211 protein-coding genes, 1 pseudogene, 1 riboswitch and 1 other annotated feature (1 of these 214 running past the window's edge) are annotated in these 230,686 nt (G+C 48.7%); of the genes and pseudogenes, 70 read left to right on the forward strand and 142 right to left on the reverse strand.

The features are described 5' to 3' along the window. The first annotated feature begins 159 nt into the window (after positions 1 to 159). Complete coding sequence (locus KNO87_RS00945) at positions 160 to 4,323, forward strand: S8 family serine peptidase (protein ID WP_251126719.1); 4,164 nt, start codon at positions 160 to 162, stop codon at positions 4,321 to 4,323. Positions 4,324 to 4,375: 52 nt separating this feature from the next. Here the strand turns inward: KNO87_RS00945 and KNO87_RS00950 are convergent, their stop codons facing one another. Next, positions 4,376 to 7,060 (reverse strand): HD domain-containing phosphohydrolase, encoded by a 2,685-nt coding sequence (locus KNO87_RS00950; RefSeq protein WP_353047448.1) that lies wholly within the window; start codon positions 7,058 to 7,060, stop codon positions 4,376 to 4,378. A gap of 200 nt (positions 7,061 to 7,260) precedes the next feature. Here KNO87_RS00950 and KNO87_RS00955 point away from each other — a divergent pair, with 200 nt between their 5' ends. The 3 genes from KNO87_RS00955 to KNO87_RS00965 all read left to right on the forward strand — a co-directional run bounded on the left by KNO87_RS00955 (position 7,261) and on the right by KNO87_RS00965 (position 10,734). Further along, positions 7,261 to 7,569 (forward strand): PadR family transcriptional regulator, encoded by a 309-nt coding sequence (locus KNO87_RS00955; RefSeq protein WP_074036378.1) that lies wholly within the window; start codon positions 7,261 to 7,263, stop codon positions 7,567 to 7,569. Positions 7,570 to 7,573: 4 nt separating this feature from the next. Then, entirely contained in the window at positions 7,574 to 8,758 is a 1,185-nt protein-coding gene (gene chrA / locus KNO87_RS00960; protein WP_214793522.1) for a chromate efflux transporter, read from the forward strand. Between the two features lie 155 nt (positions 8,759 to 8,913). Then, positions 8,914 to 10,734, forward strand: a complete 1,821-nt coding sequence (locus tag KNO87_RS00965; RefSeq protein WP_214793519.1) for an acyltransferase family protein — start codon at positions 8,914 to 8,916, stop codon at positions 10,732 to 10,734. Between the two features lie 20 nt (positions 10,735 to 10,754). Here KNO87_RS00965 and KNO87_RS00970 read toward each other — a convergent pair whose 3' ends face one another. Continuing rightward, on the reverse strand, positions 10,755 to 11,255 hold the full coding sequence (locus KNO87_RS00970; RefSeq protein WP_214793516.1) for a YdcF family protein: 501 nt from the start codon (positions 11,253 to 11,255) through the stop codon (positions 10,755 to 10,757). A 184-nt stretch (positions 11,256 to 11,439) separates the two neighbouring features. Here KNO87_RS00970 and KNO87_RS00975 point away from each other — a divergent pair, with 184 nt between their 5' ends. Beyond that, positions 11,440 to 11,733, forward strand: a complete 294-nt coding sequence (locus KNO87_RS00975) for a hypothetical protein (protein ID WP_214793513.1) — start codon at positions 11,440 to 11,442, stop codon at positions 11,731 to 11,733. A gap of 134 nt (positions 11,734 to 11,867) precedes the next feature. After that, positions 11,868 to 13,139 (forward strand): alginate O-acetyltransferase AlgX-related protein, encoded by a 1,272-nt coding sequence (locus KNO87_RS00980; RefSeq protein ID WP_214793510.1) that lies wholly within the window; start codon positions 11,868 to 11,870, stop codon positions 13,137 to 13,139. A gap of 34 nt (positions 13,140 to 13,173) precedes the next feature. Here KNO87_RS00980 and KNO87_RS00985 read toward each other — a convergent pair whose 3' ends face one another. The 17 genes from KNO87_RS00985 to KNO87_RS01065 all read right to left on the reverse strand — a co-directional run bounded on the left by KNO87_RS00985 (position 13,174) and on the right by KNO87_RS01065 (position 43,414). After that, positions 13,174 to 14,604, reverse strand: a complete 1,431-nt coding sequence (locus tag KNO87_RS00985; RefSeq protein ID WP_214693925.1) for an MBOAT family O-acyltransferase — start codon at positions 14,602 to 14,604, stop codon at positions 13,174 to 13,176. Between the two features lie 57 nt (positions 14,605 to 14,661). Beyond that, positions 14,662 to 15,771, reverse strand: a complete 1,110-nt coding sequence (wecB, locus tag KNO87_RS00990) for a non-hydrolyzing UDP-N-acetylglucosamine 2-epimerase (RefSeq protein WP_214793506.1) — start codon at positions 15,769 to 15,771, stop codon at positions 14,662 to 14,664. Next, a complete protein-coding gene (gene tagH, locus KNO87_RS00995; protein ID WP_214793503.1) occupies positions 15,768 to 16,625 on the reverse strand; it encodes a teichoic acids export ABC transporter ATP-binding subunit TagH in 858 nt (285 codons plus the stop codon). The genes wecB (KNO87_RS00990) and tagH overlap by 4 nt, the downstream gene beginning before the upstream one ends. Positions 16,626 to 16,638: 13 nt before the next feature. Then, a complete protein-coding gene (locus KNO87_RS01000) occupies positions 16,639 to 17,436 on the reverse strand; it encodes an ABC transporter permease (protein ID WP_214793500.1) in 798 nt (265 codons plus the stop codon). A 17-nt stretch (positions 17,437 to 17,453) separates the two neighbouring features. After that, on the reverse strand, positions 17,454 to 18,743 hold the full coding sequence (locus KNO87_RS01005) for a nucleotide sugar dehydrogenase (RefSeq protein WP_214784195.1): 1,290 nt from the start codon (positions 18,741 to 18,743) through the stop codon (positions 17,454 to 17,456). Between the two features lie 145 nt (positions 18,744 to 18,888). After that, positions 18,889 to 20,184 carry a glycosyltransferase gene (locus KNO87_RS01010; RefSeq protein WP_214793497.1) on the reverse strand — a complete coding sequence of 432 codons (1,296 nt, stop codon included), beginning with the start codon at positions 20,182 to 20,184 and terminating at the stop codon, positions 18,889 to 18,891. Further along, positions 20,181 to 20,576, reverse strand: a complete 396-nt coding sequence (locus KNO87_RS01015; RefSeq protein WP_214793495.1) for a hypothetical protein — start codon at positions 20,574 to 20,576, stop codon at positions 20,181 to 20,183. The genes KNO87_RS01010 and KNO87_RS01015 overlap by 4 nt, the downstream gene beginning before the upstream one ends. An 11-nt stretch (positions 20,577 to 20,587) precedes the next feature. Then, positions 20,588 to 22,549: a hypothetical protein gene (locus KNO87_RS01020; protein ID WP_214793492.1), complete on the reverse strand. Its 1,962-nt coding sequence runs from the start codon at positions 22,547 to 22,549 to the stop codon at positions 20,588 to 20,590. Positions 22,550 to 22,609: 60 nt separating this feature from the next. Continuing rightward, positions 22,610 to 24,775 carry a glycosyltransferase gene (locus tag KNO87_RS01025; RefSeq protein ID WP_214793489.1) on the reverse strand — a complete coding sequence of 722 codons (2,166 nt, stop codon included), beginning with the start codon at positions 24,773 to 24,775 and terminating at the stop codon, positions 22,610 to 22,612. After that, positions 24,772 to 26,736, reverse strand: a complete 1,965-nt coding sequence (locus KNO87_RS15600; protein WP_483299277.1) for a CgeB family protein — start codon at positions 26,734 to 26,736, stop codon at positions 24,772 to 24,774. The genes KNO87_RS01025 and KNO87_RS15600 overlap by 4 nt, the downstream gene beginning before the upstream one ends. Before the next feature lie 1,339 nt (positions 26,737 to 28,075). Next, complete coding sequence (locus KNO87_RS01035) at positions 28,076 to 30,142, reverse strand: bifunctional metallophosphatase/5'-nucleotidase (protein WP_214793483.1); 2,067 nt, start codon at positions 30,140 to 30,142, stop codon at positions 28,076 to 28,078. A gap of 240 nt (positions 30,143 to 30,382) precedes the next feature. Further along, on the reverse strand, positions 30,383 to 32,494 hold the full coding sequence (locus KNO87_RS01040) for a heparinase II/III family protein (RefSeq protein WP_214793480.1): 2,112 nt from the start codon (positions 32,492 to 32,494) through the stop codon (positions 30,383 to 30,385). 164 nt (positions 32,495 to 32,658) lie between these two features. After that, positions 32,659 to 35,223 carry a hypothetical protein gene (locus tag KNO87_RS01045; RefSeq protein WP_214793477.1) on the reverse strand — a complete coding sequence of 855 codons (2,565 nt, stop codon included), beginning with the start codon at positions 35,221 to 35,223 and terminating at the stop codon, positions 32,659 to 32,661. A gap of 193 nt (positions 35,224 to 35,416) precedes the next feature. Further along, positions 35,417 to 37,990, reverse strand: coding sequence for an Ig-like domain-containing domain (locus KNO87_RS01050; protein WP_214793474.1), 2,574 nt, complete (start codon positions 37,988 to 37,990; stop codon positions 35,417 to 35,419). A 631-nt stretch (positions 37,991 to 38,621) separates the two neighbouring features. After that, positions 38,622 to 39,938, reverse strand: a complete 1,317-nt coding sequence (locus tag KNO87_RS01055; protein ID WP_214793471.1) for an Ig-like domain-containing protein — start codon at positions 39,936 to 39,938, stop codon at positions 38,622 to 38,624. 215 nt (positions 39,939 to 40,153) lie between these two features. Next, positions 40,154 to 42,883, reverse strand: a complete 2,730-nt coding sequence (locus KNO87_RS01060) for a S8 family peptidase (protein WP_214793467.1) — start codon at positions 42,881 to 42,883, stop codon at positions 40,154 to 40,156. 159 nt (positions 42,884 to 43,042) lie between these two features. Beyond that, complete coding sequence (locus KNO87_RS01065; RefSeq protein ID WP_251126720.1) at positions 43,043 to 43,414, reverse strand: nuclear transport factor 2 family protein; 372 nt, start codon at positions 43,412 to 43,414, stop codon at positions 43,043 to 43,045. 118 nt (positions 43,415 to 43,532) lie between these two features. Next, positions 43,533 to 43,764: a binding site (T-box leader), on the forward strand. A 54-nt stretch (positions 43,765 to 43,818) separates the two neighbouring features. Here KNO87_RS01065 and trpE point away from each other — a divergent pair. Together trpE and KNO87_RS01075 are read left to right on the forward strand one after the other, a co-directional pair. Further along, on the forward strand, positions 43,819 to 45,150 hold the full coding sequence (gene trpE, locus KNO87_RS01070; protein ID WP_214793464.1) for an anthranilate synthase component I: 1,332 nt from the start codon (positions 43,819 to 43,821) through the stop codon (positions 45,148 to 45,150). Beyond that, a complete protein-coding gene (locus KNO87_RS01075) occupies positions 45,147 to 45,722 on the forward strand; it encodes an anthranilate synthase component II (RefSeq protein ID WP_214793462.1) in 576 nt (191 codons plus the stop codon). Before trpE ends, KNO87_RS01075 begins: the two co-directional genes overlap by 4 nt. A 3-nt stretch (positions 45,723 to 45,725) precedes the next feature. Here the strand turns inward: KNO87_RS01075 and KNO87_RS01080 are convergent, their stop codons facing one another. The 7 genes from KNO87_RS01080 to KNO87_RS01110 all read right to left on the reverse strand — a co-directional run bounded on the left by KNO87_RS01080 (position 45,726) and on the right by KNO87_RS01110 (position 51,575). After that, positions 45,726 to 46,421: a ferredoxin--NADP reductase gene (locus tag KNO87_RS01080; protein ID WP_214793459.1), complete on the reverse strand. Its 696-nt coding sequence runs from the start codon at positions 46,419 to 46,421 to the stop codon at positions 45,726 to 45,728. Between the two features lie 17 nt (positions 46,422 to 46,438). Beyond that, positions 46,439 to 47,191: an iron ABC transporter ATP-binding protein gene (locus KNO87_RS01085; RefSeq protein ID WP_012727166.1), complete on the reverse strand. Its 753-nt coding sequence runs from the start codon at positions 47,189 to 47,191 to the stop codon at positions 46,439 to 46,441. Further along, the gene (locus KNO87_RS01090) at positions 47,188 to 48,246 is read right to left on the reverse strand and encodes an iron chelate uptake ABC transporter family permease subunit (RefSeq protein ID WP_214793456.1); all 1,059 of its coding nucleotides are present in this window, start codon (positions 48,244 to 48,246) and stop codon (positions 47,188 to 47,190) included. The genes KNO87_RS01085 and KNO87_RS01090 overlap by 4 nt, the downstream gene beginning before the upstream one ends. Then, positions 48,243 to 49,247, reverse strand: a complete 1,005-nt coding sequence (locus tag KNO87_RS01095) for an ABC transporter permease (protein WP_214793453.1) — start codon at positions 49,245 to 49,247, stop codon at positions 48,243 to 48,245. The genes KNO87_RS01090 and KNO87_RS01095 overlap by 4 nt, the downstream gene beginning before the upstream one ends. A 9-nt stretch (positions 49,248 to 49,256) precedes the next feature. Further along, positions 49,257 to 50,267 carry a siderophore ABC transporter substrate-binding protein gene (locus KNO87_RS01100; protein WP_214793450.1) on the reverse strand — a complete coding sequence of 337 codons (1,011 nt, stop codon included), beginning with the start codon at positions 50,265 to 50,267 and terminating at the stop codon, positions 49,257 to 49,259. 457 nt (positions 50,268 to 50,724) lie between these two features. Then, entirely contained in the window at positions 50,725 to 51,012 is a 288-nt protein-coding gene (locus KNO87_RS01105) for a hypothetical protein (protein ID WP_214793447.1), read from the reverse strand. A 71-nt stretch (positions 51,013 to 51,083) separates the two neighbouring features. After that, on the reverse strand, positions 51,084 to 51,575 hold the full coding sequence (locus tag KNO87_RS01110) for a zinc dependent phospholipase C family protein (RefSeq protein ID WP_214793444.1): 492 nt from the start codon (positions 51,573 to 51,575) through the stop codon (positions 51,084 to 51,086). A gap of 116 nt (positions 51,576 to 51,691) precedes the next feature. Here KNO87_RS01110 and KNO87_RS01115 point away from each other — a divergent pair, with 116 nt between their 5' ends. The 6 genes from KNO87_RS01115 to KNO87_RS01140 all read left to right on the forward strand — a co-directional run bounded on the left by KNO87_RS01115 (position 51,692) and on the right by KNO87_RS01140 (position 54,330). Next, positions 51,692 to 52,219 carry a TetR/AcrR family transcriptional regulator gene (locus KNO87_RS01115; RefSeq protein WP_214786618.1) on the forward strand — a complete coding sequence of 176 codons (528 nt, stop codon included), beginning with the start codon at positions 51,692 to 51,694 and terminating at the stop codon, positions 52,217 to 52,219. 1 nt (position 52,220) lies between these two features. Then, on the forward strand, positions 52,221 to 52,529 hold the full coding sequence (locus KNO87_RS01120; protein ID WP_074036309.1) for a DMT family transporter: 309 nt from the start codon (positions 52,221 to 52,223) through the stop codon (positions 52,527 to 52,529). Positions 52,530 to 52,540: 11 nt separating this feature from the next. Beyond that, positions 52,541 to 52,873 carry a DMT family transporter gene (locus tag KNO87_RS01125; RefSeq protein WP_214782007.1) on the forward strand — a complete coding sequence of 111 codons (333 nt, stop codon included), beginning with the start codon at positions 52,541 to 52,543 and terminating at the stop codon, positions 52,871 to 52,873. Beyond that, a complete protein-coding gene (locus KNO87_RS01130; protein ID WP_214793442.1) occupies positions 52,870 to 53,229 on the forward strand; it encodes a nuclear transport factor 2 family protein in 360 nt (119 codons plus the stop codon). Before KNO87_RS01125 ends, KNO87_RS01130 begins: the two co-directional genes overlap by 4 nt. A gap of 68 nt (positions 53,230 to 53,297) precedes the next feature. Beyond that, entirely contained in the window at positions 53,298 to 53,897 is a 600-nt protein-coding gene (locus KNO87_RS01135) for a short chain dehydrogenase (protein ID WP_214786614.1), read from the forward strand. Between the two features lie 118 nt (positions 53,898 to 54,015). Beyond that, positions 54,016 to 54,330 (forward strand): hypothetical protein, encoded by a 315-nt coding sequence (locus KNO87_RS01140; protein WP_214793439.1) that lies wholly within the window; start codon positions 54,016 to 54,018, stop codon positions 54,328 to 54,330. 200 nt (positions 54,331 to 54,530) lie between these two features. On the opposite strand, the gene KNO87_RS01145 is transcribed toward KNO87_RS01140, so the two are convergent. The 6 genes from KNO87_RS01145 to KNO87_RS01170 form a co-directional block, all read right to left on the reverse strand. Then, positions 54,531 to 54,893 (reverse strand): VOC family protein, encoded by a 363-nt coding sequence (locus KNO87_RS01145; protein ID WP_214793436.1) that lies wholly within the window; start codon positions 54,891 to 54,893, stop codon positions 54,531 to 54,533. A gap of 3 nt (positions 54,894 to 54,896) precedes the next feature. After that, positions 54,897 to 55,664 (reverse strand): ABC transporter permease, encoded by a 768-nt coding sequence (locus tag KNO87_RS01150; RefSeq protein ID WP_074035973.1) that lies wholly within the window; start codon positions 55,662 to 55,664, stop codon positions 54,897 to 54,899. Then, a complete protein-coding gene (locus KNO87_RS01155; protein WP_214793433.1) occupies positions 55,664 to 56,365 on the reverse strand; it encodes an ABC transporter ATP-binding protein in 702 nt (233 codons plus the stop codon). The genes KNO87_RS01150 and KNO87_RS01155 overlap by 1 nt, the downstream gene beginning before the upstream one ends. A gap of 124 nt (positions 56,366 to 56,489) precedes the next feature. Next, entirely contained in the window at positions 56,490 to 56,900 is a 411-nt protein-coding gene (locus KNO87_RS01160) for a hypothetical protein (RefSeq protein ID WP_214793430.1), read from the reverse strand. Positions 56,901 to 56,932: 32 nt separating this feature from the next. Beyond that, on the reverse strand, positions 56,933 to 57,337 hold the full coding sequence (locus tag KNO87_RS01165; RefSeq protein ID WP_214793396.1) for a hypothetical protein: 405 nt from the start codon (positions 57,335 to 57,337) through the stop codon (positions 56,933 to 56,935). Positions 57,338 to 57,706: 369 nt separating this feature from the next. Then, a complete protein-coding gene (locus KNO87_RS01170) occupies positions 57,707 to 58,423 on the reverse strand; it encodes a GntR family transcriptional regulator (protein WP_214793393.1) in 717 nt (238 codons plus the stop codon). 174 nt (positions 58,424 to 58,597) lie between these two features. On the opposite strand from KNO87_RS01170, the gene KNO87_RS01175 reads away from it, so the two are divergent. Genes KNO87_RS01175 through KNO87_RS01195 form a run of 5 tightly spaced genes read left to right on the forward strand, consistent with a single transcriptional unit; the run spans position 58,598 to position 62,540 of the window. Beyond that, on the forward strand, positions 58,598 to 59,917 hold the full coding sequence (locus KNO87_RS01175; protein ID WP_214786601.1) for a 6-phospho-beta-glucosidase: 1,320 nt from the start codon (positions 58,598 to 58,600) through the stop codon (positions 59,915 to 59,917). Next, positions 59,914 to 61,233, forward strand: coding sequence for a PTS sugar transporter subunit IIC (locus KNO87_RS01180; RefSeq protein WP_214793390.1), 1,320 nt, complete (start codon positions 59,914 to 59,916; stop codon positions 61,231 to 61,233). Before KNO87_RS01175 ends, KNO87_RS01180 begins: the two co-directional genes overlap by 4 nt. A 29-nt stretch (positions 61,234 to 61,262) precedes the next feature. Further along, on the forward strand, positions 61,263 to 61,562 hold the full coding sequence (locus KNO87_RS01185) for a PTS sugar transporter subunit IIA (protein ID WP_214793820.1): 300 nt from the start codon (positions 61,263 to 61,265) through the stop codon (positions 61,560 to 61,562). Beyond that, positions 61,559 to 61,852 carry a PTS sugar transporter subunit IIB gene (locus KNO87_RS01190; protein ID WP_214786597.1) on the forward strand — a complete coding sequence of 98 codons (294 nt, stop codon included), beginning with the start codon at positions 61,559 to 61,561 and terminating at the stop codon, positions 61,850 to 61,852. The genes KNO87_RS01185 and KNO87_RS01190 overlap by 4 nt, the downstream gene beginning before the upstream one ends. Then, entirely contained in the window at positions 61,845 to 62,540 is a 696-nt protein-coding gene (locus KNO87_RS01195) for a carbohydrate deacetylase (RefSeq protein ID WP_214793387.1), read from the forward strand. Before KNO87_RS01190 ends, KNO87_RS01195 begins: the two co-directional genes overlap by 8 nt. 35 nt (positions 62,541 to 62,575) lie before the next feature. On the opposite strand, the gene KNO87_RS01200 is transcribed toward KNO87_RS01195, so the two are convergent. Next, entirely contained in the window at positions 62,576 to 63,136 is a 561-nt protein-coding gene (locus KNO87_RS01200; protein WP_214793385.1) for an AAA family ATPase, read from the reverse strand. A gap of 133 nt (positions 63,137 to 63,269) precedes the next feature. Between KNO87_RS01200 and KNO87_RS01205 the strand changes: the two genes are divergently transcribed. Then, entirely contained in the window at positions 63,270 to 64,460 is a 1,191-nt protein-coding gene (locus KNO87_RS01205) for a S1 family serine peptidase (RefSeq protein WP_214793382.1), read from the forward strand. A gap of 11 nt (positions 64,461 to 64,471) precedes the next feature. Here the strand turns inward: KNO87_RS01205 and KNO87_RS01210 are convergent, their stop codons facing one another. Together KNO87_RS01210 and KNO87_RS01215 are read right to left on the reverse strand one after the other, a co-directional pair. Beyond that, positions 64,472 to 64,636, reverse strand: a complete 165-nt coding sequence (locus KNO87_RS01210) for a hypothetical protein (protein WP_214694121.1) — start codon at positions 64,634 to 64,636, stop codon at positions 64,472 to 64,474. Positions 64,637 to 64,655: 19 nt separating this feature from the next. Continuing rightward, positions 64,656 to 64,880 carry a YobA family protein gene (locus KNO87_RS01215; protein WP_214786589.1) on the reverse strand — a complete coding sequence of 75 codons (225 nt, stop codon included), beginning with the start codon at positions 64,878 to 64,880 and terminating at the stop codon, positions 64,656 to 64,658. A 118-nt stretch (positions 64,881 to 64,998) separates the two neighbouring features. Here KNO87_RS01215 and KNO87_RS01220 point away from each other — a divergent pair, with 118 nt between their 5' ends. Next, positions 64,999 to 65,874, forward strand: a complete 876-nt coding sequence (locus KNO87_RS01220; protein WP_214793379.1) for a tetratricopeptide repeat protein — start codon at positions 64,999 to 65,001, stop codon at positions 65,872 to 65,874. Between the two features lie 36 nt (positions 65,875 to 65,910). Here KNO87_RS01220 and KNO87_RS01225 read toward each other — a convergent pair whose 3' ends face one another. The 8 genes from KNO87_RS01225 to KNO87_RS01260 all read right to left on the reverse strand — a co-directional run bounded on the left by KNO87_RS01225 (position 65,911) and on the right by KNO87_RS01260 (position 73,431). Further along, positions 65,911 to 66,660, reverse strand: coding sequence for an SDR family NAD(P)-dependent oxidoreductase (locus tag KNO87_RS01225; RefSeq protein WP_214793376.1), 750 nt, complete (start codon positions 66,658 to 66,660; stop codon positions 65,911 to 65,913). A gap of 116 nt (positions 66,661 to 66,776) precedes the next feature. Beyond that, entirely contained in the window at positions 66,777 to 68,486 is a 1,710-nt protein-coding gene (locus KNO87_RS01230) for a methyl-accepting chemotaxis protein (protein WP_251126721.1), read from the reverse strand. Between the two features lie 181 nt (positions 68,487 to 68,667). Continuing rightward, a complete protein-coding gene (locus KNO87_RS01235; protein ID WP_353048757.1) occupies positions 68,668 to 70,374 on the reverse strand; it encodes a methyl-accepting chemotaxis protein in 1,707 nt (568 codons plus the stop codon). Between the two features lie 189 nt (positions 70,375 to 70,563). After that, positions 70,564 to 72,408: a methyl-accepting chemotaxis protein gene (locus tag KNO87_RS01240; RefSeq protein ID WP_214793374.1), complete on the reverse strand. Its 1,845-nt coding sequence runs from the start codon at positions 72,406 to 72,408 to the stop codon at positions 70,564 to 70,566. A gap of 125 nt (positions 72,409 to 72,533) precedes the next feature. After that, positions 72,534 to 72,746: a DUF2922 family protein gene (locus tag KNO87_RS01245; protein WP_214786581.1), complete on the reverse strand. Its 213-nt coding sequence runs from the start codon at positions 72,744 to 72,746 to the stop codon at positions 72,534 to 72,536. Between the two features lie 26 nt (positions 72,747 to 72,772). Continuing rightward, positions 72,773 to 72,985, reverse strand: coding sequence for a hypothetical protein (locus tag KNO87_RS01250; protein ID WP_214793371.1), 213 nt, complete (start codon positions 72,983 to 72,985; stop codon positions 72,773 to 72,775). 27 nt (positions 72,986 to 73,012) lie between these two features. Then, positions 73,013 to 73,153 carry a YvrJ family protein gene (locus tag KNO87_RS01255; RefSeq protein ID WP_214694127.1) on the reverse strand — a complete coding sequence of 47 codons (141 nt, stop codon included), beginning with the start codon at positions 73,151 to 73,153 and terminating at the stop codon, positions 73,013 to 73,015. 68 nt (positions 73,154 to 73,221) lie between these two features. Beyond that, the gene (locus KNO87_RS01260) at positions 73,222 to 73,431 is read right to left on the reverse strand and encodes a hypothetical protein (protein ID WP_214793368.1); all 210 of its coding nucleotides are present in this window, start codon (positions 73,429 to 73,431) and stop codon (positions 73,222 to 73,224) included. A gap of 318 nt (positions 73,432 to 73,749) precedes the next feature. Here KNO87_RS01260 and KNO87_RS01265 point away from each other — a divergent pair, with 318 nt between their 5' ends. Further along, positions 73,750 to 74,193, forward strand: coding sequence for a MerR family transcriptional regulator (locus KNO87_RS01265; RefSeq protein WP_214793365.1), 444 nt, complete (start codon positions 73,750 to 73,752; stop codon positions 74,191 to 74,193). Positions 74,194 to 74,244: 51 nt separating this feature from the next. On the opposite strand, the gene KNO87_RS01270 is transcribed toward KNO87_RS01265, so the two are convergent. From KNO87_RS01270 to KNO87_RS01280, 3 genes are read right to left on the reverse strand one after another with little or no spacing between them, the layout of a single operon-like run. After that, positions 74,245 to 74,586, reverse strand: a complete 342-nt coding sequence (locus KNO87_RS01270) for a YxeA family protein (protein ID WP_214793362.1) — start codon at positions 74,584 to 74,586, stop codon at positions 74,245 to 74,247. A gap of 13 nt (positions 74,587 to 74,599) precedes the next feature. After that, positions 74,600 to 76,432, reverse strand: a complete 1,833-nt coding sequence (locus tag KNO87_RS01275; RefSeq protein WP_214793359.1) for an ABC transporter permease — start codon at positions 76,430 to 76,432, stop codon at positions 74,600 to 74,602. After that, a complete protein-coding gene (locus KNO87_RS01280; RefSeq protein WP_214793356.1) occupies positions 76,419 to 77,180 on the reverse strand; it encodes an ABC transporter ATP-binding protein in 762 nt (253 codons plus the stop codon). The genes KNO87_RS01275 and KNO87_RS01280 overlap by 14 nt, the downstream gene beginning before the upstream one ends. A 107-nt stretch (positions 77,181 to 77,287) precedes the next feature. Between KNO87_RS01280 and KNO87_RS01285 the strand changes: the two genes are divergently transcribed. After that, a complete protein-coding gene (locus KNO87_RS01285) occupies positions 77,288 to 77,977 on the forward strand; it encodes a response regulator transcription factor (protein WP_214793353.1) in 690 nt (229 codons plus the stop codon). A 12-nt stretch (positions 77,978 to 77,989) separates the two neighbouring features. Beyond that, a complete protein-coding gene (locus KNO87_RS01290) occupies positions 77,990 to 79,363 on the forward strand; it encodes a sensor histidine kinase (protein ID WP_353047447.1) in 1,374 nt (457 codons plus the stop codon). Between the two features lie 15 nt (positions 79,364 to 79,378). On the opposite strand, the gene KNO87_RS01295 is transcribed toward KNO87_RS01290, so the two are convergent. Then, positions 79,379 to 81,226 carry a sensor domain-containing phosphodiesterase gene (locus tag KNO87_RS01295; RefSeq protein WP_214793349.1) on the reverse strand — a complete coding sequence of 616 codons (1,848 nt, stop codon included), beginning with the start codon at positions 81,224 to 81,226 and terminating at the stop codon, positions 79,379 to 79,381. A gap of 279 nt (positions 81,227 to 81,505) precedes the next feature. On the opposite strand from KNO87_RS01295, the gene KNO87_RS01300 reads away from it, so the two are divergent. Both KNO87_RS01300 and KNO87_RS01305 read left to right on the forward strand, forming a co-directional pair. Next, the gene (locus KNO87_RS01300; protein ID WP_214793347.1) at positions 81,506 to 83,317 is read left to right on the forward strand and encodes a C40 family peptidase; all 1,812 of its coding nucleotides are present in this window, start codon (positions 81,506 to 81,508) and stop codon (positions 83,315 to 83,317) included. A gap of 112 nt (positions 83,318 to 83,429) precedes the next feature. Continuing rightward, positions 83,430 to 86,126, forward strand: coding sequence for an EAL domain-containing protein (locus KNO87_RS01305; protein WP_214793345.1), 2,697 nt, complete (start codon positions 83,430 to 83,432; stop codon positions 86,124 to 86,126). A 12-nt stretch (positions 86,127 to 86,138) separates the two neighbouring features. On the opposite strand, the gene KNO87_RS01310 is transcribed toward KNO87_RS01305, so the two are convergent. Continuing rightward, on the reverse strand, positions 86,139 to 86,867 hold the full coding sequence (locus KNO87_RS01310; protein ID WP_214793343.1) for a DUF3784 domain-containing protein: 729 nt from the start codon (positions 86,865 to 86,867) through the stop codon (positions 86,139 to 86,141). A gap of 97 nt (positions 86,868 to 86,964) precedes the next feature. After that, a complete protein-coding gene (locus tag KNO87_RS01315; RefSeq protein ID WP_214793341.1) occupies positions 86,965 to 88,206 on the reverse strand; it encodes a UDP-glucose dehydrogenase family protein in 1,242 nt (413 codons plus the stop codon). 104 nt (positions 88,207 to 88,310) lie between these two features. Between KNO87_RS01315 and KNO87_RS01320 the strand changes: the two genes are divergently transcribed. After that, complete coding sequence (locus tag KNO87_RS01320; protein WP_214793340.1) at positions 88,311 to 88,571, forward strand: hypothetical protein; 261 nt, start codon at positions 88,311 to 88,313, stop codon at positions 88,569 to 88,571. A 240-nt stretch (positions 88,572 to 88,811) separates the two neighbouring features. Here the strand turns inward: KNO87_RS01320 and KNO87_RS01325 are convergent, their stop codons facing one another. The 19 genes from KNO87_RS01325 to KNO87_RS01415 all read right to left on the reverse strand — a co-directional run bounded on the left by KNO87_RS01325 (position 88,812) and on the right by KNO87_RS01415 (position 108,384). After that, positions 88,812 to 89,450, reverse strand: coding sequence for a sugar transferase (locus tag KNO87_RS01325; protein ID WP_483298047.1), 639 nt, complete (start codon positions 89,448 to 89,450; stop codon positions 88,812 to 88,814). After that, positions 89,447 to 90,502, reverse strand: a complete 1,056-nt coding sequence (rfbB, locus tag KNO87_RS01330) for a dTDP-glucose 4,6-dehydratase (RefSeq protein ID WP_214793336.1) — start codon at positions 90,500 to 90,502, stop codon at positions 89,447 to 89,449. Before rfbB ends, KNO87_RS01325 begins: the two co-directional genes overlap by 4 nt. Beyond that, positions 90,408 to 91,379, reverse strand: coding sequence for a glucose-1-phosphate thymidylyltransferase RfbA (gene rfbA, locus KNO87_RS01335; protein WP_214793334.1), 972 nt, complete (start codon positions 91,377 to 91,379; stop codon positions 90,408 to 90,410). The genes rfbB and rfbA overlap by 95 nt, the downstream gene beginning before the upstream one ends. Then, positions 91,376 to 92,533, reverse strand: coding sequence for a DegT/DnrJ/EryC1/StrS family aminotransferase (locus KNO87_RS01340; RefSeq protein WP_214793332.1), 1,158 nt, complete (start codon positions 92,531 to 92,533; stop codon positions 91,376 to 91,378). Before KNO87_RS01340 ends, rfbA begins: the two co-directional genes overlap by 4 nt. A 10-nt stretch (positions 92,534 to 92,543) precedes the next feature. Further along, positions 92,544 to 93,260 (reverse strand): WbqC family protein, encoded by a 717-nt coding sequence (locus KNO87_RS01345; RefSeq protein WP_214793331.1) that lies wholly within the window; start codon positions 93,258 to 93,260, stop codon positions 92,544 to 92,546. 12 nt (positions 93,261 to 93,272) lie between these two features. Further along, the gene (locus KNO87_RS01350; protein WP_214793330.1) at positions 93,273 to 94,403 is read right to left on the reverse strand and encodes a glycosyltransferase family 4 protein; all 1,131 of its coding nucleotides are present in this window, start codon (positions 94,401 to 94,403) and stop codon (positions 93,273 to 93,275) included. Between the two features lie 3 nt (positions 94,404 to 94,406). Then, a complete protein-coding gene (gene wecB / locus KNO87_RS01355) occupies positions 94,407 to 95,558 on the reverse strand; it encodes a non-hydrolyzing UDP-N-acetylglucosamine 2-epimerase (protein WP_214793329.1) in 1,152 nt (383 codons plus the stop codon). After that, on the reverse strand, positions 95,485 to 96,657 hold the full coding sequence (locus KNO87_RS01360; protein ID WP_214793328.1) for a polysaccharide biosynthesis C-terminal domain-containing protein: 1,173 nt from the start codon (positions 96,655 to 96,657) through the stop codon (positions 95,485 to 95,487). Before KNO87_RS01360 ends, wecB (KNO87_RS01355) begins: the two co-directional genes overlap by 74 nt. Further along, positions 96,654 to 97,679, reverse strand: coding sequence for a polysaccharide biosynthesis protein (locus tag KNO87_RS01365; RefSeq protein WP_214786527.1), 1,026 nt, complete (start codon positions 97,677 to 97,679; stop codon positions 96,654 to 96,656). Before KNO87_RS01365 ends, KNO87_RS01360 begins: the two co-directional genes overlap by 4 nt. Positions 97,680 to 97,862: 183 nt before the next feature. Next, positions 97,863 to 99,395, reverse strand: a complete 1,533-nt coding sequence (locus KNO87_RS01370) for an oligosaccharide flippase family protein (RefSeq protein ID WP_214793327.1) — start codon at positions 99,393 to 99,395, stop codon at positions 97,863 to 97,865. Positions 99,396 to 99,410: 15 nt separating this feature from the next. Continuing rightward, a complete protein-coding gene (locus tag KNO87_RS01375; RefSeq protein WP_214786523.1) occupies positions 99,411 to 100,475 on the reverse strand; it encodes an EpsG family protein in 1,065 nt (354 codons plus the stop codon). Positions 100,476 to 100,492: 17 nt separating this feature from the next. Further along, positions 100,493 to 101,410, reverse strand: coding sequence for a glycosyltransferase family 2 protein (locus KNO87_RS01380; RefSeq protein ID WP_214793326.1), 918 nt, complete (start codon positions 101,408 to 101,410; stop codon positions 100,493 to 100,495). Further along, positions 101,353 to 102,624 (reverse strand): glycosyltransferase, encoded by a 1,272-nt coding sequence (locus tag KNO87_RS01385; protein ID WP_214793325.1) that lies wholly within the window; start codon positions 102,622 to 102,624, stop codon positions 101,353 to 101,355. The genes KNO87_RS01380 and KNO87_RS01385 overlap by 58 nt, the downstream gene beginning before the upstream one ends. A gap of 23 nt (positions 102,625 to 102,647) precedes the next feature. After that, positions 102,648 to 103,349, reverse strand: coding sequence for a CpsD/CapB family tyrosine-protein kinase (locus KNO87_RS01390; protein WP_214784392.1), 702 nt, complete (start codon positions 103,347 to 103,349; stop codon positions 102,648 to 102,650). After that, complete coding sequence (locus KNO87_RS01395) at positions 103,312 to 104,094, reverse strand: YveK family protein (protein WP_214786517.1); 783 nt, start codon at positions 104,092 to 104,094, stop codon at positions 103,312 to 103,314. Before KNO87_RS01395 ends, KNO87_RS01390 begins: the two co-directional genes overlap by 38 nt. Before the next feature lie 122 nt (positions 104,095 to 104,216). Further along, positions 104,217 to 105,374, reverse strand: a complete 1,158-nt coding sequence (locus tag KNO87_RS01400; protein WP_214793323.1) for a glycosyltransferase family 4 protein — start codon at positions 105,372 to 105,374, stop codon at positions 104,217 to 104,219. Between the two features lie 12 nt (positions 105,375 to 105,386). After that, on the reverse strand, positions 105,387 to 106,439 hold the full coding sequence (locus KNO87_RS01405) for a glycosyltransferase family 2 protein (protein WP_214793320.1): 1,053 nt from the start codon (positions 106,437 to 106,439) through the stop codon (positions 105,387 to 105,389). Positions 106,440 to 106,630: 191 nt separating this feature from the next. Beyond that, a complete protein-coding gene (locus KNO87_RS01410) occupies positions 106,631 to 107,542 on the reverse strand; it encodes an NAD(P)-dependent oxidoreductase (protein WP_214793317.1) in 912 nt (303 codons plus the stop codon). Next, positions 107,539 to 108,384, reverse strand: a complete 846-nt coding sequence (locus KNO87_RS01415; RefSeq protein WP_214793314.1) for an aldolase/citrate lyase family protein — start codon at positions 108,382 to 108,384, stop codon at positions 107,539 to 107,541. The genes KNO87_RS01410 and KNO87_RS01415 overlap by 4 nt, the downstream gene beginning before the upstream one ends. Before the next feature lie 231 nt (positions 108,385 to 108,615). Here KNO87_RS01415 and KNO87_RS01420 point away from each other — a divergent pair, with 231 nt between their 5' ends. From KNO87_RS01420 to KNO87_RS01460, 9 genes are all read left to right on the forward strand, one after another. Continuing rightward, positions 108,616 to 109,263 carry an acetyltransferase gene (locus KNO87_RS01420; protein WP_214793311.1) on the forward strand — a complete coding sequence of 216 codons (648 nt, stop codon included), beginning with the start codon at positions 108,616 to 108,618 and terminating at the stop codon, positions 109,261 to 109,263. A gap of 227 nt (positions 109,264 to 109,490) precedes the next feature. Beyond that, the gene (locus KNO87_RS01425; RefSeq protein ID WP_214793310.1) at positions 109,491 to 111,608 is read left to right on the forward strand and encodes an NAD-dependent epimerase/dehydratase family protein; all 2,118 of its coding nucleotides are present in this window, start codon (positions 109,491 to 109,493) and stop codon (positions 111,606 to 111,608) included. After that, positions 111,598 to 112,467: a bacterial transcriptional activator domain-containing protein gene (locus KNO87_RS01430; RefSeq protein ID WP_214793307.1), complete on the forward strand. Its 870-nt coding sequence runs from the start codon at positions 111,598 to 111,600 to the stop codon at positions 112,465 to 112,467. The genes KNO87_RS01425 and KNO87_RS01430 overlap by 11 nt, the downstream gene beginning before the upstream one ends. Before the next feature lie 9 nt (positions 112,468 to 112,476). Then, positions 112,477 to 114,111, forward strand: a complete 1,635-nt coding sequence (locus KNO87_RS01435) for a DUF2194 domain-containing protein (RefSeq protein WP_214793304.1) — start codon at positions 112,477 to 112,479, stop codon at positions 114,109 to 114,111. Beyond that, entirely contained in the window at positions 114,111 to 115,550 is a 1,440-nt protein-coding gene (pelF, locus tag KNO87_RS01440; protein ID WP_214793301.1) for a GT4 family glycosyltransferase PelF, read from the forward strand. Before KNO87_RS01435 ends, pelF (KNO87_RS01440) begins: the two co-directional genes overlap by 1 nt. Continuing rightward, the gene (gene pelG, locus KNO87_RS01445; protein WP_214793298.1) at positions 115,513 to 116,949 is read left to right on the forward strand and encodes an exopolysaccharide Pel transporter PelG; all 1,437 of its coding nucleotides are present in this window, start codon (positions 115,513 to 115,515) and stop codon (positions 116,947 to 116,949) included. Before pelF (KNO87_RS01440) ends, pelG (KNO87_RS01445) begins: the two co-directional genes overlap by 38 nt. A 15-nt stretch (positions 116,950 to 116,964) precedes the next feature. Then, positions 116,965 to 118,689: a CotH kinase family protein gene (locus KNO87_RS01450; protein ID WP_214793295.1), complete on the forward strand. Its 1,725-nt coding sequence runs from the start codon at positions 116,965 to 116,967 to the stop codon at positions 118,687 to 118,689. Then, on the forward strand, positions 118,686 to 119,384 hold the full coding sequence (locus KNO87_RS01455) for a polyphosphate polymerase domain-containing protein (RefSeq protein WP_214793292.1): 699 nt from the start codon (positions 118,686 to 118,688) through the stop codon (positions 119,382 to 119,384). The genes KNO87_RS01450 and KNO87_RS01455 overlap by 4 nt, the downstream gene beginning before the upstream one ends. Before the next feature lie 13 nt (positions 119,385 to 119,397). After that, positions 119,398 to 120,078, forward strand: coding sequence for a DUF4956 domain-containing protein (locus KNO87_RS01460; protein ID WP_214793289.1), 681 nt, complete (start codon positions 119,398 to 119,400; stop codon positions 120,076 to 120,078). A 70-nt stretch (positions 120,079 to 120,148) separates the two neighbouring features. On the opposite strand, the gene KNO87_RS01465 is transcribed toward KNO87_RS01460, so the two are convergent. Next, positions 120,149 to 121,333 carry a transglutaminase domain-containing protein gene (locus KNO87_RS01465; RefSeq protein ID WP_214793286.1) on the reverse strand — a complete coding sequence of 395 codons (1,185 nt, stop codon included), beginning with the start codon at positions 121,331 to 121,333 and terminating at the stop codon, positions 120,149 to 120,151. 356 nt (positions 121,334 to 121,689) lie between these two features. Here KNO87_RS01465 and KNO87_RS01470 point away from each other — a divergent pair, with 356 nt between their 5' ends. After that, on the forward strand, positions 121,690 to 123,591 hold the full coding sequence (locus KNO87_RS01470; protein WP_214793283.1) for a beta-glucoside-specific PTS transporter subunit IIABC: 1,902 nt from the start codon (positions 121,690 to 121,692) through the stop codon (positions 123,589 to 123,591). A gap of 42 nt (positions 123,592 to 123,633) precedes the next feature. Continuing rightward, positions 123,634 to 125,085 carry a 6-phospho-beta-glucosidase gene (locus KNO87_RS01475; protein ID WP_214793280.1) on the forward strand — a complete coding sequence of 484 codons (1,452 nt, stop codon included), beginning with the start codon at positions 123,634 to 123,636 and terminating at the stop codon, positions 125,083 to 125,085. A 150-nt stretch (positions 125,086 to 125,235) separates the two neighbouring features. Here KNO87_RS01475 and KNO87_RS01480 read toward each other — a convergent pair whose 3' ends face one another. From KNO87_RS01480 to KNO87_RS01530, 11 genes are all read right to left on the reverse strand, one after another. Further along, complete coding sequence (locus KNO87_RS01480; protein WP_214793276.1) at positions 125,236 to 126,198, reverse strand: aldose epimerase family protein; 963 nt, start codon at positions 126,196 to 126,198, stop codon at positions 125,236 to 125,238. A 14-nt stretch (positions 126,199 to 126,212) separates the two neighbouring features. Further along, on the reverse strand, positions 126,213 to 127,742 hold the full coding sequence (locus tag KNO87_RS01485) for a UDP-glucose--hexose-1-phosphate uridylyltransferase (protein WP_214793273.1): 1,530 nt from the start codon (positions 127,740 to 127,742) through the stop codon (positions 126,213 to 126,215). Further along, positions 127,739 to 128,743 (reverse strand): UDP-glucose 4-epimerase GalE, encoded by a 1,005-nt coding sequence (gene galE, locus KNO87_RS01490; protein ID WP_214793270.1) that lies wholly within the window; start codon positions 128,741 to 128,743, stop codon positions 127,739 to 127,741. Before galE (KNO87_RS01490) ends, KNO87_RS01485 begins: the two co-directional genes overlap by 4 nt. Then, a complete protein-coding gene (locus tag KNO87_RS01495) occupies positions 128,740 to 129,924 on the reverse strand; it encodes a galactokinase (protein ID WP_214793266.1) in 1,185 nt (394 codons plus the stop codon). Before KNO87_RS01495 ends, galE (KNO87_RS01490) begins: the two co-directional genes overlap by 4 nt. 22 nt (positions 129,925 to 129,946) lie before the next feature. After that, positions 129,947 to 132,013, reverse strand: a complete 2,067-nt coding sequence (locus KNO87_RS01500; protein ID WP_214793263.1) for an alpha-galactosidase — start codon at positions 132,011 to 132,013, stop codon at positions 129,947 to 129,949. Continuing rightward, positions 132,010 to 133,998, reverse strand: coding sequence for a beta-galactosidase (locus tag KNO87_RS01505; protein WP_214793260.1), 1,989 nt, complete (start codon positions 133,996 to 133,998; stop codon positions 132,010 to 132,012). The genes KNO87_RS01500 and KNO87_RS01505 overlap by 4 nt, the downstream gene beginning before the upstream one ends. An 18-nt stretch (positions 133,999 to 134,016) precedes the next feature. Then, positions 134,017 to 134,802, reverse strand: coding sequence for a carbohydrate ABC transporter permease (locus KNO87_RS01510; protein ID WP_214786480.1), 786 nt, complete (start codon positions 134,800 to 134,802; stop codon positions 134,017 to 134,019). 12 nt (positions 134,803 to 134,814) lie between these two features. After that, positions 134,815 to 135,768 carry a carbohydrate ABC transporter permease gene (locus tag KNO87_RS01515; RefSeq protein WP_214786479.1) on the reverse strand — a complete coding sequence of 318 codons (954 nt, stop codon included), beginning with the start codon at positions 135,766 to 135,768 and terminating at the stop codon, positions 134,815 to 134,817. A 67-nt stretch (positions 135,769 to 135,835) separates the two neighbouring features. After that, the gene (locus KNO87_RS01520; RefSeq protein WP_251126547.1) at positions 135,836 to 137,137 is read right to left on the reverse strand and encodes an ABC transporter substrate-binding protein; all 1,302 of its coding nucleotides are present in this window, start codon (positions 137,135 to 137,137) and stop codon (positions 135,836 to 135,838) included. Positions 137,138 to 137,162: 25 nt separating this feature from the next. Beyond that, the gene (locus KNO87_RS01525; RefSeq protein ID WP_214793257.1) at positions 137,163 to 137,609 is read right to left on the reverse strand and encodes a hypothetical protein; all 447 of its coding nucleotides are present in this window, start codon (positions 137,607 to 137,609) and stop codon (positions 137,163 to 137,165) included. A 166-nt stretch (positions 137,610 to 137,775) separates the two neighbouring features. Further along, positions 137,776 to 138,927, reverse strand: coding sequence for an ROK family transcriptional regulator (locus KNO87_RS01530; RefSeq protein ID WP_214793254.1), 1,152 nt, complete (start codon positions 138,925 to 138,927; stop codon positions 137,776 to 137,778). A gap of 358 nt (positions 138,928 to 139,285) precedes the next feature. Between KNO87_RS01530 and KNO87_RS01535 the strand changes: the two genes are divergently transcribed. Next, positions 139,286 to 139,738, forward strand: coding sequence for a sigma factor (locus KNO87_RS01535; RefSeq protein WP_214793251.1), 453 nt, complete (start codon positions 139,286 to 139,288; stop codon positions 139,736 to 139,738). 6 nt (positions 139,739 to 139,744) lie between these two features. Beyond that, positions 139,745 to 140,668 carry a tyrosine-type recombinase/integrase gene (locus tag KNO87_RS01540; RefSeq protein ID WP_214793248.1) on the forward strand — a complete coding sequence of 308 codons (924 nt, stop codon included), beginning with the start codon at positions 139,745 to 139,747 and terminating at the stop codon, positions 140,666 to 140,668. A gap of 63 nt (positions 140,669 to 140,731) precedes the next feature. Here the strand turns inward: KNO87_RS01540 and KNO87_RS15545 are convergent, their stop codons facing one another. The 7 genes from KNO87_RS15545 to KNO87_RS01575 all read right to left on the reverse strand — a co-directional run bounded on the left by KNO87_RS15545 (position 140,732) and on the right by KNO87_RS01575 (position 147,170). After that, complete coding sequence (locus KNO87_RS15545) at positions 140,732 to 141,145, reverse strand: lasso peptide biosynthesis B2 protein (RefSeq protein ID WP_214793244.1); 414 nt, start codon at positions 141,143 to 141,145, stop codon at positions 140,732 to 140,734. After that, the gene (locus KNO87_RS01550; protein ID WP_214793241.1) at positions 141,142 to 141,423 is read right to left on the reverse strand and encodes a lasso peptide biosynthesis PqqD family chaperone; all 282 of its coding nucleotides are present in this window, start codon (positions 141,421 to 141,423) and stop codon (positions 141,142 to 141,144) included. The genes KNO87_RS15545 and KNO87_RS01550 overlap by 4 nt, the downstream gene beginning before the upstream one ends. 5 nt (positions 141,424 to 141,428) lie before the next feature. Then, the gene (locus tag KNO87_RS01555) at positions 141,429 to 142,325 is read right to left on the reverse strand and encodes a hypothetical protein (protein ID WP_214793238.1); all 897 of its coding nucleotides are present in this window, start codon (positions 142,323 to 142,325) and stop codon (positions 141,429 to 141,431) included. Beyond that, positions 142,312 to 144,036: an ABC transporter ATP-binding protein gene (locus KNO87_RS01560; protein WP_214793235.1), complete on the reverse strand. Its 1,725-nt coding sequence runs from the start codon at positions 144,034 to 144,036 to the stop codon at positions 142,312 to 142,314. Before KNO87_RS01560 ends, KNO87_RS01555 begins: the two co-directional genes overlap by 14 nt. Before the next feature lie 64 nt (positions 144,037 to 144,100). Further along, complete coding sequence (locus KNO87_RS01565) at positions 144,101 to 144,205, reverse strand: paeninodin family lasso peptide (RefSeq protein ID WP_214793232.1); 105 nt, start codon at positions 144,203 to 144,205, stop codon at positions 144,101 to 144,103. Then, positions 144,202 to 146,049, reverse strand: a complete 1,848-nt coding sequence (locus tag KNO87_RS01570) for an asparagine synthetase B family protein (protein WP_214793229.1) — start codon at positions 146,047 to 146,049, stop codon at positions 144,202 to 144,204. The genes KNO87_RS01565 and KNO87_RS01570 overlap by 4 nt, the downstream gene beginning before the upstream one ends. Continuing rightward, positions 146,046 to 147,170, reverse strand: coding sequence for a nucleotidyltransferase domain-containing protein (locus KNO87_RS01575; protein WP_214793227.1), 1,125 nt, complete (start codon positions 147,168 to 147,170; stop codon positions 146,046 to 146,048). The genes KNO87_RS01570 and KNO87_RS01575 overlap by 4 nt, the downstream gene beginning before the upstream one ends. A 237-nt stretch (positions 147,171 to 147,407) precedes the next feature. Here KNO87_RS01575 and KNO87_RS01580 point away from each other — a divergent pair, with 237 nt between their 5' ends. Both KNO87_RS01580 and istB read left to right on the forward strand, forming a co-directional pair. Then, entirely contained in the window at positions 147,408 to 147,551 is a 144-nt protein-coding gene (locus KNO87_RS01580) for a hypothetical protein (protein ID WP_214793224.1), read from the forward strand. Positions 147,552 to 147,579: 28 nt separating this feature from the next. Further along, a pseudogene (gene istB, locus KNO87_RS15605) lies at positions 147,580 to 148,286 on the forward strand (IS21-like element helper ATPase IstB); the annotation flags it as partial. Positions 148,287 to 149,274: 988 nt separating this feature from the next. Here the strand turns inward: istB and KNO87_RS01590 are convergent. The 14 genes from KNO87_RS01590 to KNO87_RS01655 all read right to left on the reverse strand — a co-directional run bounded on the left by KNO87_RS01590 (position 149,275) and on the right by KNO87_RS01655 (position 164,728). After that, positions 149,275 to 150,723: a lipopolysaccharide biosynthesis protein gene (locus KNO87_RS01590; protein ID WP_214793221.1), complete on the reverse strand. Its 1,449-nt coding sequence runs from the start codon at positions 150,721 to 150,723 to the stop codon at positions 149,275 to 149,277. Positions 150,724 to 150,810: 87 nt separating this feature from the next. After that, positions 150,811 to 151,950: a glycosyltransferase family protein gene (locus tag KNO87_RS01595; RefSeq protein WP_214793218.1), complete on the reverse strand. Its 1,140-nt coding sequence runs from the start codon at positions 151,948 to 151,950 to the stop codon at positions 150,811 to 150,813. A gap of 17 nt (positions 151,951 to 151,967) precedes the next feature. Next, positions 151,968 to 153,206 (reverse strand): glycosyltransferase family 4 protein, encoded by a 1,239-nt coding sequence (locus KNO87_RS01600; RefSeq protein WP_214793214.1) that lies wholly within the window; start codon positions 153,204 to 153,206, stop codon positions 151,968 to 151,970. Positions 153,207 to 153,240: 34 nt separating this feature from the next. Then, positions 153,241 to 154,521 carry a hypothetical protein gene (locus tag KNO87_RS01605; RefSeq protein WP_214793211.1) on the reverse strand — a complete coding sequence of 427 codons (1,281 nt, stop codon included), beginning with the start codon at positions 154,519 to 154,521 and terminating at the stop codon, positions 153,241 to 153,243. Continuing rightward, positions 154,521 to 155,552, reverse strand: a complete 1,032-nt coding sequence (locus tag KNO87_RS01610) for a glycosyltransferase family 2 protein (RefSeq protein WP_214793208.1) — start codon at positions 155,550 to 155,552, stop codon at positions 154,521 to 154,523. Before KNO87_RS01610 ends, KNO87_RS01605 begins: the two co-directional genes overlap by 1 nt. Further along, a complete protein-coding gene (locus KNO87_RS01615) occupies positions 155,549 to 156,595 on the reverse strand; it encodes a glycosyltransferase (RefSeq protein WP_214793205.1) in 1,047 nt (348 codons plus the stop codon). The genes KNO87_RS01610 and KNO87_RS01615 overlap by 4 nt, the downstream gene beginning before the upstream one ends. A gap of 12 nt (positions 156,596 to 156,607) precedes the next feature. Then, complete coding sequence (locus KNO87_RS01620; protein WP_214793203.1) at positions 156,608 to 157,714, reverse strand: glycosyltransferase family 4 protein; 1,107 nt, start codon at positions 157,712 to 157,714, stop codon at positions 156,608 to 156,610. A 38-nt stretch (positions 157,715 to 157,752) separates the two neighbouring features. Further along, positions 157,753 to 158,472, reverse strand: coding sequence for a GNAT family N-acetyltransferase (locus KNO87_RS01625; protein WP_214793200.1), 720 nt, complete (start codon positions 158,470 to 158,472; stop codon positions 157,753 to 157,755). A 33-nt stretch (positions 158,473 to 158,505) separates the two neighbouring features. Continuing rightward, positions 158,506 to 159,117, reverse strand: a complete 612-nt coding sequence (locus KNO87_RS01630; protein WP_214793197.1) for a sugar transferase — start codon at positions 159,115 to 159,117, stop codon at positions 158,506 to 158,508. Next, a complete protein-coding gene (locus tag KNO87_RS01635; protein ID WP_214793194.1) occupies positions 159,117 to 160,355 on the reverse strand; it encodes a DegT/DnrJ/EryC1/StrS family aminotransferase in 1,239 nt (412 codons plus the stop codon). Before KNO87_RS01635 ends, KNO87_RS01630 begins: the two co-directional genes overlap by 1 nt. Before the next feature lie 46 nt (positions 160,356 to 160,401). Further along, positions 160,402 to 162,294, reverse strand: coding sequence for a polysaccharide biosynthesis protein (locus KNO87_RS01640; RefSeq protein ID WP_285800631.1), 1,893 nt, complete (start codon positions 162,292 to 162,294; stop codon positions 160,402 to 160,404). 219 nt (positions 162,295 to 162,513) lie between these two features. Further along, on the reverse strand, positions 162,514 to 163,281 hold the full coding sequence (locus KNO87_RS01645; protein ID WP_214793188.1) for a tyrosine-protein phosphatase: 768 nt from the start codon (positions 163,279 to 163,281) through the stop codon (positions 162,514 to 162,516). Between the two features lie 15 nt (positions 163,282 to 163,296). Continuing rightward, positions 163,297 to 164,013, reverse strand: coding sequence for a CpsD/CapB family tyrosine-protein kinase (locus KNO87_RS01650; protein ID WP_214793185.1), 717 nt, complete (start codon positions 164,011 to 164,013; stop codon positions 163,297 to 163,299). Then, positions 164,006 to 164,728, reverse strand: coding sequence for a YveK family protein (locus tag KNO87_RS01655; protein ID WP_214793182.1), 723 nt, complete (start codon positions 164,726 to 164,728; stop codon positions 164,006 to 164,008). Before KNO87_RS01655 ends, KNO87_RS01650 begins: the two co-directional genes overlap by 8 nt. A gap of 195 nt (positions 164,729 to 164,923) precedes the next feature. Between KNO87_RS01655 and KNO87_RS01660 the strand changes: the two genes are divergently transcribed. Next, complete coding sequence (locus KNO87_RS01660) at positions 164,924 to 166,159, forward strand: hypothetical protein (RefSeq protein ID WP_214793180.1); 1,236 nt, start codon at positions 164,924 to 164,926, stop codon at positions 166,157 to 166,159. Between the two features lie 14 nt (positions 166,160 to 166,173). Beyond that, positions 166,174 to 167,190 (forward strand): UDP-glucose 4-epimerase GalE, encoded by a 1,017-nt coding sequence (gene galE / locus KNO87_RS01665; protein WP_214793177.1) that lies wholly within the window; start codon positions 166,174 to 166,176, stop codon positions 167,188 to 167,190. Positions 167,191 to 167,205: 15 nt separating this feature from the next. Here the strand turns inward: galE (KNO87_RS01665) and KNO87_RS01670 are convergent, their stop codons facing one another. The 5 genes from KNO87_RS01670 to KNO87_RS01690 all read right to left on the reverse strand — a co-directional run bounded on the left by KNO87_RS01670 (position 167,206) and on the right by KNO87_RS01690 (position 171,847). Continuing rightward, complete coding sequence (locus KNO87_RS01670; protein ID WP_214793174.1) at positions 167,206 to 167,544, reverse strand: hypothetical protein; 339 nt, start codon at positions 167,542 to 167,544, stop codon at positions 167,206 to 167,208. 128 nt (positions 167,545 to 167,672) lie between these two features. Then, positions 167,673 to 168,860: an alpha-amylase family glycosyl hydrolase gene (locus KNO87_RS01675; protein ID WP_214793171.1), complete on the reverse strand. Its 1,188-nt coding sequence runs from the start codon at positions 168,858 to 168,860 to the stop codon at positions 167,673 to 167,675. A gap of 84 nt (positions 168,861 to 168,944) precedes the next feature. Further along, positions 168,945 to 169,868, reverse strand: coding sequence for an LCP family glycopolymer transferase (locus tag KNO87_RS01680; RefSeq protein WP_214793168.1), 924 nt, complete (start codon positions 169,866 to 169,868; stop codon positions 168,945 to 168,947). A 104-nt stretch (positions 169,869 to 169,972) separates the two neighbouring features. Continuing rightward, positions 169,973 to 170,818 carry a YihY/virulence factor BrkB family protein gene (locus KNO87_RS01685; RefSeq protein WP_214793165.1) on the reverse strand — a complete coding sequence of 282 codons (846 nt, stop codon included), beginning with the start codon at positions 170,816 to 170,818 and terminating at the stop codon, positions 169,973 to 169,975. Positions 170,819 to 170,890: 72 nt separating this feature from the next. After that, the gene (locus tag KNO87_RS01690) at positions 170,891 to 171,847 is read right to left on the reverse strand and encodes an LCP family glycopolymer transferase (protein WP_214793162.1); all 957 of its coding nucleotides are present in this window, start codon (positions 171,845 to 171,847) and stop codon (positions 170,891 to 170,893) included. A gap of 432 nt (positions 171,848 to 172,279) precedes the next feature. On the opposite strand from KNO87_RS01690, the gene KNO87_RS01695 reads away from it, so the two are divergent. Both KNO87_RS01695 and gnd (KNO87_RS01700) read left to right on the forward strand, forming a co-directional pair. Further along, complete coding sequence (locus KNO87_RS01695; RefSeq protein WP_214793159.1) at positions 172,280 to 172,492, forward strand: hypothetical protein; 213 nt, start codon at positions 172,280 to 172,282, stop codon at positions 172,490 to 172,492. A 39-nt stretch (positions 172,493 to 172,531) separates the two neighbouring features. Further along, a complete protein-coding gene (gnd, locus tag KNO87_RS01700; RefSeq protein ID WP_285800636.1) occupies positions 172,532 to 173,437 on the forward strand; it encodes a phosphogluconate dehydrogenase (NAD(+)-dependent, decarboxylating) in 906 nt (301 codons plus the stop codon). Positions 173,438 to 173,471: 34 nt separating this feature from the next. On the opposite strand, the gene KNO87_RS01705 is transcribed toward gnd (KNO87_RS01700), so the two are convergent. The 6 genes from KNO87_RS01705 to KNO87_RS01730 all read right to left on the reverse strand — a co-directional run bounded on the left by KNO87_RS01705 (position 173,472) and on the right by KNO87_RS01730 (position 181,033). Then, the gene (locus tag KNO87_RS01705) at positions 173,472 to 174,086 is read right to left on the reverse strand and encodes a flavodoxin family protein (protein WP_214793152.1); all 615 of its coding nucleotides are present in this window, start codon (positions 174,084 to 174,086) and stop codon (positions 173,472 to 173,474) included. A gap of 109 nt (positions 174,087 to 174,195) precedes the next feature. Beyond that, positions 174,196 to 175,659, reverse strand: coding sequence for an exopolysaccharide Pel transporter PelG (pelG, locus tag KNO87_RS01710; RefSeq protein ID WP_214793149.1), 1,464 nt, complete (start codon positions 175,657 to 175,659; stop codon positions 174,196 to 174,198). Continuing rightward, positions 175,640 to 177,058, reverse strand: coding sequence for a GT4 family glycosyltransferase PelF (pelF, locus tag KNO87_RS01715; RefSeq protein ID WP_214793146.1), 1,419 nt, complete (start codon positions 177,056 to 177,058; stop codon positions 175,640 to 175,642). Before pelF (KNO87_RS01715) ends, pelG (KNO87_RS01710) begins: the two co-directional genes overlap by 20 nt. After that, the gene (locus KNO87_RS01720) at positions 177,055 to 178,899 is read right to left on the reverse strand and encodes a DUF2194 domain-containing protein (RefSeq protein ID WP_214793143.1); all 1,845 of its coding nucleotides are present in this window, start codon (positions 178,897 to 178,899) and stop codon (positions 177,055 to 177,057) included. The genes pelF (KNO87_RS01715) and KNO87_RS01720 overlap by 4 nt, the downstream gene beginning before the upstream one ends. Next, positions 178,896 to 179,810: a hypothetical protein gene (locus tag KNO87_RS01725; RefSeq protein WP_214793140.1), complete on the reverse strand. Its 915-nt coding sequence runs from the start codon at positions 179,808 to 179,810 to the stop codon at positions 178,896 to 178,898. Before KNO87_RS01725 ends, KNO87_RS01720 begins: the two co-directional genes overlap by 4 nt. Further along, a complete protein-coding gene (locus KNO87_RS01730) occupies positions 179,807 to 181,033 on the reverse strand; it encodes a hypothetical protein (protein WP_214793137.1) in 1,227 nt (408 codons plus the stop codon). The genes KNO87_RS01725 and KNO87_RS01730 overlap by 4 nt, the downstream gene beginning before the upstream one ends. A gap of 68 nt (positions 181,034 to 181,101) precedes the next feature. Then, positions 181,102 to 181,188: riboswitch (cyclic di-GMP riboswitch) on the forward strand. A gap of 40 nt (positions 181,189 to 181,228) precedes the next feature. Between KNO87_RS01730 and KNO87_RS01735 the strand changes: the two genes are divergently transcribed. Beyond that, positions 181,229 to 182,086 carry a glycoside hydrolase family 191 protein gene (locus KNO87_RS01735; protein ID WP_214793134.1) on the forward strand — a complete coding sequence of 286 codons (858 nt, stop codon included), beginning with the start codon at positions 181,229 to 181,231 and terminating at the stop codon, positions 182,084 to 182,086. A 133-nt stretch (positions 182,087 to 182,219) separates the two neighbouring features. On the opposite strand, the gene KNO87_RS01740 is transcribed toward KNO87_RS01735, so the two are convergent. From KNO87_RS01740 to KNO87_RS01750, 3 genes are all read right to left on the reverse strand, one after another. Next, positions 182,220 to 183,767: an FMN-binding glutamate synthase family protein gene (locus tag KNO87_RS01740; protein ID WP_214793808.1), complete on the reverse strand. Its 1,548-nt coding sequence runs from the start codon at positions 183,765 to 183,767 to the stop codon at positions 182,220 to 182,222. A gap of 78 nt (positions 183,768 to 183,845) precedes the next feature. Further along, positions 183,846 to 184,232: a hypothetical protein gene (locus KNO87_RS01745; RefSeq protein ID WP_214793131.1), complete on the reverse strand. Its 387-nt coding sequence runs from the start codon at positions 184,230 to 184,232 to the stop codon at positions 183,846 to 183,848. Between the two features lie 83 nt (positions 184,233 to 184,315). After that, entirely contained in the window at positions 184,316 to 185,164 is an 849-nt protein-coding gene (locus KNO87_RS01750; RefSeq protein ID WP_214793128.1) for a MurR/RpiR family transcriptional regulator, read from the reverse strand. 161 nt (positions 185,165 to 185,325) lie between these two features. Between KNO87_RS01750 and KNO87_RS01755 the strand changes: the two genes are divergently transcribed. The 6 genes from KNO87_RS01755 to KNO87_RS01780 all read left to right on the forward strand — a co-directional run bounded on the left by KNO87_RS01755 (position 185,326) and on the right by KNO87_RS01780 (position 193,618). Continuing rightward, on the forward strand, positions 185,326 to 187,785 hold the full coding sequence (locus tag KNO87_RS01755) for a bifunctional diguanylate cyclase/phosphodiesterase (protein ID WP_214793125.1): 2,460 nt from the start codon (positions 185,326 to 185,328) through the stop codon (positions 187,783 to 187,785). A gap of 138 nt (positions 187,786 to 187,923) precedes the next feature. Then, positions 187,924 to 188,805, forward strand: a complete 882-nt coding sequence (gene gnd, locus KNO87_RS01760) for a phosphogluconate dehydrogenase (NAD(+)-dependent, decarboxylating) (RefSeq protein ID WP_214793122.1) — start codon at positions 187,924 to 187,926, stop codon at positions 188,803 to 188,805. Between the two features lie 89 nt (positions 188,806 to 188,894). After that, a complete protein-coding gene (locus tag KNO87_RS01765) occupies positions 188,895 to 190,238 on the forward strand; it encodes a GntT/GntP/DsdX family permease (RefSeq protein ID WP_214786398.1) in 1,344 nt (447 codons plus the stop codon). 16 nt (positions 190,239 to 190,254) lie between these two features. Next, positions 190,255 to 191,754, forward strand: a complete 1,500-nt coding sequence (gntK, locus tag KNO87_RS01770; RefSeq protein ID WP_214793119.1) for a gluconokinase — start codon at positions 190,255 to 190,257, stop codon at positions 191,752 to 191,754. Between the two features lie 601 nt (positions 191,755 to 192,355). Further along, on the forward strand, positions 192,356 to 192,829 hold the full coding sequence (locus tag KNO87_RS01775; RefSeq protein WP_214793116.1) for a GNAT family N-acetyltransferase: 474 nt from the start codon (positions 192,356 to 192,358) through the stop codon (positions 192,827 to 192,829). A gap of 54 nt (positions 192,830 to 192,883) precedes the next feature. Continuing rightward, on the forward strand, positions 192,884 to 193,618 hold the full coding sequence (locus tag KNO87_RS01780; RefSeq protein WP_214793113.1) for a polysaccharide deacetylase family protein: 735 nt from the start codon (positions 192,884 to 192,886) through the stop codon (positions 193,616 to 193,618). A 69-nt stretch (positions 193,619 to 193,687) separates the two neighbouring features. Here the strand turns inward: KNO87_RS01780 and KNO87_RS01785 are convergent, their stop codons facing one another. Then, a complete protein-coding gene (locus KNO87_RS01785; protein WP_214793110.1) occupies positions 193,688 to 194,764 on the reverse strand; it encodes a GGDEF domain-containing protein in 1,077 nt (358 codons plus the stop codon). Between the two features lie 188 nt (positions 194,765 to 194,952). Further along, entirely contained in the window at positions 194,953 to 195,468 is a 516-nt protein-coding gene (locus KNO87_RS01790) for a dihydrofolate reductase family protein (protein WP_214793107.1), read from the reverse strand. Positions 195,469 to 195,543: 75 nt separating this feature from the next. Between KNO87_RS01790 and KNO87_RS01795 the strand changes: the two genes are divergently transcribed. Beyond that, positions 195,544 to 196,434 (forward strand): helix-turn-helix transcriptional regulator, encoded by an 891-nt coding sequence (locus KNO87_RS01795; RefSeq protein ID WP_214793104.1) that lies wholly within the window; start codon positions 195,544 to 195,546, stop codon positions 196,432 to 196,434. Positions 196,435 to 196,507: 73 nt separating this feature from the next. Here KNO87_RS01795 and KNO87_RS01800 read toward each other — a convergent pair whose 3' ends face one another. The 11 genes from KNO87_RS01800 to KNO87_RS01850 form a co-directional block, all read right to left on the reverse strand. After that, complete coding sequence (locus tag KNO87_RS01800) at positions 196,508 to 196,990, reverse strand: DMT family transporter (protein WP_214793101.1); 483 nt, start codon at positions 196,988 to 196,990, stop codon at positions 196,508 to 196,510. Positions 196,991 to 197,006: 16 nt separating this feature from the next. Next, the gene (locus KNO87_RS01805) at positions 197,007 to 197,435 is read right to left on the reverse strand and encodes a DMT family transporter (protein ID WP_214786382.1); all 429 of its coding nucleotides are present in this window, start codon (positions 197,433 to 197,435) and stop codon (positions 197,007 to 197,009) included. A 76-nt stretch (positions 197,436 to 197,511) separates the two neighbouring features. Further along, positions 197,512 to 197,829 carry an ArsR/SmtB family transcription factor gene (locus KNO87_RS01810; RefSeq protein ID WP_214793098.1) on the reverse strand — a complete coding sequence of 106 codons (318 nt, stop codon included), beginning with the start codon at positions 197,827 to 197,829 and terminating at the stop codon, positions 197,512 to 197,514. Positions 197,830 to 197,901: 72 nt separating this feature from the next. Then, a complete protein-coding gene (locus tag KNO87_RS01815) occupies positions 197,902 to 198,168 on the reverse strand; it encodes a Txe/YoeB family addiction module toxin (RefSeq protein ID WP_214793095.1) in 267 nt (88 codons plus the stop codon). Beyond that, complete coding sequence (locus KNO87_RS01820) at positions 198,161 to 198,415, reverse strand: type II toxin-antitoxin system Phd/YefM family antitoxin (protein WP_214793092.1); 255 nt, start codon at positions 198,413 to 198,415, stop codon at positions 198,161 to 198,163. The genes KNO87_RS01815 and KNO87_RS01820 overlap by 8 nt, the downstream gene beginning before the upstream one ends. 95 nt (positions 198,416 to 198,510) lie before the next feature. After that, entirely contained in the window at positions 198,511 to 198,909 is a 399-nt protein-coding gene (locus KNO87_RS01825; protein WP_074035820.1) for a cytidine deaminase, read from the reverse strand. Between the two features lie 169 nt (positions 198,910 to 199,078). Beyond that, on the reverse strand, positions 199,079 to 199,915 hold the full coding sequence (locus KNO87_RS01830; RefSeq protein WP_214793089.1) for an ABC transporter ATP-binding protein: 837 nt from the start codon (positions 199,913 to 199,915) through the stop codon (positions 199,079 to 199,081). Beyond that, complete coding sequence (locus tag KNO87_RS01835) at positions 199,916 to 200,947, reverse strand: FecCD family ABC transporter permease (protein ID WP_214793086.1); 1,032 nt, start codon at positions 200,945 to 200,947, stop codon at positions 199,916 to 199,918. Then, positions 200,944 to 201,945, reverse strand: coding sequence for a FecCD family ABC transporter permease (locus tag KNO87_RS01840; RefSeq protein WP_483298046.1), 1,002 nt, complete (start codon positions 201,943 to 201,945; stop codon positions 200,944 to 200,946). Before KNO87_RS01840 ends, KNO87_RS01835 begins: the two co-directional genes overlap by 4 nt. A 20-nt stretch (positions 201,946 to 201,965) precedes the next feature. Continuing rightward, complete coding sequence (locus KNO87_RS01845) at positions 201,966 to 203,009, reverse strand: iron-siderophore ABC transporter substrate-binding protein (protein WP_353047445.1); 1,044 nt, start codon at positions 203,007 to 203,009, stop codon at positions 201,966 to 201,968. Positions 203,010 to 203,154: 145 nt separating this feature from the next. Then, on the reverse strand, positions 203,155 to 203,748 hold the full coding sequence (locus KNO87_RS01850) for an FMN-binding negative transcriptional regulator (RefSeq protein WP_214793080.1): 594 nt from the start codon (positions 203,746 to 203,748) through the stop codon (positions 203,155 to 203,157). Between the two features lie 70 nt (positions 203,749 to 203,818). On the opposite strand from KNO87_RS01850, the gene KNO87_RS01855 reads away from it, so the two are divergent. Then, positions 203,819 to 204,484, forward strand: coding sequence for a haloacid dehalogenase type II (locus KNO87_RS01855; RefSeq protein WP_214793077.1), 666 nt, complete (start codon positions 203,819 to 203,821; stop codon positions 204,482 to 204,484). Here KNO87_RS01855 and KNO87_RS01860 read toward each other — a convergent pair. Then, on the reverse strand, positions 204,481 to 204,993 hold the full coding sequence (locus KNO87_RS01860; RefSeq protein WP_214793074.1) for a GNAT family N-acetyltransferase: 513 nt from the start codon (positions 204,991 to 204,993) through the stop codon (positions 204,481 to 204,483). The genes KNO87_RS01855 and KNO87_RS01860 overlap by 4 nt on opposite strands. Positions 204,994 to 205,008: 15 nt before the next feature. After that, positions 205,009 to 205,461, reverse strand: coding sequence for a MarR family winged helix-turn-helix transcriptional regulator (locus KNO87_RS01865; RefSeq protein ID WP_214793071.1), 453 nt, complete (start codon positions 205,459 to 205,461; stop codon positions 205,009 to 205,011). A 117-nt stretch (positions 205,462 to 205,578) separates the two neighbouring features. On the opposite strand from KNO87_RS01865, the gene KNO87_RS01870 reads away from it, so the two are divergent. The 4 genes from KNO87_RS01870 to KNO87_RS01885 all read left to right on the forward strand — a co-directional run bounded on the left by KNO87_RS01870 (position 205,579) and on the right by KNO87_RS01885 (position 208,744). Continuing rightward, positions 205,579 to 205,935 (forward strand): DUF2200 domain-containing protein, encoded by a 357-nt coding sequence (locus tag KNO87_RS01870; protein WP_214793068.1) that lies wholly within the window; start codon positions 205,579 to 205,581, stop codon positions 205,933 to 205,935. Next, a complete protein-coding gene (locus KNO87_RS01875; RefSeq protein WP_214793065.1) occupies positions 205,932 to 206,363 on the forward strand; it encodes a DUF1801 domain-containing protein in 432 nt (143 codons plus the stop codon). Before KNO87_RS01870 ends, KNO87_RS01875 begins: the two co-directional genes overlap by 4 nt. Positions 206,364 to 206,441: 78 nt before the next feature. Further along, positions 206,442 to 207,083, forward strand: a complete 642-nt coding sequence (locus KNO87_RS01880; protein WP_214786362.1) for a TVP38/TMEM64 family protein — start codon at positions 206,442 to 206,444, stop codon at positions 207,081 to 207,083. Positions 207,084 to 207,211: 128 nt separating this feature from the next. Continuing rightward, complete coding sequence (locus KNO87_RS01885) at positions 207,212 to 208,744, forward strand: methyl-accepting chemotaxis protein (protein ID WP_214793062.1); 1,533 nt, start codon at positions 207,212 to 207,214, stop codon at positions 208,742 to 208,744. Positions 208,745 to 208,782: 38 nt separating this feature from the next. On the opposite strand, the gene KNO87_RS01890 is transcribed toward KNO87_RS01885, so the two are convergent. Further along, entirely contained in the window at positions 208,783 to 209,640 is an 858-nt protein-coding gene (locus KNO87_RS01890; protein WP_214793059.1) for an SDR family oxidoreductase, read from the reverse strand. Between the two features lie 145 nt (positions 209,641 to 209,785). Here KNO87_RS01890 and KNO87_RS01895 point away from each other — a divergent pair, with 145 nt between their 5' ends. The 3 genes from KNO87_RS01895 to KNO87_RS01905 all read left to right on the forward strand — a co-directional run bounded on the left by KNO87_RS01895 (position 209,786) and on the right by KNO87_RS01905 (position 211,504). Beyond that, the gene (locus KNO87_RS01895) at positions 209,786 to 210,214 is read left to right on the forward strand and encodes an Rrf2 family transcriptional regulator (RefSeq protein ID WP_214793056.1); all 429 of its coding nucleotides are present in this window, start codon (positions 209,786 to 209,788) and stop codon (positions 210,212 to 210,214) included. Positions 210,215 to 210,337: 123 nt separating this feature from the next. Further along, complete coding sequence (locus KNO87_RS01900; protein WP_214793054.1) at positions 210,338 to 211,255, forward strand: TerC family protein; 918 nt, start codon at positions 210,338 to 210,340, stop codon at positions 211,253 to 211,255. An 87-nt stretch (positions 211,256 to 211,342) separates the two neighbouring features. After that, a complete protein-coding gene (locus KNO87_RS01905) occupies positions 211,343 to 211,504 on the forward strand; it encodes a hypothetical protein (RefSeq protein ID WP_214786356.1) in 162 nt (53 codons plus the stop codon). 43 nt (positions 211,505 to 211,547) lie between these two features. Here KNO87_RS01905 and KNO87_RS01910 read toward each other — a convergent pair whose 3' ends face one another. Continuing rightward, positions 211,548 to 212,264 carry a M23 family metallopeptidase gene (locus KNO87_RS01910; RefSeq protein WP_214793051.1) on the reverse strand — a complete coding sequence of 239 codons (717 nt, stop codon included), beginning with the start codon at positions 212,262 to 212,264 and terminating at the stop codon, positions 211,548 to 211,550. 197 nt (positions 212,265 to 212,461) lie between these two features. After that, the gene (locus tag KNO87_RS01915) at positions 212,462 to 212,938 is read right to left on the reverse strand and encodes a DUF305 domain-containing protein (protein WP_214793049.1); all 477 of its coding nucleotides are present in this window, start codon (positions 212,936 to 212,938) and stop codon (positions 212,462 to 212,464) included. Positions 212,939 to 213,106: 168 nt separating this feature from the next. Here KNO87_RS01915 and KNO87_RS01920 point away from each other — a divergent pair, with 168 nt between their 5' ends. Genes KNO87_RS01920 through KNO87_RS01930 form a run of 3 tightly spaced genes read left to right on the forward strand, consistent with a single transcriptional unit; the run spans position 213,107 to position 215,545 of the window. Then, the gene (locus tag KNO87_RS01920) at positions 213,107 to 213,445 is read left to right on the forward strand and encodes a hypothetical protein (protein ID WP_214793046.1); all 339 of its coding nucleotides are present in this window, start codon (positions 213,107 to 213,109) and stop codon (positions 213,443 to 213,445) included. A gap of 19 nt (positions 213,446 to 213,464) precedes the next feature. Continuing rightward, entirely contained in the window at positions 213,465 to 214,139 is a 675-nt protein-coding gene (locus tag KNO87_RS01925) for a response regulator transcription factor (protein WP_251126079.1), read from the forward strand. Then, positions 214,136 to 215,545: a sensor histidine kinase gene (locus tag KNO87_RS01930; protein WP_214786351.1), complete on the forward strand. Its 1,410-nt coding sequence runs from the start codon at positions 214,136 to 214,138 to the stop codon at positions 215,543 to 215,545. The genes KNO87_RS01925 and KNO87_RS01930 overlap by 4 nt, the downstream gene beginning before the upstream one ends. Positions 215,546 to 215,563: 18 nt before the next feature. Here KNO87_RS01930 and KNO87_RS01935 read toward each other — a convergent pair whose 3' ends face one another. Further along, on the reverse strand, positions 215,564 to 216,508 hold the full coding sequence (locus KNO87_RS01935) for a F510_1955 family glycosylhydrolase (RefSeq protein ID WP_214793044.1): 945 nt from the start codon (positions 216,506 to 216,508) through the stop codon (positions 215,564 to 215,566). Between the two features lie 58 nt (positions 216,509 to 216,566). Next, positions 216,567 to 218,570, reverse strand: a complete 2,004-nt coding sequence (locus KNO87_RS01940) for a heavy metal translocating P-type ATPase (RefSeq protein ID WP_214793041.1) — start codon at positions 218,568 to 218,570, stop codon at positions 216,567 to 216,569. 131 nt (positions 218,571 to 218,701) lie between these two features. Between KNO87_RS01940 and KNO87_RS01945 the strand changes: the two genes are divergently transcribed. The 4 genes from KNO87_RS01945 (at position 218,702) to KNO87_RS01960 (ending at position 222,926) form a co-directional block, all read left to right on the forward strand. Beyond that, entirely contained in the window at positions 218,702 to 220,210 is a 1,509-nt protein-coding gene (locus KNO87_RS01945; protein WP_214793040.1) for a multicopper oxidase family protein, read from the forward strand. Between the two features lie 166 nt (positions 220,211 to 220,376). Further along, positions 220,377 to 221,519: a sensor histidine kinase gene (locus KNO87_RS01950; protein WP_214793037.1), complete on the forward strand. Its 1,143-nt coding sequence runs from the start codon at positions 220,377 to 220,379 to the stop codon at positions 221,517 to 221,519. A gap of 87 nt (positions 221,520 to 221,606) precedes the next feature. After that, the gene (locus tag KNO87_RS01955; RefSeq protein WP_214786343.1) at positions 221,607 to 221,750 is read left to right on the forward strand and encodes a hypothetical protein; all 144 of its coding nucleotides are present in this window, start codon (positions 221,607 to 221,609) and stop codon (positions 221,748 to 221,750) included. 90 nt (positions 221,751 to 221,840) lie between these two features. Further along, on the forward strand, positions 221,841 to 222,926 hold the full coding sequence (locus KNO87_RS01960; RefSeq protein ID WP_214793034.1) for a GGDEF domain-containing protein: 1,086 nt from the start codon (positions 221,841 to 221,843) through the stop codon (positions 222,924 to 222,926). Between the two features lie 39 nt (positions 222,927 to 222,965). On the opposite strand, the gene KNO87_RS01965 is transcribed toward KNO87_RS01960, so the two are convergent. The 7 genes from KNO87_RS01965 to KNO87_RS01995 all read right to left on the reverse strand — a co-directional run bounded on the left by KNO87_RS01965 (position 222,966) and on the right by KNO87_RS01995 (position 230,031). After that, positions 222,966 to 223,640: a glycerophosphodiester phosphodiesterase gene (locus KNO87_RS01965; RefSeq protein WP_214793031.1), complete on the reverse strand. Its 675-nt coding sequence runs from the start codon at positions 223,638 to 223,640 to the stop codon at positions 222,966 to 222,968. A 1-nt stretch (position 223,641) separates the two neighbouring features. After that, positions 223,642 to 224,949 (reverse strand): ABC transporter substrate-binding protein, encoded by a 1,308-nt coding sequence (locus KNO87_RS01970; protein ID WP_214793028.1) that lies wholly within the window; start codon positions 224,947 to 224,949, stop codon positions 223,642 to 223,644. 16 nt (positions 224,950 to 224,965) lie between these two features. Continuing rightward, a complete protein-coding gene (locus tag KNO87_RS01975; RefSeq protein WP_214793025.1) occupies positions 224,966 to 225,775 on the reverse strand; it encodes a carbohydrate ABC transporter permease in 810 nt (269 codons plus the stop codon). Further along, positions 225,772 to 226,677 (reverse strand): carbohydrate ABC transporter permease, encoded by a 906-nt coding sequence (locus tag KNO87_RS01980; RefSeq protein WP_214793022.1) that lies wholly within the window; start codon positions 226,675 to 226,677, stop codon positions 225,772 to 225,774. Before KNO87_RS01980 ends, KNO87_RS01975 begins: the two co-directional genes overlap by 4 nt. Beyond that, positions 226,674 to 227,765, reverse strand: a complete 1,092-nt coding sequence (locus KNO87_RS01985) for an ABC transporter ATP-binding protein (protein WP_214793020.1) — start codon at positions 227,763 to 227,765, stop codon at positions 226,674 to 226,676. The genes KNO87_RS01980 and KNO87_RS01985 overlap by 4 nt, the downstream gene beginning before the upstream one ends. Beyond that, the gene (locus tag KNO87_RS01990; RefSeq protein WP_483298000.1) at positions 227,762 to 228,349 is read right to left on the reverse strand and encodes a glycerol-3-phosphate responsive antiterminator; all 588 of its coding nucleotides are present in this window, start codon (positions 228,347 to 228,349) and stop codon (positions 227,762 to 227,764) included. The genes KNO87_RS01985 and KNO87_RS01990 overlap by 4 nt, the downstream gene beginning before the upstream one ends. Before the next feature lie 200 nt (positions 228,350 to 228,549). Next, complete coding sequence (locus tag KNO87_RS01995) at positions 228,550 to 230,031, reverse strand: cryptochrome/photolyase family protein (protein ID WP_214793014.1); 1,482 nt, start codon at positions 230,029 to 230,031, stop codon at positions 228,550 to 228,552. A gap of 64 nt (positions 230,032 to 230,095) precedes the next feature. Between KNO87_RS01995 and KNO87_RS02000 the strand changes: the two genes are divergently transcribed. After that, positions 230,096 to 230,686 carry the 5' portion of a methyltransferase domain-containing protein gene (locus tag KNO87_RS02000; RefSeq protein WP_214793011.1) on the forward strand. 39 nt of this gene lie beyond the right edge of the window, so 591 of the gene's 630 nt are visible here — the first part of the coding sequence; it begins with the start codon at positions 230,096 to 230,098; its stop codon lies beyond the right edge, outside the window.

The following is a 230,686-nucleotide window of genomic DNA, read 5'->3' on the forward strand; positions in this document are numbered from 1 at the left end:
ATCTTCGGTCCTCCTTCATGAGTAATAAAATTATCCTCCATCGGCAGAACGTTTTCCGAAAATATGAACAGAATTTTCCCAATTAACAGAATTCAAGACTTGCCCCTACAATGTGAATAGCACGAATCATAACTCTGCTTGGAGAAAGAGGCGAACAAGATGAAAAAGAAATATGGCACATTATTTGCTGTTGCATTGACGACAAGTCTCATTGGAACCTCAGTCTTCCCTTCCTACACAACTGCTGAACGGTCCACGGCAAAACCAGAATTTATTCAAACGAAAGAAGTAGAGCACCTGCTTAAGAAACTGTCGAAAGAACAGAGACAGGCGATTCAACAAGTAGATGCAGCCCCTACGTTTAAGATTTCTCCACAAATCAATACGATGAGTGAAGGCATGGTAGACGTGATTGTAGAGTTCAATCAAGCGCCTGCGAAAGTCGAAGTATTGAAACAAGCAGCCAAAGGAGTTCGAACGAGTCAACAGGAAGCTGCTCAAAAAGTAGAGCGCGCTCATACCTCGTTCAAAGAAACATTCAACGCCCTAAAAAATAAAAAAGGCGCGAATCCATCATTAAAAGACGCAAAAATCACGAAAGAATACCGTTTGGCGATCAATGGGGTCGCCATGACGATTCCGGCGAACGAAATCGAACAACTTCTCGATTCTGATGTCGTCAAACGTGTCTGGAAAGATGAGACGGTGCAACTTGAACTTCCGCAACAAAACGAGACATCTACCTCATCTAAAATGATGGATAGTATTCCTCAAATTCATGTCGATCGTCTCCACGCCGAAAACATCACAGGTGAAGGTATTAAAGTTGGCGTGCTCGACACCGGGATCGACTACAACCATCCTGATTTAAAAGATGTATACAAAGGCGGTTATGATTACATAGACAATGATTCAAATCCGATGGAAGCAACCTATGAAGATTGGAAGAAATCCGGTTTGCCTGAAAAACATCCGATTTCTGGTTCCGCTTATTATACAGAGCATGGGACACACGTCGCGGGAACGATTGCAGGTGAGCAAAAGAATGTCGTCGATTATGCGGTGAAAGGGGTTGCACCCCAAGTCGACTTGTATAGTTATCGTGTCTTAGGCCCTTACGGATCAGGGGCAACATCGGGGATTCTCGCCGGAATTGAAAAATCAATCGCGGACGAAATGGACGTCATCAACCTCTCTCTCGGAGCAACGACAAACGACCCGCTCTATCCGACCTCTGTCGCCGTCAACTATGCGATGTTATCGGGAGTCGTCACAGTCGTAGCTGCCGGTAACAGTGGACCGAACGAAGGAACATTAGGCGCACCGGGTGCTGCTGCACTCGGGATCACCGTCGGGGCTAGCGACTTTTCTATGCAGATCCCTAGCTTTGAAACGATTCAGGCAAATGGAGAGACAGTTGAGAACGTATTGCTGATGGGGAAAAATTTCTCAGATGATTTGACCACTTTTGAAAATCAGTCGTTTGATGTTGAATTTGTCGGCATTGGCACGTCCGCGGACTTTTCAGGAAAAGACCTCTCAGGCAAAGTCGCTTTGATCGAGCGTGGAGAGATTACGTTTGTCGATAAAATAAAGCATGCCCGTGAAGCAGGTGCTGCTGCCGTCATTCTCTATAACAATGTAGAAGGCAACATCTCCGCATATCTCGGCGAAGGACCTGACTATATTCCAACATTCCGGATCTCAAAATCAGAAGGTGAACGCTTAAAACAATTAGATGAGAATGCCCGCATCACGTTCGGCACATTGACGTCGATTCAAACAGAAGGCGACCACCTCGCAAGTTTCAGTTCCCGGGGACCGGTTGGTGGGAGTTATGACATCAAGCCCGACGTCATGGCGCCAGGCGTTGCTGTCTTTTCAACCGTTCCTGAGTATATGAATAGTCCAGAACCCGGTCTCGATTATTCGTCTGCATACAAACGTCTACAAGGAACATCGATGGCGGCCCCTCACGTCGCAGGTGTAGCCGCGCTCATGCTTCAAGAACATCCGGAGTACTCTCCGTTTGATGTGAAGACAGCGTTAATGAACACTGCGGAAGATTTGGCAGGTGAAGTGTCAGTCTTCGAACAAGGTGCCGGTCGAATCGATGCGTATGAAGCTGTTCATGCGGATATTTCCATTACGGTATTAGGTCAGACCAAACATTTGGACGCTGAAGGACAAGTGATTGAAATTGATGATGAAACCGGTTCATTGAGTTTCGGTAGTCACTTTAAAACAGATCAACCTGTACAGGTTGATCGTGACATCTCGATTCAAAACAACGGTTCTCAACAAAAATCGTTCGCAGTTGAAGTCGAGTACCATGCCGAGCGAACAGGCATCAAAGACCCAATGAAGAATGGTCTCGTCCTGAACGTGCCAAAGCGGATTGATCTTGCCGGTGGCTCAGAACAGAAGATTTCGCCACAAATCACGATTCCTGTAGGTGCAGAAGAAGGACGATATGAAGGCTATATTCATTTGACGAATGAAGCGAATCCAGAAGAGACGTATCAAGTCCCGTTCGCCATCCGTTTAACCGCCAAAGGATTCGAATATTTAGAGACGAATAGCCCAACGCTCGCTAACAATACACCGAAGTGGCAATACTATAGCCCTGCTATCACCGCTGCGTTTCAGATGAAGAGCGCATTCGACCAAATTGACATCGTGATGAAGGATGCTAGCAGTGGAGATGCAATCGGAATGGTCGCTTCCCTTTCGGAAACGTCAGCGAAGCCTGACTTCAGATATTACATCCCGAATGTATTTAGTGGTTCAGTGTATCCGTTCACAGGAGACGCCGAACAACCCGTCTCTTCTCAGCTCGTCGATTTACCTGAAGGAAATTATGATTTGATGTTTATCGGGTACGATGAAGATGGGAAAACGTACACAATTGACACCCCGGTGTTAATTGATAACTCAAAACCGGAAGTAACGTTTGATCGTGCACCGGATGTTTACGAAATCAGTGAAGAGATGTATACGGAGAAAGATGGACAATCCGCATTCTATATTCACGGAAAAATTGAAGATGAGGCAGTCGACGTCTTGCAATCACGAGGTCTCTCATACGACCAATCATCTAATAGGTTCTTCATTTCTACAGGAACACGTGAATACTTTAACTGTTGTTTCCCGAAAGCAGACGCAAATGGTGAAACATACTTTGGCATTGAGCCTTCTGATATCGCAAACGGTCCACTTCGCCTCAGCTTGGCAGCGACCGATCTCGCAGCAAACGTTCACTATCAGCGCTATATCTTTGTGCAAGAAGGAACAGAGTATGTGACGTCAGATTATAAACAAACAGAGGTTGGTCTAGGTGACACGTTAACGATGACTCTCAGTATGAACAACGTGAAACAGTGGATGGGTGGTCAACAGACGATTGAGTTTAAAGGCGACCTGTATACGTTCGAATCATCGGAGTTGAATGAAGCGTTCCAGAATTATGCGACGGAAAATGGTTTGCGTGCCACACTACAAGATCCGATTGTGAAAGATAACGATTATTATGACACGGTCACGTTGAATACCGTGTTAGAGGGAGATGGCTTTAACGGTTTTGACGGTGATCTGCCATTTCTCGATGTTACATTCAAAGTAATCGGAGACGAGTGGTATTACGGCGAGGACAAACTGAAAGTCACTAGCTCTACTTATTCACAATCAGGGAGCACACAAACGGTTTCGCTTCCGTTTTACAGTACGTCGAAATACGACTTCGTCAGTAAGCACGCCGTAATCCGAGGTAGCATCAAACCAGAGGCCTTCTTAATGAATGGCTCATATCTACAAAACGGTGTAGCACAAACGATTGGTGCGTCGGTATATGCACTTTTGCCAAACGGTGAGAAACATGAGGGTGTCATCGCGCCAGATGGACGATATGAAATCACAGGTGTTCCTGCCTCGCGTGATACGTATCAAATTGTCGTAGATGTTCCTGGACATGTATCCACGTACACACCTGTTATCACAGGTTATGAAATTAAAGGTGATTTATTTGGACGATATGTAAACGCCGGCTTCCAGATCAACCGAGCCGGGGATATAAATGATGACAGTCTCATCGATATTAAAGATATTCGTGACATCGTAGAAGCGTTCGGACAAGAAAATCCGGCTGTCACAAGCATGGACGTCAATCAAGATGGCATTGTGAATGAGAGTGATCTTCGATTCATCGAAAAGAACTTCTTAACAAAAGGACCAGATGCACCAAAAGGAAAATCTCCAATGGAAACTATCGGGAAGAAAGATCTCACTTACTACCTCAATCAAGTAGGATTATCGCCTACGAAATAAGAATCAAACAAAAGTTCTGTTCTCTCCGACAAGCTGTGGAGAGAACAGGGCTTTATTGTTGTAATGTCGGAACGACTTTTTCAAAGAAGACATCGACAAGCGTCGGGTCGAACTGTTTGCCCGCTTCTTCTTTGATAATGACGAGCGCCTCTTCAATCGTCTTCGCCTGACGATAAGGGCGTCCTGTCACCATGACATCGAACGTATCGGCGATCGAGATGATACGGGAAGCGAGCGGAATCTCGTATTCACTGATTCCTTTCGGATATCCTTTCCCATCCCAACGTTCGTGATGCGACAAAACAATTTCAGACAAGGCGACATATTCAGGGACCGTACTTAAAATATTGTAACTGACTTCGGGATGACGTTTGATTTCACGCCATTCGGGCTCCGTCAAAGCACCCGGCTTATCTAGAATATCGTTACTGATCGCCACTTTTCCGATGTCGTGTAAAATAGCGGCCGTTCGGATTTCATTCACCTCCGCGCTCGTGAAGCCCATCGCTTCCGCAAGTTTCCCAGACAAATTCGCGACACGCTGAGAATGCGCCTCTTCACGCGGAATCTTTTCATACAGCGTGCGCATGATCAGTTGAATCGAATGGTGACGGCGACTCTGCTTCTCGGACACTTTATGGTGATACATCCGATCTTCCGCTAAATTGAAGACGTCCGTCAATCCGATTGACGCATCGTGCTTGACCGCCTCACCGAACGATGCAGAAATCGGAAGTCCTTCTACCGTTTGTCCGAGGAAAAGTCGGCTCAAACGGTCGGACAGTTGTTTCGCCTCGTCGAGTGTCGTATTCGGTGAGATGACAACGAACTCATCCCCACCGATGCGTGCCACTTCATCTTTCGCCCGCAACTCATTCCGTAAAATATTCGCTGCTTCGACGAGCAAACGGTCCCCAATCAAATGACCAAATGCATCGTTCGTCAACTTCAGTCCGTTAATATCGATGACGATCAAGGACAGCGGATAAAACGCATCGTCGTCATAACGGTCCAACGCCTCTTCAAAGTAACGACGGTTTTTAGCGCCCGTCAACTGGTCATGATAACTTAAATATTCGATTTCCTTCTCATACTTTTTCTTCTCCGTCACGTCACCGATATACCCGTGCCAGAGGACATGACCGTCAGCAATCTTCTCCGGTCGGGACGACCCTAAAATCCAAATCGTTCGTCCGTCCTCGGCCAATACACGAAACTCGGCGTCCCAAATCGTCAAGTTGCGATAAGATTCATCAATCGACTGCATGACGTGAGGATAGTCATCGGGATGCATCCGACGGAAGACGAGTCCGGCATCTGACTGCACTTCCTCGGCAGTGATTCCTAGCATGTCTTCAAAGCCACGACTGAAAAATGGAAAGTTGAAGCTACCGTCAGGCAACAACTCGAACTGATAGATGGCACCTGGGATCTGGTCGGACAGTTTCGTCAACAGACGGTCTCGCTCAGCCAATTTCTCTTCTAACTGAACGCGGTCCGTCACGTCTTTCGCGACAGCGTAAATATAGTTCCCCTGAAGTTTACAATGCCATTCGATCGAACGATATGTGTCGTCAATCGTCCGGAAACGATTGACGAAACGGAACAACTCTCCCCGCTCCTCAAGTTCTGCAAAAGCAGTTTCCGTGATGCCATCATCGTCTGGGTGAATCAAGCTGAGGAAATCCATATTCTCCAGCTCGTCAAGCGAATAGCCAAGTACCCGCTCCCACGTATCGTTCAGATGTAAGACTTGACGCGTATTGAGCGCCATGATGCACTCCAAGTCGAGTGTCGCGAATCCATCGAACATCGACTTCTTCGTCTCGCCGACTTGGTGATCGGCCTTGACCAGCTGCTCGAGTACATGAACGAGATATAATTCGACAAGCCCAAGTCGATTCGCCACTTTCCCTTCCTGCATCACAATTGTCAAATCTCCATATAGTATCCCATCCTTCTCGATTTTAAAGAGGACGACCTCTCCAAGCGAGAAGATGCGAAGTAAGTTTTTGACGAGCCGTTTCGGAAGTGCACCGTCAATCAACGGATCGATTCCCTCAAACACAATGGGATTTGATTGATTGAATAACTCTTTTCGTTGATTAGTCATCGGCCACTTCTTCCCGACCGGATGAAACCCTAACACATCAAGACTTCGTTCTAACATCTCATCCATGCCGGACAACGCAACCGTCGTATACGATTCACCGTCGGATTCCATCAAATTCAGCGCGACCGCTTTCGCCCCAGTGAAATCACGAATCTGATCCAGGAACTGTTGGTTCATCAACAAATCACTACCGGTAGAAACGAAACGATGCGACACGTTCACGAGCTGCTTTAAGGCATTGTTTTCTTGCACATGCCGAGTGATGTCATGAAACATCACGGAGACAAAGCCTTTTCGTTCACTGAAGACGGACATCTCGTACCATGATTTATTGCGGCGTGAGAAATGCTCAAACGTCACCGTACCGCCATCGCTGACGACCCGTGCCACTTGAATCATCCATTCACGCTCGCTATATTCAAAATCCTTCAGTGCCGTCGACACTTTCTGTCCGATAAAATGTTTTCGTTTCCCTTTCATCATCTTCTCGAAAGCGGGGTTCACTTCAAAAAATTCATAATCAATCGGCTCCGAAGCATCGTCGTAAATCACTTTAAACTCGACGTAGCCTTGGGGCATATAACGCAACAATGTATCGTATGAAGAATGAATGGGATTTGTCACGTCACTTCCTCCTCAGCAAATAAACTCAATACCTAGTTTACCTCATTTGTGATAGATTCCCTATTTTTTCCGAACTCATTCCCTTCTGCTTATTATAAAGTTTTGTAAACTGCAGACAGATAGATTGTTTCCTTTTAACTCGTTTGTTAGACTGATTTCGAAAACCGATATCGAATTTCGATAACAAGGAGTTGACACGTATGGAAGACCGCGTCCTGCGGAAGCTGTTCCTCGGATTCATCCACATTCATATCCTGCATCATGCTGCTGAACATCCGGTATACGGGGCATGGATGGTCGATGAACTTCGGGAGCACGGTTATGAAATCAGTGCCGGTACACTCTATCCGATTTTACATGGCATGGAGAAGGATGGTCTCCTCGTCCGTGAAAATGAGACGGTCGATGGACACGTCCGAAAAAATTACGTGACGACCGAAAAAGGACTCTCAGTCTTACAAGAAGCCCGTCAAAAAGCTTATGAGTTATTTAAAGAAATTAAGGAGTGAAGATATGAGGACACAACGTGTGACGTTCAAGACGTTACTAGAGATTTTATTCGTTTCAACTCGACTCGGCCTGACATCGTTCGGTGGACCGGTCGCCCACCTTGGCTATTTCCATGAGGAATATGTAAGACGGCGTAAATGGATGGACGAGAAGGCATATGCCGACCTCGTCGCCTTATGTCAATTCTTGCCCGGTCCCGCGAGTTCGCAAGTCGGGATCGGCATCGGCATCGTCCGTGGCGGGATACTAGGTGGAATCACCTCGTTCATCGGATTCACGACCCCGTCGGTCGTCGCGCTTATGCTATTCGCTTTGGTACTATCTGGTCTCGATGTATCCGATGCCGGGTGGTTATATGGCTTGAAAGTCGTTGCCGTCGCCATCGTAGCCCATGCGATTTTAGGCATGGCAAGTAAGCTCACACCTGATACGAAGACAAAAACGATTGCCTTCTTCGCACTCGCTGGCGTATTGCTTTGGCAGACGACATTTAGCCAAGTACTCGTCATCCTCGTCGCTGCTGTCGCTGGGTTCTTATTGTTCAAGCCAGATCGTCTCGATGCGAAATCGAGCACGTTCCCGATTTCAAAACGGCTCGGTGCCGTCTTATTGTCAGTATTCGGAGCACTTCTCGTCATCTTGCCAATTTTACGAGAAACGTTTGAAAACCAGACAATCGCTCTATTTGATAGTTTTTATCGTGCTGGTGCACTCGTCTTCGGTGGCGGACACGTCGTCTTGCCACTCCTCGAACGTGAGCTCGTTCCTGCAGGTTTCTTGAGCGAAGAAGCGTTCCTCGCAGGATACGGTGCCGCACAGGCCGTTCCGGGACCTTTGTTCACGTTCGCATCCTATCTCGGGACAGTCATCAACGGTATTCCGGGCGGGATTTTGGCGACGGTCGCTATTTTCTTGCCGGCGTTCTTGCTCATTCTCGGGGCACTCCCGTTTTGGGATGCACTTCGTCACAATCCGAAAGTCGCTGGAGCGTTAATCGGCGTGAACGCGGCGGTCGTCGGTATTTTGATTGCGGCATTCTACAGCCCAATCTTTACGAGTACCGTTAATGGCGCGGTTGATTTCGTCTTCGCCGCTTTCTTGTTCGTCATGATCGCTTACTGGAAATTACCACCTTGGGCACTCGTCATCGCTGGTGTCATCGGTGGAGTGTTCATTAAGATGATGTAATCACAATGGGACCTCGCGTCCCTTTTTTTGTGGACTTTTTAATCAGAGTTGATTGTAAATCTTTTGAAACCACTCCTTTTCCCCCACTCGTTATACTGAAGAATGGATTCTAAAAAAAGGGAAATGTCCGCTTTGACTAGAAAGGAAGTGGGGGCATGCAACCACTCAAACATACAACGTATATGCCTGGCCTAGACGGCTTACGCACGTTCGCCGTGTTGGCTGTGATTTTATATCATTTAAACGTACCTTACATATCCGGGGGCTTCCTCGGTGTCGATGTCTTCTTCGTCCTGTCCGGCTATTTGATTACCGGCATCCTCATTCGAGAGTGGACGAAGACGGGCACGATTGACTTGAAAAAATTCTACATCGCCCGTTTCCGTCGATTGCTACCGGCGCTCATCTTGATGTTGTCACTCGTGATGACATACGTCACGCTCTTTGACCGCTCCTTGCTCGATACGGTACGGCAAGACTCACTCGCCGCGCTCGCTTATGTGAACAACTGGTGGTACATCTTCCATGAAGTATCGTATTTCGAGAGCTTCGGGAAACCGTCACCACTTCAAAACTTATGGTCTCTCTCGATCGAGGAACAGTTTTACGCGGTCTGGCCGCTCATTCTACTCGTCGGTCTCGCCTTCCGGAAACGGTTGCTTCAATTGGTCGCTGTACTCTTACTCGTCTCGGCGACATGGATGGCGTTCCGCTATGTACCTGAAGCAGACCCGAGCCGCGTCTACTACGGGACAGATACACGTCTGTTCGGCCTACTCATGGGCGCCATGCTCGCATTCGGCTGGCGACCGGATACGTTCAAGCAAGTCATCCCCAACATCGGACGACATATTTTGAACGTGGCCGGAGCGATTTCCCTCATCGTGATTGTCGGGATCATCGCTCGTGTGAACGCGTATGACGCATTTCTCTACTATGGCGGCTTCTTGCTCGTCGCATTCTTATCCGCAATCTTGATTGCCGCGGTCGCCCACCCGGCGACGATTTGGTCACGTTTATTTGGAAGCGCTTGGCTTCGTGTGATTGGTACGCGGACATATGGGATTTACTTATGGCACTACCCGGTCATCATCTTGACGACGCCACTCGAACGACTCGGAACGTTTTCACCGCTCCTTGCGGTCGGTCAGGTCGTACTCACACTGTTGATTGCCGAGTTGTCTTATCGCTTCATCGAGACGCCGGTTCGTCGGAACGGATTCATCGCCTCGTTCCGCCAGCTCGTCTCGACACCGACACACCCGAGCGCGCGTTTTGCGGCTACGGCTTGTGCGACCGCACTTTCGCTCGTGCTCGTCGGTAATTTGACCATCCTGGCCTTCTCTGAATCGAAGCCCGTTCAAGATGAGATTCCGGTCGTGAAAGTGCCGATGCCAAAAGAAGAGACACCTGACGTGCCGAAAGAAGCCGAAACAAATGAGTCGGAAGAAGCGGCCACAGATGTGACGCCTCCACCGACCGACAAGCTGGAGGAACAGAGTTGTCCACCGGCACTCGCGATTGGCGATTCGGTCATGCTCGGGTTGAATGAATATTTGGCAGACGCGTTTCCGAACATGAAAATTGATGCTGAAATCGGTCGCCAAGTCCGCGACGCCATTCCTGTCGCATCTCAGTATGCATCGTATAATGCGCAAGGTCATGTCGTTTTCCTTCACCTCGGTACGAACGGGGCGTTCAAGATGGAACAACTCGACACGCTCCTCAAGCAGTTCGAACGTGCGGACCAGATCTATTTGATTAACACCCGCGTCCCACGACCATGGGAAAGCGAGGTCAATGAGAAGCTCGCCCGGGCAAGCGAACTTCATGAGAACGTCTCCCTCATCGACTGGCATGGACAATCGATTGGAAAAGAATCTTATTTCGAAAGCGACGGCGTCCACTTGAATGTGGAAGGTGCTGAAGCGTTCGGTGATGTCTTAAACAAAGAAATCGGCTGTCAACAAAACTAGGCTCTTGCAGACGCAAGAGCCTAGTTTTTATCTTTCTTAAACAGATAGCGCACGAGTAGCTTTACATAGGCCAACACTTCGCGGATCACGTACCGCCCTTTTGCTAGTGATGGGGTCGGTGCATACAAAGCATCACTCTCGAGTTGGAAATAAAGCTTCGCTATCAGACGGGCACGTGGGACATGAAAATCATTCGTCACAATCGTGAGCCCCGTCTCACCTTGCCAAAACGGTCGACTATGCTGAAAGTTCTCGATTGTGGAAGTAGAGGTCGCTTCGACATGGATCCGGTACGGTTCAATTCCACGCGCAATCAGTTCCCGTTCAATCACAAGCGCCTCGGCCATGCCTTCGTCTGGGCCTTGCCCTCCTGTTGCAATGAGTTCTACATATGGATACATCTTCGCATAAGCAGCAGCGACGTCAATCCGATGTCGGAGCGCTCTCGATGGAGAGATGCCGTTGACCTTTGCTCCAAGAATCAATACGAAGCGATATTTCCCCGTTGCATTCGTTCTCATGTGGTCACCTACATTTCATACATTCTCCCTTAACCATACTCCAAGAAATGAAACGAATGCACGGATTCGGCACTTTTACAAATTTAAGTAAATATGTTGGGATTAATATGAAATAAGATTCCAAATATCCAAAAAATGTTTTATGATAATGGTAATGAGACTTTGAAAGGAGGACATGTGATCCATGACTGATTCTGATAAATGGTTATCGACCCGCTTCTTATATACACGTGATGCACGACTGTTTGCAGAGATTGAAGTCATTGAGCTCGACCCATCACACTATAAGTTCGTCATTCATCCGACACCACTCGGAGCCGATGAATCGTCTTATATGCGACAAGGTCCTCTCGACTCGGATCACCTCCCTTCTGCCTTTTCCGATGTGAGTCGTGTATATGCAAGACAGCTTGATTGTTTACGTGCCGCCACGCGACTCGTGTCGTCGATTGGACCGGCTCGCTTTACCGCTCACTAAAAACGTTTAGAGTGACGTCATGTCGCTTTAGGCGTTTTTTGTATCGGCTCTGCTGATACATAATTGTTACAGTTACAGAAGCAAATATATGGTAGAATGAGACTCGGATTAATCTAGTATCAAAGGAGTTCTCTATGCAAAATTTAAACGTTGATTCTCATAAACAGGACCCCCGCTCCAATCGTAAAAGACGCAATCATCCGAAAATCATTCTTCAGCTTGTGTTGATTTTCTCCTTCGTTGCTTTTTTAGTCGGCGGCGCCTATTTGACGCTTTCTTCTGAGAAGCGGGACGTATCGGACATGGAAAACCGAAAGCTCGCACAAAGCCCGGATTCTCCTACGTTTGCGCATATCATGTCCGGTTCATATATGAAACAAACCGAGTCCTTCGTCACCGATCAAATCTTCAATCGTGATGCTTGGATCAGCTTAAATGCTTTCTTAAACAAAGACGTTTTCAAGCAAACCGTCAAAAATGGGATATACGTGTCAGCTGACGGCACGATGGAATCTCCGATGAAAGAGTCGGTTGATACCGATACACTTGTGAGCGACTTGACGACGTTTACGTCCCGTCTCGAAGAACGTGGGACCGATGTGTATTTCGGACTCGCCCCGAACAAGGCTTCGATGGCGAACGTCGAACCTCACATGCCGGACTATATGGGGAACGAAGCACCTCGCATTTATAAATCTGTTCGCGATCAACTGACGACGGTACCCGGTCTGAACGTGATGGACTATCGGAAGTCGTTGAATGAAGCCCAGCAGTTAAGCGATGTCTTCTTCAAGACCGACTATCACTGGAATATCAATGGTGCCTATGCGGCTTATGCACAGACGGTCAATACGATGTCGAAAGATCATCCTGAAATGGGACTGACACTAAAACCGAACCAACTTCGGACAAAGACACATGAACAACCTTACTACGGTTCATATGCAAGAAGCACGACACTGCAATACGTCAAAGACGGTGATACGTTCGAATGGATGGTACCAAAGGAAGGCTTCACACCGAGTTCGGTCTGCTTTAACCGAGTGACACCTTGTAAACCGATCACGAGCATCATCAACAAAAAGCCGCTCAAGTCAGAAGAGACGTATACGGAAATGTATTCGCTCTTCCTCCACCGGAACTGGCCAGTCGTCACGATGGACCAGGAACAACCAATCAACGACACACGAACGCTCATCTTGAAAGATTCGTATGCGAATCCGATGCTCACCTTGTTACCCGAGCATTTCGGTCACGTTTCGGTCATTGATGTCCGTCACTTCGATGAATCTTCCATTGAAAAGTATGTGACTGAAAACGACATCGATGTCGTCTTGTTCATCCATAACGTCAACTTAAACGAGTTCGTGAACCTGTATCATGAAAAACTGAATGAACCCACATAAAAAGTCGTTCTCCATTGTGAGAACGACTTTTTTATTAAAATCTGAAATAAATGAACGGGTTAAAACTACTCGCGACGACATACGAAATGGCGAAGATAAAGATGGTTGCCAAGAACCCAATGCGCATGAATCCAGCCGTATAGTTCACCCATAACTTTCTACTGTTTTGCTCGAGCAAGAGTACTTTCTCGCCGAACCATTTCGGGATTGGTGTCGCAGCGATCATAGCAATGGATAGAATCACCCCGTATTGAACGAAGTAGAACATCGCTTCATGATCCCAGACCGGTCCACCATTCAAATGGAACATCGCCGACAAGTACGACAGTGCGTACGGGAAGTTATCGGCCCGGAAGAAGACCCAACCGATGATGACGACGAATAACGTGAACGCGTGTGCCAGTGCCGCTGGGAGCGCTCTGAGCCAAGCACCGAGGAAGGCACGCTCCAACATGATGAATACGCCATAATAGGCGCCCCACGCGATGAACGTCCAGCTCGCACCGTGCCATACACCGGTCAGCACCCAGACGACCGCTAAGTTGCGATAGAGCTTCCACGCACTGCCCCGATTCCCGCCGAGTGGGATGTATACGTAATCCCGGAACCAGCTACCAAGCGAGATATGCCAGCGCCGCCAGAACTCAGAAACAGACTTCGAGATATACGGATAGTTGAAGTTCTCGAGGAAGTGGAATCCGAACATGCGTCCTAATCCGATGGCCATATCGGAATACCCCGAGAAGTCAAAGTAGATTTGGAGCGAATAGGCGATAATCCCAATCCAGGCGAGCCCCATCGACATGTTATCCGTACTTTGCGAGAAGATTTGGTCCGCTACATATCCGGCATTGTTTGCGAGAAGCATCTTCTTCGCCAAGCCGATGACAAACCGTTGCACCCCGCTCGCAAAGTCATCCATCGTTTCTTTACGATCATTGATTTCATCCGCGACCGTCTGGTAACGAACGATCGGCCCCGCAATCAATTGTGGGAACAAGGAGATGTATAAAGCAAGGTCGAGAGGGTTCCGTTGAACTTTCCCATCCTTCCGATATACATCAATCACATAACTCATCGCTTGAAAGGTGAAGAAGGAAACACCGATTGGGAGCGGAATTTTCGGATCGGTCAATTCGAGCCCCGTGATCGCATTCACGTTTTCGATAATAAAGCTCGTGTATTTAAAGACGGATAACAGTAACACGTTAGCCGCGACCATGAGCCCGACGATCCACTTCGCTTTCTTCTTCTCTTCCCGATAGCGGTCAACATAAATTCCGAACAAGTAGTTCATCACAATCGACGTCAACATGACGGCCGTATAAATCGGTTCCCCCCACGCGTAAAACAAAAGACTGGCAATCAGCAGGATCGTGTTTTTCAAAAAGCGTGGAGATACATAGTATAAGATCAAAACAATCGGCAAAAACCAAAATAAAAAAATCGTTGAACTGAAAAGCATGGATTCCCTCCTTTCTCAAAAAAGAATAGACTGCCCCGAGGGACAGTCTATCATCAATCAGCGTGTGAAACGTTCGACGATCGCGTCGACGATTCGGCGTGACGCCTCCCCGTCCCCGTAAGGGTTAGACGCTTTTGCCATACTCTCATATGCGGCTTGGTCCGATAACAACTCATCGGCGAGTCCGAAAATGACTTCTTCCTCAATTCCAGCGAGTTTCAACGTTCCCGCTGCAACACCTTCCGGACGCTCTGTCGTATCACGAAGAACGAGAACCGGTACACCGAGTGACGGCGCTTCTTCTTGTACGCCACCTGAATCTGTCAAGATGAGGTGTGAACGAGATGCGTAGTTGTGGAAGTCAAAGACGTCGAGCGGTTCAATCAAGTGAACGCGGTCTAAGTCATTTAAAATTTCACCAGCGAGTTCGCGTACGATTGGGTTCATGTGAACTGGGTAGACGACTTCAATGTCATCATACTTTTCAATCAAGCGACGAACCGCACGGAACATGTTGCGCATCGGCTCTCCAAGGTTCTCACGACGGTGTGCCGTCAAAAGGACGAGACGCTTGTCTTGCCCCGTGATCTTGTTGAGTAATTCGCTGTCGTAGTCATCTTGAACTGTCGTTTTTAAGGCATCAATCGCCGTATTTCCTGTTACGAAAATATCGGCTTCTTTCTTGTTCTCACGAAGCAAGTTTTCAGCTGACGTGTCCGTCGGAGCAAAATGAAGGTCTGCCATGACGCCTGTCAATTGACGGTTCATTTCCTCTGGGTAAGGCGAATACTTGTTGTATGTGCGAAGCCCTGCTTCTACGTGACCGATTGCAATCTGGTTGTAGAATGCCGCGAGCGATGCCGCGAACGTCGTCGTCGTATCACCGTGAACGAGAACGATATCCGGTTTCGCTTCTTTCATGACTTCATCAAGTCCGTGAAGAACACGTGTCGTCACATCAAAGAGCGTTTGGTTTTTCTTCATCACGTCCAAATCATAGTCTGGTGTGATTTTGAAAAGTTGAAGGACTTGATCGAGCATCTCACGATGTTGAGCTGTGACGACGACAATCGGTTCGATCCCTTCACGTTGTTTGAGCTCTAACACGAGCGGGGCCATTTTGATAGCCTCAGGGCGTGTACCGAATACGGTCATAACTTTAATCATACAGATTCTCCTTTAAGCGTTTTTCGCGGTAAGATAATCGTCTCACCGACGTCATCTTGGTCCACAATCGTCGTCCGTTGCGCCATCTTCTGTTGCTTGAACTCCGATTGACGTTTGGAATCCAACGTGCGGAACCATTTCAAGAATTTCATATACTCGTCTGCGACCTCATCTACGGGACCATATTCGCGAATTTCCCCATACTCGAGCCAGATGGCTTGTGTACAGAATTGACGCACTTGGGACACCGAGTGACTGATGAAGAAGATCGTCTTCCCTTGATCTTTGAACTCGTTCATTTTGACGAGACAACGATCGGTGAACGTTTGGTCCCCAACGGACAACGCTTCATCGATGACAAGAATATCTGGGTCGATATTGATGGAGATGGCGAAGCCAAGACGTGACTTCATCCCGCTCGAGTACGTTTTAACCGGTTGATCGATGAAATCGCCGATATCGGCAAACTCGATAATTTCCGGGGTAATGTCTTTGATTTGCTGCTTGTTCATCCCGAGCATGAGACATTTCAGTTCAATGTTCTCCATCCCCGTCAAATTGCCGTTCAATCCAGAGGAGATGGCAATCAATGATGGTTTGCCTCGAAGCTCGATGCGTCCGTGTGTCGGCGGAATCACGTCAGAGAGAAGGTTCGACATCGTCGATTTCCCAGAACCGTTAATCCCTAAAATACCGACTACCTCACCGGGAGGAACTTCGAACGTCACATTACGAAGCGCGTAAAACTGTTTCCCGTTCGCACGGTTGAACAAGACTTCTTTCAATTTATCACTTTGTTTACGATACAACGTGTATCGCTTCGAGACATTTTCGAATTTGACTTGATAGCTCATACGTCACTGCTCCTTAAATATAGTCGATAAAGTAGCGACGGAAACGCACGTGAATCGCTGAACCAATGAGGAACGTCACGAAAGTGAAGCCCCAGAAGTAAAGACCATAAGTGAGATTTTGCATAATCCAATCCGTTCCAAGGAACATCGATCGATAGCCTTCCACGAGGTAATAGAGCGGGTTGGCCATCAAAATCAATTCTAGTTTCCCAGACGGTTGCCAAAAAATCGGTAACAGATACAGCATCATCCGAATAATTTGTGACAGCAAATTTTGAAAATCTCGGATGATTGTGGCTAATGCGGAAGTCAACAATGCGAACGCATATAAAAAGGCAAGCGCACTGATCAATAAGTACGGAAGGAACAAGATGTTCCACCCTTCACTGATTCCAAACGCCATCATCAAAATAAAGGCGATTGCGACCATGGCCACGTGTCGGTATAGCTCCGACAAAATGACGTAGGCCGGAATCGTACTGATTGGAAAACTCATCTTCGAGACGAGGGCAATCTTAGAAAAAACGGATCGAGATCCGCTGACAATGGCCGGTCCAAAGAAGAACCATGGCACAATCCCTGAGACGAGCCATGGTAAGAACGGGACATCCCCAACGTCTCGACCCGCACGTAAACCGAATCCGAAGACGAGCCAATAGATGGCGATTTGAATAATTGGTGTGATGATTTCCCACAAGTAGCCAAAATACTGCATCGAGTAACGACTTTTCGTTTCATAGACAGAGAGTCTCAAAATGAGGTAGAGACTCTCCCAAAGTTCAATGAAAACTTGTTTCGATGCTTTGATCATATTGGGCACCTAACGGTTTAGGCCAACGTAACTTTCCCGTTGACGTAGTTGTAAAGGTTTCCGTAGTTTACAACGGCAAGGTCGCTGTCATCGGCCTTCACGATATTACGCGTGTCGAAGATCATTGGGCGACGCATCGCGCCGTTCAATTCTGCGAAGTCGAGTGCCTTGAACTCGTTGTGGTCAACGAGGACGAGGACGAGGTCCGCATCTTGGATGGCTTCTTCTTTTGACACGAGGTCGAAATGTTTCGAAGAAGAGACTTCAACGTGTGGGTCGTGGACCGCTACGTTCATGCCGTCAGCGAGCATCAATTCGATGATGTCGACCGCTGGGCTTTCACGCATGTCGTCGACGTTCCCTTTGTACGTTACGCCGAACGCCGCGATTTTCGCGTTGTCTTGGCCTGCAACGAGTTTCTTGACGTTCTCGACGACGTAAGCAGGCATCGATACGTTCGTGTCACGTGACAACTTGATGATCTTCGCGAGTTCTGGTTGTTTCGCGACGATGAAGTATGGGTCAACCGCGAGACAGTGACCACCTACACCCGGTCCTGGGCTATGCAAGTTGACGCGTGGGTGTTTGTTTGCCATCTCGATGACGTCAAGCACGTTGATGTCGAGGGCGTTACATACTTTCGCGAGTTCGTTCGCAAGGGCGATGTTCACGTCACGGAATGTGTTTTCCATGAGTTTAGACATCTCAGCCGTTTTTGCGTCTGTTTTGATGATCTCACCTTTTACGAACGTGCCGTACACTTTCGCACCAGCTTCTGCACAGGCTTCTGTGATTCCACCGACGATGCGGTTGTTGTGAACGAGCTCATGCAAGATTTGTCCTGGAAGGACGCGCTCTGGGCAGTGTACGAGGAAGATGTCTTCGCCGACTGTGAACCCAGCAGCTTCGACGAGCGGCTTCACATGGTCGTCCATCGTACGTGGCTCGATTGTCGATTCCACGATGATGACGTTTCCTTTTTCAACGTGTGGAAGCACACGTTTCGTTGCTTCAAGCACGTATGTGAGGTCACATGACTTGTGCTCGTCGTCGTTGTTTGGTGTCGGTACCGCGATGATGAACGCGTCCGCTTTTTCTGGTTCGAGTGACGCACGGAATTTACCGTTTGCGACAACTTCTTTCACGACTTCACCAAGACCTGGCTCTTCGATGTGAATCTCGCCACGGTTCAATTTATCCACGACGGACTGATGAATGTCTACACCGAGTACGTCCACGCCATACTGGGCGAAAACGGCTGATGTAGGGAGTCCGATATATCCTAATCCGATTGTACAAACTTTCATAATTGAAATAACCTCCATAGATTAGTGACACGTGTCACCGAATGTTGCAAAACATTTCATATTGTTTAGGATTTCACCAAAAATCAAACCCATTATACTCCCGATACGAATTGAGAAGCAATTACATTTTCATGACAATACCGTATTAATGAGATGGGACCGAGTAAGATTTTACACCTAAATGATGTTCTGTGCATAATGCGACGGCACGCACATCCCCACTACTATAACAAACTTCAGGCAATATTGACCAATTCGGTAGCGACATATTCGCAAACGTCAGCCGCTCAAATTGTTCATCCGTCACATGACCCCGTAGTTCCTGACGCGTATAAGGCGCCATTAAGTAGACACGGATGACGGCATCGTCAGAGAACTGGGCAATGAGTGCTCCGGCCCGCTCAAGGCGTTCCCCGATGACGATTCCCCGTTCAGCCGCATGTTGATTCAGTATACTGAACGAGAAATAACGAAGCGTTTCTTCCTTTATCGCGTCACGAATATGTTCACGCTGCTCAGGAACCATTTCATAAAATAAACTCATCATCGAGGTTTGGGCATCGATTTTCCGCTCGATGAAGCGTCGAATCGATGCGTCTTTTGTTGGAATGGCATCGAGCCGTTTGATGACGGAAAGACGTTGGTCGACCGAGAAATCATGGCTGACTGCTTGGCGTGAGACCGAGCGTTCTCGCACTTGGCGATAATAGATCGCATCCGTCCCAGAAGGCAATATCTTCACTTCAGGTAAATAACTAGAGAACAGCGTTGAAAAATAAACGACATCTTCTCCACTCCGTAAAGCCGGTTCGTAACGCACTTGTTTCGCATAGACCGACGGGACGAGTTTACACGCGTTGAGCGTCAGGAGTTGTGACATCTGCTCATATGTCGCCTCTTGTCCCGTCAAACGTTCGAACTCCCGATGGAGCGGTGAAGGAAGTGCTTCACCCGACGGACTCCGGTCTTGAATATCCGAAATCACGATTCGATTCGGTAACGCTTGTTCAAATAGTCGCTCCACAAAGGTCGGGCTGAACGTATCGTCTTCATCTAAAAACGTCACGTACTGTCGTGTCGAAGCTTCAATCCCTTGATTTCGGGCGATACTGACATTCGCCTCTTCGACTTCGAGACGAACCACATCGACATCTTTGCCATATGATTCACTGACCGCTCGTAGCGACTCACGGTTTGGCCCGTTGAAGACGAGCACCCATTCCATCAATGATGGATCGATGGTTTGCGCTTCAAGCGATGAAAGGCAGGCACGCAACAGTTCCTCCGAGTCATGAGAAGCAACAATCACGCTGACACCTCGTTTGACCGAACCGTCGAGCCAGTTCGTGGTCGGCAACGTCTCAAAGTGACGATTGACGGTCTGAACCCATGCCTTCTTCTCCATTTGGATGTCGTTTAGCTGTTCCTCATATGTTTTCATGATGGATTCCCTTCACGCTCAATCCGTGTGATGAGTTTACCCGCGAGCGGGATGGCTTTCGCACGATCGAGCACATGCTTCATCCGACCGACTTCTTCCGTCATTCGCCCCACTTCTTCCGTCATTCGCCCCACTTCTTCGGTCATCGTCTTCACTTTATTTTGCTCCGAAGCTGCCGCCTTCCGCCACTTTTCGGCGTTTGCTTGGGCTTGACGCAATTCCTTTTCGAGTTCTTTCATCTTTTGGACCGTGTTTTCTTTTCCTCGAATCTGTTTTGCGCCCTCTTCGAGCACTTCTTGTTTCAACGTTTCCATCTGGTCTGTCATCATTTGCAACTGCTCACGCAAAAAAGCATTCTCACGTTCTACATATTCAACTTGTTGACGTTCCATACGCGATGTCCTCAGCTTTCTATGTCCCATGCACCCATTCGGAGACGGACCGCATGTTGATCATTTTGGAATTTAATGGCGAGCTTTATATACTTGGCATCCAACTCTTTCGGAACACGTTGATGTAACGTGTTCACACCCGAGCGAAGCGTTTGACCAAAGGCTGCCTTCTTCAGATTTTTCTTTGCATCATATTGCATGATGTACAATTCGATTGGCGTGTCTTCCTCTGACAACAGTTCAATCGTCCCCGACACCTGGATGAACGGTGCGTTTCCAAGCGTCGCATCCTTTAAGAACTCACTCGACGGGGGTGAACTGAAGCTCTGGTTGAAGAGCTGGAGATAGCCATTCTCTCCGTGTAACGGTTCGACGTCGACCTCTGCTTTGAATTGATTTTCTCGTAAGCGAAACAACTCCGTGTTGAACGGCACGAAGTAATGATAGATGAACGGTTTGATCGTCACCGATCGTGGTTGATGCGCTTCTGGAATCTCCAGTTCAACCCGTTCTTCTTCAATCGCCGTCTCTTCAAGAAGATGCGACCAATTTTGAGCCGTCCAGTCATTCCAGACCGAAACGACTTGATGGTTCGGCTTCTCGTCTTTCGGCATCGCCTGACGGACCGAGTCTTCCACATGAAGAAGTTCATGCATCCGTTCGACTTGCCCTGGCACGACCGCATCGAGCATCAATCGCCAGTTCAGCGGAGCCGGTGTCACCGTCGGTAAGAGTGGGGAATCGCTCCATGCGAAACTCTCTTTGACTAGATGTGGGGGTGTCGGACCGAACCATTCATCGAAGGCGACCTTCAAGAGGTGACCTTGTCGTCTCAATTCATATGGCGCCTCTAGAATATGGCGCAACACGTCGCGGTCGAATAATGGTTGAACGAGCAACATCTCTTCCATGAAGCCTTGTCGTGCATACGCATGGAAGTGCTCGACTTTCAATTCGAACCATGCCGCCTCGAGCCGACCGCTCCAATCCCGATCTTCGTACGTGTCAAACAATCGTTCAAGCATCGCCTCGACCTGTTCGCGTTCCGCTTCGCCAAATCCTTCAAATGGACGAATCGCACGTCTTGAGAGTTGTTGTTTCGCCTCATGCTCGTCCATCGTTTCTTTCAAGAAAATATGCTTGCCGTACAGCCAGTCCGAGCCATGTTTCCCGATTTCGACGTAGGCTGCGTCACGTGCCCGCCCAGTCGGAATCGACTCGTATGCGCTCAAGTTCCCTTCTGTCACATCAAACGACTGAGAAACCCGTTTCGAGAGGGACAGGTCAAAATCTGTCACCGGCGAGTCTGCCTCGACAAGTTCGGCACCATCAAATAATTCTCGTGCCACTTTCGCCTCGTTCCCATCTAATGAAGGAACGTGAAGGCGTACTGTTTTCCCTGACTCGAGTGCGAGTTTCGTGAAGACGAGATCGAACGCCGAACCCGCAAACGGAAGGTTCACTGTTTGAGAAGACGGAATCGCTTGACGGAGCGCCTTGATCCACGTCACATCAAAATCTTCACGTAACGTATTCGTCCCCATCGGCAAGTCGTCCCATTTCTCGATCGTCACGTTCCCGTCTTTGACGATGAGACGTTCGCCTAAAGCGAGTCGTTCCACTCCTTTGATGCGCGTGTTACGTCCGAATACGTGTCCGACAAACCGCATTTGCGAGACGGCCTCAGACGACACTTCCGTTTTTCCGGCCCGTTCCGCCACTTGGCGGAGCGATGTGCCGACGACGACGGGGTCAGTCGTGTAATATACCGGGATGACGTTATTGAACGGGACTGACACGGTAAACGTTTCTTCGAATTGGAGAGAAATATAGTGACCGTGTGGTTCGTCACGCGTTGCGTCAAACCAGCCGATGCGTGCATCGAGCGGTTCTCGCGACAGCACATGGGTCACGCCGTCTCGCTCTGTCAACTCGACGTGTCGGGTGGTGGCTTCATACAAAAAATAACTCATGGGATGCTCCCCTTCTCTTTGTTTTCAAAAGAAGCAAACCCGCGATGGCGGGCTTGCTGATTATGAATGGACGGCATTCAGTTCTGCTAGTAAGAGCTCCTCTAACTTTGGAGCGAGCGTTTCGATCGCGAAATGATGATGCGCATACGCTTTATATGCTTCTGTCGCTTCTAAGAGACGCGCCGAATCCCCTTTGAACGAGCGGATGATGTCGACGCCTTCTAACACGTTCTCCATCAACACATCGTCCGGATAGATTGTCTCACTACCCGTCCAATGACGGATGATCGGATACGTACCAGACGTCATCGCTTCAGCCGGAGCCAAGTGGAAGCTTTCCAAGTCACTCGTCGACAACACGAAACCGATTTTCGTCAACCATTCCGGAACGTCATCTCCGTGTCCATCGAAGCGGACGCTCTCCTTGAAGATTGGTTGCTCCAATCGTTCGAGCAAGCGGTCGTAATAGGCACGTTCATCTTCTCGTTTGTTGATCCAGTAGATGTCGTTTGGATGATGCCCTTTGATAAAGAGTTTGTATCGTGGGTCATCTTGTAGCAACGTTTCAAGCATATCGAGCGCGAGGTCGAGACGCTTCAATTTCGGGTTGACCCCGATCATCCCTAAGTGGAACGTCAAGTCTTCTGTTTCTTTCGGCTGGACGAGACGCTTCCCGTCGACCGCGTTATAAATCATCGTCATCTTGTGACGCGGGATGCGGAAGAGACGATACATCTCCTCAAGCATATATGGCGACACCAAGATGATGCGGTCGATGTTATGAAGGTTGTATTCACGTGGGAACGGTGTTTCTTTCTCTTGACGGTGGATACGGACAATCATCGTCTGATGCGGCTTCTTATGATGCGAATACCAGACGGCGTTACCGAGACCCCATTCACAGAAGATGATGTCAGCTTGCTCGAGACATGCCTTACTGTGATTCACGTCATGAATCTTATGTCCTTCCCATTGGTCGATCAAGACGTTGAAGCGCGGATTGTTCTGGAAGTAGTCCATGAACAGGCGCAAGAACTTGAAATCATGACCAGCGAAGAGGAGATTAATCTTCTTCATCGCCCAGAGTTCGTCACGAAGACGCGCGTACGTGTTGCTGAACGTGTAATACTGCGACATCTCGTAGAGACGCTTCGCCGCGTCAGCGTACACATCTTCATCCGTAAGCGCGAGGCGCGCCTTCTCGATGAAGGCTTCTTCTGAGTTGACGAAGAGTGGATAGTCTTCCCCAAGAATGAGTTCGTGCATCGGGTTACGGTTCAAGAGGACCGGCTTACCGAGCGAACCGTATTCAAGCAATTTCGTTGAAAGCTCAAGACTTGCGTCGAGCTCCGGGTGACGCCAGGATACACCGATCGCACTACGGTCGATGAGCGTCTCGACGTCCGCACGCGGAATGCCTTTCAACCAATGAATCCCTTCCTCTGACTTCAGACGCGCCAACGTCTCTTGTTTGAAGTTCGGATTGTTCGGGTCTTGGTTGAACTTGTCACCCGCGATATGAAGCTCGGCCGGATACGTCTCGCGTAGCTTGGCAAACGCGTCTAAAATCTCGGTCGTGTACCAAAGCGGTGCGAACTTTCCGGTATAAACGAGGCGGTCGTTCGGCTTCGTGAATGTCGGTTTCGTCCCTTTCCCGTTCGGAATCATCGGATTCAAAATCAAGAACGGGCGGTCCGTCGGCAAGAACGACTCGAAGTACGTCTTCATCGCCTCGGTTTGACAAAGCATACGGGCAGAACGCGAAGCAATCTGACGAAGGCGTGCGAGTTCTTCTTCCGACGCTTGTGTATGATCATGCGTGAAATCCGTGATATATGTCCACGTCTTCGCCATCGTCTGTTCATATTGAGACAGATCGTACGCCAACTGGAATCCACGGACGAACGCTAAGTCATACCCGTCTTTTGTCATCAGCTCATCGATGACCTGTGCTGCCTCATCCGCTTGAAGGACACCACGTTCGTGGTATGGCGTCCCTTTCTTCGGTGAGTTCGCCCCGAACAAGTCGATGAATCGCACGTTCGGCAACTCTTTGATGCCCGCCGTGACTTCTGGTTTGGTGATCGAGCGTTTGAGAAGGACATCGACGTGAATCGATGGATCCTGCTTCAACATCGAGACGACGGAAGTCAGCCAGATGGCCGACCCGTCAATCAAGTTTAAGTTGACATCCCCATAAACGAGGACGCGAAGTGGTGTCGTCATAATTGTACCTCCTGAGCGAATGCTGTCGGCATCTCGCTCCCTGCTTTTACATATTGATACGGGTCTGTACTAAAGATTCGTTCACCTGACTGGGCCAACTCTTTCAACGTCGCATCTGTTGCGAGGACGTCAAGCGCTTCCCGTACGCTATAGAAGCGGAGAACGTCCGGCTTCATGATCGAACGTGAAGGCGTCGCGTCGAACACATAGCGATATGTGCCATCCGAATCGACCTTCTCGAGCGTATCGTTCCAAGTGAAATAGTCCTCTTTCGTCAAAATGTTCGCTTCCGCATAGCGCGTCGCCAACATATAGTCGGAGATGTAAGAAGGACCATAGTAATCCGCTGTCTGGATGTAAGCCATCCAATCAAAGCCGTCCATGATTTCAGACAAAGCGTTGTACTGTGGCAAGTAGCTGAGCATGAATGTCGAGATATCCTCAGTGTTGTATGCCTCGTATAAGTCTAAATGCCCTTCGAACTTGTCGAGGAAGACGACGAGATGTTTGTGCTCGTAGTCCTGTGCACGGAACGTCTCGACGACACGGTTCATCTCTTCTTTCGAGCGGACGAATGCGACGAGCGCGACTTTCGGATGGTCCACGCGATACGGGAGACCGATCGTGCTGACGACTTGTGCGAGACGTTGCGTGTACGTGTGGTTTTTGAGTACGTGACGCATGCCACCCATTGCCACGTCCTCATAGAACGCGTCGTCGGTGAGGAGCTTACGGAACGTCTCCTCGAGCATCTCATCTCCCTCATCGAGGAAGACATAGTCGCCAAGCATCTGTTTGACGCCGACCGATCGCGTACTGACGACCGGTGTCGCACACGCGAGCCCTTCAAAGACACGGCGTGAGAACATCGTCGGTGAATCGTTGACCGAGTTGACGTTCAGCATGACTTTGAAGCCTTTATATGCTTTGGCGATTTGATTATATTTCAAGCTACCGCGGATCGATTGGCGGAACTGTTCAGGGAACTGAAGCTGGTCCGTCTCGCCGCGTTGATTCATCTCATAGTTGCGGTCATAGATGACGAGACCGTATTTGTCAGCGGCTGCGAACAAGCGGTCCATGTCAATCCGACGCGACTCGTGACGGTTGGCATAGTAAGAACCTGCGAAACAAGCGTACGGTTCACGCGTTCCAGGAAGACGGATCGGGTTATGCTCTTTCGGCTGTGCCGCAAACGGCAATGCGCCGACTCGGTCATGTCCACAATCACGCTTATAGTTCTCGAGGATGTTCGCATCCGTCGTATAGACGAAATCGAAGCGTTTCGCCGTCTCGATGAAGCGGTCATAGTGAATCGGGTCCTCTTTGTTCCAGAAGACGGTCGGGACGTTGTTCAGACGGCACCACTCAAGAAGTGCATCGAGGTCTTCCCACGTGTTCGTCCCATACTTGACAATCTTTTTCTCCCACGTCTTGTCGTTCCCTTTCCATGCCGACTCGACCATGAGGAAGTCAGGCTGACGGTCAGCCAAGACAGCCGGCCAATCGTCTGGTGAGAAGGTGATTAACTCACACTCCGGACGATAGGATGCGGTCGTGAACTCATCAAAGATGGCCGCGACTTTCATCTCATGCAACTCACGTGGCGTCGTCTCGAATAGACGTGCCTCACGCGGGTCCACCCATTCCGGTACTTGCGTGCGGTCGGTGATGATCTCTTCACTGACACGGATGCCTGTGACGAGTGTCTCACCCTGTCCATCCACACGAAGCGCGAAGCGGAGATAACGGACGTCTTTTCCGAACTCAAAAATCTTCTCACTACCGAGTTGGACTTGCTGCATCGACAATCGTTCTGTGAGCGAGTACGAAATAATATATAGGACGACGCCCGTGTTCGCACCGAGCTCACCATCGACTGTAACGCGGTAGCGGTGGTTTGGTCGAACCGTATACGGGTTCTCTTTCGGGAGCACCGTGAAGCGGTTATTTGTCTCCATATAAGAAACGTAACGGCGCACATCTGGCTCGACGTCCAAGACGAGACGAAGACCGTTCGGATCTTGTTTTAATTTAATCGACTCCGGTGTCGGAATCGTCCAGTATGTCGGATCTAAATCAAACTGCTCCGTACGACGGACACTGTTCTCACGAATGACCCCGAGTTTGAGGTCTGAAATCGCACCATCTCCGTAGAAGCGGATGAAGTAGCGTACCGATTCATGGCTAGGTGTTAGGCTTAAGACGTTACTGAAGCCGAGTGGTACTTCGATCAGTTGATCGCGTTCCCCGTGCGCATACGTCGCCACGAACAAAGTCGCTTTCGCCGTTTGAGACGCATCTCCTTTTAAATAGAAGCGATAGACATAGTCATCCATATCCGCGAGCGAGAAGTCGATCCCCCGCTTCGTATCCACGTGCGGGAGAGCGGCTTCTTGTACGCCGTAGTGCTCATACTGGTTGCCTTGACCCGTTACCGTGATCACATCATCTGAAAAGTCGACGATGCGTCCGACCGGAGAAATCAATTCGAGCGTCGTGGCATCGAGCTCGATCATCGCGTCAAAGTCAGCATCGGCAACAGCACTGCCCATCCCTTCCACGTTCCAAAGCGGTTGACCATCGACGAGGAGTGATTGGATGAGGGCACGACCCTTCCCTTGCGTTTGGATGACGAAGCGTGTCTTCGTCTCATTTTCACGAAGGGCGACCGTTGTGCGGACACCGTCACCAACGCGGACGACACGTGTCCGTTCTTCATCGTTGTACAACATGACGAGTAGCGTGACATCAATGTCACCACTCTTTTCTACGTTCAAGCTCGCGTCAAATTCACGAATCGACGGATTGAGCTGGAACGAATCCGGGCCAGGGACGCCACGGAACGACGAGGCGCGTTCGCCATACGTCAAAAATTGCTTCTCAGCCATCGTTGAAACGAGCGCTGCACCATCGAGTTCGTAGTTTGCAGATGTACGTGCGTACCAAGATGGGACGATCTCGACGAACTGTCTCGTCTGGACTTGCGTCTGTGTCCCTTTCATCAACCGACGACCGATGCGTTTGCCGCGCTGCATGCCTAAGTAGACACCGCGTTTCACTTTTCGTTTCCAACTCATGGGGGTTCCTCCAAATTCATTATGGCATCGTTTTCTCTTTAGCCGATGCCCTGTTATTTGAAACATCACGTTTCGACACCCATTGATTATAGCAAACGCTCAATTCAAAAGGCAAAATCAACTGAATGACAAATCGAATACAAAGAGGACATATTGTTTGTTTCGATTGAACTCATCAAAAAAACAGGGCACCCGATAAGGATGCCCTGTTTGAAAAATCTTATTTTGCCACGTCGACGATGCGACCTTCAACCGTTGGTGTGATCTCACCAAGGTCGAGCATGTGGTCGCGGAGGTTTTCCCAGTCGCTAAGACCGAGGTCAGTCACACGTGCATCTTTGAACGCTGCTTCGAACTCGACATAGTTGTCGCCGCCCGTTGCTGTGTAGTAGTTTGTCGCGACTTTGTACATACCGTTTGGATCGATTGCAACATCTGTCGTTCCGTTGTTGTATGTCACCTTCACGATACGCTCATTCGCTGGTTTCGAGCTATCGAACTCGACTTTCAATCCAGAGACTTGGAGGAAGCCGCCGCTCTCACGTGGGTAGACGCTCACGCTGCGCTCAAGTGCCGCGAGCAACTCAGAACCTTTAAGGTTCATGACAGCAAGCGTGTTACCGAACGGAAGGACCGTGATGACTTCACCTGTCGTGACAGGACCTGCATCGATGCTCGAACGAATACCACCCGAGTTTTGAACTGCTGCGATGATGTCTGCATCGTAGTCTTTTGCTTTCGCGAGCATGCCGTCTGCGATCAAGTTCCCGAGAGCCGTCTCTTGTTTACGCACGCTCGGTGCAGCGATATCGCCTTCGTCACGTGGGTTTTCAAGCGCTGAAGTCAACGTGACACCGATTGGGTCGTTGCTGATCTTGTCGACGTCTTCTTTAAATGGTGCAAGAAGCGAGACTGCGCGAGCGTCTGGCTCGAGTGTTTTCACGTCGATCAACTTACCAGCGTGTGAAACGATTTTTCCGTCTTTATCGAACTCGACGTCAAGCGTTCCAAGGAACTCACTGTATTGGAATGCTTGAACGATGAGCGTTGGCTCTGTTTTATTTTCTGAGATGACGACCGGTGCGCTCAAGCGCGAGTGCGTGTGACCACCGATGATGACATCGATGCCGTCAACGTTTTCAGCGAGAAGCAAGTCGTTATCGACCGTCGGGTTGTCGTTGTAACCGAGGTGTGAGACCGCGACGATTTGGTGGATTCCCATATCTTCAAACGCTTTGACTGCTTTTTTCGCTTCATCAATATAGTTTTGGAATTTAATTGGGCCTGGGCTTGCGATGTCAGCTGTTTCTTCTGTCGTCAAACCGAAGAATCCGACTTTCTTCCCATCAACCACTTTGATGACGCCCTCATAGAGACGACCGTTGTAAGCCTTCTCTGTCGTTTCATCGCGGAACAAGTTCTTCATGTACTGGTCGCCAGAATAATCGACGTTCGAGCTGACGAACGGGAAGTTCGCATAACGGACGAATTGTGACAACTCTTTATGTCCTTCGTCTGTTCCGAGATCGAACTCGTGGTTACCTGGTACCATCAAGTCGTACTTCATGTAGTTCATCAACTTGAGGTCAGCTTGACCCTTGAACTCGTTGAAGTAAAGCGAACCAGAGAAGACGTCTCCCGCATCGATCAACAAGCTGTCCGGCTTTTCAGCACGAACTTGTTTGACAGCTGTCGCACGGTTCGGAGCGTATTTGAGCGCCGCATGCGTGTCGTTCGTGTGCATGATGGAGAGGTCGTATCCTTCTACTTTATAAGGAACGTCAAGTGTCACAGTGCGGCCTTTATGTGTGTAAGAAGCCGTTGCGACGAATTCACCAATCTTGTCTGTCGAAAGGTTTGTCCATTTCACCGGTTGACGGAGGACACGGTCGACGAATTGGATTTGGAGCGTGTTCAATTGGCCAGTCAACTGCTCGCCATGTTTGAACGTCCAGTCCCCTTTTGGAGGGATGATTGCCTTCGGATAGTTAATGACGCGTACTTTTTTCTCGAAGTACTGATTCTTCCATTTAATGTATCCCTTAGCAACTTGATATGTACCGAGTTTGTCCATGTCGACTGTCGATTTGTACCAATAGATTTTGTTACCTTGATACGTTTTGTCGAGCGCTGCGTCAAGATCCCCGTCTGTGACGAACGCCGCCTTCAACTTGATTGTCTTCTTGGCTGGAGCCGCTTCTGTCACGACCACAGGGGCGATCACCGATGCCGTGAGCGTTGCTGCGAGCATTCCTTGATAGAACTTGCGTGTTTTTGAGTTCAACATGCAGATATTCCTCCTTTAAATATGTATGAGTCGACCGTACCGAAGTCACACCCTCGATTTTGACCTCACTGACAGATGTCTGACATCAAGCCAATGGAAGCGATTACAAAACCTGTATAGACTTCATCTTTAAAGATACGCAATCTCACAAAATAACACAATTACTTTTCTGTAAATATTTCGTTATTTCTTGTGGGAATTGAAAAAGAAGATACCAATTGGCATCTTCTCAACGTTTGATTATCGTGTCTCTTCTGACTCCTCATTCACACCTTTCGGCATTTCCACGGTGCGAGATCGTCCGTTCGACAAGGAGTAATTCACGATGTAAGCCGTCTCCGTCTCCGCCACGTTCGAGAACGTGACGCGTGTACCAGTCTCCGACAGATGGAACAAGGTGACGAATGCGGTACCTTTTCCAGTTTTTGTCGAAACGACTTGATGACGTGGCTTCCATTCGAAATCACGATAGGCGACAAAGCTTGGCTCGATTCGAACTGTCCCGGTCGAAGCGATCGGCAGTTGAATCATCTGGAGCGTACGCCCTTCCGCGTCGCGGAAAAGTATCTCACCTTCACGCTCTTCGATCGGCTCAAGACCGACCCCGAGATGGAAGCGTTGCGTGAACGGGACGCGGGCGTCACTTTGAATCGTATCCGCGACGAGCACGGTGCCGTCTAAATCATGGGCGATCCTTCGCTCGTGATGAATCCCTTGCCCCATCAGTTCACTGAACCCACTCGCACGCTGCACCCCATCGGTTTCCTCTACCGAGGTGATACCACTTTTTCCGATTGTGCTCGCGTGGAGCGTGAGCTGGCGAGACCCCATATTCACCGTATTATGCGCTTCGACGCGAATGGCTGTATCTCGCTCGGGACGGTTCGTATATCCGTATCGTCCGGTCTCGACGATGAAGTCACGCCCATAACCGTACAGGTCGAGACTGAGGTCATCTTGATGTTTATGGGCCGTATTATGGAACCCTGCCGTCATCATGAGAGAAACCGCATCAGCGAACGGCTCATTCTCTCCCCAATGTTCTCGTAACACCGCATATTGCGTATCGAGTTGCTTCACCCGTTCCGTCGGTCGCACCCCTTCTGTTCCCCCTGTCACCGCATAGAGCAGTTCAGGATAGTCGCGTAGCGTCGAGATCATCGATGTCGTTCGCGGCTCCCCCGTCGTGTCTCCGAACAGCGGGAGCGTCCGGTTCGGCTTCATCAGATGGACGAGCGTCTCCGGCATCCGTTCGACGGCCTCTAGGCGAGGAGATGTCGTGAAGCCGTTCGCTTCGATCCAGCGATTGAAACGATGTAACATCTCATACGTATACACTTGATACCCTGGTGAATGCTCCAGATGAACGTTATCAGGGCTCAAAGAATGGTCCAATTGCGTCGTCAAACGAGTCGTCGCGAGCTCATTCCACACAGGTGATTGTTCGAGCTCTGGGAACGTCTGGGCGATATCAGTCAACGCCATGTCTTGGAAGATTCCGTGGTTGTGTCGTGCCCGATAAAACTTCGCGTCTGCCAAGATCTCGCCGTGCCCTTCGATTGTCCGAAGCACGCGGGCGCTGAACGCTGCATCGTTGTTCAAAGGCGACTTCTTGTATTGATTCCAGAAATTGATGAGATGGAACGTACGGATCGCGGTCCCTTGTTGGTGATAAGCATTTGGATAACGACGATACGAATCGGTCGGGTACTGCTTGACCCAACTGTCAACGAACGCTTTTCCGTATGCTAAGTAGTTCGTGTCTTTTGTATAGTGATACGCCATTGTCAGCTGGTTCAACACCATCCAGTACTGCATCTGGAACATGAACGACGTCGAGTCGCCGACGGTGATGTCGTTTTCCCAGTCGAACGTGTGGATGTCCTCCACGACTTGTTTGCCCGGGGTTGCCCCGATCCGCCACACCCCGTTCATGGCCGAATCTGCTTGACTGACGGCTTGCGATTTTGTCAAAAATCCATAGTAATACGGAACTTCACGTCTTTCGACACGCGCCGTATAGTTATGAAGCAGTCTTTCATACTGTCCATCCGAGACGACGGTTTTCGTCAATAGTTGAGCCTTCAACGGGATTTCTTGCTTTTTGACGTACGTGCGTCGCCCGTTCAGCTCGACTTGATAATAGCCACCGGACACACCGATAACTGCATATTGCTCATTCGGCAGGAGTTTCCCAACAGGCTTCATCGTCTTATCCGGCAACAACCGATATACCGTCGTCTCTTTTGACACTTCTGTAAAGAATGGACGTGCGGCCTCCTCTGCCCCGACAGAAGTGGTCGTGAGAAGTAGCGCCGTTGATAAGAGCGCACCTTTTACATATGTATTCATCCAATACCTCTTTTATCTTTTTTTACCATCATAACACGACTTAAAGGTAATTTTTTCAAAAAGAAGAAAAGCGATTTTCAGATTGATTAAGAAACCAATTCTCACATCTTTCAAGTATGACACATACGAAAAACGCCTATCCCGAATGGAATAGACGTTGAACGTTAGCGCACCGTGACGTACATCGTCTGCGAACGACCTTTCGGCGTTGTCATACGAACGGTCAAACGCGTGCCTGATTTTTGAGCCGCCATCGAGACAGATGTCGATTTTGACGTCACCGTCTTCGATGCGAGGAGTGTCGAGCCTCGATGGATCGTCACCTTGCCATAGTCGATGTTGGCATTCACCGTGACAGAACGTGACGCGCTCGTCGGCGTCGTCACCGTGAACTTGGGCGTAAGCCCTGCCTTCACGTAGACCGTCTGCACGAAACGATAGACGCCGCGCTTACTGACGAGCGTGACTTTCGACTTGATCGGTTGAGGCGCCAAGTTCATGACGACGCGTCCTGTCGAAGAACTCTTCCCACTCGCGATTCGTGTCGAACCGTTTTGCAACGTGACGTAACTATTCGGAAGCACCATACCGATCCATGTCTTTTGCTCATCATGGAGTCGAATGTTACTGAATGTGACTTTTGGTAGCGCAAGACGCGTATCTAGCTTTTGCCCTCCACGGACGAGACGGACGAGAACGACGTCCCCAGGTCGTGCCGGAACCGTGAATCGTGTCGAGGAGACCGGCGTTGCTGTCGTACGCTTGCCGTTGATGTAGAACTGAAGGTCGGCCTTCACGTCACGACGAACGCTCACGACCGTATGCGTCGCCGTCATCGCGACATCTGTCACTTGAAGAATCGTCGGTCCGACCGCAACGACACGATGCTCCACGGTGGTCGAGCGGTCTCCCGTCGTGGCGACGGTACGAATCACATCACCGTCTTGAAGTGCCTTCGGTAACGTCAACGCGCGACCATCCCCGACGAGCACGTCGTTGACGTACGTCTTGTACGTAATGCCTTTAGCTGTAGACGCATAGGATAATGTCGTATCCCCTGCGTTCGGTGTCACCTGGAACGTGAAGGTCGGTTCAGCCCGCTCAAAGACAACGAGCTCCTTCTCCACCCCTTCCGTGCCAGCTGGTGCGTACGTCACTGTGACGCCTTTTGCGAGCGGATCGACCGTTCCCGTTACGCGTGCGATGCCTGAGGCGTCTGCTTGAATCGTGTCGTACCACGAATGGAATTGTTCTTTGACGAAGACGTCAATTTTCCCGTTCGGCACGGTTTTAAAAATGACACCCGTTTCGACAGAATCTCCTAACACCTCAATCGTGTTGGCTTCTGGATTCGGAACCGGTACGGTGAACGGTTGACGGTACACCGCTGACCCGTTCGCCAGACTCGTCACCGTGAACGTCGTGCCAGGTGCTAAACGTTCCGTCGTGACTCGGAACTCACCAGATAACGAAGCTCTTGCTGAATATTGGATTGGTTCTTTTCCGTCTTGATGAACCCGTACCGTCACACCTGCGCGCGGTGCCGTTTGTCCAACGATTTCACCCGCAAGTCCGAACTTACGAATCGAAACGTCTCCAACATCGTAAGAGAAGAGCGACCCTGTAAACGTTTTCCCCATATATGTGAGGTCATAGTTGACGTCCGTCACATACGAAAATACTTGTGGTGATGTGACTTCATTCGATTTATTCGCTCGTAAGCGTTCAAACGGAATCGTTTCGGTCACCCCGTCCAGATTCGTCGATTTGAGCGTGATCGGATAAGATCGACCGACATAAAGATATGGATCACCTTCTGTATTTGCTCCTTTATCCACTTCGAACTCCAGTTGAGTCGGCATTTGTTTATAGGAAGAAAGCGGAATCGTCTGATCTGAGAATGCTAGAGTACCAGGGAATAACGTCGGGTAGACAATCGGGTCATACATCTTCAATTCTCCAGATGTAGTATGTAAGACACCGTACATCCCTTGAGAATACCAATGCAAGAACCCGTCTTCTTCTGCATACTGTACGTCATACCACTCAGGAAGCGCGACAAGCTGTCGGGTTGCTTCAAGATAGACGTAACCTTGATCCGGATAAGCGATAACGCCGTCAAAAGCGAGCGCTTCCTTATCGCGGACTTGGACCTTCACATCAAAGGATTGAGTCGACTTCGTTTCACCCGTCACCGCATTCACATGGGCAATAGTTAACAGGTCATGCTGTGCCGCAATGACAGTCTGACCATCGGTAGATAACGTGACGGCAGTCCCGAGGTCGGAACGCTTCCAGAGGACATCGCCTTGAAGGTTCGTCATGATCACGTCTGTCCACGTCGCCCATAAAAGTCGATCATGTGTAACGTCCGCTCCGACGATTCGATAATTTTCTGGGACCCGATGCGATGTGATATGACCTTCAAGGTCGATGATGTAACTACTCGTCGAGCAAATGCCACATCCGATTGTAAGGACGAGATGTTGACCGTCCACACTCATCACAGCGTTTTTATCATTGGACCAGTGTAAATCCAATTCAGTCGATAACGGAATACGTTCCCCCGTTCCGACGTGGTACAGTTCCTTTCCATCCATCGTGATGACGTAAGGACTATTAGAGATCCGATAATGGTTCGGAATCGGCTCACCCGCTTCTACCGAATCAGGCAAACTGAATATAGGAAGAAAAACGGCAAGTAGAAGTGCCCACAGCAATTGTTTCACGTACATTTCCTCTTTTCTTTAAAAATGGTAAAAGATTAATTTGATGACAATAAAAGTATAATTTGTTTTATAGAAAAGGGGAATTGTTTTTTAGGGTAAAAGTAAAAAACCGATAGTGCCGAGGCACTACCGGTTTACAAGATGGCTCCGTCCGAAGACATTGCTCTATTTAACCCTAAGGGAGGGTCAACAATTATTTAGTGATTGTTGCGTTAACAATCACGTTACCTGCAGCATCAGCCAATTTCGCATCTTTGAACTCAACAGACAAAGTGTCAGTCATTGAGAAGTTAGCAGATGTTTTAACTGTAAGTTTGTTACCGTTAACAGCCAATGAAGCTGGCGCAACAGTAACACCGTTCACTTTAACGATGATTCCAGAAGTGTCATCGTTAGCAATCATTTCAGAGAACGATACTGTGAACTCGTTGCTCGCCATAACGTCGATCTTCGTCGCAACTGGTGCTACGTTTTCAGACAATGACAAGAGTTGTGAAACTTTTTCACCTTGAAGCGTGTTACCTGCTGTTGAAACGAGGTTCTTACCTTCGAAGACATACATTCCGTTAACAGCTACAGAGCCAGCTGGCAATTTAACGTGAACTTTTTTCAAGCTGTCTACAAAGTTAAGTGTTGTGCCTGCAGGAAGTGCTTGGCCACCAAGCATGTAGTTAGAAGCTTGGAGTGCAGATGTAGTCATATCTTCGTTGAAAGTAACGATGAGCGTTGACTTATCTACTACTACAGAACCTGTAACTGTCGCTTTGCTTTCTGGAGTAGCAGGAACGAATTTGCCTGTAGTCAAGTTGAAGTACAATGTTGAAGCAAGTGCGTTACTTGAAAGGTCCTTGATTGAATCTTTAGCAATCGAGAATCCGTATGAAGTAGACTCATCAAGGTCGACTGGTACTTTAATCGTGTAAGCTTCAGTACCTTCGATTTTACCGTTTCCATCTACATCATATCCAGTTGATGCATTAACCGCTACTTTGACTGGTGTACTTTGAATGATACCGTTGATTGATGTGATGTTAAGATCACCTTTAAAGTCAACTTTTTCATTGAAAGTAAGGTAGACAGCATCTACATCAGTTGAGACAGCTTTGTTATCAGCAACGAGGATTGCAGCTGAAGCACCAGTGAATGAAGGAGCTGTTGTGTCAGCTTGGATTAATCCAGAGAATGCGTAGTCGTCACCTTTGTTTCCAGCTTTATCTTCGTATCCAGCAACTTTGAATGAAGCATTCAAGAATGTTGCCGAACCAAGCGCAGCTTTAACATCTGCAGTGTACTTCGTTTTAACGTCAGCATCTTGAACTAATTCGTAAGCTACACCGTTTACTGTGAATGTACCAGTAGATTTAAGTTCTTCCGAGAAGTTAAGCGTTACTTTAGTGCCTGAAACAGAACCTGTCGCAGTAGGCTTCACGCTGTCCACAACCGGTTTTGCAACTGTGAAGTTAAGTGCGATTGGGTTAGAAACATTACTAGCAAAATCTTTAACACCGACAAGATCAACGCGGTATGATTTCTCAGCAGTAAGTCCAGAAAGCGTAAGTTTCTTACCATCAGCCGAAAGTGAACCTGTAGTTTGAACACCGTTCAAGCTCACAACACCTGCAGTTTGAACTGGTTCAGAGAACATGATCTCAGCAGTTGTACCTTCAGCTTTGATGCCTGAAACAGAAGCAGCTGATTTATCAGCAGCTGAGAAGATTGCATTGTATGCTGCAGTCATTACTTTAGCGTCTGCTTTAGTCTTGATTGGAGCAACAGTCAATTTCGCGTTTGAGACTTTGAGCTCGTCTGCTGAAGTAAGTGTAAGAACCAATCCATCTTCAGAAAGAACTGCAGATGTGAATGCTTCTCCTTCAAGCGCTACTTTACCAGCGACATCATCTTTGTGAACTGGCTTGTTGAAAGTAACTTGAAGTTCTTTTGCGTTGATCGCTTCTACGTTTTTAACCATAGCTGCTTCAACAGTGAAGTTTTGAAGATCAGATTTCACTTCGCCAGAAACAAGTTGGAACGAGTGTGTACCAACTGGGAATTGACGTGAAACTGACAATTTACCTTCTTTAGTTACAGTTGCTTCCGTCACGATTGGAGCTGAAGCAGTGTTTTTGTTAGCGTAGACGTGAAGTTCAACCTTTTCGTCTTCTTTAAGGTTTTTCACATCCGCATTTACAGAAAGAACTTCTGTCGCTTGGTTAACTGAAGCAGAGATGTTTTCGAATTCAACTTCTCCAGCAACAACTGTGTAAGTCAAGAATGAAGTGATGCGGTTCCCGTTGTGGTTGTAAGAGATGAGAACTTTTTGTTCGCCTTCATCTTTCGTGTTGTAAGTTGAGCTCATTGTGAAGCGCTCAGGAGCTTGTGTGTAAACTTTTCCGTCGCGGTACATAACGCGGATTGATGGTTTCTCGAGTTCAGAACCAGCTTCTACTTCGCCAAGATCTTGGTCGAGGATGTAGAGTGGGTAGTTACGAGCGTAAAGTTTCTTGATGTAAGTCTTTCCATCAGAACCTTGGCCTTTAACTGTTTGCCATTTGTTGATTGCAGTAACGAGGTATTTACCCCATTTGATCTCAACGCCAGCTGGTGTGTTGAGTGCGAGTGCTTCCTTGAACTTCCCGCCGAGTACGACCTCTGCTTTGAGTTCAACTGTTGAAGTTGATGCTTCTGCTGCCATTACTGGTGTAAGGGCTGCTGCCGTCACAGCAAGAGCTGCTGACGCTTTGACTAGCTTGAATGATTTCTTAGCCATCTTGTGTAAATCCTCCCTTTGGTTATGTTACGTGTTTGTCTCTACTCGTCTACTTAGACGCTCCCCCCGCTAAAGATCCCATATGTATACGCCGCTCATACGAATGACTTATGCAACTTGATCGTTTAGGTCTTGAGCTTCATCGAAACGGGTAGGTATTCTTTCAAGAGGTGACCCTTGAACAATTTACCAAGTATGAACTTGGAAAACCTTACATCCATAATATACATAACGCTTCCAGCTAGCACAAGCGTTTTTTTTCGCAAAAATGGGAATGATTTTGAATTTCTCGTTATTAGAGATTATTCAATATTAAATTTACCTATTTTATAAATGTCGAAATGCGTCGAAAAAGGGCGAATTTAAGCCGTTTATCATTCATAAATTCATTTATATACATTATTTGTATATTTAAATGAATAATATGGATTTATGTATAATTTCCATGTCTATTTTTTGATTTGAGCATTTTTTGACTTTATTTCATCCTTAATTTTACATTGACCAAACTTTTAAAACCATTTCGAGGGAATCTTGACTCGTCATCACTCCTCCATTAGACCTATCCTTGAAATACAAAAAAAGCCATAGGTGAATGACTCACCTACGGCTAATAACTTATTTCTTCTTATTAATATCCTGCGTATTGAAGCGACTGAATGAAGGCACGTTTCTCACCAGCGATCAACGCCCACTCCACATCATAGTCGTATCCTTCGATTGTGATGACGATTCGATTCTCTGGACGAACATGTTGTTTGATGAAAGCAATCATCTTCGCGCTCGGGACAAACCAGTATGATTCTTCTACTGATCCGTCTTCGTACTCATAGTAATCGACATCCCACTCATCGATCGCTTCTGTGTACGTCGCATTCCCTACACGGATGCGAAGCTTATTGAATCCAACCACATCCTCATATTCTGTGTAGTTGCTCAGTAAGAACAACATATTCGATTTCGATGGGCGGTCGATGAAGAACGGTGCAAATGTCTCGTTGTAACGTGTCGAGCCATCCCACGTGAATACTTCTTTATGGAAGACTGCACGGAACCCCTCATCCGTCACACGATAGAAGTTGTTGAAGAGTGCGTGTTGGACCGTCAACATCTCAGACGCGCTGTAGTTGCCAGCACCGTCACGTACCGCGAGGGTCATTTTCTTACCGAGTGGTTGTTTCGGGATCGGAAGGACGAACTTCCCGGTCGACATGACCGGTGCCGAGTATGCTTTTCCGTCAATCGTTACGACTACCGTCGCGAGCGGTTCCGCTGTTCCCGCGATTCCGTTCGATGTCGTCGTCACCGCTTGTGTCAAACGAGCTTTCGCAGGTGCAACTTTATCAGCGACAACTGTTGCTTGAACGAGGTCACTGAGTGCCCCACTTTTCGCTTTCGCTTGTGCCGTTAACGGTGTCCCTACTTTTTGAAGCGCAATCACGCGGCGGTATTGCCCGTTCGTATCAAACGATCCGTTGAACGTGCTTCCTCCGACTGTGACCGTCACACCAACTCCAGGTGTCCCTGTGACAACGATCGCACGTGCCGAGTTATCGACCGTGTTGATGACCGGTGCTTCCGGACGTTGCTCTGGGTCTTCTGCGACGACGACACTTGTCTCTTCACTCACGTTCCCGCTCGCATCGACGAGACGAACTGTGATCACGCGACCGACAGGCTGTGGCGACATCGTGAAAATCGCTTCCCCAGTTGAACGCACAACGCGCTCATACGTTTTGTTCGCGACAAGAATCTCTGCCTTTGTTCCGACTTCTCCTGTAATTTTTAACGAAGTCGACGTGTGAAGTGGTGTTTCCACAACTGGTGCTTCTGGTGCCGTCGTGTCGACGACCGTTTCATTCGTCTCTGCTGCAACGAAAGTTGGAGCGAAACCGCCGAGAACGAGTGTCCCCGCTAAGAATAAAGATAAGTACTTCGGTTGTTTCATAAAAAGATGTTCCTCCTAAATAATGTTTTCTTCAGACAACATCTTTATTTTAATGGATTATTTTAAAAATAGGTACATAATTTTCTATTTTTAATCATATTTTTTAAAAGCACAAAAGGATTCCTTTCGTAAAAGGAATCCCATTGTGTCGAGCTAGATGCATATACGATGTATGGATGAACCATCGTATATGATTTTTCAGTAATTTCCTTTTCTCAACGGACCGTGATCGTTGAAATCGGACTGACTTTTTTCGTCACGTCCTCCACATGGACCATGAGACGTTCACCTTTCTTCAACGCTCGTGTCTTGACGACATACGTTCCGTTCAACGTCACTTTCGACTTTCCGATGACTTGTTTCTTTTGGTCGCGAACGACGACCGTCATCCCAGCCTGAGCTTTACCCGTCACTTGTTTTGCTTTGGCGCGCACGGCGTTCACTTGTGCCGTTTTTGGACGGAGACCTTTCATGACGATGAGGCGCTCACTCGTGCTGAATTTACCATTTGAGTATTGCGCTGTCAGGACGGCTCCTGATTCTTGTGGAATAATTGACATCGTCACGACGCCATTTTTCGAAATACCAGTACCGATTCGCTTCGTCCCGCTATAGAGTGTGACGCGCGTCCCTGATTTGACTTTGCCCGAGAAGACTGGCGCATTGTCATAGACCCGATTCGGTTTCGGCGCGAGTTGAAGCATCGACTCGGCACGATAGACGTCTACTTTTCCATATCCACTCACAAGATCATAGTATGGAAGGAGAGGACGCTCTAATTCATCGAGCACATACTGTAACCCGTCTTCCATTCGTGGGTCACTCGGTGCGTCACCACCCGAGAATGCGAGAGGTTGTGCCGTACGGCGAAGGATTGAACGCGCCCCTTCGACCGTCATGTTTGGATGTTGTGATTTCAAGAGCGCGACTGCAGCCGCGACGTGTGGTGTCGCCATGCTCGTCCCGTCCATGTAAACGACGTTCCCGTCTGGAACAAGACTCGCCACTTTAGATCCTGGTGCGACGACGTCGACATCAATCCCATAGTTCGAGTAGTCGGAAACGATCCCGAACGAGTTCGTCGCCCCGACAGAAATCGTGTATTTCGAAGATGCCGGATAAGACACACGTGACTGTGCATCATTCCCTGTCGCCGCCACGATGATGACACCACGGTCATGTGCATACTTCAGCATGTACCCGAGTGTACGGCTCTCGTTTCCACCAAGGCTCATGTTGATGACTTTCGCCCCAGCATCGACCGCATATTTAATCCCAAGTGCGATTTGATCCGTATCTCCATAACCGCCCGCATCAAGCACTTTCACAGGTAGGATTGAAACATTCGGAACGATCCCGCGCATCGAGACGCCGTTGTCTTGAATGGCACCGATGACGCCAGCGACATGCGTACCGTGACCATGGTCATCGATCGCATCCCCTTCACCGTTCGGATCGACAAAGTTCTTCGCGTTGGCGATATCGACTTTCCCTTTTAAGTCGAGCAAACGATAGTCGACACCTGTATCGAGAACGGCTACTTTCACAGCCCGACCAGGAAGTATTAACGCTTCGTAGCGATCAAGACCAATCCCGGCATCTTGGAACGGCTTGAGAACCGATTTTGAGTTAATAGACCATTGATAATCGAGGCTTACGTCTGTCGCGAACGACTTGTACGTCTGGACCGGTTCGATATATTCCACGTTCCGATCCGATTCGAGCGTCGACTTCGCCTGTGCCTGCATCTTCGTAGAAGCTTCCTCTACGTCGACGAGCGCAAAGTAATCCGATGGCGAACCGATGGCGATTCGCTCGGCCGATACGTTATTCATCGCATTCATCTTGCCAAGGAACTTACTCGGTGACGATTTGTATTTGACGATATAGCGCGGTGCGTCCTGACCGTCTGTTTGAATCGTCATCCCGATTTTCCCAAAGAGATCTGACAGCGGTGTGCCCGCGAGCGAATCCATCTCGAGCGCCGTCGCGATTTCACCGATCTCACTTTGAAGCGCCGTCGGGACGCTTCCATCGACAAGTGCATGAAGGCGTTTGATTGCCGCCGCATCTTGCGTTTTCAACGTGTAGTCTTTTTTGTCGACAAGCGCCGTCATCAATGGACGGAGTGTCTTCAAATCTGTCAGTGCCGCTTTTCGTTTTTCCCCATCAAACGTGATGGCTTTGACGATGTATGGCGAAGCACGGTAATAAAGTGCTGATAAGTCACGACCTTCTTGCGACTTGCCAAGTACTTCAGATTGCACGCGACGGATGAGTTTAAGCATCGAGTCGCGTTCTGGTGCCGGTTGTACGATTGATTCGACGGCACACATGTCACCACCGACTTGTTCATATTTCACCGGAAGTTTGACCGGGTTGACGACGAGCTTGATCTCTGAAGCGAACATCGAGAGGTCAGGTGCCGGCGGCTCTTCACCCTCACCTGGTTCTCCTTCAATCGGCTCTTCGCCTTCTGCTAGCACCACTTCTTCTGGCAGATCTTCTGACGGAATGTCCATCATCCCATCACCGAGTTCCATCGGCATATACTCGACCTTGATGTAATATGGACCTTCCCATGCGAACGGGAACGCAACCTTGGCCGTCTGTTCTCCCTCTTCTTTCGTCGCACTCGCGCGATAACGATCGAACGTCTCATCTTTTGCTGCCATCTCGGCGCTAGGATAGATGCTGATGTTCGCGAGCTTGGAAGATTCGAACGTGACTTCCATATGTGTCATCGCTGACGCAATCCGTTCCATCTTGAACCAATACGTGTTGACCGGTTCGACTCCGGTCGTGAACTCGACCGCTTCTCCCGGACTGAGTAGGGTGGCTTCCTTCATCCCTTCCCCTTTGTCGGCTGATACCGGTGGGAGGAACGATAGGACGAGGACGAGAATTGTCATCATCGCCACGAACTGTTTGAACCTTGTTTTCATAGTTTCCCCTCTTTCATTTCATCTTGGAGTGTATGCTCCAAATCGTTCTACGGAATATATCGGTTAATGTTTCAAAAATGTAACAAAAATGTTTCGACAAGATGTCGACAAATATATGCATTAAAAAAGACACCTCTTTTTTCAAGAAGTGTCTTCACGTTATTCGTTGATCATCGTCGCTTGACCGCCTTGCCAGAGCCAGTCGTCGCCTTCTTTTATATACAAGTGGAGCGCCCAAAAGCGTCCTTCGTATGCATTCGTACCAAGAATGAACCGTTCTTCGAGCAAGACTTTCACGATTGCGAGGTCCGCCGTCACGGTTTCATCGAACGTCACCGTTTCTTGGGCGATCCATTGAATCGCAGTCGGGTCGACGTATTGATCGAGGAACGTTTCTTTATCAAACTGACGTCCGCTCGAGTCGACATACCGAAACGAGTCGTGCATCAAGTCACGCATCGCGTCGAGGTCACCTGCGACTTGTTTCGTCGCACGGTCGTCAGAAAGTTGTTTCATGTTGAGTGTCTCCATCGGTGCACCTTCCTTTCACAGTCCATCATAGCATAATTTATTTATTTTTCAGATACCTGTCGCTTTTGAGTCTTGACAAGGAGGCTTCATCCCGTTAAAGTAACGATAACATTCATACGAACTCGCGATGAGAAAGAAGAGTAGCGCGAAGGGACGTCTCCAGAAAGCCGGTGGTCGATGCGAACCGGTGTCGTGCCTTGCGTGAATGGGCTTTTGAGCGTTCAGACCGACATGTAGGCTCTGACGGGTCCTCCCGTTATCGGGGACAGCGAATGATGGTTCGCGATGAGTGGGAAGACACGGCGTCTTTCAACGAAGGTGGCAACACGGGGAATCTCCTCGTCCTTCATGTCCGATTGGGCATGTGGGGCGGGGAGATTTTTTAGTTTAAGGAGGAGATTTCGATGCAACAACTGATCATCAATGGCGACGAATTGACACCGGTGGCAATCTTTCACCGTCTGCAAGGTGAACGAAAGATATTACTCGAGAGTCGGGCGGAAGGGAAGCACGGGCGTTACTCGATTATCGCGGCGAACCCGGTCGAGACGATTCGGGTCGACGGGAACGACGTGACCGATTCAACCGGTACCATCTATGCGGACGATCCGCTCCATGCCCTATCCGAACGCATCACCCGTGACGACTTCACTGCACCGTATCCGTTCATCGGGGGCGCCGTCGGCTATATCGGGTACGATTTGCTTCGGGTATATGAACCGATTCCGAACACACCGACCGAGACGCGCGACTTACCCGACGCCCTCTTCCAACGCTATGAGACAATCGTCTTATACGACCACCTTGAAGAGCAAGTCATCTTGATCGATACGAGTGAAACGGATGCTACGATGCGACTCGAATCCATCCGTGGGCAACTAGAGACACCGGAAACGCATGCCCTTGAACCGGTCGTTCGGACGAGCGAACACATCTTGACGACAAAAGATGAATTCATCGACCGCGTGCTCCAAGCGAAAGAGGCCATCCTCGCGGGCGAGGTGTTCCAACTCGTATTGTCGCAGCGAATCGATGCCACATTCACCGGAGACCCGTTCCACTTTTATCGGACACTTCGAAAACAAAATCCGAGCCCATACTTGTTCTACATCGACCTCGGGGAAGCAATCGTCCTCGGTGCCTCACCCGAAAGTCTCGTCCGTGTCGAAAATGGAACGGTGACGACGAACCCGATTGCCGGGACACGCCCACGTGGGAAGACGGTCGATGAAGACATGCGTCATGAGGAGTCACTTCTCCAGGATGAGAAGGAACTGGCTGAGCACCGGATGCTTCTCGATCTCGGACGAAACGATATCGGTCGTGTCGCCAAGGTCGGTACGGTCACCATCCCGAAACACATTGAGCTCGAACGATTCAAAAATGTGATGCACCTCGTCTCCGAAGTCGAAGGTGAGCTACGTGACGGCGTCACGCCGATCGATGCGCTCCGTGCCTGTCTTCCCGCTGGTACCGTTTCGGGTGCCCCAAAGATTCGGGCAATGCAGCTCATTGATGAACTAGAGACAGTGAAGCGTGAAGTGTACGCCGGGGCGGTCGGTTATCTCGACGTCCGTGGCGGCTTCGATTTTGCCCTCGCCATCCGAACGATGGTCATTCAAGGTGACACGGCCCACGTTCAAGCCGGTGCCGGCATCGTCTATGACTCGGACCCCGTATCAGAATATGAAGAAACGTTGCATAAAGCCAAATCCCTTTTGGAGGTGTTCGCATGATTCTCCTCATCGACAACTACGATTCGTTCACGTATAACGTCTATCAGGACGTCGCCCGATTCAGTGACGTCTGTGTCATTCGCAATGATGAACATACTATAGAAGAAATCCGTCGAATGAATCCGAGTGGGATCATCCTTTCCCCGGGTCCCGGTGGTCCAAAAGATGCCGGTGTTTCGCTTGCGGTCGTCCGACAATTGTCGGGATACGTCCCGATTCTCGGTGTCTGTCTCGGGCATCAGGTCATCGCCGAGGCGTTCGGTGGTGTCGTTGGTCGAGCGAACGAGGTCATGCATGGGAAGGTGTCCCGAATCAATACGGCACCGAGCATCTTATTCGAAGGTTTGTCGATGGACGTCATGCGCTATCACTCGCTCGTCGTACAAGAGACCGACTTGATCGTCACAGCGGAGACGACAGATGGCGTCATCATGGCACTCGAACACCCGACCCATCCGACGTATGGCGTCCAGTTCCATCCCGAGTCGATCGGGACACCGGATGGCCGTGGCATCTTTGAACGGTTCGTCCAGTTGTGCACGAAAAAACCGGGGAACGTTTCCCCGGTTTGAGTGTCATCCTAAAAAGTCCTCACGTTGAAAATCATGCTTGTCGATCTTGATATTGTCACAGGCCACCCCGTTCGTCCGGAGCACATGGATTGTCTCGCGCAACAGTTCGTCACTGCCGACGACATAGAATAATCCGTTTTGATCGGCAGCCAACGCTTCAATTCGTTCATAGTAGTCTTTCCGACTCGGCACGAACTCTGAAGTGAAGTGCTCGTTCGATTCAAAGACGTCACCGAACAGATACGCCTTCGACGAATCGACGTTCAACGAATGGAGATGCGGCACGCCTTCCCCGTTCGCCAAATAGTCGAGGACAATCGGACGGAACGTTGCGAGACCGACACCTGCTGATAACAGGTAGATGTTTTTCCCGCTCCGCTCGAGCGGGACGTTTGAATGTGTCTTGAACAAGGCGACCTTGTCCCCAGGCACCATGTCGCGAAGGGTAGATTTGAATGGTGAACAGTCTGACTTGATGCGGGTCGTGATCCCGATTGCCCCTTCGTGCGGCAATGTGGAGATCGACATGTGGCGGACGAGGCTCCGGTCTGGCTTGTCTCCCGCATTGAACCCTTCAAGCGCGAGATGCGTGTGCGCCCCTTCTTGCCACGTGAACTCAGGTGGCAACGCGAGATAGAACGTGTATGTATTGGGTGCTTCGTTTACGACTTTTGTGATTGGTGTCCAGTCAATTTTCATGTGAATTCTCCCTTTCGTTAATACACCGCAATCGGCCCATACGGCCCTTCGATGATTTCGAGTTTCGTCTCAAAAATATCCGATAAAATCTTTGCGTCCATAATCTCATCGACCGTTCCGAATGCAGCGATTTGCCCGTCCTTCATCGCACAGATGCGGTCCGAATACTTCGCTGCGAAGTTGATATCGTGAAGCACCGTGACGATTGTCCGTCCAAACTCGTCGGCGACGTGACGTAAGTATTCCATCATCTGGACCGAACGAGCGATATCTAGGTTATTCAGCGGCTCATCGAGGAGGACGTACTCCGTTTCCTGACAGAGCACCATCGCCACATACGCCCGCTGTCTTTGTCCCCCTGAGAGTTCGTCGAGATAACGATTCTCGAGCGCTGTTAAGTCGAGGAAGTCGATATATTTGGAGATGATGGCCTCATCTTCTTTCGTGAGCCGCCCTTTCGAGTACGGGAAACGACCGAAGCCTGCGAGTTGCCGGACTGTGAGGCGCGTCACGAAATGGTTCTCCTGACGAAGAATCGTGATAATTTTCGCCAAGTCCTTCGACTTCGTGCTCGATACGTCCATCCCGGCGACTTGAATCTGTCCTTCATCTAAGTTGAGCAACCGCCCAATCATCATGAGCGTCGTCGACTTCCCTGCCCCGTTCGGCCCGATGAGTGAAGTGAACCCGGCTTTTGGGATGTCGAGTGTGAGCGGTCCGATGTGGACGTCGTCTGTATACGATTTTTTGACTTGTTCGATTTGAATCATAGCGACCTCTTTCGTAAAATGACGGCCAAGAAGATGAGTCCGCCGAATAGTTCGATGATGACGGAGACGACACTTGGCGTCTGGAATATGTGATACATGAAGAAATACGCGCTCGTCAGGACGAAGAACCCTAACGCGAACGCCATCGGGAAGACGTACTTATGGTCATATGTCGAAGCGACCTGATAACTGAGTGTCGCCACCAAAAAGCCGAAGAACGTGAGCGGCCCGATGAGCGCTGTCGAGACCGACATGAGGAGTGAGATCAAGACGAGCGTATAGATGACGCTTCTCCGATGATTCACCCCAAACGTCGTCGCGACGTCCTTACCGAGTGCGACAATGTTCAAGCGATTTGAGAACAGGAACAAGAGTGTCCCGGCAATGATGACAATCGGGATGACGATCGGGAAGTATGCCACGTCGGCATTCGTCACCGAACCGAACAGTCGTGCCTGCAGGATATCGAACTCGGACGGTGCGAGCATGCGGCGCATGAACGACGACACCGAGTTCAGTCCCGTCCCGATGATGATTCCAACAAGCAACATGAGTTGAAGGTTGGCGTATTTCCCCGATAAGAGCCATCCATATAAGAGAAGACTCATCGTCACCATGAGCCCGACTTGCGTCAAGAAGGCGCCCGTCCCCGAGAATCCGATTAACGCCCCCGCCCCGAAGAAAAACACCATGCTCGTCTGAATCGTCGAGTAGAGCGCATCGAACCCGAGTAACGACGGCGTGATGATGCGGTTGTTCGTCACCGAATGGAAGGCGATCGTAGCAAGACTTTGGCACAGTGCCGCAATCAACATCGTCACAATGGCGACGATTCGACGTTCGACGACCGGAACGAATGACGGCGAATCGATGGAGACTGGGTTGTTGTAAAGGAGAAGGCCGAGCGCGCACAAGAGGCCCCCGAGAATAAACGCACTTAAAAAGAGCCAGTAGCGCCGTGAAGCCCGTTTTGATTGAAACGCCGAGGCATGACGTTCTTCCCTCAAATCCCCGACTTTCACTTCAACACCATCTCGTTCAATGACCGTACTCATCGAACCCCTCCCTTTTTCCGTTGCCTCAATAAAATCATGATAAAGACGAACGCACCGACCGTCCCGAGAATAAGGGAGACCGGGAGTTCGAACGGCATGATGATCGTCCGCGAGATTAAGTCACTCACGAGAATCGCACCCATCCCAACAAGACAGACCCACGGCAGATTGCTGCGTAAGTCATCCCCTCGGAACATCGAGACGAGGTTCGGGACGATGAGGCCGAGGAATGGTAAATTCCCGATGACCGTCGCCACGACGCCGACCGATAAGGCGATGAGCCCGGTCGCAATCATCATCAATTGGTTGTAATTCACGCCAAGACTCGTTGCAATGTCTTCTCCGAGCCCGGCGAGCGTCAAGCGGTTCGCCAGTAGAAAGATGAGTACCGTCACGACGATGATGACCCATAAATATTCATAGCGCCCAATCTGCACCGAAGCGAATGATCCGACGAACCAGCCCTCGATTGCTTGGCTTGCGCGGAAAAACAGGCCGAGGAACGTCGAGATGGCGGAGATGACCGCCCCTAACATGAGCCCGATAATCGGCACGATGAGAGACGAGCGAAGTTTGACCGAACGTAAGAACCAGAAGAAGACCATCGTTCCGATGAACGAAAAGACGATGGCCCCGGTCATCCGCATCATGAGGCTCGGTGCTGGAACGAGCAAGTACACGGTAAGTAAACCGAGTCCTGCCCATTCGAGCGTCCCGGTCGTCGTCGGTTCGACGAGCCGATTTTGGGTGATGAGCTGCATGACGAGCCCCGCCATCGCCATCGCCGCACCCGTCAACATGAGCGCAACCGTACGTGGGACGCGGGTGATCCAAAACATATCGAAGCCGTCTGTCCGGGATAAGTCATATACTCCGGTAAAGAGTGACAGCACCGCCAAACCGAGGACGATGATAACGGTGACAACGAACGACTTCGTCCACAATTTAGAAAAGGAGGGCTGAGACGTCGTCTCAACCCTAGCTGTCAACGGTTTTTGCATAATCGAACCTTACTTCGTGAGCGCTTCCGTGACACTGTTGAAGAATTCAGAGTACGTTTGAATCGATTCGTTCAAGTACGTATCTTTCGGCGCGTAAACGATTTGATCTTCAGTCACAGCTGTTGTTTTTTGAAGGGCCGGAGCGTTATCGATGACATCCTCTGCTGGTACGGCGCCTTCTGCATCACCAAGTGGTGCGTCGCGGTCGAGAACGAACAACCAGTCCGGATTGCTTTCCGCAATCGCTTCGACCGATACTTCATCACCTTCGTGGTCTCCCGTCTTCTTCTCGACTTCAAGTGCCGGTACCCATCCGAAGATGTCGTACATCGGTCCGAACACACGTCCCGTCACCGGTGCTGAGAATCCGATGTCTCCGCCCGATACGATGACTGACATGATTGTGTCTTCTCCGTTATATGCTGCTTTCGCGTCTTCGATCGACTTGTCGAGGTCCGCTACGATTGTTTCGGCTTCTGTGTTTTTGTCAAAGATTTTCCCGAGCGTGAGCGTCGTGTCTGTCAATCCTTTGACTAAAATCTCACCCGGTGTACCTGAATCTTCTGGGATCTCGATGTTCAAATCGATGACCGCTGCCTCTGGTACTAATTTTTTGATGTCCTCGTAGTAATCCGCGAAACGTTGACCGACGATGACGACGTCCGGGTCCACTCCCGCAATCGCCTCTAAGTTCGGCTCAAAGTGCATGCCAACGTCTGCGATATCCTTGTCTGTTGCATATGGTGACTCAGCCGGAAGGAGTCCAATTGGTGCCGCCACCAAGTCGATATCCCATGCTGCTAATGTTTCGAATGTCCGGTTATCAAGGGCGACGACCTTCTCCGGATTGACCGGTACCTCGATTGTGCCGTGTGCGTCTGTAATCTCGACTGTCTCTGTTTTTGTTGCGCCGTCGACGTTCTCTTCTTGCTTCGTCTCGCTCGTGCCGCCACATGCCGCGAGTACGAAGACGAGCAACGTCAACATGAGTGAAAGTTTAAATTTCCCCACTTTATCCATCTCCTCTGTATGTAAATTTCAATGATTCTCACACTCGGAATGAGTCACGCTGATTATGTATGTCTTTCTATTCGCTCTCATTTTAAGTGATAATGATTATCATTGTCGTTTTCATCAAGTAGCATAACAAACAAAATTAGGATGCGCAACGCCAAATTGACAAGATTCGGATAGGAGAATTCTTCCTTCTATAAAAGCGCACAAAAAAAAAGAAAGTGGAGATTTCCGCTTTCTTAAACCAAATAATAAAGTAGACCATCTGTAAAATAGTCGAGAAGGTCAAGTAATGTGAAGAAGAAAGCCGCAATCAAATAAATGACTCGATCATTTCTGTCCAATCGACTCCACATGAACAGCAGAATCACCAATCCAATTGGGCCAAAAATCAGACAACCAATTAAAAATGGGACCGTTCGTGCAACAAAGGGTAATTTTTTCTCATTTTCAGTCATTTCACTCACGCCTCCGAGATCCCGTTCGCCAGTAGCAACAGGTAAATCCAAATCGATAACGGAATGATCAATCCGATGTTCGTAAGAATCGTGTATATTTTGACCAATTGATCTTTCAAGAACAATCCCCAAATCAACGTGACGAACAATAAGACATCAATCGCAACATACACCCAGATGACCGTCATCAACTCGAGGTTCGGAAATACCCGTCCGTTCAGAGTGAAGAAGGTGATGATCGTCAAGATAAATAGTCCGAGCGTCGCGTATAGTGGTGCGTATCGCCTCTTCATACGAGCATCGCCCGCTTCCGTCTGACCATCTCAAGACAGCGGCGAACACACGTATCGACATAGCCGTCGAACTAGTGCGGCAAGAACATCGTATATGTCCCTTCTTCTGTCATCGCTGCGTCCCGCTCGACTTTTGCGATTAGTTCATCGAAAGTCGGATTCCCTTTCAATCGTTCGAAATCAAACTTCCCGAGTCGTTTCGACAGGCGGGCGTTATACGCATCAAAGTCCGCATAATAGGCAGCCTGTTTTTCTGGATGCTGGGTGATGACTTCCTTCAACCAACTTTTATAGAACCCTTGCAACCAAATCTCATCCGCGACAAGATGGGCATAGTAGCCGAGTCGAAATGAGATGTCTTCTCCTTCACTATCACGCCAATATTGATTGAGATCGAGACGACGTGATAAATCGTCGTGACGCCCCGCATAGTAATGTGAATCTCCTTTTTCGGTCGTCGCGTCCGGTGCGAGACTTCCTAGAATGAATGCTACCTCATCGAGTTCTGGTAACTCTTCTGCCATCTCACTCGCGATCACGAGATGCATCAAATGTGAGCCCATATCAACACCCCCTTTCCCACATTATTCCACCAGTCATTTCGCTAGACAACCTGAATCAATATTTGATAGGATGACTTTACTAAACGGTCAGTAAAGTAAAAGTGAGGTGCGAATAGATGAGTAAAAAGCAATTATTGTTACAAACGGCCGCTCAAATGATTCGAGAGGACGGCATCAGTCAGTTGTCGCTCGAGCGATTGGCGACGAAAGCGGGCATCACAAAAGCCGGTGTCCTCTATCATTTTGACAGTAAGGCCAACTTGTTGCGTCAGATGAATGAGCTCGCAATTGAGACGTTCGAAACCCGAATCAAAGAACATCTGTCGGATGGTCCGTATCCGTTCACACGTGCATACGCCCTCGCCACATTAGATGATGTCGACCATGGGGACACGGACCTCATCGCCGTCTTCATCTCGTCCCAAGAGGATGCGGCGAGCGAATCGATTTGGAGTAAGGTCTCGACTGATTGGAATGAAAAATTTGCAGTCGACGGACCAGATCAAGATGCGATTTTAAAACTAAGACTTCTTTGCGATGGGTTCTGGTTTGCCGTTTTGTACGGATATAGCGAATCGTTCAAAGATCGCGCAGCGAACCTCATCCGAGAGGCCTGTGATGAGTTGATTCAAGGAGGTTCCTAACATGGGATTCATCTATTTGATCGGGGCCATCGCCTCGGAACTGTTCGGGTCGAGCATGTTGAAAGTGAACGCCACCTCGACGAGCCGGCTTCCGATTCTCGGGGTCGCGTTTGGCTACGGGACGGCGTTTTATTTATTGTCGCTCGCCCTCTTCACCATTCCGCTCAGTTTCGCCTATGCGTTTTGGAGTGGGGTCGGGACGGCACTCACGGCGGTGATTGGGTTTGTCGTCTTCCGTGAACAAATCAGTCGTCAAAAAATTGCTGGAATCGGGCTCGTCATCATCGGGCTTGTCTTGATGAAAGTGTGAGGTGAATCGGAATGAAAGCATATCTCTTATTATTCTTTTCAATCGGATTCGAGGTGCTCGGAACATCGATGTTGAAGCTATCGGACGGGTTTACGAATCTGGTTCCAAGCGCCATTCTGTTAGTCAGTTTTGCTGCCTCGTTCACCCTCATGGGAATCGTCTTGAAGACGATTCCGCTCAGTATCGCCTATAGCATCTGGGCCGGACTCGGAACGGTAGCGACGGGTCTCATCGGGGTATTCGTGTATGGAGAAGTCCTCTCCGCATTGAACGGCATCGGTCTCTTATTGATCGTCCTCGGTGTCATCGTGATGAATCAACGAAGAGAGGAAGTCGTGACATGAACGAGTTGACAGATCATCTTCAAACACTGGAAGAAGCGTTACTCTCGACGGAAGTCAGACAGTCGACGGAGCGATTGCGTGAACTGTTGACCGACGACTTCTTTGAAATCGGTAGCTCGGGACGGATCCTGTATCAAGACTGGAATCAATCGACACTCCAGCTCGACCCGATCGAGGCCGTGTTATCCGAATTCACGTTGCATCCGTTAACGAAAGGTCACGTCTTGGTGACGTATCGTCTCGTTCAACCAGTATTGAAGCGCGAAACACGCCGTAGCTCGATTTGGGTATTCGTGGATGGACGTTGGAAGATGCGATTCCACCAAGGCACGGTCGTCCCGCCGGAGGCAACTTGATTGCCGAACATCCTCACCTTCCGCTACGCTGAATAGGAAATCATGCGTGATGAAAGGGGAAATACAGAATGAACATTCTACTCGTTGGGGCAAGCGGTACGGTCGGTCAGGCCGTCGCGAAAGAGTTGGAGAAAACACATACGATCATCCGGGCTGGACGTAACGGGGCGGACGTTCAAGTGGACCTCACTTCTGAAGACAGCATCCGCCAGATGTATGAGACGGTTGGCCAAGTTGACGCGGTCATCAGTACAGCGGGCAGCACACATTTCGGCCCACTTTCCGAGATGACGCCTGCAGATAATCAGAAGAGTATCGATAGCAAGATCAAAGGGCAGGTCAACCTCGTCCTTCTCGGGCTCGATCATGTGAACGATGGCGGCAGTTTCACACTGACGAGCGGAATCTTGATGGACGATCCCATCAAAGAAGGTGCATCGGCGGCACTCGCGAACGGTGCCATCAAAGGATTCGTGACCGGCGCGGCGATTGAGATGCCACGGGGCATCCGTATCAACAACGTCAGTCCAAACGTCCTCGTCGAAGCCCTCGATTCATATGGACCTTATTTCCGTGGTTACGAGGCGGTACCAGGTGAGCGGGTCGCCCTCGCCTACGTGAAGAGCGTCGAAGGCGCACAGACCGGACAGACGTACGAAGTGTATTAACAGCAAAGCATCTCTTAGCGAGGTGCTTTTTTCGTACCGTGAACTTTATTTTACGTACTCATTTATAAGAACTCCGCTATACTCGGGACATCTTATACCCGAGAAGGGTTGAATGTTCATGAATCACAAAACACTGCGCGATCTTTTCGACGTTCCTCCACCATACGTCCGTCATCCGTTCCCAAGTCGACTACTTCGCTTCATCGGTCGTCCAAAGCGTCCGGAACAATCGACCATCGAGGCCGTCTTCCGTGTCGGTGGCTTTGGTGTGTTTGAAGTGAGTACCCTGACCTTTTTTGAAAATGGTACCGTCCTTCGTCACATCGAACAATCTAATCTATCGATATCCGAAGAATTTGGACTGAAGTATTTCGAAGGCGAAGAAGCAGAACACATCCGTATGACGTTTGAATCACTCGGAACGAATCGCTGACCAGCCATGTTCGAAGAACCCGAAGGCGTCATCACTATAGATGGTACACAGTGGAATCTCAGTGTATACGCCAACGGAAAGCTGATTCACGAACATAGCGGCAGTAACGCCTACCCAGACCAATGGAGACTATTGACTCAGCTATTCGGTATTTCTTGAAGAACGACAAAGGGAGCATCCGCGCTGGATACTCCCTTTCTTTATAACGCTTGAATCATTTCGATCCGATTACCGAACGGGTCTCGGAACTCGAATCGGTCGAACCCTGGAATCGGGATGCCTTCCGAGTAAGTAATCTCCTTCTCTCGAAGCGCTGTCTTCCAGTGACCTAAATCCGTCACAGCATACGCAATATGTGCTTTCGTCTTCTGTCGTTCCACGTTGTCCTCTGCCCCGACATGGACGGAACGGTCGCCGACCTGAAGCCAAAATCCACCTCGTCCTTTCAGTGAGTCCGGCTTCTCGATTTCATGTAGACCAAGAAAGTCACAATAGAATGCCTTCGCCTCTTGTTCCGCTCCAGTTGGAATCGTGAGCTGGACGTGATGAATTCCTGTGATCATGCCTCATTTCCCCTTCCGATAGGTCAGTCCGATATACTGCATCTTCTCGTTGAACAGACGTGGATACGCCAAATAGCCGACGAGCGTCGCCGAAATAGAAGCGGTCGTCAAAATTAAGAACAGAATCAAAAGTTGGTATAGTACCGCTTCCATCGGGTCGGCTCCACCGATGATGAGACCGCTCATCATCCCCGGCAGTTGGACGAGTCCCATCGTCTTTTGCGCCTCGACGGTCGGAATCATGCTCGTGCGAATCGCATTCTTCAAACTGCGGTCGATGGCCACTTTCGGTGTCCCGCCGAGTGAGAGGATGAGTTCGATGACGTCATCACTCCGCTCGACCTCGTCTTTAAACTTGTTCAAGAAGAGGAGCGACAACACCATACTGTTCCCGATGACCATCCCACTGATTGGAATGACCTTTTCCGGTTCAAACGGAATGATCCCAAGCCCGAGCATGAGCCCCATCGTCAGCGCTTCGATTGTCACGAGCGTCAAGACGATGATCCACATGATACCTGGTATCCCGTCCCCTTTTCGTCGAATGTTCTGTGTCGCCGCGACAATCATCAGTAAGATCATTAGCAGCATGAAAATCGGACTATCGCTCTCAAAGACGAACGTCAGGATATAGCCGATAATCAATAACTGAATGATAGAGCGGACGGTCGCAATGATAATATCACGCTCGAGCCCAAGTCGTAGGACGAGTGTCAAGGCGAGCGGGATGACGACGAAGATGAGCGCTGTCGCGAGTTCAATGTATGACATCAATCTTCCCCCCTGACGAATTGTTGGATGACAGGGTTGTCCGACTCATCGATGAACGAGGCGTCCCCGTAAGCAAGCAGTTCCCCGTCCTTCAAGAACCACATGTCGTCACTCACCCGACGCGCCTGATCTAAGTCATGGGTGATCCAGATGACGGTTACGCCGTACGATTGTTGCAGTTTTCGGATGAGTCGCTCAATCTCTTTCACCGTCCGATAATCGAGGCTCGCCGTGATCTCATCGAGCAAGAGCACGTCCGGTTTATTGACGAGCGTCCGGGCGATGGCGACCCGACTTCGTTCTCCGCCTGACAGTGATTTGACGGGTTGATTGAGGAGCGCCTCACTCAAGTCGACGCGATGGAGCAACTCGGCAGCACGGTCGCGGTCGAGCGTCTCGTTGAAGATGGCTTTTGGAAGATTCAAGTTGTCATATACCGTCCCTTGAATCATCGGTGCACTTTGGAACGCCATCCCGATTTTCTTTCGCAGTTCGAGGATGTCCATCTCCGCAATATCTTCCCCTTTGAATAAAATCGTGCCCGTATCGGGTGAAAGCAATCCGTTAATATGCTTCAGACACGTCGTTTTGCCGGCGCCACTTGGTCCGACGAACGTCGTGATCCGCCCTTCCCGAAATGTCCCGGACACATGGTGCAGGATGTCTTGATGACTCACATCTTTGAATTCAATGATTGACATACTTCTCTCGCCTCCTGGTTCTAGTGTACAGAAAAGAGAGGATGAGGTGGTCCAGAATGCAGTCCGGAATCGGCTATCCAAGAAAATCAATCATTAGCAGTTTACTGTTTCGGTATGTACATTTCTAAGGCAGAAATGGTGGAGGAAGGATCTGAGTCATTTCTTCTTTTAATTCCTCTTTGAATCTATTCATTTCACAATCATTCATATAAAAGATTAATTCACGTGGTTTACCTGTCTGGAAACGGAGCATGAACCTATATAGAACTACCTCTTCACGTTCAATTGTCATTCTAAAAATCGGTTCAACAGGATTGAGAATGAATTTGTTCAGTTCTCCGTCTAACATGAGCGCAATTTGTGAAATCAGATATTCATACTCCGATTTCATGAGTAAAGCACCGTAAAAGTGAAAACTCCCCCTCGATTCGACCGATAACGCTAACGTTGAAAAAATAAATGGATCGTCTTCCTTTTCTTCATATTTTCGAGGAAAGAGTTCAAAAAACAATGCAGCACGCTCTACGATCGCCATTTCTTACACCTTCTTTGCAAATAAAATCTATGCTAGACCATCTTTGTTATTGCTGGAGGATCAGCGGATAGCACTTCAATCACATCATTTGATGTAAGAAAAACATAGTGCTCCACTTTACCCATGCCCTCATATCTTCCCAACGACTCTTGGGCAAACCATTCCAGATAACTAGAATTTTTCATTTTGAATAATGTCCAATTCCCGTACTCAAGATGTGCATAATGCTGATGCAGATGCTCTAACGTCCTTAATCGAGAACCTTCATCCGAGTTTCGATAAGAAAGTACAAGACCATCAAACAGAAATGAATATTTCTGCCCCTCTGTTTCGTCACTTAAGATAATTCGCAAAGAATCACCATCGTCCAATAGTGACTCTTTATACAGACATGCTGGAATGGATTCTAACGGAATCCATTTTTCCCATTCATTCATCTAGCTGCCCCCACTCGTCATTCATTCACTTGAATTTATTTTCTTCGATTTTTAGAGCGAATTCCCAACCCTAAAAGTAAGAGACCAAAAATCAGGAAACCAACAAATGTAGTTACGGTCATATTTGTCACCTTTCGAATCATGTCATCTGTTACAACATTCGAGTTACATTTTGAAATCCCTTGTCCGTATAATGTGTTCATTTCCTACTCATTTCCTTGATAAACATAGTCATCTCAGAACAAAATGAACATGTTTATCGTGCTTAAACATAGTCATGTTCACTCAAAATGCCCATGATTCTTTTTGTTATAGGTGAAACGAACAAAGCGCCCGACCGTTTCCATACGAAACAGTCGAGCGCTTTTGTTAATTATAATTTCGTTCGATGACGAAGCTCGTCTTATCCCCACGGAAATAGGAACGCGAGTATTCAATCGCCCGTCCGGATTCATCTTCTGTCACCGTCTCGATATGGAAGCATGGCGACCCAAGTGGGCAGTTGAGGAGCGTACTCACTTTCTCGTCGGCAAGGGCGATCTCCAATGCCTCGGTCGTCTTGGCGACATGGACGTCGTGCACCTCAGCGAGTGTTCGGAAGAGCGAATGCTCCGCCTGCTCCTTCGTGATCCCTGGAGCAATCTTCCACGGAATGAACGAGACCTCGTACTGTGTCGGTTCTCCATCTGCATGACGAATCCGCTCGATTTTTTGAATCGGTGCATTGTCCTCTGTTTCAAACACCGATGCGATTTGACCGGATGCCGAGATGACGGAGATATCGATCAACGCGACTTGGCCACGCTTCCCTTGGACAGCAAGCTGGGCCGCATAGTTGTTCGGCGTATACGACAGCGTCTGCTGAACTTTCTTTCCGGCGACAAATGTCCCGCGACCTTGCTGACGGACCAGATAGCCTTCTGTCGTCAACTGGTTGAGAGCACCGCGCACCGTCGTCCGGCTCACATCGAACTCCTCACAAAGCGCGTACTCCGTCGGAAATTTCTCCCCTTCTTTATAGTGTCCGCTTTTGATGCGGGACAACAATTCATCCTTGATTGCGGTTTGGAGCGTCGATTGCGACATACCTCCATCTCCTTTACGTTGGGTTGGTTCCTTTATTGTGATACAGCAGACATACAATTGCAAATACAAAAAACAAATTGTATTATTTGTATTTTTTATATTGCCGAAAGTTGTACTATTTGTTATATTTGTTACGACAAAAAGAAATCGCTTTCAAAAGGAGGAGTTGGCACCATGGCAGTCAAGGTCGTCATCATCGGCGGTGGATCAAGTTACACCCCAGAAATCATCGAAGGATTGATTGATCGGCAAGCATCGTTCCCTGTTCGTGAGATCGTGCTCGTCGATATCGAAGAAGGGAGGGAGAAACTAGAAATCGTCGGTCGTCTCGCCCAGCGGATGATCGAAAAGGCAAATGCCGAGATCACACTCAGTTGGACGCTCGACCGGAGAGCTGCACTCGTCGGCGCAGATTTTGTTTCGACACAGATACGGGTCGGTGGACTCAAGGCACGTGCGCTCGACGAACGAATTCCGCTCAAACATGGCTTCATCGGACAAGAGACGAATGGCGCAGGTGGATTATTCAAAGCGTTCCGCACCATCCCGGTCTTGATTGACTTGGCGAACGAAGTCGCCGAGATTTGCCCGGACGCCTGGCTCGTCAACTTCACCAATCCAGCAGGAATCGTCACCGAGGCCGTACTCAAGCACTCATCTCATAAGAAGGTCATCGGTGTCTGCAACATCCCGTTCAACATGCGAAACTCGGTCGCAGAGATTCTCGAGACGCCGGTCGAACGAGTCGCGATTGAATTTATCGGATTGAACCATTTCGTCTTCGGTCGTCACGTGTGGGTCGACGGCGTGGATCGGACGCGTGACGTTCTCGCTTCACTCAACGCAGGGAACGACTACTCGCCGGCAAATATCGTCGGTCTCGGATGGAGCGAATCGTTCCTCTCGTCACTCGGCATGTTACCGAACCCGTATCACCAGTACTATTTCCAGACGAAAGATGTGTTGAAAAAAGATCTCGAGGCGTACGAACAAAACGGCACCCGTGCCGAAGTCGTCCAACAAGTCGAGGCGCAGTTGTTCGAGAAATACAAAGATGTCGATCTCGCCGTCAAGCCGGAAGAGCTTGAAAAACGTGGGGGCGCCTACTATTCAGATGCCGCCTGTAATTTGATGGACTCGATTCACAACGACCGTGGCGACATCCAGACGGTCAACACGCTCAACAACGGTACGATTCGAGACTTGCCAGAGGACGCGGTCATCGAAGTGAACGCCGTCATCACGAAGTCGGGTCCTCGTCCGATTTCAATCGGGGCTTTACCGCTCCCGATTCGTGGACTCATCACGAACTTAAAAACGTTTGAACAGCTCGCCATCCAGGCAGCTGTATCCGGTTCTTACGAGGACGCCTACCTTGCCTGCCTCATGAACCCGCTCATCCAAGACGAGAAACGGATCGACCCGCTTCTCAAGGATCTGTTCACAGCGCACGAGGCGTACCTACCCCAATTTAAGAAGGAGGTTTATTCATGAACAAGTTTATTGAAATCGCGGGACGCATCGGGTCCCAAAGGCACTTAGTCGCCATCCGTGACGGGTTCGTCTCCGTCATGCCACTCATCATCGTCGGGTCGCTTGCGGTCCTCATCAACAACTTCCCTGCTGTCAACATCGGTAGTCTCTCACTCGACTTCGTCGGCTCAATGAACAACATGTTCGGCGAAGGAAACTGGCAAGGACTCGGCGGAAGCATCTGGAACGCTTCTTTCGCCATACTCGGTCTACTGATCGCCTTCTCGATCGGGTATAACTTGGCCCGTTCGTACGGGATTGACGGACTTGCGGCGGGGATTTTGTCGCTCGCCTCATACATCATGCTCGTACCTGTCACCGCTGACTGGGGTCTGAACTTTGCATGGCTCGGCGCCCAAGGACTCTTCGTCGCCATCATCGTCTCCATTCTCGTCACGGAGATGTTCCGCTATCTCATCAATACGAAATTGACCATCAAGATGCCAGAAGGTGTACCAGGTGGGGTCACACGTTCGTTCCAAGCGCTCATCCCATCGATGATCATCTTGACGGTCGTCGCAGGTTTCCAACTGTTCATGACGCTCGTCGTCGAACTCAGTGTCTTTGAAGTCATCTTCAAAGCGATTCAACAACCGCTTCAAGGATTCGGGGACTCGCTCCCAGCTGCCCTTGTCATCGCGTTCTTGAACCACATCCTTTGGTTCTTCGGACTCCACGGGACGAACATCATCGGCGCGGTCATCGAACCGGTTTATCTCCCACTCATCGAACAAAACTTGGCGGCTTTCCAAGCCGGAACGTCTGCATTTGATGTGCCATATACGGTCACAAAACCTTTCTTGGATGCGTTCGTCTTCATGGGTGGATCGGGTACGACGTTCGCGCTCTTACTCGCCATCTTTATCGTCGTCCGGAAGCAACGGAATCACCCGTATCACCAGGTGGCAAAACTCTCGACACCAGCGAGTCTCTTTAACATCAACGAACCGGTCATCTTCGGTCTCCCAATCGTGTTGAACCCGATCATGCTTGTACCGTTCATCTTAGTGCCTGTCACGCTCACAATTATCTCGTACGTCGCACTCTCGACAGGTATGGTTCCGAAGACGGTCGCCATCGTTCCTTGGACGACGCCACCGATCATCAGCGGATACCTCGTTACTGGTGGTAGCGTCCGTGGTGTCTTGCTTCAAATCGTCAACTTGTCGATTGCAACAGCCATGTACATCCCATTCGTCATGGCAGGAGCGAAAGCGATGACAGCCGAAATCAACAAAAACAAAGCTGCAACCGAGGAAGGAGAAAAGATTTCGTGAAAACCGAAACGATTCAAGAACTCTCATTTATGATTATCCTACATGCCGGGAATGCCCGTTCTGCTGCATTTGAAGCCATCGCGGCTGCGAAACGCGGTGAAACAGACACGGCGACAGACAAATTAAAAGAAGCCGATACGGCTTTTCTAGACGCACACAAACTACAGACTGAATTGTTACAAGAAGAGGCACGAGGGAAGACGAGCGATATGAGCGTCCTCCTCGTCCACGCACAAGACCACCTCATGACAGCGATGACCGTGAAAGAACTCGCCGTCGAAATGATTGACATGATCACTCGTTTGAATCGATTGGAGGAAACAACATGAACATCTTACTCGTCTGCTCGGCAGGCATGTCGACATCAATTCTAGTGGAAAAAATGCGAAAAGAAGCTGCGACACGCGGAATCGACGCATCGATTGACGCAATCCCTGAGTCTCGTTTGAAAGAACAGACGAACGTCGATGTCATCTTGATCGGACCACAAGTCCGTTACCTCGAAGGAAAAATCAAATCGTCCGTCGACGTACCGGTCGCGGTCATCGACAACATGGCGTACGGGATGATGAAAGGCGACCTCGTCCTCGACCAGGCACTCGGGCTCGTCAATGCCTAAGACGTTCGTCTTGGTCAACGCCGATGACTTCGGATTGACGATAGGTGTGAACGCCGGCACCTTGGAAAGTCATCTGAATGGAATCGTGAATTCGGCGACGATGATCATGAACGGTCACGCCGTCGAGGAAGCCGTTCAACTCGCAAAACAATATCCATCGCTCCGCGTCGGCGTCCATCTCGTCTTGTCATGGGGCAAACCGCTCGCCGACACGAGTGCGCCCCTTACAAAAGAAGACGGCACGTTCCGCTACACGAGCCGCTTCTTAACCGAGACACCACCTGATCCGGAGCTCGTCTATCTCGAGTGGAAAGCCCAGATTGAGGCGTTCCTCGCGACAGGTCTCCCGCTCGACCATCTCGACAGTCATCACCACGTTCATGGCTGGCCGGTCTTACATGACGTCATCATTCGTCTCGCTGAAGAATATGACACGACGTTTCGGGCCTTAACAACGCTCGGGTCGCGCCGAGACTTGTGGGTGACCGAACGATTTAGTGATCAATTTTACGCGGACGGTGTCTCCCATGTGACGCTTGATGCCATCGAACCTGGAGACTCCATCGAAGTGATGGTACACCCGGCCGAGCTCGACGATCATCTTCCAAGTGTCACTTCTTACCTCGAACCACGCCTCCTCGAAAAGCAGGTATTGGTCGACTATAAGCGCCCAGATTGGTGGGCATGACAAAAGCGGGTTCCCTTAGTGGGGACCCGCCTTTTTTATAGGTCAAATGCTTGTTGAATCTGTGCTGCCGTCTCTTCAGGACTTAAATGGGTGTTGTCGATACGGAGATAATGCTCGACATCCAATTCCCCCGGACGTGAATTCAATCGATACATCGTCGCCGTCTGTTTCAGTTCTGCCTCGGACCAAGCGATGTCTCGCTTCGACGGTTTATGCGTAAGACGATTCTCGGTCGTATTGCGCGCGAGTCGCTCCTCCATCTCCGCCTCGAGCTCGACATAGTAAATGTCCGCCCCGTGTGATTCGAACAAGTCCGTCACGTTCTTCACGTAGTCCCAGTCTTCCTGCATATCGAACGCCCAGACGAATGTGAAAATCATGCCAGGCAGATCACTTTTCGCAACCGATTCGAACAGTTCTTGACGGAACAGCTGGACGAGCCGTTTGCCTTCCGCCGTCCCGTAATTGAAGAACGGTCCGACGAGATCGATTGTCATATGGTTGTGGAATAACTTCAGTCCGGTCCGATCGGCGAGCGTCTGTCCGACGGTCATTTTACCGACGGCTTGTGGACCGAATAAGATGATGAACTTCATTGAATTTCCCCCTGCGTTTTTGACGATTTTACCATGAACGTTCGATTGTAGAACCCTCCTAAAATATTTGTTTACCTCTTTCCAATTGAAGGAATAACCATAACATCGAACTTTATAGAAAGAAGGTGCCCCCGTGACTTGTCCCCACTGCGGAAAGAAGACACGATCGAAAACGGTCTGTCCGACGTGTGGCCGCCGCTCACGTCGCACGATTTGGTTACTCGTCACCCCGCTCGCCATTGCACTCATCGCTTTTGCCGCCTTCATTGGAAATGCCTATTTCACCGATATGTTGCGTTCGACTGACTCGCTCGCCGACCAGGTCGACTTACCGATTGGAGAGGATACGGTTTCTGCTGACGAAGTGACGACCGTTGACTTCGATACGTTACAAGAAAGCCTCTTTACCGTCAGTTATGGAACCGGCTTTTTGGTCAGTTCCCGTGATGTCGTCACCGCGGCCTCGAACGTAGCCGGATTAACGAACATCATCATGTACCATGACGGACAAGCCGTCTCTGGAACAGTCGTCGGTCGTACGAATCTCATTGCCGTCATTCGTATCGAAGAAACCGACAAAACGCCGTTCTTGTTGACACAAGCCATCGCCGCAGAAGATGAGACATTACTTACACTGACAATGAAAGAACGAATCAATGGTACGGTCACATTCGCTGAGAATGGATACATCCGAAACTTTGAATTACCTCGTTATGCGTATGGTAGTCCGCTTCTTTCCGCTTCCGGTCGGGTCGTCGCCATCCACTTGCGAGGAATCGCCTTACCGACTGCTTTATTCGAACGAGATTTACGCACATTGATTGATTCAGACACACCCGCACCACCACCAGTCGAACTCGCCCCCGTCGAGCCGATTCGACCAGATTTGACAGAAGAACCGGTCGTCATCCCGGACACTCCAAGTGTTCCGGAGACACAGCCTGAACTACCACCGGCGACTGAACCGGAAGCACCGGCTGAGGAGAACGTCGAGGAAGAGGTTGTCGAAGAAGAGACCGAACCGGCTACTCCTGAGGTGACACCTGAAGAACCGACAGAACCACCTACAGAGCCAGAAGAACCGGTTGATCCTCCGGAAACGGAAGAGCCGATTGAAGAAGATCCTCCGGTGACAGAACCCGAAGTGCCCACTGAACCTGAGGACCCGGTCGAACCGGAAGAGCCAGCCGAGCCGGAAGAACCGACCACGCTCGAGCCGGATGGTGAAGAGGACTCGGTTGTCGAGGACGACCCAGCCACGGAGGAAGAAGTGGTGGAAGAAGAAAATGTTGAAGAAAACGACACAAGCACACCATCCGAGTGATGATGTGCTTGTCATTTGTCTTGCGTGAATCGTCGTTGCAGATTACCGAGTACTGCCCCGAGTCCGAGTAAAAGGATCGATAGCGCCCAAAACGGAAGTGCGTCTTGCAGTAACCAGACGACGAGTGCGCTGAAGCCAATCACGGCCCCGAGCCATAAAAAGTTACGTTGTCCCATAAGGTTCACCTCGTCCTCATCATAACACATCGATGCGATGCGCCGTCGTCTGCGGCGGCAAGGAACGCGTCATTTGTTCATCGTGCTCGACTTTTACATATTGACCGACAAGAAGTGGTGTTTCTTCAAGAAACTGTTCTTCTAAATGAAACACGATGCCGTCGAACGGCTCTGCCTCTCGTGATGGAGCGACTCGAATTTTCCCTTCCAGCACTTCTGCGATATAACCCGTGAACGTCGCCATGTCCTCCCCTCCTTTTCACGCCTCACTTTCTATTTCCCGTTTTTACAAAAGATGCTACTCCCTTGTTTCAAGAACAAGTATAATGAAGCCACAACGATACTCGTGAGGAGGAGTCCATATGACACACACCATCGATTTACACACCCCAGAATTCCAACGCACGTTCCTCGAAATGATGCTCCTCGGAGAATTGACAGACGAGTATAACAAAGAAGCAATCACGGAGCTTGCAACTCGTGGCGAAACCGCATTTCCGGAAGATCCATTCTTCCCAGCGATGCGTGCCTACCCATATATCCGTGAAGGGAATACCGCACAGGCAAAGGAATGGCTCAATCGAGCAAGTGAGCTTGGTGACCATTTCATCCTGCATATGCTGAACGGCATCGTTAGCGAAGATACGGGCTTCACGTTCGAGTCGGAGCAACACTTCCTCCGAGGTGTCGAACGCTATCCCGACGTCCCGCTCATGCACCGTGCCATCGCCATCCACTATTTCGAGCGGAAGTTCTACGGAGAGGCCGGCCTTCACGTCATGCATTATGTCCGTCTCGCCGGACTCGGCCCGGACACCGTACCGATGCTTCTTGAGTTTTTCCAAGTATACGATGACATCCCGATCGAGATGGTCGATGAACTGATGAAGACCGCGAGTGGCTATTTAACGCACAATCCGCACAACCCACACGCCCATTCCTTATATGCTGCCGTCTGCAGTCAACGATTCGCATCCCTTTCAGCCGGACTTGAAGATGAGGACCCGCTCACGGAAGAGATGATTTGGATGCTTCTCGAAGTTGAAAATCACGGAATGTGGAGCGCGACCTACGATCGCAGTGAAGACCGTGCGTTCCGCCATATGTTCGCAGATTACGTCAATAACGTCATCCTCCCAAATACGTCACAGTTTTATGTATTGCGTCTTCGGATGCGTTACTGGACACGTCGCCTGACGCACCGCTTCACCGGTGGCTACACCGTCCCGATGCCATAAAAAAAATCACGCCTAAGCTAGGCGTGATTTTTTAGGTTACCCCGCGTACGGTTTAATCGGTCCGCGTAGGCTGAAGGAATAGTCCTCTGGGTCGACAATCCCGACGACTTCGTCCCCTTCAAGCAAATCATATAAGAATTCAGCCATCTCGCGTGCCGTATGATACTTCGCCACGTTCTCGCTATAATCGAATCCTTCCGTATCACGTGCCCGGTCGGCGAAGCTCGTCTCGGTCGCTGCCGGTGCGAGTACTTTCGCCCGAAGCTTCGCGCCACTATTCAGTAATTCCTGTGCGAGACCTTCCGTATAGGCACTCACGTAAAATTTAGTCGCACAATACGTGACCGAGTTCGGCACGATGCGATATCCCCCGACGGACGAAACGTTCAACAGTTGTGCCCCTTCGACATCATGGTAGTCACGGACGTATAGACTTGATAGTACCGTGAGCGCCTCAATATTCAGGCGAATCATATTCTCAATCTTGCCTAAATCGACATCTTTGATGAGGTCTGCATCTCCGAACCCGGCATTGTTGATCCACGTCTCGATATCGAGGTCGGCGAGAGATTCATACAGACCGTACACGTTCTCGCTATACGAAAGGTCCGTCGATTTGATGATGACGTCACTATCTGATGAGATTGATTTGATCTCGTCACGTAACGATTCGAGCTCATCCTTTCGTCTCGCGACGAGGACAAGTGACTTTCCTTTTTCGGCGAGTAGCTTTGCCGTCTCATAACCGATTCCCGAACTAGCTCCTGTAATGACGGTATACTTCATGTCATCCACTCCTTTTTATCATTTACCCTGTTCTCATTTCCCTACTTTCTGCTTCATGAATCGTCTCAATGTGAATGAAAAAGCCCTGACTTCAAAGAGACAGGGCTTCCCACATATCATGTTGTGAATCTTCCAATCAACGTCTGTAAATCACCGGTCATACTGCCAAGTGTTTCCGCAACGCCATTCAGTTCTTGAATCATGGCGAGTTGTACGTCAGCCGTCTCTCCGACTTCACGCATCGTATTCGCCGTCTCTTCACTTCCGGATGCCATCGATGCAGTCGTTGTGGCAACTTGTCGCGTCGTCTCAGTGATTTCATTTGACGCGACACGGATGTGTGCTGCGTTCTCCGCAGATGTTTGGAGTTGGGTGACAATTTGTCGGAAGGATGACGTCGCTTCTTCTAACAAAATCGTGTTTGTTTCTACCCGCTTCGCGCTTGACGCATGTCGGTCTAAGACAGCATTCGATTGCACTTGAATCGATTCGATTAATCCAGCGATTTTCATAGCGGACTGTTTCGATTGCTCGGCGAGTTTACGCACCTCTTCCGCGACCACCGCAAACCCCTTTCCATGCTCGCCCGCTCGTGCCGCTTCGATGGCCGCATTCAATGCCAACAAGTTCGTCTGGTCCGTGATCGATTGAATGACTTCTGTGATCAAGGCAATTTCGTCCGATTGCTGTTTTAAAACGGTGATGGATTCTCCCGTCGCTACGGTCTCTTTTTCTAATGCGAGTACTTCGTCTTTTGCTTGTCGGATTGACTGTTCTCCTCGTTCCGCCAGCTCGAGACTCTTTTCCACGTCATCGTTGATGGTACCAATCGAAGTGGCAATCCGCTCCACACCAAGGTTCGCCGCCGCCACTTCACGTCCGCTTTGCGTCGCCTGTCGCGCTTGTTGAATCGTCTGTTGAACAACTTGGTCGATTCGTCTCGTCGTTTCTTCTGTTTGAGAAGACATCTCTTCGGTACTTGCATACAATTCTTCCGATTGAGCCGTAATGTCTTGTGCATTCCGACTCACTTCATCAATCAACTCACGCAAATTCGTCTTCATCTGGTTGAACCCGGTAATTAATTGGCCAATTTCATCATTCGAAAGCGCTTTCGAATTTTCGCGTGTTAAATCACCGTTTGCGACAATACCGACCTCATATGATAATTCACGTAATGGACGTGTGACGATTCTCTGTAAGATGACTCCAGCCAAGAGAGCTAAGAGGAACGTCAACAGCGAGATCCCAATCATATAATAATTCGATCGCTCACTTAGCTTAGTAAGCTCAAGTTGGCTCTGTTGCATCGTCTGTTCCGCCTTCTCCTGAATCGATTCACCTTTTGTCGTAATCGCAGCCGTCATGTCTGGCATGATCTTTGTCATCAGACGCTCAATCGTCTCCGTTTCGTTTGCATCGACGGCATCGACGAGTTGGACGGTCAAGTCATCATAACCAATCGCATAAGACAACAACGTATTCATTTCGTCGATTTCTTCCTGCGTTTCCGCAAGCGAAAGAAGTTCAATGATGGCCTCCTTCTTGCCTACTTTTCCCTGTTCGATTTGGTCTAGTCGATCCGGTTGAGGTGACATGACATAGCCACGTGCCCCATACGCTTGACGCATCATTTCACGAGAAAGTTTGTCTGCCGCCAACATCTTCGTCACATCTTGTTTGATCACATGTTCATACTCACTCGTCAGACGTTCCATGTTGAAGATGGCATAGCCCATCCCACATGCGATGACGAGAAGAATGGCAATGATGCCCCCAAACAGTTTTTTGGTCAATGATAATTGCTTCAATTTTTTCATAAACATAGCAAGGATTTCTCCTCATTTCACCTCGATTCTGTTAGATAAAAGGATTAATACAATGGATATATCGGTTGCACACATCAAACTTGTACCAACAAGAAGAAATTTCCTATAAAACATGTAAGGGTTTTCATATAACGTTCACAAAAAGGGTCCCGGTTTGTTTTCCGTGACCCCCATTTGCTTACGTAGTGAATCTTCCAACCAACGTCTGTAAGTCGCTCGTCATATTCCCGAGCGACTCGGCGACGCCGTTCAGTTCTTGAATCATCGCGAGTTGTGAATCAGCCGTCTCTCCGACCGACCTCATCGTTACAGCCATCTCTTCACTGTCTCGTGACATTTGAAGAGAAGATGTGGCAACTTGCTTCGTCGTCTCTGCAATCTCGTTTGACGCGATTCGGATGTGTGACGTGTTATCGACCGACGTCTCGAGTTGACGGACAATCTGTTCAAACGCACGCGTCGCTTGTTCGAGTAACTGTGAATTCGTCTCGACTCGTTTCGCACTGACGACGTGCTGGTCGAGAACGGCATTCGACTGCGCTTGAATTGACTCGATGAGCCCGGCGATTTGTGTCGCCGACTGCTTCGATTGCTCCGCGAGTTTACGTACCTCTTCTGCGACCACGGCAAAGCCTTTTCCTTGCTCTCCGGCACGTGCGGCTTCGATCGCCGCGTTCAACGCTAACAAGTTCGTCTGGTCGGTGATGGATTGGATGACCTCTGTGATGAGAGCGATCTCGTCAGACTGTTGTTTCAAGGCCGAAATCGACTCACCGGTGAGACGTGTCTCCCGCTCAAGTGCACGTACTTCGTCTTTTGCCTGAGTCATCGTCGATCCACCTTCTTCGGCGAGCTTCAAACTTTGGGACACATCATCATCAATCGAGACAATCGAGCCTGCGATTTGACCGATCCCTTCGTCGGCAGCTGCTACGGCGCGGGCCGAGCCACTCGCTTCTTTCGCTTGTGCGACCGTCTCTTCCACAACGCGGTCGATGAGACGTGTCGTCTCTTCAGTTTGCGACGCCATCTCTTCTGTACTCGCATACAGTTCTTCGGATTGAGCTGTAATTTCTTGTGCGTTTTGTGTGACGCGGTCAATGAGGTCGCGCAAGTTCCCTTTCATCCGGTTGAAGCCTGTCATCAATTGTCCGATTTCATCTTGCGTGAGTGCTTCAAGGTCGGCGCGTGTCAAATCACCTTCCGCGACCACGTCCACTTCTTTCGCTAAAAAGCGCAACGGTGCCGTCACCATCCGACTGATGGCATATCCTGCCCCGAGCATCAATACAACGCTCACGATGGCGATGACGACTGAATATAAGAATGCACGCTCACCCGCCTGTTTGAGTTCGGTTTGCATCGCCAACATGTCCTTCTCGGTCTCGGCTTGAAGCGCCTCCCCTGTCGACGAAATCGACTTCGTGACGTCTGGCATGAGACGGAGTGTCAAGCGGTCGATCGCCTCTTGATCATTTTGATCGATGGCCGTGATCGCCTGTGTCGCGAGCGCATCGTACCCCGTCGCATATTCAAGTAATGCTTCGTACTCGTTTCGTTCGGATTCATTGTCAGCCAGTCCAATCAATGATTCGATGGCTACCTTCTTTTCTTCTCCGCCTTGGATGATTTGTTGTTTGCGCTCATCATCCTGCACCAAAACATACCCGCGGACCCCATATGCTTGACGAACCATTCCGAGCGCCAAGTCATCTGCTGCTTTCATTTTCATGACATCGTTTGAGATCATCTGTTCATACTGACTCGTCATGCGTTCAAGCGTCCATAGATTGTATCCCATCCCGACGAACGTCAAAATAAGGAGCAACCCGATACTTCCCATAATTTTTTTGGACAACGTCCACTTCTTAAATACTGTTTTCACGACTTACGAGGAGTCTTCTCCTCTTCCACCTCTTTTTCTCTCTTTGTTTGTGTACTGCCTTTTTTATATCGGACATGACAGCCTAATTTGTACCAACAATTTGAAATTCACGAACGTATTGACCTATCTTTCTATTTTTTTAAACACCATAAAAAAAGAACCAGACATTTGCCTGGCTCCAATCACTGTTTATAGTTTGAATTGAGCGACGCGATTCGATAGTTCGGTCGCACGTTGTTCCGTTTCACTCATCTTCGCCTGAACATCATTGAAGCGTTCAACTGAAAGTTGAACTTTCTCCGAAATCGACTGCGTTCCGTCCGCACCTTCTGTCACGGTCGTCGCCACTTCTTGGATGACACCGAGAATGTTGTCAGTCATATGTCGGAGTTGAAGCGCATTCCCTTCAAACGTCTTCGCCGTTTCGCCGAACACCGTTGCGTCCTGTTCATACTGTGTCGCGGACTCTTCGAGACGATCGTAGTCGGCCATGACTTTCGTATTCAAGAACGTCAACATGTCAGCCGAGCTCGTGTTGAGACGTTCGACCGAATCGATGACCGTGTTCGATACGTCACGAATCTCGTTCACCGTCTGACGTGAGTTTTCTGCAAGTTTACGAATCTCAGAAGCGACGACCGCGAATCCACGACCGGCTTCGCCCGCTCGTGCCGCTTCAATCGATGCGTTCAACGCGAGCAAGTTCGTCTGATCGGCGATGGCGAGAATGGCCGTCGTCAAGACCCGAATCTCTTCGACAGACTGTGCTCCCTTGATTGCTTCCGCGAGTTCAGCCTGTTTCTTCTCAATAATCGTCACAGCCTCCGTCTTCGAGACGACGGCCTGTTGACGCATCTCGTGAGCTCGCGTCTCGACACGTGTCGCCGTTTCGGCGCTATCATTGGATAGGTCGACGATTGAATCAATCGAGCTTCCCATCTCGGTCGTCGAGGCGCTCATCTCTTGCGAAGATGCTGCCGTTTCTTCCATGCCGGCCGTCAATTCTTCGACCGTTCCAGATGTCTCTTCCATATAGTGACTAAGACGTGTTACCTCTGCAGAAACCTCTTTTGAAGATGACAGGACGACCTTCGCCGTCTCATCGACATCAATCATGATCTCACGGAGCGTACCGAGGAACGTATTGAACGAGCGACTCACTTGTGCGATTTCATCGTTCGACGTCACCGGAATCGTCATCGTCAAATCGCCGCCTTGTGTCGCGAGCTCATCGAAGCGAGTCTGAAGCGTACGCATCGGTCGGATAATCGAGCGTAGTAAACTGAGTCCGAGGAATAAAAGGATTGCCACGGCCCCGACCGTCACAGCCACGAGCGCCATGAGCGACTGCATGAATTCACGCTCCATGTCTTGCCCGACGCGTTGCGAACCTTCTGAGTTATAGTCGACAAGATTCGCTAATTTTTGTGTGAAGTTATCATACGTTGCTTGTGACTGGGCATCATAGTACGAACGTGCCATGCCTGTATTTCCTGTCGAGCTGAACGTCAACATGTTGTCCGAGACACGTTGATACATCTCCCATTGACGCGAGAAGTTTTCGAAAAGTTCTTTATCCGTCTCACCTGTCGCCGTTTTTGCGTACTTCGGTGCAATCGTATTGATTTCATCTCGAATCTCTTTCATCTGCGCCATCAGTTCTTCTTTTTGCGCCGCATCTTCCGTTACGATGTGATCGAGTTCGAGCGTTCGATAGTTCGCTGCGAGCGTATTGAGTTCGTGGGCATAATCAAGCCCCTTATTCCAGTTGTTGACGATATCGTCCGCTTGGCGATTCGCATCACTCATTGACAATAGTGCGTATCCGCCGACACCAACGACCATGACGAGTGATATGATGATTAGTCCCCACAATTTTTGACGAATCGTCAAGTTCTTGCCGACATTCGCCCCGAAAGATGTCGTGCGTTCACGCTTCTCTCTACGTTTTCGTTTGAGTGTCGGTTTCCACGTCCATGTCGGTTTTCGTTTGATCCGACTAAGTGTCTTAGACCAGATTGATTTCCATGCCATCTATGTATTCCCCTCTCAATCATGCAGTGTTTCCTATACTATCGACAATTTTCTGAAAATAGTGAAGGGGATTGACCAAACTTAAAAAAGGTGACTCCGAAATGCAAGAGTCACCTTCCGTTCAATTATTTCGCACTCAATACGGTCTGTGTACCTTCGATCATTTTGATTTCCGTCCATTCCATCACGTTTTTCGCAAGTGGGTCGTTGGCGACCATGAAGTCAGCCAATGCTTCGATTTTTTGAGCGTCGACTGGTTGTTTCACGTTGTTCAAACGGAAGCGAACGACTTTATGGAATGCATCTAAAAATGAGATTTCAAGTTTTGTGTCAGTCATGGTTTATTTCCTCCTTAGGGTATGGGTTAGACTAAATCGTATTCGCGGATGATACCGAGGTCTGCGTCTTCTTGAATCACTAAATCGATTAAGAGACGACCGAACGTGTTCACGACGTCGGCTGTGAGATCGGCACGGACTGGACCGAACCGTTGTACTTTTTTCGTTGGTTTTGCCGTTTCAAGATCGTGGTGTGTCGTCAAGACGAGTGTTGCTTTCTTTTCCGTTAAGACAGCCATAGGGGGATGGCTCCTTTCAATGGGGGATTAGGTTTCTGATAAGGTCGAATCATCCATTCGCTCGAGGAGCTGGATCATCCGATCGAGCTTCGTCTCAATTCGATGAAGCAAATAGAGCGAAACGACGATTGGGAACCCGAGATTCGAGATGAGTTCGGGCCAACTCATGTGACCACCCGCTCATCCTGCCGAATGTCGGTGCCGATACGAGTGAGGTTCTGCATAAGTCCTCCGTGTTAATACACGATGAATTCTTGGGCTACAACGTAATTGACGGATTCGACATCGATGAGTGCCGCCAGTAAATCTCCGAACTGCCGCATCAACGTCTCATCCATCTGACTGCCGAGCGGTCCGTATCGGACGAGCTGTTTCTTCTCTTTCCCATCCACGAGTCGGCGTGTGTCTAAATAAAACATCGTCGCCGCTTCTTCGTAAGTTGCCATCTGTCTCACCACCTTCGCCCTTATTAACCGTTCGTCGGATAAATGTGCTCAATCTATTTTTTAGAGCAACTTAACGACAAAAGTCCCGGATTGTCTGAATTTTTAATCATTTTTCAGATTTTTACTGCGATACTTGAGTTTTGATACCAATTAGGGTATCTTAATGTTCGACAGACATCGTTCAAAATTACGACAAAAGTCCCATGAATCATTTCCCCACTTTGAAAAAACTGTAAGTTAAAATCTTGTAAATGGGGTACGATACGTAAGAAGACATTTTGAAATGACCAGTCAGTCTTGAAGAAGGAGATCCATCATATGAACAGCTTAGACCTCGCACGTACTACTTCTATTCCTTCCGCTCAACACGACTTCGACCAGGCCGACCTGACGTTTTCAGCCACCGAATGGGATACATACCGACCGGAACAAGGAAAACCAATCTCGTATAAAGAGCAACACTTGATTGTCTATCCGCTCAAAGAATTGAGCCGCGCCTTCAGTGTGGCCGGCATTCCGCGCAGCCAACAACAGTTGATCAAATGGGAGACAGATGGCGTGTTGCCACCTACCCCATTCACGTTCGGCCGGAAGCGATTCTATACGGAAAATCAGATTCGTACCATTGTCGACATCGCATTAGAATGCGGATTGCGTCCACGGACACATGTCAAAAAGACAAACTTCTCGGAATTGGCGCATCTTGAATTGACGTACATATTACAACTCGAACTGAACACTTACGAAGCTCCTGTCGTCTGAGCAGGCAAAAAACCATCCGCCATGATGCTCATGACGAATGGTTTTTTTAGGTTATTTTTGAATGACTTGGCGCGGGATGTCCTCACGGGACACCTCGTCATACGATGTGACGGTGTCCCCGTCTTTGACGTATAAGCGCAAGTACGCGCCTTCTTGAAGTTCTTTTCCTGCGGTAAACGTGACTTGCTTCGACTCACCGTCTGACGTGAATGCGGTTTGCGTGTACACGTATCGTTTCATCACCTCACCATTTTCAAGCGTCGTCTCTTCCACATCGCTCGCCTCTTGAACTTCCACAAACAAGGTGTCTTTCCCAAATCGATTCCAATCCACTTGCAGTAAACCTGCGGCGAGCAGAATGCCAAGAACTGCTATTCCAATCCATTTCTTCATATGTTTTCGCTCCTTATCGAATCGCCGTCATAAAACGACGAACCGTTACTCCGTAATAAACCGCATAGATTGCGGTATAGACACCCATCCACACGAGAACAGGCACCGTGAAATTCATATTCAACAAGTTTGAAAAGGCAATAAGTGCGACCGTCGCGTGCAAAATCCCAAGTGCGAACGGCGCAAGAAAGACGACGACAATCTGTTGACGGACTGTACGTCGCACGTCTCGATCAGATATCCCGATTTTCTGTAAAATCGCATACTTCGCCCGGTCATCCTCCGCTTCCGTCATCGTCTTGAAGTAGATGACGCTGCCTGTCGCGACAAGGAAGACGAGACCGAGGAATGTTCCGACGAAGAGGAGTGCCCCGTTCATCGCCATCGTCTCTTCGTATACGTCCGGTGCACTCGAGAATGAATCGAGCCCAAGTTCTGATAGACGGTCAGACTGATCGCGCTGATCTTTGAATGATTCCGTGAGTGCGACGTGATACGTCTCGCTCGGCTCGGGCATCGTCTTGAACACATCGTCTGCGACGACAAGGAACGTTCCGCCAAACGTCATGACGTTGAGTGGAGATGCTTCGACACGGGTCGAAACATCAAACGTATCACCTGAAAGCTCGACCGATTCGATTTCTTCGGAATAACGCTCGTCATAGAACGGATCGACCGATAGCACCTCGTCCTGTGGGAACGGTTCTGGTTCTCCCTGACCGAGACCTTTGAGAAGATGACGATACGTCGATGCATCGATGACCCCGAGTTCTCGCTCCCCATATTCTGCTTCCATTCGAATCGTCTTCTGTTCAATGCTTGATTCAAATGTAGCACCCTCCACCTCGACCGCCTCACCTTTCCAGGCGTACGTATACGGTGTATACGAGGACACATTCTCTTCCGCATAATAATACACACTGAAGATGGCACCACCCGCTGTGATCGCCGTCGCACTGATGATGCTAATCAACGTGAGCGTCTTGGCGTTCCCACGGATTCGGTAGAGAAGTTGTGATGTCGTCAACAGGTTGAGACGCTTCCACGACCAACGCTCATTCTTTTTCAGCCACGTCAGCGCAAAAATCAACACACTGTGGAAGAGAAGCGCCGAACCGATGACGCTCAATCCAATGATGAGAAGCGGCATCGCGAGGCCGAGCGTTCTCCAAAGGGAGGACGTCATCAAATCCTGGAGAGCAAGCCAATACGCCACACCGATCGTCAGGACGCCTACGAAAGCGACCCAGCCTTTCGCCGTCGGGACACCTTCTCCGCTCTTGTCCGCATGGAACAGGTCAATCAGCTTAAAGCGATAAATGACCCGATACCCTTGAAATGAAGTAAAAAGGAAGATCACGAGAAAGACGAGGAACGTCTCGATGAATGCCGACCCTGAAAAGGCGAAGCCGATGTCTAAGTTACTGTCCATCAAACGCAGCAACAGCTGTAACAGCGCATTCGACCCGAATAGCCCCAAGATGATCCCGACGACCAAGGACACGGCTCCGATGACGATGTTCTCAAACAAGAGCAGCAGGCCGATTTGTTTCTTCCGGACCCCGAGTAGCGAGTAGAGCCCGACCTCCCGCTTACGCCCTCTCAAAAAGAAGGCGTTCGAATAGGCGATGAAGAGCGCAACGAACAGCATCAGAATGAACGTCGACGTACTCATCAGTCCGCTAATCTTTTTCGATGTCTCCGCGAGCGCGCTAATCTCATGACTATGTTTGAGCGTAGCGAACGTGAAATAAATGACAATCGAGAAAATGGTCGTCCCGACGTAGAGCGCATATCGCGATAAATTACGCGCGACGTTCTTCTTCGCAAGTTCAAATAGCGTCATCGACCGCACCGCCTTTCGCCAGTTCCTCGAGGATCGATTGATAGAATGCATCCCGCGAGGCGTTGCCCCGAATGAGTTCTTTATTCAAACGTCCATCCTGTATATAGAGGACGCGGCGACAGAAGCTTGCCGCGAAGGCGTCATGCGTCACCATCATGATCGTCGTCTCTGCCTCGTTCAACCGTGCGAGCGTCTCCAACAAGTCCGTTGCTGACTTCGAGTCGAGCGCGCCGGTCGGTTCATCGGCGAAGATGAGTTTCGGGTCCGAAATCAAGGCACGACAAACAGCTGTCCGTTGTTTCTGCCCTCCTGAGATTTGATACGGATATTGGTTAAGAATTCCTTCAAGCCCAAACCGCTTCGCCAACCGTTCGACTTTCTCACGTGTCTCATGGACCGGTGTCTTCGAGACGGCGAGCGGGAGCAACATGTTTTCCCGTACCGTCAACGAGTCGAGCAAGTTATAGTCCTGGAAGATGAAGCCGAGATGGTCGCGACGAAAATCGGCGAGCGCCTCCTCATCCATCGACGCGATGTCGTCCTCCTCGACTAAAATCTCACCGGACGTTGGCGTATCGATTGTCGCGAGGACGTTCAGTAACGTCGACTTCCCGGCCCCGGATGGTCCCATGATTCCGACGAATTCACCGTGTTCGATTGTGAACGAGACGTCATCGAGCGCCCGAAACGTTGTATTTCCTTTTCCATATGTCTTTTGAATCGATTTCACTTGTAATAATGTTTCCATGTTCAGCACCTCTTTCTGTCCCTTACATTACGCCCCCTGTCTTAACTTCAACTCACGCGTACCTTACAAAATCCTTACATGATATCCTTATGAGAGAGGTGATGACGATGGAACAACCACGGATTCTCATCGTGGATGATGAACAAGACTTGTGTACGTTGATTCAACGTGCACTTGAGAAAGAGGGATTTAAAGAGATTCGAACTGCCCATACGTTGAAGGAAGGGTTTGACGTGTTCGAGACGTTCCACCCACATTTGGCCATTTTGGACGTCATGCTACCGGACGGAGAAGGCTATCAACTCTGCCAACAGATGCGAGCGCACTCGAATATCCCCATTCTCTTTCTATCTGCCAAATCGGAAGAGGTCGATAAATTGCTCGGGCTTGCTATTGGCGGGGATGACTACATCACGAAGCCGTTCAGTCCAAAAGAAGTCGCCTTCCGCGTCAAAGCGCAACTTCGTCGAGTATCGATGATGGAAGCACCGATGCCCGAGACGACGACCGTCGGACCGTTCCAAATGAATGAAGATGAGACGGAAGTATATGTGAACGGAGAACGATTAGAATTGACGGCGAAGGAAGTCGGTCTCCTCGCCTGCTTTTTACGAAATCCGAATCGGATTCTCAGCAAAGAGACATTATTCACCCAAGTATGGGGCGAATCATTCTTTGGTTCGGATAACACGGTCATGGTCCATATCCGGCGTTTGCGAGAAAAAATCGAGCCGAATCCTTCTGCCCCGACCTATATCAAGACGGTCAAAGGTCTCGGTTACCGGTTGACGGTATAAGGAGCGTTTATGATGAAATGGAAACTGACCGGTCGCTATTTATTGTCGATTGTATTGATTGTCGCCATTGTCGTCTTTCTGAACATCGCCATTCTATTTGGACTTCTCATCAATGACCGAACAGGACTCGACGATGTGGAAAGCAACTCTGGGGAAACCTTTACCCGTAACTTCAGCACGTACTTATCACTTGAAGATGGAGAACCCGTCGTCTCAACAGCAGGTCAGGAGGCGCTCGAGCAGTATGGGGCGTTCATCCGCTTTTTAGATGAAACGGGCCAGGTCGTGAGTGAAGTCGATGCACCGAGCGGACTACCGGATGCCTATTCGCCGATTGAACTGATTCAAATCTATAAATATATGGATGACGAGCTTCGGCTCTATTTCATTGGAGAATATGAATCCTACAGTTATCTAATCGGTGTGCCAGAGGCGAGTGAACGCCGGGTGCTCTTCATGTTAGATGAACAGGCGGTCCTTTCCTATATGTCGAAGGCGTTTCTATGGATTCTTGTCGTCGATTTGCTCGTGGCCGCATTGATCGGTCTCTTGTTCAGTTCTAGATTGACCCGCCCTGTCTATCGATTGACGGAGCGAATCCAACAATTGAAGAGACGAGATTTCTCTCGATCTGAACCGAAGCGTGTCGGCATCTATCGTCCTGTCTTCCATGACTTAAATGCGGTCTCCGAGACGCTCACGACGTACGAACGACAACGCGAAGAACTCGATGACCGACGGAAAGAATGGATGAGTAACGTGTCCCATGATTTGAAGACACCGCTCGCCTCAATCCAAGGATATGCCGAGTTGTTGGATGACGATTCGCTGGACGAAGCGGATCGTAACCAATATGTACATGTGATCGAGCGCCAAGCAAAGTATATGAAAGAATTGCTCGACGATTTCAACTTGACGATGCGACTGCAGCACGGCGACTTCCCGCTTACTTTAGAAGAGACACGCCTCGAGCCATTCGTTCGAGAAGTCATCATTGACGTGTTGAACGACCCACGGTTCAGCGATCGCCACATCGAATTCGAAGCAACAGAGGCGGCGACCGTATCACTCGATCGTCACTTTATGAAACGCGCCCTGCTCAACTTCCTATATAACGCCCTCCTTCATAATGATGAATCGGTCATCGTGACGGTTCGGGTCGATGAAGACGTCGTGACCATCCAGGATGATGGGAACGGAATCGCCGAATCTGAATTGCCGTATATATTCGAACGCTATTATCGTGGAACGAACACGGATGATGCTCGCGGGAGTGGTCTCGGAATGGCGATTTCACGGGATATCATCGAAGCACATGGCGGGAAGGTCGAGGTAGAAAGTAGTCAAGGACAAGGGACGACCATCCGAATCATCTTCACACCATAGCAAAAAGGGACGCACTCAGGCGTCCCTTTGCTGTGTCGTATAATGATCAATCCACGATTCGAGTTCCTCGAGCGGCAACGGTTTAGAGAAGTAATATCCTTGCATCTCGTCACAGCCGAGTTCACGTAACGCATGCCACTGTTCAATCGTCTCGATTCCCTCACAGACGGTCTTTAAATTCAACCCTCGTGCGAGGTCGACAATCGACTCGACGATGACGTTTCCGGTCGGGTCGTTCTCGGTCACTTGGATGAACTGGCGATCAATTTTAATCTCATGAATCGGATAATGCTTCAAGTAGACGAACGCCGAGAAGCCCGTCCCGAAGTCATCGATTGAAATCGAAAATCCTTCTTCACGGAACGCGACGAAACGGTCGATAACATGTTGCTGATTTTCCATTCCGACACTCTCCGTGATCTCGAGCGTCAAATAGCTCGTACAGACGCCCTCTTCCCGGGCGATTTGAGCGAACTTCTCGACGACTCCTTCAGACAAGAAGTGACGGGCTGATAAGTTAAGGGCAAGTGAATACCTGTCTCCTTGGTCATGCCACCGTTTGAGCTGACGACATGCCGTCACGAACACCCACTCTTCTAAGTCAATGATGACACCGGTCGATTCGGCGAGCGGGATGAAGTCGAGCGGTGGCACAAGACCACGTTCTGGATGGTTCCAGCGCATCAAGCCTTCAAACCCTCTCAACGCTCCGGTCATCGCATCGATTTTCGGTTGATAATACAACATGAACTCATTTCCAGCGAGACCACTCCGTAAATTCATCTCCAAAATTAACCGGTTCGCCGCTTTCTCCCCCATTTCTTCTTCATAGAAAACGATGGTGGCCCGTTGAAACGCTCGTTCACTTGCGGCAATCCGTGCCCGATGAACCATTTCGAGCGTCGTGATGTCCTTTTGCTCGACAGCGATAAACGCGCTCATCGTCAAGATGACTTCTAACTCATCGACAAGAAACGGATCACGTACGAGCACTTCACATAACTCATCCGCGACGGCATTCAGTTTGATCCGATCCCCATACGGTAACCAAATCGCAAATCCTGACTGCGACATGCGACTCAATTTCGACTCGTCAACATAACGACGCAGGCGATTGGCGACTTCTCGGACGATTTCATCTGATTTCTCAATGCCAATCGCATCTTCGACCGACCGAAAGTCATCAATCTTCAAATAGACTAACGCGCCAAGTTGTTGCGGCTGAAGCTGACGTTCTTCATCCATCTTCTCGATAAAGCCGGTATCTTTTAATAGACCCGTCAATTCATCGATGTAAGCTAAACGACGAATGTGTGTATCGACCGCCTGTCGGTCGAGTCGGAAGTAGAGAATCGAGATAAAGTCTGTCAGTGTACTGACAATCAACTCTTCTAGATAGGTCCATTCCCTTGTGGAAAACGACTCACAACAAATCACACCTTTGGCGCGATTGTTCGCATAGATCGGGGCATCAAGCATCGATTGGATGCGCTGCCCTTCCACGAAATAATCGGTGTATAATTCCTTCACCGTCGGATGATTCCGAACATCTTCAATCGCGAGCACCCGGTCTTTTTGAAGTGCATCAAAATAAGCTGGGGCGATGTTACGGTAAATTGTTAATTGAGGATAATGCGTCCCGGATTCTTGAGAATAGGCGACTTGGCATGAAATGGATTGATACGATGTGTCAAAATGCCAAATCGACACCGTATCGACCGCCAACATATCGGCGACAATCTCACACATATATCGGGTTGCCTCTTGTACCGTGTCTTCCGTCACGATTGGCATGCGTACGAGCTCGAACAGTTTCTCTTGATGTTTACGATATGTTTGGTTTGAAAAGTTCTTCTCGACCATCAGTCTGCTACCTCACCATTCTTGATTTGACATTATAATAGCATGAAACCTTTCATCTCACGTTTTCCAAAATTCAACAGAAAGTCAATGCTTCCTACTTTTTTGAATCAACAAAATAGGTAGTTATTCCCACTTCTAAATTATTGACCTCCTTTTTAAGAAAGTGACCCGAATTGACCATTTGTCCCATTGCTTGCTTATTTCATCTCACCGTACAATGAACTTGTATTGTTTCACTTGTTGAATGTTTCGCTCTCATTTTTGAAAGGAAGTGACGCTATGAATCCAAAGTCAGGTCTCACCTATTCATTCGCGGCTCTCGCAGCGGTCAGCGTATTGGCTCATGCGGATGAAGCAGCCGCCGCAAGCACACATACGGTGCGTTCCGGTGATACGTTGTGGTCCATTAGCCGATCCTACGACCTTTCCGTTTCGGCTTTAAAATCGTTGAACGGATTGACGTCTGATTCCATCCGAGTCGGTCAAACGCTTCAAGTATCCGGTTCTGGATCGACAGGTGGTTCGTCACTCTCGACGTCGAGTACGACGCGCATGGCAACAACCGACGCATTGAATTTGCGCTCAGGTGCGGGGACGTCCCATCGGATTTTATTAACGATTCCAAAAGGAAAAGTAGTCACACCAATCCAAACGAACGGCACGTGGACGAAAGTGAGCTACGGTGGACAAACGGGTTGGGTGCACAACGGATATTTGAAAAAGACTTCAACCTCGACTCCCACAACACCCGCACCGACGACACCGCCTAGCGTAAAACCGAGTGCGACTACTGCGAAGACGACCGTCAATTTGAACCTTCGTGCCTCTAAGTCGACGAAAGCCAATATCTTATTGACGATTCCAAAAGGGAAAGCTGTCACCCTACTAAAACGGGAAGGCTCTTGGTCACAAGTCAAATATGGATCACGAACAGGGTATGTCGCTCATACATATTTAAAGACATCAGGATCAGCGACACCGTCTACACCTGTCACGACTACCCCGAGCCCAAGTACTCCTGCGGAAAATACGGTGAATCAGCAGTTTGTGACAACGGCGAACTTGAACGTACGCCAAGGGGCCGGGATCGGCTATGCACTCGTCACGAATATCCCAAACGGTACGGTCGTACAGGCGACAAAACAGTCAGGCGACTGGTACTACGTCACGTATAACGGGAAATCCGGGTATGTCAGTGCCGGGTATTTGAAACAGACGACGACCACGCCAAGCAATCCGGCTCCGAACGAAGGTGACGGTGGCGCAGGAAATGCGGAAGTCGATTACGTCGTCAACACGCCGTCCTTGAACGTACGCTCAAACGCCTCGACGAATGCGACAATTATCGGGAGTGTGAAGGCCGGACAGACATTACGTGTCGTTCAAGCGTCAAATGGCTGGCTTCAAATCTACTATGGCAACACGGTTGGTTTTGTCGCTTCAGCTTATGTCAAAACCGTCTCAAAAGGCTCGACAGGAACAGAAGGACCGACATGGGTGGAAGGTTCGTATGATGCGAATTCATACTATACGTATTACCCGACGGCGATTCGGGCACAGGCGAACGAATCGAGCAGCACGGTCGGTTCTACACTCCGTGGGGAATTGTTGAACGTGATCGGAGAGACAACTACCCACTACAAGCTTGCGTCAGGGTTCGTCGCCAAATCTGCCGTCACCGAAATCAAAGGTCAGAACGCGCAGGCGACACGACTTTCAACGATTCAGGTGGCCAAGCAATATGTCGGCACTCCATATGTATGGGCTTCTTCTAGTCCGGCAAATGGTGGCTTCGATTGTTCAGGTCTCATCTATTATGTATTCAATCAATCGGGTGTCAGCATCCCACGTACAAACGTAGCCAATTATTGGGGTGGTGCTTACTTCGGACCACAGTTGCCAACATCGTTCGTGCCACAAGCTGGTGACCTCGTCTTCTTTGAGAACACGTATACCGCTGGACCTTCACATATGGGCATCATGATCGATTCCGATACATTCATTCATGCCGGCTCGTTCGGCTTAGGCTACAACCAAATCAGTAAAGAACCGTATTGGCAATCACGCTTGATCGGTTATAAACGACCGTGACTTTTGTCACGCTATAAAACCCGACGAAAGTCGGGTTTTTCTTTCGTTTTGCAGGAATTTCATCTCGTGACCCGAATTCGGAAGTATGATGAAGGAAAAAAGGAGGTGCCGGATGGGTCAACCCCGCTTTGCTAAAATTCCATACCGTACCTACACGATGGTACTGGCAATCGCTTGTCTCATCGGTGTCCTGTTGTTCGGACTCGGGACGAGTTATTACTGGCATGAAAAACAAGAAGCGATCGACGAGACGATCACGAACTTGAATCAGGCTGCAAACCTGGCTGGCGTCGAAGCGTATGTCACCTTGTTCGAAGCGGCGACTCGATACGAGGATCAATCGAATCAGACGACATCTTTCCTTTCCGTCCCTTATAAAGAGCGCGCACTTCAATACAATGAACGACTACAGAAAGACTTTGAATCTGGAGTGAACGAACAAGAACGAGAGACACTTCAGACATTTTCGAATGAATTGGAACGTATTCTCGATGCAGAAGAGTTCGAAGCAGTCCCGTCTGATGTCATCAGTTCAATCAATCGGCGCTGGCTCTATCAGGCGCTCGAACAAACCAACCAGCCGAACGCGACGTATGAGCTGACGGATGCAATCATGCGAATGCAGTCGATGCTCATGCGCAGTGGTGACACGTTGTTCCAAGAACCGATTGAAGAAGGACAATTGATGAACACGGTTAATTTGATTGTCAATGAAGCGGCAATCATTCAAAAAGTCATCAATCAAAACGAAGCACTGCAATCCAAAGCGGTCATCGATGTGGCGGAGAGCGGTCAGTCGTTTGCCAACATGGCGAGCAGTGAAGCGTCTCTTGAAGCGCGTTACGTCAATTCAACGAACGTCTACGAAGATGCGTACGCTGCCCTTCGCTCGATTCGTTCCACGTCTGAGACGATGCTACGAGATGAGAGTAAACAGTATCAGGTCCTCGCCACGACATCCTTCGTCGTGACGCTCCTCTTATCGCTCGGACTCCTTTTCCTGCTTTACTATACGCGAAAACGATACAATCACGACTTGGCACATTTGAAGGCACGTGCGCTCGCCATCGATCCAAGTTTAGATCCGGTCGAAGCGACGTTCCCGAAAACACATGATTTCCGTGGCATCGAGGACGAACTCCGTGAGATTGCGGTGAGTGTTCATTCAACCGTCCACGAGCTCGAAAATCGTTCACAGGAACTCGTACGCTATCACGAGCGTTGGTCATCGCTCTTCTCGGAGACGGGACTCGCCATCGCTTTAATGGACGACTCGTATAATCTGATGGAACGAAACGAAATGTTCCGTCAATTTTTTGGAGATCGAAATTTATATGAAATCAATCAACTGTTCACCGAGACCGGACGCCGTTTGTTCGAGCAAGCGCTCGAGGGTGTGACTGATCAAGGAACGAGCGCTCAGTTCATCATTCATTTAAAAGGTGAACACACACGATATTTGAACATCAAGCTGACCCCGCTCAAACGGGAAGAAAAACTGACGTATTATTTGATTGTCGAAGACGAGACCGACCGGGTCGAACGAGAACGAAAGGTCGACCGACTCGTCCGCTTCGATTTAGCGACCAATCTGTACAACGAGTATGGGTTCATCCGAAAATGGGAGCAACAAGAGATTGACGGGACGTTCGTGCTGATTCGACTGCACGACTACCATCATCTCGTCGACTGGTACGACCCGGCGTATGCAGATCTCCTCATGACGGAGTTCGCACGCGCTGTCGAAACCCGTTTATCCAAATATGCGCACCATCTGTTCGGTCGATATCGGGATGACATGTTCATGCTGTATGTCAGAGGGTTCACTGCCGAGGATGAACATGAATTGATGGAACTGTTCCCAAGCGAATTGATCGTCAACCACAAGCGACAAAACGTGCACATCCAAATCGGTGCGACCGAGACGAAACCTGCATATAACGATTGCTTGTTCGAGGCGATGAAAGCCTTGCAACACGCAAAAGAGACGCGTACGCCTTCGGTTTGGTATGACTCGGATATCTTGGCTCAGATGCAACTCGCTGCCTTAATTGAACAGGCGCTTCCCGATGCGATTCGAAAAGGTGAATTGACGGTCGCTTATCAGCCACAAGTCGAGCTAAAAACAGGACGCGTTGTCGGAGCGGAAGTCCTCGCCCGATGGACACATCCAGAAATCGGGGTCATTCCTCCGAATGAATTCATTCGCATCGCTGAACGGTCTGATCAAATCCTTTGGTTATCACACAACATCCTCGACCAGACGATTGAACAGCTCGTCGCATGGCAAGGAACGATGTTTGAAGACATCTCCTTATCGTTCAACTTGTCGGCCCACTCCGTCGATCCGTCGATCGTGACGAAGCTTCGTGATTCGATTGAATCGTATCCATGGTTACCGGACCGCTTGAAAATCGAATTGACCGAGTCATCGGATATTATGTCGTATGCGAGCGAGCTCGAGCGCTTAGAAGATATCGCTGACCTCGGATATTGCCTCTCGATTGATGACTTCGGTACCGGGTACGCCTCATTCGAAGCGATTTGGCATTTACCGATTCAGGAAGTGAAAATCGACCGTATGTATGTGAGTGGAAAAGCGAAAGAGAGCACGTCCTTCTTACGTGCCGTCTCGCGCTTTGCGAACGAGCAAGAGCTCACCGCTCTCGCTGAAGGGATCGAGACCGAGAGTGACTTATCGCGGATGATCCGTGAAGGGGTAGAACTCGGACAAGGCTATTACTTCTCACCCGCTCTTGATGCGGCTTCATTTGAATCATGGGTCAACACGAAGGGACACTCGAATTGAGTGTCCCTTTCTTCAGCGAGAACGAATGTCCTCATATAACTCCCTCGTCGCTTCCGCCGAGGACTGATTCAGATAAATCGGTTCTTCCGACCAATCGAGGCGAATGACCGGTTCGACATCACGGTCGATAAAGAGAAGGACATCCTCCCCTGTCTCCGTCCGAAAATGCCCCGTCAGACGTGAGCCTGAATCCGCCCCATTCGTCCGCCGCGCGATATCGGGTAACGTCGTCCACGTCACATCCTCGAGTTCATCGAACGGGATCTCACGTCCGTAGCTCCCTTCAATGACAATCGTCGAGTTTGTCACAGTCACGTCGGTCGGTTGACTGAACCAAAACAGGAGCGCTGGCACGCCGACGAGCAAGACGACGGAGACGATGACGATCGGGATAAGACGTTTTTTCCCACCCGGTCTTAAAGCTCCGGATTCGTCATAGATATTTCCGTCATAGCGTTGCATACGCCAAAGCATCACAACGGTGAAGACGATGATGACCAAGAAAAACGGGGCAAGCGGGATATCCAATTCAAATCCTTCGATGAGCGCAATGATGAGAAAAATCGCACCAATCCCGTAACACATCCAGGCAACAAGACGCGCCACTTTTTTAATATTCACCCGGTCTTTCTTCTCTCTCGACATCGTATTGTATCCTGAAATCAAATCGTGCCATCCGAGCCGATCTACCGCGAAGCCGAGCGCGATGACGATAACGGCAGCCAATACAAGAATCCACATGTGCCTCACCTCCTCACTTTCATTTACGTCACAAGTCTCGCAAAAGATTCACCCCACACAAAAAGAGGACCGCTCATCGAAACGGTCCTCTGAAAAATCAATTGGATGTAGGCGTGTTGGACGGACGTTGCATCCGGCCAATGCCTTCGTATGAAACGTCACCTGGGTCACGCGCGAACTTCCAAGCATTCCGCGCATCGAGTAATCGACGTTGGCGCATACCTGAGAAAGCTTCGGGTGCCAAGTTGACGAGCTCCTCCCATTCCGTGACGAGAATCGCATAATCCGCACCCTTCAGAGCTTCTTCTACAGACGCTACTTGTGGGTATTCCCATGTGGCGATCGGGTCATAGCCGATGACCTCGACATCTCGGGCGACCATGTGATGTGCGAGTAGAATCGACGGTGCATCTCGCATATCATCCGTTCCTGGTTTGAATGCTAAGCCCAGAATGGCGACACGCATCTTAGGCTCTAGATGAAGTTTCGACAATACGTACTCTGCTTGTGTTTCATTCACTTTCGCTGCCGCCTTGATGACGCGAAGATTGACGTCGTTTTCTTTTGCGACATGAAGAAGCGCATCCATATCTTTCGGGAAACAAGAGCCCCCATATCCGATTCCAGCATTGAGGAACGAACGTCCGATGCGTGGGTCAAGACCCATCCCGTCGGCAATCGTCATGATGTCCGCACCTGCCTCATCGGCTAGACGAGATAAGTCGTTCATGAAGCTGATCTTTGTCGCCAAAAAGGCGTTCGAGGCGTATTTGATGAGCTCGGCATTGATCGGCGTCGTACAGATGAGCGGAACACCGAGGCGGCCATAAATCCCTGCCAACTCTTCACAAACCTCAAGGTCCTCACATCCAATGACGACACGATGTGGTTTCATCACATCCGCGAGAGCGCGCCCTTCTTGTAAAAACTCAGGTACGATCGCAAACGTATGAGACGGATACATGATTTTCAACAAATCCGTCGTGCCAGGTGGGACCGAGCTACGAATGATGACCTTGTGCTTCGTCTTCAATTCGGAAAGAGCTGTCTCGATATAAAAGAGGTCACAACTTCCATCAGGCTTGCTCGGCGTGCCGACTGCGAGAATTAAATAGTCGACGTTCTCCGTATTTGCGATTTCGTCGGTTAACGTGATTTGATCGGCGTGCTCTTGTAGCACGTCCGCCATGCCCGGTTCGTGGAATGGAGGGTGACCACTCTTCAGGAGACCTAACTTCCCTTGGTGCGTCTCGACCCCGATGACCTCATGACCCGCTTTGGCCAATCCGCATAATGTCGCCAATCCGACATATCCTAAGCCTATAATTCCAAATTTCACATCAGTTCCTCCTTCAATCATCTTTCCTAAGCGTACCCAAACACGCTCAAGAAGTGAAGCTTCTAACACTCTCTCGATGTTCTTTGCTATAATGAGTCAAAATGATGGGTGAAAGGACAAACCACATGGGCTTAATCGCTTTCTTTTTGGTAACGCTATTGATTTATTTTTGGTTACCAGTCCGGGGGGGACTGAAAACCTTTTTACTTGTATTGATGATGGTGAGCGGTTGGCTCTCCATCTTTGAGCTTGTTTCCATCTTAGAAGCTCGGCCATGGATATTCGCTCCAATCCTGATTGTCGTTGCGTCAGTGATTTGGAAGGTACAACGCGACCGAAAACAGCAGATGAAGAAAAGTGTTTGACCTCGGTCGGGCACTTTTTCTTTGTATTATTCTACACAAACTCAATTTTCCCTTCTTTAAGAAAAGGGATTCGAAAATTCTTAAGCAGACAATAAGGAGATATCAATTTGCTGAAGCGCTTAATACTTTGTTCTATAACGTTTATGGAAGAGATAAAATGACACCGATCACTACTCGATTCGTCTACTTTCGAACTATACATATCCTCACAAAAAAAGCACCTGCTATGAAAAGGTGCTTTCAACGCTGCAAGGTTTCACTCCCCATAAACGCTTCCATCGTCGCCGACGTGTCGGAGGAAATCCCTTCTCTTTTTAACACTTTATAGGCAGTTCGGATGATGATCCACCAGTCGCCCCAAAACGTCACATGCTCGACGTAACGAACGTCTAGTTCAAATCGTTCTTCCCATGACAAGCGATTGCGACCATTTACTTGAGCGAGTCCCGTCAACCCTGGTCTTACATCATGACGACGTTTCTGTTCCACACTATATCTAGGTAAGTACTCGACAAGAAGCGGTCGAGGACCAACAATCGATAGGTCACCTTTTATAATATTGATCAAACTCGGCAACTCATCGATACTGAGGGAACGTAGCTTTTGTCCGAAGGGTGTCAAACGTTTGTCATCGGGGAGCAGTTCCCCGCTTTCATCTCGCTCATCTGTCATCGTTCGAAATTTGATTAAATGGAACACCACACCATCCTTGCCCGGGCGTTCCTGCAGAAAGAAGATTGGACCTCCGAGCTTGATTCGAATCATCAGACCGACAACGAATAAGATCGGGCTCAATACGAGTAGTGCAAGCGATGCTAACGTGATATCTTGAGTTCGTTTAAAATACCGTTCATACATATTGAACCTTCCCCTTTCTATAGAGAAGCGTACATTTTTTCGTAGTAGTCGCGATATGTTCCCGATACGACGTCCTCCACCCATTCTGGATGCGTGCGATACCATTCAATCGTCGCTTCGATTCCTTGCTCAAAATGATAACGAGGTGCCCAGCCGAGTTCTTCGCGCATTTTAGAAGCATCGATCGCATAGCGACGGTCATGTCCTGGTCGGTCGGTCACGAACTGAATCTGATCGTCTGATAGTTGAAACTCTTGCAAAATCGTGCGGACGAGTTCGAGATTCGTCAACTCATTATTCCCACCGATGTTATACACCTCGCCGAAGCGCCCTTTTTCCCGAACGAGGTCGATAGCTTCACAATGATCTTGAACGTGTAGCCAATCTCGAATGTGTCCGCCATCTCCATATACGGGAAGCAGTTTTCCGGTCATGCAATGATGCACCATGAGCGGAATCAGTTTTTCTGGGAATTGATACGGTCCATAGTTGTTGCTGCAACGCGTCGTTTTGACGGGAAGCCCATACGTTTCATGATACGAACGGACCAGTAAATCCGAGCTGGCTTTTGACGCTGAATACGGACTATTCGGTGCAATCGGTGAATTTTCCGTAAAATAACCGGTCTCGCCGAGTGAACCATACACTTCATCTGTCGAGACGTGAACGAAACAGACACCCCCTCGGTACTCTCGGCTATATTTGTCGTCCGGGTTCAGTTTCCAATGACGCATCGCCACATCTAACAGCACTTGCGTCCCGAGTACGTTTGTCGATAAGAACAGCCCAGGCTCGAGGATACTGCGGTCAACATGCGATTCTGCCGCAAAGTGGACGACCTCATCCACTTGGAACAATGTGAACAGTTCGTCGATGGCGGGACGATCCCGAATATCTACTTTTCGAAACACGTAGAGCGGGTCGGTCTCAAACTCCTGAATGTTTTTGAGGTTGCCTGCATACGTCAACGCGTCGACGTTAAGAATGCGGGACGTCGGATGTTTTGCCCGATAGTGTTTTATGAAATTTGAACCGATGAACCCGGCTCCGCCAGTCACTAGGATCGTATGCATTTGTCTGTTCCCCTTCCTCTACGAGTGAGATTAAATATTGACCGTAGTCGGTCATCTTGAGCGTCAAGCCGATGTCCCGGAGCTGTTCACGTGTGATAAAACCACGTCGCCACGCAATTTCTTCAAGACACGCGATATAGTAGCCTTGTCGTTCTTGCACCGTCTGAACAAAGATGGACGCTTTGATCATCCCTTCTGGAGTCCCTGTGTCGAGCCATGCCATTCCCCGACCGAACAAGACGACGTTCAGCTCGCCGCGCTCGAGATACATGTTGTTAATGGATGTGATTTCAAGTTCTCCTCGTGGTGACGGTTTGACTTGCTTCGCAAATTCGACGACTTGATTGTCATAGAAGTATAGGCCCGGCACCGCATAGTTCGATTTTGGAACGGCCGGTTTTTCTTCGATGGAGACGACTCGGTGATTTTCATCGAACTCGACAACACCGAACGCCCGCGGATCTTTCACCGGATAGCCGAACACCGTCGCGCCTTTCGTCTTCGCCTGCGCGTCTCTTAAAAATCGTGTCAAATCTGGTCCATAGAAGACGTTGTCACCTAAGATGAGACAGACCGAATCATCACCGATGAAATCCTCCCCTAATATGAAGGCGTCAGCTAAGCCGACCGGTTTCGTTTGAACCTTGTACGTCACTTCAATCCCGAGTTGATGACCGTCACCGAAGAGACGTTCATATCCTCCGATGTCTTGAGGCGTAGAGATGACGAGCACTTCTCGGATGCCAGCGAGCATCAAGACCGACATCGGATAGTAGATGAGCGGCTTGTCGTAAATCGGCAACAGTTGTTTGGATACGGCTTTCGTCATCGGATAGAGGCGGGTACCGTTTCCGCCTGCTAATATGATTCCTTTCATCGTGTCATCATCCTTTCTCTCAAGATGTCACAAATACGTGCGACGTCGGTCGGTGTCAAATCCGGATAGAGTGGCAACGTCAGGACGCGGTCCGCAATGTGTTGAGCGACCGGTGTCCGGCGGCTCGCGAATCGATTTTCCATCCAGTCATAGTCCGTGACGAGCGGATAAAAATACTTTCTCGTCAACACCCCTTTTGCAGCGAGCACCGTCTCCATCTCGTCTCGACGATTGACTGCATCCGTGAAAACGATTGGATAGTAGGAATGGTTCGGATGGACACCTGGCTGATACTCGAGTACACGAACACCTGGTATTCCTTTCAGCGAGGCATCATATTGTTCTCTGACCCGCTTCCGTTTTGCCATCACTTCATCGATGTGGCGCAGATTACATAGACCCATCGCCGCCTGAAACTCATTCATCTTCGCGTTTCCACCTGGTTCTTTGACGGTTTCAGGACCGGTGATCCCAAAGTTTTTTAGTCGTTCGAAACGTGGTTTTAGCGCTGGGTCATTGAATGTAAGTGCCCCGCCCTCAATCGTATGGAAGACTTTCGTCGCATGGAAACTGAACATCGACACATCTCCGAACGTTCCGATTCCGCGTCCATTCACCGTCACACCGAACGTGTGGGCTGCATCATAAATCACCTTCAAGTGATGTTTTTTGGCGATTGCCTCAATCGCTTCGACATCACATACATTTCCGTATACGTGCACGGGTAGAATGGCGGATGTTTTCGATGTGATCAATCGTTCGATTTTTGAAGCATCGAGCGTATAGTTGTCTGCCCGAATATCCCCAAAGACCGGTGTCAATCCTTTTCGAATCAATGCGTGTGTCGTCGAGGCGAACGTAAACGGTGTCGTAATGACTTCTCCCGTCAATCCGAGCGCCTCAATCGCGGCCTCTAATGCGAGGTGACCGTTTGTGAAGAGGGCCATCTGTTCGACTTTTAGATATTCTTTCAGCGCTTGTTCAAGTTGTTGGTGCTTGGTCCCATTGTTCGTCAGCCATTTTGACTCCCACAACGATCGGATTTCCTCCACATACTCTTCGAATGGAGGGAGGGCCGATTGAATGACGGGGATGATGGGCTCGTGTGATGGTAGCGGTGGTGTGCTCGACTGAAGATCAACGATGTGCAACATATGCTCCCTCCTAAGTCGGTTGGTGATTGGCGACAAGCTCGTAACGATGAAGCATGTCGTGAATCTGTTCGGCTGAACAGTTCATCATGCAGTCGATGATGGACATGTATGGAAGAAATGTATCCGTCTCCTGCCGATACGTCGGTAGTTCCGATTGTAAAAAGGATAACGCCATGCCCGATTGCTGGAACGACTCCTCGTCATAAAGTGCTCTCCCGTTGATCGCATTGATGTAATGGGTCGCGCCGAGTTGCCTGCAATAGTCAAGGATCCGTTCCTGTCCTCTCAACGTCGGGTCTCCATTAAGATCTGACGTATAGAGAAACGTCGTGTCGATGTGGAGATAACGAGCGACTTCTTGTAGACCTTGAGCGAGATAAGTCGCGACGTTTTGTTCGGGATTCGAAAGCGCGCGTTCGAGAATCGGCATGGCCTCTTCAAAATAAGGTGCCCGATGATACGCATGGTGCAACTGTTTGATTTGCCTCAAAACGGTTTCTTCCGCGAGCGCCCGTTCATGCTCACAAATCAACTTGTTTTGACTCATCTTCTGAATCGATAAAGTGAACGGATGAGGTTCACCGTCCATTACAATCTGATTCCGATGAATCCACCCTTTTTTGATAAATTGAACATCGTCGAAGATGACAAATGTATCGACGGCGTGCATCAGTTGGAAGTAGCCGAGGTAAGGGAAAAAGTACGGCTGCATGATGGCGACTTTCATATGAACACTCCTTCACGAAATGATTTGCTTCTCTCGCAACGTGTCATAATACCCTTTTGCTGTCACATCATTTCGATGGAATTTCACGAGCTCCCGAGAGAGCTTCCCGTGCTCGATCAAGCGCTCTGGATGTGCCAAATATTGCTCGATTCCCGCTTCGATGGACTCCACCGTGACATCACACATGTAACAGTTCTCTCCGTCAACCGAATGATGCGATACGTTGTTAATCTGATTGCTGATGACGACACCCATCCCGGAAGCACGTGCCTCGATGATTGTTCCATTCCCGTTCGAGTACGTCGCCGGGAGGATCAAGATATCCGCTTGTTCATATACGATTGGCATCTCGTCCCACGCCCGAATCTCATCTAAGAAATGGACGTTCTCGAGATGGTGTTCTGCGATGAAGGCTTTACACGCTTCGAGTTGTTGACCCGAGTGGTTCAAATAAAGCTCCAAGTGATAACGTTTCGATAAACGACGATACGCCTCGAGGACGAGGAGCGGTTGATAGCGCTCGACCAGTCGATTCGCGAACAACAACTTGAACGTGTCCCCTTGTTTTTTATGACGGAGTCCATGATCGAAATACGCATCGATATCTTGTGCGTACGTGGCATGTACGACCTTATTGGGGTCGAACTGTAACTCCCGTTTGAATTGATCGACGGCGACCGTCCCCATGCCGAAGTATAGATCCGCATCTTTGAACATCCAATGTAACAGTTGCGTTTTTCGAGGGTTATCGATTCGGTTCATCAATCGATCTGACGGGTCATCATCGTTTTGAAGTGGACGAAGCGGCTCGCTCATGACGACCGTTTTGATGCCTAACCGTTTCGCCACTTTCGTGATCAGTGCGTGCATCGGCATGAATCCTCCGAGCAAGATGATGTCAGGTTTGAAACGAATGAGTTCAGGAATCAACCCGAGTGAGAGATAGCTCAGTTTCGGGAACCGTTTCGAATACTTTAAAATCTTACACTTGTCTCCGAGCGGGATTTTCCACCAGTCCGGTCGGTTCGCATCCAAGTGTTCATAAAACCAAAACTCTGCATCGAAATATTCTTCTAGGGCATAACAGAGTTTCACTTGATACGGAGACGCGATATTACTAATAAAGACGAGCTTCTGTTTCATCGTTTATCCCTCCTTGACGACCTGTCTCGGGTCGACGCTACCTTTCCATACTTCACGTCGAACGTAGTCCGTGTAGGACAAGAGGATTCGCACGACCTTGTCCGAGACGTTCGGCATACTATAGTCACTGACGAGTCGTGGGCGTGGTTGTGACAAGACGACAGAAATCCCTTGAAGAATCCGTTCTTTCTCGAGACCGACCATGAGGACAGCCCCTTCCTCCATCGCTTCTGGACGTTCATGACTCTCGCGAATATTCAGACCTCGCAACCCAAGAATCGAAGACTCTTCGCTGATCGTCCCGCTGTCACTGAGAACCGCCTTCGCGTGAAGTTGCAGGTGATTGTAATCGATAAAACCGAGTGGCTTGAGTAAACGGACATGTGGATGAAACGTGATGTTCAACTCTTGGATCCGCTTCATCGTGCGTGGGTGCGTGCTTACGATAACAGGAAGGTCGTACATGTCAGCTACCGTATTCAAACTGTCCACGAGCGTGATGAAATGTTTGTCTGAATTGATATTCTCTTCCCGATGAGCCGAGACGAGGAAGTATCCCTCCCGTATTAAGCCCAGTCGGTCGAGTACGTCCGACTGTTCGATGGCCTCACGTTTTGAAGCGAGCACTTCATACATCGGACTCCCCGTCTTGATCACCCGTTCTGGTGGTAACCCTTCACGAAGCAGATATTCCCGGGCAATATCGCTATACGTCAAGTTGATATCTGACGTATGGTCCACGATTTTGCGGTTCGTCTCTTCCGGCACGCGCTGGTCGAAGCAACGATTGCCCGCTTCCATATGGAAAATCGGAATCTTCCGTCGCTTGGCCGCGATGGCCGTCAAGCAAGAGTTCGTATCCCCTAGGATGAGGACCGCGTCGGGACGTTCCTGCTCTAAAATCGGGTCGATGTGGATCAAGATGTTACCGATCGTCTCCATCGGGCTACCGGTCGCAGCATTTAAAAAGTGGTCTGGTTTTCGTAGCCCAAAGTCTTCAAAGAAGACTTCATTTAATTCGTAGTCATAGTTTTGTCCGGTGTGCACAAGGATGTGCTCGATGGCTTCAGATTGTTCAAGTTTATGAAGGACGGCCGACAGACGAATGATCTCGGGTCTCGTCCCGACGATGGTCATCACTTTGAGCTGTTTCATCTTGCACCTCCATGAAATAAGTATCCGGACGATTTGGATCGAACGCTTCATTGACCCACATGACCGTCACCAAATCTACCGTCCCAACGTTTTCGATACTGTGTGTATAACCGACAGGGATGTCAATCACACGCATCATTTCACCCGTCACATAATACGAGTGGACGATATCCTCTCCGACTTTTCGAAAGTGGATGTTCGCCTCCCCGCTGACCACCAAAAACTTTTCGTTCTTCGTATGGTGCCAGTGGTTCCCTTTCGTGATTCCTGGCTTGGCCACATTGACTGACACTTGCCCTCGGTCGGGTGTCCGAAGGAATTCGGTGAACGATCCTCGCGCATCCTCATGTTTCAATAGGTCATATCCGAATGCATCGACGGGTAAGTAGCTAAGATACGTGCTGTATAGTTGCTTCGTGAAGCGGTCATCGAGCGCAGGGACGGCTAGACTCTTCCGACTATCGCGAAACGAAAGAAGGAGATTAGCCAGACGTTCCAACGTAACCGGTTCATGTGTCGCAACCATCTGATAGCCAACGACCGGATGTTCCAGCACATGCACGAAAGCCTCTATGACGTCGTCGATATAAGCGAGGGTGACGGTTCGATTCGGATCATGGATTTCAATCGGCTCCTCTTTGACGACTCGGTCACAAAATGTGGCGACGACGCTGTTGTAATCTGGGCGGCTCCATTTCCCGAATAAGTTCGGAAGTCGATAGATCATCACCTGACGCCCAGTCCGGGTCACTTCTTCAAGTAACAATTGCTCGGCTTGACGCTTGCTTTGTCCGTACGGGTTGTCGAGTTCGGCTTGAACGGAAGAGGCATACACGATTGCGGCTGGATTTCCGACTTGTGTCAGCACATCAAGAAGGTGTCTCGTCAATCCGACATTTCCCTCGAAAAACTCCCGCTCCTCTTTCGGTCGATTCACGCCAGCCAGATGATAGATGAACGATGCGTCGCGACAGTAGGTCTCGAACGTCTCCTCGTCTGTCTCACGCGTTTGGGCAAACACTTCATGCCCTGCCGCTTCGAGCGTCACCCTCAAATTCTTTCCGACAAACCCGTTCGCCCCTGTGAGTAAAATCTTCATGAGACTTTCACCCAGCTCTTCAACTCTTGTTGGATATAAGGAAGTTTCATAAGGAGCTGCTTCACTTGTTCGACGTTGAGTTGCTCAGTGTTCGCCGAATTGTACTCGCCTTCGACGGTCAATTTTTGACTGCCTTCGCTGAAGTATTTTTCATAGTTCAAGTCTCGTGTATCGGCAGGCACCCGGTAAAAGCCACCCATATCTTCTGCGACTACATTCTCTTCTCGCGTCAAGAGTGTCTCGTACTGTTTCTCCCCGTGACGTGTCCCGATGACTTTGATCGGATTGTCGACACCGAATAGTTCGATGAGCGCTTGTGCCAACGTCCCGATCGTGGAAGCTGGTGCTTTCTGGACCATGATGTCTCCGGCATGTGCGTTTTTGAAGGCGAAGACGACGAGTTCGACCGCGTCTTCTAAACTCATCAAGAACCGTGTCATGAATGGGTCCGTTACCGTCAACGGTTCACCTCGTTTGATCTGTTCGACGAAGAGCGGGATGACCGAACCGCGTGACGCCATAACGTTTCCGTAACGTGTCCCACAAATGAGCGTTTGATCCGGACGAACCGCTTTTGCTTTCGCGACGAACACTTTTTCCATCATCGCCTTCGAGATGCCCATCGCATTGATTGGGTAAGCTGCTTTGTCTGTTGAGAGACAAATCACTTTTTTCACCTGTTGCTCGACCGCTGCCGTCAAGACGTTATCTGTACCGAGTACGTTCGTCTTAACTGCTTCGAGCGGGAAGAATTCACAAGACGGGACTTGTTTCAATGCCGCTGCGTGAAAGACGTAGTCGACTCCGTACATGGCGTTACGAACACTGTTCACATCACGGACGTCCCCGATATAAAACTTGAGTTTATCGTCCATATAGAGCTTACGCATATCATCTTGTTTCTTCTCATCGCGCGAGAAGATACGAATCTCTTTAATGTCCGTTTTGAGGAAGCGTTGCATGACCGCGTGACCGAACGACCCGGTCCCTCCTGTGATGAGTAACGTCTTATCTTGAAACATTGCAGATCCTCTCCTTCATGATGTAAATGGCTTCTATCGGTGATTGGAAAACTATTGCAATGAGTGGATATTAACGTGATACCCTTCTCATACAAGAATCTGAAAGATATGTGTATCATTTTTTTGAAAGATGGCTTGATGGCGCGTTTCCATAATTAGAAAAAGCATCCTCGGTTAGGATGCTTAAGAAGAACGTCGTAAAAACCCGGTGATGAGTTGTTTTTCATCTTCTCGAAATGTGAAGAGCCACAATACGAGAAGATATGCGCCCCCAAGCAACGCAGCTTTGAGTAAGAAGAGAAAGAGTGAATTGACGGGGAACGTTTGCTGAATCATCCATCCCGCCACGCCTAACATGATGAGCGTAGGCATAATCTTCATATGACACTCTTTAAAGAAGCGCCACATATTCAGATGTAGAATCCGAAGATAGACCCAGTTCATGAACAAGATCGTGCCAAATATATTCCCAATCAAAATGGCGACGGCTGCCCCGATGGCCCCGTAATGCGGCGATAAAATGGAAGATAAGATGACGCTGACGAGTGCAACAATCAAAGAGGCGAATGCTCGATATTTGATTTGATTCGTCGCAATGAGCGTCGTATAGGCAATCTCTTGCGTCAACGTGATAAAGCCCGGGGCAATCAAGAAGAGCGCCACCCAGTAAGAGGTGTGGAACGACTCACCGACCCACAATCGAATGAACTCTTGTCCCATCGTCATGAAGCCGACGATGATCAACCCGACGATATACAGTTGAATCCGCCCGACCCGGATGAGCAAGTTCTCTAAGTCGCCGTGCCGATTACTCGTCGTCATCCGTGTGACTTTCGGAAGGAAGAGCGAGCCGATGGCAGATGAGATCGTCCATACGTATCCTTCGATGACCATCCCGATGGAGAAGAGCGCGATTGAGGCACTCCCCGCGACCGCACCTAGAATGGTCGGTGTGATATTGAGGATGAATCGCTGAGCGAGTGCGATCAACGTCGTCCAAGAAGAAAAGGAAAAGATATCCCGGTACATGGTGCGACTCGAATAGAGAAACTCGACGGCGGTGTCCGTTCGTCGCATCAAGTAAAGTCCCTTCCCGACGATGATGGAGAGCCCGACGAGCGCGTTGACGAACACGAGCGCATATAACCCGTATCCGAGAAGGAGCGCCCCAACCATCAAGACGACGGTGAGTACTTTTTCAGATAAGTTGAACCAGTTCAAGACAACAAATCGTTCATTCGCAATCAGGATGCCGTTGAACGGTTTTGTCGGGAAGAGGACGACGATATAAAAGCCGACCATGATATAGAGCGTCTTCAGTGTATCGATTTCACTAGCGGACAAGCTTGCATAAATCGTCTCGATCATGACGTATACGCCAATGAGCACGAGGCCAATTAAGATGGCGATGCCTGTGAACAGTTTGAAGGCGACACCTAAAAAGCGAGATGCCCCCTCTTCATCACCGAGGGCGTGATAATTGGACAAGAAGCGCGATACGGCTGCCTCGAGTCCAAAATCGAGGGCGAACATGCTGACGAGAGAGATGGACAACATGTAGAGTCCGTAACTGGCTTGTCCGATCTCGGCGATCATCCACGGTGTATAAATCAACCCCGCTAAAATATTGAAGCCGATGGCGGTATACGACATGAGGGCACCGATTTTGATTTGACGGGAGCTGCGTTGTTCATCGAATTCCACTTTCGTCGCCATCTTGACTTCCCTCCTTTATTTTTGTTGCCAGAAGAATAAATAGATTGGTTCATTACGAACAAATAAGAAGAGTAGCGCTGTGATGGCCACGTAATAGACGAGAAGTCGCTCCCTTCGGTCAAACGATCGCAAGATTTCTGGAATGAGAAGCATGATAAAGACGGAGAAATATTGGACGACGCGCATCATCGATGGATTGATGAATGTGAGCGGTAAGAAGCAAAGCGCGAGCAACAGCGCGTTGATGTAATGGACAGCGTTCGGATTGTTCGCTATCATTTCGTCCTTTCGCCAGACGGCGACGATGGTGATCAAGAGGAGAAGTAACGAAAAGTTGAGCGTCCCTGCCCCTGCATAGTAATCGTACTGGTCATACCCACTGATGAGACGGAATAGTTCAAACAGTTGCCCTCTAAAGACGAACAAGAACGGGATGAGTGCTCCCATGAAGAGGAGATAACGGCTCGTCAATTGCTTGTTTGCCAAGAAATAAAACGGTAAGAAGACGAGTGCGGATTTATGAATGGTCGCTGCGAGAAGAACGATGAGTAGGAATGGCCAAAACCGGCGCGCCTTCACGAACCCATAGCCAATCATGACGGCGATGGCCGTCGCAATCGTCTGACGGATCCCTGTAATCGCAAAGAACGCATAGAATAACGTCGAAAAGATGATGAAGCTAAGTAACGGTTCCGTCGAGTTGCGATAAATCCAAATCCCGAACGGCACGAGGAATAGTATCGCGACAATGAGCAAGTACCATTGGTAGTTTTCGGTTATAAGTTGGGTCGCTTTTTGAAGAACGAAATAGCCCGGATCTCGCTCGTCACCGCTCTCGAATAAACCGCTCATGAAGTTGTTTCCGATTTGCTCCCACGACATGACCCTCGATTGGTCATACATCCATTTGTACTGCATCGTATCTGCCCCGACACTTAGATGTCGAAATCCGGATAGGACAATCCATTGGACGGTCGCAATGATCACAAACAACAGTTTCCCGTTTCGAATGCCGTCATCGCGAAGGAGCAACGCTGCCCATGCGATGAGGAGAATGAGGTTGATCAAATAGATGAGCATGTCGCCCCTCCTTTTCGTTAGCGATAACGTAAGTCCATGACACCGCGATAAACGGACAGCGCACGATGATATACATAAGATCTACCTTGCAGCCACTTCTGTTCACGACTAGACAATACCTGATGCCCATCGTAACGTGTCATCAACTCGTCACGTACATCTGGTGCGGCAGATCGATAGATGGCTCGAAAGACTGTCTTTTGTTTTGAGGGTGACTCGAGTCGCTGCAGTAGCTGTTCGAAGAACCGTCGTGACTCGATCGGGGCCACATCCGAAATCCGTTTCGTCTGCTGTTTCGGATGAACACGCGATTTGACATAAGGATTCGTTGTGACGAGAAACTCGTATCCCGCAAGCGCCATATCGACCCAAAGCACCCAATCTTGGATATAGCGATAGTTCGTCGGAAACATTCCTGCTTCCTCAAATGCCTGCTTTGGAACGAGTAGCGCACATCCACTCAGACAAGCTTCTAGCATTAAGTAGTCAAACATCTGGTCACTCGTGTAAAAGCCTTTCGTACGCTTCCGAAGTCGTTGAATCGGGCGCCCGACCTCATCAATCAAGTCCGTCCCACAAGATAGAATCGTCTTCTGCTTATTGTCTATGCGGTCGAGAAGTTTCATTTGATGCGCGATTTTTTCAGGAGTATATAGATCGTCATGACTGAGCCATGAGAACCATTCCCCACGCATCTTCTCAATCCCAAGATTCAAGGCGGTCGACACGCCACCGTTCTCTTTCTCAAAATAGCGGATGCGATCACCGAACTGTTTGGCGATAGCTGCCGTCGCACCACCATCCGTCGACCCATCGTTCACAACAATCACTTCAATCGGTTCGTACGTTTGAGCGAGCGCACTCTCGATTGTCTCGTTCAAATAGTCCGCTCCATTGTAGACGGGGATGACGATGGAGACGAGTGGCTGTGCCATAGTGAATCCCTTCCTTTCTGATTCATCAATTCCTGATAGACGTTCAAGTAGTCTGCGACGCGTCGTTCCATCCGAAACGCCTGATGGGCGTGCGAGACACACGCTTCCGCATAAGACGCTTTTCCATCTTGTTTGATTCGCTCAATCGCATCAACGAGCAGCGCGGGGTGACTTCCAGATACGACAGATCCGCACGAATCCGGGACAAGCTCAGGATTCGCCGTTCCATCTAAGACGATTGCTGGCGTGCCACACGCCATCGCTTCTGCCGTCACTTTCCCGAACGACTCTTCTTCAGATAAGTTTAAAAAGACATCGGCGAGCGCATAGTATTCCGCGAGTTCTTCCGGACGATTCGTCGACGGGATGTGGATGATTGATTTCGGCAATGCGATATCTGGCATCGCCCCTACTAACAGAATGGTTGCGTCGGGCAGCCGTTCAGCCAAATCAATCCATTTAGACAATCCTTTCGAATCATCCCATGAGCTGGCTACCCCGAGAAGGACGAATCGGTTCGTCAATCCGAGTCTTCGCCGTACCAACGCTGTATCTCGTGGACGAAAGGTGTCGGTGTCGATCCAGTTGTAGATTCGACGGATGATTGAAGCTTGTCCAAGAAATGAAAATCGGGCTTCCGTCGTGATCCAATCCGATACCCCGATGACGGCAAGGCGCGGAATCGCTTGGAACCACGTTTTCTTGTCTTGCCACATCTGTGCGGTCCGATCGAGCCCCCAACTTGGATTATCAAGGGCGAGGCGTGGACAGTTTCCGCACCCATATTGCCAGCGGTCACAACCCGAACTCGTATAATGCGTACATTTACCGGTATAGAACCAACAGTCATGTAACGTCAGGACGGTCGGTGTGTCGGTTTCAGCTAACCACGTCAACAGTGTCTCCAAATGAATATAGTTGGAATGAAGATTATGAAGATGGACAACGTCTGGTGGATTTGCTTCCAGTCGTCTGATTAGTTCTTCCGTCGCTCCTTTCGAGGCGTACCCTTGCTTACCGGTAAGTCTCGACAAGAAAGCATGACGCTTTTGATCGAACGACGAGCCGATTCGAATGCCGGATTCACTGTCAGGTCCCGTTGCATAGGCAACGATACTCTCATGACCAGCTTGGTTGGCGACGGTCGAGAGCTCTTTACAAATTCGCCCTGTGCTCTTTTCCTCATTGATTGCGTTAATGTGTAAGATGCGCATCGCCCTTCGCCTCCTTTCCTGGCTCAATCGTATTTGTAGTGATAGTGACGTTCTTTTCCTTTATCTCGCTTATTCATCACAAGGCCGAGGATGTTCGCACCCGACAGTTCAAGCTGTTCTTTCGCCTTGAGCACGTAGTCCCGATTCGAATTATCACAGCCGATGACAAGAATCGTCCCGTCCGCCTCACTGGCAACAATCCGGCTGTCCGCGACCTGCATGATTGGTGGCGCATCTAGGATGATCATGTCATACGATTGCTTGATTTCTTCAAGTACCCGTTTCATCATTGGAGAAGCAAGCAATTCCGAAGGGTTCGGTGGAATCGGTCCGGCCGGGAGCATATACAGTTTAGGCACTTGGGTAGCTTGGATGGATCGCTCGAGCGTCGTCCGTTTGGCGAGCACTGTCGAAAGTCCGAGTTGCCCTGGAAGTTGGAAGGTGAAATGGGCTGTCGGTTTTCGCATATCGCAATCGACGAGTAAGACACGCTTTCCAAGTTGCGCATAGACAATGGCCAGATTGGAAGCCGTCGTCGATTTCCCTTCTCCTGGTGATGCGGACGTGACGACAATCGTTTGTAAGTCGGCCCCAAGTGAAGTGAATTGTAAGTTCGTCCGAATCGTCCGGTATTGTTCAGCGATGGGAGACTGCGGATTCACGAGAGTAATCAAGCTCCGTTTCGCCTCACGAACTTTGTCTTGTGTCTTTGGTAGGTGGAACATTTGGCTCGTCTCCTTTCGCCACTGGATTGACATCTTTTACAGGTTCCGGTTTCGACCGCTTCGCGGCCATGTCTCGCTTTTCAATCACAGGAATGTTTCCGATGACCGGTAGCGCCAGTAGCTTCTCTGCTTCTTTTTCATCGCGAATCCGTTTGTCGAACGTGTAACGGATGAGTGCGAGCACACTTCCGATGACAAAACCAACGATTAAGCCGATTGCTGTATACATGACCGTACTCGGTGCGACAGGATCACTCGGCACGTCAGCAACCGACAAAACGCGAACATTATCAATATTCATGAGATCCGGGATTTCAGTAGCGAAAACTTCCGTGATGACGTTTGCGATATTCGCCGCGACGACTGGGTCGCTGTACTCGACGACGATGTTGATGACTTGCGATTCTTCCTCACTCTCGACCAACAACACTTCGCTAATATCATCTGGGGCGTTCGCGACTTGCTCCTGTACCTCGTTTAAGATCGCAGGGCTACGCATGATGACACGATACGTATTAATCAATGAGAGGGAAGAAGAGACTTGGGTACTGTCGACAACGTTTGAGCCGGCTTCTTGCTTCGGTACGATCAACACCTGGGTCGATGCTTCATATGTTGGCTCGACCACATATTGGCTTACATAATAGGCCGCTCCTCCAGCGATCATGACCGTCAAAAGAATCAACAGTTTACTCTTCTTGAAAACAGCGAGTAAATCCGATAGGAGCATCGTCTGACTATTCACGGGTGAACCCTCCTTCAACTATTCAGCTGCATTTCCTAGTGCCTAGAATCTTTGTGTGCTTACTACTTACCCCCGCTCTTCTGACAAATCAAAAGAAATCATGACCATCTTTTTATAAACTATCAAGAAGGACGCCGATTCGTGAACGTATCGTAAATCTGCTTCATCTCTTCATGGGAGCGCTCGACATCAAACGCTTTTGCCGTTTGTGTATTATGCAACCCCATCTGATGGGATAGTTCGAAATCAAGTCGCATCGTTCGAATGGCGCGAGCGAATCCTTGAATATCGTTCGGCGCACACTTGAAACCCGTCACTCCGTCCACCGAATAATCGTTGATTCCATGCACATTCGAGGTGATGATCGGTAAACCTGCCGCCATCGCCTCAAGCGCCGCCATCCCGAGTCCTTCTCGTTTAGACGGAAAGACGAAACAGTCTGCCGCTTTCATCACTTCAAACACATCATCCCGAAAACCTAAGAGCTGTACTTGATTCGTGAGGTCCGTCTCTCGAATGACTCGTTCTAATTGAGGTCTTGCGTCCCCGGTCCCGGCAATCCAGTAACGAATGCTTGCATCACCGAGTTCGGCAATCGCTCGAATGATGGTCTCGTGATTTTTGTTCTCGTTCAACTCCCCGACCGAAAGTAAGACGAAATCGGTATCGGTATTCACCTCGAGCGACTGACGTTTCAACGGACGATCGATGTGAACTTGCTCAATCCGTTTCGTGTCGACTCCGATGCCCGGAATGCGGAACGTGTGCGTCGTCTTAAACGTCTGTGCTCTCGAGAAGTCTTCCTGATTAATCGTCACGATGGTGTCTGTCAATCGGGCAAGCGTCCGTTCGACCGGATAATAGAGCATCCAGTTGAGGGAAGGACTGCCTTTAAAGAAGTGGAACCCGTGAGCAGTGTACATGCATGGCGTGTCCGTTTGTCTTGCGACGAGACGCCCGATGACGCCACCGATTGGGGAGTGACAATGAATGAACGCATACGAATTCGTCGTCATGACGCGTTTCAATTGTTGGAATGCCCGGACATGTCCGTTCATTTTTTTGATGTCCCGTTCAAAGTCAATTTGGAAGAGCGTGACTCCTTCCTCTCGTAAACTCTGTTTGACGCGTTCGACTTTTTCTGTGCTATACATGCTGCCCCACTCAAAATTTGTGGCGACATGTACCTCGTATCCCATGTTCTGAAGGGTTCGGATGTTGTCACGGTTGAAACTTTCAATCATCGATACGACGGAAGCGACCATGAGGACTCGTTTCATCTCGATCCCCCCTCACACACGTTTCCGTAAGTAGTTCACGCTACGGAGCATCAAGACGAGAGGCACGGTCTGTTCGTGCTTACACAATTGGAAGAACGTCCGCCATTTCAAATCAAAGTAACGCATGTCCATCTGAGAATAGGCCTCTTTGTATTCTTTTTGTTGTAGGACTTGTCTCAACACTTCCGCTTGCGCAAACAGCGGTTTGTTGGAACTCAATTCATTTAAGCCAATCCCGATTACGCTGAGTGCGATCCGGTTGTATAGCGCACGCGTATAATCTTCCCCGAGCTCATGCTCTTCGATGTAGTTCATGAGCATGTGGAAGAATTCCAATCGTGAGTTCACAAGATTGCGTTGATACGTACTCGTCTCAGACTGTCCGTTCGTCTTACGGTAGTGATAAATCGGATAATCGATGTAAATAAAACGTTGGCAATGCTCGAGTGCCTGAATTTGAAAATAAAGGTCGACAAACGAACCGTACGGGCTACGAAACGAAAGATGACGAATCAAATCGCGATGGTACAAGGTGATACAATTCGAATTTAGCGCATCGACCGTCTCCGGATGAGCGAGCTCTTCTCCGACAAGTCCGAACAGACGACGATGGACGAAACGTCTCGTCTCTTCGGCGTTGTACGATAAAAAATCCGCCTCGAAGATGCGTTTTGGCAAGGACCGCTCTTCATACTCACGGACGTATGTGCCCATGACCGCATCGGCTCGTTCTGCTTCCGCATGTTTGACGAGAAGCCGAATCGCATCATGGTCCAACCAGTCATCGCTATCGATGAACATCATGTATTCACCGGTCGCCATTTGAAGACCACGATCGCGGCAGAAGGAACACCCACGATTCGTCTGATCGATTAGGATGACGCGTGGGTCATCATCAAATTCCAGCATGATATCGAGACTTTGATCCGTACTGCCATCATTGATACAGATGATTTCAAGGTGAGGATACGTTTGATTGACGAGACTGCTTAAGCACTGGCGTAAAAACGCGCTCGTGTTGTAAACCGGCACGATGATACTAACGAGTGTTTCCGGACGTTCCATGTGCGTTCACTCCTTCTTCGGTGCAGAGTCATGGTGTAGGTGAGTTACTATAACTCGTTGTTCCCATTCGTTTTTTTGAATAAATACGAATCGAAATGAGTAGCGAATAATTTTTTAGTGAATTATCATAAGGGCTATTTCTGAGATGGCACAACAAAAAAAACAGACCGGATAAGCCGGCCTGTTCGTCGTTAAATCGTGGATTGTTGTTCATTTTTCAGATTGGATAGCACGTTTTGGAAGAGTCGGTGTTTCACCTGATCCGAGACGTACGAGTTGTGCGGTGTGAGGCTTACCCAGGCAAACTCATACAATGGATGACTCGGCTGGATCGGCTCCGTTTCGAATACATCGAGCGCGACGCCGAAGAATTTTCCTTCTTGGAGCGTTTCGACTAGTGCCTCTTCGTCAATGATCGCCCCGCGTGCCACGTTGATGAGGATCGCGTCCTCTTTCATCGCTGCGAGTGCATCCCGATCGATCAGATGATACGTCTCATCTTTGAGTGGTAACGCCAAAATGACGACATCACTCTCTTTCAACACATCATGGAGTTCGTCCAACAACACGTAGCGATCGACAAACGGTACGTCTTTTTCGCGATGACCGACACCAATCAGATGCATATCAAACGCGCGTAGTCGTTTCGCGATCGCTTCGCTGACATTGCCGACCCCGAGCAGTGTGACCGTCTTGCCCGTCAGTTCGAGTAATCGTCTTTCTTTTTCCCATTGTCGATTTTGTTGCTTCTCGCGAAACGCGGCGCCATGCTTCATAAAGTCGAGCAATTGCCAGACGACCCACTCCGCCATCGGAACGGCGTATGTATCGCCGGCGTTATAAATGCGAATGCCTTTCTCTTTTAATGCTTTAACGGGTAAACGGTCAAGACCGGCGCTCACCGCTTGGACGACCTTCAATTGAGGGAAATCTTCAAGCGCCCGGTGAGCAAACACGTTTTGACAAACGAGCACTTCTACTTCAGACACATCTCGCTCGCGAATCTCTGACTCCTCTTGAAGAATTGTGACAACGTGTCCCAACTGTTCAAGCTGTGCTTGTTGGTCGAGGGATAGACGCATCCCTGTCACCCATACGTTCATGACAACATTCCTTTCTCTTGGCGTATTTCTGATGTGATGGCTTGAACTTCTTCGACGAGTCGCATACGATTTTGTTCAAACCATTCAACAGGCATCGATTCGAGTTGCTGTTCATATGCCCTAATTCTCCATACCCCTTCTTGGAATGTTTGAGCCTGCTGTGAAGATACTTTTGTCGCGTGACCGATATGACAGAAGCTCCGAGACAAAATGACACATGAAGAACCGAGGCGAACATGTTCCGGAATGATTCGCTCGGCAGGAACCCGTCCCTCCCCAATCCGGGCAATCCCACCGAAGCCATACGGAATACCAGCTTCACGGATTTGCGTGACAATCTTTTCGACGAGTCCCGTCGTAAGTGGTTCAAATAGAAACGTCTGACCATAACTCAAATGCAGATCGTTCAATCCGATATGAATCGAATCGATTCCGCGTAAACGTAATACGTCCGGCATGCACGCGACCGCTTCCTTCGTCTCACAGAGGAGACATACTTTGACGCGATTATCGACCATTTCGATAAATGTTGCCACTTCATCAACCGTTTTATAATACGGCAACATCAACATGTCTGCGCCACGAAAAATCGCTTCGTTAATTTCAAAACGTGATCCGGCATGGATCGGGTTGATGCGGACGAGCAGCTTGGCGTGTTTCAAGACGGAACGGATGCGACTGACATCATGCATCGAATGTCTGGAAATGACCGTGTCGAGATGTCCCTGTCGTTCCTCTTTCCCGTTTAATTCTAAATCGACAAAGATGAAATCGACCCCATTTTGTTCAGCCAAACGTGCAACTTCCGGTTGATTCGTAATATACATGAACGCCAAAGACATCATCCTAACCCCCTTTAATAAGATCACTACGATTTGAAATTAGCCATCGTCAAAAACAATGAAACAGAAAAGAATAGCATCTTTTTGCAACGATATCTGTTTTCTCAAATGGCATTCCAAATTCATGCTCGTCAGTTCCTTTCGGTTTTGTTTGAAATCAAGAGAATCGGCAATAGTGTCATTACAGACAAATCATTTCGACATTTTTCGGCAAAAGGGGTGACTTCCAAAATGGAATGGATTGTGATTTTTGGTGCAGGTGGTCACGCGCAAGTATTGATTGATATATTGGAGCTGACAGGACTTTATCGGATTGCAGGCATTTATGACGATAGTCCAAATTTAATCGGTAAATTCATTCTCGGTTACCCGATTCTCGGAAAAATCAGTTCAAATGTGGCTATCCGAAAAGGAATCATCGGAATTGGGGACAATGATCAACGCGCACTGATTGAACATCGCATACGAGAACAAATGCCAGACTTTGAATTCATCTCTGCCATTCATCCGAGCGCCATCATCGGCAAAAATGTAACCATCGGTCCGGGTGTCGCCGTGATGGCGGGAAGCGTCGTCAATCCGAACACGCGACTCGAGGCACACAGCGTCGTCAACACGATGTCTTCTGTCGACCACGACTGTCACCTCGCCCCGTTTTCTTCTGTTGCGCCAGGAGCTCATCTTGGCGGAAACGTTCGACTCGGCGAACGAACTTTTGTCGGGATGGGCGCGACGGTCATCCATAATATTCATATCGGATCCGATACCGTCGTCGGCGCCGGCGCCACCGTTGTCTCCAATCTACCGAGCCAAGCCATCGCTTACGGCACACCCGCTAAAGTGACACGTAGACGGGAAGTTCGAGAGAAATATTTATAGAAAAAAGTTCCAGTCGTTCATCAATCGACTGGAACTTTTTTATTTTCTACATATATGTTTTGTCACATTTCGTCGTATTTATTATGAAACATAAAATTTTCGACCAAAAGCGACAAAATATCAGGGAAAGTCGTTTGAATTTAGGTAAATCAAATTACCCTTATATTATAATATTTCATACACATTTTTATTTTTCTCATAAAATTATTTCACAAAGGAGATAGCCGATGAACATTCTCATTACGGGAGGCTATGGGTTTTTAGGCAGTTCGATTGCCGAACGGTTCTTCAAAGAAGGGCACCGTATACATATACTCGACAACTTGACTTCTGGCTCTAAAGATACGGTCGACTTCAAACATCGTCATTTAGTGGCAGACGTCGCCGATCGAAAGTGCGAAACGTTTTTTAAAACATATGCATTCGACGTCGTCATCCATTGCGCGAACAGTGCGACCAATGATCATCCCCACCTGTCTACAAGTGGTCTATTCAACCTATTGTCCCTGTCTGAAAAATACGGAGTCAAACAGTTTCTCTCCTTTTCAACACGTGATGGATTTGCGTTTGAGGCAGAAACGGTCATACCGGAGACGGCCTCTCCCATCCCACGTTCGCCTTCTGCATTAAATCAACGACATAGTGAAGAGTACGCTTTGCATTGGGGCAATCATTCTGCACTCTCTACATTGATTTTCCGTTTGTCGTCCGTGTATGGCCCGAAGCAACACGTCAGTTCCGAGAGTCGATGGATCCATGACCTCATGTCGATGACCGGTGCTGAGACTCTCGGTCTCCCCTCATCACATCATGCTGACCTGATTTTTATCGGTGATGTGGTGGAAGCCGTATATCGAGGCGTGATCAGTGAACTATCGGGACTGTATCACCTGTCTTCGGGTGAATCGACCTCGATTGACACACTCTACGCACATTTAGGTGTCGAGCCACCGGTTGCGAATCAACATGTACCGAAGCAGCAAGGCATCCTCGACAACCGAAAATTGAAGACGGATTTGGACTGGGTACCTCGATACGGGTTAGAAGAGGGATTACATGTAACGAAAAGTTATTATGCACATCAACCCGCATCCCCATCGCCCCAGACGATTCCGAAAGAACGTCGATTCAAACATGCACTCAGCCATCCGGTTCTACGAACGCTTGAAAATCTAACACTGTTCCTCCTGTTCTTCATCGGCTCCCTACTGTTGACGCCGATTGTGGATACTCCGGATTATTGGTTCATTTATGTACTCTTAGCAGCACTATTGTTCGGTAAGTCCCAAGCCCTTATCGCTTCCCTTCTCGCTGTCGGCGTCCACCTCTACGAGAGTGCATCGATTGGTCGGAACATCTTGTCTCTCTTTGTCGATAACTCCATTTTGGCAACGTTCACGATGTATTTATTGATTGGTCTCGTCGTCAGCTATGTGATGGAACGTCGAAAAATTGAAATTCAATTTTTAAAAGATGAGCTGGCCGCGACGACCGAACGCCACACATTCTTGAACGAAGTGTATGAGGAAACGCTCACCATTAAAAATCAGCTGCAACAACAGATTCTTCATTCAGAAGAAAGTATCGGAAGCGTGTATGAAGCGACGCGCGCCCTCGACAGCTTGGAACCGGAAGGACTGTTCGTCGGTTCGATTTCCGTTTTAGAGAAAACGTTAAAAGCGAATCAATTTGCGATTTACATGATCAACCAGTCTTCGTTCGCCCGCCTTGCGGCAAAGTCGTCTGACTCGACGTTTACACCACGGAACTCTTTGCAAATCGAAGAACAGACAGTAATTCACGAAGTCGTCGCCTCATCCGAGATCGTCTTCAACACCTCGCTCACTCCTGGCGAACCGCTATTCGGCGCACCTTTGATTCGTCAAGGAGAAGTGATGGCCGTCATCTTATGCTATGAAGTGCCGTTCCATAACTTGACCCTCTCGTATCGCAACTTGATTGACGTCATGGTACGACTGATCAATTCCTCACTCGACCGTTCGCTCGGATATATTAATGCGATTCAGTTCGATCGATATGTCGGGAATACAAACGCATTGAAACAAGAGTACTTTGAACGAATCCTCACCCAAAAAGAACAGGCACAACAAGAGTTAAACATTCCGTATAGTCTCGTGCTCATCGAAGAAGACCATGATGATTCCATCATTCAGAGCACGGAAACGACGTTACGGACGACTGACTATTTAGGGTTCCGAACAGATGGACGATTGTACGCCATCTTATCGAATGCGACGAAAGAAGAGTCGCAAATCGTCATCGACCGCCTCGCCCGTAAGGCAATCCGTGCCGAAGTCGTGGAGGACGTCACCTATGTGGAGTAATCTCTTGTATCTTCATTACGGGATTGCGTTACTCGTCCTCTTTTTCTTTTTTGTGAAGCGGCGTGAAGATGTCCTCCCTAGTTTCTTGTTGTTACTGGCCATCCCGTTTTTTAGTTGGGGCATCCTCTATTACTTACAGCGCTCCAAACATAAAGATGCCGAACTGCCAGAGTGGTTACTTCGAAAAGAAACTTACGAGGATGTGTCGCTCCAACGACCGGATCTGTTGAACGAGACGAATATGATTTCGCTACAGGATGCGCTCATCCTCAACTCCAACCAAGTGAAGCGAAAGACGTTGATGAACGTATTGAAAAATGACTTCCTTCAACAGGCCCCACTTCTCGCCGCAGCGTTGAAGAGTGAAGACAACGAGACGTCCCACTATGCGGCAACCGCTCTACAGCAAGCGAAGTCACTGTTGGCCAAACAGCTTCGTCATATCGAACGTGAGTTGACAGAGCGTCCGAATGACCTAGACGTCATGATTCGGTACTTAACGATTTTGAAACAAATGATTGATATGGAATTTTTAGATCGACATACCCAGTTGAAATATACGTATTCGTATCTACATGCATTGACCGCTTTCATCGAACTTGGTGGAACGATCGACCCCGAGTACCATATCGAGCGAATCCAAATCGCTCTATCTCTCGGCGAATATGAACAGGCACTCTCTGCGAGTGAACTCTTTTTAGCGCAACACCCACGTCGTGAACAGGCTTATTTCGAGGCGATGCATGTACATTATGCGATGAAGAACGTCACACAAGTACATCATCTTGTTGATGCGCTTCGCGCCTCGGACATTCGTCTCTCACCAGAGGGGCTTCAACAACTACGGTTTTGGATATAGGGGATTTTTATGAAACATACATTTACGATGCAAAGAGGGATTTATTTGATTGGGGGCTTCATCGCCCTCTTCGGTTTTGTTTTCATTCTGATTCGCTCAGATGTCGTCTTGAAGATTCCATTGTTCGCGGAGAGTCACCCGACATCCATCCAGTCGCAAACCGTCTCGCAAACAGACGGAGCGATTGACTCCTATTTGATTTTAGATAGTAAAGGGGATGAACTGCTCGCGACGCGTCTACAGGAGCGCTTTCGTGCGATTGGGAAGCAAAGCTCTGTCATGAACATCGAACACCTGACGTCGTTGAAGGATGAGGAGACGGTCATCGTCGCAACGGAACATCTCGATCGCTTGAAAGATCGGGACATTCTCCTGGATTACGTCGAAAATGGCGGTACCGTCTTGTTTGCGACACGTCCTTCGCCAAGTGATCGGTTGATGGAGATGTATCGCCAAATCGGTGTCATCGAAATCGGGTCGTTCGTCGAGACGACCGGTGTCCGATTGACTACCTCTTATTTTGAAGAGGATGTGGCAAAATCGTTCGACTCGGATCGTCTTTTGAACTCGTCACTCGCATTACGGATTGACCCAGATGCCAACTTACTCGCGACATCGTCACAAGACATCCCGTTACTCTGGTCAAAAGATTACGGGGCAGGCCGCTTCATCGTATTCAATGGCACGATGCTCTCCGAGTTCAACCAACAGGCCCTCCTATTTGTCGGTCTCACGCAAGGAAAACCATTGCTGCGCCCTATTTTGAATGCGGAAGTCACGACGCTTCAAGGTTTCCCGTTCTTCGCTTCGAACGAACGGCTCGTGACAAAGTCGATGACGGACCGTGACTATTTCCGGAACGTGTTCTGGGCTGACTTACAACGCCTTGGCGCCAAATACGGATTGAACTACGTCCTCGCCACGACGAGTCCCTCTTTAAATCCGACGCCGGCAACCTCTGCTTACTCGGAAGATTTGGCGCTATACGGACGAGAGACGCTACGTTCGGGCGGGGAAATCGCCGTCTCAGGTTCCTCTTTCGAAGAAATTCGCGCAACAAAGCAACAGGTTGACTATGCGTTACCGGGGCTCACCATCAAGTCGTCTTATCAAACAGATGGAGAACTTGCCCGCCAAGTGTTTGATCATGCCACGACAGAGATCGGGACGGCTAGTCTCCCGATAAAAGAGGATGCGATCATCAAGCTGCCCTCTACGCCATTTGAGTTGTCGGACCCGGACTGGACATCTTGGGCGCACTTCAATGAGCTCGTGACAAGTGGGAGTGTGTCCATGACGCTGTCCCCTCAAACGATCACTGCACAAGTAGAAGGCGAAGCGTTGATCACAGCTTTCCAATCTATGTTAGATGAACAAGGTCATGACGTTCCTTGGCTCCGCTCGATGAAAGTATCAGACGTCGCTCAAAACCATCACTTTTTCAATGGTCACGTATATGTCCGACAATCAGAAGACCTGTATACGTACACATTGGACGAAGCGGCTGGTGAGACATACTTTTATCTTCAATCCCCACGAGAAGTAACAGATGTGGACCAGTGCGAAGTCGAACGAATCGGTCCTAACTTATATCTCGTCAAAACCGAAGCATTATCCTTCTCAATCCGATTGGAGGCGAAATGATGAAAATTTGCTTGATTTCAGAAGGCGCATACCCTCACGTGACGGGTGGTGTATCGAGTTGGATCCAGTCGCTCATCACCGAGATGCCCGAGCATGAGTTCATCGTCTACTCCATCTCGGCAAAAGAAGTGAAAGGGAGTAAACCGAAATATCCCATTCCTAACAACTTGGTCGAACTGCACGAGATTCATCTCGGCGATTACGTGGACCAAAAGATTGTCAGCGGAAAACGATATGACTTGACCGATGCGGAACGGCTCGCCTTTTTGTCCCTCATGTCGGATCGCCAGACGGACTGGGACGTGTTGTTCCAGTTCTTTACGAGCGGTCGCATCGATTCGGTCATGAACTTCCTTGGCAGTAAAGACTTCTTTGATATCGTCAGCACGCTTTGCGAGAAACGGTTCGTCCAGGTTCCCTTCACTGATATGTTTTGGGCGCTCCGCTCGATGCTGTTGCCGCTGTTCGTCTGTATCGACCATAAAGTACCGGAAGCGGACGTCTATCACAGCGTCTCGACCGGTTACGCGGGCGTACTCGGCGCCCTCGCAAAGTATCAATATGGGAAACCGTTACTCTTAACGGAGCACGGGATTTATACACGAGAACGTGAAGAAGAAATCATCAAAGCCTCATGGATCAAAGGCTACTTTAAAGACGTATGGATCGATTACTTCTATAGCCTTTCCTACTGCGCTTACGGTTATGCCGATGACGTCAGCACGTTGTTCGAAGGGAACCGGGAGATTCAACTGGAGCTTGGGTGCCCGCCGGAGAAGACGTTCCTCGTCCCGAACGGCATCGATGTGACTCGTTTCTCCCCTGAGAAACGCAAGTCACGTCCTGGGGTCCATATCGGTGCCATCCTACGGGTCGTTCCGATTAAAGATATCAAGACGATGTTACAAGCGTTCGCCATCGTGCAAGAGAAGTTCGCGGAAGCGCAGTTTTATCTCATCGGACCGTTAGATGAAGACGAGGAGTATTATGAGGAATGTCTTGAACTCATCGAGATGCTCGGACTTCAGCACGTTCATTTCACAGGTCCAACAAACGTCCAAGATTACTTATCGTTTTTGGATATCCTCGTCCTCTCGAGCATCAGCGAGGGACAACCGCTCGTCATTCTTGAAGGGCTGGCGATGGAAATCCCGTTCGTCTCGACCGATGTCGGGGCTTGCCGTGAACTGTTGGAAGGTCCAAACGACCGCTACGGAAAAGCCGGCAGCGTCGTCCCGGTCATGCATTTTCATCTATTGGCGCATGAGATCATCAAATTGGTCGAACAGCCTGACATACGCCAGACGTATGGACAGAGCGGACGGGCGCGCGTCACGAATCTCTACACGTTACCGATGATGATTGATGCGTATCGTACCTATTATGAGAAAGGAGAACGTCATGGCCGGAATCGGATTTCAACTGAAGCGACTGTATGACAAATCAGGATTTTTCGGACAACTCCGTGCGTACGGCTATTCGGCCATCACGGCAGTCGGTCCGATGTTCCTCTCCATCCTGCTGATCACCGCATCGCGTGAATGGTTGCTCTACTTGAACGTCGGCGCGAGCGAAGTGAACATCTATATGGCGGCAGTCCAGTATACGTTCATCTTCTCGCAACTGTTGACGGGTGGATTTTTATTTACGATCTCACGGTTCGTAGCGGACCAGACATTTTTAGAGAAGGAAGAGAACGTGTTGTCCTCGCTATACGGACTCATCAGTTTGATCGTCGTAATCGGTCTGATGATTTCCGTGTTGTTTTATATGAGGTCTCCCCTTCCGTTCAGCTACAAACTCGTGACGTATTTGTACTTCACACAGCTGTCCGTCATCTGGATTTTGTCGATGTACGTGTCCGCCCTGAAAGACTATAAAAAAATCGTCACGAGTTATGTCCTCGGGACGTTGGTCGCGGCGTTCTTTATTTGGTTGTTGACGTCCCCGCTCGGTCATCCGACGGCAACGTCCGTGTTCATCGGACTAAATATCGGCTTCTTCGTCATTTTGATCCGATTGTTCCGCGACATCCATCATTATTTCCAAGTCAATAACCGCAACTATTTTTACTTTTTAGTGTATCTCGAGAAGTATCCGCTTCTCTTCTTGATCGGAACGGCCTACTACTTCGGTTTGTATGGTCATAACCTTGCCACTTGGTTCAGTGACCGGGCCATTGTCGTCGGAGAAACGTACTTGATGGCACCGTATTATGACACGCCGGTCTTTTATGCCTACTTGAGCGTCCTTCCATCCCTTGTCTTATTTATGGTGACGCTCGAGACGACGTTTTATACGTCATATAAAAAATATTATGGGCGGATTTTGAACGGCTATCCGTTCCAAGACATCCAAACCGCCAAGCGCGAGATGTTCCGTGTCCTTGGCTCAGAGCTCTTGTTCATGGCCCAAGTCCAGATGCTCGTCACGTTCATCTTCTTGTTCCTAGGTGTCCGTCTATTGCCATTCCTCGGCATGACGCAAAACCAAATCGACATCTTTATCATCGTCGTGCTTGGTAGCTGGTTCTTAAGTCTCGTCATCACGATTTTCTTGATTTTACTGTATTTCGACGAGCGTCGTGCTGCCATTCAACTGACTGGATTTTATGCGGTCACGAGCTTCCTTGTGACGCTCGCCCTCGTCCTGTTGTTCGATTTATATGGCGTCGGCATGTTCCTCTCCGCCATCCTCGCCTTCATGTGGGGAGTACGGTTACTCATCCGAAGTTTGAACGATATCGACTATACGACGTTCTGCTCGCAGCCGATCGTCTATCAAGAAGTGACGACAAAAACGGAGATGTTCTTACGACGCATCGGAAGTCTGTCTTAGAAGGAGTTTTCATGTATGAAGCGTTTGCCTTACCCGAGAGTGATGATCGGTCTCATCCTTCTCTTCTTCCTCTTGTTAGGAATACAAGCCTGGTTAAAAGCACCTGAATCTAGCGCGACACCGACCGAAGCAGAGGCGACGAATGAGTTCGCATCGCTCGATTCGACGTTCAAAGAAGATAAGCGCGTCTATGACAAGCATGACGGGAACAAGCTCGAGCATGTGTATGTCACCATCTTCGACCAACGTACCGTTCCGGAGAACGATTTGACCTTGTACGACCTGAATGAATCGTACAAGCAATACAGCAACCTTGAGAGCGGTCCGAAGCTATATGTCCATTTCGAGACCGGGGACGCGAAAGGACCGGACGGCATCCAACTTTTCGATGAGCAGGAAGTGAACGCGACGATTCAACTACGAGGCCGCTCGAGCCGACTCGAACCGCAAAAGTCTTATAAGATTCGCCTTCAAGACAACGCGGGCCTTTGGTACGGTCAAAGCGTCCTCAATTTGAACAAACATGCCGATGACCGGACCCGCGTCCGAAACCGACTCGCGTTTGCGTATTATGAACAGTTAGACAATATCTCCAGCTTACGAACAAACTTCGTACAGCTACACGTCCGGGATATGACCAACCCCGAGAAAGCCGATACGTTCGAAGATTACGGGCTCTATACCCACGTCGAACAATTGAACGAAGAAGCGCTCGCCGCCCGTGGGCTCAACCCCGACGGTCATTTGTATAAAGCCGAGAACTTCGAGTTCTTCCGTTACCCCGACAAACTCTTGCCGACAGACGACCCGAACTATGATAAGAAGGCGTTCGAGTCGGTGTTGAAAATCAACGGGTCTGACAATCATGACGAACTGTTGACGATGCTCGACGACTTGAACGACTTGTCGAAACCGTTCGATCAAGTGTTCGACAAATACTTTGATGAAGACAACTATCTGACCTGGCTCGGGACGAACATCTTGTTCGGGAACTACGACACGATGTCGACGAACTATTACCTGTATAGCCCGCTCAACTCGGAGAAATGGTATTTCATGCCGTGGGACTTCGACAAGGCGCTCGGACGCGATACGGAACGTACCGATGCCATGCCGAGTTGGCAACAAGGGATTCAGCGTTACTGGGGAACGCTTCTCCATCGTCGTTATTTGAAAGATCCTGAAAACGTCAAATCACTTCAGACGAAGATGACGGAACTTCAAGAAATGATCAATCCGACTCGAACGAAACAACTGATCGATGGATTTTATCCGGTCGTCTCACCACTCGTGACAAGTGAACCCGATTTACGTTTCTTGAAAATCGAAGCCGCTTCCTATGAAGCGAATTATCGGAGATTAGAAGACATCACGACGAAATACGCGACAGACTTTGAACGGTCGCTCGAACATCCGATGCCGATTTTCCTCCAGTACAGTCGAGACGGCAAACAAGATGTGTTCCGCTGGGATGCGTCATATGACCTTCAGAACGAGGAGCTGACGTATCACTTCGAATTGAGCACCTCGCCCGACTTCACGACAGTACTCAAAGAGCAAGCGAATCTGACGACGTTCTCCTACACTGTTCCGGCGCTCGCGCCAGGTCGTTATTATTGGCGTGTCACCGTCAAGGACGAGTCGGGCAACATGCAAATCCCGTTCGACTATTATCGGGACAACGACCGTAAGCTTCATTGGGGCATCCAACAAATCGTCATACCAGGAGAAGCAGAATGAAACGATTCCGACATGAGTTAAAATACTTTATCAACGAGCAAGACTACCATACGCTTCGCGAGCGCATCGCCACGATTTTACAGCAGGATGAGCACTCCGTCTCTCGTGAGGGCTACTTGATCCGAAGTCTCTACTTCGACAACGTCTACGACCACGATTTGATTCAAAAAAACAGCGGCATCTTCCGTCGGAAAAAGTTTCGGATTCGGACGTATAACTATTCGGACGCCGTCATTCGACTCGAGAAGAAGAGTCGCCAAGGCGAGTATATCTTGAAGTCGTCCGTCGCCATCACCCGGGAGGAATATGAACAGATTTTAGATTGGGAATATGACTTCTTGCTCGAGAAGACCGAGCCACTCTATCATGAGTTTTACTCGTATCTCACAGGTACGATCATGCGCCCTCGGGTCATCGTCGATTACGTACGCGAAGCCTACGTCGGTAGCCTCGGCAACGTTCGGGTCACGTTTGACAAGGAACTGAGTTTCGTCACGAACAGCGTCGACCTGTTCGAACCAAATCCGGTCTCCGAAGAAGTGCTCGATTACCCGAAGACGATCCTCGAAGTGAAGTACGACGAGTTTTTACCGGACTATATCCGACAAGTATTACAACTTCATACCCATCAGCGCTCTGCCATCTCGAAATATGTGCACTGCCGGATGGCGAGCATTCAATATCACGGATTTTAGAAAGTGAGAGCCTATGGACACAACCGTAAACTTTAACGACATTATCAAAAACAGCTTTTTAAACGAGTTCAGCTTCGGCAACCTGTCAATCATCGACGTCATGCTCGGACTGCTCACGGCTTTCCTTGCGGGGAGCTTCATCTACTTCATTTATAAGACGACCTATCGCGGTGTCCTCTATAGCCCGAGCTTCAATGCGACACTCCTCGTCATGACAATGATCACATCGCTCGTCATCATGACGATCTCGACGAACGTCGTCCTCTCACTCGGGATGGTCGGGGCACTCAGTATCGTTCGCTTCCGGACGGCGATCAAGGATCCGCTCGACGTCGTGTTCATGTTTTGGGCGATTGCGGCTGGTATTTCAAGTGGGGCTGGACTCTATTTCCTCACCCTATTCGGTGCTGCCGTCATCGGAGCGGTCATCGTCAGCCTGGCTCGTAAGAAACATACCGACACCCTTTATCTGCTCGTCATCCATTACTATGAGGACGGGAACGATGAAGTGCGACGGGAGTTGCAACAGCTCGACTATACGCTCAAGTCGAAGATTGTCCGGAAGGACGTCGTCGAATTGACGGCCGAAGTCCGTTTGAAAATCGACAACACGGCGTTCATGAACCGATTGAATGACATCGAGGAAGTGCGGGATGTCTCACTCGTTCAATACAATGGGGATTATGCTGTGTAAGACCGCGGGACCGATTGAAACATCGGTCCTTTTTGTATGCAAAAAAAGCGAAGGAGATTTCCCTTCGCTCTCACAATTGAATATTCTGCGTCGCTGTCACCGGATATTGGCCAAACGCCCACGTATGGTCCGCACGAAGTGTTGCGTCCGAGACGAGGAAATAATCCGTTCGCCCGTTCCCAGGTTGGTTCGGTACGGGATCGTTCCACGTCGTATCGAGATGATACCATTCGTTATTCACGCGGACGAGGTTCCACGCATGAAGACCGCTTGCGACTTCTCCAGAAATGTAACGCGCTTCTATTCCCGCCGCCTCTAACAACAAGAGTGTCGTCAGCGCGTAGCCTTCACACACCCCTTCCCCGTTAAATAAAATCGAGTATGGCGTATACGGGCTTGCCTGACTGTCTAGGTTGTAGGCGGTATGCGAGACGACATAGTCGTTCACGTATTTGACCTTCCCGACCTCATCTAGATCACGTGGCATGTCGCGAATCACTTCGTTCACGCGTTCTTGCACTTGTGCCGCTTCAGAAGCGGTCATGTCATAATTCAGAGTCATCTGTAAGTCGAATTTTCCGTTCTGTTCGACCCATTTCGATTCCCCGCCACGCGAGAGTCGATACACATAAATATGATGTCGTTCAATCCAATCCCAAGCATCATCCATCGTCTGTTGCATGTCTCCCGTATCCCCTGTATACGGAATTGAGAACGTCTCATCGAAACGGGTCATGTGATAAGCGATGGCGGTCCCGAGCGTCTCGGCTGAATTAATTTCATATGGCAACTTGAACGTCTTGCCGAGCACGGTCGTCTCACTTTCGACGTGCTGGGGTTCGAACCAACTCGCCATGTCCAGCGACTTCGCATCTTTGGCGACAACGTTCCCACTCACGCCGGCAATCACGAGAAAAATCATCGCAAGTATCCCTCTTCCGACAAGAGCCAAGGAAGACAACCATCCGTACTTCAACACGCGATTCAACTCATCATTGACGGCTTGTTCGAGCTCTGTCCGCTTCATCAAATTCCTTCCGTTGAGCTGAAAGACGACACCCCGATAAATGGGATCGAGTATATCAAACTGACGACCGGGATGATGTTTCGCAGCCCGTAACGCATGGCGGACCGAAAATAGTCCGGCTCTTAATCGTATATGAATCCGAAACAATTGAAAGGCACGCTTTCCTAACAGGTAACTCAGCGGTAAACAAATCAATAATACAATCGCTCCAATGATTATAGGACTCATAGATTCACCCTCACAACAGTAGTCACTTTAATTGTCATTATAAACCACTTGATCAACCAATATGTATAATAATGGTTTTTTAATTTTGTTAAAACTCTTCCCATACATGCTACATATATTTGTTGAAAGTCACGAAAAATATATAAATGTAAGCGTTGACATTTCGATTTCACTCATGCTACATTTCAATTATCAAATAACAACTGAACGGTCTCCTGCGCGGGAATGTTACCTTTAGTGGGCATAACCTGACTCGAGTCAGATGAATGACGTGATTTCACGCTCTTCATTTGACGCGGGTCAGGTTTTTTATTTGACGCAAACCAAAAATCTAATGGAAAAGGTAGGGAACGGACATGAAGTATGAACAGCTCGCACGCGACATTATCCAGCAAGTCGGCGGCAAAGAGAACGTCAACAGCGTCGTCCACTGTATCACCCGTTTGCGTTTCAAATTGAAAGACGAAAGCAAGGCTAACACAGAAGCCATCAAGAATATGGACGGTGTCGTCACCGTTATGAAGAGCGGCGGTCAGTATCAGGTCGTCATCGGGAACCACGTCCCAGACGTATATAAAGCGGTCGTCGAAGTCGGAGGATTCCAAAACCAATCACCGGTCGAAGAAGAAGGTGCACCACAAGGGTCCCTGTTCAGCCGGTTCATCGATATCATCTCTAGCATTTTCACTCCTGTCCTTGGCGTCTTGGCCGCGACCGGGATGATCAAAGGATTCAACGCCCTCTTCGTCGCCGTCGGTTGGCTGGATAATACATCCGGCACGTATCAACTGTTGAATGCGATTGGGGACTCGTTGTTCTACTTCTTCCCGATTTTCCTTGGCTATACGGCCATTAAAAAATTCGGAGGCAGTCCTTTCATCGGAATGGCGATCGGGGCGTCACTTGTTTATCCGACACTCTCGACACTCACAGCCGGTGACCCGCTCTACACCGTCTTCTCCGGAACCATGTTTGAGTCTCCGGTTCACATCACGTTCCTTGGAATCCCGGTCATCTTGATGACGTACTCGACGTCCGTCATCCCGATCATCATCGCGGCATTCTTCGCAGCGAAGCTCGAGAAGTTCTTGAAGACGGTCATTCCAGACGTCATCAAAATGTTTATCGTCCCTTTATTGACGTTGCTCATCATCGTGCCGCTCACGTTCATCTTGATTGGACCGATTGCGACATGGGCAGGTATGTTGCTCGGTAGTGCAACGGTCGCCGTGTACAATTTGAGCCCGCTGATCGCCGGAATCTTCCTTGGTGGTCTCTGGCAAGTTTTCGTCATCTTCGGTCTTCACTGGGGACTTGTTCCGGTCGCGATCAACAACTTGACGTCGCTCGGTTCGGACCCAGTGCTCGCTCTCATCTTTGCCGCTTCGTTCGCTCAAATCGGGGCCGTACTCGCTGTCTTCTTGAAAATTAAAAATCAGAAAATCAAGACACTCAGTATCCCAGCTTTTATCTCAGGGATCTTCGGGGTCACGGAACCTGCCATTTACGGGGTGACGCTTCCGCTCAAGAAACCGTTCATCATGAGTTGTATCGGTGGTGCTGTCGGTGGTGGAATTATGGGAATCATGGGCACACAAGTCTATATCATCGGGGGTCTCGGTGTCTTCGGTTACCCTTCGAACATCTCACCTGAAGGAATCACGACCGGTTTCTATGGTTCACTGATTGGAACGGCCGTTGCCTTCATTGTTGGATTCGTTTTGACGTACCTCTTCGGTGGCGTCAATAGATCAGCCGCTGCGACACCACAACCAGAAGTCACTCCGGTCGCCAAAGAAGTATCCGCGACAACAGTCGGTCAAGAACAAATCGTCAGCCCGCTCAAAGGAACTGTCGTCCGTTTAAAAGATCTCTCAGACGTCGCCTTCTCGTCCGGATCGCTCGGTCAAGGCGTCGCCATCGAACCGACGGAAGGCAAGCTCGTCGCCCCGGTTTCGGGTACGGTGTCTGCCCTATTCCCGACGCATCATGCCATCGGAATCACTACGGAATCAGGAGCTGAGATCCTCATCCATATCGGTATGGATACCGTTCAACTAGAAGGAAAGCATTTCAAAGCGCATGTCACACAAGGTGAGTTCGTCGAAAAGGGTCAACTATTGATTGAATTCGACATGGAAGCCATCAAGCATTCCGGTCGCGTGTTGACGACACCTGTGATCGTCACGAACCGAAAGGTAATTTCACCGAATCAGACATCACACGTCCAGACGGGTGATCCGATTTTCAGCATTTAATCAATCAAACGGGAGGAATTTTCCTCCCCTATCATAGAAGGGATGGATTTGATGAGTTTTCCAAAGGGATTTTTATGGGGCGGCGCGATTGCCGCAAACCAAGCGGAAGGTGCTTACTTAGAAGGTGGCAAAGGGCTGACGACGGTCGACTTGTTGCCAACCGGGAAGAAACGCTTTGATGTCATGTTCGGAGAGTTAACTTCTTTGGAGCCGGTGCCCGGTGAGTTCTATCCATCACACGAGGCAATCGACTTCTATCATCGTTATAAAGAGGATATCGCGCTATTTGCCGAGATGGGATTCAAGGCCCTTCGTCTCTCGATCGCGTGGTCACGTATCTTCCCGAATGGAGATGATGCGGAACCGAACGAGGAAGGATTGCAATTCTACGATGACGTCTTTGATGAATTGTTGAAGCATGGGATTGAGCCAGTCGTGACGATTGCGCACTTCGACGTGCCCGTCAGCCTCATTAAAAACTATGGAAGTTGGCGTAATTGTCGTGTTGTCGATTTCTTCGAGACGTATGCGACCACCCTCTTCACCCGCTACAATGGCAAGGTGAAATATTGGATGACATTCAACGAGATTAATATGCTCTTACACTTACCATTTATCGGTGCGGGAATCGTATTCGAAGATGGCGAAGACAAACAACAAGTGAAATATCAGGCGGCACACCATCAGCTCGTCGCAAGTGCCAAAGCGGTGAAGGCGGCACATGCCATCAATCCGGAACTACAGGTCGGTTGTATGCTTGCTGCCGGTCAAACGTATGCATATTCATGTAATCCCGATGATGTATTGGATGCGATGGACAAGGACCGTGAATCGTTTTTCTTCATCGACGTCCAGTCGCGTGGGGAGTATCCTGGGTATGCTAAACGCTATTTAGAAGAACAAGGTATCACGCTTCACATGGAAGACGGCGACCTCGAACTATTGAAAGAGCACACGGTCGATTACATCGGCTTCAGCTATTACGCGAGCCGGACGACGAGCACAGATCCAGAGATCAACCAGTCGACTGAAGGAAACATTTTCAGTTCATTGGAGAACCCGTTCCTCGAAAAATCGGAATGGGGCTGGACAATTGATCCGACCGGTTTCCGAATCACAGCGAACCAATTGTACGATCGCTACCAAAAACCATTATTCGTCGTCGAAAACGGACTTGGTGCTGTCGATACACCGGATACTGACGGACATGTAGAGGATGATTATCGCATCGATTATATGGCAAAACATATCGAGCAGATGCATGAGGCCATCAAGGATGGGGTCGACATCATCGGCTATACGAGCTGGGGTCCGATTGATTTAGTGAGTGCGTCGACCGGTGAGATGAAAAAGCGGTACGGCTTCATCTATGTCGACAAAGATAACGAAGGCAATGGAACGCTCACTCGGTCGAAGAAGAAAAGTTTTGATTGGTACAAGCAAGTGATTGCGACGAATGGGGCCGATGTGACATATCCTGTTAAGACTAGATAATGAGTAAACTCTAGAATTTGATAAAATATTTGTCGTAACTCTATTATTTTGATTTTCCTCTTATCACTTGAATATCTTAATTTCTACCACAGTAAAAAAAGACACTCACTTATGCTGAATTTAAGCAAAAGTGAGTGTCTTTTGAGTTCTTCACTCCACCCCAAACCGATACACCGTCCGCGAGTGATACAGCTCACCCGGTTTCAGTTCGATCGAGGTCGCGATGTCTGGATGGTTCGGGGCGTCCGGGAACGCCTGCGCCTCAAGACAAATCGCGCTATGTTTTTGTCGACCACTGAGCGTCACCGGTGTCTCTTCACTAAGGAAGTTTCCCGTATAGACGACCATGACGGGTTGATTCGTCTCGACCGTCATCGTCCGTCCGCTCACCGGGTCATGTAACTTCGTCTCCCCATCCTTTAAGATAAATGGATGATCGAGTCCACCAGCCCGTTCAATCGCCTCGTCCCCCGACGCGAGCGCCTCTCTTACCGTTTTCCCGTCTCGGAAGTCAAACGGGGTCCTACTCACATCACGCAACTCCCCAGTCGGTAACGAATCCGCATCGAGCACCCCGACCGAATCGGCTGGTAGCGTCAGCTCATGGTCATGGATGGTCGGGCGTCCCCCGAGATTGAAGTAGTTGTGATGGTTCAGGTTGACCCACGTCAGTTGGTCCGTCTCTGCTGTCATCGTGACAATCAGTTCATTGTCATCTGTCAGTTCGTATAGCACTTTGAAGAAGACGTTCCCGGGATACCCTTCCTCCCCGTCCGGGCTCACGTACGTGAACTGGATACACTGATCGTCCGCATCCATCTCCCAGTAGTGGGCCGTGATGCCTTTGTCACCACCATGGATATGATGGGGCGCCTCGCTTGGGGTCAAGGCGACGCCATCAATCTCCGCGTCACGGATCCGTCCGGCAATCCGCCCGACGACCGATCCGAGATAGACCGGGTTTTCTAAGTATTGAGAGACGTCCCCATACTTCAAGATGACCGAGTCGAGATTGCCGTCTCGGTCCGGGGCCGTCAGTTCCGTCATCGCACAGCCGTAATCGATAGCGGATAGTCTCATGCCGTTGGTGTTTTGAATCGTCGCTTGTTTCACTCGTACAACCACCTTTAGTTCGTTTTCTCTCTCATTCCCGACCTTGGTGTTCCGTACTCCACTTTATCGACATGACCGAGGAGCGAACGGACGAATGCATCAAACCGTTCCTGCCCCGCGTCCGTCTGTTTGAAGACTCCGGCGTCCTCGAGTCCTTTCACGAACTTGTCGACGACTGCCTGATCGACAATCGTTTTCGGCTCGCCCGCTTTCTTCCGTAACGTATCGGCCCATTCCTGATGCATCGCTTCGACTTCGACATCCTCGCCTGCCACATAACGGACGACTTGTTCGAGTTCCACCTTCAAGCGTGCCGGCAAGACGGCGAGACCCATCACTTCAATCAAGCCGATATTCTCACGCTTGATGTGATGCACGTCAGCATGCGGGTGGAAGATGCCGTCCGGATGCGCCTCGCTCGTCCGATTGTTCCGAAGGACGAGGTCGAGTTCATACTTCCCGTCACGTCGTCTCGCGATCGGCGTGACCGTATTATGTGGCACACCGTCTGTATACGGGATGACCTCACTCAATTCATCCTCATAGTCGCGCCAATAGCCGAGCAACTGGTTCGCCAACATGACGAGCTGCTCTTTTTGACGGGAACGGAGACGGACGACCGAGAGCGGCCAGTAGAGCGTCTCGATGTCGACTTGGTCATAGCGCTCCGAGCGATAGGTCGAGACGACTCGTGCATCGTCCATCGCAAACCGGTAGCGGCCGGCCTGGTAATGGTCGTGCGTCAAAATCGAGCCCCCGACAATCGGCAAGTCTGCGTTCGACCCGGCGAAGTAGTGCGGGAACTGCGTGATGAAGTCGAGCAGGCGCTCGAACGCACCCCGATCGATGACCATGTCCCGTACCTCGTTCGACAGTAAAATCGAGTGCTCATTGTAGTACAGATACGGTGAATATTGGAACGACCAAGGCTGTCCGCCAAGTGTGAGCGGGATGATGCGATGGTTTGCACGCGCCGGGTGTTTCAAGTGACCGCCGTATCCTTCGTTCTCAATCGCGAGTAGTCCTTTCGGATAGTTCGACGTCGGGGTCGGTTGTGTCCGGGCAAGTGCAATCTCACGTGGGTCCTTCTCCGGCTTCGATAAGTTGATCGTGATGTCGAGCGTGCCGTAGCGGGTTGGTGCCTTGTACGTGATGTTGTTCGCAATTCGCCGCGTCTGGATATAGTTTGACGCCTGGCTCATCCGATAGAAATAGTCGGTCGCTGCCGTGACGTCCGTCTCGCGGAGTTCATTGAAACGACGTGTCACTTCCGACGGCTTCGAGACGAAGATATCCATGATTTCTGCCATGAAGCGGTCTTTCTCCTCAAGGATCGGTTCGATGATGTCCATCTCCACCGCATACTCAACCAATTGCTCGAGCAACTCAGGGATCGGCATCTCCGACACGAAACGTGGGACATCAAAATCAAGCTTGTTCAGTTTTGCGAGCACACGGTTCCGCGAATAGATACGGTCCTGCTCATCAATGAGCTCTGCACGAATCGCCGCCTCAACGAGTGCCTCAATCGTCACATCGATCATCGTCTCACCTCTTTCACCTGATAACCGAACGGATGGGTCGCATGCCAGTTCCATGCGTCCGTCAAAATCGTCTCGACGTCTGAACGGGTCGGTGTCCATCCGAGGATGCGTCTCGCCTTCTCAGACGAGGCGATCAATTTGGCCGGGTCGCCGGCACGGCGTTCCCCGAGTCGGACCGGGATGTCATGTCCCGTCACGCGGCGTGCCGCCTCAATGATTTCGAGCACCGATAGACCGTTCGCCGTCCCGAGGTTGAAGACGTCACTCGCATCGTCTTCTCGTAAATAACGGAGCGCTAATATGTGCGCGTCGACGAGGTCTTGGACGTGAATATAGTCGCGAATACACGTCCCGTCTTCTGTCGCATAGTCGTCACCGAACACGGTGATCGCGTCACGCTGCCCGTTCGCCACTTGAAGGACGATTGGGACGAGATGCGTCTCCGGGTCATGGTCTTCACCGATCTCACCGGTCGCAATCGCGCCGGCGACGTTGAAGTAACGGAGTGCGACCGAGCGAATCCCATGCGCCTGGTCACACCAGCGAATCATCGACTCCATCGCAAGCTTCGTCGCCCCGTACGTATTCGTCGGATTCGTGAGCGCCGTCTCATCGATCGGCATGACCGTCTGGTCCCCATACGTCGCAGCCGTCGAGGAGAAGACGATCCGCTTCACCCCGGTATCGCGCATCGTCTCGAGAAGGATCTGTGTTCCGAAAACGTTATTGTCATAGTAGGCGAGCGGGTCCGTCATCGATTCGCCGACAAGCGAATTCGCCGCGAAATGGAGGACGTCCGTGATCGTCTCTTTTACAAACACGTCTTTCACGAACGCGCGGTCACGCAAGTCACCTTCATAAAAACGGACATCGCGCGGAATCGACTCGACATGTCCTGTCTGCAGATTGTCGAGGATGACGACGTCTTCCCCTTCTTTCAACAAGGCACGAACGGCGTGCGAACCGATATATCCGGCACCGCCAACAACGAGTACACTCATTTCACTTCCTCCTCTACGAGTTCTCGGACACCGTCCCCGACCGAGGCGATGTAACACGTCGGCGCATAGCCAATTGTCGCCACATAACGGTCCGACGTCTCTTGAATCATCTCTTCCGTCTTGTCTTGACGGACGATGGCGATGGCACAGCCACCGAATCCAGCACCTGTCATGCGGGCACCGATGACACCGTCACAGCCTTGCGCGGCTGCGACGAGCGTGTCGAGTTCAAGACCAGTCACTTCGTAATCGTCCCGGAGCGAGGCGTGCGAGGCGTTCATCAACTGACCGAACGTCTCAAGGCGTCCTTCCTGCAAGGCGGTGTAAGCGAGTTTCGTCCGCTCGTTCTCCGAGACGGCATGACGTGCCCGTTTGCGAAGTGTCTCCGGCAAGTCAATCGCGACCTGTTCGAACGCATCCATCGACAACTGTCCGAGAGCGTCCACCTCGTGTTTGGGTTGAATCAACCCGAGCGCCGTGTCGCATTCGCGTCGACGTTCGTTATATTTCGAGTCGGCGAGTTCCCGACGTTTGTTCGTGTTCATGATGACGATGTCGTACCCGTCGAGCGAGATCGGCGCATAGTCATGATGGAGCGTCTCACAATCGAGGAGCATCGCCTGTCCGGCCTTGCCCATCCCGATGGCGAACTGGTCCATGATGCCGCTGTTGACGCCGATGAACGTGTTCTCGACCCGTTGCCCGAGCCGGACAAGGTCAAGCCGTTCGAGACCGAGACCGTACACTTCATTTAACATATAAGCCGTCACGAGTTCGAGGGAGGCCGATGACGAGAGACCCGCCCCGTTCGGGATATTGCCCGCGAGGAGAAAGTCGAACCCATTGATGTCATGTCCGTCTTTACGAAGAAGCGTGACGACCCCTTTCACGTAGTTCGCCCAATCGTGGCTCGCCTCATACGCATCGTCCGTCACCGGGAACGTGACGATGCCGACCTCTTCAAAGTTGAGCGAGTAGACACGAATCACGTCGTCCTCGCGTTTTTTCACGAGACCGTACGTCCCGAACGTGATTGCACACGGGAAGACGTGCCCCCCGTTATAGTCGGTGTGCTCGCCGATCAAGTTGATGCGGCCCGGCGCGAAGAACGACCGATCCGCTGGTGCGGCGAATACCTCCTCGAATTGTTGTCTCAGCTGTTCCATGTCAAATGAAAGCATGCGGCTTCATCCCTTCCATCGCTCATGCCGGGTGGATGACCAGGCAATATGCGTCATAGTCTGTTTGTTGTGTGAGGTTTATGCCTTGTTCCATCAAATAGCGTCCGCTCACGCGGCGCCCTTCTAGTTCGTACGTCCGTTCCAGGTCGAGCCCGCGAAGTTTCACGCGCAAGTGGTTCTTCCCGTATTGGCGACGGTCGGCGTTGACGAGGACGACATAGTCTTCGCCATCCGTATAGCCGACGGCGTGGAAACCGTCCCGTTTGAGTGAGGCGAGACGATGGCTCGTCCCGTGCTGCACAATCGGACGGATCGTCTTATACGTCGCAATCCACTCTTTCGCTTCCGACAGTTCTTCTTTCGTCCACTCGAGCAGGTTGCCACCGATACCGAGCGTCCCTTGCATCGCGCTGACGAATCGGTAAGCGAGCGGCAACGAACGGTTGTTCAACCAGTTCGGCGCGTCCGTCACCCAGCAGCTCATCATCTTGGCGTTATAGGCGTATGAGAAACCTTCCTGAATCGTGAGGCGATCGAGTGCGTCCGTGTTGTCGCTCGTCCAGACTTGCTCGACGCGCGAGAGGACACCGAGGTCAATCCGTCCCCCGCCACCGGCGCATGACTCGAATGTGACGTTCGGATGTTTTTCCCGCAACGTGTCGAGGATACGATATACGGCTTCCGCGTGACGGAGCCACAGTTCTTTTGCGTCACCTAAATGTGGACTGTCCGGTTCTGAAAAGGCGCGGTTCATGTCCCACTTGATATAACGGATCGCGTGTCGTCCGAGCAACTCGTCGAGCCATTTTGTCACGTGCGCCTCGACCTCAGGCAAGGCGAGGTTCAGGACGAACTGGTTCCGCGACGTCGTCGACGGGCGTCCGTCCGTATAGTAAATCCATTCCGGATGAGCCCGATACAAGTCAGAATCCGGATTGACCATCTCCGGTTCGACCCATAGCCCGAACTGGAGACCTTTCTCCTCGACGTAGCGGACGAGCGGGTCGAGCCCGTCCGGGAACTTCGTCGTGTTGACGTGCCAATCCCCGAGTCCGGCCGCGTCCGAGTGACGCTCGCCGAACCAACCATCATCGACGACGAACAACTCACAACCGATTGCGGCCGCCTCGTCGACGAGACGTTTTTGTCCATCCTCGCTGACATCGAAATAAGTCGCCTCCCACGAGTTGTAGAGGACCGGACGCAGCACGTCACGTGTCGCTTCCGGCATGATGACGTCGCGCTCAAAGTCATGGGCGTTCTGGCTCATGTTGCCGAATCCGCGTTGCGTATAGCCGATATAAGCCGGTGGCGTCGTGAACGACTCCCCCGTTTGAAGCGTCTTCGCGAAGTCGAACGGGTTGATTCCGCCCGTCACTTGTGTGAAGCCGAACTGGTCTTTCTCGAAATGGATCGCCCAGTTGCCGGAGTGACCGAGAAAGCCGTAAACGACGTCCCCATCTGTCTCCGTCGCATCACTGTCGAGTGCGAACCACGGATTGCTTTGATGACTCGTCAATCCACGACGGCTCTCGATCGTCTTCTTGCCTGGGAGAAGCGGACCTTGTTGGAGCTGGAACTCGCTCGTCCACGCCCCGCTGAAATGACTGAGTCGCATGTCGCGCTCAATGAGTCCGAGACTAAACGACTGCGCGCTCTCGAGCGTGACCGTCTCGTCTGCCGTGACCGTCATCTTGCGGGCGATGATGTCGTACGCCGGATAGAGCGTGAACTGGAGCGTCACGTGAAGCGACTGGATCGAATCGACCAAATCGAGTTCGAGCGTCTCTCCGTCGATTCGCGCATCACCGAGCGTGAACGCATGCAATCGTTCCGTCTTCGTATGGCTTTTCAACGTCGGTTCCGTATAGACGAGATCGCCGAACGAGCTGAACTCGTAAGCGGCCACCCCTTCTGGTGTCTCGAACGATGAGTGCAACACACGTGCGTCCGGCAGTTCGGTGATATCCGATTCATGCAGGCGTCCGCCGAGATACTGATGGACGAGTCGACCTCGTGCATCGACATCGAACACGTACGTGAGATTCGTCCCGATGAGGGCGAACCGATTGTCGTGATGAACGATCATGCCCCCACCTCCCGTTTAAGTAAGACGACTGCGAGCGGTTCGAGTTCGAGCGTGCCTGTTACCGTTTCCCCGTCAAGCGTCTGCCACGTGCCATCGAGTTCGACGGATGACGTGACCTCGGTCGAATGGTTCATATAGAAGCGAATCAATTGTCCGTCCCCGTGACGGTCGACTTTCTCGACATCGTCCGGGAGTCGGTTCGCGTCGATACCGGCGCGTGTGAGCGCCTCATGATAGACCGTGTCGAGCATCGCATCGTCGACCGATGAGCCGATATACGTCACGTCGCCTTTATACGTGTGGCGCGTGATCGCCGCCGTCCCTTTATAGAACGCCTTTCCGTAAGTCGCGAGTACATCTGCGCCCTTCGGTGTGATCAAGTCGCACCAGATGTTTGCCTCAGACACTTGGTCACCGAGTCGGACCTCGTTCGACTGGACGGCTTGTAAGCTCTCGTACTCGTCGATCTCAATCCCTGCGTATTCGGCGAACTTGCCAGGGAGCGTGAGGTTGTGGCAACGGTTGATCGGGTCCTTCACTCCAGTACGGTACGTGAAGATGACATTCCCGCCATTCTCGATATAGTCGATGAGCGTCTCGTCGAACACGTCATTCCCGAGGAAATAGAGCGGGACGATGACGAGCTTATACGAGTCGAGCGCGTCCCCTGGGAAGACGATATCCGTGTTGACGCCTTGGCGGACGGCCGCACCGTAGAAGCGGACGAACTCTTGCTTAAAGTTGAACGCATCCGAGTGCGGTTGGTGCGTCCATGCCCATAGGTTCTCTTGGTCGAAATAGACGGCGACGTCCGACTTGTACGCAGCCGCGTTGATCATGTCGCCATGCGCGTGAAGCTCCGACATGACGTGCTTCACTTCTTCGAATTTCCGTTTCGGTTTTCCGTCATGGTCGATGATGCCGTGACAGAACTCTTCCGTCCCGAAGTCCGCGGCGCGGAATCGGAAGTAGACGATTGCCTCGGCGCCACGGGCGACGGCCTGATGTGTCCAGAGACGGATATGGCCTGGTCGTGGTAAGTAACCGATGCGGCTCCATCCTTGGGCCCCGCTCAACTGTTCCATCACCCAGAATCCTTTGCCTTGTTTCGACGAACGGCACAGGTCGTGGTCGTGCGCCGTTTTCTCGAAACGGTTCGGTTCTGGCAACCCGCCCCAAACCGGATAGTTGTCGAACGAGACGTAGTCGAGGTCTTGGGCCATCTGTTGCTGATTGATTGCCATGTCGCTATAGACGAGGTTATGCGTGATGAACGCGTCCTCGTGGATGAGCGGACGGAGCGTGTCGACTTGGAGCTTGTTGAACGAGCGATACGCATCCGAACAGAAGCGGTCGAAATCGACGAGGAGTGACGGGTTATGTTCTTGGAACACGGTGCGAGGGACCGGAATCTGTGTCCATGCCGTATATGTATGGCTCCAGAAGACGGTCCCCCAAGCCGCGTTGAGCGCGTCGAGCGTCTCGTAACGTTCTTTCAGCCATTCCTGGAACGCCACTTGATCGACGTCGCCGTACGAGCGGTCCGACTGTTCATGTCCATACTCGTTGTCCGTCTGCCAACCGATGACGCGTGGATGGCGACCATACCGTTCCGCCATCTTGCGGGTGATGCGTTCACAGTACTCCCGATAAATCGGGCTGTTGACCGTATAGTGACGACGGGCACCGAAGCTGATGCGGACGCCGTCTTTCGTCACCGGGAGAATGTCCGGATACTTCTCGATGAGCCACGCGGGCGGTGTCGCCGTCGGCGTGCCGAGGACGATGTCAAAGTGTTCGCCGAACGTCTCGACGACCTCGTCCCAAAATGAGAAGTCGAACTCGCCGTCGGCCGGTTCCATCATCGTCCATGCGAATTCAGCCATACGGATGACGTTGACGCCGAGCTCTTTCATCAAGCGGATGTCCTCGTCCCAAAGTGCACGGTCTGTCTGTTCTGGATAGTAATCTACTCCTAAATACATGCTGTTCACCTCAATCGATTATTTGACCGCTCCCGAAGTCATGCCTTTTTGTAAGAAGCGTTGGAAGAAGATATAAAACACCATCGTCGGCAAGCTGATCAAGACGAGCGAGGCGTACAGTTTACCTGGGTCCCCGCCGAGCGCTTCCGTGAAGAAGGTCGGTGCCATCGTCACCGTCTGCTTGGCCGGGTCCGTCATGAACGTGAGGACCATCAAGTACTCGTTCCATGAGTTGAGGAACGCGTAGATTGTTGCTGTCGCAAGTGCCGGTTTGGCGAGCGGCATCATGACTTTATAGAAGATTTGGAACGTCGACGCCCCGTCGATATGTGCCGCTTCCATCAATTCGTTCGGCAATTCGTCGAAGTAGCTCTTGATGAGCATGAGTCCGAACGGGAGGAAGAAGGCGATCTCGGCACCGATTAGTCCCCAGTAGCTGTTGAGCCCGTCAAGTGTGCGCAACGTGAAGAAGAGCGGCACGATGAGCGAGGCGACCGGTAGCATCAATCCTGCCAAGACGAGATTGAACAATAGGCGCTTCCCAGCGAACTGGAGCTTCGAGAAGCCGAACGCCGCGAAGGCGAGGAATGAGATCGAGATCAAGATCATGAAGAAGGCGACGATGAAGCTGTTCAAGACGAACTGTGGGAAGTTCGGATTTTGAAGCGTCGCGATATAGTTTTCAAAGCCGTTGACACGTAAGCTTTCCTTAAACATGACGAAGATTGGGAACAACCAGAGGATTGCCATGAGTGACAGACCGATATTGGTGAACCATCTTCCTTTTTTCGTTTGCAGTTCCATCCGTTCTCCCCCTTAGTCCATTTTCTTCTGTACACGCATTTGGAAGTACGTGATGCCGAGCGCGATTGCAAGCAAAATGACAGCGACGGCACTGGCGTAGCCGACCTCTTGATGTAACATCGATTTCCGGAACAGGTACGTCGAGATGACCTCGGTCGAGTTACCCGGTCCCCCTTGCGTCGAGATCCAAACGATATCGAACGTCTTCAGACCACCGATGACCCCGAGGATCGTCAGCGTGAACGTCGTTCCTTTCAAGTTCGGGAAGACGACGCTCCAAAGCGTGCGCCAGAAGCCGGCCCCATCGATATTGGCCGCCTCGAACACTTCCCGTTCGATCGCGAGCATCGCCATGTAATACATGATCATCGACGAGCCCGTCCATTGGAAGATGTTAATCAAGATGATGGCATAGAGCGCGACATCCTGGTCGCCGAGCCAGTTCTGCTCAAAGGCACCGAGACCGATCATGCGAAGGAATTCGTTGATGTAGCCGAACTGGAAGTCAAAGATTTGCGTGAACGCCGCCCCGAGGACGACCGGGCTTAAGACGACCGGGAAGAAGAACACCGATTTGAAGAACGTCCGACCCACGCCTTTCGTGTGGAGCAAATAGGCCAACACGAGCCCGAGACCTGCCTGAATCGTGACCGTCAAGACGGTGAAGATGCCCGTGTTCTTGAGCGCATTATAAAATTCTGGGTCTTTGAACATGCGTCCGAAGTTCTCAAAACCGACATACACTTTCTCAAACGAGATCCCGTCCCATGAGAAGAGCGAGTGATAGGCGTTATAGAAAATCCCGTAGTAGATGAATGCGATGACGAACAGGACGGTCGGGGCGACGAACGCCCAGCCGATCAAGTTCTGCTTCATCCGCTCTTTCTTCCGGATCGGATTCGGCGCGCTCGGTGGTACCGACGTGAGCTTTGGCTTGGACTTGGTCAAATCGGTTGCTTGCTGCATAAGGTTCCCTCACTTTCAGATTCAAAAAATCGAGCGCCAGTGAGTCTGGCTACTGGCGCTCGTTCGATTATTTACCTTGGTCTGCGATCGCCTGGATGCGTGCGAGTGCTTCTTTCGCATCTTGTCCGGCAGCGATGTTTTGAAGTTCTTTCCCGAGTGCGTCGTATACTTTCGGATCACGGATTCCGCGCCCCGCGACAGCGTTCTTCACCGTCTCGTTCAAGATTTCATAAGACTCGCGTTCGACGTCGTTCGTGAACTTGTCTTCGTACGCCACTTCGATATCTTTGACGGCTGGTGCCATCTCAAACTTCTCCATGTAGAGCGCTTGCCCTTCGCCTTGCGTCATGTAGGCGATGAAGGCAGCCGCACCTTCTTGTTGTTTCGACTCTTTGTTGACACCGAGTGCCATGTCGATTGAAGCGATGACCGGTTGTTCTGTGCCACCTGCGAGGTTCGGCATCGGGACGAAGCCGATCTCGTCTTCGAAGTTGTTCCACTTGTCACGTTTCTCGACCGTCGTCATCGAGTGGGCTTCCCATGAACCGATGATCCACATCGCGGCTTTCTTGTCGAAGAAGTTGTTCATGCCGTCCATGTATGTCGCGAGACCCAAAGCGCCTTCTTGGAACACTTTGTCCTCGTACAGTTGTTGCCAAAGTTCAGCCGTCTCGACCATCTCTTTGTCCGTCCACTTCGCGTCACCTGCGAGCACGTCCTGGATGTACCCTGGTGCGACCTGGTGGCTCAAGACGTTGAAGACGTCGACACCGACCCATGCGTCTTTCGCACCGAGCTGCATCGGGATGACCTTGTCGCCTGATGCGTTGATCTTGTCGATGGCCGCGACCGTCTCGTCATATGTCTTCGGCGGTGTCACACCGTATTTGTCGAGGAGCGTCTTGTTGTACATGAGGTAAGCCTGTCCCGTGAAGCCGACCGGTACCGCATACTGTTCACCGTCGACCGTCGTCTGTTCGACGCCGAGCTCGATCAATTTTTCTTTCCAGCCTTCGCCGGCTGCTTTGTCCATGTAGTCTTTCGCTGGCACGAGGCGATCCTTGTATTGCGGGATCATCGGTTCCTTGAGACCGATGACGTCCGGACCGTCACCACCGAGCATCGCGACTTGAAGCTGTTGCTCATAGTCTTCGAGACGCTTGAATTTGACGACGTAGTCGTCTTGCGATTCGTTAAACGCCTTCGCCATTTCTTCCCCGACTTCCGGTTGTGGCGCCCAGCCCCACCATGTGATGACCGGTTTGCCGTCTTCCGTTGTCGCCGCCGCTTGTTCGTCATCGCCGCAGGCAGCGAGTAATGATGAGAGCATTAAGACAGATGATGCGAGAGCAATCGTCGTTTTTTTCATGTTCATTCTCCTTTTGAATGTGTTGTCACGCCACGATACGATGGCATAACTCCCGAATAAGATGGTCTGGCATCGGGCGATCCCCGAGCCGTGTTAACGTGTACGCGATCAGTTCCAAATCGAGCTTCGGTCCGTCTATGTATGGGCCGACGACGTAAAGGTCCGCCCCGAACGGCAATGCGTCCTGTTCTTTCAAGCGCCAAAGCAAGAGTTCGAACAAGCCGTCCATGTCGTCGAACGACACGTCATGCGAGAGCGTCGATGCTCGGAACAAGCGGATGTCACGCGTCTCGTCGTCATAGAGACGAAAGATGCCGTCGCGTCTTGAACGCGTGATAATCATTCTCGTCTCGTCACCTGTGAACGCTTCCATTTCGTCGAAGGCGACATCGTGTCGTGCGAACAATCGGGTCGCCCCGTAGCGACCGAAGATCGCGTGGAACTGGTCTTTCAATGGTGTCTCTTTTTGCATCGCTACCCCTCCAAACGTGTCGTTGAGAGTGTCACCCCTTACTTAGTAAATTAAATTTATTATCTAACTACACATAGACTATAGCACGCCCTTATTTATCTTGTAAACGCTTTCTTATAAAGAAATTAAAAATCGCCTTTCTCTAGGAGAAAGACGACTCGTGATTTCATTGGATTTCACCGAACATCTCGTTCGTGATGAGCGCCGCGGCCCCGAGTGCGCCTTGGCTGGCGTTCCAGGAGACGACACGGATGTCAGTCTGACGGGCATCGAGCGTGAGCGCCGTCTGGGCGACACGCTCCTGAATATTCGTCACGACGTCTGGCGCATAGTTGAAGAGTGGACCCCCGAGAAGAATTCGACCCGGATTCAACAGATGGATCATATTCAACGTGGCGATTCCGATATATTCACCGGCCCGTTCATATAGCTTTTGAACGTCTTGATTCGACTGGACGGAATCACGGAGGTCGTCGAGCGTCAGGTCATGCGCGAGTTGACGTGCCTCGTTCAAGATGGCACGCTCGCCCGCGACCGCCTCTAAACAGCCACGGTTCCCGCATGAACAGATTGGTCCGTCGAGCATGATGCGCATATGTCCGATTTCACCGGCGATGTGATGCTCCCCATCGATCAACTCGCCTGCGTGGACATACGCTCCCCCAATTCCGTACCCGGCATACACATAAAAGAACTCCTCGATACCGATAGCTTCTCCAAAATACAGTTCACCGAGCGCGAGCGTCCGGACATCGTTTTCGACAAAGACGTGCTGACCGAGACGTTTCTCGAGCTCACGCTTCAGCGGGATGTCGTGCAAGTGGAATCGTGGTGCGAACAAGACGACCCCGTCACCCGCCTCGACCATCCCGTGCACGGAGACACCGAGTCCGATGACGTCCCCTTTCGTGCGGTCGTTCAATGTTATGTACAGCGCGACGATGGCGTCAATGAACTCTTCGTTCGTGTCAAACCGCTCGTCATGCCATGCCTCGTCGAGCAGTTCCCCGTGGATGTTCGTGACGACTCCATGCAGCTTTCGCTGCGTCGCATCGATCCCGATGACGAAACGGTCGCTCGCTGCGAGTTCGAGCATGATCGGACGCCGGCCCCCACTCGAGACGCCGAGCTCCCGCTCATTAATCAGTCCTTCTTCTTTTAGTTCGTTGACGATGTTCGAGATCGTCGGTTTCGTCAAACTCGTCTTCTTGGCGAGCTCGACACGGGACACCGGCTGATGGAGCCGGATGAGCCGAAGGATGAGCGCCCGATTGTATGACCTCATCCATTTGGAGTTGCGTGGTGTTTTGTTCCCCATGACCATTCCACCTATTCCTGTCATTTTCTTTTAGTATAGCATGTTCAGGAAAGCGGTCAGTGGTTGACTGAAACATTCTGTCATCCTCTTTCATCGAAAAATGATGAAATATGTCTCTCCATGTCGGTCACAATGACTGATTCGCTGGTTAATACAACGCCAGCAGGAAAGAAACGCTATTCCCCCCGCCTAGCGACCGCCCTTATCACACATAAGCCCAGGGGATATCTCCGATAACATGAGGATTAAGGTGACAGAGGCGTTAGGCATTGATGTGACAACGACAGAAAGGAGAGGAATAGCGTTTATACTCGCTCTAACCTAGGAATACGAAAGAGCGCTCGGAAAAGAACCGAACATGAAAACGATTGACGAACAAATCACAGAATGGGAGTCGATGATCCATTACGTCATCCGCCACTTGAACATCCACCCGAACGAGCAAGACGACTGCGTTCAAATCGCCCGCATCGCCCTATGGGAAGCCTTGAACCGAGGCTGCACGCTGTCGAAGACGTACTGTTTCCAACGCATCCGTGGAGCCATCTTGAACCATCAACAAAAGAACGCACGACACTTAAAGCATGAGGTCGCGGCCGAACGGATCCCCGAACAATGCATGTCATCCGAGCGCCATCTGTTCGACTGGTTAGATGAACAGCGCAAGAATTTAACACCACGCCACTTCGAACTTCTCTGTCACCTGATTGACGGCACGGAACAAACGCTCGACTACTCCGCAAGCCGATTGCGGGCGTATAAGGCCGATGTTCAACGTGAGTTGCGAGAAGAGTTGTATTCGAAGGAGTGAACAACAATGGAACCGATTCAAATCAAAGAAGCAATCACGCGTTACTTGGAGGATGTAGAGGTGCGGCTACAACGCTCACCTGAGACGGTGAAGACGTATCGAAACACGTTACGTCAATTCGAGCAGATGATGCAACAATCGAATGTGGTGTTTCTGAAAGACGTAGATGAGACTGACCACGCGTTTCCTTACCGAGACACATTTGTGCGCGAGGAGCGAGCACACAACACGATTAAAAAATATGTGAGCGTATTGAAGACATTCATGGTCTATGCGGTCAATCAAGGGTGGATCACACGTAATCCATTTGTATTCGTCAATGTATCCGGTGCAGAAGCAAAACGGCAATCCGTCAGTTTAAGCCGAGAACAAGTGAATCAGCTGCTATACCATGCGCACAATGCGACGTTGTATAACATCTTTTTGATTGGCTGTGACGCCGGCTTCCGAATCAGTGAGACGTTAGATTTAAAACTCGAGGATGTATCGTTTGAATCGAATGATTTGATCATCCGACATGGGAAGGGGAATAAAATGCGGGAAGTGCCGATGACCGAACGGATCCGCAAATCGTTGGAGCGTTATATCCAAATCGAACGACCAAAACTAGACAAGGACTCGCCATACTTGTTCATCATGCCGAACGGGTCAAAAGTCCGCGCAAACTATGTGAATGAATATCTCTTGGAAGTGTCGAAAGAACAGCTCGGATTCGGAATCACGAGCCATGTCCTCCGTCACAGCTTCGCAACGGAACTCTATAACGCCGATGTCAAAATCACGAAAATCAGCCGGTTACTCGGGCATGCTTCGACTGAGACGACGGAGTTGTATTTGCACATTTCGAAAGAACAGAATCAAGAAACGATTGAAGTGTTGAATGCGAAGAATCGGGAGGTTAGTAAATTCGTGAAAAACAGAAGTAAATAAGAACATCTAAATTCAAGAGGCGAATGCAAAAAGCGAACATCCGAATCAGTCGGATGTTCGCCCTCATCTATAAAACGTTTGGGTCACATGGAAAGTCTCATGCCCTTTCTTACCTGTAACGAATTGTTCTCCCGAAATGGTCCACGAATGAGCAATCATGGATCCGTTATTATCTCGTTTCACACCTAAGTACGTACTCGAAGAAATTTGTCGCCTCCCGAGCATCCAAGCAGCAGCTAACGATTGCGCCAAGCAATTACTCGTCCACGGAGTGTGACGACTTGCTCTTGCGATTGCCAATTTGACATTTAACATACGAGGCTCATCTTTCTCTCGTATCTGGATGGGGTTATCTTTACCTAATCCTTTTGAGACAAAATGAAACGGAAGGAATAAGACACACGCACGCGCAATCCCTAGAAGACAAAATGCCTCGAATGCTAAAACGTATTCTTGTACACTATACCTCGGCTTCATCGCACCAAAACGATTTCTTTCGAGGCCATTTGTTCAACGAATGCAATCACATCTCGCTTACACACATCAGCATCGACTTCATATCGCTCGCATAAACGACTCACAATCTCCTGAACGGTACGTTCTTCTCCAACCTCTTCCCAAATGGCGACCCCCGTTTTTCCGATACTATAATACTTGCCATGTTTGATACTCATCATCACGATTTCACCGTCCATCGGTGTCGTTAACATATTTGGATTTTGTTTTACTGTTGTCGATTCATTGATTGTCATCATATCATTCACACCTTTATATGTAGTTGTTCTAACATCATGTCACAAATTTGCTGTTCAAACGGTATACCGATTGGTCTCTCAATTCGAAATATATAAACATGACTTGCGATACGCATAATCTGTTGTAAATACGATTCATGCGGCCGCAGGTGCGCAAGCAGCTCGTTTCGATAGGTATGCGTCAGCAACGTTTTAACCTTCTCGATCCCTGTAACATGACACATCTGTACATCAGTTAAATCTTGAACCGGACTCACCTCGAAAATAAACTGAAGTGGAACCATCTCTTTTGCGAATGCTTGTTGTCGAACGACCGAGAATTTGGTCCTACCTTCGACTTGCCGCGTGACGCCCCTCGCCGTTTCAATCTCCCAGCGTGTCACGACATCCTCCCATAGCTTTTGAGATGGGTACGATAGATGCACATATGGGACATCTTCTTTGAACGCGATAGCAGCGACATCGTCCGTCACGAAAGGATACCCTCTATCAATCATCGCATTGGCGATTGTAGATTTACCTGCCCCTGATTGACCCGTAATAAGAAGCCCGTGCCCTTCAACATCGAGCACACTCCCATGGAGCGGGACTACTTGACGTTGATGGAGTACACAACCTAAACATGAGCCGAGAAGATAAAGTTTCAATTGTTCTGTCGTTGCTTCAGGATTGGGATCAACCGTAATCGTTTGCCCGTTTTCAACTTGAAATCTTCCCACATCAGGGATATGTAAATAGAATCGTTGTTCCTCGATCGCATATACATCATTTTCAAATGTCGCTTGATTCGGACGCTGGACTTCGCCTTTTCGAATCCAGACGTCCCCACCGACACCAATAGGGACTTCATCCAATTCAATCTCCGACGATACCTGTAACCCGAACACTTCATAATGGTGCATATAAATCACCCCGCTTCACAATCTTTCCTTGTTCTAAATAAATTATTTGATCGGCTAACTGCGCAACTTCTTTTCGATGCGTGATGTAGATGATTGTCGTCTCGTGTTTCAGACGATGCAATGTCTGATGAATATTCATTTCTTGAGCTTCATCGACAGCTCCCGTCGCCTCATCCAAAATCAACAGTTTTGGACGTTTCGCCAAAGCTCGTGCAAGCACGATGCGCTGACGTTCTCCACCAGACAAGGAGTGACCGAAGTCACCGATTCTCGTCTGCAAACCATTCGGTAGATTATAGACAAAGGTAGCCTCTGCCATCTCAATGACCTCGTGCAATGCTTCATCTGTCAGATTTGGATGCCACTTTCGAAGGTTCTCCTCAATGGTCCCATCAAACAAATAAGGGTGTTGAGGGATGTACGCAATCAGCTCGAACCATGCAGTTCGATCAACAGAGGATAGCACACGGTCATCAATCAACAGACGACCACTCGTCGGTTGATGGAACCCTAGCAATAAATCAAGACAAGTACTTTTCCCTGAACCTGAGTGTCCTGTCAGTGCTACAGTCGTACCTGCTTGAATCGTCATATCAATGTGTTGAAGCGAGAATCCACGGTGCTCCGGATACTGGAACGACACGTTTTCAAAGCGTAGTTCGTGCACAAAAGAGATTGGTTCAACCGGATGCTTCGAGTCGCTTCGTTGTAACTGAGCAAGCGCTTTATGATAAGACTCAAAGCTCGGCAACGCCGACAAAATAGATTGAAGATGTCGTTGCGCATTGGAAAATGACGGCCAAAGTCGACTAAAAATCAAGAGAATCACAAGTAAAGATGCGATATCTTGACTGAATGCCAATAGACCAAAACCGAGGAAAAGACTAATGAGAAGCGCCGCCCCGATTTTAAAGGCGCTATCGACTTTCGTCTGTTGGACCGTGAATGCTGTGGTGTTTTGTTGAATGTCTTTGGTCGTCTCCTGAAAGTCTGAGATATGTCTCTGCTCCACCCCGTACGACTTGATTTCTTTCATCCCATTTAATTGATCCTGAACTGCTTGCTGCAAGTCACGATTGAGATGTTGTAGTGAGAACCCAAGTTGCCTAACATGTTTCATCGATTGATAAAATCCGACGAATAATAGTGCGCCACCAATCAACACGTACATCGTGAGCGTAGGAGACAAATAAAACGCAATCAACAGTTGCGGTATCGCGACAAGGATTAATGTCATGAGTTGAATCATCCCTTGGATACCTAAACTAATTCGGTTAATTTCAACAGTAAATAGGCTGACATATCGACTTTGTGAAGTTTGCACGACATCTGATGTTTCAGCCGAGAAAAGACTAGTGAATAAATCATCTCGTAATGTCTGGACGGCGCGTTGTAAGAGCGAGACACTCGCTAACGTCGCCTTTCGGTTCACCCAGACACTCATACAAATCAGTACAAAATATAAGACTAGGACGACCGCAAGCTGTATAGAGAACGACCAATCGCTTGGAAAGGTCATCCATACCTTTGTTTGATTCGGAAGGGGCAGACTCGTTAAAGATAAGAGGGGCAGAATCATCAGAATGCCAGCCCCAGTCAACAGTGCATTGAGGCTACTCCATGCGATGACTCGCCACACATCTCTTCGAAACGTTTGATACATATATTGAATGAACGTTTTCACGTCATGAATCATTTGGGATAAGTTCATCAATTGGCTCGCTTTCCATTAATAAAGGAGCCTTCTCACGAATGTGGGAAGGCTACATATCTAATTACGAAGAAAAATCAATTCCATCAGGGTTAATAAAAATTCCGCCAGCTGCCGTTTCTTTAACGTCTAGTTCTTCAAGAACTGGAGCATCCCATTCCAATTTCATACTTTCTCACCTCCTTTAAATTTTTGTATAGTAATGGTTCTAAATACAAATATCATTGTCCAAATATCTCGTACAAGTTGGCTCCAAAGTTGATTTGAAGGATATTTAATGAATAAATCAGATTGTGATTCTTTTAAATCTTCCAATATACGCTCATGCTCACTTTCTAAACGTTTGCCCCAATCTGCAGACTGCCGTCCTCGTGGACGATTCATATCCAACACTTGACTAGGTAACCGATGAGTCATTAATGTTCTTACTAATTTTTTCGAAATTCCTTTTGAAGCAAAATACTCAGAAGGCAATCGAGAACAGAAATTTATTAAATTAATATCAGATAAAGGATCTCGAATAATACATTGAAAATTTAAAGAGCACATGGTTGAAATGGTTCCTCTGAGATGTAAATTATCCGCCTGATATATATCTTTTAACCGTTTCACAACATTACTCTCATCTGTGTTCAAATGGTCATAATTAATATCTTTTTGAAGGTCTGTTGAAAAAAAATTATGTGCATATTCTTTGAAAAACTGCTCACTTTTATTTTTATTTCGATAACTTAATAAAATTGGTCTCAGAGTCCTTTTGAGAGCTGTATAAATTTTTTGATTTATTTTCAATTGCACTAAAAATTCTTTAACTAGTTTCGAAATTTGAGCATTTCTAAATAACTCTGAGTAATAAACTCCAATCGAACCATATGAAATCGTAAAATTCCCATGCTTCCCGTTTAACATAATTTTCACATGGGATTTTTGCGCTTCTTCATAAATAGTTAACATCCAAGGAGCGTTTCCAAAAAAGATATATGGCATCTCCAAAATTTCTAACCAGTCATCCACCGTGTTATAAGCATTTCGTTCTCGATTTTCAATCCAGTTCGGTTTAATCGAAGGATAATACTTCAACACTTCTTCGACGAGTGGTCGTTCATTTCCTAGTATCTCCGCAGAATCCTCATACTCTGAGAGAGGAACGTGTGTATAAGCATGCAGAGATTTATCTTCACGTTTTAAAAGCGGCGCCGCATATGCAGCAACTGTCGTCGAGTCGAGTCCACCACTCAACATCAAACCAACTTCTCCATCTGTTCGCATACAAGAGCGAGTTGCTCTTTCAAGAATTTGATTCAACTCTTCATGGCACTCTTCTTCTGAACGAAAAGTTCGTTCTGGTTGTGATGGATACGCCCAGTATTCTTTCAACGTTACTTTTCCCTGTTGATAATGCAAAACATGACCAGGAGGTACGTATCGAACCTTTTCCCAAGGTGCTATGTAAGGATCATGTGTCTTTAACTGCATCGGTGAAACAGCATACTGCTTTAAAAATGTTTCATTGATGTCGTAATCGTAGTAAGTGGCAATCGGTTTAGGCGTGGTACTAAACATCAGTCCATCTTCCCGATGCGTGTAACAGATTGCTCGTTCCCCTAGCCGGTCTCGAACAATCCACATCTCATTTATCGATTCGTCATAAACAGCAAACGCAAAGATGCCCATCAAGTGCTCAACGCAATCGATTCCCCACTTCATGAAAGATTTCGCAACGAGTTCGACATCCGTAGACTTTTCTTGAAATCCTACGTTTAACTTTTCTTTTAAATCGTCTTGGTAGTCTAACATTCCATCAAAAACGATGACGAACGAATCCAACTGATAAGGTTGTGGTGAGTATTCCTCCTCTTTATTAATCCATTGCTCGAGTGCCCCTAATCCACATGTCTCATTCAACCAAATCGAAGAGCGGTCACATTCATACTTTGTGGTAAAAGATGATTGGAGAGCCCCTAATCCATCTGAGGCAGAGTTAGATCCCAACATGCCAAAGATTGCACTCATGATTGATTTCCTTTCTTAGCTGCACGACGTCTCATTAGAACGGTTACAGGTCGCAACGGTACATACAAAAATTGAAGTCGGTTCGGGATGGTCAGTATATCTCGATCTTGTTGTGTCGGGACAAAATGATGAAGTATGTAAGATACACGCTGACTGCATGGTCGAATTAAGAAAAAGTACCTTTTCCAAAACAGATAATGAGAAAACTGTCGATCAGCTTCTTCCGGATTCATTTTTTCATCCATCATTACTAAAGCAATTTGAGCCATCTTTCGAGCCTTTTCCGAACCTCTATATCGTTTCAACGGTTCAGGTGTATCTTGTTCAAACAGAGTTTCGATGAGAATCATTGCTTGCCCCATCATATGTTGAATTTTCCATTGATCAGCGATTTCAGCGACACGGTTCCAGTTTAAAGGTTGTTGTAAAAATTGATGAATATCAAATAACCATTTCAATCTAAACCAACCGTGTTTCGAACCATGAACAATTAAATAGGTAAAAAGGAGTTCGTTATTCAAGCAATTGACCTTTTGTTCAGCAATCTCAATCGAGTCACAGGATAACCATAGCAATGAAAAATCAGGTTCATCGATAATATTTGGAAAGAGTCGCCAGTGAAGCTCTACGATATGATTTGACTCTTGATGAGTGAAGACATAGTGATGATTGTTTTGTCGATAGTACAAATCAGTTAAATCTTCAGTCGTGACATACCCAAGACTTTGAAGAAGTTTAGCAGAATATTCGATATGATTCGGGGACACAAGTAGATCAAGATCACGCATGATTCTTCCGACGTTTGTAGATTCATAGGCTTTTGATAAAATGACCGGTCCTTTGAGACAAATCATCGGAATTTTTTCTTGGTCAAACAGCTGAGCAGCAAGACATAATTGGCGCTTGGTCTGTAAAGTTTTCACGCTATTATTTATTTGAAGCTGTCTCAGATATAAAAACTCTGATGAGTCAGGATAAATTCGATGAAACATGATGTTAGCTTTTAACGATTCCTCATGCATTTGATTATATGAACATGTCGATTCAGTTAAAGTAGATAAAAACTTTGATAAAGTTTGCTTATGAATATAATCTTTTGAAGTGATGTGAGTTGTTTTCATAATATATATATCGGAGTACATTCGAGAAGGATTTAGATTTTTATATAGATTTTTCTTTCTGACCAATGATCGACGAACAACGAAAGAACTTCTCCTCACGTCACTTCGAACTTCTCTGTCACCTGATTAATGGCATAGAACAGACATTCTTGACTACTCCGCGAACCGATTGCGCAAGTATCAGGTCGACGTTCAACGTGAATTGCGAGAAGAGTTGTACTCGAAGGAGTGAACAAAATGAAATCGATTCAAATCAAAAAAGCAAACATATTTTATCTCGGAAGTGCAGAAAGCAATGTGCGCCTATCCGAGCTATTAAGCGAGAGCGACAATCCAGACGTGGTCGAGAATCGTTCTGATAATGTGGATTTTATATCCTGAATCGGCCGTGGGGAGAGGGTGGCACAGCATGAGCTTGAAGGAAATGTGTAAGTCGCTAAGTCTTGCCTACGTCGCCGAAATCTATGAATTGATTCCAACGGAATCTCCTGAAAAATTCCTGACGGAGCTTTTCACTATGGAAATGCGCCTCCCCGAAGAAGCGAAAGCGCAACGATTAATCAAAAAGGCGAAATTCATCAACAATAAGTCACTCGCCGACTATCAGTGGGGCAATCAAATATACTTCCCCAAGCATTTAGATAAGGGTGAACTTACCTCACTGGTTTTTACGAGCATTCACAGAACGTCGTTCTGACAGGGTCCCCAGGAACAGGAAAGACCCATTTGGCCATCGGACTCGGAAGAGAAGCTTGTCACAAAGGTTATGAGGTGAGGTTCTTCCGAGTATCCGAGCTTGTAGTGCAACTCAACAAGACCTGGCGAAATGGAAAACTGAGCAGCTTTCACTCTCGTCTCGAATTGGCAGACCTTATCATTTTGGACAAGATGGGATACATCCCTCTCACAAAAAAATCTGCGGAACTCCTGTTCCATATAATCACCGACTGGTACGAGTGAAAGAGCTTGATTATCATATTCAACCTTGAGTTCAGCCAGTGGAATCGCATTTGGGGAGATGCTTGCTTAACGGCGGCACTAGTCGATCGAGTCATACACCACGCTCACATACTCAATTTCACAGGTGACAGTGATCGTGTCACGAGTGTTCATTCACACGATGGGGGGATTTGCCGTTCGTCTCGTGTCCAGCGGTTCATGTTGTCCAGACTGCGGTCAGTCTTGTCGCCGAGTACCGAAATGGTTCTTCGACAACTCTAGATGTCCACGTACGTTCCATCTTTACAGAGCGATATTGCCCTGGGCTCTTTTTCATTCGCGGAGAACGCTCCGTAAAGAGCTCGTGTTGTCTTGACCATGAGTACGAAGGAAGCCGAGCAGGTCACGATTGTCCTAGGTTTTCGAAGCAGTCACGACACGCTCGTAGTGTTACAACGGGTGCCCCACCCGTGCCGAGCTTTTCTCACTGATATTTCAAATAAATGAACAACCACCTTCAGGCGGTAGCTCATCATCGTTCACCAACATTGCATAAGAACCACATTTGTATTGCAAAATAATCGTTCAAGTAAGGTGAATGCGACTGTATATTTGCTCCTAAGAATCTCTACAACCTTTAGGACCACTTCTTCCTCAACTCTCTTTAGATTCCAATGAATTTTATAGATTTTGTTCTCTGATTTCAGGTGGAACTCTCTTGTCATCCTCACTAGCGGAATCCGGACCAAGCCCGTAGATGTATCGCTTCCATATTGACTGATCAAATCAACAGATTTCATTGGACCGAAGCCATCTCATCCAGGTGAGAATCTGGGGTTCACTTTTGATTCCGTGTTTTTCCATGATTTCTCTAGTCGTCAACTTACCGCTTAGTTTATCTTTCACCACTGCCTATTTCATTTCTCCTAAATATACGTTTTTGTTCATGCAAAAACACCTCCGACGCTAGCACTTTTATTAAGTGTATCACTGAGGAGGTGTTTTTATATTGTCTCGAAAATTCAGGTTAAATCATCTTTAAGTATCAAATCAGTCTTCTTTGCTTTTCGCATACGTATTGATAGGGTAATTCAATTCACACGTAAAATGCAGATTTTTCTTTTTTTATCTCTCGTGAACATAAAATGCGGTTGTCACTAAGTATTCATTTTTTTAAAAACTTCACAAAATATGGCTTAAACTTATGCAAGAAATAGTTTACGTCTGTCCAATAAAGTAATGTAATAATAATTAAATTGAATATTGCCAATAAAAATATAACTAAATTAATTTCATTAAAACTACTATACAATGCAAATATAGAGACTAAAAAGATACATAAATAAAATTTTGTCAAGGCATAATTTAATTTGTACAGTCTCTTTGATACTAATGTTCTTAAAGTGAAGAATATTAAATATGCTATCGCTGTCGAAAATGCAGATCCCTTTGCACCGAATAATGGAACTAAAATGAAATTTAATAGCACAGAAGCAATACAACTAATTAAAGCAATATAAATATGATATTTAGATTTCTTCATGAAATTTATACCAATCACAGTTGTTTCAGAAATTGTATAAAGCAGAGGCATGAATATTAGAAATGGCATTATAAATGCAGCTTCTCTATATTCACTTCCTAAAAGGTACACTATATAATCTTTAAATAAAATTAACATTATCGAGATGTAAAGCATAGATAAAGTTATGAATCGATTAGCTCTTTCAAAAAAAAATTTTTCATCTTTGTTTATTGAATACTTCTCATAAGCTACAGGAACCCAAAATGTAGTAAAAGTTGTTTGAAGTGCATTTAACAATACGATTATAGTGAATGCAGCACTGTAAATCCCCAATTCATTAAATCCTGAATAGTAATTAATAAAAACACGATCAATAGATTGAAACATCCAAGTAACTAAAGAAGTGAATAATAGAGGTGCTCCAAATTTTAACATCTCTATTTTTTTAATTACCTGGATTTTCAGGTTAATATTCGAAAAAGAATTTAACCAAAAATCTTTTTCGAAATAAATTGACAATACTGTCACAATAACATTACTCAATATAGAAGTATAAACTAGAACAACGAAGTTATTTTCGTTTGAAAATATAATTGATAAGAATAATAAAAGAAATGATATCTTTTGTAACACTTGCATTGAAGAATACAATATAGCTTTTTGTTGCATCCTTATAAGTACCAAAGAATATCTGTTAAATAACAAAATAAAATTACTTATTATTATAAGAAGAATTAGCTCGAAGCTTTCTACTTGAAATAAATATAATGTTATTTTTTCGTATATAGAAATTAAAATTATTGAAAAAATTATATTGACTATAATTGCGAACTTCAAACAATAAATAAGTAGCTTACTTCTATCATTTTCACTTTCATCATAAAAAAATCTTACAAAGGACTGATCCAAACCAAAAACTATTATTAGTAATGAAATACTAGTGAATAAAGTAAACATAGAATACTTTCCGTATTCTGAAGGATCAATCATCCGTGTTATGATTGGATTAGTCAAAAAGCCAAGTACTAAAGTAACTATACTACCAATTCCATAGGACGCGAAATTTTTCAAAATAGATTTGTCACTCACAAATTCCCTCCTAAAATTCCCAAACTTGATTCACTTATGTTTATATTTTTATAGGAATCTCTTAAAGTATTTATTTAAGTCAATTAATTATTCCAAATATATGTTAGCCCATTTCAAATATTCATCTTCATTTGAAAATATTTTTTTAATTGCATCTTTGTTTATTTTTGAATTAGCAAAATAAAGATTATAATCTGAAACTATGCCTGAGATTGATGTCGTCAATTCTTCAATGGTGCTAATTTTATGAATATAGTGTCCTTCTCGCTCTAACTCATTATACTTTAACCAAGATCCATTTATTATGACCGTTCCTGCATATAAGTTTTCTCTCATTGACGAGGAGAATCCATCAGTAGACTGAACATGAATGAAAATGTCTGTACATCTCCAAAGTCTTGCTATCATTTCCTCATTTAAATACTCTGTTAAAATCACATAATCAATATCAGTTTTTCTCAAAATAGATCTTATTTCATTCAAGTAATTTTCTGATGCGCCGTATGTCATTGGAAAAACAAAGAACATTTTTTTTAAAACTTCGGGAGATATTTTGTTTATACTTTCAAGTATTTCATTATGTTTTTGGGATTCTGACCCGTTATAGCCGCACGCAACAATATATTTATTTTTGGGGAAATCGAAATACTCTTTAGAATCAGCCAAACTCTCCGAGAAAGTTATCTCGTCAATTTTACTGTACACAGTAGTAGGAAAATAAATTAATTTCAGTTTGGAATTATATTCACTCCCAAACTTGTCTTGGAATTTTTTAATCATATCATCAGATCCAAAAGTTATTGTATCTGCTTTTTTAATTACTTTTTTAAGATCTTTTATTAACTCATTATTAGCCCTGAGTAAATCACTTCCCCAGAATGAGAGAATCAACTTTTTATAATCCCCACTCAAAAATCCAATCATTTTACACTGAATTAGACCAACGAAATGGACATGTAAAATATCATAGGGTCCATTTGACTTAAGCAATTTTACATCCCTATAGGTTGAAATCCATCCCCTTACTTTCGGTATTTTATAGATTAGGTTATTACCTAAATCACTGTTAATTAAATTTATATTATTTTGATTATAAAATGATAGAAACTCTTTGTTCTTCACCTTCAGTGTATATAAAGAAGTTTCAATGCTACCTTTTAAATTTACGTTCTCTATATGTCTTTTAATATAAACATTATCGCCCCAACCCATGAGTAATACTTTCATTTATACTTACCCCACATTTATTTTTTTTTAAATTTCTCTAATAATGAAATTTCATTTTCAATACGCTCATCCCAATTTAGCATTTTATTCTTTGAAGTATTAATTGCATTCTCGCGTACTTCTACACTCTTTGTAGGATTTTCAATTAAGAATTTTATTATTTTTGCAACGTCCTTTTCCAACTCGTGTTCATCATTCGAAGAAATTAAAAAACCATTTTTTCCGTGCTCAATAAAATCACTTACAACACCATCGTCTTTTGCAATAACTACTGCTCCTGTTGCCAAAGACTCATGAAATACATTTGTCATGTTGCATGTATCATGTAGCATCATTGAGCATACGGAGAGCTTATTCATTATTGCAATATTTTCAGCATTTATATTACCTAAAAACAAAACTTGGTTTTCGACATCTAAACGCTTAGCTAATTCCACAACTTCTTCATAATATGAAGTACTATTATCATATAATTTTACAGGACCAGCAAAATATACTTTGACAATGCATCCCTGTTTTTTTAATTCATGAATAATTTTTACTACTCTATCTTGACGCTTCCATGGGTCAAACCTTGCACAATAAAAAACGAAAGGTTCTTTCTCCAAATCACTCCTAAATTCAAGAGTTTTAGAACGTGAGATTTTTTTCATTTTATCTACCCCATTGATCCAATAAAAAAATTGATAGGGTGCATTTTTTCCCTCCCATAAATAATTAAAAATCTCATCACCTCTGGATCCATCATTTGTAACTAATAAAAATTTTTTCGGACTCTTGAAAATAAAATACTCTGAGATATTATTTATAAAAGTTTTCAATTCCCCTTTTTTTAAAATTGATTCCCAAAGAAACGTACCGTATAGTCTTTGAGCAAACGGGGTTTTATTCCACCTTACTGGAAGTGATGAAATAGCGCCTGATGTACCATGACAATATACAAAGTCATATTTTTCTTTCTTTAATAAACTATTTACTTCTTTTATTAAATTAAATTTGAATTTCAAACTACTAATCCTTGTATCTCCCGTGTATAATGTTTTTTTAATATCTGACTCTTTAAACCACTTAGATTTGATATTGTATTTCGGGAACGGTTTTTTATTATGAATTAGTACATAGTTAACTTCATGTCCCTTTTCAATCAAACCTATCAATACTTTATTAAACGATGGTAAGCCGTAGGGATAGTCCGCACCGTGGAAAAGACATTCACTAAAGCCAGGATAATCAGTTGTAATATATAGTATTCGCAATTTCAAAACTCCTTTTTAGCTGTATAAAGAATTGTTATTTTACTTTAGAAACTGTACTTAACCCTAGTAACACCCAAATTAATTCTGAAAAAATTGCTCCTTCTAAATTTGTCGCAATAACAGCTGTTAAAATAGAAACAGCTAATGCAATTTCATATTTCGAAATATTCTCTCCACATAACTGATGAATACTCTTTAAGAAAATATATAAATAAGAGATCAGTCCTATTATTCCTAATTCAAGCAGAATTGTTATCAATCCATTAAACGTTGCTCCCCCGACAATAGAATTCGGGAAATTAATTAACATAAGCGTTGCTGAACTGTTAAAGCCTGCACCTACTGGATATTGAAATATCAAGGAAAAAGCATTTGTTACAGAAGTGATACGTACAGAACTAGCAGAATTGCTAGAGAGATTTAAACCATCAACTATGAAGTTTACATATCTTTCAAAGTTGAAACTGTCCATTAGGTATTCCCAATTGACAAATAAAGATATGCTTAAAATCAAAATCCATAAAATTAAGATTCCTATGATTTTTTGAATATCTAGTTGAAGTTTTTGATACTTGAATACTTTCCTGTCCATGTCTTTCAAATAAAGAATTATATAAAATATTATTGTACCAAGCAGCAATACCACTACGAGACTAGAAGTAGAAATTAATAATACAAAGAGTGTAATTAAAAGTATGATTGTTTTTAAGTATGAAGTTTTTAAATATACTAACCATATTAAGAAAGATCCACATAAAAACTTTAGCAAGTGAGCAGGCTCAAGGAAAAAGCCAGATACATAATTAAAGTAAACCAATTCATTACCATAGTCCCCTTGCGGGAAAAAAGAACTTAAGTTAGTAAATGGAAATCCTTTTATATTGCCAAAGTATTGATAAAGACTGAAACATATATTAAGAGTAAAGCCAATTATTATTCCTTTAATTACTGCATTTTTTTGATCTGGCCTCATTATTACTGCAAAATATATTAACATGTTCATTCCTAAAGCTATTATTCCTTTGAAATATTTATCAACCAATCCTGAAATTTCTGTACTATATATAAGAATTTGAAGTATTGAAATAAATACAATAGCTAAAAATAAAATTAATGAATTATCCATTAATTTTAAATTTGACAACCGATTCGGAAACAACGAGTTATAAACCACTAAAATTAAAGATAGTAAGACTATGTAACTCAAGTAAGTATTACCAATTTTTAAAGCGTACGTTATGTTTGTAGCGGAAAAGACACCTAAAAAAATATACATGATAGACAAACGTGTACCTACTTGAAAATTAAACCTCATTACTTCCTCCTACTATTTATAACAATTTGTTTAAATTTACAAATCAACATTACTAACATATATTTTTTTTTCAAAGTTAAATATCTAAAAGTATTATTAAACACTGAATTATTATGTCCATTTCTAAGATATGCTTGAACATAGTTCTGTTCGATGAATTCTTTAGTGGAATTTATTTTGTCTTTATAGTTTTTATTTGAATTTAATTCATTTATTATACACATCGATATGTTATGCGACATAAAAGCACTTATAATACGATGTGTTTCATTATCGACTTTTACTACTTTGAAAAAATCCTTGATTCTTTCATCAATGACTGAAACCATCCTCATCATATTTTTTTTAAACTTAACAGATAAACTGTATCGTTTTCTATGAATATAAACGTATAAAGGTTCTTTTAAAGCGATGATCGAATCTGCATTTTTATATAAATCCAATGAAAAACAAAAATCTTCAAGAAAAGAAAGTTTTTCATCGAAAAACAAATTATGATTCTTAATAAATTTGGCTTTAATAATTTTATTACATGAAGAAGTAAGATAATTATTCTCAAATAGCTCTTTGAAGTGGCTAGGAAATTGATTAAAAGAAAAATGAAAATTATCACTTATTACTTTTTCATAACTTCTACTCCGATTATTATGAATAAATTTGAAAATCATTCCGAATACAACAAAGTCAATATGAGGATGTTTGTTAATTTCGTTGACACAAACCTCTAATAAATGAGGTAATATAATATCATCACTATCTAAAAATAAAATATATTCACCTTTTGCCTTATTTAATCCTACGTTTCTAGCATTGGAGACCCCACTATTTTCAATTTTTATTAATTTTACACGATTATCATTTTCTGAAATTTCTTTACATTTTTTATAGCTATTATCTACCGAACCATCGTCTACAACAATTACCTCTATATGAGTATATGTTTGAGATAATGCAGAGTTTATAGTTTTAGTAATATATTTTTCTACATTAAAAACTGGTACTATGATGCTAATTAAAGGTGTATTATTCATGTTTTTAAGGCATCCTTGTATATTTCCACTAATGTGTGTTTATATTTTTCTTCGCTCATAATTTTCTTAACTTTTTCTTTACAATTCTCACTTAATTTTTTTTGTTTCTTGGTAAAAGTAATTACATTAACCACTTTCTCAATTAAGATCTCATCCTTTTCTGATAAGTATCCATTAATACCATCTTCCACTAAAGTTTTCATCCCATCTGCAGGAGTACTAACAATAGGTACACCTAGCACAAGAGCTTCTAAGGCAGCAATAGGAGTCCCTTCGAACCTAGAGCACATCAATAAACATTTAGAACCCCCTAAAGCCTTATATGGATATTCTAAGATACCTGTAAATGTTACTCTTTTTTCCACATTGTGCTTTTTAAAGACAAGTTCCATTTTGTTTTTGTAATCACCATCACCTATAATGCCAAAGTGTGCATCTTTACATCGATTTAAAACTCTAGCCGCTACTTCTGCAATTCTTTCTGGATTCTTAGGATAACTAAGTCTGCCTACATACACAAAATCAAAATTATATTTTTCTTTGTCTTTAGTAATTAAATTATTTATTCGTTCCCTATAAATAATATTTTGCAGAAAAATTGTTTTTTGATTTATTTTTTCCTTAAATGCATAATCATCTAAACATCCTTCAGAGACGATAATTACTTTCTTGGTTTTTTTTGTAGACAACATATAAAGAAAAGATTTTAAACCCACTTTTCTCATATCTTCCATATTACCGTGTAAATGAGATATAATTGGTAACGTCTTCGGAGAACACAGAACTGATAGTACGGTCGCTTTCACATCATGAGCATGAATTAAATCTGGTTTATACTCTTTAATAATTCGTCTAAGTTCTGAATAATTAAAATTTTCCATCGCTTTATATGTTACTTTTCGATCCTCTAGCGATTTTCTTATTGGTCCTTCAGGGGAACAATAGGCCATTTCGTATTCATCACCCAACATCATACAAATGTCACCTACTACATTTTCAGCACCTGACATACGATTACTTTGTAGGACATGCAAAATCCTCATTTAATATTCTCCTTAGATTCTTTCGTAGACAATTTTCATATCCAGTTTTATTTTTGAAATATCATACTTAGTTATGTTTTTAAGATTATTATTACCCATCTCTAACATTTTTTTTTCATCATCCAATAATTTCTTTATTTTATATGCAAGTTCTTCTGGATTGTTCGGATCAAATAATAATCCTCCTTCTCCGCTTTGAATCAAATCAATATTCCCTCTTATTTTTGAACAAATTACAGGTAATCCCATGGACATTGCTTCCATTAGTGAAACAGAAAGTCCTTCTCTATATGAAGGAAACGCAAATAAGTCAGCGCCTCTATATATATTTATGACGTCATTTCGGAAACCTAATAACTTAACATTTGCTGAAAGATTAGAGGATAATATTAGTTCTTCTAAATAATTCATTCTGTCTCCTTGTCCACAAACTAAATAATAGATTTTAGGATTGTTGATTTTTGATAACGCTTTTATAACTACTTCATGATTTTTATTTTTATTTAATTCCCCCACTGATAAAATTACAAAAGCATCTAAAGGAATATTAAATTCTTTTCTAATTTTTTGTCGAGTTTCATTTGAATTGCTGAATTCGTTAACATCAACACCTATTCCAGGAATATAAAAATTATCTTTAGCATAAAATTTTTTTGATATATTGTAATCTTCTTGATTTATTGTAATTAATGTTCTCGTGATTTTCGATAGTACCTTTTCGACTGGATAGTATAGTATCCAATTTATCATCGGTGCACCCTTATAAAAATGAAACCCATGGGCTGTATAAATCACATTTTTGATTCCCGCGTTTTTTGCTGCTAACCTAGCAATCACCCCTCCCATTGGAGAATGACAATGTACAATATCAAATTTTTCTTTTATCATTAAGTTTTTTAATTGTTTATAAGCCTTATAATTATTTTTTACTAGAACTGGTGATCTTTCGATATTAATATGGTGTCTAATTATATTTAAGTGATTTAACCTTTCGTTAGCATCACTATAGTTTGCTGCAGCATGCACTTCATACCCTAAAGAATTTAAAACTTCTATATTTGCTTGTTCAAAAAGGTAAAACTGTCTACTTACAGTTGAAACAATTAAAATCTTTTTCATCCAAAGCTCCCTCTTGAATACTTACTAAAAAACTGATTTCAGATATTCCATAAATGATAAATTTGATGACAAGCAACTTGTCTGCAACCTACTTTATGATAAAAATTTATGGCGTTTAAATTTAGCATTTGTGTACCAACTTTAATTTCATCCATACGATTTTTAAATGTAGCATATTCTATTGCTTTAAATAAATCACTACCAACTCCACTTCCAATTATTTGAGGAGACACAGCTATTAGTTCGATTAAACACTCTTTTTCAGTAAAGGAATAGAGGGCAAATCCGTTTATATTGCCCTCCTTACTTCTTGATATTGCAAAAAACTTATCTTTTCTATTAAATGAATTAACAATCCAATGATAATAAACCTCATTTCCTCGGCGTTTCGCTAATTCTGGATCCTCAGTAAATTTCGAAAATCTAAAGTTTGCTAATTCTAAAATTTGGTCATTTTTTTCGAGTGCTTGGTGAAGTGTTATATTTGAAGGAAGTGGAGTCTCCATTTTTACTTTCTTTATAAATTGAATATTTGTATCAACCAAAAAGGAATTCGTATGTTCACTTATTAACTTTGAATTAACAACATTCGAATTTTCATTAACTATAGAAACGTATTGAAATTCTTCTATTTTTTTTTGAATCTTATTCCAATCCTTCTCCTTAAGAGAATCGTGCAATATAACTTTAGCACTTGAAACACCAAAAAAAGCTGTATCCCATTCTAAGTTTAATAAAGATATTTCACTTTTATTCATAAGAGAACTCCCTTATACAATTTAAATTTAGAGTTAATGTTCCGTTTTAGTATTTTCTTTTTCAACAAATATATTTTCACTTTTTGAAATCGAAAGAATTGTTTTCAAAATAATTTTTATATCAAGTAACATCGACATATTACTTACATAATAAATATCATTCTGAATTCTTTTTTTCCAAGGTATTGTATTCCTAAAATAAGCTTGATTAAACCCAGTAATCCCAGGTCTAACTTTTAATTTTTCTTTTTCGTTTTCTTCATACAAATCATAATGTTCAGGTAGATCAGGACGTGGTCCGACGATACTCATATCACCTTTAAGAATATTTAAAATTTGAGGTGTTTCATCAATACTTGTTTTACGAATGAATTTTCCTATCGAAGTCAGTCTCGGGTCATCTTCCGCATTGAAGGTTGAGCCATCACTATTTCGAATATCAGGCGCATTCAATTTCATCGATCTAAATTTATACATTTTGAATATTTTACCGTTTTTCCCAAGCCGAGGAGCATTGTAAAAAATACTTCCCTTATCTTGAAAATATATGATCGGTCCAAATACCATCAAAATCAATAACCATAAAGGCAAAGCAAACAATGAAATAATCAAATCAATTAATCTTTTTGAGTATTTTCTATACATTAACAATTAGCCTCACTTAATATTACTTTTAAAATATCTTCAAATTTCTCAACGACAAATCGAACATCATCATCACTCAATAATGTGTGTAGTGGTAATGTGATTTCATTGCTATACTGATTGAACGCGTTGGGGTAATTTTTAATATCAAAACCTAAGTTTTTGTATGCCGTAAACATAGGAAGTGGTTTGTAGTGTACATTACATGAAACTCCATTATTCGCCATATCTATGATAATTTTATTTCGTTGCTCCTCAGTAATGTTGGGGACACGAACTAAATACAAATGTCCTGATGAACTAAAATCCTCCCCGTAGTGCTCTAACGTCTCCACACCAAGAGGAAGTAACAGATTGTCATACATCTGAATAATTCGTCTACGTCTAACCAACATCTCTTCATATCGTTTCAACTGAACCAAACCTATACTAGCCATAATGTCAGTCATATTACACTTGTAAGCAGGGTACACAATATCATATTCCCATGCGCCCTTTTGTGTTTTTGCTAGAGCATCTTTAGATTGTCCATGGAGACTGTAAAGCATATATTGCTTGTAGAGCCATTCATCATCTAAATCTCCTTCGTTTCGCCACACTACCGCACCGCCTTCTGCAGTAGTGAGGTTTTTCACAGCATGGAAGGAAAAACAAGTAAAGTCAGCTTGCTGACCGCACTTAACACCATGTCTCTCAGCCCCAAAAGCATGAGCTGCATCCGCCATAACAATTACTCTGTCAATTTTTCTTTGTAGTTCGTTTTTGGCTACAAACTGCTTTTTTTGACGATTTACAATATCAAAAACCGTATCATAATCACACATTTTTCCAGCAAGATCAACTGCAATGATAGCTTTTGTTTTCTCATTAATTGCTTGTTCTAGTTGTTCATAGTCCATTTCGTAAGACCCAGGAGCAGTATCTACCAATACAATTTTTGCGCCTACATGTTCAATTACAGAAGCAGAAGCTGTATACGTATAAGCAGATGTAATTACTTCGTCTCCCGGACCAACCCCTAAAATTCGTAAAGTCAACTCCATAGCTGCAGTTGCTGAATTTAAACAGACCGCTTTATTCACTCCTACAAATTCAGCAATATTTTTTTCAAGCTCTTTTGTACGTGGACCAGTCGTGATCCATCCAGATTTTATAGCTTTAATAACTTCGTCAATTTCCGCATCTGAAACATCTGGTGGGGAAAAGGGAATGTTTTTCACTAAATTTGTATCAAGCATCTAACTGCCTCATTTCTGATAGATGAATTATTTTTTAACATAGCTATTAAACAGTTTCTTTTAAACCATTTTTTTGTGTTTGTTCAAATCGATCAAGACAATCATTTGCCCAGTTCACAAGGTAGAGACTAAGCGCCTCGTCCGTCTTTAATTGATTCATGTTTTCTAATTTGCCACCTAAATCTGGTTCTTCGGTGACAATTCCTGTGAAAATTTTCGGATACACTGCTTCTGGATGAACTTCGCCTTCCTTCAACAATTCCTCATACATCTTCTCTCCAGGACGAATGCCGCTGAACGAAATTGAAATCTGTTCTTCTGTAAAGCCACTTAGTTGAATCATATTCCGTGCCAAGTCTACGATTTTGACCGGTTCCCCCATATCCAAGACGAACACTTCGCCACCGTTCGCGAGCGTTCCCGCTTGAATGACGAGTCGACTCGCTTCTGGAATGGTCATGAAGTAACGCGTCATGTCTGGATGCGTCACCGTCACCGGACCACCTTTAGCAATCTGTGATTTGAATAATGGAATAACTGACCCTCGGCTCCCTAGTACATTTCCGAATCGAACGATTGCATACTTCGTCTCACTTGATTTCGCTAAATGTTGAACAACCATCTCAGCGATTCGTTTCGTCGATCCCATGACATTCGTCGGGTTGACGGCTTTATCTGTAGAAATCATGACGAAGCGTGAGGCACCATATTCATCTGCCATCTCCGCAACATTTTTTGTACCATAAATATTATTTTTTACCGCTTCATGTGGGTTTGCTTCCATTAAAGGGACATGTTTATGGGCTGCAGCATGGAAAACGAGATGTGGTGTATACGTCATAAATACTTCCCGTAATCGCTCTACGTCTTGAATATCTGCAATGACTGGAATGAGTTCTGCTTGAATCTTCGCTTCGCGTAGTTCACGTTCAATGAGATAAATACTATTCTCCCCGTGACCAAGTAATAACAAGCGGTCCGGGTTGAACTTTAAGATTTGGCGACAGATTTCGGATCCAATCGATCCACCGGCACCTGTCACCAAAACTGTCTTCCCTTCGACCTCTGCTTGAATCCCTGTAATATCTAACTCGACCGGTTCACGACCGAGGAGGTCTTCAATGGATACTTCGCGCATTTGATTGACGGAGATTCTACCTGCTGCCACTTCTTCAATCATCGGAAGCGTATGAACGTTCGTACATACTTTCTTCGCTCGTTGAATCAGTGCGACACGTTCTTGATAGCTCATCGATGGAATCGCAAACACGATTTTATCGATTGCCTCTCTCTCGACGATTTCTTCAAGTTCATCCAAAGTCCCAATTACTTTCACATCGTTCACTGTCAACGTTTGTAGATGTTTATTATCGTCTAAAAATCCAATTGGGTTCATCCGATGATTGTCAGAATGCTTCATTTGTCGCACTAACATTCGACCAGCTTGCCCAGCTCCGATAATGAGCGTTCGCTTCTCATCTTTTCTTCGTTTCATCTTCCGTCCACGTAAAATAGACATCTGATCTTGTTTCCATGTCACATAAATTCGTGAGCCAAGACGAATCCCACCTAACATGAGTAATGAGAGACAAAAACTTAAGAACAACATGCGCTCCATCGCTTCGCCATATACAGCGAATTGAAGTATGTATAGCAGGAGTGTGCTCGATGCGAGTGTCATCGCTAGACGAACTGCTTCCGTCATACTGGCGAACCGCCAAGCCACTCGATATAGTCGACTGATGCCGGCCATGATGATAAAGATGGCACTATACGAAATGGCTGTTTCGATAAAATGATTGCGATCGATATTTTGAATAAATTCTAATGGATACAGGAAAAAATAAGAGATGAACATGGTGGATAGAATGGCAAACATATCTAAACTAACCAGTACACCTGTACGTAACGACTTACGACCTAAATCAGGTATCGACAACGATGATCCCTCCTTATGATTTTTAATGATTGTCTAATATGGTCAATTATAGAAAAAAGGATGCTTTTAACATCCTTACTAAAATATATTCTAAGGTTAACACTTTTGACCTAATGAAAAAACCAAGGTAAGGGAATTAAAACCTATTTTCGTTCGACAAGTGTCGACAAAAATCATAAGAGTCATTAATTGTCAACACATTATGTAAAAATAGGGAAATCACTTCTTCCATTTACCTCGCCAATTCTTTGTCGGAAGAATTGGGGGATCAACGAAGACAAACTCATCTTTCACTATCGCTTCCGCATTCTCCACTAATGTCTCCCAACGTCCTTCTCCTAATTCATCTGTAACGCCTTGTTTCGCTTCTTCCCAGTAGAACGTACGACGTCCTGTACTATGGGCATCGGAAGCAACAAGTTGACTCAATCCATTCCGTAAAAAAACGAATGCAATCTCTTTCACATTTTGACCAAACTCTCCTGTCAGGCTACTCGTCGTCACTTGTGACAAAGCGCCTGACGAAACAAAGTCCATCAATCTTTTCGGATTGGTGGCGAGTTCTTTATTGCGTTCTGGGTGGGCGATCACCGGTGTATAACCTTCTGTCTGGAGTCGGAAGAATAATTGTTCGGCATATGCCGGGACCGTATCACTCGGAAACTCGACGAGTACATAGCGTGATCCGGCGAGTGAGAGTGCCGCCCCGTCTTCTAACGCTTGTACCAAATCTCCAAACACACGGATTTCTTGGCCTGGATAGATGTCGAGCTTGATGCCTTCTTGATGTAAAACGTTTTGAAGTGTCGCTGCAGCTTCTTGAACGTTTAAGTCTTCCGTCTCAAATTGAGGGTGAAACGCGTGGGGGGTGACCACGATTGCGGTCACCCCTTCCTCTACGGCGCGTCTCGCCATCTCGATTGTTTGTTCGACCGTTCCTGGGCCGTCATCAACGGCCGGAAGAAGATGACAATGGATATCAATCATGGCGTGATTCTCCTTTTATTCGTATGCGTAGTAATAGTAGTAATCGTCGCTACCTTGTGGCTCGCGCTTGTTGAGGACGACACCGAGGATGTGGGCGTCTGCCAGGACCAACTGTTCTTTCGCTTTGACGACCATCTGACGATCCGACTTGTCACAGCCGACGACGAGGACAACGCCATCCACTTTACGTGCCAACAGGCGCGTATCCGCAACTTGCATCATCGGTGGTGCATCCAAAATGATCACGTCGTAATGTTCTTTCAACTCTTCAAGTGTACGGTCCATCATCTTCGATGAGAGTAACTCGGACGGGTTCGGCGGAATCGGTCCCGCTGCCATCAATTCCAAGTTCTCGACTTGTGTCGAATGGATCGCTTTATCAAGCGTCGTCTTCTTCGCAAGGACGGTCGATAGTCCAATCCCGTTCGAGAGACGGAACGTGAAGTGAGCCGTCGGGCGGCGCATGTCACAGTCCATCAACAAAACGCGTTTGCCTTGCTGGGCGTATACGACCGCCAAGTTTGACGCTGTCGTCGACTTCCCTTCACCTGACGATGATGATGTGATGGCTACTGTCTGCAACTCATCGTCTACCGCTGTGAACTCGAGGTTCGTCCGAATCGTTCGATATTGCTCCGAGATCGGTGACTTCGGCTTATGGACGGTGATCAAGTCACGACCTGTCTTATCATATTGAATATGTTTTGATTTCTTTTTCCCAAACTTAAACACGGACCTCTTCCCCTTTCACGTTGGCTTGACGTTGACGCTGCATCTCGACACGGTCGATGACCGGGATGGAGCCGAGTACCGGAAGTTCAAGAATCGTCTCGACATCTTGTTCTGTCTTGATGCGACGGTCGAGAACGACTTTAAGGAATGCGATGGCGACTCCTATCATCATTCCAAGCACGGCGGCAATCGCCGTGTTCAATAAAATATTCGGTTTAACCGGTAACATCGGGACGTTCGCATCCGATAATACTTTGACGTTATCGACGCTCATGAGTTCAGGCACTTCCTTTGAGAAGACACGGCTGATTTCATTGGCGATATCCGTTGCGACGACAGGGTTCGTATGTTGAACGGCAATATTGATGACTTGTGAGTTTTGTTCGCTGTTCACGGTAATCAAGTTACTGATGTTGTCAGGTGCTCCGACGACATTTTCTTGGACTTGTTCAAGGATGGCAGGACTTTGAATGATGACACGATACGTATTGACGAGCGTGACCGACGATTGGATCTGACTGCTGTCGATCATGTTGTTCTGTGATTCTTTTGGTGCGACGAGTACTTGTGTCGATGCCTCATACGTCGGGCTGATCACAAATGAGCTAACTAAAAAGGCAATGAGTGCTGCGAGGATGGTTAAACTTGCGATAAGCCATTTGCTCCGCTTCAAGATGGAGAACAATTCTCCAAGGGAAATCGTTTCTTCGTTCATATTCTGTCCTTCTCTCCTTTGTTCCAGTAAATTCACTGCTGGAAAATTCCCGCAGATAATATTTAAAATGACAATACCAGAACAGTATAGCAAAATTTTCATCGGTTGATGACCCGTTTTTAAAAAAATGGGTTTTTTGACATGTAAATCTGCTAAACTTTGAAAGGAAGAACTTAACAAAGGAGGAGACCCCTAGTGCATGTAAGTGAGCGCCTACTCCAGCTGTACACCACACTCGACCGACAAACGCGAGACATCGTCCAGCAACGTATTGAGAAAAATTTAGCAGACGGCAAATCACTTGCCGCCTCTTATCATGAACTTACCGGAGAGACGAACGATATACTCTCCGTTGAAGAAAAGTCAGCTACGGATTTTTCGAACTGGCTGAAAGAAGGAAAGACGGATGTAGATTTTTTGATTTATTATGTCGCTTTGTTAGAAAAGAGCGAGATGCTTCAATCTGAGGGAGCCATGCCACAAATCGCGGAGCCGACACCACAGCCTATTGCTGAACCGGTTGTTTCGAAACCGGTAATGGAGCCGCCTCCTGAGGAAACGAAGGAACCAGAAGTTGAAGAGACACCAACGACGAAACCACGCTACGTCCCGGAGTCAACGATTCCCTCCCGGACAGAGCGTATGAAATCACATCGTGAAATCAAACCAGCTCGTCCCCGTCGCAATAAAGGTCGTGGCTGGTTGATTGGGTTACTCGCCATCGTTCTATTATCCGTTGGTGGGTATGCGGCATATCCGATGGTTTCAGACTTATTCGAACCGTCATCGACACCTACCGTGACGGAAGAACCCGTCACACCAGAACCCGAACCAGTAGCCGAAACGAAGGCACTCGAAGAGGTGTGGATTGGTGTCAAAAACGCCCCACTCCTCAGTGAGCCGGACAGCGAAGACGTCGTCTACATCGCTGACATCGGGGACCGTTATGACGTCATCGAAGAACGCGACGACGCCTTGTTACTCGACCTTGGCTTGAATGAACTGACGGGTTGGGTGTCACGCGATGAAATCCTCACCGAATGGAAGACCGCTTCCCTCAGTGACACTGACGTATTGGACTGGTTGTCGACTTCGCTCGATCAGACGTTGTTTGACGAATCGCTGGACGCTTACTTCGGGATGGATGAGAATGAGTTGGTCGGAAATGTCGGGGCTGCAAGCGGCTTCGATTCGGACGCCCTACACGAGTATCTCGTTTATCCTGGCCTCTTCTTCACGATGAAAAATGAGCAAGTCGAGGCGATTGACTGGTCGAAAACGGATCAGACGAAAGCGTCGTTCCTCGAGCTTGGGGAACCGACATATGAGGCAGAGGATGGCGTCGTCTTTGAAAGCGAGAACTATTCCCTTCGTCTCTTCGTCGGTGAAGATGACTCGACGCGTGTCCGTTTGACGAAACTAGACAAATAAAGGAGTTTTTATAGGTGAGCCAAACCATTCTTGTGACGGGGGGGGCCGGCTATATCGGTACCCACACCGTCATCCAACTACTTGAAGCAGGGCACGAGGTCATCGTGCTCGATAACTTGTCGAACAGTAACCGCGAGGCATTGAACCGTGTCGAGGCGATGACGGGGCAAGACGTGACGTTCTATCTCGGCGACATCCTCGACCGGTCGCTACTCGAACAGATTTTCTTGACGCATACGATCGATGCCGTCATCCACTTCGCCGGTCTAAAAGCCGTCGGCGAATCGGTGAGAGAACCGCTCCGCTACTATGAGAACAACGTCGTCGGTACGACCGTCCTGTTAGAAGGGATGCAGGCGTTCGACGTGAAACGGATTGTCTTCAGTTCATCCGCGACCGTGTACGGGATGCCGGAACGGACACCGATCGACGAGTCGTTCCCCCTCAGCGCAACGAATCCGTATGGTCGTTCAAAGCTGATGATCGAAGAGATCCTACGAGACGTCGCCGTTGCGGATTCAGAATGGAGCATCGCCCTCCTTCGTTACTTCAACCCGATCGGGGCGCATCCGTCCGGTCAAATCGGAGAGGACCCGTTCGACGTCCCGAACAACCTCATGCCGTATATCACGCAAGTCGCTGTTGGTAAGCTGAACGAACTGAGCGTTTTCGGTGACGACTATGACACACCGGACGGGACAGGCGTGCGTGATTACATCCATGTCGTCGACCTCGCCGAAGGTCATCTGCAGGCACTTGACTACGTGATGAATCAGACCGGTGTCGAGGCGTTCAACCTCGGGACGGGCACTGGCTATAGTGTCCTTGACCTTGTCCGTGCGTTCGAACAAGAGAGTGGAAAATCGGTGCCTTACCGAGTGACTGACCGCCGCCCAGGTGATATCGCCACGTGTTTCGCTGACCCGACGAAGTCGAAACAGATGCTCGGCTTTGAAGCGAAGCATGACATTCGTGACATGTGCCGGGACGCCTGGAACTGGCAGTCGAACAACCCGAACGGATATAACTAAAAAAATCAGCTGACGTTAGAACGATTGTTCTTCCGTCAGCTGATTTTTTTGATTCATCTTTCCTTTTCGTGACATCAGCCCGAAGTCGATGACCCCGACGAGCAAGGCGACAGCAATGAACTTCCATACATCGACCATCATGAATTTCTCCCATACATATCCAAGTACCGTGAAACCGAGGAAGGCCGCATAGAAACTAATCCGCCACCCATTCCGATACACGTTCGCACGCTCACGGTCCAACAGGTAAAAGATGAGATATGCGCCCCATGCCAAGAATAAAATCGCGACCATCCAGTACAAAAATGATTGCATCGTCAACCGAAACATCATGAAAAAGAAAGATGAATCCATTGGAAATCCGCTCCTTTGATGACTGACTCTTGATGTGTACAAACTTCCTACTCTTCCATTTTCCACCTACCTATCATATGAGTCAATACACCTATGAACGAAAATTCACTTTTGATTCTAAAGACCCATTATCGTAACCAGACATATCCGAATGGAGGCAATTGAATATTCTTAATCGTTTCTCCTGTGAACAGGTTCGTTCCTTGAATATCCAATTCGATTTCCTTGTCACTTACGTTCGTATACAAGCATACCGTCCGACCATCCAGTTGACGCTCGACGGCAAAGACGTGCTTGTCCGCGTCCAAGATGTGTTGCGTGGCGTATGGGGATAAGGCCGGTTCTGCCCGCTTCACGTTCAATTGTCCCATGATGCCGGAGAAACGATTTAGTCTTGTCTCTTCTTTCTTCAAGCCATGGACGAGTTCGTCACGGTCAGTCGGACCGATGACACCAAAGAGCGTCCGATAGTCGACCGACGGAATGCCTTGAAGCGAGAACAGGATGCTGTGGGCGGCGAGGAGCATCGGTTCATGAGACTCCAACAGATTCTTCTCGAACGGGTCGCGTTCGGCGCTCGACAAGAAATGGAAGTATGTCTTCCCTTCAGGCGGCACCGCGATTTTGCGCGCCCACTCCGTTAAACGCGTCGCTTCTCCTTGTGCGAGTGCGAGTGTCACATTGCTCGCCAAATCGAAATGACAAACCGCGTCGACGACTTCGATATAACTCTCTGCCTCGTTGAGTGAATCCTCTGCGAGAATGAGCTGACCGTTTGGCTTATAGTGATGTAAGACCGTGTGCCAAAGGTGGAGCACGTCCCTCACTTGTTCTTTCGTCATCCTCCGGAACGACTGGGCATGGACCCGAATCTTCGTCGCCCCATAAGCAAGACGCTCGATGAGTGCGTCCGTCTCGGCGAGTAGGTCGAATTGCTCCGCGTTATAGGCGACCGGGTCGAGTTCATACATGAGTTGGAAGTCGTCGCTCAATTCACCAAGGTCCTCGTATAATCGGATGCGCGGGTCGACCGCCGTGTCCGTCTGTCGCCCGATGTACGGGAATAGTGAGACGAGATGCAAGTCACTGATCGTCCCCGCCACGTGCTTGGCTAAGACGTCATGGAGTGCCCCCATGTCCGGTTTCCCTTCTGTCGTGACGAGGCTCGCATCGACGAGCAGGACGTTCGTCTTCTCGCTCGGTGACTCGTGGTCATGCCACGTGTGACTCTCCCATTTATCGAACAGACGCTGCCACGCCTCTTGTGAATGCGTCGTCCATTTCGTGATGATTGGTTCAATCAGTTGCCAGTCCATACGATTCCCTCCTTCTGTTATCTCTCTACCTTTTTTCACTTCTCGCCCATTTCAAAACAAAAAAGCCGTCCCAAGTTGGACGACTCATTCCATTAAACGTTTTAATTCGGTCTGAATCCCTTCGAGTGACTCGGCGTCCGGGTTCCAATAATAGATCCCATCCGACTCGAGTCCACCGCCGCCTTCGATGCGGAGCGTGCTCGCATTGCGGAACGCACCCATATAATCGGTCGACAGTGTCACGAGCTCTTTGAACTCGATGTTCGTCTTCGCCCGGTTGCCGACGACGTCTAACAGATTCGTCACCTTTTCGAGCGAGAAATCCGAGCGCCCTTTCTCGATGATGGCCGCGACGACATCACGCTGCCGTTCTTGGCGACCGAAATCCCCGTTCGGATCATCGTAACGCATCCGTGTATACGCGAGCGCCTTATCTCCATTGAGCGTCACTTCTCCAACAGGGAACGTATAGTTGTCCGAACTAAATGCAAACTTGTTCATCACGGTGACACCACCGAGCGCATCGACGACTTCCGTGAACGCCTCCATGTCCGCTTCGACGACATAATCAATCGGGATATCTAAGAAGTTCTCGACCGTGTCCATCGCCATCTCGGCACCACCGAACGCATAGGCGTGGTTGATCTTATCGCGATACCCGCGACCGACAATCTCCGTCTTCGTGTCACGCGGGATACTGAGCATCGCCCCTTCGTTTGTATCCGGGTTCAGGGTCAGGACGATGATCGAGTCACTTCGTCCTTGCTCCGTTCCTCGTCGGTCAATCCCGAGTAAGAGCACGGACACCGAGCGCTTCTCTTCAATCGTCTCGACCTGCTTACGTTCTGGACTGATCTGTAAGTTGTCATTCACTTTCGTTACCGTGTCATTGACCTCATCGACCATCGACCAGACGAATAGGCCACCTGCGACAAGCATGAGTGTCAGTACGCCCGCTGTGATGCCAAGTATCCATTTCCACCTTGATTTCTTCTGATGTTTCGCCATATCGGGCCACCTTCTTCCGTAAATTCAGTTTGTATATCTTTTCCCAGACTCCACATTGGATTATAGCATGTCTCCAAAAAATGCTAATCATTTCTTTCCAGTTATCACGGAAAATGTGTTTTTGTCGGTGTGCGGTGCATATGATGCGGCCAGGCGGCATTGATTTCCGCCCCAATCAGCATCGTCGCCGCCGTCAAATAGAGCCAGATTTGAAGTAAGATGACGACCCCGATCGTGCCATACGTGTCCCCAAGAATCGAGAACCGCTCGACATAGACACTATAGCCTGTCGAAATGAGTTGCCAGGAGATGACGGCAAAAACGGCACCCGGTAACGTTTCAAAAAAGCGCACACGTTGCTGTGGGGCAATCATATAGAAGAATGAGAACGCAAAGACCAAGATGATCGTTGAGACCGTATAGCGCGTGAGCGTCGAGAGACGATCGAACTCCTCTACCTGAGGATAGAGCGCATACAACAAGTCGAGGAACTCTTGACTGAAGACGTGGAAGACGATGAGAATCACGGCGCCGATGCTACCGGCAAGAATCGTCATCAAACCAATCAGTCGACGCCACACGTATCCGCGTGCCTCCGTCTCCCCGTAGGCGAAGACGGTCAGTTTGACGAGACGAGCCGTCCCGTTCGATGCGGACCAAAAGGCGATGATGGCACTGACTGACACGAGCCCGCTATTCAAGTTCCCACTGACGTCATAGACGATCGACAGCATGTCGCGCACGCTCGATCCCGGGACGAGTGTCTCGATTTGCTCGATCAAGAGTGCCTGGTCGATCTTGAACCACGACATCACGGCGAACAGGACAAAAAACGTCGGGAAGATGGCGAGGAACCAGAAGAAGGCGAGCGTGGCGCTATAGTCATTGATATGGTGGTCTTTGAAGCGATGTCTCACATCGATGGCGAGTCGGGTCAGTCGATCGAGCACGGCCGTCACTCCTTTTTCTTTTCATTATGCCACAAACGAAAGCACCCGATTCATCCGAATCGAGTGCCGCTGTCATTGTTCCATCAATTGTCCGAGATATGACTTCACTTCGTCGAGTGATGCCTCGTCTGGGTTCCAATAGTAGATGCCGTCGCTCTCTTTGCCACCACTTCCCTCAAGGCGAAGGACACTTTGGTTTTTGAAAGCCGTCATGTAGTCGCTCGAGAGTGTCCGAATGTCTTTGAACGTCACATTCGTCTTGGCGTTGTTGCCAAGAACGTCGAGCATGTTGTTGAAGCGAGAAATCGAGAAGCTGTCCGTCCCTTTGTCGACGAGTGCCGTGATGACGTCACGTTGGCGTTCCTGACGACCGAAGTCTCCGTTCGGGTCATCATAACGCATCCGCGTGTAAGCGAGTGCCTCCGCCCCATCGAGGTTGACCGTTCCCGGTTCGAACGTATACTCACCCGACGTGAAGGCGAACTTGTTCGTCACCTCGACGCCACCGAATAAGTTGACCGCGTCCTGGAAACCTTTCATGTCGACTTCTGCGACGTAATCGATTGGGATGCCGAGGAAGTTCTCGACCGTATCCATCGCCATCTCGGCTCCGCCGAACGCGTAGGCGTGGTTGATCTTGTCCATCGTCCCTTTGCCGACGATCTCCGTCTTCGTATCACGCGGGATGCTGAGCATCGCGCTCTCATCCGAGTTCGGGTTGAGCGTCATGACGATGATCGAGTCGCTGCGTCCTTGCTCGTCCGCGCGACGGTCGACCCCGAGTAGTAACACCGATACAGGCTTCTTGTCTGAAATCGTCTGCTGGTTCATCCGCTCAGGACTAAGCCCGGCCGATTCGTTCAAACGATCGACCGTTGTATCGACTTGATTATATAAATAGTAGGCCATCCCGGCTCCGATGAGCAGGAACACTCCGATGACAGCACCTGCGATGATGGCGATGCGCTTCGCAGGTGAGACTTTACGACGACGTTTCTTGACTCTCTTTTTTGGCTTTTGCTCTTCCATGACATAACACCTTTCTATCCCCGATTGACCGTAATTGACACAGGTTTTATTTTATCACGCTAAATCGACAGACTTTTCCGTTTTTTTATAAAAGAGGTGAATATTTGTCGGACATTGTCGATTGCTCATACCGCTAGTATCGACAAGTCTTTTTGAAAGTTTAATCAGTCAGTAATCATCATAACACACGCATTTCTCCCTAAATCTTGATCTTCCTACAACAGCACTAAGCCATTGGTCACGTTTACAAAAATCAGTCTCGTTTTCCACACCAATTTTGAACAAATATTGATTATTCATCGTATTTCATAGGACCATTTCCTTATTTTCAGAAAACATAATGGTACGTTTGCTTTATTTTTTGTAAAATATGTATAGATTATTAACAAAAATGTAATAGTAACCCATTTTCATGTGTAAGGGGATTAATTGATGCGATTCATCGTGACGTGTTTTTTAGAGCAAAATCAGACTTGTGAGTTTATCGTGTATGGCAGTTCGGAGTATGACGCGTACAAAACGTTTGAACGTACACTCCAATCCTTAAATTCATTGACGGGACAGATCACACTGTCCGACGGTGAATCCATTCCGGTATCGCGTATCCTCGCTTATCGGGTTGATCCAATCAAACCACTCTTTTGAATCTTGATTGTTTCGGGTAACCCTATTAGGAGTACAAATCTGACAAGTGGGGTGGAACGAATGGAAATCGGCATGATTGGGCTTGGGAAGATGGGATTGAACCTGGCTCTCAACTTGACGGACAATGGACATCACGTATATGGGTACGACCCAGGCAACGTCTCGACAAGTCAGTTTGAAACGAAAGCGTCACTTGAAGAGGTCGTCGATGCACTGAAGGCGCCACGGGTCGTCTGGGTGATGGTACCGGCAGGAGACGTGACCGAGCATGTACTGAATGACTTGTATGACGCCCTCTCTCCTGGAGATATCGTGATCGACGGAGGCAACTCGAACTATAAAGAGTCGATGCGCCGCGCCGAGCATTTCAAAGAAAAGCTCATCTACTTCTTTGACGTCGGGACGAGTGGTGGGATGGACGGGGCCCGCAACGGAGCCTGCACGATGATTGGTGGGGACTTAGAGGCGTTCGGGAAGATTGAGCAGTTGTTCCAAGACGTCTCAACGGATCACGGTTATTTGTACGCCGGGCCGAGTGGGAGTGGTCACTTCTTGAAGATGGTTCATAACGGGATTGAATACGGCATGATGCAGGCGATTGCCGAAGGATTTGAAGTGCTCGAGAAGAGCCCGTTCGACTATGAGTATGAGGACGTCGCCCGTGTCTGGAACCATGGCTCGGTCATCCGTTCATGGCTCATGGAACTGACAGAGAGCGCCTTCTCGAAAGATGCGAAGCTCGATGACATCCGTGGGGTCATGCATGCGTCGGGTGAAGGGAAATGGACGGTCGAGACGGCGCTCGAATACGACGTGCCGACACCAGTCATCGCCCTCTCGCTCATGATGCGCCAGCGCTCGCTTCAAGACGACACGTTCTCCGGGAAGGTCGTCGCTGCGCTTCGAAATGAGTTCGGGGGACATGCGGTGGAGAAAAAAGAATAATCTAAATGGCCTCGGCGTGTGCCGAGGCCATTCTTTATTCCATCGTATTCCCGTCTGCTGGAATCGGAGTTGTTTTTAGCATGCGTGCGAAATGGACAAGGTTATACGCCATCGTCTTCCCATGTGACTTCGTGAATTCGTTGTCGCGCCCGGCATCAATATACGAGTCACCCGGTCCCGCTTCCCCGACCCAATACGTATCGACGTTCGGCGGTACCGTGAACCCGATATGGGACAAGGCATAAAGAATCCCGGCACATGCATGTTTTGCCCCGTCCTCATTCCCCGTGACGACGACCCCACCGACTTTGTTGTAGTAGATGGCTTGCCCCGACTTGTTCGTCAATCCGCTACCCCCGTATAGCCGTTCAATGACTTGCGTCGCGACACTACTCTTCTCGCCGAGCCAGAGTGGCGTCCCGATGACGATGATATCCGCGGCTTTTACCTTCTCAAAAACCTGCGGCCATTCATCTCCGTCCCCTTCATCTTCTGTGACCCCGAACGCGATGTTGTAGTCGACGATTCGCACGATTTCCGACTCGACCTGGAGCGCGTCAAAATGCGGTAAGATGTCCCGGATCAATCCTTCTGTATGCGACGTCGTGTCGCCACCCTTCAGCGTACAATTCAAAAATAGAGCTTTCATGGATTTCCCTCCTCGAATAATCTCCAACAGTAACGTGTTCCCGTTCGTTCTGCTTCTTAATACCATAAATATAATAAAGCCGCCCTCTCTCGTGAGAAGGCGGCTGATCTTATGATGCTGAGCGTTCGTTGAGCCATTCCCCGACGCGACGGAACGTGTCCGTCCGTGGTGGTGCCTCGCTTCGACTGAACGTATGGTAATCGATCTCCGACACGTATCGAATCAAACGGATGAGCGAGAAAGCGAAGGCGATCGTACAGCCGATCGCAAAACTGAGCCCATAACTGTCTGGTCCGAGCGGGAGCAACAAGAACGTCAGTCCGGCATTCATCGTGATGAAGAGGGCCGATGTATATGCCGCTCCCTTATGGTCTTCAAAGTACAGCAACACGAGCGTGAGGACGAGCACCATCGCATTCGAGAAGGCGCCGATTGTCGTCATTTGGAAGACGTCGCGAATCTCAGGCGAGAGTCCAAGTAACGGGAACAAGACGGCCGCGAAGATGACGAAAAGGAGCGAGACGAGTCCCTGGTTGCGGAACAGGCGTTGCAGTTCTTGTCGCAAGACGAGTAACATCGCCGCCTTCGACCGTTGAATCTGCTGATACGTCCCCCCTTCATTCACGTACCCGTAAAACACACGATAGCGCTCATAAAAGCGTGTCTCGACCGATACGACGAAAATCGTCATCGTCGGGATGATCGTCAAGTACGACAGGAAGATGGCCGTATCATAGACCGGATGATAGCGGAACGTATCGAGATGGACGCTCCCTCCTTCTGCGAACCAGATGATCCACGTCCCGACCCAGATTCCGATGTTGTAGAGGAAGCTCGTCCAAAACAGTGCCGGATAACGGTCGAAATATCGATAAAACGAGAACTGACCGACCGTGCTCCGATTCGGGAACGTGAGGAGCATCGACGTGAACAAGCCGAACAGCGTGACAATCAGACCGAGCGTCATGCTTGCCGTCAAGGCGAAGCTCTTCATATAGGATTCCGTCAAATAGGACATCAAGAACTGATCGGTGATGATGATCGCCGCGACGGCGACGACCCCACCGGCGACAAAGCTATAGGCGACCGCCTGATAGAACTTGGCGGCACTGAGGAACAAAAAGTGCACCCAAATCAAGTTGACCGTCATGAACAAGACGAATGCCAACGCGTTCAACAAAGCCGGCAGTTCCGAGAACGAGAGGAAGACGGCGAACAGGATCGAGGCGATGGCGACGGTCGTCTTCATCATCCCGATGAACGCTGGGAAGATGTCCTCGTACCGCTTCTCATAGAAACAGTCCGCCAAGTATCTGGTGACGACGAGCTGCTGCACGCCGAGCACGACTTGGGAGAAGATGAAGCTATACGAGACGATCAGGTTGAACGTCGTCCGTTCCTCGAGCGTGGCGATCGACAGGTAACTCGTCAGCCACTGCATGAGCGCGATCGTGACGATGACGATGAGCCACGGCCCGGACGTGACGAGACCGGCAAAGGCATACGCTTTAATGCGTGAGGAGAAATAGTCTTCTTGGAACAGCTGTTGTAACTTAAACCCGATGCCCGCCATATGCCGCTCTCCTTTCTTCATATAGATGTAAGTACGCATCGATGAATTGATCGGTGCGATAATATGTCTCGACGCGCTGTTGCCCGTTTCGCCCGAGTCGACGTGCGTCCTCACGGTTCTGATAGAACCAGACACAACGCTCGGCGATTCGGCGTGGATTGACCGGTGGGACGACGAATCCGGCCGGCCCGAACGGCTCGTCCGGTCGCCCATTCACGAGCTCCGCACAGGCACCGACGTCCGTCACGATCCACGGGACGCCTGCGGCCATCCCTTCGAGTACGGCGAGTGGTTGTCCTTCCGAGATACTCGTCAACAGACAGACGTCAAACTCAGGAAGGTGCTTGCGGATATCGACTTTGCCGACCAAGAAGACAGCTTGTTCGAGCTCGAGTTGTCGGATGAGCGCCTCGCACTCAGCCGCATACTCCTTATCTTCATCGAGTGGTCCCATGATGGTCAACTCGAACGGGATGAGCATATCTTGTAAAAGCTTCGCTGCGTAGATCATCGTCTTGATGTCTTTGATCGGGACGACGCGGACGATGGCGCCAATCCGGAGCTTCTCTCCTCCCGGTACGTGACCGAGTGCGGACAAGCTCGTCACGTCGATCCCGTTCGGAATGATGCTCAACTTCTCGACCGGTGCCCCGAGCTGACGTTGCAACTCACCGTTTCGTTCGAACAGCGTGATGACGTCGTCCGCTTTCCGGTATGCTTCCCGGGAAATATGATGGAAGAACTGGATCCAGTGTGAACGGAACTCGGCCGGGATCCACGCCGCCTGTAACAACTCTTCTTCCCGTTCACGCGAGTAGATACCGTGCTCGGTCAAGAGGAACGGAATGTTCTGGCGTTCTTTCATCGCACTCGCGATCAATCCTGCGTAGCCGGTCGATGCCGAATGGATGAGGTCGACTTGCGGCAACTCGGCTTGTAATAGATCGAGGACGGGCGCATACATACCGCGCCACATCCAAAAGTAATCGATGAACGAGCCGGCCTGTCCTTCTTCTTGATAGCTTTCCGCGACGAGGCGGTAAAAGAGACGGCTCGAGAAAAATTGTTCCGGTGTCCCGATTTGTTTTTCTAAAATCGGATAGATGGACGACTCGACTTGCCCGAACGTCATCCATGTCTTGATGCGTTCTTGCTCTTCTTGCGTCAACGCTTCCGGACGACGTTTCCGTGTCGCCCGTTGATTGAGGGCGAGCGTGGTCACACCCGCGACATTATCCGGTAACGTATATTTATAATCCGCCTCGGTCTTCGGGTTTGGCATGATCGAGATGATCTCAAACTCGTGCATCGGCATTTGTTGCATGAGCATGTGCACCCAACTCGATACGCCTCCGCTCACATACGGATAACTCCCTTCGACGACAATTCCAATCTTCATGGACGCTCTCCTTCCAATATCGGGAGACGAACAGACGTGTCTCTCAATTCGACTTGATATAACGTACCGCTCTCATCGAACGGTTTGACTTCTCCATATTCGAACGTGCCGGTATTTAACCGTTTCCCCGGCTCGACCCGGACGAGCAATGTCGACGGGACCGGCAATTGCTGCGCGTTGATGTCAATCGCGTCATTCGTATAGGCGACGTCGATTTGCGCGTCTTGATACAACTTATATTTCCGATACGCATCATATTGGCTCAAGCCCTCGAGGTGCGGATATTTGGCGTAGAGTGTCTGGAACAGGCCGCCAAACGACTCTTTCATGATGCCCCAGCCTTTCCCTTTCGAACGGTTTTCATCCAACACATCATCCGGGTGAATGAAGTGCGAGACGAGCCCGAAGTTGGCGACAGCGTCGATGACGACGAACAAATCATCCGGTGTCTCGTTATATCCGCTCGACACGCGTGGGAAGTCATACAAATTCGGATAGACCGGATCCGGCCCGAATTCTTGGATGTAGCTTCCTTTGCTCGCATCCCCGCTATAGAGACCGGCGACGATCAACCCGTCCTCAAACTTCTCGTTCAGTACACTTAATCCGGATTGCCCGATGATGTTCGACGGTGGAACGTAGCTACGGATGCGTTCGTTCGGCAAGTAATAATCGAACGCTTCGACGACACGGTCGACGGCGGAACGCATGTCTTCTTTGCTTTCCCATTTCGCATAGCCAAGCTCTGGGTCCATCACCTCGTCACCCATGACGAGTGGTTGGTGGTTGAAGCCGTGAAGCCCGACTTCCCCGTTCGTCTGCAGCAACCCACGCCCATACTCGAGCATCGGTGCCCGAATCTTCTCGATGAGCTGTTCGGTCGTCTCCTCGTTCGTCGCTTTGTAGCTGCCGATCAAGAAGCCGGAATACGTGACGTCGTAATCCTCGCCGATTTGTTTCATATCTTTCCACCACACCTCAGAGAAGAACTCTTTGATGGAGAGGTCGTACTCTTCTGTAATGACCGGATTCGAATAATTCGGTACCGGCGCCGGGAAGTCATCGAGGTGAACGACCTTGATGCCTGCTTGCGGCATGACGAACGCCGGGAATAACATCGACAGCGTCTGCACCATGAGACCGCGCGAGTTCTTATCGGTCAAGGACGTCGTGTTCCAAAACATGACCTCTCCCTGACCGTAAGAAGACTGCCACAAAATCGGCTCGTCTTTCGCTGAGATGAGGACGTCCGTCCCCTCTTTTAGCTCGACGTCGGCGATACTGTGGACGAAGAGACCAGAGTCTTGGGGAAGGTCAACGTATCCAGGAAAGATTTCTTTCTCAAAGATCAATCCGTTGATGCCGTCCTTGAAATCCCCGAAATCACTGACTCCGATGAGGTCTGCCCACTCCTGGTCGATGAAGCGACCGGCCACATAGAGACGTCCACCCTTCTCGACGAACGACCGGATCGTCTCATACGGCCATGACTTCGTGTTTTCCCCACTGACGACGAGGACGTGCTGTGGCGAAGGCTCGATTGAAGCAATCTCGTCTGCCTCGATCGAGGTGTACGGCAATTTCGCGTAGTCGAGCGCATATTTCAAGTTGTTCAAGACGGACGTCGACAAGTCGTCCTCGTTTTGATGGATGTAAATCTGCGCCGGTTTCCCTTCCACTGCTCTCACCTCGCCTGCGAGTGTCGTGAACGTCTTCGGTTCATGTGCTTCTTTTGGGATGAGCCGATGACCGTAGTCGAGCCGTAAAAATTGGACGACGACAATCATCGCGATAATTAAGGAGAACAAAGACACGAGATACGTCGTAATCGATTTATTCATGAATGGGCACCTTCTAACTGTTGAATGACAAAGCGATAATCTTCTGGAACGTCTCGTAGGTCGAGATGTTGATGGAGTCGGTCAAGGATCGGACGTAACGATGCCCAGTCCCCGTCGGTCATATGATATTCAATCAACATGATATAGCCGTCCGGTACTTCCGGGTGATACAACGTGAGCGCTTCCGCCAATCGTTCCCCCGTCTCGACGTCACCTGCTTGGAACGACAGCCGGGCTTTCGTCCGGAGATACGTTTCGTCCGTCGCATTGTGTTCCCCTAGCTGATCGAGATGGAACAAGGTCCGTTGCTGGATGCGTAACTTCATATCTTGGTCCAAGAGACCACTCTCTAAGAAGGAGACGCCCGTCTCGATGACAGGATAAATCGTCTCTGGTCGCTCCGGGTTCACTTGCGCGATCCGTTGCTTGAACATCAAGTCATAACGGTCGAACAACGTGTTCCGGACGGTCGCCGCATAGTGGACCGTTTCCGTGTCTTCGTGCTCGAGACCTAAGTGTAAGTATTCTTCCGTGTTCATGAGCGGTGTCGACATGAGTTGCGTGATCGACTGTTTCCGCTTCTTCCCGTCCATCTGCATGGCTTCCGCCAACGGGACAATATCTAAATCTTCTTTCGCCTGTTGCTGCAAACGCTCCAGGTTGACCGTTTCGAAGTTGATATATTCGTCGTAGTCGAGAAGCGTCTTCGACGAGGCGAAACGACGGGCGATTCCGTACGCGATCAACCCGAACAGTTCGCCGATGATTGGGGCGACGGCACTGACGAGAAAAATCGAGAGCCAGACGCCCTTCTCGGTCGCATCCACTTTCGGCCGGACGATGAGTCGATAGATGACGAATAACAATACGGCATGGAAAAGAAAGAAAAGGAGAATCATCCATCCGGTCATAGGCGCTTCCCACCTTTCACGTAGAAGACATGCTCGATCCGCTCTTTGAACCGTTCCGCCGACTCAACCGGCGTGCCCGGTAATAGGAAGTGAAGGACTCGGTCGTCTTCGTCGTATCCGATGACGTCGATTTCCCGCATCGATTGCCGGAGGATGAGCTCCATCTCAATGAGTGACAAGTCGACGCCTTCTACCGGGATCGTGACCGTGCTGTATGGTTGATCGTACTGTTCGTTTCGCAACGCTTGCTGCGCGACTTTCTGCTCGAACGCGTCCATGCGGAACATACGCGTCCCCTCGACGAGCTGGTCGCTGACGAGCATCCATTCGAGCGCATCCGCTTTCTCAATACGCGTGCCTGCCCAATCGAGGACGAGCTTCATCATGTTCATCTCGTGACTGCGCAACCGAAGAATATCGATTTCATGAACGATCAACACTTCTTTCACCGTTCCCTCGTAACAGATCGGGGCGACGAGGAGTGGACCTTCGAGCTCATCGGCCAAGCGAAGCGTCGGCTTTTGTGACTGGAACATCCGTGCAAAGATGCCTTGCTCTGAATCGATGAAGAGCGTCTGTGGCAACCGTTCGACTTCTCCCGAACGGACGTGAAGGCGAAGCGTGCGGCGTGACGTGTCGACGTGGTAAAGCGCGAGTTGTCGTGCCCGGAACACGCGTGTAAACGTGCCAATCAAGTGGTCGCGCACCAAGTCGGTCGCGTCCTGGTCGAGCTTGAGGCCGACCTCATAGATCTTCGAGAGCGTATACGTCGAGTCGAGCACACGCTTCCGCATCTCGCCTTGTGACTCCTGCAGTTGTTGGACGGTCTGTTTCAACTGTTCATTCTCATCGACGACTTCTTCCTGACGGATGTGGAGCGACTGATAACGTTCACGGTAAGACGTACTGAAGACACCGGCGCTCAAGGCGACGAAGAAATGAAGCAAGATCCACGCAAGTTCATTCGTATCGTAAAGGAATAAGAGTAAATCAGACCCTTCCATCAAGAGGAATGAGAAATGATAGAGACTCGTCAATGCGAAACTGACGAACGCTCCAAGTAGACCGTAGCGAAGTGAGAAAAGGAGGATATAAAAAATTAATGGGTCAATCGCCCAATCTGCCAAAGAAAGACTAAACGTATAGTCCAAAATGCCGATAAGTAAAATAGTCACAATCATTTCAATCCATTTGATTGATGTGCGATGTTGGGTATAAATCATAGTGTCACTCATTCCTTTGCGTGGTATTTTAGTAGTAGGACATTCAATGGATTGTTCAAAAAATTTCATATCGAGACGGGCAAACTTACTGAAAAGTAAGGGCGCAAAGACATGGGTCGTCGATCTTGTTAGATACCGATCGCCAGTCTGCAATAGCCGCGGCCGCTCTCTGATGATTATCAGGAGGGTTTTTTTATGGGTATTTTCTCAGTCAAACGCATCGTGTCCATCTGTTGTGCATTCGTCGTCGGATTCGCGTTATGGACGCCGCAACAAGCGGTCGCCAAGGCGAGCAACCCGCTCGCGAACGTCGAATCATACAAGATTTATTACGACATGCCGAGCAAGAGTAAAATCAAAAAGATGCAACAATATGACCTGGTCATCATCGAGCCTGTCTATTATACTGCAGCTCAAATCAAAGAGTTACAAAAATACGGCACGAAAGTGTACGGCTACATCAATACGATGGAAGCTGACAATTGGAACGTCGATTTCATCAAGCAGATGAACGAGTCGGACTTCTTCCATCGCAACGGACAACGTGTCCATTATGCGGAGTGGGATTCGTATTTGGTCGACATGACGTCGACGCACTATCGTGATCTATTGACGCGTGAAGTGGAGAAACAAATCGTCGCCAAAGGGTTGGACGGTGCGTTCTTGGATACCTTCGGCAACATCGACAACGAGCATTCAGAACAACCAACGATCTTAAAAGCACAGCGCGACGGGATGAGTCAGTTCATGAAGACGATCAAGGCCAACCACCCTACCCTTTCTCTCATTCAAAACTGGGGATTTGCGACACTCAAGACGTATACGTACCCGTACGTGGATGGCGTCATGTGGGAGAGCTTCAACTATACGACTATTTCGAAAGACCAATGGTCAAAAGACCGCATCCAAGAACTACGTGACCTCGATGCACGATACGGCATCAAGGCGTTGACCGTGTCTTCGAAGCAACGTCCGAAGAGTGCGGCATACGCCGAAAAAAATGGGTTCATCCATTTCCATTCAAATGCTACTTTAAATTATAATAAATTCTGACTTTCATTTACATGATTGTACAAGTATCTGGTAGTTTCTACAATGAAAAGACTTAAAAAACATCCTACGGGTTTGCCTTCTTTATCGGCAACTTCGTAGGATGTTTTGATGAAATCGTTCAGTTCGAATGTGGTCAATCACGCATCAAACGGATCTGACCGTCCGGCTCATGATACATCACATGTTCCTCTGACAGTTCAGTCGGAGAACGGACCCCAGCCGCGGCCGTCATATTATACAGTCCTTCCCGGAGCGAGATGATATAGTTCGTCACCCGAAAGCTCTTCTCGTCGACAACGAGGGCCCGCTGCAGTTTTGGGTCGGTCGTCGCCACACCGACCGGACAACGGTTCGTGTGACACACCTGCGCCTGGATACAGCCGACGTTGAACATGAGCCCGCGGGCGATATTGACGAGGTCGGCACCAAGCGCGAGGGCAATCGCCACCTTATCCGCCGTGATGAGTTTCCCCGAGGCGAAAAGTTTGATGCGGTCACGAAGACCGTGCTCAATCAAGAGGCGATGGACGTATGGAAGCGCCGCTTTCAGTGGCAACCCGACTGTATCCGCGAGTTCTTGATACGTAGCACCCGTTCCCCCTTCGCTTCCATCGATCGTGATGAAGTCCGGTACGACCTGAGACGTCGCCATCTCTCGGACGAGTGATTCGATGTCCTTCATATTGCCGACGACGAGCTTGATGCCGACCGGCTTCCCACCGATTTCACGCAACTTCTCGACGAATGCCAACAATTCCGTATGTGTGTGAAACTCGGAGAATCGGTTCGGACTGTCAATCGTCTCCCCGACCCGCACATGTCGGATACGAGCGATCTCCTCGGTCACTTTCGACCCGTCGATATGTCCCCCACGCGTCTTCGCCCCTTGTGCGAGTTTCAATTCGAACGCCTTCACTTGCGGGAGCGCGCTCTTCTGTTTGAACGCCTCTTCCGAAAACGACCCGTCCTCATCCCGGACGCCGAAGAGCGCCGGACCGATCTGGCAGATGATGTCGACATTTCCTTTCAAGTGATAGTCCGACAATCCCCCTTCCCCCGTGTTCATCCATGTGCCACCCGCACGACCGAGCCCAATCGAGAGGGCCGTGATCGCTCTGTCGCCGAGCGACCCGAAGCTCATCGCCGACTGCCCGACGAGCCCCCGGACATGGAACGGTTCCCGACACGTCTCTTTCCCGATGATGATCGTGTCTTCCTCTGCTAACAAGTATGGAGAGATGTCACGTTCGACGAGATGCTCTTTTCGGGTGAAGAGGTTATCTTCATCGAGTTCATACACCCACGTCGATACCTTGGTTGAATTGTCGGTGCGGAGTTCGTTCCGATTCGTCGGGTAGAGCGCGTTTTGAAGGTAAAATCCGCCGGCTTCAAAGTCTCGCTCCGAGCCGAATCCGATGATGCGCGATTTATATTTCCCAGCAATGACGGCTGCTTCGTATTCGTTCCGAGAGAACGGCTTCGCCTCATTGTCGTTCAAAAATAAGTATTGCCGGAGCTCGGGACCCATCTTCTCGAACATATAACGCAGTTTTCCGAGAATCGGGAAGTTCCGAAGGACAGAATGCTCACGCTGGTTTCGATCACGCCACCAAAAATAATAGATCAATAGCGGAGGCCCGGCCATGATCAGCAATAAGAGCACAAGCAAGATGGTCAACATCGATGTATTCAGTGACACACGCTCTCCTCCTTTTGGGTAGACGAAAAACACCCTGTCATTCTACATAACAGGGTGTCGTCAGTCGCTCGGGATCGTGACCCCGTCAAATTGTTCATTTCGGCAAAGCGTAATCGCCTGCATCGCTAATTTATAGTCCGCTTCCGGCAAGGCGATCAATTCGGTCGGAAGGACCCATTCTTTGGAGTTGTACAAATGAATGACGAGTTTGGCGAGCACAAATTCTCGTTTATCGAACGAGTTATCATCGATGATCGTGGAAGTTCGAATCTTCCCTGCCTCGAGGTCTATATAAGGAAGCAAACATTCTCGGATGTGTGGGTTGCCCGCAATGACGTACAGCGCGGCATAATATTCGCGACTGGTACTGCCAGGATCCGTGAGCCGTTGTGCTAACCGTTTGAACTCGTTGTAATGGTCGGAGGATAAAAAATCAATATGGTTCATCGGTCCACCTTCTCTCTCTAAGCCTCGCGTTGTCCTCAGGGTTTATAATTTCCACCTTTTTGTAGAAGTTAACCCTGTTTTCTTTAGATTCGGCGCATTGAAATCGCCTCACGCATCTGTTGGAGAGACATCCGTGCCGCTTCCCCACGCCGCATCATGACAGCTGTAAACAAGGCATCAATCAAGCTGAGCTCAGCGATTCGGGAAGCGAGCGCCTCTGAACGAAACGCCGTCTCTTGGGACACGGTATAGAGGGAAACGTCCGCAATTTTCGAGAGGGGCGACTTCGCATAGTTCGTGATGGCAACCATCGGGACACCTTTCTCTTTTAGGAGTTTTGCGATATCGAGCGTCTCTTTCGAGGCACCCGAGTGCGAGATGACGACGGCGACGTCCTCTGTCGTCAACTGCGAGGCCGACATGAGCTGCATGTGCGACTCGAGAATCGCGCTCACCTGAAGCCCGCTCCGAATAAACTTATGATACGCATCGAGTGCGACGACAGCCGAGCCCCCACTTCCGAAAAATTCGATACGACGTGCCCCGAGGAACAATTCGATCGCCTTCTCAAGAGAAGCCCCTTCTAAAATCTGACGGGTCGACTCAATCGTCTTCCCGTTCGTCGAAAAAATTTTCTCCGCAATCTCGAGCGCCGTGTCCGTCTCCGTGATGTCTTCATGGATGTCTTGAAGCGGTGCGACGACATCCGAGGCGAGTGCAATCTTTAACGCCTGATAGCCTTTGAATCCGACTCGCTGACAAAAGCGGAACACCGTCGATTCGGCGACATCGAGGTCGTCTGCCACTTGATTGATCGTATGATGAATGATTTGTTCTGGTTGTTTTAAAATGTAGTCGGCAATGCGTTGCTCTTTCTTACTCAGTGTCGAATAGGCCCCACGGATGCGGGCCGTCCCGTTCATCGTTTCCATCAAGAATCACCCTTTCTCTTCTTCACTTAACGATACCGTTTCGAAAAAAATTCCGCAATGTGTGATTCGCTCAAAAGATTGACCCACCTTACAAAAGGAGACAAGAAGTGGGATTGTTTGATGTGCTACTCTAATGAAGCACTTTTTGACTAGTTCACTCTTTGTACCATTTGAAATCGAAAGGACTGTTTCGAATCGAACATCACCTCAGTAGCTCTTACAACTTACCACTCGTCATTCTTTCCATCGCTGTCGCCATTTTTGCTGCCGGTGTCGCCCTCGATATTAGCAGTCGTTTAAAATATGCGAGATATGCCTCACGATTCAGTTGGATCGTAGCCGGCGCTTTCAGCCTCGGGCTCGGGATTTGGGCGATGCACTTTATCGGCATGTTGGCGTTCCATCTAAACGACGACGTGACGTATCACCTCGGCATCGTCTTATTGTCGATCGTGCCGGCAGTCGTCGCTTCTGGTCTCGCCTTTTGGATTATCAGTCATCCTGAGACACGACCGACTCAACTTGTTTTTTGTGCCTTTTTGATCAGTGTCGGGGTCGTCTCGATGCACTACATCGGCATGGAAGCGATGCAGATGAACGCCATTCTCACGTATGACCCGGTCATGTGGGTCGCTTCTGCCCTCGTTGCTTATGTCGCATCGCTCGTTGGATTGTATATCCTCTTCTATATCCCGAACGTCTCACGGTTTCATTGGCGTCGTCTCGCCAGTTCGGTCTTGATCGGTGTCGCCGTCTCCGGCATGCACTACGTCGGGATGGGCGCTGCCCGTTTCACGCCGACAGAAGGAGTCGTCAAACCGATGAGTGGCTACGCGGTCGATAGCACCCTTCTCGCCTACGTCATCGCAGCGAGCGTCATGACCTTGTTCGTAATTATGTACATCTCACTCCGAACGGCATCACAGCTCGAGGCACAATCCGAAGAGCTCGAGATGAAGTTCGAATCCATCATCGAGTCTGCATCGGATGCGATCATCGTCGCCGACCATACCCGCGTCATCCTTCAATGGAATCAAGGGGCGACCGATTTGTTCGGATATACACACGAGGAGATGATTGGTCAGTCGATTGTCACGATTATCCCGGAACGGTTCCGGGACGCCCATGAACGTGGGATGCAACGTTATGAAACGACGGGTGAGAAACGCGTCATCGGTCAGACGGTGGAACTCATCGGCTTACGGAAAGACGGTGTCGAAGTCCCGATTGAAATGTCGCTCGGGACGTGGAAGACGGACAAGGGGATCTTCTTCAGTAGCATCATCCGTGACATTAGTGAACGGAAACGAATCGAGGCGCAAATCAACGATCTCGTCTATTTGGACCCACTTACAGGTCTACCGAACCGTCGTCTGTTCAGCGACCGACTCGATGCCCTACTCGGTCAGTCCCAGCAAGACCCGTTCGCGTTGTACTATATCGACTTAGACAACTTCAAAGTGATCAACGACCGCTTCGGTCACTCGATTGGCGATCAGTTCTTAAAACAGGTGACGACCCGGATCCAATCGAAGATTCAAAAGTCGGACACGCTCGCCCGTCTCGGTGGAGATGAATTCATCATCTTGTCGCCCCTTACGAAAAGTAACTTGGCAGCCCATCGCGCACAAGAACTGATCAATGTCCTCCATCCCCCGTTCGAACTCGAGAACGAGGAAGTGTTCACCGGCGCCTCGATCGGCATCAGTCTCTATCCATCCGATGGGGATACGGCCGAGGAGTTGATCAAGAACGCCGACATCGCCATGTATCGGGCGAAGGCTGACGGAAAGAACGGCTATCAGTTCTTCACGAACGAATTGAACGAGTCCGTGTCTCGTCGCTCAAACTTGTCGATGGCACTCCGTAAAGGTATCGGACGTGGCGAATTCACGGTCCACTATCAACCACAGATTCAACTAGAGTCGGAAATGGTGATTGGCATGGAGGCGCTCGTACGCTGGCAGCACCCGGAACTCGGGATGGTTTCGCCTGGTGAATTCATTCCAATCGCCGAAGAGACGGGAAGCATCCACCGCCTCGGCGAGTTCGTCCTGAATGAAGCATGTCGTCAAAACAAAGCGTGGCAAGATGCAGGCATTCCCCCGTTCCGGGTCGCCGTCAACATCTCGGCCATCCAGTTCGCCCAAAAAGATTTACCGGAAGTCGTCAGTCGTGCGCTCGATGCGTCTGGTCTCGAGGCACAGTACTTAGAACTCGAGTTGACCGAGAGCGTCATCCAGAGTGCGGACCGCGCCATCGAGACGATGCACGAGCTCGTCGCCCTCGGTGTCCACCTCTCCATCGACGACTTCGGGACCGGATATTCGTCGCTCAGCTACTTGAAGCTGTTCCCGATCGACACGTTGAAGATCGACCAGCACTTCACGAAAAATATCGAGAGCGACGAAAAAGATGCCGCCCTCGTCAAAACGATCATCCGTATGGCGCATGAACTCGATTTGAACGTCATCGCGGAAGGTGTCGAAACGGAGAATCAAGTCGCTTTCTTAAAAGCCGAATCGTGCAACCAGGCGCAAGGGTATTATTACAATCGTCCGTTGCCGGCGGAAGAGATTGAAGTCTTCTTCCGGCAGTTCAAAAAGGCATCATCGAGTTAAAACGTTCGACCTCCACCTCGGGGGTCGATTTTTTATGACCAAAAAAGAAAAAAATTCCGCGGTTCCACTTGTAAATCGAATTTATTTTGATATGATGAATCTAGAGACGGAAAAAAATTCTTTTTCAGGGGTGACAATATGGAAATTGGTTTGATTGGATTAGGAAAGATGGGCTACAACTTGGCGCTCAACTTGAGTGACCACGGACATACGGTTGTCGGAACGGATGTCGGGGACGTCACATCGGATGCGTTCACAATCGTACCGACGCTCGAAGATGTTGTGAACAAGTTATCGACGCCACGCGTCATCTGGGCGATGGTCCCTGCCGGTGACGTCACGGAAACGGTGCTCGCCGAATTGTATGAGCGACTCGAACCAGGTGACATCGTCATCGATGGCGGCAACTCGAACTACAAACTGTCGGTCGCACGCGCCGAACAGTTCGCCGAGAAGGACATCAAGTTCTTCGACTGCGGCACGAGCGGCGGGACGGACGGGGCACGGAACGGTGCTTGTACGATGGTCGGGGGTGACGCAGACGCGTGGCCGACCATCGAGCCGATCTTCAAAGACTTGTCTGTCGAGAACGGTTACCTGTATACGGGACCTGCCGGAAGCGGTCACTTCTTGAAGATGATTCATAACGGGATCGAGTACGGGATGATGCAGGCGATTGCGGAAGGATTCGACATTTTAGAGAAGAGCCCGTTCGATTACGACTACGAACAAGTCGCACGCGTCTGGAACCACGGGTCGGTCGTCCGCTCTTGGCTCATGGAGCTCACGGAGAACGCCTTCAAGAAAGATGCGAAGCTCGATGAGATTCGAGGGGTCATGCACTCGTCAGGTGAAGGCAAGTGGACGATTGAGACAGCGCTCGACCTTCAGGCAGCAGCACCGGTCATCGCCTTGTCGCTCATGATGCGCTATCGCTCACTCGAGGACGATACATTCTCAGGTAAAGTCGTCGCCGCACTCCGTAACGAGTTCGGTGGTCACGCGGTCGTCAAGAAGTAAGAAATGCGGAAAAGGTCACGGGGAAATGGCCTTTTCCTTTGTTAAAAACTGTAAACGGTTACATATTCGGAATTTAGGGGGAATACTCAATGTCTGGCTCAACACTTATTTTGATCGCCTTAGCCGGGATCTTCTTGCTCTTATTTTTAGTCATCCGGACGAAGCTTCACGCATTCGTTTCGTTGTTACTTGTCAGCTTAATCGTCGGGGTCGCAGCCGGCATGCCGCTCGGAGACGTCATCGCCTCCATCCAGAACGGGATGGGTGGAACGCTCGGCTTCGTCGCCGTCGTCGTCGGTCTCGGCGCGATGTTCGGGAAGATGCTTGAAGTGTCAGGTGGCGCGGAACGCCTCGCCCAGACGCTTGTCAGTAAGTTCGGAGAAGATAAGGCACAATGGGCGCTCGGCATCACCGGGTTCATCGTCGCTGTCCCGGTCTTCTTCGATGTCGGTTTCATCATTCTCGTCCCAATCGTATACGGTCTCGCCAAAAAGACGGGACGTTCGCTTCTCTACTATGGGATTCCGCTCCTTGCGGGTCTCGCGGTCACACACAGTTTCATCCCACCGACACCTGGTCCGATCGCCGTTGCGAACTTGATCGGTGCCGACCTCGGTTGGGTCATCTTGTTCGGTGTCCTCGCCGGGATTCCGTCGATGATTTTAGCCGGTCCTATTTTTGGGAAGTATATTGCTAAGAAGATCCATGTGACGATTCCGGACTACATGGAATTCAAGGAAATCGATACATCGAAAGAATTGCCAAGTTTCAAAATGATCTTATCGCTCATCTTAATCCCGCTCGTGTTGATCTTAGCGAATACGCTCTCGGCGGTTCTCTTAGATGAAGGCAACGCCGTCCGTGACTTCTTGACGTTCCTCGGACATCCGTTCGTCGCCTTGACGATCGCGACGCTTCTCACGTTCGTCTTCCTCGGCACACGTCGTGGATATTCACGTGACGAAGTCCAAGAAATTGCAACGAAAGCTCTCGAGCCAGCCGGAATCATTATCCTCGTCACAGGGGCCGGTGGTGTGTTCAAACAAGTGCTCATCGACTCAGGTGTCGGTGACGTCCTCGGTGAAATGATGGCCGGTTCCCCACTTCCGGCGATCGTCCTCGCCTTCTTGATTGCGACGGTCGTCCGTGTCGCCCAAGGGTCGGCAACGGTCTCGATGGTCACTGCAGCTGGACTCATCACACCACTACTTGAAATTCAAAATATCACGGGCGCGGCGCTCGGTTTGATTGTCATCGCCATCGCCTCAGGGGCGACAGTCCTCTCGCACGTCAACGATTCGGGCTTCTGGCTCGTCAACCGTTACTTCGGTCTCGACGTGAAAGATACGCTCAAGTCATGGACGATCATGGAAACGATTATCGGGCTCACCGGCTTCGCCGTCGTGTTCTTGATTAGCCTATTCATTATCTAAGTTAGGAAGTGATTGTGTGTTTACGATTGGGGTCGATATCGGGACGACGAGTACGAAAGCCGTCCTGTTCAACGGTCATCAACAACTGGCGGTACATAACGTGTTGTATCCGCTTCTCACGCCCGATACAGAGACGGCCGAGCAAGACCCGGTCGTCATCTATGGGGCCGTGCTCGAAGCCGTTTCGGCGGTCCGCGCCAAAGCGGATGGTCCGATTCGCTTCGCATCGTTCAGCTCGGCGATGCACAGCTTAATCGCACTCGATGCGTCAGGACGTCCGCTCACGAACAGCATCACGTGGGCCGACAGTCGGGCGAACCCGTATACGCAAGAAATCAAACGCGACTTTGACGCGAGCGCCCTCCATATGCGCACCGGCACCCCGGTCCATCCGATGGCGCCGCTGTCGAAGCTACGCTGGTTGAAATCGGAGCATCCTGACGTCTTTGAACAGACTGCCAAGTTCGTCTCCATCAAAGAATATGTCTTCTATCGGTTGACGGGGCGCTTCGTCGTCGACCATTCCATCGCCTCGGCGACGGGACTGTTCAATTTGAAACAACGGGATTGGGACGCGGAAGCGCTTGAAGTTGCCGGGGTGACGGCAGAGCGTTTGTCTGAACTCGTTCCGACGACGGAAGTCTTGCAGGTGACGCCTGACGTGACCGAGACGCTCGGCTGGGACTTCCCGCTCGTCATCGGGGCAAGCGACGGCGTGCTGTCGAACCTCGGGGTCGGTGCCTTCGAACAAGGTGTCGTCGCCGTAACGATCGGGACGAGCGGCGCCATCCGGACCGTCGTCTCAGAACCGGTTGAAGACCCGAAAGGTCGCATCTTCTGTTATGCGCTGACGGACAAGCATTGGGTGATCGGTGGACCTGTCAATAACGGCGGCATCATTCTCCGCTGGCTCCGCGACGAGTTCGCAGCTAGCGAGGTCGAGACGGCGAAACGCCTCGGCATCGACGCGTACGATGTGTTGACCCGTATCGCCGAGACGGTCAAGCCGGGTGCCGACGGGCTGTTGTTCCATCCGTATTTGATGGGTGAACGCGCCCCGCTCTGGGATTCGAACGCCCGCGGTTCCTTCTTCGGGCTCAGCATTCACCATAAACGGGAGCACTTCATCCGTGCCGTGTTGGAAGGTGTCATCTTTAACCTCTATACGGTCATGCTCGCACTCGACGAGTTGACGGGTGCACCGAACCGCATCCATGCGACAGGTGGATTCGCCCAGTCGAGTCTCTGGCGCCAGATGATGGCGGATATCTTCGACACACCGGTCGTCGTGCCGGAAAGTCACGAGAGTTCATGCCTCGGGGCCGTCATGCTCGGGGAGTATGCCTTCGGGGACATCGAGGAATTCCAAGAAGTGCCGCAAGTGACCCACGAACATACACCGAACATGGAAGCGACGAACGTCTATCGGGAGCTCTTGCCGATCTACATTCGTCTGTCGCGTCACCTGTCGGAAGAATATGAAGCCATTTCTGCGTTTCAGCGGAAGCATGTATAAGAAGAGGCCGAGTTCATCGCGAACTCGGCCTTGTTTATTGATCCACACAATTAATCTTTTTTCTAGGTTAGATTCTTAGAGCGAAAGAGATGTTATACTTTTCATGATTAGAAATCCATTCTAGATGATGAAAGACGAGGTAAAATCGAATGAGTAACATCCTTGATTCTTTGATTGCGGCAATCCCCTTTTTCTTCTTTGGCGTATTGCTCATTAGGTCAAAAGATCAGACGAAGTCTAAAGAGACCGGATCACCGACAGACGGAACTGAAATCCTGTTCAGTTTTTTTCTATCTTTTTTCAGACCAAAAGTCTTAGGATACGCATTCATCTTGCTTGGTCTATCATTTGTCGTGATAACGTTTTTCGTAAATGTCATATAAGCTAGTGAACTACTCGCCACTTATTTGCTTCGCAAATTGAAGGGGGAGCTTCTTGAGAAGACCATACTTTTATGTTTACCAAGCTCGTCCAGCACTATAAAGCACCGTCGGTCACGAACTGACAACACGCCCTTCAATCTTAGGATTGAGGGGCTTTTCTATGACTATCCCCTGTTGATCATCCACGGTACACTAAGAGGATACAGGAGGGGTTCACGATGACATTCACGACGACCCGCTGCCTCATTCGACCGTTCGAACGACATGACATCGAACCGTTCATGGCGTATCGGAACGACTTGGACTGGATGAAGCATCAATCGTTCAAAGGTCTTAGCTATACCGAGTACGAGGACGCCCTACTCGGCGAACAATCACTTCAACACGGCATGCAACTCGCCATCATCGACCAATCGACGGATGAGTTGATTGGGGACGTGTATATCCACCAAGAAGGTACGACGTATTGGATTGGCTATACCATCACACCCGCACGCGCTCGCCAAGGTTATGCGTTCGAGGTGATGTCGGGATTAATTCGTTACTTGACCGACCAAGGTGCGGAAGTGTTCAAGGCCGGCGTCCTTGAGACGAACGAGGCGTCCATCGCGCTATTGAAGAAATTGAATTTCACCTATTTCACGACAGAACTCGACGAACAAATTTATCGTCTCGATGTCTCGGATATGTGATAAGGTATGTGTCATATGTCACTTGTTTTTTGACTCGAGGGAGCTATTGTTGGAATGAAGAAACGCGTTCTATTACTTATGTCTATTTTTTTATTGATCGGGTCCTTGTCACAGGCAGCAATCCCGGAGCCGAAAGCGTATAACGACCCGAGTCTCATCTATTTGACGCTCGATGACGGACCGAACTGGAAAACGGGAAAGCTGCTCGATGTCTTGAAGAAGCATCAGGTGAAAGCGACCTTTTTCATCCTCGGGAAAAATATCGACGGGAATGAGCATCTGCTCCATCGTATCGTCGCCGAAGGTCACTTGATCGCCTTACACGGGATGACACACGAGCGCGAGGAGTTTTATGCGTCACCGATGACGGCTGTTCGTCAAATGAAGGACGTACAACGTCTCATTTATGACGTGACTGGCATTCATACGAATATGGCTCGGACGATTTACGGGAGTGATGCAGGTATGACGCCTGCGCATTGGCAAGCGATGGATGAAGCCGGTTTTGCGATTTGGGACTGGAATGTCGGTAGTCTCGATCATATCTATAAGAAGGACAACGCCAGCGTAGAGCAACGCGTGTTCAATCGACTTGAGGCGAATCGTGCCGCCAATATCGCTTCCATCATCCTGGCGCACGATCATTCGATGACACCAGAAGCACTCGATACAATCATCCGCTATGCGAAAGAGCGAGATTACGAATTTCGGACGCTCGAGGGCGTTCACCCGCCCCATAACTTTTTGGATGCGTGGGAACCGCATGCTGACGAACATACAACTCCATGACTGTAGGCCATCTTGTGGTCTACAGTTTTTCACATGAAGAAAGCGCATCGGGATGCCTGATGCGCTTTCTCATTGAACGTATTCTACATTTTCATGGATATACGTTCGATTTCTCCCACTGTTCTTCGCTTGGTATAAGCAGTCATCTGCCAAATGAACCATTTCACGAAGGTGCTCGCTCTTTCCGTTCGCAATTCCGATCGAAACGGAAATATGAATCTTTTGTTGATCGAGTAACTCGAACTCATGTTTGGATATGCTACTCCGAATTCGCTCCGCCACTTTGATTACTTCGACTTGAGAAAGCATCGGGATTAAAATGCCAAACTCTTCCCCGCCTATTCGAGCTTTAATATCATGGTCCCTCGTTTCACGATGCAACAATTCTGCGAACTGCTTCAAAATCTCATCCCCGTTCGCGTGACCATATTGGTCGTTGATTTGTTTGAAGTAGTCGATATCGATGATGAGCACGTTACACGTCGCATAATGCTCTTTGACCTTTTTCATCTGCATTTCCCACGCTCTACGGTTTGCGAGTCCCGTCAAATGGTCGGTTTCCGCTGATATTTTATACTCTTTCCCGCGATGATGGATGAGGTACAGGTCAATGTTCAAAACGGTGATCAATAACCCGACTGGGAAACTGATGATGGCGACTAATGAAGCGGCAATCGCAGCATATTCGTTCAACCCTCCACTGATATAGATTGCTCCCCATGCGATGAGACACGTCAACACGTTCAACGTGAGACCGAACTGGTAAAGTCGCTTCTCTAAACTGACTATGTTGTACGTCAAAATGATCCCAATGACAATTGTGAAAATGGCGATACATGCTACGATAGACGGAAAATCAATTCCGTAACTAAATCGATAGATTGAAATGATGGTCGCCGCGATAATCAGTGGGGATACTAACCGATAAAAGCCGAGTAGAATGAGGACAAGAAATCGAAAATCAATTTTTACAACATCATCAAACACGACACCTTGTGTGATGAGAAAAATTCCTAGGAGCCCTGATAGCACGCCAATTAAAATGTTTTGAACGTGTTCGTATTTCGTATCAAGGTTCAAGATTTTCGAAATGAAATAAATACCAGTAAACGATATACATGAATTTGCGATTAAGCTAATGAACATAATTGGATCCTCTCAGCATGCGTGATGTTCGTGCTACTCTCTTCATATATCCAATTCAAACCATTTACTAACATTTTAATCACCATATAGTTAAATTAAAAGAATATTTTTCTTATAGAAGTAAATGAGATATCAAGACATGAATGTGACCACAAAAAATCGAGCCCACATGTGGACTCGATCCTCACTTACCGTTCATATGTCACCATCACAAATTGGCCAGATGCGCGCTGACTTGTCAGTCGAAGCTTCGTCTCTTTCGTACCTTCTGGGAAGAGCGGGACCCCTTCACCGAGGACGACTGGCGCAATCGCAATCTCGTAACGATCAACGAGATCTTGCTCCATCGCCGCTTTGATCACTTCCCCGCCACCGATGAGCCAGATGTCTTGATCGATTTCTTCTTTCAACCGATGAATCAATTTTTCAATCGGTTCATCCGTAAAGGTGACATGCTCCGCCTCACGGTCCGGGTTCCGCGTCATAATATAGTTCGGCATATTTGGATATGGGTACTCCTCTGACAATTGAAGGACTTCTTCATATGTTTTTCGTCCCATGATGACAGCACCAATCGTTTTGAAAAATTCGGCATAGCCGTTGTCCCCGTCCCCATCTACTGCGAACAACCAATCGAGTTGGTCGTTCGATCGAGCAATCTTTCCGTCTAAACTCATCGCAATATATAACACTACATTTGGCATCGTGTCTTCCTCCTTGATTCGTGATACATTCAGCTTAACCCATAAACACGACAAAAGATGACGGGAATGATTTAAGTGAAAAAACGACATTTACAACTGATTCGACTGCTCAATCATGGACGACGTGTTACCGCTGAAGAACTGGCGCAAGAGACAGGTGCCTCCATTCGGACAATTCAACGGGATATGCTGTCACTCGAGGAACTCGGTTATCCGATTTGGAGCGTCCCCGGGACTGGCGGTGGCTATGAGATGTTGCCGAATCGTTTATTGCCCCCGCTCCATCTCCGCGAACAAGAAGCGGTCGCCCTCTATCTCACACTGAAATGGATGGAGCAACTCCCAAACGTGCCCTTCGGGGATATACGAAGTACACTATCCGACTGGTACGTGAACGAATTGCCTCATGACTTGGAGGCGAAGATTCGTCGATTGGAGCGAAATATTCTGTGGCTCGGGAACAAACAAATTCCAAAAGCACCGCTCACAAAAGACATCTATCAGGCAATCGAACATCGAAAAAAGGTAGAGATGACGTATCGGACGACAAAAGGACAACGTACGTTCAACGTCGCACCGGTCGGCATGGCACTTCTTGATTTGAAGTGGTACGTCTTCGGCCTCTCCGAACTCGGACTCCGTCAATATCGAATCGATCGCATCGAAACGGTCAAACTGCTTGAGGAGACGTTTGAGTCCGAGGATTTGGTGAGCCTACTACAGGCAAGTGATGAACGAAACGGTGTGACCGTTCGACTCGAACTCACCCCACTCGGTCGTCGTTTGCTTGAAGATGTATTACCCGATATCGAGGAGAAAAATGAGTGGAACGTACCCGAGGAAGAACTTCCGTTTTTGTCGAGACAGCTGTTGAAGGCTGGGGCTGAAGTAGAGGTGAAGGCGCCTAGGGTGTTGCGAGGGATGATGAAGGAGCATGCGGAACAATTAATGCGGCACTATCAATGAAGATGTTTCAATAAAATTGAACCCGTTAAAAAAGGCAAGCTATGAATGATTGACTTCATAACTTGCCTTTTGATTATGATGCCTTTGTTTCCAGCACCTCTTTCTCACGTTGTTGTTTCACGTTTCCTACGTATAGCAACCGCAAAGCGACAACCATCAGGATCAACGCAATCAACCGTTTCGTGTCGAATGGAATCACAGCTCCTTCAAACCAGCCGAAGTGGTCAATCACCATTCCCATCGAGAGTTGACCGATAATCGCCGCCAAGTTAGCTGCGATGACCCCGATTTTGGGAACTGCTAGAATCGTTAAAAATAGATAACTGACTCCGAGCCAGACGGCACTTAGTTGCCAGACCGGCGCATCTAAAATACTTAAAATCTTCCCGCTTCCAAAGAACAAAACAAGCAAGAACAGCATCATGGCTCCCGTAATGAACGTTAAGAAGGCACTTTCTAATGTACCTGCCTTACGACTAAATGCTCCGTTCACAGAAGACTGTGCACTGAGAAGCGCGCCTCCGATGACGGTGACGAGCAATAATAATATAGACATATGTTCAACCTCCCGATTAATAAATTAAGAACAACGATACGATCATCAGTCCGACAGCAATGATTTTCTCTTTTCGAACTGTCACTTTAGGACTTCCGAGCCAACCGTTGTGCTCAATCACCATACTCATGATCAATTGACCGACGACGACACTACTCATTGCCATCCCGACGCCAATTAACGGGATTCCGACGACAAGAATCGTGAGATAAATTAAGCCGAGCAGTCCACCTGTCAGTTGCCATTTCGGTGCTTCTTTCGTATACGACAACTTTCCTTTACCGAAGAATAATAAGGCCACTCCTAAAATAATTGTACCGACGGCAAAGTTATATAAACTACTTTCGAGTTTTCCAATTGTTTCTCCTAAACTCGCATACATCGCTCCCTCTAGACTGAGCGCCACACCCGCTAAAAAAGCGAGGACGTAAAAAATTGATTTCATCCCGTCTTCCTCCATTTCTATCCGCTGCTTATATCTATATTTCGAGAAAAATCGAAATTAAAAGCGTGGAAAAGAGTCAAAGCTCTTCTCCAATGTACCGAGACAGTTCTTTTAGTACTTCTTCATTTCTTCGATAGTACGTCCACTGCCCGTGTCGCTCTGACTCTAACAATCCAACGCTTTGCATCATTTTTAAATAATGTGAGACCGTCGACGGGGATAACGTGGTTTTCTCTTGGATATCCCCAACGCAGACTCCTCCCTTCTCGCTCATATTCTTCGTAAGATGCGCTGTCGGTTTGTCAAAGTGACGCATCGGCTCTTTCAACCAATGCAACATTTCGAGCCTCGTTTCATTTCCTAACACTTTAAATAGTTCCACAGCATTTTTCATACGCTTATGTTATTCGATAATTCTCGAAATGTCAAAAAAAAGACTCTCATCTTTGATTGATGTGAGTCTACTTTATGAATAGTGATAGCGACACTGTAAGATTTCGACGTGCTGATCTGTTGCTCGATAGACAAGTCGGTGTTCCGAGTCGATTCTCCGACTATAGAAACCCTGTAGGTTCCCTTTTAAAGCTTCTGGTTTTCCAATTCCATTTAAATTTCCATTTCTTCTGACGTCTTCAATCAACGAATTAATACGTTTTAATTTCTTTTTATCTTCTTTTTGCCAGTACAGATAATCTTCCCAACCGTTGTCTGTGAATAAAAGAGACTTATTCATTCATCAATTTTCTTTCTTTTGTTTCGCTATTCTCAATTTGTTTAATAGAATCTAATAAACGTTCAGCATTTTTAGGACTACGCAACAAATAAATCGTTTCCATCAAGCTTTCATATTCTTGTTCGGACATGATGACCGCATTTTCACTATTTTTTCGTGAGATGACGATTGCTTCACTGTTTTCATGAACTTGATCCAATACTTTCTTGAAGTTTTTTCTAGCGTCACTATATGTGATGGTGGACATCAATTTTCACCCCTTTTATTTTATTGTACTTTTTATTGTACAATAAAACAACTTTTAAAGAAGCGCTGACTCTAGGCAGAATCAGCGCTTCTTTATTACATATCCAAATCAGTAAACGCGAGCGGGACGAGTTCCCCAAGCGTCACTTCTTTTACATCGGCGTTGCCGTTTGTGAGGAGTACTTTGAAGTCAGGATCGCCGAACTCGACCATGACTTGGCGGCAAATGCTGCACGGTGGCAAGAAGTCTTCCGTGTCCCCAGACACGGCAACCGCTTCGAAGTCACCTTTTTTATATCCTTGCGCGACCGCTGTGAAGATGGCTGTACGCTCCGCACAGTTTGTCGCTCCGAACGAGACGTTCTCGACGTTGACGCCATCGATGACCGTGCCGTCCTTCATGAGAAGTGCCGCTCCGACGCGGAACTTTGAATATGGTGAATACGCATTGTCTTTCAATTGGCGTGCGCGCTCGACTAATTGTTGTTGGTTCATCTTAAGTCATTCCTCTCGAATATCGAATGAACTGATGCCAGTCCCCATGCCTCTCATTTTTGGGCAGGATTTTTAGCATACACCCGCCTCAAAGAGAAGTCAACGACTTTTTAGAACGCTTTCATCAATGCAAAAAAAAGAAGGAACATTCGCTCCTTCTCGATTCTCGTTATACCAACTCGAGCTGCGCGACAGGCGCCTCTTCCGTTTCTGTCTGTACATGGTGGCGACCGATCGGAATGACCGACGGTGAACCCGACACCGGGTCACACATGACCGAACAGCGGAGATTGAAGACACGATGGATCAAATCACATGTGATGACGTCCGATGGCTTCCCTTCGGCGATCAATTTCCCTTTGTCGAGTGCGAAGATGTAGTCGGCATAACGTGCCGACAAGTTGATGTCGTGTAGCACCATGACAATCGTCGTCCCGTACTTTCGGTTCAAGTCCGTCAACAAGTCGAGAATCTCGACTTGATACGTAATATCGAGATACGTCGTCGGCTCGTCTAAAAAGAGGACGTCCGTCTGTTGGGCAAGCGCCATCGCGATCCAGACGCGTTGACGCTGTCCGCCTGACAACTCGTCGATCGGACGGTCCGCGAACTCCGTGATGTTCATCATCTCCATCGCCTCGGCGACGGCCTCATAATCGGATTTCGTCCATCCCTTTAAAAACGATTGATGCGGGTAACGGCCGCGACCGACGAGATCGGCGACCGTGATTCCTTCCGGTACGACCGGGGACTGTGGCAACATCCCGAGGACACGTGCGAGCTTTTTCGGTGCCATCTTCGAGATCGGCTTATCGTAAAGCGTCACTTGACCGGCACTCGGCTTAATGAGGCGTGCCATCGTCTTCAGTAACGTCGACTTCCCGCAACCGTTCGCACCAATGATGATGCTAATCTGGTTGCTCGGAATTTCAAGGCTGATATCATTCAAAATCATCTTGTCCTCGTATCCTGAGGTGAGATGTTCCACTTTCATAATGGATGCCATTTAGAAGTCCCCTTTCTGGTTCATCCGAATCAACAAGTATAAGAGATAAGGCGCGCCGATGATGCCCGTGATGACACCGACCGGATAGCGTGCCGTGAAGGCGAATTGTCCGACGAGGTCGGCCGCGAGCACTAAGATGATGCCGACAAGCGCTGCCGGCAAAATTCCGGCGTGACTTGTCCCGACGAGACGTTTGGCGATCGGCCCCGCCAAAAAGGCGATAAAGGCGATTGGTCCCGTCGTCGCTGTCGCAAGGGCGAGCATGAACACCGCCGCAACGATGAGAAGCAATCGGGTTTGGTTTGTATTGATCCCTAACCCTGTCGCCGCCATTTCACCGAGCTCGAGCATCTCGAGCTGACGGGTGAGTAACAATACGATCGGTAAACAGATGAGTACCGTGATGATTAAAGGCGGCAACTCCTCTAGCTTCGCCCCATTTAAGCTTCCTGTCAACCACCGCATCGCCATGGCGACATCATTTTGTCGGCTGATGAGGAGTAAGTAATTGATGACCGCCGTGAGCATCGCCTGAATCCCGATCCCGACCAAGACGAGGCGACCAATCGAGAAGGAGGCCCCTTTGGAGAGGAAGTAGATGACGAGCACCGTCACGAGACCTCCGATAATCGATGCAATCGAGATGATGGCCTCGCTCGACTGCAGGACGACGATACAGAAGACGGCCGCCGCACTCGACCCGGTCGTGATTCCGATGACGTTCGGGTTAGCGAGCGGGTTGCGGAGCATCGTCTGAAAGATCGTTCCCGCCGCACCGAACGCTGCCCCCGCAAAGACACCGGCAAGCATACGTGGTAACCGAAGGACCTCAACGGCGAACGACGCACCCTTCACATCTTCCCCGAGCAGGACGCGGATGACGTCCTGGACCGGATAAATCGTATTGCCCAACATGAGCATCAAACCGCTCAACGTGACCGCAATCACGGTCAAGAGCAGTGTCATGCCGACGTAGCGCCGGCGACGCTTCATACGTCCTTGTCTGATTTGTTCAATCGCTGGTTGCATCATAGTCCTCGTACTTTCACTTTCATCGTCAATAGAATCAAGATTGGTGCCCCGATAAATGCCGTCACGATCCCGACCTCAAGTTCGCCCGGACTCCCGAGTAAACGCCCGATGACGTCCGAGAAGGTCAAGATGATCGCACCCGCGAGGGCAGACATCGGCATGAGATAGCGTTGGTCCGGACCGAGCACGAGCCGAATCAAATGAGGGGCGAGTAGCCCGATAAAGCCGATTGGTCCGGCAAGTGCCGTCGCTGCTCCGCACAGAATGACGCCCGCGAACGAAGCCGTCAGCTTCAACGTCCCGGTCCGAACACCGAAGCTCTTCGCCATCTCTTCTCCGAGCGCGAGTGCGTTCAAGGAAGGTGCGGTCACGACCGCAATCACGAGACCGATCAATAAGAACGGTAGAAACGTATAGATGGAATCGACATTCCCCGCGCCGACACTTCCGACTTGCCAGAAGCGGAACTGATCCATGACGTTCGAGCGTGGAATCATGAGCGCCATGACGAGGGACGATAATGCCGCACTCGTCGCCGCACCCGCCAAGACGAGTTTGAGCGGGGTCGCACCACCCCGTCCGAGTGAGCCGATACCGAATACGAAAATGGCCGTCAACAATGCCCCGACGAGCGCGAACCAGATGAACGCACTTGCCGTCGAGATGTTGAAAAATGCGATCCCGATGACAACGGCAAGCGCCGCGCCCGTGTTGACCCCGAGAATACTCGGGTCGGCGATTGGGTTACGCGTCACCGACTGCATGAGTGCCCCCGCCACACCGAGCGCTGCGCCACACATGAAACTGAAGATCGTCCGGACGACCCGTTCTCGGACGATGTCCGCTTCATACGACTGAACAGCCGGGCGGAATAAACCGTCCAGCAGTTCATTCCACCCGACTGTCCTTGAGCCGAAGGCAAGAGATGCCACGATACATAGAACCGTCAGTACGAGCGTCCCAACCAAAAGAAGTGGGAAATACTTCGGGGTATGCATCTGTTTCACCTGATGTTGCATCATTTTACTTTCGCGAGCGCATCCGATACGCGTGAGACGTACTCATCGATCGTATATTCAATCGAGAGTGGCGTCGGCGTTCCTGCCGCTGCGAGCGGTGTGTTGTCTTCGATCAAGACGACCGATCCACGTTCGATTGCTGGCACTTTACCGTAGAGCGGGTCTGCCTGGAGCGCCTTCAACGTGTCTTCATTCCCGTATGTGACGAAGATGTCGACGTCGTTCAGGATGTCGGCGTTTTCCTTACTGAGCTCAAGGTAGAAGCTGTCTGCTTTTTCTGCCTCGTCCAAAATGTTTTGCGGATATTCCATCCCGAGTTCTTCGATGAAGGCACCGCGTGGGTCACCCGTCGTGTAAATATAGAATTTTGAAAGATCTTCCGCGCTCATCGAGACGAAAGCGGCTTTCTTTCCGGCAATCTCAGGGACGGCTGTCGCTTTGTCGGTGATCAATTTCTCTGTATCCTTAATCAACTGTTCGCCTTCTTCACCAAGTCCCATTGCGAGTGAGTCATAGCGAACCATATCTTGCCATGACGTGACCCAAGGAGTTTCTTGGTATGCCACGACCGGTGCGATTTGACTGAGCGTGTCGTAGTCTTCTTGCGTGATGCCTGAGTAGGCAGCCAAGATGACGTCCGGGTTAGAATCTGCGATTGCTTCAAAGTCTAATCCGTCCGTGTCTTGATAGATGTTCGGGTTCTCTTCCCCGAGTGCTTCTAACTTCTCTGCTGTCCATGGGAGCATGCCGCTGTCATCTTGGACACCGTAGTTCGCAGCCGAGAATCCGACCGGTACGACGTCGAGTGCAAGTGCGACATCATGGTTCCCCCATGAGATCGTTGCGACACGTTCTGGCTTCTCTTCGATGACCGTCTCTCCGAATGCGTGCTCGATTGTGATCGGGTAACCTTCTGCCGCTTCTTCTGTCCCTTCACTTGTGGAAGCGTTCTCAGCTTCTTCCGAACCACAACCGGCTAAGATGAGCGCAAATGCCGATGCAAAGATGAACATATGTAACCATTTCTTGAATGTGTTGTTCACGTGATTTTCTCCTTTTCGAACTTCTCTGTATTTTTCCGATACTGATAATCATTATCAGTTATGAGTATAGACCTGCTCCTAAGTCATGTCAACCGCTATTCGGTTCAAAAAAAATGAAAAAACCTGCCGTTTTAGGACAGGTTGATCAAGATTTCCGCTGCCGTCGCATGACATCTGCAATCGGTTCATCTTGTTTTTCAAGCTCTGATACGATGCGTTCATGGTCCACGTCGTTTCGGTTTTGGCTTAACTTGAACGTTGCCTGAATGTCGGTAATGACGATCCGAAACCCGACGACGCCGTGCATTTGTCGCTTCACCGGTTCGGATAAATCATCCCATCGCACCGCATGTTCACGTTCTCCTTCGTGCTCGTTCAGCAAACCTGCGAGTTCTTCAATCAACTCGGTCTCATTGAGAATCGTCGCACGTCCATATACGTGTACCGCTTGGTAATTCCATGTCGATACGTCCTCATGTCCGTACCATGACGCCGACACGTACGCGTCCGGACCTTGGAAGATGACGAGAACGTCCTGTTCTTCAATCGTTCGCCACTGCGGATTCGCTTTTGATACGTGGGTCGTCAGTTGACCGTTCGCCTCATCGAATCGTAACGGGACGTGCGTTGCAATCGGTTTATCCCCGTCATGCGTCACGACCGTACCAAACGGATGGGCATGTAAAAAAGCTATAATATCTGCCTGATCTTCTACGGAATAGCGGTTTTGGATATACATGATCGAGCCCCCTTTCCCCCATTATATTCTGAAAAGACGGGTATAACGACACAGAAGGAGGAATGTTCTTATGAAACCAACAATCAAAGCCATCGTATTTGACGTATATGGCACTTTGTTTGACGTCCATTCGGTGAAGGACGCCTGTGAACAAGAGTTCCCTGAAAAAGGAGCAGCCATCAGCCAAGTATGGCGGACAAAACAACTCGAGTATTTCTTTTGGCGACACATGATGGGTCGCTACGAAGATTTTGATACGGTGACCCGGGACGCACTCCGTTACGCACTCGCCGTCCATGACGCAAAAGCGACGGAGGACATCGAACAGCGCCTGATCGGATCATATGCGCACCTCACCCCTTACGAAGAAGTCGAGTCTGTCTTGAAACAGCTACATGACATGAAGACCGTCATCCTCTCAAACGGAACGGATGAGATGCTTGAGGCGCTGCTTCACAACGCCGGACTCTCCGACTATTTTGATGAAGTCGTCAGCGTCGACGGCATCAAACAACCGAAACCAACGCCAGCCGCCTATATGCACTGGTTCAAGACGTCCGGTCTTCGCCGTGACGAGGTGCTCTTCTTATCGTCGAACGGCTGGGACATCGCCGGGGCGAAAAACTTCGGCTTCCATGCGGCTTGGATCAACCGAAATGACCTACCGTTCGAGGAGTTCGATGTGGAACCAGATGCCGTCTATCCGAACTTGGACAACTTGTCAGAATGGCTTTAATCCATGAACGACCTCGTGAAAATGAGGTCGTTTTGTGCATCCTCTCCCATGAAAAAGGTGTGCACCCCCGTTTGTTCAAACCCGTTGCGTCGATAAAATTGAATCGCTTTTTTATTGTGTTCCCATACGCCCAGCCACATCTTTCGTTTATGTAGCTCCTTCGCCAATTCGGTCGCCTGAGTAAATAACGCTTTCCCTACCCCATGACCTTGGAATGCTTCCAATACGTAGATTCGTTCAATTTCAATCGTATCGGCGCCCATCGGTTCAGATTGAGCGTCGCGTACGTTCACTTTCAAATAGCCTGCCAACTCGCCATCTACATGTGCAAAGTAAAAATAGGAATTTGGGTGTGCCAATTCTTGCTTTAACTGTTCAGTCGCATACGCGTTTTCTAGGTAAGCGTTCAAGTGCTCCGGTGTATTGTGACGTGCGAACGTCTCCGTAAACGTCTGGATGCTAATGTGACGCAGGACTTCTACGTCTGTCACTTTTGAGATTTCAATCATATTGCCTCGCTCCTCTCAATATTCTCGATGCTTGCCTTTCTTCACTTCGGCCCAATCTGTTTCCACATTACTTCGTACTTTTTTCAAAAGGCGTAACAACTCCTTACTCTCTTGCTCGTCGAGTCCTGATAACGCGACCGATGTAGAATATTCGTGTTCGCGAATGATGCGCGGGTACAACGCCTCACCTTTCTCCGTCAGGTATAAATGTTTGATTTTCTGATTCTCAAGATCTGGTCGCCTCTCAATCAATCCTTCTTGCTCTAATTTCTTGATGGCACGTGCGGCGGTCGTCCGATCTACCTTAATCAACTCTGCTAGCCGCTCTTGAATGATACCTGGGTGTTCAAAAATCCTGACGACGTATAAATACTTTCCTTTTTCTAAACCGAGTGCTTTGAATTCAATATTGCTGATTGAATCGAGGGCACGCGCAATCATTCCGATTTCTCGCAGATGGTCATGCATCATCAGTCACCCCTATCTTTTTTGTTGTAAATGCAACAAAAACATTTGATATAAGCATATTCGATTTTGTGAGAGAATGAAAGGAGAGAATTGCTTATGAAGAAGGAGGAATGTGCAATGAGTCACCGCATTTACACGACGAGCTTTGCGAGCGTCTATCCGCTCTACGTCGCTAAAGCCGAACGAAAAGGACGGACGAAAGAAGAGGTCGACACAATCATCGAGTGGTTGACGGGATATGATGAGACCGGACTCGCGCGTCAGATTGCTGACGAGGTTGATTTTGATACATTCTTCGCTTCATCGCCTCATTTGAACGAAGACCGCGCCCTCATCAAAGGTGTCGTCTGTGGGGTGCGCGTCGAGAACGTTGAAGAACCACTCATGCGTGAAATCCGTTATCTCGATAAGCTCATTGATGAATTGGCGAAGGGAAAGAAAATGGAGAAAATCTTGCGAGGAGGCGAATCATGATGGACATGACGACACTTGTGGACGAGGCACGGCTCGATTCCTTCATCCACCTGATTGAGGTCATCGATGACCATTTACCTGACGGGTTTGAAAAGACGACGGACGGACATGGCGTCCATTACGTCGTCCCGCTCGAGCGATATCCGTCGGGTTATCACGTGACGCCGGGTACACCCCTTCCCTTCATCAGCGTGATCGCACAAAAGCGCCATGTCGGGCTTTATCATATGGGAATTTACGCTGATCCTGAACTACTCGCTTGGTTCGAACAAGAGTATGCGAAACGCGTCCCCACGAAACTCGACATGGGGAAAAGCTGTATTCGCTTCAACAACGTGAAGCGGATCCCGTTTGATTTGGTCGGGGAACTCGCCGAAAAAATATCTGTCGATGAATGGATTCAACGCTATGAAGGAAACCGAGGCTAACGCTTCGGTTTTTTCGCACATTCGTTTTCTGTCATGAGCGATGAATGCGGTATGCTTAGAAAAAAGGAGGGGCGCCTCATGCCACGTTGGCTGAAAATCACTTTGTTTTTACTCGTATTTGGCACGTTGTTCTACATCACCCATTTCCATTATGAGTTGCGTCCGTCTGACATACGGGATATCGTCTTGTCGTTTGGTTTTTGGGGTCCGTTATTCTTTATTTTTCTATACGCCATCGGTCCGGTCGCCTTTTTACCGACATCCGTGCTATCACTTGGAGCCGGTCTCGCGTTCGGCGTTTGGCCTGGGGTCCTCTATATCATTATTGGTGCGACCGCTGCTGCGACGACCGGTTACGTCATGGGACGCTTCTTCGGACGCTCGGTCGTTAACGTCGATCGCTATCCATGGTCGGAAAAGCTATTCACTCAGATGGAGCGCCGCGGTTTCTTATATGTGTTCGTCTTACGGCTCATCCCGCTCGTCAGTTTCGACTTACTCAGTTACGCCGGAGGCATCTCCCGCGTCCGTTTCCGTGCCTTTGTCCCAGCGACGGTTCTTGGCATGATTCCCGGGACGTTCGCTTATAGTTTTCTCGGAGCGAGCCTCGCGTCAGGTAGCGTCACCACGATCTTCATCGCCGCACTCGTCTTCGTCGGATTGATTGTCGTGACGTATATCTTCCGTGAACCGGTAAAGAAGTGGTTAGGCTTGAACTAAAAATAGTAAAAGGGAGCCTCGAGCTCCTTTTTTGTATGTCGAATATGCAATTCGAATAAACTTCTGGGACATCCGTCCGATATGTATAGAGCTACAACAAATGAACACGAGAATGTGAGGAAAGAAACATGAGTTTTACGAAACGAAATCAGTTGATGTTGTTGACGACGTTATTGATTGTGATGACGTCGATTGTTGTCCATTTGCTTCACCGATTCACAGAATTTGCCTATACGTATACGATTTTACGAAACGGCGCAGATGATTATGTCTATCCAACTATGACGTGGGTGTTATTCGCTCTTCCACTCGTCTTTTTCGGGATGATGTTCGTCAGCTTGAAACGAGAACAGAAGACGTTCCCGCACTGGATGATGTTGACGCTCACCTTCGCGAGCATCTCGACGGTCGCCGGTGGACAAGGACTCGTCGAATATCACTTTTCCATCTTTGTCGTCTTGGCAATCTTGTCGTTCATGCGTCGCATCGACTTGATCCTCTACAGCGCTGGCATCTTTGCGGTCCAGCATTTAGCGGGATATGCTTTATTCCCTGAGATGATTTGTGGAACAAGCGATTATCCGTTCAGCTTGTTGCTCATTCATGCCGTCTACTTGATCCTGCTCAGTGCGGTACTCGTCGCCCAGATTTACTACCGCAACAAAGAATCGGAACGGATCGAGACACAAGAACAGGAAACACGAGAGTTGCTTCAACAAGCGATTCAGGAAGTCAGTTCCCTCGTTCAATCCTTAAATAGCCACGCAGAAGAGCTTGAATCAGCTGCGAACCAATCGCTCGAATCTGGTGAACAGATTGCCATCACCGTCGACCCGATCGTTGCGCACGCTTCATCGCAACAAACATCGATGATGCAAGGGGCGAATGAGATCCAATCGATCCGTTCACTCACTGCACTCATCCAAGAACGAATGGCTCAGACGGCCGCTGCCTCGTCACGTATCGCAAAAGATGCCCTTTCCGGGAATACGGATATGCGTCACATGGAAGAAAAAGTGCAAGAAATCATCACCGAGTCTGAACAACTCGAACGGATTGTCGCAACGATGTCAAATCGTTCATCTGAAATCCAAGGCATCTTGCAGCAAGTCGGCTCGATCAGTGAACAGACGAATATGCTCGCCTTGAACGCTTCGATTGAAGCGGCTCGTGCCGGAGAGGCCGGTCGTGGATTCGCGGTCGTCGCTTCAGAAGTCGGAAAACTCGCCGTGCAGTCCCGAGAATATGCGTCCGAGATGACACGTGTCCTTGGCGGATTAATGGAGGATACGGCGGTCGTATCGAAATCCGCCCACTTGTTTAAAGAAGCGACAGAGAACTGTCAAACCGTCACGAACGACGTGACGGCCGTCTTCGGCCGCCTTACAGAAGACGTGTCTGAAATCGATGCACAGATTGCGTCGATTCAAGAGACGCGGCAACACGTGACGGCCCAGATGGAAACGCTCGAAACACGCCTCGAATCGACAAAGTATGCGGCAAGCGAACTCCAGCAACAGATTCACCATGTCGCCGCCGCAACCGAAGAACAAGTCGCCATCCAAAAAGAGCTCAGCACCATGTCGGACCGACTCGCCGTCACAGCGAACGCACTTGAAGATGTGACGACACAACTCGAAAATCACGCATCTCGTGCCTAACACAAATTCCCCCGACCGTTTGGTCGGGGGAATTTTGTTTATCGGTCGATCAGTTGACGAATCCCTTCAGTGAGCGGTGTGACCGGACGTCCGAGAACCGGTTCAAAGTCACTCTCGTGAATCTCGAGCGTTCCTTGACGGATGCTACGCTGAATGCCAGCGAGAAGTGCGACCACGTCATCAGGTAGTCCTGCCCCGCGCATCGTTTCTTCATACGCTTCGAGGTTCAACTCTTGCATCGCAACGTCGCGACCAAGCACCTCACTCAATGCATCGACGAGATCTTGCTGCGTATGGAGCGGTCCCGACAATTCATATACCGCACTCTCCTGCTGTTCTTTCAACAGGACGTTCGCCGCCGCTTCTGCATAGTCTTGTTGAAGTGCCCAGCCGACCTTCCCATCCCGAGCCGCCGTGATCCACGGTGCCCCATCAAGCACTGCCTGAATACTCGACAACTCGTTCTCTAAGTACCAGTTGTTGCGTAAGAACGCATACGGAATCCCAGATTCCACAATCGCTTCCTCTGTGACGACATGTGGGGGTGCCATCAAGTTCTCACTATCTGTCGCATCGGCGAGACTCGTATAGGCGATAAATGAGACACCTGCCCGTTTCGCCGCCTCGACTGCGTTCGTATGTTGACGAATCCGTGTATCATTGTCTCCATCTGCCGAGATGATCAACAGACGCTCGACACCTTTGAACGCTTCATCGAGTGTGTCCGGCTGATCGAAATCACCGTGGCGTACGTCGACCCCACGTTCTTTAAGCGATGCTGCTTTCTCTGGATTCCGTACGCTGACAGCAAGGTCGCTCGCATCGATTGACTTCAGTAACTCCTCTACAATTTTCGACCCTAATTTACCGGTTGCCCCAGTGATTAAATATTTCATTTTATTTTCCTCCTTCAACTTGTAATCGAATCAATTACATGTAACCATCATAATTACAGGTAACTCATTTGTCAATTACTCTTTCCCTGTTATACTAAACATGTAACAAAGTTGTTTACACGTATGAATAGAAAGGGAGAGATTTATGACAATCAGTAGTCGTTTTTCGGTGGCCATCCACATGCTGACTCTTGTCGCGCTTTCACCACCAGAAGTCATCTCATCAGATTTTTTAGCGCGGAGCGTAAATACAAACCCTGCCCTTATCCGAAAGATTATGGCTATGTTGAAAAAAGCTGAATTGATTCAGGTCAAACCCGGTGTGGCCGGCGCAACCCTAAAAAAATCACTAAACGCCATCTCACTTCTCGAAATCTATCAAGCTGTTTCTGTCGTTGAACCGAATGAATTGTTCGGGATTCATGACCAACCAAATCCCGCTTGTCCAGTCGGAAGAAATATCCAAACAACGATCGAACCCATCTTTATAACCGCCCAATCTGCAATGGAACGTGTACTTGAACAGATTACACTCGGAGATGTCGTGAAAGACATCGAACAACTTGCAGATTGAAAGATTCACTTCATGAACCACTCTTTAGAGAGTGGTTTTTTCATTGACCTCTTGACTTTGAGTTCAAATGAACTTAAATTAATGATATAGAAGTTCATACGAACTTAAAAGGAGGAATTGTTATTGACCCTACTCATCGGGTTTTTACTCATCGTCATCTTTATGCTCGCGCTTGACCTCGGGGTGTTCCACCGTAAGGCACACGAAGTCTCGCTCCGTGAGGCATGGACATGGACGTTTGTCTGGATCGGAATTGCAATCGTATTCGGAGGTTGGTTGTTCTACACGCAAGGTAGTACGGCGGCGACAGAATATGCGAGTGTATACTTCATCGAAAAAGCACTCGCAATTGATAACGTGTTCGTCTTCTCGCTCGTCTTTGCCTACTTCGCCATCCCGCTCAAGTATCAGCACAAAGTGTTATTCTGGGGAATTCTCGGAGCCATTTTCTTCCGCGCCGTCTTCATCGTCGCTGGGGTATCGCTTTTAGAAAACTTCGGTTGGGTCTATTACGTGTTCGGAGCGTTCCTCGTCTATACAGGGTGGATGATGTATAAAAATATCGGGAAAGACGAGTCGCTCGAGGAGAACAAGACGATTCGTTGGCTCGAGCGACGCCTTCCGATCACGCAAGACATTTCATCAGGGAAGTTCACGAAGCGAATCAATGGGAAGTTGTTCTTCACGCCGCTCTTCATCGCGCTCATCTTCATCGAATTGTCGGATATCGTCTTTGCCGTCGATTCGGTCGCCGCGAGCTTCGCGTATTCGCGTGACCCGTATATCATCTTCTATGCGAACATCATGGCGATTCTTGGACTCCGTAGTCTCTACTTCGTCCTCGCCAACTTGATCGACCGTTTCTACTATTTGAAACATGGTCTCAGCTTTATGCTCGTCTTTATCGGGGCGAAGATGATCTCGGGCGATGTGTACAAGATGCCGATTTGGATGTCGCTCGGGACAATCATTCTCGTCATCTTGATTAGCGTCCTCTATAGTTTCTACAAAACGAAACCTAGTTCGTCCAAACACGTATAATGAATCAATCGATCCATTTCGTCGGTGTTCTTTCTTTGAAAATCGGGTAATCAATGAGGTGCACAACTACAGAAAAGGGGATTCACTATGTTTGATCGGATTGGCCTCATGAGTATCGGTCTCGTTTTCGGGATCATCCTCATGTTACTCTTCAACAACCTATTCGGACTGGTGTTTGGTGTCGTCCTTGGTGTCAGCCTCGTCGTCGCCAACCAAATCGGACGGAACAAACGAACAACTATTCATTAACCAAAAAGCACGCGCTCCCAAATATGGGGCGCGTGCTTTTGCATTAAAACATCGTATATGGATTGATACTGTTGGCAGGAGCTGAACTGCTATATACATAGCTGTTCCGATGTACTTCAAAATGGAGATGGTTTCCGAATGAGTTGCCGGTGTTGCCAACTGCTCCGATTGTTGCCCCTTTTGCGACCGTCTGTCCTTTGACGACATTGAGGCGGTCGAGGTGTGCGTATACCGTGATGTATGTTTGGCCATTTAACTGATGGGTCATCATGATGTGATTCCCATACGCCCCGTAGTTCCGGGCGACGATGACTTGTCCAGATGCGGCCGCCACGACCGGAGTCCCTCTCGGTGCCGCCAAGTCGATGCCGTTATGGAACGTGTAGCCGTATTGTCCGCTCGCTGGACCGTATTTTTGCGTCAACGTTCCTTTTGTCGGGATGATCATTTTTGCTGTCGACGTCGTCGAGAGTGTCGTCACACTATACTTCTTCACATATGTACTCGATACGTAACGGGCTGTCCCGTTAAAGTTGATTTTCGTCCATCCCCCGCTTACGCCGAGATACTTGAACGACTGGCCTAACTTTGCGCTGCCGACGATCGCATATGTCGTGCCTGGGCCCGAACGGACGTTTAAACTGTTGGTCGTGACTTTGACATAATACGTGGTCGCTGCTTCAGCAGGCGTACCGACCGGGGTGAAGATTCCGATGGTGAGCAACGCAGCACAGAGGAGGGAAAGCATCTTTCGTTTCATAGTATGGTAAATCCTTTCAATTATGTATTTAAATTTTTATTTTTTATATTATCTTGATGAAAAAATTTTACCACCAAAACGAATCGACAAATATGTCATTTATATTTCAAATAAAGGAAAACAAATTCTAACTTACTTCCCTCATTTTTCCTAAAATCAAAAAAGCATACACAGTCAATCATGACTGTGTATGCCTGTTACTCTTGATTCTCTTCTGCGTTCTCTTCTTCATCCTCTAAATCTTTGATCAGTTGCTTCATCTCTTCAATTTCACGGCGCTGCGCCTTGATGATCTCTTCAGACAGTTCTTTCACACGCGGGTCTTCGATTTCCGCACGCTCACTTGTCAAGATGGCGATGGAGTGGTGGGGAATCATTGCCTTCATCCAACTGACGTCATCGACCGTCGTCTGACTGCGTACGAGCCAGAGCGAGCCACTGAAGACGAGGGCACTGACCCCTAGGATGATAAAATTAAGTGTTTTGTTCTTGTACATCCCCCACATAAAGAGAAGCATGACGAATGCCATGACCGATCCCATGATGAGCGCCATATACAACCTCGTCTGACTGTAGAAGATATGATTGATTTGAAAGACGTTCAAATACATGAGCCAATACATAATAAACGTAGAGACCGCAATCATGATTCCAAATTTCCCGTACGATTTCATCTCGTTCACCCTTTCTAGTTATGCATGTAGAAGTACTTTTACCTACTTGTTCTGCACTCAAACCTGCATCTTTCTCAGTCATAGCGTGTTTTCCAAAGCTTTCACTTCTTTTTCACAAACGTAGGGTAGACTGATGAAATTGAGATTATGCAAGGAAGGGGAACATTGATGCAACAGGTGACACTGCGTGATGTACTGGCAACATTGGATTCTGTCTTATCGTGGTCCTATCTCGATCGTCCGGAAGAGATGGCGATTCGTGGAATCGGGACGACACCAGAAAAAATAAATAAAACTTTTTTATATGTATGTAATCGCCCCGTCAATGAACGCGGCGTCGACCTGGTGAAAGCAGCTATCCGAAACGGTGCAGTGGCTATCATTACGGATCGACCGATTGATGCGCGCGTACCAGTTATTTACTGTCGAGACGTGACACGTGCATATGAACAACTACAGACTCTTTTCGTTCCGGAAGGAAATCACGCGAAGCACGCGGAACGATAACAGGAAGGAGGGATGCGTGATGAAAATCCTCATTGTGGACGATGAAGAAAAAATGAGACATTTGATTCGTCTGTTTCTCGAGAGCGATGGCTATTCTTGTTTAGAAGCAAGCGATGCCCGTTCAGCACTCGAACAAATTGAAGAACGCCCGGACCTTGTCCTCTTAGATATCATGATGCCGGAAGTGGATGGTATCTCCCTTTGTCGTCAACTGAAGACGATCGATCCGACATTGCCTGTCGTCTTGTTGACGGCACGTTCAGACAATGAGACGACAATTCAAGGGCTAGATGCCGGTGCGGATGATTACGTCACCAAACCATTCGATGGGAACGTGCTCCTCGCCCGAATCCGTGCCGTCTTACGGCGAAGCAAGGTTGTGAATATCCATTATGGTCCGCTCCGTTACGACGAAGAGAGCGGACGCATCCTTTATGAAGAACAAGAGGTCGTCCTCACCCCAAAAGCGACGGCCATCCTGAAGTTGTTCCTCCAGCATCCGAATCGACTTTTCAATCGCTTGGATCTCTATGACCTCGTCTGGCCCTATTCTGCCGAATCCGACCCTCGTACGGTCGATGCACATATTCGTATGATTCGAGAAAAGTTAGGGGATGCTGGATTTCCAATCGACGACTATTTGAAGACGGTTTGGGGACGTGGCTATCGTTGGACCGAGGAGCGTTCTGGATGAAGCGAAGTCGTAACAGTTTACCGTTTCGGATTAGCCTCGTCTTTCTCCTATCCACCCTCTTGATTGAAGGGGTGTTATTCCTTCTCCTCTATCACACGTTACTCGGGGAACGCGTGGTAGAAGAAATCAATCGTCTCGAATCTCGGGCCGAGAGCCATGCAAGCGTATTGGCGATGAATTTTTCGGAAGAAACGATCAGTCATGTGGCCACCATGGAAAGTGAGACCGACACGAAAGTCGCTATTACCGATACTGCTCATGATACGCTACAAACTTCGCACTCTTTTCCTCAAGTCTTAGTCGACACCGTCGATTCGAAAAAACGCACTGGTCCCTTTGATGACACGACCGTTCTAGAGGATGATTGGGAAAACGAACCGTATTTGAGTGTCCGCACACCGATTACGGACGATGCCGGCACACGATATGGATACGTCTATATGTTTTTACCGACCGAGATCATTCATGGGATCAGTCACCGCCTTCAATGGCGATTTCTATATATCACGGCCATCGCACTCGTGACGACCGTGCTGACGTTCATTCTCCTGAGCCGTCTCATTTCAAAACCGATTGAGTCGTTGAGACGAGCGACAGAGAACGTGCTCACGAACCCGGACGAGTTACAATTGCCGACGAACCGAGTCGATGAAATCGGCGAATTGGCCCGCTCAATCGAATCGATGTCTGTCGAACTATCTCGACTGCGACGAGAACGGCATCAGTTCCTTTCCGATCTTTCGCATGAAATTAAGACCCCTCTCACCTACTTGAGAGGGTATGCCGAGATCGCTTCAAAAGAGAGTACGCCTGAATCACTTCGCAAACAATCGATTCAAACCATTTTAGAAGAAAGTCGTTCGCTCACCGAACTCGTCGAAAATGCGTTTCAATTGGCACAACTCGATGAAAACACGTTCTTGTTGCATCGAGAAGAAGTGACCGTCACCACGTTTTGTGCGGACTTACGCCGAATGCTCGATACAATGTTCCGGATGACGACGATTCGCTTCGATGCTTCACCGAGCGCAGGACAACCAGATATCGCGCTTACATTAGATCGTCACCGCATGCTTCAAGTCTTCCGCTCTATCGCCCATAATGCGATTGAACATAGCGAGGCCTCGCATGTCTCGCTTTACTCACACGTCACGGACACACACCTCGTCTTGACCATCAGCGATGACGGGAAAGGCATTCCGACAGAAGATTTGCCTCATATTTTTGACAGGCTGTATCGCGTGGAAAAATCACGCTCCAGACAGACCGGTGGTAGTGGCCTCGGACTCGCCATCGCCGATCAAATCGTCACTCGCCACGGCGGGACGTTGACGGTATCCTCCGATGCATCGGGTACTTCTTTCACCGTCACGCTTCCCCTCGACAAAAAGACGCCTATCCTGTAATGGAAAGGCGTCTTTTGATCAGTTGAGCTCACCTTTGTCGAGGCGCATCTCCCATTCCCCGTCTGTATACTCATATACGCTATTATCCGATGCGACAAGCAACATGCGCTCCTCTTTGATGCCCAATTCGATTGGCACAGCGTCCGTTTGAAGTTCTGGAAGATTGAACGTCTCTGTCGACTCGTCCTCTAAATTGAATCGAACACCTTCGAAAGAACCGTCTGTCTGCCGGACGTAAGCCAACTGCCCATCATCCGCTCCAACCGTGACTACTTGTTCTGCCTCAACAAGTGGCTCAAATGAATCCCCGGAATCATTCGAAACGAGGATGCCAGACGGACCGTACAAGAAGACGCGCTCCGCATCCGTCGCATCGGCGACAATCCCTGCTACTTGTCCTCCTTCGATCCCTTTCACCTGCATCGGTTCAAATGACTTCCCTCCATCTGTCGAGCGATGGAAACCTGTCTCGAGTTGGGACGTCGCCTCCTCTAAATAGACGTACAACGTTTCTGTCGCATATCCGGCGCTCATATAATGGAAATCCGCTTCTCCTTCGAGTGACCGTACTTCTAACATCGTACCGTGGTCTTTCCCGTAGATGACACCGAGCGGGTTTTTATAGTCCGTTCGGCGATCCGGGTGACCACTTGCATAAAACCCGTCCTCGACGAGTTCAAAGCCCATATAGTCATGGCGATTCGTCGGAAGTGTATACCAGCCATCTTCTCGATACTCCATCAATCCGGCATGCGTTGCAATGACCGGACGGTTGTCGTCTTGCCAAAATCCAGCCCCATGGATGTGGGACACCATCTCATCCGTTCCCACGCGTTGCCACTCGTCTTTTGTAGTTGTCGTCATACTCTCTGATTGATTAGTGTCTGACGATTCTTCCTTTGCACCACAAGCCGATAAAAGCAGTGGCGTCAGTAAAAGTGATAGCATCAACGTTCGTTTCATCTCGATCCCTCCATCTATAGCATCCCATCTAGCATACGTGCTAAAGATGAAAAACTTGTTAAATCTTCAAAAGTCGGGCGTTGATGGCGACGATGACCGTGCTCAAGCTCATCAAAACAGCACCGATGGCTGGTGACAGAATGATTCCGACCGGAGCCAGCACCCCTGCAGCGAGCGGGATGGCGACGATGTTATATCCTGCGGCCCACCATAGATTTTGAATCATTTTCCGATATGTGTTTTGTGATAGCTCTAGAATGGATAGCACATCTTTCGGGTTACTGCGGACGAGGACGATGTCTGCCGTCTCGACGGCAACGTCCGTCCCACTTCCGATGGCGATGCCGACATCGGCTTGCGCAAGTGCCGGAGCATCATTGATTCCATCTCCGACCATCGCCACTTTACTACCATCTTTTTGAACATCCCTTACTTGGTTCGCCTTGTCGTCCGGTAACACTTCGGCATACACGTCGTCGATTCCGAGCTGACCCGCGACCCAATGCGCAACTTTTTCATTGTCCCCCGTCAACATGATGGAACGAACACCTTTTTCACGAAGCGCCTCGACGGTCTCTTTCGCCTCTTCCCGTACTAAATCGGCCATCGCAATCATGCCGACCCATTCTCCGTCTTTCAAAACAAAGACGACGGTCTTCCCTTCCTCGGAGAGTCGACGGAACGTCTCCTCATCGATTTGAATATGCTGATCATGGATATGACGGGGACTGACGACTTGAATATGCGAACCATCGACCGTCCCCTCTAATCCGACACCTGTCATCGACCCGAAGTTGTCGACAGCCAACAATTTCAACTCTCGTTTTTCGGCTTCTCGCAAAATCCCTTGTGCGAGCGGGTGTTGCGACTCCCGTTCGACAGCCCCTGCTAACCGAAGTACATCTTCATCCGTGTAAGATGCGCTCGCTTGTACGTCCGTGACGCCGAAATTTCCTTCCGTCAACGTTCCGGTCTTATCAAAGATGACGGCATCGAGTCGACGTGCTTCCTCAAACTGAGTCCGATTACGGATGAGGAGACCTTGTTTCGCCGATAACGCTGTCGAGACGGCAACGACGAGCGGTGTCGCCAGTCCGAGTGCGTGTGGACACGAGATGACCATGACCGTCACCATCCGTTCGACCGCTGTCCCGACCGAGTATCCGAGCATAAACCAGATCGTGAACGTGATGACCCCCGCCGCAATTGCGATATAGAACAAATATTTCGCTGCACGGTTCGCCAAGTTTTGAGCCCGTGACTTCGATTTTTGGGCCTCGCTCACCAATTCGATCACTTTTGATAAGTACGTGCTTTCTCCCGTACCAATCGTTTCAATCGTCAAACTGCCCTCTTGGTTGATGGAACCGGCAATGACATCTTCGCCTTCTGTCTTTTCGACCGGGACCGATTCGCCGGTCAACATCGACTCATCGATGGTCGTCCGTCCTTTCACGATTTTCCCGTCCACGGGAACTTGCTCCCCCGGTTTGACGAGAATCCGGTCTCCTTCCTTTAGTTCAGAGATGGGGACGTCTTCTGTGTCTTCCCCATTGATGCGATGCGCCTCGTTCGGCAGGAGTTGCACGAGTTGTTCCAGCGCATTCGACGCACCCATGACAGAGCGCATCTCAATCCAGTGACCGAGTAACATGATCACAATGAGTGAAGCGAGTTCCCAAAAGAAGTCATGCCCACTTCCATATCCGAAAACGACAGCCGCACTATAAAAGTAAGCGACGCTGATCGCCAAGCCAATGAGCATCATCATGCCTGGACTACGATCCCGCAGCTCCTCCACACTCCCTTTCAAGAACGGCCATCCACCGTATACGTACACAATCGTTGACAACACAAACAAGATTGTTTTTTCAAACGGGAAATCAAGTTCAAACCGAAGCCATTCTTGAATCATGTCCGACAACAACAAAATCGGAATCATCAGACCGAGCGATACGAAAAAACGTCGTTTGAAATCGTCAATCATATGCTCATGTCCGTGTCCGCCATGATGAGAATCGTGACTTTCCTCATGGTGTTCATGGTGCTCATGTTCCATCATAATATCCTCTCCTTTACACGAGTTGTATACCCCTGTGCGGTATCAGGATAAACGGATTTTGACTTTCATGTTTCTTTCACATTTAGGTGGTAAAACAGAGTAAGGACTGATCACAAAAGGAGTGTTACATTATGAAATCAAAAGGAATGTGGTTCCTCTTGATCGGGATATTGATTGGAATCATTCTCGTTCTACTGTTCGTCTTATTCAATGGAAGATGGAACATGAACAATATGAATCATATGTGGGGAGACAATTCGGCGTTTGAACAGATGGATGATCACATGATGGGGAATGGTAATAGCGGGCCGATGGGACACGGAACTACCCAAGAACTCGAGGCATCTGACGAACCGGAACAACCACTTCCGATTCCAACGCCATTAAAGCCAGATCGCGTCACGAAGAGTGCCATCTATTATACGGTAGTAGCGGATGAAGGAACGTCACGCTTTTTTCAAGATGGAAAATCGACAGAAACGCTCGGATATAACGGCGACTTACTCGGACCGATGCTTGAGTTGCCGAAAGGAAAGACGGTCGTGATTGATACAATCAACCGATTGGACGAACCGACAACGTTCCACTGGCACGGTCTTGTCATCCCTGCTGAAATGGACGGGGGGCCACATCAAGCGGTGCCTGCGGGTGAACGTGCACAAGTTCGACTCGACATCGACCAAGAGCCTAGCACGCTTTGGTTTCACCCCCATCCGATGGGATCGACAGCCGAACAAGTTTACAAGGGACTCGCTGGTCTCCTCTATGTGACCGACGATGCACAAAGCGGCCTTCCAAACGAATACGGGGTCGACGATATCCCGCTCATCGTACAAGACCGATTGTTTACTAAAAACGGGGAATTGGATTACGATGCCCACATGAATGTCGACGGAACAACCGGGGATACGATTCTTGCGAACGGAGCCGTCAATACCACGTTCGATGTTCAGACTGAGACGCTCCGAGTGAGACTTGTCAACGGTTCGAACGCGCGTGATTTTGACTTTACCCTATCGAACGGAGAGATGATGACGCAAATCGCAACAGATGGCGGTCTATTGGAACGCCCAGTACCGATGAAGACCGTCTCGTTGACGCCAGGCGAACGGGCCGAGGTGCTGATTGATTTCTCACAAGTAAAAGATAACGTTGCTTTAGAAGCGAATGGGGTCCCGTTCACTACGTTTCGTATTGGTGAACTCGACAAGACGTCCATCGACATGCCGACGAGCGAAACAATCGAGCTCTCTACAGATGAGAAGACCGACCGCCGACTCACGCTGTTCGGGATGGGCAATATGGTATCCATCAACGGAAAGACATATGACCCGGACCGTACCGATATCGAAGCGAAACGCGGAGACACCGAAGTGTGGGAGATTGAAAACAAACCGGATATGATGGGTGGGATGACGCACCCCTTCCATATTCATGGTGTCCAATTCCGAATCATCAGTCGAGATGGTAACCCGCCAGCCGACCATGAGAAAGGTTGGAAAGACACGGTGGCCGTTTCTCCAGATGAGCGAGTGAAGATTGAACTTACCTTCACTGAAACCGGCACGTTCATGTACCATTGTCACATCCTCGAACATGAAGAGAACGGAATGATGGGACAACTGAAAGTCACGGACTAAAGCCGACCTCTCCGCTTGCTATGCGGAGAGGTTTTCGTATCGTCTCGTCGATCCATCCCAATTTTGGTACGTTTCTGTTAGGACTATTGCCTGTATAGGGATTCTTCCTCAAATGTCGTATACTTGTTGTGAATGAATGTACAAATGATTGCGAGGAGGTAAGTGGATGCGCCGATTTCGTAGGGTTAGGCAAAAGCGATCCGCTCGTCAAAAACAGGACCGTCAAACGTTCTCCATCGCTTCGATTGTGGAAGAAGTACAAGATGCGATGTGTTATATCGATTTCTCGAAACACCGTCTCTATACGAATCATCTCCTTCGTCACTGGTGTCCATCCATGACGACCCAATCCTTCCCCACGACGGAAGCATTGACGCGTTTTCTCTATACGACGTTTGAAGCGCATGGCGCAGATATATCCCAAGTCACTCACTTGATTCAAGAATTGCTGGAGTGCGAGACAGAGAAATGGCCAAGTATGACATCGCGTCGTCTTCAGTTCGACGACCGAACGCTCCACCTTATCTTCAACTTCACTCGGACACCTCGGGGCGTCTTCATCATGTGGCGGGACCAAACGGAAGCCGTTCGGTTTGAAGAACGAAAAGATGCTTTCCTTGCTGAGCTGTCCCACGACTTCCGTACTCCTTTGACCGCCATCCATGGCTATACCGAATTATTGATGGCGCGACATGAAGGTTCTGAGAAGTCGTATCATATGCTAGAGCAAGTGATACAAGAATCGGAGCGGCTCGAGCGACTCGTCGATAACTTTCTCGATTATCAAAAAGAGAGTTATACGGCCGAACAATTGACCGTGACGACATTCGCACTCCGTCCGCTATTAGAAGATGTCATGTCGGGTTATCAAACGACCTCGCCGCTTCATACGGTTACGTTTGAAACGAATGACGTCTGGATTCAAGCCGACGAAGAAAAGTTACGGCAATTGCTCCATAACTTGATTGGCAATGCCATCAAATATTCTCCAGATGGGGGCACGGTCCATACACAAGTCGAGGAATGTGGCGATACGGTCGTCTTGTCCGTATCAGACACCGGCATTGGAATTCCGGCTGATGCGCTCCCATATGTCTTTGATGAATACTATCGTGTAGACTCAGCCGCCCACCAATCGATCAAAGGTACGGGGCTCGGTCTGCGAATCTGTAAACGAATCGCAGAAGCCCATGGTTGGGGCATCCATGCGGATTCCGTTTACGGTGAGGGTACGACCTTCACAATCGAGCTTCATACCCGAACGAGTTGTCCTTTGCCACAAACCTCCTTTCCATTGACGTCTGACTGATTCGATCAGTCGGATGTTTTTCATTTCGTGATGTAAAGCGATTCAATTTTGGGAATAGAGAAGTGATGAAGAGAGGAGGAAATGAAGATGAAACAACGTGGATACTTATCCATCCCGGTCGCCATCGTGTTCGCCGTCGTCTTTGGTCTGACCCTCGATAACTGGTGGCTCGGAATCGGTATCGGGATTGCCATGTTTTTTGCATTTCGGGGAACGAAGAAAAAAGCGTGAAGATGAGATGAATTTTTACACATCTCCGATTGACATTATTTTGAAGACTGCTACGGTTAATGTATAGTCTATCGAAAAGGTCGTGAAGGAATGACGCTCACCGTCTTGTTACTGAACGCCTGTGTTGCGTTCACCGGATTTTACATCATCTCGAAGATTTATCATTCTACGCTATTCCACTCACATTTTTTCCGTAGCTTAATCATCGGTCTGTTGGCCGGTGCGCTCGGTCTCTTTTTAATGTACAACGCCGTCGAGGCCAACGATACGGTGCGTGTGGATTTACGTCATCTACCGCTCGTCTTACTCGCGTTTTACGGCGCTCGGATGCCACTGTTTATTGCGACACTCGTCATTGCGAGTACGCGCTTTTTGTTCGGGATGACGGAACAAGCTTTTATCGCCTTCGTCGCGACATTCGTGGTCAGTATCGGGATGCTCTGGATTCATCGGTTGCTTCGGGAGCGACTGTTCTTACAAAGCATCTTTTTAAACGTCTGGGCGCTATTCGTCATCTCAATTGCCGTCTACATCAACATGGGATGGAGTACGGCGTATGTGTCCCTCGTCTTGACCATTTGGATGGTCGGCATGCTCGTCGGTCTGCTCTCGAGTATCCTCACCATCGATTTAGAACAGACGACCCGGCGTGCGATCGAATATAAACAGTCATCAGAGCGAGACCACTTGACCGGTCTCTATAATCGACGTGTATGGGATCGGTACACAGCTTCCATCGCGCAAGAGAATCGGACGTACAATGTTCTCGCGCTCGATATCGACCACTTCAAACAGGTGAACGATACATATGGGCACGGAAACGGCGATCTCGTGTTACAACAGTTCGCCGACATTTTGAAAGTAGAGACGCGTGCACACGACACCGTCGCTCGTATCGGTGGAGAAGAGTTCGTCATTTTGATGTACGATTTGACGCCAGAAAAAGTGGATAAAGTGGCGAACCGGATTCGGGAACGGATTGCTGCTGAAACGTTCTACTTGAACGACTTCTCACCGATTCACATCACGACGTCCGTCGGGGTTGCCCACGGTACATCCCTTCCAATCAAACGGATGGTCGACCTCGCCGATTCGGCGCTCTATCAAGCCAAAAGTGAGGGGCGTAACCAAGTCGTCATCTCAACCTATGAATCACCTGAACCGATCATGACATGAACGAACCCCGCTCCTTGACGGAGCGGGGTTTTGTCTTGGTTATCTCGTAAATCGTTCGACTTCATCCGTCATGATGGCCGCCACCGGAATCGGAGGCAGCTCTGTCACATCGTTAATCGTGTAGAGTCTTGTCTCGAGGGACGTCCGTTGCATGCCTTCCCACGCTTTCGTACCGATAAAATCGGCCTGTGCGTGAATCGCCTCGGCCTGAATCGTTTCAGCAAACGACACGGTGTCCGATTCTCCCGTGAGCGTCAAGACAGCAAGGCGTGCGGTCGGCGCCTCATCCCGCATCCGGACGAGCGTCTCGCGATTAAACGAAGAGAAGACGACCCGGTCAGTCAGTTGGAACTCGTCAACGGCGAGCCAGGCAAGTCGTTCGATGCCTGGATACGCGTATTGGTCCGTCTTCAATTCAATGTTAAGCGTAACGTCACTTCGTTCAATCAAGCCGAGCACTTCTTCTAACGTCGGAATCCGTTCATATCCGTCAATTTTTAATTGACGCAGTTCTTGAAGCGTCATGTCTTTCACCCATCCTGCCCCATCTGTCGTCCGATCGACGGTCTCGTCATGGATGACGACGAGCCGACCGTCTTTTGATAGTTGAACATCCAGCTCGATGCCATCCACATGAGGGAGGGCCGCTTCGAACGCGGACAACGTATTTTCCGGGTAATTGGCGCTATATCCACGATGTGCGTAAATCAACATATCACTGCCCCAAGGTGGAAGTCGTCTCGTCAGCCGCGCGCTTCAATGCGTCCTCGACCGACACGCCTTGATACAGGCTCTCCATCGCGTTGACGACACTCTGACGTGATTGTGGGAATGTCGAGATGAGCGCTCCTTGTGTCGCCGGTGAAGGTTTCGTCTCACTCAATTGGTCGACCGTCACTTTGAGCTGTGGATATGTCGCCCACATTTCTTCGACGATCGGTTCATTGTATGCTTCAGGGGTGATGGCAAAGTAGCCTGTGTCGACATGCCACTGTGCTTGCGCCTCTGTTGATGACACGTACTTCATGAACTCCCACGCGCCTTCTTTCGTTTCTTCGGCGATGCCGTCACCCATCCAGAGTGAGGCTCCCCCGATGACGACACCTTGACGATCTGCTTCGTTCGGTACAGGCAAGTAAGAGGCACCGATTTCAAAATCCGCGTTGTCCGCAACGGTACGAATACCGGCTGACGAGTCCAAGTACATTGCGACTTTTCCAGATTGGAACGCCGCACGCATGTCATCCCAGTTTTGACCGACGTTCAGGAACGTCTTCTCATCGTACATGTCTTTGATCAAGTTGAAGGCGTTCTGCCCTTCTTCTCCATCGAATACGGCTTTCGTCGGATTACCACTTCGTCCGTTGTCATGATCGACGTATAGCCCACCTTGCGCAGCGACGAGCTGTTCGAAGAACCAGCCATAGTTGAGCATCGTGAATCCAGTCTGGTCGTCCGTCGTCAATTTCTTCGCTGCCTCTTTCAACTCGTCATACGTGCGCGGCGCCTTCTCTGGGTCGAGTCCCGCCTCTTTGAACGCATCTTTGTTGTAGATGAGGACTGGTGTCGAGGAGTTGAACGGCATCGAGTATTGTTTGCCGTCCACTTGGTAATAGCTCAAGATATTCTCTTCCCATACGCTCGTGTCAAAGTCCTCTTTGTCGATGAACTCTTGGACCGGCGTGATTTTATTTGAGTCAATCATGTATTTCGTCCCGACCTCGAACGTCTGCATGATGGCAGGCGCATCTTCCGAACCGGCGACCGCGTTAAATTTCGTCAGCGCTTCCTCATACGTTCCTTGGAAGATCGGCTTCACTTCATAATCGTCTTGCGACGCGTTGAACGCATCGACCTGCGTGTTGAGCGCCGTCTCCAAATCCCCGCTCATCGCGTGCCAAAAGACGACCTCTGTCTTTCCGTCTTCCGTCGTTGCCGCGACTGGTGCCGCTTCTTCACTGCCACATGCCCCGAGTAATAATACCGAACTTGCCAACCCTGCGAATAATCCAAACTTTTTCATTTGTCATGTCCCCCTATTATTTGATTGCGCCTTGCGTCAATCCTTCTTGTAGATGTTTTTGCCCTGCGAATAACAATAAAAGTGTCGGAATGATAATCAAGACAACGGCCGCCATCACGACGCCCCAGTCCGAAGCGACCTCGTTCGACTGCATCTGTTTAATCCCGATTTGGACCGTCCGCGCCTGTTCCGTATTCGTCACGAGAAGCGGCCATAAGTACATATTCCAAGTCGTCAAAAAGCTATATACCGACAACGTGACGAGCGGTGTCTTCGAGACCGGCATCACAACGTTCCAGAAGAAGCGGAACCGGCTGATCCCGGCGATTTGCGACGCCTCATACATTTCATATGGAATCGTCTTGAACTGTTGTCGGAGTAGAAACGTCCCGAACGCGAGTGCGAAGAACGGCACCGATAGTCCCCAGACGGTGTTGAGCCAGCCGAGCGACTGGATCGTCAAAAAGTTCGGCACCATCGTCGCTTCCCATGGCACCATCATCGTCGCGAGGAAGAGCATAAAGATGAGCGCTTTTCCTTTGAAGTCGATGAAGACGAACGCGAAGGCCGCAAGACTCGACAAGACGACCTGTCCGATCATGACGAGGAGTGCGACAATCAAACTGTTTACTAAGTATGTCATCATCGGGATTCGTTCGAACGCGGCCACATAATTCTCAAAGGATGGGTCGCGTGGGAGCAAATGCCCTTGGAGCACTTCCTTTCCGTCCATCAGACTGATCGAGAACGCATACGCGATCGGAAACAGCATAACGACGGCGCTCAAGACGAGAAGCACATACACGCCTACATTCCGTAATCTCATTGGTAATGCACCTTCCTTTCGACCAGTTTAAACTGAAGCCATGTCAACAGAAGGACGGCGATGAATAAGAGCACCGCTTGTGCACTGGCACTTCCGACGTTGTAGTTGATGAACGCGTCTTTATAGATGGCATAGACGATGACGTTCGTCGCATTCGTCGGTCCGCCTTTCGTCAACAAGTCAATCTGCCCGAACGTCTGGAAGGCGTTGATGAGCGAGATGATGCCGACGAAGAAGAGCGTCGGGGACAACATCGGGATCGTGATGGCACGAAGTTGCGTCCAGTAACTCGTCCCCGCGATGTCCGCACTCTCGTATAGCGTCCGGTCGATGTTTTGCAGACCGCCGAGGAGAATCAAAAACGTGAAGCCGATATTCATCCAGACGGTCGCAATCGACACAGAAAGAAGCGCATATTGTGGGTCGAGGAGCCACTGTACGCCGCTCGCACCAATTGCCTCGAGGAAGCGGTTGAAAATCCCGATTGACGGGTTGTACATGAACATCCAGATGACCGATGACGCAGCGACACTCATCCCCATCGTCGCCGAGAACGCCGTACGGAAGAGGCCGATGCCTTTCAATTTCTCGTTGGCGAGTAATGCGAGACCGAGTGCGATGAGAATCGTGAGCGGAACGGTCAACAGGACGAATCCCACCGTCGCTTGGATGCTTTGCCAAAACGCTGCGCTCGTGAACAGGTTGCTGTAATGACCGATGCCGACAAATTCAAGTGGTGTTCCTTGTGTATCCGTCCGAAAGAAGCTTAAATACATCGTCCGGAGGAGCGGATAGACGAGAAAGACACCAAACAAGATGATCGACGGGGACAAGTACAACAGTCCACTCGCCGCGTCCGACAGTCTCGCACGGACTTTCTCCCTCGGTAAGGCGACCGTCATTGGAACACCTCCAACGCCTCAAACAGTTTCGGGTGCTTCGGCTCGATGCGTTGTCCATCCGCATCGAATAGCGACATCTGTTTCGGTTCCACGTAACACGCCACTTTTTCGCCGACGTTGAGTGGCCATTGTCCCGGCCACTTGGCTAGCCATTCATTCCCACCGACATCGAATGCGAGAATCGTCTCGGTCCCGAGGACTTCGATGTTCTTCAATTCCGCATAAAACGTCACGTCCTCATTTGCCGGTTTGATTTGCTCCGGACGGACGCCAAGTGTTGCCGCTGAAACGTCTGTCATCGCGTTCGGATGAAACATGCGTCCGTCCGACGCCATCCATCCTTTTTCTTGTCGTGTGACTTCGGCTAAGTTCATCGGAGGCGACCCGATGAATGAGGCGACGAACGTGTTCGCCGGCTTGTTGTATAGGTCGAGCGGCTTCCCGACTTGTTGTACTTCCCCTTCATTGAGAAGCATGATGCGGTCCGCCATCGTCATCGCCTCGATCTGGTCATGTGTGACGTAAATCATCGTCAGCCCGAGTTTTCGCTGCAACTGACGAATCTCCGAGCGCATCTTCGCCCGTAGTTTCGCGTCTAAGTTCGAGAGCGGCTCATCCATGAGGCAAATCGGTGCCTCGGTCACGATAGCGCGTGCCAAGGCGACGCGTTGTCTTTGACCACCTGACAGCTCACGCGGCTTCCGTTTCAAATAATCGGTAAGTCCGAGCGTGTCGGCCGCCATGAGGCAACGCTCTCGCTGCTCCAATTTCGTCAGTCCTTTCGTATGTAATCCGAACGTGATATTTTTCTCGACCGTCATATGTGGATAGAGCGCATAGTTTTGGAAGACCATCGATAAGTGACGCTCGCTCGGTTTCATCCCGTTTGCCGCCACCCCGTCGATGCGAAGCGTTCCGCTCGTGATCGATTCGAGCCCAGCGATCATACGAAGCATCGTACTCTTGCCACACCCGGACGGTCCGACGAGCGCGAAGAATTCTCCCGCTTCAATCGTCACGTCGATGCCCCGAATGACTTCCGTCTCCCCGAATGATTTCGTCAGTTGTTGTAGTTGAATCGTTTTCATGCCATTTCCTCCTTCTGACTTTGGACTTTCCAAAGTCGTTCATCCCCGGTCGATACCGCGAATGCCCCATGATCGAGGGCGCGATGCACATCAATCGGTTGCCGAATCATGCCACCCGTCACGATTGGGAAAGAAACGTCCCGGGAAATCTTTTCGACGACACTCGGAATCAATCCGGGCATGAGTTCGATCGCGTCCGGTTGCTGGGCCTCTGCGAGTTTAAGGCCGCTCGTGACCGCGTCTGAGTCGACGAGGAACAGGCGTTGGACAGTCAAGAGCCCTGCCCGTTTCGCGTGCTGTAGTACCGATGCCTTCGTCGTGACAATCCCGTCTGCTCCTACACGTTTGGCGAGATAGTCGATGCCATCCCGGTCGAGACTGATCCCGTTGATTCGCTCGGCGTGGAGGAAGACCGTTCGGTTCTCTCGTTTCAAATGCGCCACATAGCGGTCGAGCGTGCTGAGCGTCCCCATCATGAGGAACGTCGTCGTCACATCTGTCTGCAAAAACGCTTCGATTTGTTTTGGACTCTTGATCGAGGCAATCATCCGTTCCTGCCCGATTCGTGCAATCGCTTCATTCACTTGAATCATCCTTTCTTGAAAAAAAGGACCAACAGAAACGACACGTCATGGACGTACGGGCTTCTGTTGGTCTCTCAAAGGTTCTACCGGTAATTATTCACTTGGAGTGAGGGGTCTCACAGCTCCTATCGTAGCGGACGATTGTAAAGCTACGATAAAGGAATCGCTAAGTTTCATGAAGAGAACGTAAAAAAACCGATTCACGGGGAATCGGTCAACGTCTGTTCGGCTTTCGCTAAAATGTCTGCTTTCACGTCATCGTCCCGCCCTTGCCAATTGCGGACCATCATCTTCATCCGCTGATTTTTCGAGAAGCGTTCCTCGTGACGATCGATGAACCGCCAGTAGAGGGCGTTGAACGGACAAGCATCCTCTTCGGTCGTGTGTTTCGGGTTATATGGGCACTCTCGACAATAGTCACTCATCCGGTCGATATATTTTCCGGAGGCGACATACGGTTTCGTGGCGAGCTTCCCACCATCCGCATGGAGCGCCATCCCGAGCACGTTCGGCAAGACGACCCAATCGTAAGCGTCGATATACATCTCGTTGAACCAGTCGCTCGTCTGTTTTGGATTGATTTCAAACAGCGTCGCATAATTTCCAAGCACCATCAGTCGCTGGATGTGATGGTTGTGCCCATGCGCCACGACCGGTTTCAGACTTTGATGCAGGCAGTTCAAATCCGTCTTCGCGTCCCAGAAGAAGGATGGTAAGTCGCGCTCGTGCTTGAACGTGTTCACCTCTTCATACCCCGGCATGACAGCGAGATAGACGGCGCGCATATATTCCCGCCATCCGAGAATTTGACGGACGAATCCTTCGATCGATGACAAGGGGGCATCCGCCTGACACGCCGCCTCGACCACTTCATGTGGCGTCAACAGACCGATGTTGATGGCAGCCGACAACAGACTGTGTGACATCTCAGGTTCATCCGTCATCATCGCATCTTGATACGGACCGAACGTCTCGAGTCGTTCTTCCACGAATCGCTTGAGCGCACGTCTCGCCTCGGTGTGTGTGACTGGCCAGTGAAACGGAGTCACCTCCCCTGGGTGGTCTGAGAACGTCGACTCGACCTTTTCGATGACGTCTTTCGTGATGGCATCCGGTCGAAAATGAATGGCGGACGGGAACGATAATCCTTTTTTCGGTGGCTTTCGATTCTCCGCATCAAACGACCATTTCCCTCCGCGCGGCTTCCCGTCTTCGAGCAAGACATCGAACCGCTTCCGCATCTGGCGATAAAACCGGTCCATCCGCCACGGCTCGCTTCCAAGAGAGTCTACCGCTTCTTCTTTCGATAAGTAGAAGAGCGGAACATCCGTATGTTCGACAAGCTTATGTTTTTTGCCGAACTGTTTCAGCCTTTTAGCCATCGGTTCATCCGTGACGGCGGTGACATGAATCTCGTCCGGTTGATACTGTTTAAAATGTTCATCCCAAGCGTCTTGAAACGAATCCGCCTCCTGATAATCGACGGTATACCCTTTGTCGCGCAACTCTTCGGCAAAGTGTCGCATCGCCGAGAAAACGAGGACGAGCTTTTGTTTATGATACGGACGCCACGTCGCGCGAGACGTCGCCTCAATCATGACGATGACGTCATCTTCTTTCATCTGCTTCAACATCTCGAGTTCGTGCGAGAGTTGATTGCCAAGTATCCAAAATGAACGCATGTTGTTGACTCCTTTGTCTCGTCAATGTGCTACAATCGAGCTACTTTCAAAGTGAGGTGACAGTATGCTCCCACAAGTGTTCAAAAACTGGGTGGACAGTCAGTATGAAAACCCACGCGGTCCCGTCGGAAAATATATCGGGGAAAAGATGGTGCGCCAACATCGCATCGAAGTCGAATGGACAATCAATCAATTACAAATGCATCCAAACGCGACCGTGCTTGAGCTTGGATGTGGGGCGGGTGATGCGCTAGCGACCATCCTTCAACAGCGTGAAGATGTGACCGTGATCGGTCTCGACCGTTCGAAGACCGTTCTTGCTTCTGCCGAGAAACGTAACGCCACGTCGATTCGAACTGGACGAGCTCACCTGATTCAAGGAGACGTGCATCAGCTCAAGATCGACGACACATCCATTGATCATGTGTTCAGCGTTCATACGCTGTATTTTTGGGAAGATGTGGCGACCGTCCTATCTGAAATCAAGCGCGTCTTGAAACCGAACGGCACGTTTGTGATTACCTATTGCGATGGGAAAGGCGATATGCAGTGGAACGGGATTACTGACTTGATCAATGAACAATTCATCCCTGAGGCGACGAAGCTCGGCTTTCAGGAAGTGTCCGTGCGGCGCGGTCCTAACTCCCGTGACTAT

It is taken from the genome of Exiguobacterium sp. s34, from assembly GCF_018617435.1.
GTDB lineage: Bacteria > Bacillota > Bacilli > Exiguobacteriales > Exiguobacteriaceae > Exiguobacterium > Exiguobacterium aestuarii.

What these genes read in the sequence shown, in the direction of transcription:
- KNO87_RS00945 (WP_251126719.1), top strand. Translation starts at nt 160, where the DNA reads ATGAAAAAGAAATATGGCACATTATTTGCTGTTGCATTGACGACAAGT.
- KNO87_RS00955 (WP_074036378.1), top strand. Translation starts at nt 7,261, where the DNA reads ATGGAAGACCGCGTCCTGCGGAAGCTGTTCCTCGGATTCATCCACATT.
- chrA (WP_214793522.1), top strand. Translation starts at nt 7,574, where the DNA reads ATGAGGACACAACGTGTGACGTTCAAGACGTTACTAGAGATTTTATTC.
- KNO87_RS00965 (WP_214793519.1), top strand. Translation starts at nt 8,914, where the DNA reads ATGCAACCACTCAAACATACAACGTATATGCCTGGCCTAGACGGCTTA.
- KNO87_RS00970 (WP_214793516.1), bottom strand. Translation starts at nt 11,255, where the DNA reads ATGAGAACGAATGCAACGGGGAAATATCGCTTCGTATTGATTCTTGGA.
- KNO87_RS00975 (WP_214793513.1), top strand. Translation starts at nt 11,440, where the DNA reads ATGACTGATTCTGATAAATGGTTATCGACCCGCTTCTTATATACACGT.
- KNO87_RS00980 (WP_214793510.1), top strand. Translation starts at nt 11,868, where the DNA reads ATGCAAAATTTAAACGTTGATTCTCATAAACAGGACCCCCGCTCCAAT.
- KNO87_RS00985 (WP_214693925.1), bottom strand. Translation starts at nt 14,604, where the DNA reads ATGCTTTTCAGTTCAACGATTTTTTTATTTTGGTTTTTGCCGATTGTT.
- wecB (WP_214793506.1), bottom strand. Translation starts at nt 15,771, where the DNA reads ATGATTAAAGTTATGACCGTATTCGGTACACGCCCTGAGGCTATCAAA.
- tagH (WP_214793503.1), bottom strand. Translation starts at nt 16,625, where the DNA reads ATGAGCTATCAAGTCAAATTCGAAAATGTCTCGAAGCGATACACGTTG.
- KNO87_RS01000 (WP_214793500.1), bottom strand. Translation starts at nt 17,436, where the DNA reads ATGATCAAAGCATCGAAACAAGTTTTCATTGAACTTTGGGAGAGTCTC.
- KNO87_RS01005 (WP_214784195.1), bottom strand. Translation starts at nt 18,743, where the DNA reads ATGAAAGTTTGTACAATCGGATTAGGATATATCGGACTCCCTACATCA.
- KNO87_RS01010 (WP_214793497.1), bottom strand. Translation starts at nt 20,184, where the DNA reads ATGAAAACATATGAGGAACAGCTAAACGACATCCAAATGGAGAAGAAG.
- KNO87_RS01015 (WP_214793495.1), bottom strand. Translation starts at nt 20,576, where the DNA reads ATGGAACGTCAACAAGTTGAATATGTAGAACGTGAGAATGCTTTTTTG.
- KNO87_RS01020 (WP_214793492.1), bottom strand. Translation starts at nt 22,549, where the DNA reads ATGAGTTATTTTTTGTATGAAGCCACCACCCGACACGTCGAGTTGACA.
- KNO87_RS01025 (WP_214793489.1), bottom strand. Translation starts at nt 24,775, where the DNA reads ATGACGACACCACTTCGCGTCCTCGTTTATGGGGATGTCAACTTAAAC.
- KNO87_RS15600 (WP_483299277.1), bottom strand. Translation starts at nt 26,736, where the DNA reads ATGGAGACAAATAACCGCTTCACGGTGCTCCCGAAAGAGAACCCGTAT.
- KNO87_RS01035 (WP_214793483.1), bottom strand. Translation starts at nt 30,142, where the DNA reads ATGTTGAACTCAAAAACACGCAAGTTCTATCAAGGAATGCTCGCAGCA.
- KNO87_RS01040 (WP_214793480.1), bottom strand. Translation starts at nt 32,494, where the DNA reads ATGAATACATATGTAAAAGGTGCGCTCTTATCAACGGCGCTACTTCTC.
- KNO87_RS01050 (WP_214793474.1), bottom strand. Translation starts at nt 37,990, where the DNA reads ATGGCTAAGAAATCATTCAAGCTAGTCAAAGCGTCAGCAGCTCTTGCT.
- KNO87_RS01055 (WP_214793471.1), bottom strand. Translation starts at nt 39,938, where the DNA reads ATGAAACAACCGAAGTACTTATCTTTATTCTTAGCGGGGACACTCGTT.
- KNO87_RS01060 (WP_214793467.1), bottom strand. Translation starts at nt 42,883, where the DNA reads ATGAAAACAAGGTTCAAACAGTTCGTGGCGATGATGACAATTCTCGTC.
- KNO87_RS01065 (WP_251126720.1), bottom strand. Translation starts at nt 43,414, where the DNA reads ATGGAGACACTCAACATGAAACAACTTTCTGACGACCGTGCGACGAAA.
- trpE (WP_214793464.1), top strand. Translation starts at nt 43,819, where the DNA reads ATGCAACAACTGATCATCAATGGCGACGAATTGACACCGGTGGCAATC.
- KNO87_RS01075 (WP_214793462.1), top strand. Translation starts at nt 45,147, where the DNA reads ATGATTCTCCTCATCGACAACTACGATTCGTTCACGTATAACGTCTAT.
- KNO87_RS01080 (WP_214793459.1), bottom strand. Translation starts at nt 46,421, where the DNA reads ATGAAAATTGACTGGACACCAATCACAAAAGTCGTAAACGAAGCACCC.
- KNO87_RS01085 (WP_012727166.1), bottom strand. Translation starts at nt 47,191, where the DNA reads ATGATTCAAATCGAACAAGTCAAAAAATCGTATACAGACGACGTCCAC.
- KNO87_RS01090 (WP_214793456.1), bottom strand. Translation starts at nt 48,246, where the DNA reads ATGAGTACGGTCATTGAACGAGATGGTGTTGAAGTGAAAGTCGGGGAT.
- KNO87_RS01095 (WP_214793453.1), bottom strand. Translation starts at nt 49,247, where the DNA reads ATGCAAAAACCGTTGACAGCTAGGGTTGAGACGACGTCTCAGCCCTCC.
- KNO87_RS01100 (WP_214793450.1), bottom strand. Translation starts at nt 50,267, where the DNA reads ATGGATAAAGTGGGGAAATTTAAACTTTCACTCATGTTGACGTTGCTC.
- KNO87_RS01105 (WP_214793447.1), bottom strand. Translation starts at nt 51,012, where the DNA reads ATGAAGAGGCGATACGCACCACTATACGCGACGCTCGGACTATTTATC.
- KNO87_RS01110 (WP_214793444.1), bottom strand. Translation starts at nt 51,575, where the DNA reads ATGGGCTCACATTTGATGCATCTCGTGATCGCGAGTGAGATGGCAGAA.
- KNO87_RS01115 (WP_214786618.1), top strand. Translation starts at nt 51,692, where the DNA reads ATGAGTAAAAAGCAATTATTGTTACAAACGGCCGCTCAAATGATTCGA.
- KNO87_RS01120 (WP_074036309.1), top strand. Translation starts at nt 52,221, where the DNA reads ATGGGATTCATCTATTTGATCGGGGCCATCGCCTCGGAACTGTTCGGG.
- KNO87_RS01125 (WP_214782007.1), top strand. Translation starts at nt 52,541, where the DNA reads ATGAAAGCATATCTCTTATTATTCTTTTCAATCGGATTCGAGGTGCTC.
- KNO87_RS01130 (WP_214793442.1), top strand. Translation starts at nt 52,870, where the DNA reads ATGAACGAGTTGACAGATCATCTTCAAACACTGGAAGAAGCGTTACTC.
- KNO87_RS01135 (WP_214786614.1), top strand. Translation starts at nt 53,298, where the DNA reads ATGAACATTCTACTCGTTGGGGCAAGCGGTACGGTCGGTCAGGCCGTC.
- KNO87_RS01140 (WP_214793439.1), top strand. Translation starts at nt 54,016, where the DNA reads ATGAATCACAAAACACTGCGCGATCTTTTCGACGTTCCTCCACCATAC.
- KNO87_RS01145 (WP_214793436.1), bottom strand. Translation starts at nt 54,893, where the DNA reads ATGATCACAGGAATTCATCACGTCCAGCTCACGATTCCAACTGGAGCG.
- KNO87_RS01150 (WP_074035973.1), bottom strand. Translation starts at nt 55,664, where the DNA reads ATGTCATACATTGAACTCGCGACAGCGCTCATCTTCGTCGTCATCCCG.
- KNO87_RS01155 (WP_214793433.1), bottom strand. Translation starts at nt 56,365, where the DNA reads ATGTCAATCATTGAATTCAAAGATGTGAGTCATCAAGACATCCTGCAC.
- KNO87_RS01160 (WP_214793430.1), bottom strand. Translation starts at nt 56,900, where the DNA reads ATGGCGATCGTAGAGCGTGCTGCATTGTTTTTTGAACTCTTTCCTCGA.
- KNO87_RS01165 (WP_214793396.1), bottom strand. Translation starts at nt 57,337, where the DNA reads ATGAATGAATGGGAAAAATGGATTCCGTTAGAATCCATTCCAGCATGT.
- KNO87_RS01170 (WP_214793393.1), bottom strand. Translation starts at nt 58,423, where the DNA reads ATGTCGCAATCGACGCTCCAAACCGCAATCAAGGATGAATTGTTGTCC.
- KNO87_RS01175 (WP_214786601.1), top strand. Translation starts at nt 58,598, where the DNA reads ATGGCAGTCAAGGTCGTCATCATCGGCGGTGGATCAAGTTACACCCCA.
- KNO87_RS01180 (WP_214793390.1), top strand. Translation starts at nt 59,914, where the DNA reads ATGAACAAGTTTATTGAAATCGCGGGACGCATCGGGTCCCAAAGGCAC.
- KNO87_RS01185 (WP_214793820.1), top strand. Translation starts at nt 61,263, where the DNA reads ATGATTATCCTACATGCCGGGAATGCCCGTTCTGCTGCATTTGAAGCC.
- KNO87_RS01190 (WP_214786597.1), top strand. Translation starts at nt 61,559, where the DNA reads ATGAACATCTTACTCGTCTGCTCGGCAGGCATGTCGACATCAATTCTA.
- KNO87_RS01195 (WP_214793387.1), top strand. Translation starts at nt 61,845, where the DNA reads ATGCCTAAGACGTTCGTCTTGGTCAACGCCGATGACTTCGGATTGACG.
- KNO87_RS01200 (WP_214793385.1), bottom strand. Translation starts at nt 63,136, where the DNA reads ATGAAGTTCATCATCTTATTCGGTCCACAAGCCGTCGGTAAAATGACC.
- KNO87_RS01210 (WP_214694121.1), bottom strand. Translation starts at nt 64,636, where the DNA reads ATGGGACAACGTAACTTTTTATGGCTCGGGGCCGTGATTGGCTTCAGC.
- KNO87_RS01215 (WP_214786589.1), bottom strand. Translation starts at nt 64,880, where the DNA reads ATGGCGACGTTCACGGGTTATATCGCAGAAGTGCTGGAAGGGAAAATT.
- KNO87_RS01220 (WP_214793379.1), top strand. Translation starts at nt 64,999, where the DNA reads ATGACACACACCATCGATTTACACACCCCAGAATTCCAACGCACGTTC.
- KNO87_RS01225 (WP_214793376.1), bottom strand. Translation starts at nt 66,660, where the DNA reads ATGAAGTATACCGTCATTACAGGAGCTAGTTCGGGAATCGGTTATGAG.
- KNO87_RS01230 (WP_251126721.1), bottom strand. Translation starts at nt 68,486, where the DNA reads ATGTTTATGAAAAAATTGAAGCAATTATCATTGACCAAAAAACTGTTT.
- KNO87_RS01240 (WP_214793374.1), bottom strand. Translation starts at nt 72,408, where the DNA reads ATGGCATGGAAATCAATCTGGTCTAAGACACTTAGTCGGATCAAACGA.
- KNO87_RS01245 (WP_214786581.1), bottom strand. Translation starts at nt 72,746, where the DNA reads ATGACTGACACAAAACTTGAAATCTCATTTTTAGATGCATTCCATAAA.
- KNO87_RS01250 (WP_214793371.1), bottom strand. Translation starts at nt 72,985, where the DNA reads ATGGCTGTCTTAACGGAAAAGAAAGCAACACTCGTCTTGACGACACAC.
- KNO87_RS01255 (WP_214694127.1), bottom strand. Translation starts at nt 73,153, where the DNA reads ATGAGTTGGCCCGAACTCATCTCGAATCTCGGGTTCCCAATCGTCGTT.
- KNO87_RS01260 (WP_214793368.1), bottom strand. Translation starts at nt 73,431, where the DNA reads ATGGCAACTTACGAAGAAGCGGCGACGATGTTTTATTTAGACACACGC.
- KNO87_RS01265 (WP_214793365.1), top strand. Translation starts at nt 73,750, where the DNA reads ATGAACAGCTTAGACCTCGCACGTACTACTTCTATTCCTTCCGCTCAA.
- KNO87_RS01270 (WP_214793362.1), bottom strand. Translation starts at nt 74,586, where the DNA reads ATGAAGAAATGGATTGGAATAGCAGTTCTTGGCATTCTGCTCGCCGCA.
- KNO87_RS01275 (WP_214793359.1), bottom strand. Translation starts at nt 76,432, where the DNA reads ATGACGCTATTTGAACTTGCGAAGAAGAACGTCGCGCGTAATTTATCG.
- KNO87_RS01280 (WP_214793356.1), bottom strand. Translation starts at nt 77,180, where the DNA reads ATGGAAACATTATTACAAGTGAAATCGATTCAAAAGACATATGGAAAA.
- KNO87_RS01285 (WP_214793353.1), top strand. Translation starts at nt 77,288, where the DNA reads ATGGAACAACCACGGATTCTCATCGTGGATGATGAACAAGACTTGTGT.
- KNO87_RS01290 (WP_353047447.1), top strand. Translation starts at nt 77,990, where the DNA reads ATGAAATGGAAACTGACCGGTCGCTATTTATTGTCGATTGTATTGATT.
- KNO87_RS01295 (WP_214793349.1), bottom strand. Translation starts at nt 81,226, where the DNA reads ATGGTCGAGAAGAACTTTTCAAACCAAACATATCGTAAACATCAAGAG.
- KNO87_RS01300 (WP_214793347.1), top strand. Translation starts at nt 81,506, where the DNA reads ATGAATCCAAAGTCAGGTCTCACCTATTCATTCGCGGCTCTCGCAGCG.
- KNO87_RS01305 (WP_214793345.1), top strand. Translation starts at nt 83,430, where the DNA reads ATGGGTCAACCCCGCTTTGCTAAAATTCCATACCGTACCTACACGATG.
- KNO87_RS01310 (WP_214793343.1), bottom strand. Translation starts at nt 86,867, where the DNA reads ATGTGGATTCTTGTATTGGCTGCCGTTATCGTCATCGCGCTCGGCTTC.
- KNO87_RS01320 (WP_214793340.1), top strand. Translation starts at nt 88,311, where the DNA reads ATGGGTGAAAGGACAAACCACATGGGCTTAATCGCTTTCTTTTTGGTA.
- rfbB (WP_214793336.1), bottom strand. Translation starts at nt 90,502, where the DNA reads ATGCATACGATCCTAGTGACTGGCGGAGCCGGGTTCATCGGTTCAAAT.
- rfbA (WP_214793334.1), bottom strand. Translation starts at nt 91,379, where the DNA reads ATGAAAGGAATCATATTAGCAGGCGGAAACGGTACCCGCCTCTATCCG.
- KNO87_RS01340 (WP_214793332.1), bottom strand. Translation starts at nt 92,533, where the DNA reads ATGTTGCACATCGTTGATCTTCAGTCGAGCACACCACCGCTACCATCA.
- KNO87_RS01345 (WP_214793331.1), bottom strand. Translation starts at nt 93,260, where the DNA reads ATGAAAGTCGCCATCATGCAGCCGTACTTTTTCCCTTACCTCGGCTAC.
- KNO87_RS01350 (WP_214793330.1), bottom strand. Translation starts at nt 94,403, where the DNA reads ATGAAACAGAAGCTCGTCTTTATTAGTAATATCGCGTCTCCGTATCAA.
- wecB (WP_214793329.1), bottom strand. Translation starts at nt 95,558, where the DNA reads ATGAAACAGCTCAAAGTGATGACCATCGTCGGGACGAGACCCGAGATC.
- KNO87_RS01360 (WP_214793328.1), bottom strand. Translation starts at nt 96,657, where the DNA reads ATGAAGATTTTACTCACAGGGGCGAACGGGTTTGTCGGAAAGAATTTG.
- KNO87_RS01365 (WP_214786527.1), bottom strand. Translation starts at nt 97,679, where the DNA reads ATGTTTCAAGATAAGACGTTACTCATCACAGGAGGGACCGGGTCGTTC.
- KNO87_RS01370 (WP_214793327.1), bottom strand. Translation starts at nt 99,395, where the DNA reads ATGGCGACGAAAGTGGAATTCGATGAACAACGCAGCTCCCGTCAAATC.
- KNO87_RS01375 (WP_214786523.1), bottom strand. Translation starts at nt 100,475, where the DNA reads ATGCTCATCTATTTGATCAACCTCATTCTCCTCATCGCATGGGCAGCG.
- KNO87_RS01380 (WP_214793326.1), bottom strand. Translation starts at nt 101,410, where the DNA reads ATGGCACAGCCACTCGTCTCCATCGTCATCCCCGTCTACAATGGAGCG.
- KNO87_RS01385 (WP_214793325.1), bottom strand. Translation starts at nt 102,624, where the DNA reads ATGCGCATCTTACACATTAACGCAATCAATGAGGAAAAGAGCACAGGG.
- KNO87_RS01390 (WP_214784392.1), bottom strand. Translation starts at nt 103,349, where the DNA reads ATGTTCCACCTACCAAAGACACAAGACAAAGTTCGTGAGGCGAAACGG.
- KNO87_RS01400 (WP_214793323.1), bottom strand. Translation starts at nt 105,374, where the DNA reads ATGAAACGAGTCCTCATGGTCGCTTCCGTCGTATCGATGATTGAAAGT.
- KNO87_RS01405 (WP_214793320.1), bottom strand. Translation starts at nt 106,439, where the DNA reads ATGGAACGTCCGGAAACACTCGTTAGTATCATCGTGCCGGTTTACAAC.
- KNO87_RS01410 (WP_214793317.1), bottom strand. Translation starts at nt 107,542, where the DNA reads ATGAACGTATGGGTGACAGGGATGCGTCTATCCCTCGACCAACAAGCA.
- KNO87_RS01415 (WP_214793314.1), bottom strand. Translation starts at nt 108,384, where the DNA reads ATGTCTTTGGCGTTCATGTATATTACGAATCAACCGGAAGTTGCACGT.
- KNO87_RS01420 (WP_214793311.1), top strand. Translation starts at nt 108,616, where the DNA reads ATGGAATGGATTGTGATTTTTGGTGCAGGTGGTCACGCGCAAGTATTG.
- KNO87_RS01425 (WP_214793310.1), top strand. Translation starts at nt 109,491, where the DNA reads ATGAACATTCTCATTACGGGAGGCTATGGGTTTTTAGGCAGTTCGATT.
- KNO87_RS01430 (WP_214793307.1), top strand. Translation starts at nt 111,598, where the DNA reads ATGTGGAGTAATCTCTTGTATCTTCATTACGGGATTGCGTTACTCGTC.
- KNO87_RS01435 (WP_214793304.1), top strand. Translation starts at nt 112,477, where the DNA reads ATGAAACATACATTTACGATGCAAAGAGGGATTTATTTGATTGGGGGC.
- pelF (WP_214793301.1), top strand. Translation starts at nt 114,111, where the DNA reads ATGAAAATTTGCTTGATTTCAGAAGGCGCATACCCTCACGTGACGGGT.
- pelG (WP_214793298.1), top strand. Translation starts at nt 115,513, where the DNA reads ATGGCCGGAATCGGATTTCAACTGAAGCGACTGTATGACAAATCAGGA.
- KNO87_RS01450 (WP_214793295.1), top strand. Translation starts at nt 116,965, where the DNA reads ATGAAGCGTTTGCCTTACCCGAGAGTGATGATCGGTCTCATCCTTCTC.
- KNO87_RS01455 (WP_214793292.1), top strand. Translation starts at nt 118,686, where the DNA reads ATGAAACGATTCCGACATGAGTTAAAATACTTTATCAACGAGCAAGAC.
- KNO87_RS01460 (WP_214793289.1), top strand. Translation starts at nt 119,398, where the DNA reads ATGGACACAACCGTAAACTTTAACGACATTATCAAAAACAGCTTTTTA.
- KNO87_RS01465 (WP_214793286.1), bottom strand. Translation starts at nt 121,333, where the DNA reads ATGAGTCCTATAATCATTGGAGCGATTGTATTATTGATTTGTTTACCG.
- KNO87_RS01470 (WP_214793283.1), top strand. Translation starts at nt 121,690, where the DNA reads ATGAAGTATGAACAGCTCGCACGCGACATTATCCAGCAAGTCGGCGGC.
- KNO87_RS01475 (WP_214793280.1), top strand. Translation starts at nt 123,634, where the DNA reads ATGGATTTGATGAGTTTTCCAAAGGGATTTTTATGGGGCGGCGCGATT.
- KNO87_RS01485 (WP_214793273.1), bottom strand. Translation starts at nt 127,742, where the DNA reads ATGATCGATGTGACGATTGAGGCACTCGTTGAGGCGGCGATTCGTGCA.
- galE (WP_214793270.1), bottom strand. Translation starts at nt 128,743, where the DNA reads ATGAGTGTACTCGTTGTTGGCGGTGCCGGATATATCGGTTCGCACGCC.
- KNO87_RS01495 (WP_214793266.1), bottom strand. Translation starts at nt 129,924, where the DNA reads ATGCTTTCATTTGACATGGAACAGCTGAGACAACAATTCGAGGAGGTA.
- KNO87_RS01500 (WP_214793263.1), bottom strand. Translation starts at nt 132,013, where the DNA reads ATGATCGTTCATCACGACAATCGGTTCGCCCTCATCGGGACGAATCTC.
- KNO87_RS01505 (WP_214793260.1), bottom strand. Translation starts at nt 133,998, where the DNA reads ATGTATTTAGGAGTAGATTACTATCCAGAACAGACAGACCGTGCACTT.
- KNO87_RS01510 (WP_214786480.1), bottom strand. Translation starts at nt 134,802, where the DNA reads ATGGAACTGCAAACGAAAAAAGGAAGATGGTTCACCAATATCGGTCTG.
- KNO87_RS01515 (WP_214786479.1), bottom strand. Translation starts at nt 135,768, where the DNA reads ATGCAGCAAGCAACCGATTTGACCAAGTCCAAGCCAAAGCTCACGTCG.
- KNO87_RS01520 (WP_251126547.1), bottom strand. Translation starts at nt 137,137, where the DNA reads ATGAAAAAAACGACGATTGCTCTCGCATCATCTGTCTTAATGCTCTCA.
- KNO87_RS01525 (WP_214793257.1), bottom strand. Translation starts at nt 137,609, where the DNA reads ATGCAAAAAGAGACACCATTGAAAGACCAGTTCCACGCGATCTTCGGT.
- KNO87_RS01530 (WP_214793254.1), bottom strand. Translation starts at nt 138,927, where the DNA reads ATGGGGAACAAAACACCACGCAACTCCAAATGGATGAGGTCATACAAT.
- KNO87_RS01535 (WP_214793251.1), top strand. Translation starts at nt 139,286, where the DNA reads ATGAAAACGATTGACGAACAAATCACAGAATGGGAGTCGATGATCCAT.
- KNO87_RS01540 (WP_214793248.1), top strand. Translation starts at nt 139,745, where the DNA reads ATGGAACCGATTCAAATCAAAGAAGCAATCACGCGTTACTTGGAGGAT.
- KNO87_RS15545 (WP_214793244.1), bottom strand. Translation starts at nt 141,145, where the DNA reads ATGAAGCCGAGGTATAGTGTACAAGAATACGTTTTAGCATTCGAGGCA.
- KNO87_RS01550 (WP_214793241.1), bottom strand. Translation starts at nt 141,423, where the DNA reads ATGATGACAATCAATGAATCGACAACAGTAAAACAAAATCCAAATATG.
- KNO87_RS01555 (WP_214793238.1), bottom strand. Translation starts at nt 142,325, where the DNA reads ATGCACCATTATGAAGTGTTCGGGTTACAGGTATCGTCGGAGATTGAA.
- KNO87_RS01560 (WP_214793235.1), bottom strand. Translation starts at nt 144,036, where the DNA reads ATGAACTTATCCCAAATGATTCATGACGTGAAAACGTTCATTCAATAT.
- KNO87_RS01565 (WP_214793232.1), bottom strand. Translation starts at nt 144,205, where the DNA reads ATGAAATTGGAATGGGATGCTCCAGTTCTTGAAGAACTAGACGTTAAA.
- KNO87_RS01570 (WP_214793229.1), bottom strand. Translation starts at nt 146,049, where the DNA reads ATGAGTGCAATCTTTGGCATGTTGGGATCTAACTCTGCCTCAGATGGA.
- KNO87_RS01575 (WP_214793227.1), bottom strand. Translation starts at nt 147,170, where the DNA reads ATGAAAACAACTCACATCACTTCAAAAGATTATATTCATAAGCAAACT.
- KNO87_RS01580 (WP_214793224.1), top strand. Translation starts at nt 147,408, where the DNA reads ATGAAATCGATTCAAATCAAAAAAGCAAACATATTTTATCTCGGAAGT.
- KNO87_RS01595 (WP_214793218.1), bottom strand. Translation starts at nt 151,950, where the DNA reads ATGAAAGTATTACTCATGGGTTGGGGCGATAATGTTTATATTAAAAGA.
- KNO87_RS01605 (WP_214793211.1), bottom strand. Translation starts at nt 154,521, where the DNA reads ATGAGGTTTAATTTTCAAGTAGGTACACGTTTGTCTATCATGTATATT.
- KNO87_RS01610 (WP_214793208.1), bottom strand. Translation starts at nt 155,552, where the DNA reads ATGAATAATACACCTTTAATTAGCATCATAGTACCAGTTTTTAATGTA.
- KNO87_RS01615 (WP_214793205.1), bottom strand. Translation starts at nt 156,595, where the DNA reads ATGAGGATTTTGCATGTCCTACAAAGTAATCGTATGTCAGGTGCTGAA.
- KNO87_RS01620 (WP_214793203.1), bottom strand. Translation starts at nt 157,714, where the DNA reads ATGAAAAAGATTTTAATTGTTTCAACTGTAAGTAGACAGTTTTACCTT.
- KNO87_RS01625 (WP_214793200.1), bottom strand. Translation starts at nt 158,472, where the DNA reads ATGAATAAAAGTGAAATATCTTTATTAAACTTAGAATGGGATACAGCT.
- KNO87_RS01630 (WP_214793197.1), bottom strand. Translation starts at nt 159,117, where the DNA reads ATGTATAGAAAATACTCAAAAAGATTAATTGATTTGATTATTTCATTG.
- KNO87_RS01635 (WP_214793194.1), bottom strand. Translation starts at nt 160,355, where the DNA reads ATGCTTGATACAAATTTAGTGAAAAACATTCCCTTTTCCCCACCAGAT.
- KNO87_RS01645 (WP_214793188.1), bottom strand. Translation starts at nt 163,281, where the DNA reads ATGATTGATATCCATTGTCATCTTCTTCCGGCCGTTGATGACGGCCCA.
- KNO87_RS01655 (WP_214793182.1), bottom strand. Translation starts at nt 164,728, where the DNA reads ATGAACGAAGAAACGATTTCCCTTGGAGAATTGTTCTCCATCTTGAAG.
- KNO87_RS01670 (WP_214793174.1), bottom strand. Translation starts at nt 167,544, where the DNA reads ATGGATTCATCTTTCTTTTTCATGATGTTTCGGTTGACGATGCAATCA.
- KNO87_RS01675 (WP_214793171.1), bottom strand. Translation starts at nt 168,860, where the DNA reads ATGGACTGGCAACTGATTGAACCAATCATCACGAAATGGACGACGCAT.
- KNO87_RS01680 (WP_214793168.1), bottom strand. Translation starts at nt 169,868, where the DNA reads ATGGCGAAACATCAGAAGAAATCAAGGTGGAAATGGATACTTGGCATC.
- KNO87_RS01690 (WP_214793162.1), bottom strand. Translation starts at nt 171,847, where the DNA reads ATGGAAGAGCAAAAGCCAAAAAAGAGAGTCAAGAAACGTCGTCGTAAA.
- KNO87_RS01695 (WP_214793159.1), top strand. Translation starts at nt 172,280, where the DNA reads ATGCGATTCATCGTGACGTGTTTTTTAGAGCAAAATCAGACTTGTGAG.
- KNO87_RS01705 (WP_214793152.1), bottom strand. Translation starts at nt 174,086, where the DNA reads ATGAAAGCTCTATTTTTGAATTGTACGCTGAAGGGTGGCGACACGACG.
- pelG (WP_214793149.1), bottom strand. Translation starts at nt 175,659, where the DNA reads ATGGCGGGCATCGGGTTTAAGTTACAACAGCTGTTCCAAGAAGACTAT.
- pelF (WP_214793146.1), bottom strand. Translation starts at nt 177,058, where the DNA reads ATGAAGATTGGAATTGTCGTCGAAGGGAGTTATCCGTATGTGAGCGGA.
- KNO87_RS01720 (WP_214793143.1), bottom strand. Translation starts at nt 178,899, where the DNA reads ATGAATAAATCGATTACGACGTATCTCGTGTCTTTGTTCTCCTTAATT.
- KNO87_RS01725 (WP_214793140.1), bottom strand. Translation starts at nt 179,810, where the DNA reads ATGACCGGATGGATGATTCTCCTTTTCTTTCTTTTCCATGCCGTATTG.
- KNO87_RS01730 (WP_214793137.1), bottom strand. Translation starts at nt 181,033, where the DNA reads ATGATTTATACCCAACATCGCACATCAATCAAATGGATTGAAATGATT.
- KNO87_RS01735 (WP_214793134.1), top strand. Translation starts at nt 181,229, where the DNA reads ATGGGTATTTTCTCAGTCAAACGCATCGTGTCCATCTGTTGTGCATTC.
- KNO87_RS01740 (WP_214793808.1), bottom strand. Translation starts at nt 183,767, where the DNA reads ATGTTGACCATCTTGCTTGTGCTCTTATTGCTGATCATGGCCGGGCCT.
- KNO87_RS01745 (WP_214793131.1), bottom strand. Translation starts at nt 184,232, where the DNA reads ATGAACCATATTGATTTTTTATCCTCCGACCATTACAACGAGTTCAAA.
- KNO87_RS01750 (WP_214793128.1), bottom strand. Translation starts at nt 185,164, where the DNA reads ATGGAAACGATGAACGGGACGGCCCGCATCCGTGGGGCCTATTCGACA.
- gnd (WP_214793122.1), top strand. Translation starts at nt 187,924, where the DNA reads ATGGAAATTGGTTTGATTGGATTAGGAAAGATGGGCTACAACTTGGCG.
- KNO87_RS01765 (WP_214786398.1), top strand. Translation starts at nt 188,895, where the DNA reads ATGTCTGGCTCAACACTTATTTTGATCGCCTTAGCCGGGATCTTCTTG.
- KNO87_RS01775 (WP_214793116.1), top strand. Translation starts at nt 192,356, where the DNA reads ATGACATTCACGACGACCCGCTGCCTCATTCGACCGTTCGAACGACAT.
- KNO87_RS01780 (WP_214793113.1), top strand. Translation starts at nt 192,884, where the DNA reads ATGAAGAAACGCGTTCTATTACTTATGTCTATTTTTTTATTGATCGGG.
- KNO87_RS01785 (WP_214793110.1), bottom strand. Translation starts at nt 194,764, where the DNA reads ATGTTCATTAGCTTAATCGCAAATTCATGTATATCGTTTACTGGTATT.
- KNO87_RS01790 (WP_214793107.1), bottom strand. Translation starts at nt 195,468, where the DNA reads ATGCCAAATGTAGTGTTATATATTGCGATGAGTTTAGACGGAAAGATT.
- KNO87_RS01800 (WP_214793101.1), bottom strand. Translation starts at nt 196,990, where the DNA reads ATGTCTATATTATTATTGCTCGTCACCGTCATCGGAGGCGCGCTTCTC.
- KNO87_RS01805 (WP_214786382.1), bottom strand. Translation starts at nt 197,435, where the DNA reads ATGAAATCAATTTTTTACGTCCTCGCTTTTTTAGCGGGTGTGGCGCTC.
- KNO87_RS01810 (WP_214793098.1), bottom strand. Translation starts at nt 197,829, where the DNA reads ATGAAAAATGCTGTGGAACTATTTAAAGTGTTAGGAAATGAAACGAGG.
- KNO87_RS01815 (WP_214793095.1), bottom strand. Translation starts at nt 198,168, where the DNA reads ATGAATAAGTCTCTTTTATTCACAGACAACGGTTGGGAAGATTATCTG.
- KNO87_RS01820 (WP_214793092.1), bottom strand. Translation starts at nt 198,415, where the DNA reads ATGTCCACCATCACATATAGTGACGCTAGAAAAAACTTCAAGAAAGTA.
- KNO87_RS01825 (WP_074035820.1), bottom strand. Translation starts at nt 198,909, where the DNA reads ATGAACCAACAACAATTAGTCGAGCGCGCACGCCAATTGAAAGACAAT.
- KNO87_RS01830 (WP_214793089.1), bottom strand. Translation starts at nt 199,915, where the DNA reads ATGGCATCCATTATGAAAGTGGAACATCTCACCTCAGGATACGAGGAC.
- KNO87_RS01835 (WP_214793086.1), bottom strand. Translation starts at nt 200,947, where the DNA reads ATGATGCAACCAGCGATTGAACAAATCAGACAAGGACGTATGAAGCGT.
- KNO87_RS01840 (WP_483298046.1), bottom strand. Translation starts at nt 201,945, where the DNA reads ATGCATACCCCGAAGTATTTCCCACTTCTTTTGGTTGGGACGCTCGTA.
- KNO87_RS01850 (WP_214793080.1), bottom strand. Translation starts at nt 203,748, where the DNA reads ATGTATATCCAAAACCGCTATTCCGTAGAAGATCAGGCAGATATTATA.
- KNO87_RS01855 (WP_214793077.1), top strand. Translation starts at nt 203,819, where the DNA reads ATGAAACCAACAATCAAAGCCATCGTATTTGACGTATATGGCACTTTG.
- KNO87_RS01860 (WP_214793074.1), bottom strand. Translation starts at nt 204,993, where the DNA reads ATGATTGAAATCTCAAAAGTGACAGACGTAGAAGTCCTGCGTCACATT.
- KNO87_RS01865 (WP_214793071.1), bottom strand. Translation starts at nt 205,461, where the DNA reads ATGCATGACCATCTGCGAGAAATCGGAATGATTGCGCGTGCCCTCGAT.
- KNO87_RS01870 (WP_214793068.1), top strand. Translation starts at nt 205,579, where the DNA reads ATGAGTCACCGCATTTACACGACGAGCTTTGCGAGCGTCTATCCGCTC.
- KNO87_RS01875 (WP_214793065.1), top strand. Translation starts at nt 205,932, where the DNA reads ATGATGGACATGACGACACTTGTGGACGAGGCACGGCTCGATTCCTTC.
- KNO87_RS01880 (WP_214786362.1), top strand. Translation starts at nt 206,442, where the DNA reads ATGCCACGTTGGCTGAAAATCACTTTGTTTTTACTCGTATTTGGCACG.
- KNO87_RS01885 (WP_214793062.1), top strand. Translation starts at nt 207,212, where the DNA reads ATGAGTTTTACGAAACGAAATCAGTTGATGTTGTTGACGACGTTATTG.
- KNO87_RS01890 (WP_214793059.1), bottom strand. Translation starts at nt 209,640, where the DNA reads ATGAAATATTTAATCACTGGGGCAACCGGTAAATTAGGGTCGAAAATT.
- KNO87_RS01895 (WP_214793056.1), top strand. Translation starts at nt 209,786, where the DNA reads ATGACAATCAGTAGTCGTTTTTCGGTGGCCATCCACATGCTGACTCTT.
- KNO87_RS01905 (WP_214786356.1), top strand. Translation starts at nt 211,343, where the DNA reads ATGTTTGATCGGATTGGCCTCATGAGTATCGGTCTCGTTTTCGGGATC.
- KNO87_RS01910 (WP_214793051.1), bottom strand. Translation starts at nt 212,264, where the DNA reads ATGAAACGAAAGATGCTTTCCCTCCTCTGTGCTGCGTTGCTCACCATC.
- KNO87_RS01915 (WP_214793049.1), bottom strand. Translation starts at nt 212,938, where the DNA reads ATGAAATCGTACGGGAAATTTGGAATCATGATTGCGGTCTCTACGTTT.
- KNO87_RS01920 (WP_214793046.1), top strand. Translation starts at nt 213,107, where the DNA reads ATGCAACAGGTGACACTGCGTGATGTACTGGCAACATTGGATTCTGTC.
- KNO87_RS01925 (WP_251126079.1), top strand. Translation starts at nt 213,465, where the DNA reads ATGAAAATCCTCATTGTGGACGATGAAGAAAAAATGAGACATTTGATT.
- KNO87_RS01930 (WP_214786351.1), top strand. Translation starts at nt 214,136, where the DNA reads ATGAAGCGAAGTCGTAACAGTTTACCGTTTCGGATTAGCCTCGTCTTT.
- KNO87_RS01935 (WP_214793044.1), bottom strand. Translation starts at nt 216,508, where the DNA reads ATGAAACGAACGTTGATGCTATCACTTTTACTGACGCCACTGCTTTTA.
- KNO87_RS01940 (WP_214793041.1), bottom strand. Translation starts at nt 218,570, where the DNA reads ATGATGGAACATGAGCACCATGAACACCATGAGGAAAGTCACGATTCT.
- KNO87_RS01945 (WP_214793040.1), top strand. Translation starts at nt 218,702, where the DNA reads ATGAAATCAAAAGGAATGTGGTTCCTCTTGATCGGGATATTGATTGGA.
- KNO87_RS01950 (WP_214793037.1), top strand. Translation starts at nt 220,377, where the DNA reads ATGCGCCGATTTCGTAGGGTTAGGCAAAAGCGATCCGCTCGTCAAAAA.
- KNO87_RS01955 (WP_214786343.1), top strand. Translation starts at nt 221,607, where the DNA reads ATGAAACAACGTGGATACTTATCCATCCCGGTCGCCATCGTGTTCGCC.
- KNO87_RS01960 (WP_214793034.1), top strand. Translation starts at nt 221,841, where the DNA reads ATGACGCTCACCGTCTTGTTACTGAACGCCTGTGTTGCGTTCACCGGA.
- KNO87_RS01965 (WP_214793031.1), bottom strand. Translation starts at nt 223,640, where the DNA reads ATGTTGATTTACGCACATCGTGGATATAGCGCCAATTACCCGGAAAAT.
- KNO87_RS01970 (WP_214793028.1), bottom strand. Translation starts at nt 224,949, where the DNA reads ATGAAAAAGTTTGGATTATTCGCAGGGTTGGCAAGTTCGGTATTATTA.
- KNO87_RS01975 (WP_214793025.1), bottom strand. Translation starts at nt 225,775, where the DNA reads ATGAGATTACGGAATGTAGGCGTGTATGTGCTTCTCGTCTTGAGCGCC.
- KNO87_RS01980 (WP_214793022.1), bottom strand. Translation starts at nt 226,677, where the DNA reads ATGACGGTCGCCTTACCGAGGGAGAAAGTCCGTGCGAGACTGTCGGAC.
- KNO87_RS01985 (WP_214793020.1), bottom strand. Translation starts at nt 227,765, where the DNA reads ATGAAAACGATTCAACTACAACAACTGACGAAATCATTCGGGGAGACG.
- KNO87_RS01995 (WP_214793014.1), bottom strand. Translation starts at nt 230,031, where the DNA reads ATGCGTTCATTTTGGATACTTGGCAATCAACTCTCGCACGAACTCGAG.